Origin of the sequence: Gordonia malaquae, from assembly GCF_037148075.1 — a bacterium.
GTDB classification, from domain to species: domain Bacteria; phylum Actinomycetota; class Actinomycetes; order Mycobacteriales; family Mycobacteriaceae; genus Gordonia; species Gordonia malaquae.
The window spans coordinates 230,687-458,198 of the sequence record NZ_JBBCUB010000003.1; the positions used below are offsets into that span (position 1 = coordinate 230,687).

218 protein-coding genes, 2 tRNA genes, 1 pseudogene and 1 other annotated feature (2 of these 222 cut by a window edge) are annotated in these 227,512 nt (G+C 66.3%); of the genes and pseudogenes, 121 read left to right on the plus strand and 100 right to left on the minus strand.

Features of this window, described 5'->3' with window-relative positions:
• A protein-coding gene (locus WFK36_RS13090) for a thrombospondin type 3 repeat-containing protein (protein WP_336792188.1) crosses the window boundary here: on the minus strand, window positions 1-476 show its beginning. The gene continues 964 nt to the left of window position 1, outside the view; the window shows 476 of its 1,440 coding nt (coding positions 1-476); the start codon lies at window positions 474-476; its stop codon lies beyond the left edge, outside the window.
• Window positions 477-615: 139 nt separating this feature from the next.
• Here WFK36_RS13090 and WFK36_RS22770 point away from each other — a divergent pair.
• Together WFK36_RS22770 and WFK36_RS13095 are read left to right on the plus strand one after the other, a co-directional pair.
• Window positions 616-834: pseudogene (locus WFK36_RS22770) on the plus strand (helix-turn-helix domain-containing protein); the annotation flags it as partial.
• A 42-nt stretch (window positions 835-876) separates the two neighbouring features.
• Complete coding sequence (locus tag WFK36_RS13095; protein WP_336792189.1) at window positions 877-1,275, plus strand: hypothetical protein; 399 nt, start codon at window positions 877-879, stop codon at window positions 1,273-1,275.
• A gap of 134 nt (window positions 1,276-1,409) precedes the next feature.
• On the opposite strand, the gene WFK36_RS13100 is transcribed toward WFK36_RS13095, so the two are convergent.
• Window positions 1,410-1,538, minus strand: a complete 129-nt coding sequence (locus WFK36_RS13100; protein WP_336792191.1) for a hypothetical protein — start codon at window positions 1,536-1,538, stop codon at window positions 1,410-1,412.
• A gap of 290 nt (window positions 1,539-1,828) precedes the next feature.
• On the opposite strand from WFK36_RS13100, the gene WFK36_RS13105 reads away from it, so the two are divergent.
• The 3 genes from WFK36_RS13105 to WFK36_RS13110 all read left to right on the plus strand — a co-directional run bounded on the left by WFK36_RS13105 (window position 1,829) and on the right by WFK36_RS13110 (window position 4,046).
• Window positions 1,829-2,512: an MspA family porin gene (locus WFK36_RS13105; RefSeq protein WP_336792192.1), complete on the plus strand. Its 684-nt coding sequence runs from the start codon at window positions 1,829-1,831 to the stop codon at window positions 2,510-2,512.
• 670 nt (window positions 2,513-3,182) lie between these two features.
• The gene (locus tag WFK36_RS22775) at window positions 3,183-3,548 is read left to right on the plus strand and encodes a phospholipase A2 (protein WP_419717489.1); all 366 of its coding nucleotides are present in this window, start codon (window positions 3,183-3,185) and stop codon (window positions 3,546-3,548) included.
• 12 nt (window positions 3,549-3,560) lie between these two features.
• Window positions 3,561-4,046, plus strand: coding sequence for a hypothetical protein (locus WFK36_RS13110; RefSeq protein WP_336792194.1), 486 nt, complete (start codon window positions 3,561-3,563; stop codon window positions 4,044-4,046).
• Between the two features lie 558 nt (window positions 4,047-4,604).
• Here the strand turns inward: WFK36_RS13110 and WFK36_RS13115 are convergent.
• The gene (locus WFK36_RS13115) at window positions 4,605-4,817 is read right to left on the minus strand and encodes a hypothetical protein (protein WP_336792195.1); all 213 of its coding nucleotides are present in this window, start codon (window positions 4,815-4,817) and stop codon (window positions 4,605-4,607) included.
• A gap of 55 nt (window positions 4,818-4,872) precedes the next feature.
• Window positions 4,873-5,430, minus strand: a complete 558-nt coding sequence (locus WFK36_RS13120) for a TetR/AcrR family transcriptional regulator (protein ID WP_336792196.1) — start codon at window positions 5,428-5,430, stop codon at window positions 4,873-4,875.
• Between the two features lie 102 nt (window positions 5,431-5,532).
• Between WFK36_RS13120 and WFK36_RS13125 the strand changes: the two genes are divergently transcribed.
• The 4 genes from WFK36_RS13125 (at window position 5,533) to WFK36_RS13140 (ending at window position 8,985) form a co-directional block, all read left to right on the plus strand.
• On the plus strand, window positions 5,533-6,309 hold the full coding sequence (locus WFK36_RS13125; RefSeq protein ID WP_336792198.1) for an SDR family oxidoreductase: 777 nt from the start codon (window positions 5,533-5,535) through the stop codon (window positions 6,307-6,309).
• A complete protein-coding gene (locus WFK36_RS13130) occupies window positions 6,302-6,700 on the plus strand; it encodes a GlcG/HbpS family heme-binding protein (RefSeq protein ID WP_336792200.1) in 399 nt (132 codons plus the stop codon). The genes WFK36_RS13125 and WFK36_RS13130 overlap by 8 nt, the downstream gene beginning before the upstream one ends.
• Before the next feature lie 303 nt (window positions 6,701-7,003).
• On the plus strand, window positions 7,004-7,816 hold the full coding sequence (locus tag WFK36_RS13135) for an alpha/beta fold hydrolase (protein WP_336792201.1): 813 nt from the start codon (window positions 7,004-7,006) through the stop codon (window positions 7,814-7,816).
• A 44-nt stretch (window positions 7,817-7,860) separates the two neighbouring features.
• Complete coding sequence (locus tag WFK36_RS13140; RefSeq protein ID WP_336792203.1) at window positions 7,861-8,985, plus strand: lipase family protein; 1,125 nt, start codon at window positions 7,861-7,863, stop codon at window positions 8,983-8,985.
• An 81-nt stretch (window positions 8,986-9,066) separates the two neighbouring features.
• Here WFK36_RS13140 and WFK36_RS13145 read toward each other — a convergent pair whose 3' ends face one another.
• Both WFK36_RS13145 and WFK36_RS13150 read right to left on the minus strand, forming a co-directional pair.
• On the minus strand, window positions 9,067-9,771 hold the full coding sequence (locus tag WFK36_RS13145) for a cutinase family protein (RefSeq protein ID WP_336792205.1): 705 nt from the start codon (window positions 9,769-9,771) through the stop codon (window positions 9,067-9,069).
• Window positions 9,772-9,845: 74 nt separating this feature from the next.
• Window positions 9,846-11,351, minus strand: a complete 1,506-nt coding sequence (locus tag WFK36_RS13150; protein WP_336792207.1) for a PucR family transcriptional regulator — start codon at window positions 11,349-11,351, stop codon at window positions 9,846-9,848.
• 115 nt (window positions 11,352-11,466) lie between these two features.
• Here WFK36_RS13150 and WFK36_RS13155 point away from each other — a divergent pair, with 115 nt between their 5' ends.
• Window positions 11,467-12,717, plus strand: a complete 1,251-nt coding sequence (locus WFK36_RS13155) for an NAD(P)/FAD-dependent oxidoreductase (RefSeq protein WP_336792208.1) — start codon at window positions 11,467-11,469, stop codon at window positions 12,715-12,717.
• Window positions 12,718-12,742: 25 nt separating this feature from the next.
• Here WFK36_RS13155 and WFK36_RS13160 read toward each other — a convergent pair whose 3' ends face one another.
• Window positions 12,743-13,315 (minus strand): DUF4190 domain-containing protein, encoded by a 573-nt coding sequence (locus WFK36_RS13160; protein WP_336792209.1) that lies wholly within the window; start codon window positions 13,313-13,315, stop codon window positions 12,743-12,745.
• Window positions 13,316-13,324: 9 nt separating this feature from the next.
• A complete protein-coding gene (locus WFK36_RS13165) occupies window positions 13,325-13,489 on the minus strand; it encodes a hypothetical protein (RefSeq protein ID WP_169332802.1) in 165 nt (54 codons plus the stop codon).
• Window positions 13,490-13,591: 102 nt separating this feature from the next.
• Here WFK36_RS13165 and WFK36_RS13170 point away from each other — a divergent pair, with 102 nt between their 5' ends.
• Window positions 13,592-14,113 (plus strand): peptidylprolyl isomerase, encoded by a 522-nt coding sequence (locus WFK36_RS13170; RefSeq protein ID WP_008381326.1) that lies wholly within the window; start codon window positions 13,592-13,594, stop codon window positions 14,111-14,113.
• Window positions 14,114-14,188: 75 nt separating this feature from the next.
• Here WFK36_RS13170 and WFK36_RS13175 read toward each other — a convergent pair whose 3' ends face one another.
• The gene (locus WFK36_RS13175) at window positions 14,189-14,329 is read right to left on the minus strand and encodes a hypothetical protein (RefSeq protein WP_336792211.1); all 141 of its coding nucleotides are present in this window, start codon (window positions 14,327-14,329) and stop codon (window positions 14,189-14,191) included.
• 1 nt (window position 14,330) lies between these two features.
• Here WFK36_RS13175 and WFK36_RS13180 point away from each other — a divergent pair, with 1 nt between their 5' ends.
• Window positions 14,331-14,969 (plus strand): rhomboid family intramembrane serine protease, encoded by a 639-nt coding sequence (locus WFK36_RS13180; protein ID WP_336792212.1) that lies wholly within the window; start codon window positions 14,331-14,333, stop codon window positions 14,967-14,969.
• A gap of 8 nt (window positions 14,970-14,977) precedes the next feature.
• On the opposite strand, the gene WFK36_RS13185 is transcribed toward WFK36_RS13180, so the two are convergent.
• The gene (locus WFK36_RS13185) at window positions 14,978-15,418 is read right to left on the minus strand and encodes a PH domain-containing protein (protein ID WP_336792213.1); all 441 of its coding nucleotides are present in this window, start codon (window positions 15,416-15,418) and stop codon (window positions 14,978-14,980) included.
• Between the two features lie 102 nt (window positions 15,419-15,520).
• Window positions 15,521-15,811, minus strand: a complete 291-nt coding sequence (gene crgA / locus WFK36_RS13190; RefSeq protein ID WP_008381323.1) for a cell division protein CrgA — start codon at window positions 15,809-15,811, stop codon at window positions 15,521-15,523.
• Window positions 15,812-15,867: 56 nt separating this feature from the next.
• Between crgA and WFK36_RS13195 the strand changes: the two genes are divergently transcribed.
• Window positions 15,868-16,512: an aminodeoxychorismate/anthranilate synthase component II gene (locus tag WFK36_RS13195; protein ID WP_008381322.1), complete on the plus strand. Its 645-nt coding sequence runs from the start codon at window positions 15,868-15,870 to the stop codon at window positions 16,510-16,512.
• A 44-nt stretch (window positions 16,513-16,556) separates the two neighbouring features.
• Here WFK36_RS13195 and pknB read toward each other — a convergent pair whose 3' ends face one another.
• The 7 genes from pknB to WFK36_RS13230 form a co-directional block, all read right to left on the minus strand.
• On the minus strand, window positions 16,557-18,476 hold the full coding sequence (gene pknB, locus WFK36_RS13200; protein WP_336792216.1) for a Stk1 family PASTA domain-containing Ser/Thr kinase: 1,920 nt from the start codon (window positions 18,474-18,476) through the stop codon (window positions 16,557-16,559).
• A 4-nt stretch (window positions 18,477-18,480) separates the two neighbouring features.
• Window positions 18,481-19,791 carry a serine/threonine-protein kinase gene (locus WFK36_RS13205; protein WP_336792217.1) on the minus strand — a complete coding sequence of 437 codons (1,311 nt, stop codon included), beginning with the start codon at window positions 19,789-19,791 and terminating at the stop codon, window positions 18,481-18,483.
• Window positions 19,788-21,290, minus strand: a complete 1,503-nt coding sequence (locus WFK36_RS13210) for a peptidoglycan D,D-transpeptidase FtsI family protein (RefSeq protein ID WP_008381317.1) — start codon at window positions 21,288-21,290, stop codon at window positions 19,788-19,790. Before WFK36_RS13210 ends, WFK36_RS13205 begins: the two co-directional genes overlap by 4 nt.
• Complete coding sequence (locus WFK36_RS13215; RefSeq protein ID WP_040520655.1) at window positions 21,287-22,711, minus strand: FtsW/RodA/SpoVE family cell cycle protein; 1,425 nt, start codon at window positions 22,709-22,711, stop codon at window positions 21,287-21,289. The genes WFK36_RS13210 and WFK36_RS13215 overlap by 4 nt, the downstream gene beginning before the upstream one ends.
• Window positions 22,708-24,141 (minus strand): PP2C family protein-serine/threonine phosphatase, encoded by a 1,434-nt coding sequence (locus WFK36_RS13220; RefSeq protein WP_336792218.1) that lies wholly within the window; start codon window positions 24,139-24,141, stop codon window positions 22,708-22,710. The genes WFK36_RS13215 and WFK36_RS13220 overlap by 4 nt, the downstream gene beginning before the upstream one ends.
• Window positions 24,138-24,602 (minus strand): FHA domain-containing protein FhaB/FipA, encoded by a 465-nt coding sequence (locus WFK36_RS13225; protein ID WP_008381314.1) that lies wholly within the window; start codon window positions 24,600-24,602, stop codon window positions 24,138-24,140. The genes WFK36_RS13220 and WFK36_RS13225 overlap by 4 nt, the downstream gene beginning before the upstream one ends.
• Before the next feature lie 112 nt (window positions 24,603-24,714).
• Complete coding sequence (locus WFK36_RS13230) at window positions 24,715-26,073, minus strand: FhaA domain-containing protein (protein WP_336792219.1); 1,359 nt, start codon at window positions 26,071-26,073, stop codon at window positions 24,715-24,717.
• A 260-nt stretch (window positions 26,074-26,333) separates the two neighbouring features.
• Here WFK36_RS13230 and WFK36_RS13235 point away from each other — a divergent pair.
• Together WFK36_RS13235 and WFK36_RS13240 are read left to right on the plus strand one after the other, a co-directional pair.
• A tRNA-Leu gene (locus tag WFK36_RS13235) sits at window positions 26,334-26,416 on the plus strand.
• 176 nt (window positions 26,417-26,592) lie between these two features.
• Window positions 26,593-27,051 (plus strand): nitroreductase family deazaflavin-dependent oxidoreductase, encoded by a 459-nt coding sequence (locus WFK36_RS13240; RefSeq protein WP_336792220.1) that lies wholly within the window; start codon window positions 26,593-26,595, stop codon window positions 27,049-27,051.
• A 54-nt stretch (window positions 27,052-27,105) separates the two neighbouring features.
• On the opposite strand, the gene WFK36_RS13245 is transcribed toward WFK36_RS13240, so the two are convergent.
• Window positions 27,106-28,485 (minus strand): NAD(P)/FAD-dependent oxidoreductase, encoded by a 1,380-nt coding sequence (locus tag WFK36_RS13245; protein WP_336792222.1) that lies wholly within the window; start codon window positions 28,483-28,485, stop codon window positions 27,106-27,108.
• A 248-nt stretch (window positions 28,486-28,733) separates the two neighbouring features.
• Between WFK36_RS13245 and WFK36_RS13250 the strand changes: the two genes are divergently transcribed.
• The 3 genes from WFK36_RS13250 to WFK36_RS13260 all read left to right on the plus strand — a co-directional run bounded on the left by WFK36_RS13250 (window position 28,734) and on the right by WFK36_RS13260 (window position 30,692).
• Window positions 28,734-28,997 (plus strand): hypothetical protein, encoded by a 264-nt coding sequence (locus tag WFK36_RS13250; protein ID WP_008381936.1) that lies wholly within the window; start codon window positions 28,734-28,736, stop codon window positions 28,995-28,997.
• Window positions 28,998-29,288: 291 nt separating this feature from the next.
• A complete protein-coding gene (locus WFK36_RS13255) occupies window positions 29,289-30,029 on the plus strand; it encodes a hypothetical protein (protein WP_336792223.1) in 741 nt (246 codons plus the stop codon).
• Window positions 30,030-30,074: 45 nt separating this feature from the next.
• The gene (locus tag WFK36_RS13260; RefSeq protein WP_008381932.1) at window positions 30,075-30,692 is read left to right on the plus strand and encodes a TetR/AcrR family transcriptional regulator; all 618 of its coding nucleotides are present in this window, start codon (window positions 30,075-30,077) and stop codon (window positions 30,690-30,692) included.
• Here WFK36_RS13260 and WFK36_RS13265 read toward each other — a convergent pair.
• Genes WFK36_RS13265 through WFK36_RS13280 form a run of 4 tightly spaced genes read right to left on the minus strand, consistent with a single transcriptional unit; the run spans window position 30,686 to window position 33,955 of the window.
• The gene (locus WFK36_RS13265) at window positions 30,686-31,468 is read right to left on the minus strand and encodes an AAA family ATPase (protein WP_336792224.1); all 783 of its coding nucleotides are present in this window, start codon (window positions 31,466-31,468) and stop codon (window positions 30,686-30,688) included. The two genes, WFK36_RS13260 and WFK36_RS13265, sit on opposite strands and share 7 nt — an antisense overlap.
• The gene (locus WFK36_RS13270) at window positions 31,465-31,956 is read right to left on the minus strand and encodes a hypothetical protein (RefSeq protein ID WP_336792225.1); all 492 of its coding nucleotides are present in this window, start codon (window positions 31,954-31,956) and stop codon (window positions 31,465-31,467) included. Before WFK36_RS13270 ends, WFK36_RS13265 begins: the two co-directional genes overlap by 4 nt.
• Window positions 31,953-32,870, minus strand: coding sequence for an AvrD family protein (locus WFK36_RS13275; protein WP_336792226.1), 918 nt, complete (start codon window positions 32,868-32,870; stop codon window positions 31,953-31,955). Before WFK36_RS13275 ends, WFK36_RS13270 begins: the two co-directional genes overlap by 4 nt.
• Window positions 32,867-33,955, minus strand: coding sequence for a beta-ketoacyl-ACP synthase 3 (locus WFK36_RS13280; protein ID WP_396248919.1), 1,089 nt, complete (start codon window positions 33,953-33,955; stop codon window positions 32,867-32,869). The genes WFK36_RS13275 and WFK36_RS13280 overlap by 4 nt, the downstream gene beginning before the upstream one ends.
• A gap of 91 nt (window positions 33,956-34,046) precedes the next feature.
• On the opposite strand from WFK36_RS13280, the gene WFK36_RS13285 reads away from it, so the two are divergent.
• From WFK36_RS13285 to WFK36_RS13295, 3 genes are all read left to right on the plus strand, one after another.
• On the plus strand, window positions 34,047-34,598 hold the full coding sequence (locus WFK36_RS13285) for a TetR/AcrR family transcriptional regulator (protein WP_336792227.1): 552 nt from the start codon (window positions 34,047-34,049) through the stop codon (window positions 34,596-34,598).
• A 73-nt stretch (window positions 34,599-34,671) separates the two neighbouring features.
• On the plus strand, window positions 34,672-35,592 hold the full coding sequence (locus tag WFK36_RS13290) for an SDR family NAD(P)-dependent oxidoreductase (protein ID WP_336792229.1): 921 nt from the start codon (window positions 34,672-34,674) through the stop codon (window positions 35,590-35,592).
• A 284-nt stretch (window positions 35,593-35,876) separates the two neighbouring features.
• The gene (locus WFK36_RS13295) at window positions 35,877-37,220 is read left to right on the plus strand and encodes an MFS transporter (RefSeq protein WP_336792231.1); all 1,344 of its coding nucleotides are present in this window, start codon (window positions 35,877-35,879) and stop codon (window positions 37,218-37,220) included.
• Window position 37,221: 1 nt separating this feature from the next.
• Here WFK36_RS13295 and WFK36_RS13300 read toward each other — a convergent pair whose 3' ends face one another.
• Genes WFK36_RS13300 through WFK36_RS13315 form a run of 4 tightly spaced genes read right to left on the minus strand, consistent with a single transcriptional unit; the run spans window position 37,222 to window position 41,686 of the window.
• Complete coding sequence (locus tag WFK36_RS13300) at window positions 37,222-38,079, minus strand: LLM class flavin-dependent oxidoreductase (protein ID WP_336792233.1); 858 nt, start codon at window positions 38,077-38,079, stop codon at window positions 37,222-37,224.
• 39 nt (window positions 38,080-38,118) lie between these two features.
• A complete protein-coding gene (locus WFK36_RS13305) occupies window positions 38,119-38,754 on the minus strand; it encodes a TetR/AcrR family transcriptional regulator (protein WP_336792235.1) in 636 nt (211 codons plus the stop codon).
• A 48-nt stretch (window positions 38,755-38,802) separates the two neighbouring features.
• Window positions 38,803-39,780 carry an oxygenase MpaB family protein gene (locus WFK36_RS13310; RefSeq protein ID WP_336792237.1) on the minus strand — a complete coding sequence of 326 codons (978 nt, stop codon included), beginning with the start codon at window positions 39,778-39,780 and terminating at the stop codon, window positions 38,803-38,805.
• Window positions 39,781-39,796: 16 nt separating this feature from the next.
• The gene (locus tag WFK36_RS13315; RefSeq protein ID WP_336792238.1) at window positions 39,797-41,686 is read right to left on the minus strand and encodes an acyl-CoA dehydrogenase family protein; all 1,890 of its coding nucleotides are present in this window, start codon (window positions 41,684-41,686) and stop codon (window positions 39,797-39,799) included.
• 146 nt (window positions 41,687-41,832) lie between these two features.
• Between WFK36_RS13315 and WFK36_RS13320 the strand changes: the two genes are divergently transcribed.
• Window positions 41,833-42,384, plus strand: a complete 552-nt coding sequence (locus WFK36_RS13320; protein WP_336792240.1) for a TetR/AcrR family transcriptional regulator — start codon at window positions 41,833-41,835, stop codon at window positions 42,382-42,384.
• Window positions 42,384-43,934 carry an MFS transporter gene (locus WFK36_RS13325; RefSeq protein ID WP_336792242.1) on the plus strand — a complete coding sequence of 517 codons (1,551 nt, stop codon included), beginning with the start codon at window positions 42,384-42,386 and terminating at the stop codon, window positions 43,932-43,934. The genes WFK36_RS13320 and WFK36_RS13325 overlap by 1 nt, the downstream gene beginning before the upstream one ends.
• On the opposite strand, the gene WFK36_RS13330 is transcribed toward WFK36_RS13325, so the two are convergent.
• A complete protein-coding gene (locus WFK36_RS13330; RefSeq protein ID WP_336792244.1) occupies window positions 43,931-44,500 on the minus strand; it encodes a TetR/AcrR family transcriptional regulator in 570 nt (189 codons plus the stop codon). The two genes, WFK36_RS13325 and WFK36_RS13330, sit on opposite strands and share 4 nt — an antisense overlap.
• Before the next feature lie 47 nt (window positions 44,501-44,547).
• Between WFK36_RS13330 and WFK36_RS13335 the strand changes: the two genes are divergently transcribed.
• The 3 genes from WFK36_RS13335 (at window position 44,548) to WFK36_RS13345 (ending at window position 46,917) form a co-directional block, all read left to right on the plus strand.
• Complete coding sequence (locus WFK36_RS13335; protein ID WP_336792245.1) at window positions 44,548-45,357, plus strand: thioesterase family protein; 810 nt, start codon at window positions 44,548-44,550, stop codon at window positions 45,355-45,357.
• Between the two features lie 28 nt (window positions 45,358-45,385).
• Window positions 45,386-46,054, plus strand: a complete 669-nt coding sequence (locus WFK36_RS13340) for a hypothetical protein (RefSeq protein ID WP_336792247.1) — start codon at window positions 45,386-45,388, stop codon at window positions 46,052-46,054.
• A gap of 98 nt (window positions 46,055-46,152) precedes the next feature.
• Window positions 46,153-46,917, plus strand: a complete 765-nt coding sequence (locus WFK36_RS13345) for a hypothetical protein (protein ID WP_336792249.1) — start codon at window positions 46,153-46,155, stop codon at window positions 46,915-46,917.
• 76 nt (window positions 46,918-46,993) lie between these two features.
• Here the strand turns inward: WFK36_RS13345 and gdhA are convergent, their stop codons facing one another.
• Window positions 46,994-48,337, minus strand: coding sequence for an NADP-specific glutamate dehydrogenase (gdhA, locus tag WFK36_RS13350; protein WP_008381905.1), 1,344 nt, complete (start codon window positions 48,335-48,337; stop codon window positions 46,994-46,996).
• A gap of 317 nt (window positions 48,338-48,654) precedes the next feature.
• On the opposite strand from gdhA, the gene WFK36_RS13355 reads away from it, so the two are divergent.
• Window positions 48,655-49,107: a TY-Chap domain-containing protein gene (locus WFK36_RS13355; RefSeq protein WP_336792251.1), complete on the plus strand. Its 453-nt coding sequence runs from the start codon at window positions 48,655-48,657 to the stop codon at window positions 49,105-49,107.
• A 119-nt stretch (window positions 49,108-49,226) separates the two neighbouring features.
• Here the strand turns inward: WFK36_RS13355 and WFK36_RS13360 are convergent, their stop codons facing one another.
• The gene (locus WFK36_RS13360) at window positions 49,227-50,807 is read right to left on the minus strand and encodes a DUF6777 domain-containing protein (protein ID WP_157436227.1); all 1,581 of its coding nucleotides are present in this window, start codon (window positions 50,805-50,807) and stop codon (window positions 49,227-49,229) included.
• A gap of 235 nt (window positions 50,808-51,042) precedes the next feature.
• Here WFK36_RS13360 and WFK36_RS13365 point away from each other — a divergent pair, with 235 nt between their 5' ends.
• The 5 genes from WFK36_RS13365 (at window position 51,043) to WFK36_RS13385 (ending at window position 56,490) form a co-directional block, all read left to right on the plus strand.
• Window positions 51,043-52,194, plus strand: coding sequence for an N-acetylglucosamine-6-phosphate deacetylase (locus WFK36_RS13365; protein WP_336792252.1), 1,152 nt, complete (start codon window positions 51,043-51,045; stop codon window positions 52,192-52,194).
• 112 nt (window positions 52,195-52,306) lie between these two features.
• Window positions 52,307-52,975 carry a hypothetical protein gene (locus WFK36_RS13370; protein ID WP_336792253.1) on the plus strand — a complete coding sequence of 223 codons (669 nt, stop codon included), beginning with the start codon at window positions 52,307-52,309 and terminating at the stop codon, window positions 52,973-52,975.
• A 56-nt stretch (window positions 52,976-53,031) separates the two neighbouring features.
• Window positions 53,032-54,120, plus strand: a complete 1,089-nt coding sequence (locus tag WFK36_RS13375) for an S-(hydroxymethyl)mycothiol dehydrogenase (RefSeq protein ID WP_008380466.1) — start codon at window positions 53,032-53,034, stop codon at window positions 54,118-54,120.
• Window positions 54,117-54,737: an MBL fold metallo-hydrolase gene (locus tag WFK36_RS13380; protein WP_336792255.1), complete on the plus strand. Its 621-nt coding sequence runs from the start codon at window positions 54,117-54,119 to the stop codon at window positions 54,735-54,737. Before WFK36_RS13375 ends, WFK36_RS13380 begins: the two co-directional genes overlap by 4 nt.
• Window positions 54,738-54,810: 73 nt before the next feature.
• Window positions 54,811-56,490: a SulP family inorganic anion transporter gene (locus WFK36_RS13385; RefSeq protein WP_336792536.1), complete on the plus strand. Its 1,680-nt coding sequence runs from the start codon at window positions 54,811-54,813 to the stop codon at window positions 56,488-56,490.
• Window positions 56,491-56,633: 143 nt separating this feature from the next.
• Here WFK36_RS13385 and WFK36_RS13390 read toward each other — a convergent pair whose 3' ends face one another.
• A complete protein-coding gene (locus WFK36_RS13390; protein WP_336792256.1) occupies window positions 56,634-58,091 on the minus strand; it encodes an APC family permease in 1,458 nt (485 codons plus the stop codon).
• Window positions 58,092-58,235: 144 nt separating this feature from the next.
• Entirely contained in the window at window positions 58,236-58,736 is a 501-nt protein-coding gene (gene grpE, locus WFK36_RS13395; RefSeq protein ID WP_008380457.1) for a nucleotide exchange factor GrpE, read from the minus strand.
• A gap of 90 nt (window positions 58,737-58,826) precedes the next feature.
• Between grpE and WFK36_RS13400 the strand changes: the two genes are divergently transcribed.
• From WFK36_RS13400 to WFK36_RS13410, 3 genes are all read left to right on the plus strand, one after another.
• Window positions 58,827-60,503: an Hsp70 family protein gene (locus tag WFK36_RS13400; protein ID WP_336792258.1), complete on the plus strand. Its 1,677-nt coding sequence runs from the start codon at window positions 58,827-58,829 to the stop codon at window positions 60,501-60,503.
• Between the two features lie 9 nt (window positions 60,504-60,512).
• Window positions 60,513-62,528, plus strand: a complete 2,016-nt coding sequence (locus WFK36_RS13405) for a hypothetical protein (RefSeq protein ID WP_336792260.1) — start codon at window positions 60,513-60,515, stop codon at window positions 62,526-62,528.
• Window positions 62,529-62,636: 108 nt separating this feature from the next.
• A complete protein-coding gene (locus WFK36_RS13410) occupies window positions 62,637-63,329 on the plus strand; it encodes a TerD family protein (protein ID WP_336792262.1) in 693 nt (230 codons plus the stop codon).
• Window position 63,330: 1 nt separating this feature from the next.
• On the opposite strand, the gene WFK36_RS13415 is transcribed toward WFK36_RS13410, so the two are convergent.
• On the minus strand, window positions 63,331-63,729 hold the full coding sequence (locus tag WFK36_RS13415; RefSeq protein WP_336792263.1) for a YccF domain-containing protein: 399 nt from the start codon (window positions 63,727-63,729) through the stop codon (window positions 63,331-63,333).
• Between the two features lie 34 nt (window positions 63,730-63,763).
• On the opposite strand from WFK36_RS13415, the gene WFK36_RS13420 reads away from it, so the two are divergent.
• Window positions 63,764-64,027: a hypothetical protein gene (locus tag WFK36_RS13420; RefSeq protein ID WP_336792265.1), complete on the plus strand. Its 264-nt coding sequence runs from the start codon at window positions 63,764-63,766 to the stop codon at window positions 64,025-64,027.
• Here the strand turns inward: WFK36_RS13420 and WFK36_RS13425 are convergent, their stop codons facing one another.
• The 6 genes from WFK36_RS13425 to WFK36_RS13450 form a co-directional block, all read right to left on the minus strand.
• On the minus strand, window positions 64,028-64,411 hold the full coding sequence (locus WFK36_RS13425; protein WP_336792266.1) for a DoxX family membrane protein: 384 nt from the start codon (window positions 64,409-64,411) through the stop codon (window positions 64,028-64,030). It lies immediately after the preceding gene.
• A gap of 58 nt (window positions 64,412-64,469) precedes the next feature.
• Window positions 64,470-65,918, minus strand: a complete 1,449-nt coding sequence (locus tag WFK36_RS13430) for a catalase (RefSeq protein ID WP_336792268.1) — start codon at window positions 65,916-65,918, stop codon at window positions 64,470-64,472.
• Between the two features lie 108 nt (window positions 65,919-66,026).
• Window positions 66,027-66,614: a DUF937 domain-containing protein gene (locus WFK36_RS13435; protein ID WP_336792269.1), complete on the minus strand. Its 588-nt coding sequence runs from the start codon at window positions 66,612-66,614 to the stop codon at window positions 66,027-66,029.
• 40 nt (window positions 66,615-66,654) lie between these two features.
• Window positions 66,655-67,443: a DMP19 family protein gene (locus WFK36_RS13440; RefSeq protein WP_336792270.1), complete on the minus strand. Its 789-nt coding sequence runs from the start codon at window positions 67,441-67,443 to the stop codon at window positions 66,655-66,657.
• 60 nt (window positions 67,444-67,503) lie between these two features.
• Window positions 67,504-69,018, minus strand: coding sequence for an acyl-CoA synthetase (locus tag WFK36_RS13445; protein WP_336792272.1), 1,515 nt, complete (start codon window positions 69,016-69,018; stop codon window positions 67,504-67,506).
• Between the two features lie 77 nt (window positions 69,019-69,095).
• Window positions 69,096-70,088 carry an alpha/beta hydrolase gene (locus WFK36_RS13450; RefSeq protein WP_336792274.1) on the minus strand — a complete coding sequence of 331 codons (993 nt, stop codon included), beginning with the start codon at window positions 70,086-70,088 and terminating at the stop codon, window positions 69,096-69,098.
• 210 nt (window positions 70,089-70,298) lie between these two features.
• Between WFK36_RS13450 and gltB the strand changes: the two genes are divergently transcribed.
• Both gltB and WFK36_RS13460 read left to right on the plus strand, forming a co-directional pair.
• Window positions 70,299-74,903 (plus strand): glutamate synthase large subunit, encoded by a 4,605-nt coding sequence (gene gltB, locus WFK36_RS13455; protein ID WP_336792276.1) that lies wholly within the window; start codon window positions 70,299-70,301, stop codon window positions 74,901-74,903.
• Window positions 74,896-76,350, plus strand: a complete 1,455-nt coding sequence (locus WFK36_RS13460; RefSeq protein ID WP_336792277.1) for a glutamate synthase subunit beta — start codon at window positions 74,896-74,898, stop codon at window positions 76,348-76,350. The genes gltB and WFK36_RS13460 overlap by 8 nt, the downstream gene beginning before the upstream one ends.
• A gap of 81 nt (window positions 76,351-76,431) precedes the next feature.
• Here the strand turns inward: WFK36_RS13460 and WFK36_RS13465 are convergent, their stop codons facing one another.
• Window positions 76,432-76,998, minus strand: coding sequence for an RBBP9/YdeN family alpha/beta hydrolase (locus WFK36_RS13465; RefSeq protein WP_336792278.1), 567 nt, complete (start codon window positions 76,996-76,998; stop codon window positions 76,432-76,434).
• A gap of 68 nt (window positions 76,999-77,066) precedes the next feature.
• Here WFK36_RS13465 and WFK36_RS13470 point away from each other — a divergent pair, with 68 nt between their 5' ends.
• The gene (locus WFK36_RS13470) at window positions 77,067-77,477 is read left to right on the plus strand and encodes a MerR family transcriptional regulator (protein ID WP_336792279.1); all 411 of its coding nucleotides are present in this window, start codon (window positions 77,067-77,069) and stop codon (window positions 77,475-77,477) included.
• On the opposite strand, the gene WFK36_RS13475 is transcribed toward WFK36_RS13470, so the two are convergent.
• The 4 genes from WFK36_RS13475 to WFK36_RS13490 are packed head-to-tail and all read right to left on the minus strand — an operon-like array spanning window position 77,431 to window position 80,361.
• Complete coding sequence (locus WFK36_RS13475; protein ID WP_336792280.1) at window positions 77,431-78,618, minus strand: ABC transporter permease; 1,188 nt, start codon at window positions 78,616-78,618, stop codon at window positions 77,431-77,433. The two genes, WFK36_RS13470 and WFK36_RS13475, sit on opposite strands and share 47 nt — an antisense overlap.
• Window positions 78,615-79,523 carry an ABC transporter ATP-binding protein gene (locus WFK36_RS13480; RefSeq protein ID WP_336792281.1) on the minus strand — a complete coding sequence of 303 codons (909 nt, stop codon included), beginning with the start codon at window positions 79,521-79,523 and terminating at the stop codon, window positions 78,615-78,617. The genes WFK36_RS13475 and WFK36_RS13480 overlap by 4 nt, the downstream gene beginning before the upstream one ends.
• Window positions 79,520-80,113 carry a hypothetical protein gene (locus WFK36_RS13485; protein ID WP_336792282.1) on the minus strand — a complete coding sequence of 198 codons (594 nt, stop codon included), beginning with the start codon at window positions 80,111-80,113 and terminating at the stop codon, window positions 79,520-79,522. The genes WFK36_RS13480 and WFK36_RS13485 overlap by 4 nt, the downstream gene beginning before the upstream one ends.
• Complete coding sequence (locus tag WFK36_RS13490; protein WP_008380420.1) at window positions 80,110-80,361, minus strand: helix-turn-helix transcriptional regulator; 252 nt, start codon at window positions 80,359-80,361, stop codon at window positions 80,110-80,112. Before WFK36_RS13490 ends, WFK36_RS13485 begins: the two co-directional genes overlap by 4 nt.
• Before the next feature lie 471 nt (window positions 80,362-80,832).
• Here WFK36_RS13490 and WFK36_RS13495 point away from each other — a divergent pair, with 471 nt between their 5' ends.
• The 10 genes from WFK36_RS13495 to WFK36_RS13540 all read left to right on the plus strand — a co-directional run bounded on the left by WFK36_RS13495 (window position 80,833) and on the right by WFK36_RS13540 (window position 89,025).
• Entirely contained in the window at window positions 80,833-80,991 is a 159-nt protein-coding gene (locus tag WFK36_RS13495) for an LxmA leader domain family RiPP (RefSeq protein ID WP_008380418.1), read from the plus strand.
• Window positions 80,964-81,167 carry an LxmA leader domain family RiPP gene (locus WFK36_RS13500; protein WP_169332792.1) on the plus strand — a complete coding sequence of 68 codons (204 nt, stop codon included), beginning with the start codon at window positions 80,964-80,966 and terminating at the stop codon, window positions 81,165-81,167. The genes WFK36_RS13495 and WFK36_RS13500 overlap by 28 nt, the downstream gene beginning before the upstream one ends.
• 2 nt (window positions 81,168-81,169) lie before the next feature.
• Window positions 81,170-81,340 carry an LxmA leader domain family RiPP gene (locus WFK36_RS13505; protein WP_223291420.1) on the plus strand — a complete coding sequence of 57 codons (171 nt, stop codon included), beginning with the start codon at window positions 81,170-81,172 and terminating at the stop codon, window positions 81,338-81,340.
• Window positions 81,341-81,436: 96 nt separating this feature from the next.
• On the plus strand, window positions 81,437-82,432 hold the full coding sequence (locus WFK36_RS13510; protein WP_336792284.1) for a methyltransferase: 996 nt from the start codon (window positions 81,437-81,439) through the stop codon (window positions 82,430-82,432).
• Window positions 82,429-83,823, plus strand: a complete 1,395-nt coding sequence (locus WFK36_RS13515; RefSeq protein WP_336792285.1) for a flavoprotein — start codon at window positions 82,429-82,431, stop codon at window positions 83,821-83,823. The genes WFK36_RS13510 and WFK36_RS13515 overlap by 4 nt, the downstream gene beginning before the upstream one ends.
• Window positions 83,820-84,869: a class V lanthionine synthetase subunit LxmK gene (gene lxmK / locus WFK36_RS13520; protein ID WP_336792286.1), complete on the plus strand. Its 1,050-nt coding sequence runs from the start codon at window positions 83,820-83,822 to the stop codon at window positions 84,867-84,869. The genes WFK36_RS13515 and lxmK overlap by 4 nt, the downstream gene beginning before the upstream one ends.
• Window positions 84,859-85,821, plus strand: coding sequence for a T3SS effector HopA1 family protein (locus WFK36_RS13525; RefSeq protein WP_336792287.1), 963 nt, complete (start codon window positions 84,859-84,861; stop codon window positions 85,819-85,821). Before lxmK ends, WFK36_RS13525 begins: the two co-directional genes overlap by 11 nt.
• Window positions 85,818-86,972, plus strand: coding sequence for a M16 family metallopeptidase (locus WFK36_RS13530; protein WP_336792288.1), 1,155 nt, complete (start codon window positions 85,818-85,820; stop codon window positions 86,970-86,972). Before WFK36_RS13525 ends, WFK36_RS13530 begins: the two co-directional genes overlap by 4 nt.
• Window positions 86,969-88,087: a peptidase M16 family protein gene (locus WFK36_RS13535; RefSeq protein WP_336792290.1), complete on the plus strand. Its 1,119-nt coding sequence runs from the start codon at window positions 86,969-86,971 to the stop codon at window positions 88,085-88,087. The genes WFK36_RS13530 and WFK36_RS13535 overlap by 4 nt, the downstream gene beginning before the upstream one ends.
• Entirely contained in the window at window positions 88,084-89,025 is a 942-nt protein-coding gene (locus WFK36_RS13540) for an LLM class flavin-dependent oxidoreductase (RefSeq protein ID WP_336792291.1), read from the plus strand. Before WFK36_RS13535 ends, WFK36_RS13540 begins: the two co-directional genes overlap by 4 nt.
• 22 nt (window positions 89,026-89,047) lie before the next feature.
• On the opposite strand, the gene WFK36_RS13545 is transcribed toward WFK36_RS13540, so the two are convergent.
• Window positions 89,048-89,212 carry a hypothetical protein gene (locus WFK36_RS13545; RefSeq protein ID WP_157436089.1) on the minus strand — a complete coding sequence of 55 codons (165 nt, stop codon included), beginning with the start codon at window positions 89,210-89,212 and terminating at the stop codon, window positions 89,048-89,050.
• A gap of 246 nt (window positions 89,213-89,458) precedes the next feature.
• On the opposite strand from WFK36_RS13545, the gene WFK36_RS13550 reads away from it, so the two are divergent.
• Window positions 89,459-89,608: a hypothetical protein gene (locus WFK36_RS13550; protein WP_157436087.1), complete on the plus strand. Its 150-nt coding sequence runs from the start codon at window positions 89,459-89,461 to the stop codon at window positions 89,606-89,608.
• Here WFK36_RS13550 and WFK36_RS13555 read toward each other — a convergent pair.
• Window positions 89,583-89,795 (minus strand): RNA-binding S4 domain-containing protein, encoded by a 213-nt coding sequence (locus WFK36_RS13555; protein ID WP_008380395.1) that lies wholly within the window; start codon window positions 89,793-89,795, stop codon window positions 89,583-89,585. The genes WFK36_RS13550 and WFK36_RS13555 overlap by 26 nt on opposite strands.
• A gap of 59 nt (window positions 89,796-89,854) precedes the next feature.
• Between WFK36_RS13555 and lysX the strand changes: the two genes are divergently transcribed.
• Window positions 89,855-93,235, plus strand: coding sequence for a bifunctional lysylphosphatidylglycerol synthetase/lysine--tRNA ligase LysX (lysX, locus tag WFK36_RS13560; RefSeq protein ID WP_336792292.1), 3,381 nt, complete (start codon window positions 89,855-89,857; stop codon window positions 93,233-93,235).
• Window positions 93,236-93,347: 112 nt separating this feature from the next.
• Here lysX and WFK36_RS13565 read toward each other — a convergent pair whose 3' ends face one another.
• The 3 genes from WFK36_RS13565 to WFK36_RS13575 are packed head-to-tail and all read right to left on the minus strand — an operon-like array spanning window position 93,348 to window position 96,685.
• Window positions 93,348-94,457: a DNA alkylation repair protein gene (locus WFK36_RS13565; RefSeq protein ID WP_336792293.1), complete on the minus strand. Its 1,110-nt coding sequence runs from the start codon at window positions 94,455-94,457 to the stop codon at window positions 93,348-93,350.
• Between the two features lie 27 nt (window positions 94,458-94,484).
• Window positions 94,485-95,846 carry an MFS transporter gene (locus WFK36_RS13570; RefSeq protein ID WP_336792294.1) on the minus strand — a complete coding sequence of 454 codons (1,362 nt, stop codon included), beginning with the start codon at window positions 95,844-95,846 and terminating at the stop codon, window positions 94,485-94,487.
• On the minus strand, window positions 95,843-96,685 hold the full coding sequence (locus WFK36_RS13575) for an acyl-CoA thioesterase domain-containing protein (RefSeq protein WP_336792295.1): 843 nt from the start codon (window positions 96,683-96,685) through the stop codon (window positions 95,843-95,845). The genes WFK36_RS13570 and WFK36_RS13575 overlap by 4 nt, the downstream gene beginning before the upstream one ends.
• Window positions 96,686-96,800: 115 nt before the next feature.
• On the opposite strand from WFK36_RS13575, the gene WFK36_RS13580 reads away from it, so the two are divergent.
• The 3 genes from WFK36_RS13580 to WFK36_RS13590 are packed head-to-tail and all read left to right on the plus strand — an operon-like array spanning window position 96,801 to window position 99,912.
• Complete coding sequence (locus tag WFK36_RS13580) at window positions 96,801-97,949, plus strand: acyl-CoA dehydrogenase family protein (protein WP_336792296.1); 1,149 nt, start codon at window positions 96,801-96,803, stop codon at window positions 97,947-97,949.
• Between the two features lie 11 nt (window positions 97,950-97,960).
• Entirely contained in the window at window positions 97,961-99,178 is a 1,218-nt protein-coding gene (locus WFK36_RS13585) for an acetyl-CoA C-acetyltransferase (RefSeq protein ID WP_336792297.1), read from the plus strand.
• 47 nt (window positions 99,179-99,225) lie between these two features.
• On the plus strand, window positions 99,226-99,912 hold the full coding sequence (locus WFK36_RS13590; RefSeq protein WP_336792298.1) for a GntR family transcriptional regulator: 687 nt from the start codon (window positions 99,226-99,228) through the stop codon (window positions 99,910-99,912).
• Between the two features lie 130 nt (window positions 99,913-100,042).
• Here the strand turns inward: WFK36_RS13590 and WFK36_RS13595 are convergent, their stop codons facing one another.
• From WFK36_RS13595 to WFK36_RS13615, 5 genes are all read right to left on the minus strand, one after another.
• Window positions 100,043-100,498 carry a MaoC family dehydratase gene (locus tag WFK36_RS13595; protein ID WP_336792299.1) on the minus strand — a complete coding sequence of 152 codons (456 nt, stop codon included), beginning with the start codon at window positions 100,496-100,498 and terminating at the stop codon, window positions 100,043-100,045.
• Window positions 100,499-100,542: 44 nt separating this feature from the next.
• Window positions 100,543-101,400: an HTD2 family dehydratase gene (locus WFK36_RS13600; protein WP_336792300.1), complete on the minus strand. Its 858-nt coding sequence runs from the start codon at window positions 101,398-101,400 to the stop codon at window positions 100,543-100,545.
• The gene (gene fabG / locus WFK36_RS13605) at window positions 101,400-102,143 is read right to left on the minus strand and encodes a 3-oxoacyl-ACP reductase FabG (RefSeq protein ID WP_008380377.1); all 744 of its coding nucleotides are present in this window, start codon (window positions 102,141-102,143) and stop codon (window positions 101,400-101,402) included. Before fabG ends, WFK36_RS13600 begins: the two co-directional genes overlap by 1 nt.
• A gap of 112 nt (window positions 102,144-102,255) precedes the next feature.
• Complete coding sequence (locus WFK36_RS13610) at window positions 102,256-103,029, minus strand: HpcH/HpaI aldolase/citrate lyase family protein (RefSeq protein ID WP_336792301.1); 774 nt, start codon at window positions 103,027-103,029, stop codon at window positions 102,256-102,258.
• The gene (locus WFK36_RS13615) at window positions 103,026-104,198 is read right to left on the minus strand and encodes an acyl-CoA dehydrogenase family protein (protein ID WP_336792302.1); all 1,173 of its coding nucleotides are present in this window, start codon (window positions 104,196-104,198) and stop codon (window positions 103,026-103,028) included. The genes WFK36_RS13610 and WFK36_RS13615 overlap by 4 nt, the downstream gene beginning before the upstream one ends.
• Window positions 104,199-104,299: 101 nt before the next feature.
• Here WFK36_RS13615 and WFK36_RS13620 point away from each other — a divergent pair, with 101 nt between their 5' ends.
• From WFK36_RS13620 to WFK36_RS13635, 4 genes are all read left to right on the plus strand, one after another.
• Window positions 104,300-105,517, plus strand: coding sequence for a CoA transferase (locus tag WFK36_RS13620; RefSeq protein ID WP_336792303.1), 1,218 nt, complete (start codon window positions 104,300-104,302; stop codon window positions 105,515-105,517).
• Window positions 105,518-105,623: 106 nt separating this feature from the next.
• Window positions 105,624-105,881: a helix-turn-helix domain-containing protein gene (locus WFK36_RS13625; protein ID WP_008380371.1), complete on the plus strand. Its 258-nt coding sequence runs from the start codon at window positions 105,624-105,626 to the stop codon at window positions 105,879-105,881.
• Complete coding sequence (locus WFK36_RS13630) at window positions 105,878-107,092, plus strand: type II toxin-antitoxin system HipA family toxin (protein WP_336792305.1); 1,215 nt, start codon at window positions 105,878-105,880, stop codon at window positions 107,090-107,092. Before WFK36_RS13625 ends, WFK36_RS13630 begins: the two co-directional genes overlap by 4 nt.
• A gap of 135 nt (window positions 107,093-107,227) precedes the next feature.
• Window positions 107,228-107,638, plus strand: coding sequence for a hypothetical protein (locus WFK36_RS13635; RefSeq protein ID WP_336792307.1), 411 nt, complete (start codon window positions 107,228-107,230; stop codon window positions 107,636-107,638).
• A 56-nt stretch (window positions 107,639-107,694) separates the two neighbouring features.
• On the opposite strand, the gene WFK36_RS13640 is transcribed toward WFK36_RS13635, so the two are convergent.
• Entirely contained in the window at window positions 107,695-107,871 is a 177-nt protein-coding gene (locus tag WFK36_RS13640) for a hypothetical protein (RefSeq protein WP_336792309.1), read from the minus strand.
• 272 nt (window positions 107,872-108,143) lie between these two features.
• Here WFK36_RS13640 and rraA point away from each other — a divergent pair, with 272 nt between their 5' ends.
• Together rraA and WFK36_RS13650 are read left to right on the plus strand one after the other, a co-directional pair.
• Entirely contained in the window at window positions 108,144-108,632 is a 489-nt protein-coding gene (gene rraA / locus WFK36_RS13645; RefSeq protein WP_008380364.1) for a ribonuclease E activity regulator RraA, read from the plus strand.
• 51 nt (window positions 108,633-108,683) lie between these two features.
• Entirely contained in the window at window positions 108,684-110,231 is a 1,548-nt protein-coding gene (locus tag WFK36_RS13650) for a succinic semialdehyde dehydrogenase (protein WP_336792311.1), read from the plus strand.
• Here WFK36_RS13650 and WFK36_RS13655 read toward each other — a convergent pair whose 3' ends face one another.
• The 3 genes from WFK36_RS13655 to WFK36_RS13665 all read right to left on the minus strand — a co-directional run bounded on the left by WFK36_RS13655 (window position 110,232) and on the right by WFK36_RS13665 (window position 112,454).
• Window positions 110,232-110,768 carry a hypothetical protein gene (locus tag WFK36_RS13655; protein WP_336792312.1) on the minus strand — a complete coding sequence of 179 codons (537 nt, stop codon included), beginning with the start codon at window positions 110,766-110,768 and terminating at the stop codon, window positions 110,232-110,234.
• 113 nt (window positions 110,769-110,881) lie between these two features.
• Window positions 110,882-111,595: a cutinase family protein gene (locus tag WFK36_RS13660; RefSeq protein ID WP_336792313.1), complete on the minus strand. Its 714-nt coding sequence runs from the start codon at window positions 111,593-111,595 to the stop codon at window positions 110,882-110,884.
• Between the two features lie 142 nt (window positions 111,596-111,737).
• Window positions 111,738-112,454, minus strand: a complete 717-nt coding sequence (locus WFK36_RS13665; RefSeq protein WP_008380357.1) for a DUF6474 family protein — start codon at window positions 112,452-112,454, stop codon at window positions 111,738-111,740.
• 127 nt (window positions 112,455-112,581) lie between these two features.
• On the opposite strand from WFK36_RS13665, the gene WFK36_RS13670 reads away from it, so the two are divergent.
• Window positions 112,582-114,261, plus strand: coding sequence for a TM0106 family RecB-like putative nuclease (locus WFK36_RS13670; RefSeq protein ID WP_336792314.1), 1,680 nt, complete (start codon window positions 112,582-112,584; stop codon window positions 114,259-114,261).
• On the opposite strand, the gene WFK36_RS13675 is transcribed toward WFK36_RS13670, so the two are convergent.
• Window positions 114,242-114,973, minus strand: coding sequence for a TMEM165/GDT1 family protein (locus WFK36_RS13675; protein ID WP_336792316.1), 732 nt, complete (start codon window positions 114,971-114,973; stop codon window positions 114,242-114,244). The two genes, WFK36_RS13670 and WFK36_RS13675, sit on opposite strands and share 20 nt — an antisense overlap.
• Before the next feature lie 146 nt (window positions 114,974-115,119).
• On the opposite strand from WFK36_RS13675, the gene WFK36_RS13680 reads away from it, so the two are divergent.
• From WFK36_RS13680 to WFK36_RS13705, 6 genes are all read left to right on the plus strand, one after another.
• Complete coding sequence (locus WFK36_RS13680; protein ID WP_336792317.1) at window positions 115,120-117,141, plus strand: ABC transporter ATP-binding protein; 2,022 nt, start codon at window positions 115,120-115,122, stop codon at window positions 117,139-117,141.
• A gap of 1 nt (window position 117,142) precedes the next feature.
• On the plus strand, window positions 117,143-117,892 hold the full coding sequence (locus WFK36_RS13685) for an energy-coupling factor transporter transmembrane component T family protein (RefSeq protein ID WP_336792537.1): 750 nt from the start codon (window positions 117,143-117,145) through the stop codon (window positions 117,890-117,892).
• A gap of 109 nt (window positions 117,893-118,001) precedes the next feature.
• Window positions 118,002-118,442, plus strand: a complete 441-nt coding sequence (locus tag WFK36_RS13690; RefSeq protein WP_336792319.1) for an ABZJ_00895 family protein — start codon at window positions 118,002-118,004, stop codon at window positions 118,440-118,442.
• A gap of 1 nt (window position 118,443) precedes the next feature.
• Entirely contained in the window at window positions 118,444-118,851 is a 408-nt protein-coding gene (locus tag WFK36_RS13695) for a hypothetical protein (protein ID WP_336792320.1), read from the plus strand.
• 63 nt (window positions 118,852-118,914) lie between these two features.
• Window positions 118,915-119,856 carry a helix-turn-helix domain-containing protein gene (locus WFK36_RS13700; protein WP_336792321.1) on the plus strand — a complete coding sequence of 314 codons (942 nt, stop codon included), beginning with the start codon at window positions 118,915-118,917 and terminating at the stop codon, window positions 119,854-119,856.
• Window positions 119,853-120,419, plus strand: coding sequence for a dihydrofolate reductase family protein (locus tag WFK36_RS13705; RefSeq protein ID WP_336792323.1), 567 nt, complete (start codon window positions 119,853-119,855; stop codon window positions 120,417-120,419). The genes WFK36_RS13700 and WFK36_RS13705 overlap by 4 nt, the downstream gene beginning before the upstream one ends.
• Window positions 120,420-120,470: 51 nt before the next feature.
• On the opposite strand, the gene WFK36_RS13710 is transcribed toward WFK36_RS13705, so the two are convergent.
• Window positions 120,471-121,100 carry a superoxide dismutase gene (locus tag WFK36_RS13710; protein ID WP_008377564.1) on the minus strand — a complete coding sequence of 210 codons (630 nt, stop codon included), beginning with the start codon at window positions 121,098-121,100 and terminating at the stop codon, window positions 120,471-120,473.
• Window positions 121,101-121,242: 142 nt separating this feature from the next.
• Here WFK36_RS13710 and msrA point away from each other — a divergent pair, with 142 nt between their 5' ends.
• Together msrA and WFK36_RS13720 are read left to right on the plus strand one after the other, a co-directional pair.
• The gene (msrA, locus tag WFK36_RS13715; RefSeq protein WP_336792325.1) at window positions 121,243-121,956 is read left to right on the plus strand and encodes a peptide-methionine (S)-S-oxide reductase MsrA; all 714 of its coding nucleotides are present in this window, start codon (window positions 121,243-121,245) and stop codon (window positions 121,954-121,956) included.
• Window positions 121,956-123,023 carry a winged helix DNA-binding domain-containing protein gene (locus tag WFK36_RS13720; protein WP_336792326.1) on the plus strand — a complete coding sequence of 356 codons (1,068 nt, stop codon included), beginning with the start codon at window positions 121,956-121,958 and terminating at the stop codon, window positions 123,021-123,023. The genes msrA and WFK36_RS13720 overlap by 1 nt, the downstream gene beginning before the upstream one ends.
• A gap of 21 nt (window positions 123,024-123,044) precedes the next feature.
• Here WFK36_RS13720 and WFK36_RS13725 read toward each other — a convergent pair whose 3' ends face one another.
• The gene (locus tag WFK36_RS13725; RefSeq protein ID WP_336792328.1) at window positions 123,045-123,773 is read right to left on the minus strand and encodes a VOC family protein; all 729 of its coding nucleotides are present in this window, start codon (window positions 123,771-123,773) and stop codon (window positions 123,045-123,047) included.
• 443 nt (window positions 123,774-124,216) lie between these two features.
• Between WFK36_RS13725 and WFK36_RS13730 the strand changes: the two genes are divergently transcribed.
• The 4 genes from WFK36_RS13730 to WFK36_RS13745 are packed head-to-tail and all read left to right on the plus strand — an operon-like array spanning window position 124,217 to window position 127,218.
• Window positions 124,217-124,549, plus strand: a complete 333-nt coding sequence (locus WFK36_RS13730; protein WP_008377568.1) for a rhodanese-like domain-containing protein — start codon at window positions 124,217-124,219, stop codon at window positions 124,547-124,549.
• Window positions 124,546-125,487, plus strand: coding sequence for a DUF4328 domain-containing protein (locus WFK36_RS13735; protein ID WP_336792329.1), 942 nt, complete (start codon window positions 124,546-124,548; stop codon window positions 125,485-125,487). The genes WFK36_RS13730 and WFK36_RS13735 overlap by 4 nt, the downstream gene beginning before the upstream one ends.
• Window positions 125,484-126,269 (plus strand): glycerophosphodiester phosphodiesterase family protein, encoded by a 786-nt coding sequence (locus WFK36_RS13740; protein ID WP_008377570.1) that lies wholly within the window; start codon window positions 125,484-125,486, stop codon window positions 126,267-126,269. Before WFK36_RS13735 ends, WFK36_RS13740 begins: the two co-directional genes overlap by 4 nt.
• 31 nt (window positions 126,270-126,300) lie before the next feature.
• Window positions 126,301-127,218: a DUF5926 family protein gene (locus WFK36_RS13745; RefSeq protein WP_336792330.1), complete on the plus strand. Its 918-nt coding sequence runs from the start codon at window positions 126,301-126,303 to the stop codon at window positions 127,216-127,218.
• 232 nt (window positions 127,219-127,450) lie between these two features.
• On the opposite strand, the gene WFK36_RS13750 is transcribed toward WFK36_RS13745, so the two are convergent.
• Genes WFK36_RS13750 through serS form a run of 4 tightly spaced genes read right to left on the minus strand, consistent with a single transcriptional unit; the run spans window position 127,451 to window position 131,432 of the window.
• Entirely contained in the window at window positions 127,451-127,999 is a 549-nt protein-coding gene (locus WFK36_RS13750) for a ferritin (RefSeq protein WP_040519657.1), read from the minus strand.
• A 10-nt stretch (window positions 128,000-128,009) separates the two neighbouring features.
• Window positions 128,010-129,290, minus strand: a complete 1,281-nt coding sequence (locus WFK36_RS13755) for an LCP family protein (RefSeq protein WP_336792331.1) — start codon at window positions 129,288-129,290, stop codon at window positions 128,010-128,012.
• A 47-nt stretch (window positions 129,291-129,337) separates the two neighbouring features.
• On the minus strand, window positions 129,338-130,162 hold the full coding sequence (locus WFK36_RS13760) for a hypothetical protein (RefSeq protein WP_336792333.1): 825 nt from the start codon (window positions 130,160-130,162) through the stop codon (window positions 129,338-129,340).
• A 13-nt stretch (window positions 130,163-130,175) separates the two neighbouring features.
• The gene (gene serS, locus WFK36_RS13765; RefSeq protein ID WP_336792335.1) at window positions 130,176-131,432 is read right to left on the minus strand and encodes a serine--tRNA ligase; all 1,257 of its coding nucleotides are present in this window, start codon (window positions 131,430-131,432) and stop codon (window positions 130,176-130,178) included.
• 54 nt (window positions 131,433-131,486) lie between these two features.
• Here serS and WFK36_RS13770 point away from each other — a divergent pair, with 54 nt between their 5' ends.
• Window positions 131,487-132,686: a septum formation family protein gene (locus WFK36_RS13770; protein ID WP_336792337.1), complete on the plus strand. Its 1,200-nt coding sequence runs from the start codon at window positions 131,487-131,489 to the stop codon at window positions 132,684-132,686.
• Between the two features lie 3 nt (window positions 132,687-132,689).
• Window positions 132,690-133,040 carry a metallopeptidase family protein gene (locus WFK36_RS13775; RefSeq protein ID WP_336792339.1) on the plus strand — a complete coding sequence of 117 codons (351 nt, stop codon included), beginning with the start codon at window positions 132,690-132,692 and terminating at the stop codon, window positions 133,038-133,040.
• A gap of 387 nt (window positions 133,041-133,427) precedes the next feature.
• Here the strand turns inward: WFK36_RS13775 and WFK36_RS13780 are convergent, their stop codons facing one another.
• Window positions 133,428-134,072 carry a histidine phosphatase family protein gene (locus tag WFK36_RS13780; protein WP_008377578.1) on the minus strand — a complete coding sequence of 215 codons (645 nt, stop codon included), beginning with the start codon at window positions 134,070-134,072 and terminating at the stop codon, window positions 133,428-133,430.
• A gap of 1 nt (window position 134,073) precedes the next feature.
• Window positions 134,074-134,997: a prephenate dehydratase gene (gene pheA / locus WFK36_RS13785; RefSeq protein WP_040519679.1), complete on the minus strand. Its 924-nt coding sequence runs from the start codon at window positions 134,995-134,997 to the stop codon at window positions 134,074-134,076.
• 129 nt (window positions 134,998-135,126) lie between these two features.
• On the opposite strand from pheA, the gene WFK36_RS13790 reads away from it, so the two are divergent.
• Window positions 135,127-135,891, plus strand: coding sequence for a DUF2470 domain-containing protein (locus tag WFK36_RS13790; RefSeq protein ID WP_336792340.1), 765 nt, complete (start codon window positions 135,127-135,129; stop codon window positions 135,889-135,891).
• A gap of 66 nt (window positions 135,892-135,957) precedes the next feature.
• Window positions 135,958-136,716, plus strand: a complete 759-nt coding sequence (locus WFK36_RS13795; protein ID WP_336792341.1) for a CPBP family intramembrane glutamic endopeptidase — start codon at window positions 135,958-135,960, stop codon at window positions 136,714-136,716.
• Between the two features lie 282 nt (window positions 136,717-136,998).
• Here the strand turns inward: WFK36_RS13795 and WFK36_RS13800 are convergent, their stop codons facing one another.
• The 3 genes from WFK36_RS13800 to WFK36_RS13810 form a co-directional block, all read right to left on the minus strand.
• Window positions 136,999-137,637 (minus strand): TetR/AcrR family transcriptional regulator, encoded by a 639-nt coding sequence (locus WFK36_RS13800; protein WP_336792342.1) that lies wholly within the window; start codon window positions 137,635-137,637, stop codon window positions 136,999-137,001.
• Between the two features lie 14 nt (window positions 137,638-137,651).
• Window positions 137,652-139,229, minus strand: coding sequence for a Rieske 2Fe-2S domain-containing protein (locus WFK36_RS13805; protein WP_336792344.1), 1,578 nt, complete (start codon window positions 139,227-139,229; stop codon window positions 137,652-137,654).
• A 148-nt stretch (window positions 139,230-139,377) separates the two neighbouring features.
• Complete coding sequence (locus WFK36_RS13810; RefSeq protein WP_336792345.1) at window positions 139,378-139,953, minus strand: TetR/AcrR family transcriptional regulator; 576 nt, start codon at window positions 139,951-139,953, stop codon at window positions 139,378-139,380.
• Window positions 139,954-140,052: 99 nt separating this feature from the next.
• Between WFK36_RS13810 and WFK36_RS13815 the strand changes: the two genes are divergently transcribed.
• The 11 genes from WFK36_RS13815 to WFK36_RS13865 all read left to right on the plus strand — a co-directional run bounded on the left by WFK36_RS13815 (window position 140,053) and on the right by WFK36_RS13865 (window position 153,748).
• Window positions 140,053-141,189, plus strand: coding sequence for an acyl-CoA dehydrogenase family protein (locus tag WFK36_RS13815; protein WP_336792347.1), 1,137 nt, complete (start codon window positions 140,053-140,055; stop codon window positions 141,187-141,189).
• Between the two features lie 47 nt (window positions 141,190-141,236).
• Window positions 141,237-141,983 carry a lysophospholipid acyltransferase family protein gene (locus WFK36_RS13820; RefSeq protein ID WP_008377586.1) on the plus strand — a complete coding sequence of 249 codons (747 nt, stop codon included), beginning with the start codon at window positions 141,237-141,239 and terminating at the stop codon, window positions 141,981-141,983.
• A 1-nt stretch (window position 141,984) separates the two neighbouring features.
• Complete coding sequence (locus WFK36_RS13825) at window positions 141,985-142,773, plus strand: lysophospholipid acyltransferase family protein (protein ID WP_336792350.1); 789 nt, start codon at window positions 141,985-141,987, stop codon at window positions 142,771-142,773.
• A complete protein-coding gene (locus tag WFK36_RS13830) occupies window positions 142,770-143,600 on the plus strand; it encodes an HAD family hydrolase (RefSeq protein ID WP_336792352.1) in 831 nt (276 codons plus the stop codon). Before WFK36_RS13825 ends, WFK36_RS13830 begins: the two co-directional genes overlap by 4 nt.
• Window positions 143,601-143,893: 293 nt before the next feature.
• Window positions 143,894-145,516, plus strand: a complete 1,623-nt coding sequence (locus WFK36_RS13835; RefSeq protein WP_336792354.1) for a SpoIID/LytB domain-containing protein — start codon at window positions 143,894-143,896, stop codon at window positions 145,514-145,516.
• A 290-nt stretch (window positions 145,517-145,806) separates the two neighbouring features.
• The gene (gene glf / locus WFK36_RS13840; protein WP_336792356.1) at window positions 145,807-147,003 is read left to right on the plus strand and encodes a UDP-galactopyranose mutase; all 1,197 of its coding nucleotides are present in this window, start codon (window positions 145,807-145,809) and stop codon (window positions 147,001-147,003) included.
• Window positions 147,004-148,938, plus strand: coding sequence for a glycosyltransferase (locus WFK36_RS13845; RefSeq protein ID WP_336792357.1), 1,935 nt, complete (start codon window positions 147,004-147,006; stop codon window positions 148,936-148,938).
• Window positions 148,919-149,485, plus strand: coding sequence for a phosphatase PAP2 family protein (locus WFK36_RS13850; protein WP_008377592.1), 567 nt, complete (start codon window positions 148,919-148,921; stop codon window positions 149,483-149,485). Before WFK36_RS13845 ends, WFK36_RS13850 begins: the two co-directional genes overlap by 20 nt.
• Window positions 149,486-150,403: a decaprenyl-phosphate phosphoribosyltransferase gene (locus WFK36_RS13855; RefSeq protein ID WP_008377593.1), complete on the plus strand. Its 918-nt coding sequence runs from the start codon at window positions 149,486-149,488 to the stop codon at window positions 150,401-150,403.
• Entirely contained in the window at window positions 150,390-152,420 is a 2,031-nt protein-coding gene (locus WFK36_RS13860) for an arabinofuranosyltransferase AftB family protein (RefSeq protein ID WP_336792358.1), read from the plus strand. Before WFK36_RS13855 ends, WFK36_RS13860 begins: the two co-directional genes overlap by 14 nt.
• Window positions 152,421-152,749: 329 nt before the next feature.
• Window positions 152,750-153,748: an alpha/beta hydrolase gene (locus tag WFK36_RS13865; RefSeq protein ID WP_008377595.1), complete on the plus strand. Its 999-nt coding sequence runs from the start codon at window positions 152,750-152,752 to the stop codon at window positions 153,746-153,748.
• Window positions 153,749-153,894: 146 nt separating this feature from the next.
• Here the strand turns inward: WFK36_RS13865 and WFK36_RS13870 are convergent, their stop codons facing one another.
• Complete coding sequence (locus tag WFK36_RS13870) at window positions 153,895-154,818, minus strand: type IV toxin-antitoxin system AbiEi family antitoxin domain-containing protein (RefSeq protein WP_008377596.1); 924 nt, start codon at window positions 154,816-154,818, stop codon at window positions 153,895-153,897.
• Between the two features lie 315 nt (window positions 154,819-155,133).
• Here WFK36_RS13870 and WFK36_RS13875 point away from each other — a divergent pair, with 315 nt between their 5' ends.
• From WFK36_RS13875 to WFK36_RS13910, 8 genes are all read left to right on the plus strand, one after another.
• Window positions 155,134-156,549 carry an alpha/beta hydrolase-fold protein gene (locus WFK36_RS13875; protein ID WP_336792360.1) on the plus strand — a complete coding sequence of 472 codons (1,416 nt, stop codon included), beginning with the start codon at window positions 155,134-155,136 and terminating at the stop codon, window positions 156,547-156,549.
• Between the two features lie 117 nt (window positions 156,550-156,666).
• Window positions 156,667-157,209, plus strand: a complete 543-nt coding sequence (locus WFK36_RS13880; RefSeq protein WP_336792362.1) for a hypothetical protein — start codon at window positions 156,667-156,669, stop codon at window positions 157,207-157,209.
• A gap of 4 nt (window positions 157,210-157,213) precedes the next feature.
• Entirely contained in the window at window positions 157,214-158,185 is a 972-nt protein-coding gene (locus tag WFK36_RS13885) for a cutinase family protein (protein ID WP_336792363.1), read from the plus strand.
• A gap of 125 nt (window positions 158,186-158,310) precedes the next feature.
• Window positions 158,311-159,318 (plus strand): LLM class F420-dependent oxidoreductase, encoded by a 1,008-nt coding sequence (locus WFK36_RS13890; RefSeq protein WP_008377600.1) that lies wholly within the window; start codon window positions 158,311-158,313, stop codon window positions 159,316-159,318.
• 114 nt (window positions 159,319-159,432) lie between these two features.
• Window positions 159,433-161,337 (plus strand): long-chain-fatty-acid--AMP ligase FadD32, encoded by a 1,905-nt coding sequence (fadD32, locus tag WFK36_RS13895; RefSeq protein WP_336792364.1) that lies wholly within the window; start codon window positions 159,433-159,435, stop codon window positions 161,335-161,337.
• Window positions 161,338-161,436: 99 nt separating this feature from the next.
• Window positions 161,437-166,743: a polyketide synthase Pks13 gene (gene pks13 / locus WFK36_RS13900; protein ID WP_336792366.1), complete on the plus strand. Its 5,307-nt coding sequence runs from the start codon at window positions 161,437-161,439 to the stop codon at window positions 166,741-166,743.
• A 13-nt stretch (window positions 166,744-166,756) separates the two neighbouring features.
• The gene (locus WFK36_RS13905) at window positions 166,757-168,307 is read left to right on the plus strand and encodes an acyl-CoA carboxylase subunit beta (protein ID WP_205330266.1); all 1,551 of its coding nucleotides are present in this window, start codon (window positions 166,757-166,759) and stop codon (window positions 168,305-168,307) included.
• Window positions 168,308-168,314: 7 nt separating this feature from the next.
• Complete coding sequence (locus tag WFK36_RS13910; protein ID WP_336792367.1) at window positions 168,315-168,632, plus strand: putative quinol monooxygenase; 318 nt, start codon at window positions 168,315-168,317, stop codon at window positions 168,630-168,632.
• Window positions 168,633-168,639: 7 nt separating this feature from the next.
• Here WFK36_RS13910 and WFK36_RS13915 read toward each other — a convergent pair whose 3' ends face one another.
• Complete coding sequence (locus WFK36_RS13915; protein WP_336792368.1) at window positions 168,640-169,356, minus strand: VIT1/CCC1 transporter family protein; 717 nt, start codon at window positions 169,354-169,356, stop codon at window positions 168,640-168,642.
• Between the two features lie 47 nt (window positions 169,357-169,403).
• Window positions 169,404-170,180, minus strand: a complete 777-nt coding sequence (locus WFK36_RS13920; protein ID WP_336792370.1) for a TSUP family transporter — start codon at window positions 170,178-170,180, stop codon at window positions 169,404-169,406.
• Between the two features lie 82 nt (window positions 170,181-170,262).
• Here WFK36_RS13920 and WFK36_RS13925 point away from each other — a divergent pair, with 82 nt between their 5' ends.
• Together WFK36_RS13925 and WFK36_RS13930 are read left to right on the plus strand one after the other, a co-directional pair.
• Entirely contained in the window at window positions 170,263-170,739 is a 477-nt protein-coding gene (locus tag WFK36_RS13925; protein WP_336792371.1) for a DUF2231 domain-containing protein, read from the plus strand.
• A 103-nt stretch (window positions 170,740-170,842) separates the two neighbouring features.
• The gene (locus WFK36_RS13930; protein WP_336792372.1) at window positions 170,843-171,811 is read left to right on the plus strand and encodes a type IV toxin-antitoxin system AbiEi family antitoxin domain-containing protein; all 969 of its coding nucleotides are present in this window, start codon (window positions 170,843-170,845) and stop codon (window positions 171,809-171,811) included.
• A gap of 40 nt (window positions 171,812-171,851) precedes the next feature.
• Here WFK36_RS13930 and WFK36_RS13935 read toward each other — a convergent pair whose 3' ends face one another.
• Window positions 171,852-175,148 (minus strand): arabinosyltransferase domain-containing protein, encoded by a 3,297-nt coding sequence (locus tag WFK36_RS13935; RefSeq protein WP_336792373.1) that lies wholly within the window; start codon window positions 175,146-175,148, stop codon window positions 171,852-171,854.
• Complete coding sequence (locus WFK36_RS13940; protein WP_336792539.1) at window positions 175,145-178,492, minus strand: arabinosyltransferase domain-containing protein; 3,348 nt, start codon at window positions 178,490-178,492, stop codon at window positions 175,145-175,147. Before WFK36_RS13940 ends, WFK36_RS13935 begins: the two co-directional genes overlap by 4 nt.
• Window positions 178,493-178,588: 96 nt before the next feature.
• Between WFK36_RS13940 and WFK36_RS13945 the strand changes: the two genes are divergently transcribed.
• Window positions 178,589-179,410: a hypothetical protein gene (locus WFK36_RS13945; protein WP_336792374.1), complete on the plus strand. Its 822-nt coding sequence runs from the start codon at window positions 178,589-178,591 to the stop codon at window positions 179,408-179,410.
• 42 nt (window positions 179,411-179,452) lie between these two features.
• Here the strand turns inward: WFK36_RS13945 and WFK36_RS13950 are convergent, their stop codons facing one another.
• Window positions 179,453-180,478: an NAD-dependent epimerase/dehydratase family protein gene (locus WFK36_RS13950; RefSeq protein WP_336792375.1), complete on the minus strand. Its 1,026-nt coding sequence runs from the start codon at window positions 180,476-180,478 to the stop codon at window positions 179,453-179,455.
• A gap of 166 nt (window positions 180,479-180,644) precedes the next feature.
• Between WFK36_RS13950 and WFK36_RS13955 the strand changes: the two genes are divergently transcribed.
• Window positions 180,645-181,151: a VOC family protein gene (locus WFK36_RS13955; protein WP_336792377.1), complete on the plus strand. Its 507-nt coding sequence runs from the start codon at window positions 180,645-180,647 to the stop codon at window positions 181,149-181,151.
• A 16-nt stretch (window positions 181,152-181,167) separates the two neighbouring features.
• Here WFK36_RS13955 and WFK36_RS13960 read toward each other — a convergent pair whose 3' ends face one another.
• Together WFK36_RS13960 and thpD are read right to left on the minus strand one after the other, a co-directional pair.
• Window positions 181,168-184,485, minus strand: a complete 3,318-nt coding sequence (locus WFK36_RS13960; RefSeq protein WP_336792378.1) for an arabinosyltransferase domain-containing protein — start codon at window positions 184,483-184,485, stop codon at window positions 181,168-181,170.
• Between the two features lie 76 nt (window positions 184,486-184,561).
• A complete protein-coding gene (gene thpD / locus WFK36_RS13965; RefSeq protein WP_336792380.1) occupies window positions 184,562-185,419 on the minus strand; it encodes an ectoine hydroxylase in 858 nt (285 codons plus the stop codon).
• Between the two features lie 207 nt (window positions 185,420-185,626).
• Between thpD and WFK36_RS13970 the strand changes: the two genes are divergently transcribed.
• From WFK36_RS13970 to WFK36_RS13980, 3 genes are all read left to right on the plus strand, one after another.
• Window positions 185,627-186,031 carry an acyl-CoA thioesterase gene (locus WFK36_RS13970; protein WP_008377618.1) on the plus strand — a complete coding sequence of 135 codons (405 nt, stop codon included), beginning with the start codon at window positions 185,627-185,629 and terminating at the stop codon, window positions 186,029-186,031.
• Window positions 186,032-186,126: 95 nt separating this feature from the next.
• Window positions 186,127-186,567, plus strand: coding sequence for a type II 3-dehydroquinate dehydratase (aroQ, locus tag WFK36_RS13975; RefSeq protein WP_336792381.1), 441 nt, complete (start codon window positions 186,127-186,129; stop codon window positions 186,565-186,567).
• Between the two features lie 355 nt (window positions 186,568-186,922).
• On the plus strand, window positions 186,923-188,359 hold the full coding sequence (locus tag WFK36_RS13980; RefSeq protein ID WP_336792383.1) for a DEAD/DEAH box helicase: 1,437 nt from the start codon (window positions 186,923-186,925) through the stop codon (window positions 188,357-188,359).
• A 118-nt stretch (window positions 188,360-188,477) separates the two neighbouring features.
• On the opposite strand, the gene WFK36_RS13985 is transcribed toward WFK36_RS13980, so the two are convergent.
• Genes WFK36_RS13985 through WFK36_RS14000 form a run of 4 tightly spaced genes read right to left on the minus strand, consistent with a single transcriptional unit; the run spans window position 188,478 to window position 193,389 of the window.
• Window positions 188,478-189,221, minus strand: a complete 744-nt coding sequence (locus WFK36_RS13985) for an MBL fold metallo-hydrolase (protein WP_336792384.1) — start codon at window positions 189,219-189,221, stop codon at window positions 188,478-188,480.
• Between the two features lie 4 nt (window positions 189,222-189,225).
• Window positions 189,226-191,172, minus strand: a complete 1,947-nt coding sequence (locus WFK36_RS13990; RefSeq protein WP_336792385.1) for a galactan 5-O-arabinofuranosyltransferase — start codon at window positions 191,170-191,172, stop codon at window positions 189,226-189,228.
• Between the two features lie 6 nt (window positions 191,173-191,178).
• Window positions 191,179-191,940: a decaprenylphospho-beta-D-erythro-pentofuranosid-2-ulose 2-reductase gene (locus WFK36_RS13995; protein WP_008377629.1), complete on the minus strand. Its 762-nt coding sequence runs from the start codon at window positions 191,938-191,940 to the stop codon at window positions 191,179-191,181.
• A 30-nt stretch (window positions 191,941-191,970) separates the two neighbouring features.
• Entirely contained in the window at window positions 191,971-193,389 is a 1,419-nt protein-coding gene (locus WFK36_RS14000; RefSeq protein ID WP_008377631.1) for a decaprenylphosphoryl-beta-D-ribose oxidase, read from the minus strand.
• A gap of 91 nt (window positions 193,390-193,480) precedes the next feature.
• Here WFK36_RS14000 and WFK36_RS14005 point away from each other — a divergent pair, with 91 nt between their 5' ends.
• Complete coding sequence (locus tag WFK36_RS14005; protein ID WP_336792387.1) at window positions 193,481-193,912, plus strand: universal stress protein; 432 nt, start codon at window positions 193,481-193,483, stop codon at window positions 193,910-193,912.
• A 159-nt stretch (window positions 193,913-194,071) separates the two neighbouring features.
• On the opposite strand, the gene WFK36_RS14010 is transcribed toward WFK36_RS14005, so the two are convergent.
• Complete coding sequence (locus WFK36_RS14010) at window positions 194,072-195,292, minus strand: alpha/beta hydrolase family protein (RefSeq protein WP_336792389.1); 1,221 nt, start codon at window positions 195,290-195,292, stop codon at window positions 194,072-194,074.
• Window positions 195,293-195,429: 137 nt separating this feature from the next.
• Between WFK36_RS14010 and WFK36_RS14015 the strand changes: the two genes are divergently transcribed.
• Window positions 195,430-195,861: a GtrA family protein gene (locus WFK36_RS14015; protein WP_336792540.1), complete on the plus strand. Its 432-nt coding sequence runs from the start codon at window positions 195,430-195,432 to the stop codon at window positions 195,859-195,861.
• Between the two features lie 95 nt (window positions 195,862-195,956).
• Here the strand turns inward: WFK36_RS14015 and WFK36_RS14020 are convergent, their stop codons facing one another.
• The 7 genes from WFK36_RS14020 to WFK36_RS14050 all read right to left on the minus strand — a co-directional run bounded on the left by WFK36_RS14020 (window position 195,957) and on the right by WFK36_RS14050 (window position 202,447).
• Window positions 195,957-197,075 (minus strand): DUF5685 family protein, encoded by a 1,119-nt coding sequence (locus WFK36_RS14020; protein WP_336792391.1) that lies wholly within the window; start codon window positions 197,073-197,075, stop codon window positions 195,957-195,959.
• A gap of 70 nt (window positions 197,076-197,145) precedes the next feature.
• A complete protein-coding gene (locus WFK36_RS14025) occupies window positions 197,146-198,174 on the minus strand; it encodes a fused (3R)-hydroxyacyl-ACP dehydratase subunits HadA/HadB (RefSeq protein ID WP_008377646.1) in 1,029 nt (342 codons plus the stop codon).
• A gap of 39 nt (window positions 198,175-198,213) precedes the next feature.
• Window positions 198,214-199,092, minus strand: a complete 879-nt coding sequence (locus WFK36_RS14030; protein ID WP_040519685.1) for a TIGR03619 family F420-dependent LLM class oxidoreductase — start codon at window positions 199,090-199,092, stop codon at window positions 198,214-198,216.
• A gap of 188 nt (window positions 199,093-199,280) precedes the next feature.
• The gene (glfT1, locus tag WFK36_RS14035; protein ID WP_336792395.1) at window positions 199,281-200,186 is read right to left on the minus strand and encodes a galactofuranosyltransferase GlfT1; all 906 of its coding nucleotides are present in this window, start codon (window positions 200,184-200,186) and stop codon (window positions 199,281-199,283) included.
• Window positions 200,183-200,995, minus strand: coding sequence for a galactan export ABC transporter ATP-binding subunit Wzt/RfbE (wzt, locus tag WFK36_RS14040; protein WP_008377650.1), 813 nt, complete (start codon window positions 200,993-200,995; stop codon window positions 200,183-200,185). The genes glfT1 and wzt overlap by 4 nt, the downstream gene beginning before the upstream one ends.
• A gap of 8 nt (window positions 200,996-201,003) precedes the next feature.
• Window positions 201,004-201,882 carry a galactan export ABC transporter permease subunit Wzm/RfbD gene (wzm, locus tag WFK36_RS14045; RefSeq protein ID WP_419717490.1) on the minus strand — a complete coding sequence of 293 codons (879 nt, stop codon included), beginning with the start codon at window positions 201,880-201,882 and terminating at the stop codon, window positions 201,004-201,006.
• A 22-nt stretch (window positions 201,883-201,904) separates the two neighbouring features.
• The gene (locus tag WFK36_RS14050) at window positions 201,905-202,447 is read right to left on the minus strand and encodes a bacterial proteasome activator family protein (protein WP_008377654.1); all 543 of its coding nucleotides are present in this window, start codon (window positions 202,445-202,447) and stop codon (window positions 201,905-201,907) included.
• 72 nt (window positions 202,448-202,519) lie between these two features.
• Between WFK36_RS14050 and WFK36_RS14055 the strand changes: the two genes are divergently transcribed.
• Both WFK36_RS14055 and WFK36_RS14060 read left to right on the plus strand, forming a co-directional pair.
• Window positions 202,520-203,716 (plus strand): aminotransferase class V-fold PLP-dependent enzyme, encoded by a 1,197-nt coding sequence (locus WFK36_RS14055; RefSeq protein ID WP_336792399.1) that lies wholly within the window; start codon window positions 202,520-202,522, stop codon window positions 203,714-203,716.
• An 82-nt stretch (window positions 203,717-203,798) separates the two neighbouring features.
• The gene (locus WFK36_RS14060; RefSeq protein ID WP_373278336.1) at window positions 203,799-204,281 is read left to right on the plus strand and encodes a MarR family winged helix-turn-helix transcriptional regulator; all 483 of its coding nucleotides are present in this window, start codon (window positions 203,799-203,801) and stop codon (window positions 204,279-204,281) included.
• Between the two features lie 32 nt (window positions 204,282-204,313).
• Here WFK36_RS14060 and WFK36_RS14065 read toward each other — a convergent pair whose 3' ends face one another.
• Window positions 204,314-205,276 (minus strand): NAD(P)H-quinone oxidoreductase, encoded by a 963-nt coding sequence (locus tag WFK36_RS14065; protein WP_336792403.1) that lies wholly within the window; start codon window positions 205,274-205,276, stop codon window positions 204,314-204,316.
• Window positions 205,277-205,353: 77 nt separating this feature from the next.
• On the opposite strand from WFK36_RS14065, the gene WFK36_RS14070 reads away from it, so the two are divergent.
• From WFK36_RS14070 to WFK36_RS14090, 5 genes are all read left to right on the plus strand, one after another.
• Window positions 205,354-205,438, plus strand: a tRNA-Ser gene (locus WFK36_RS14070).
• Between the two features lie 87 nt (window positions 205,439-205,525).
• Window positions 205,526-205,897: a helix-turn-helix domain-containing protein gene (locus WFK36_RS14075; RefSeq protein ID WP_336792405.1), complete on the plus strand. Its 372-nt coding sequence runs from the start codon at window positions 205,526-205,528 to the stop codon at window positions 205,895-205,897.
• Between the two features lie 438 nt (window positions 205,898-206,335).
• Window positions 206,336-207,019, plus strand: a complete 684-nt coding sequence (locus WFK36_RS14080) for an MspA family porin (protein WP_336792407.1) — start codon at window positions 206,336-206,338, stop codon at window positions 207,017-207,019.
• Between the two features lie 467 nt (window positions 207,020-207,486).
• On the plus strand, window positions 207,487-208,182 hold the full coding sequence (locus WFK36_RS14085; protein ID WP_336792409.1) for a hypothetical protein: 696 nt from the start codon (window positions 207,487-207,489) through the stop codon (window positions 208,180-208,182).
• A gap of 233 nt (window positions 208,183-208,415) precedes the next feature.
• Window positions 208,416-209,465: a hypothetical protein gene (locus tag WFK36_RS14090; RefSeq protein WP_336792411.1), complete on the plus strand. Its 1,050-nt coding sequence runs from the start codon at window positions 208,416-208,418 to the stop codon at window positions 209,463-209,465.
• A gap of 1,120 nt (window positions 209,466-210,585) precedes the next feature.
• On the opposite strand, the gene WFK36_RS14095 is transcribed toward WFK36_RS14090, so the two are convergent.
• From WFK36_RS14095 to WFK36_RS14125, 7 genes are all read right to left on the minus strand, one after another.
• On the minus strand, window positions 210,586-211,017 hold the full coding sequence (locus tag WFK36_RS14095) for a hypothetical protein (protein WP_336792413.1): 432 nt from the start codon (window positions 211,015-211,017) through the stop codon (window positions 210,586-210,588).
• 52 nt (window positions 211,018-211,069) lie between these two features.
• A protein-coding gene (locus tag WFK36_RS14100; RefSeq protein WP_419717491.1) for an IS3 family transposase occupies window positions 211,070-212,280 on the minus strand; the annotation gives its coding sequence in 2 pieces (ribosomal slippage) (window positions 211,070-211,869 and window positions 211,869-212,280; 1,212 coding nt in all).
• Window positions 211,900-212,031, minus strand: a sequence feature (AL1L pseudoknot). Its footprint overlaps the gene before it by 132 nt.
• 46 nt (window positions 212,281-212,326) lie before the next feature.
• Window positions 212,327-213,682: an MFS transporter gene (locus WFK36_RS14105; protein ID WP_336792414.1), complete on the minus strand. Its 1,356-nt coding sequence runs from the start codon at window positions 213,680-213,682 to the stop codon at window positions 212,327-212,329.
• A complete protein-coding gene (locus WFK36_RS14110; RefSeq protein ID WP_336792415.1) occupies window positions 213,679-214,494 on the minus strand; it encodes an ABC transporter ATP-binding protein in 816 nt (271 codons plus the stop codon). The genes WFK36_RS14105 and WFK36_RS14110 overlap by 4 nt, the downstream gene beginning before the upstream one ends.
• Entirely contained in the window at window positions 214,487-215,476 is a 990-nt protein-coding gene (locus WFK36_RS14115) for a FecCD family ABC transporter permease (RefSeq protein WP_336792544.1), read from the minus strand. Before WFK36_RS14115 ends, WFK36_RS14110 begins: the two co-directional genes overlap by 8 nt.
• Before the next feature lie 116 nt (window positions 215,477-215,592).
• Window positions 215,593-216,465 carry an ABC transporter substrate-binding protein gene (locus WFK36_RS14120; RefSeq protein WP_336792417.1) on the minus strand — a complete coding sequence of 291 codons (873 nt, stop codon included), beginning with the start codon at window positions 216,463-216,465 and terminating at the stop codon, window positions 215,593-215,595.
• Between the two features lie 298 nt (window positions 216,466-216,763).
• Window positions 216,764-217,786: a helix-turn-helix domain-containing protein gene (locus WFK36_RS14125; RefSeq protein ID WP_336792419.1), complete on the minus strand. Its 1,023-nt coding sequence runs from the start codon at window positions 217,784-217,786 to the stop codon at window positions 216,764-216,766.
• Window positions 217,787-217,983: 197 nt separating this feature from the next.
• Between WFK36_RS14125 and WFK36_RS14130 the strand changes: the two genes are divergently transcribed.
• Genes WFK36_RS14130 through WFK36_RS14145 form a run of 4 tightly spaced genes read left to right on the plus strand, consistent with a single transcriptional unit; the run spans window position 217,984 to window position 221,727 of the window.
• Window positions 217,984-218,865 (plus strand): metal ABC transporter substrate-binding protein, encoded by an 882-nt coding sequence (locus WFK36_RS14130; RefSeq protein ID WP_419717496.1) that lies wholly within the window; start codon window positions 217,984-217,986, stop codon window positions 218,863-218,865.
• Window positions 218,862-219,635, plus strand: coding sequence for a metal ABC transporter ATP-binding protein (locus WFK36_RS14135; protein WP_336792423.1), 774 nt, complete (start codon window positions 218,862-218,864; stop codon window positions 219,633-219,635). The genes WFK36_RS14130 and WFK36_RS14135 overlap by 4 nt, the downstream gene beginning before the upstream one ends.
• Window positions 219,632-220,513, plus strand: coding sequence for a metal ABC transporter permease (locus WFK36_RS14140; RefSeq protein ID WP_336792425.1), 882 nt, complete (start codon window positions 219,632-219,634; stop codon window positions 220,511-220,513). The genes WFK36_RS14135 and WFK36_RS14140 overlap by 4 nt, the downstream gene beginning before the upstream one ends.
• Window positions 220,514-220,539: 26 nt before the next feature.
• The gene (locus tag WFK36_RS14145) at window positions 220,540-221,727 is read left to right on the plus strand and encodes a lipase family protein (RefSeq protein WP_336792427.1); all 1,188 of its coding nucleotides are present in this window, start codon (window positions 220,540-220,542) and stop codon (window positions 221,725-221,727) included.
• 67 nt (window positions 221,728-221,794) lie between these two features.
• Here WFK36_RS14145 and WFK36_RS14150 read toward each other — a convergent pair whose 3' ends face one another.
• Entirely contained in the window at window positions 221,795-222,646 is an 852-nt protein-coding gene (locus WFK36_RS14150; protein ID WP_336792429.1) for a siderophore-interacting protein, read from the minus strand.
• 109 nt (window positions 222,647-222,755) lie between these two features.
• Between WFK36_RS14150 and WFK36_RS14155 the strand changes: the two genes are divergently transcribed.
• The 4 genes from WFK36_RS14155 to WFK36_RS14170 are packed head-to-tail and all read left to right on the plus strand — an operon-like array spanning window position 222,756 to window position 225,762.
• Window positions 222,756-224,297, plus strand: coding sequence for a helix-turn-helix domain-containing protein (locus tag WFK36_RS14155; protein WP_336792431.1), 1,542 nt, complete (start codon window positions 222,756-222,758; stop codon window positions 224,295-224,297).
• Between the two features lie 42 nt (window positions 224,298-224,339).
• Entirely contained in the window at window positions 224,340-224,477 is a 138-nt protein-coding gene (locus WFK36_RS14160) for a hypothetical protein (protein WP_336792433.1), read from the plus strand.
• Window positions 224,477-225,106, plus strand: coding sequence for a hypothetical protein (locus WFK36_RS14165; RefSeq protein WP_336792435.1), 630 nt, complete (start codon window positions 224,477-224,479; stop codon window positions 225,104-225,106). The genes WFK36_RS14160 and WFK36_RS14165 overlap by 1 nt, the downstream gene beginning before the upstream one ends.
• Window positions 225,088-225,762, plus strand: coding sequence for a hypothetical protein (locus WFK36_RS14170; protein WP_336792436.1), 675 nt, complete (start codon window positions 225,088-225,090; stop codon window positions 225,760-225,762). The genes WFK36_RS14165 and WFK36_RS14170 overlap by 19 nt, the downstream gene beginning before the upstream one ends.
• On the opposite strand, the gene WFK36_RS14175 is transcribed toward WFK36_RS14170, so the two are convergent.
• Window positions 225,719-226,393 carry a M23 family metallopeptidase gene (locus WFK36_RS14175; protein WP_336792438.1) on the minus strand — a complete coding sequence of 225 codons (675 nt, stop codon included), beginning with the start codon at window positions 226,391-226,393 and terminating at the stop codon, window positions 225,719-225,721. The two genes, WFK36_RS14170 and WFK36_RS14175, sit on opposite strands and share 44 nt — an antisense overlap.
• A gap of 234 nt (window positions 226,394-226,627) precedes the next feature.
• Between WFK36_RS14175 and WFK36_RS14180 the strand changes: the two genes are divergently transcribed.
• Window positions 226,628-227,512 carry the 5' portion of an alanine/glycine:cation symporter family protein gene (locus WFK36_RS14180; RefSeq protein ID WP_336792440.1) on the plus strand. The gene runs 585 nt beyond the window's last position, so the window shows 885 of its 1,470 coding nt (coding positions 1-885); it begins with the start codon at window positions 226,628-226,630; its stop codon lies beyond the right edge, outside the window.

Here is a 227,512-nt window from a genome sequence, read left to right on the forward strand (position 1 = left end):
CCAACCTCGGCAGCAGTCCGATACATCGCGCTGGGATTGTCAGACTTCCACTCTTCCGCCTGTAGATGCGCACTGCGGTTAACCGGAACCTTCCCGTTTCCCGGCTTGACCGCCGGCTTCTGGTCCCGGTTCGGAACAACCGGACAGTTGTCGTTCCAGTTCGGCACCCCGTCCGAATCAAAATCGGACCAAGCGAGACGCTCGCCCCGCGGAGGAGGGTTGTCCTTACTCCAGCCCCCCGGGCGAGTGGGATACGGCTTCGCCTTCGGGATCGGCACACCGAGATCAGGAGCCTCGCTCGTACATCCCCAGATCCCGCAGATCGGCCGCGGAGGCTTCGGTGGAGCAGTCACCACCTCGGCCTGCACAACAGCAACGCTCGAAGCAATGACACCTAGCACTGCCAAGAGCGAAACGATGGCCATCCTTGCGGATTTTCGGACCTGCCTTGCTCGTTGGTCCACCAGCTTTCTCATACCCCACCTCTCAGATGCCATCCGGCACTCCATCGGGAAACCCTCCGGTTTCCCTGTCTTTGAGGTACCGTAGCGTTTCTAGATAGCCGGAGCAAGGGAATCTTGAAATCCGGACGGCGCGACAGACTGGAGACCCGCAGTGGGCCTGCTCGACAACGCACTCGACAGCGACAGCCTGCCTCGAGGTCGCCACGGACTAAGCCGAGCCGACGTCGCCCGATCACAACGCGGCCGACTATGCCTCGCTCTAATCGACATCACCGCCGAAGTCGGCTTCCACAGCCTTAGCATCAACAGCATTGCGCGTCGGGCAAACGTCTCGAAGAAGGCATTCTACGAGCAGTTCCAGAGCTTGGACGATTGCTTCGCAGACGCCCTACGCGCGTGCGTCGGAGTCGCCGTGACCGAAATCGACAAAGCCGTGGCAGCGGAAGGCCCCGGTCTCCCGCCGTGGCAACGCCTGCTCGATATCTCGATCTCGGCGTACCTCGACACGCTCGCGTCCGAACCTGGTGCGGCCCGCGTCATGCACACTGAAGCCGCCTCCGTCGGGCCAATCTCCGCCGACGCTCGGCTGCAGATGGTAGCGATCTTCGCCGATCGAATGAGAGTCCTGTCGGAAATAGCAGAGACGCAGGACCCGACTGGAATCCGCCCACGCGAACGGAGCTATGAGTACTTCGTCTACGGACTCGACGGGACCGTCTGGGCACACTTGGCAACCCGCACGCCGGAATCACTGCCCGAACTAGCGGCGCCGATCGTCAGCGCTGCGCGCGCACTATTCCTTCGGCCGTAGCTGACATCCGCGCCCGCGGAGCCGAAGGATCGACGTTCAGGCACCGCGCGGCTCCTGCTTCGCTCTCAGAACGAACAGGCATGCTCAAGGAGCAGCCTGCCGCCTGCCTCTCGTCCGAGCCCTCGGTAGACGTCTTAGGTGATGTCGGGCATCGTCTCGTCGGCGTGGTGGTTGACTGTCGGGATACGGAGGACGGCGTAACAGGTGTGTGCAGTTTGGTGGCGCCCGTCGTGTGGTCCGCCGTGGAGTTCGACGTCGATCATGTTCCGAGCCTATGGCGGCTCAGTAGCGGGTGTCCAAATGTCGGAAATCAACCGTGATGACCAAAAGCGGACCACAGTCCGTGTCCGGACCGGACAAATCGAAAACATAGCCTGAACTGGTCGTTCGCCAGGCATTCTCGTCTCAGGTTTGCCGTGGTGTTGCCGGCTGGGTGGAATCAGCGGCGGGAGCACACCGCTTCCACTGCACACCGGATCTGTAGTGAGTATCGCCGGTTCGGAAGCGGTTGTTACACAGGCCGATTGGACTGTTCTGACTTTGGGGGTCACCTATGTTGCGTCGTATCGCGACACCACTCGTCCTTGCCGTCATCGCCGCGTTCGCGTTGGCCTCAAGTTTGCTCGCCGGACCTGCCGATGCCCGGACCCATCACACACGTGAAGGTGTCGACATCACCCTCACCGCATCCAAGCTCCGAGCGAAGAAGATCCCCGCGCTGGACTCCTCACCGTTCTCCGGTGAAGCCCTGCTGTCCTCGGATGTGCACGCGGCGGTTCGCAACATCGACGGCAAGACCGTTCGGGCGACAGTGGAGGTCGGCTACCAGATCGGCTACCCCGTCTCCGTCGCGCCCAACGGCGTGAAGGTCACCGCCCACACCCCCGAGCTGAAACTGTCCGGTGGTCTGAACGCCAAGCTCGCCCCCAACGTCACCATCTCCGGCAGCGGCGGCGGAGGCTCCATCGGTGAGATCGGCGCCGAGCTGGGTGCTGAGGCGACCGTCATCCCGTCTGCAGATCTCGAGTTCGAAGTGGGCGCGGGCAAGATCACCACCGTCACCCTCGCCGAGATCGCCCTGACACAGCCGGTCGCCGACATCGTCCTGTCCGGCATCGAACTCAACATCACCAACGCTCTCGGACCCATCAGCGTCCGCCCCTACGCCAAAATCAGCGTCACCACCGACACCGGCGTCTACGTCTACTACGACCACGGCCCCACCAGCCGCATCTGACCCGGCACGACACCATGACAACGAACCATTCCCGCGGCCGCGAGCGGCACGACTGGGGAACGCTCCCTGCGGGCCTGATCGCGCTCACTGCACTCGCAGCAGCAGTCCTGCTCGCGATCTCACTCGCACCGGCCTCCGCCGAAACTCCGGCCGAACGCTGCAAACGTGAGACCACCGCCTACAACAATGCGTGGAAGAACTCCTGGGCAGCATCACACCCAGGAAAGAAACCCAGCGACGCACCTAAGCCGCCGGTGCCCTACAAGTGCGGAAGCAACAACGACGGACCACCGCCGACGTTGTCTCCTTCGACCCCAGAGAACAAGTCCCCCGAGGACGACAGTGCGTCGACACAGACCCCCGAGGTGCCAAGCACTGATGGAGGAGGGCCCAACATGAACGCGCCGACTGAGCGGCGGGAACTTGAACACCCACAAAGGGGCCAAGCACCGATCGGGAAGCCATACAGTTCTTCGACGCCGGACCCTCGGCGGCCAGTCGGAGCGCGCCAATCGGGACCAACCAAGGACGCGTCCAAGCCATCGATCGAGCGTCCTCAGTCGCGTCCGCGTAGCCTCCTACCAGGAGTTAAGCCCCGTCTAGTTGAGGGAGGAACCCCAACGTCGTACCAGTTCCTAACGACTATGTCCTAGATCCCGAAGGGAAATTCATGCAGCCGCATGACGACAAGGAACTGTATGCTGGACGCCACGACTATTGCTCGACCCCCGGACTGAACATGAACCAGTACCGCAAGGCGGATTGGCGCGGGCCGTGCGCAAGACATGATATGTGCTATGACCGCAATCCAAACAACCCGCCAAATGTAAAGAGCGAGGGGAAGAAGGAGTGTGACGAGCAGTTTAAGCGAGACCTCTACTTTACCTGTGACGGATACTCCGGATTCTGGTGGTCTGCAGATGGAGTTGCGTGCCGTCGACAAGCCGATATCTACTACCAGTCAGTAAAGAGTCAAGGCGGAAGTTCGGGAGACCCGATGCCACCTTACCGAGGCGCCGATACAACCCGGAGATAGGCAGACCAAACCATGAAGTCGAAGTTTGTAACTCTAGCACTTCTTCCAATTTCCCTCGTCTCGATTGCATCATGCAGCAACGGCGATAGCAAGTCTGCGCCGCCCCTCACCGAGGACGTCGTCCGCAGTATCGGGATGAAGAACTTCGAAGGTTCATCCAAGCCCGACGCGTCGGTGCTGAAGGACGCTTGGTGTGAGCGTAAATACACACAGTTCATGTCAGATAACGGAGCTTCTTCCGAATCGGAACTCGATTCTCTGCTCGCGGTCGACAAGGGCAGTCGGCCCAGGAACGGTAAGGTAACGAAGGTGACGGACGTACGCTCGATCGACGACCAGGGCGTCGCCCTGGTGGACTCGACGATAGAGATCCCGCAAGCCGACGGAAAGTATAAGACGGTTGCCCGCCAGAAAGATGCAATCAGGTTCAAGAGGGAAGCTGGACAGTGGAGACTTTGCGACTTCACTGAAGATCAGGTAGACCCCTCGCTTAGGTAGTTCAAGTTCAGGCATCGACTACCGGATCACAAATGGATGACCAATCATGCCAAGAATAGGCCGCAGCGACAACCGGCGCTTATGCGCCGCCCGAGTAGTTATTGCCACTGGCGTGATCATTCTCGCGTGGGCAGGATTTGAGTTTAATCACGATACTCCCTGGGCGTACCTCAATGTGATTTTCGGAGCCCTATTGGCCGGCTATTCCTGGCACACCGGGTTGAAGGCTTGGCTGATAGTGCTTGCTCTTCCTTTGTGGAATGCGATCGAGGTGTCCATCTATTACCCGTGGGCGGACCCAGGGATTCCTATCAGCATGTTCATCAACCCCTTACTTGGCATGGCAGTTCTGATCACAGTCCTGATATCTCCTGTTGAAGGTCGTCAACCACGAAACGAGAGATTGATGTCGCACACGCCTGATGCTCCGCCCCGATAGATTAGGACAGTGGACAGAAACGGCGTAGCCCCCGACCTCCACGTAATGAGGAAGCCGGGGCGTGCCATGCCGGGATTAGGCGGGGACGACGTCGATGTATCCAGCGGGAGCGTTCCTGACTAGCCCGCGTTGATCCGCAGGGACAGCAGATCGCCGTCCGCGAGCGTCGCGGTTCCCGTCACGCCGGATGGACGAGTGATGTTTCCGACGATCGTCTCGCCACGGAACAATGTCCGCGAGTTCAGTCCGTCCACACTCGATGACGTCGTGAACGAGACCTCGACGTTTGCGGGTCCGGCACCGACGACCTGCAACTTGTCTGCATTGATCACCACAGGGAAACTCGGGTCCGAGGCCCAGCCCTTCGCGAGCTGATACCAGCCCGCCTTACGCGCGGGCCTCGAACTTTCGCTCCAATGCCGCCACTCCGGAAGACAACATGTCTCGCCGCTCATCGGTCCATACGCCTCCGGGCCCGGCGGTTGCGATCAAAGCCGGTGACGAAGAGGCCCACGAGGTGACGAGCCCAAGTGTCATCGCGAGAACGTCGGTGGCGTGCCGTTCGAACCGGGATGCAAGCGCAGCGACCTTGGTTTGGTACGTCAGATGCTCGCTGGGCGTGGTGGTGGGACGCTCAAGGTTCGCCCACGTGGTCAGACGTAGAGTGCTTGGCTCAGCGCGGAGGTAGTCGAAGAGCCGGACGGCGTACCCCGCCAGGTCGTCCTCGGTGAACTGCACTGCATCTGCCATCGTCGCCAGTGATGTGCTCACAACAAGGTCGAAAAGCTCCTCCTTCGGGCCGAAGTGGGCATAGATCGAGCGTTTGTTGACCTCGGCCTTCTCCGCGATTCTGTCGATACGTGCGCCCGCCAAGCCATACGCGGCGAACTCTGTTCGCGCGCCCTCGAGGATTCTCTGCTTGGTCAGGGTCGCGTCTGGTGGCACCGCGCAAGAGTACCCCGGAGCGTATGTAACTAACTAGTTATTGACATTCGTCCGGACGGACGGCACTGTTGGCAGAGCAAGCCCATCCTCGAAAGGAAGCTCATGTCGAAGAAGATCCTGATCACCGGCGCCAGCTCGGGTTTCGGTCGCGGAACCGCGATCGAACTCGCCCGCGCCGGGCACGAAGTAGTAGCGGCAGCCGAGACCTGGCCTCAGGTGCGCAGCCTGCGCGCTGATGCAGAAGCTGCAGGTGTAGAGCTTGAGGTGATCAAGCTCAACCTGCTCGACGAGATCGACATCGCCCACGCCGGCACGTACACCCCTGACATCCTCGTGCTCAACGCCGGCGTCATGGAGGGTGGGTCGATCGTCGACATCCCCCTCAAGCGGGCGCGCGAGTCGTTCGAGATCAACGTGTTCGGGCATATGGCCCTCGTCCAAGCGATCGTGCCCAAGATGGTGGCTCGCAAGTCCGGCAAGGTCGTCTGGACCTCGTCGATGGGCGGCATCCTGGTAGTCCCGTTCCTGGGTGTCTATTGCGCCACCAAACACGCAATCGAAGCGATCGCGGGATCAATGAAGGCCGAACTCGCACCCCACGGCGTCCAAGTCGCGACAGTGAACCCCGGAGTCTTCGGAACTGGGTTCAACGACACCGGAGCCGAGAGTTACGTTCAGTGGTACGACGCGGACACAGCAGTGGTGCCAATGCCCGATTTCGGCGACAGTCTTGCCGGCCAGGCCGACCCACAAGAGATGATTGATGCAATGGTCGAGATCATTCCGGCTGAGGACCACCTGTATCGCACCATGCGTCCCGTAGCCACCATCGACGCCGCGAAGCAGTGGCAAGAGACGGAGTGGACCCAGAATGTCTGAGATCACCCTCACCCAGGCAAACCGGCTGATCGCAGCCGGAACTGCAGCGGCCGAAGCTGAAGGGATGAAGGCAGTCTTCGCGGTGCTGGATAAGGGAGCAAACCTAGTAGCGTTCGCCCGGATGGACGGCGCGTGGCTGGCATCAAACGAACTTGCGATTGCGAAAGCACGGACGTCGGTCATGTTTCAGGCTCCGACAGCCGCACTCGCAGCACCCCTGGAGATCGGCAAGCCGGCCCTTCATTTCGACCACATTCACTCGCCGGGTCTGCTGCTCGTCGGCGGCGGCGTACCACTGTATGACAGTGACGGTGTGCTCATCGGCGGCCTTGGAGCCTCCGGTGGATCACCGGACCAAGACGATGCACTTGCGCGGGCCGCAACTGCATGAATGCGGCACCGCGAGATAGACCTGAGTCCCGACTGGACCCTTCTTGGTCAGGTTGCCTCAGGCAGTTCACGGTGGCTTCTATCTCCACCCGCCGTATCTAGTCCTAGAGTTCAGCTGCTGGGATGTGCCACGACGGAACATGCAGCGTGCCAGCTTTGGTTCAGACGACAATGAACCCGGTGGTCAGGTACTTTTCCAAACATGCCCAAATAGAGGATCAGGACCGATGAGCACATGCTCATCGGTCCTGATTCGTTAGAAGGTCCTCGTGTGGTGTGGACTCGTTGAAGGGATCATGGACCGATGAGTTTCACGTCAGGCAGTCTGCCCGTTGTCCTTCTGCACGGCTGGCCGGTCACGCAGGACCACTGGCGGCACCTGTCGCCCTGCCTTGCCGACGCCGGCTTCGCGCCGACGGCGATCTCGTTGCCGGGTCTGGGCGTTCCCGCGACAGGTGTGAGCAGCTTCCGGAAGGCCCATCTCGCTGCGCGACTGCGGGAGGAACTGACAAGGCGAGGGATGACTCGATTCGCCCTCGTGGGGCATGACTGGGGAGCCACGGTTGCGCTCCTGCTGGCGGCGGCCGCGCCGGACTCGGTGGTCTGCCTCGTCGTCGAAGAGGAGATCGCGCCCGGCGTCGACGTGGAGATCCCCGAACCGGGCGCCGCCCACTACCCGTCCTGGCACGGCCCGTTCAATCGAGTTCCCGGTCTCGCCGACACGCTGGTCCCGGGACGGGAGGACGCCTACTACGGAACATTCCTGAGCGAGAGCGCCGGCCCGGAAGGGCTCGACGAGCTCGTCCTGCGGTCGTACATCGACGCGTATCGGACGGAGGGTGTGCTCGAGGCCGGTCTCGGCTACTACCGCACACGCGACGACGACGTGGCGGACATCAACGCGCTTCGATCCGACCCGGTTGCGGTTCCGGTCCTCGCCGTGGGCGGCCGCCACGCGATGGGTTCGGCCGTTGCGCAGGGCCTTCGGCCGCTGGCGACGGATGTCGGCAGCATCGTCCTGGATCGCTCGGGACACTATCCCGTCGAGCAGGAGCCTGACGCAGCTGGTCCCACGATTGTCGAGTTCCTACGGCTTCAGTGGTTGAGGCGTGAGTAATCTCTCTAGAAGTCCCACCAGTCACACGGGTAACGTGGATGTACATGGCATACCGATTCCGAATTCCCGTCGCAATTGCGCTTGTTGCGCTCGTGACGCTCGGATTCGTCACCACACCCGTCGCGTCCGCTGCTCCACGCATTCCGGGCGCGGTGGCGGCTGTCACGGAACGACCCGCTGGATGGCGTGACCTGCCGAACGGGCGTGCGGTGAACTATTGGACCGAGGGTGTGCAGGGCAAGCCGGTGAAGGCGAGCGGTGCGCTGTTCGTGCCGTCCGGCAAGGCGCCCGAAGGCGGATGGCCGGTGGTCGCCTACACCCACGGGACGACGGGCTACGGCCCGGGCTGCGGCGGGCAGAGTTTCGCCGACGCCGAACCGAACAGGTTCGTGTCGCGATTGGTGAAGGACGGCTACGCCGTCGTCGCACCCGACTACATCGGTCTCGGACCGATGAAGGTCGGTGTTCACCCGTATCTCAACATCCGCACCGAGGCGACGGCGACGATCGACTTGTTCACCGCGGCCCGGAGCATCGAGCCGACTCTGTCCAAGACCTGGGCGGTGATGGGGGAGTCACAGGGCGGCCACGCAGCCCTGGCCACCGCGCACACGCAGAGTTCGTACGGGCCGCGCACCGACTTCCGAGGCGCCGTCGCACTCGACCCGGTGTCCAACTGGGAACGGTTCATTCCGCTGCTCGGTCCGGACACTCCCGTCCTGCCGTCCCCGATGACGATTCTCTACGGTTTCGTGTTCGGGTCACTGGCCGGACTGCGGCAGGCCGATCCGGCCTTGGACGTCGATTCCTATCTGACGCCGTACGGGAAGTCGTTGATCGACCAGGTCGGCACCACGTGTCGTGCGCCCGTGCTCACGGAGAACATCCGTCTCGGCAAGATGTTCTCGAAGTCGTTGAACAATCCCACGATGATCCGTGCGATGGCCCGCTACATGGAAGTTCCGGTGAACGGCTACGACCGCCCGATCCTGCTTCTGATGAACCGGTTCGACACCATCGTCGCGACACCTTTCCACGGTCTGCTCGTGAGCAATTTCTCTGCGAACAAGGTGGACTTCAAGACGGTCGTCGCAGAAGGCACGCACACGGACATGAGTCCAACGCAGTGGGCGGCGTTCGACACCTTCTTCAATCGCCTGAAGCACTGACGGGCGACACCGACGAGACAGGAATGCCGCCGATCATGACCGGCAATCGGTCGCGATCGGCGGCACTCGTGTGAGGAAGAGTCAGTGCACCCGACGGGCTACGAAGTTCGCGGCGTTGTCGGTCATGCCGTTGACGGCGTACTGTCCGTGCACGGTGTTGGGTCGGCTGATGGGTCCGCCGTCGCAGATGTTGTCGCCGGGGATGCAGTACTCGCGAGTCATCGCGCGGTAGCGAGCACCGACGCGCATCGGAGGCACGCGGGCGTCGCGGAACCAGCGATCCGCCGGGCCGCCGAAGATCAAGACGCCCGCGACATGCCGCGCGACGGATCCGGACAGCGGCGAGGGCACCTCGGTGAGCAGCAGTGCGACGGCACTCAGCTGATCGCTCACCGCGTACGTGATGACCGCGGCGCCCTGCGAGTAGCCGCCGACGACGATGCGGGTCGATGGGCATCGCGAGGCGATCGCCCGCATCTGGCCCTGGGTGTCGCGGACGCCTTCGGCGACGGTCTTGAGGAAGTCGACGCCTTCTGCGAACGAATCGCTCGCCTGGTAGCGGACCGGGGAGACCCGAACCGTCTTGCCCGGGAAGCGATTCTGAAGCGACCGGTACATCGCCTGGCCAGTGGTGCCGACCGGCGCGCCCGCCTCCTGCGTTCCACGAGCGAACACGAGGTGAATATCGGCGCAGTCAGCCGCCGACGCGGTTCCGGTTCCGGATGGAACTGTGACCCCGATGATCGACAGCAGTCCGACGAGGACGACGAGTAGGCGTTTTGTCATGATCTGCATAGTAGAGGGTCCTGCCGACAATCGCCCGTCATCGGTCAACCCGTCGATCGATCGCGGGCGGGCGATCAGCGGTCCACCAGCAAACTCAAGGCAAGTAGGATCCGGGGATCGTCGAGGTCGACGCCGATGAGCTCGACGATCGTGCTCCGGCGATTCCGCAAGGTATTCGGATGGATGCCGAGCCGAGCCGCCGCGCGGGTGGGTTCGGCCGGGGATGCAAGGATCTCGCGGAGCGTCGCCACATAGTCGCTCGAGTGGTCGGCGTCGTGGCGTGCCAGCACGTCGACCGGGCCCGGTGCGCCCCCGGCGAGCGAAGCGACGGCGCGGGCGATGACGACTTCGTGCCACACGTCGTCGGACGTGGTCGGAGTGGACGCCGATCCCGCACGTTGCAGCCCGAGCACATCGATCGCATCCGCACGAGAGCGCGGCAGGTCTGCCGCGGTGTCGGCCACCCGACCGGCGGCCAGGTGCGTGTCCTTCCTGGTGAGGGAGTCGGCTGCGGCGCTCAGCCACGCCCAGCTCCCCGGTCGGCGACCTGTCGCCGCCACCAGAGCCATGGGGATTCCGTCCACTTCGGTCAGCAACGGCTGGGACCATCCCGCGCGACGTAACGCGATCTCCCACAGTTCCAGGCCGAACTCCTCGTCCGCCGAGGCGTCGCCCAGTGCGACCACACGCCACGGCCCGTCCGGGAGTCGGTCGGACGACTCATCTCCGGTGATCAACACCGACCGCAAGCGTTCGATGGTGACGCGCCGCGCGGCGCCGAACACGGCGCGCAGTCGGAGGAGATGCAGTGCCACCACCGACGTGGTGCGGACGAGTTCCGCGAGCTGCTCATCCGACAGGGGGCCCGGGTCGACCACCCAGATCGACCCCAACAGTTCACGCCCCGCGCGCACCGGCACGACCAGACGCTCGAGCACGCCGTCCGAGCCGGCCGCGACCCGGAACGGCTCCGTCGCGGCGTGCAGGGTCCGGAACACTCCACGGGAGCGGAAGTGCTTGACCACGTGCTCGGGGACCCGCCGCCCGACAATCGTCGAGATGCGCACCGGATCGGCGGTGTCCTGCAGGGCCGAATAGGCCAACACGCGGGAGAAGGCGTCCTCGATCGTCACCGGCGCCGACACGATGGCCGCGGCCGCGTCAGCGAACTCGAACAATTCGCTGTAGTCCACCGGGTGCGCAACGAGCGCGCCCGCGGAGCTCGTCGACTGGTCGAGCACACTGCGTACCAGCCACACGAAATACGTCCACGACACGATGGGCCGCAGTTCGAGCACACTGAGCCCGAGATCGTTCGCGGCATCGGTCACCTCAGGCAGTTCGGCGTACGGCGCCCGCAGCACCACCGCTGCGGCCCCGGCGGCGTCTGCCGCCCGCAGTACGTCCATCGCGGAGTCGACACGGTGGGCGCCGTTCCCGAGAAGAAGTGTCCCCGCGTCGTGAGACGGTGGATCGCCGTCCGCGAGCAGCACGTCGGTCACCGTCCGCCGGACACCCTTCGCTGTCCGCCGGACGATTCCCTCGCCGAGTGACTCCGCCAGTGTGTCGATGTCGATCACTGTGTTCTCACCACAGTCACGACGGTACCCGGATGTGCTGAACGAACAGTGACTTCGATCACTTGCCCGATCACACTGGGGTGGCAGACATCAGGCGAAGAAGGGTAAGGACACGATGAGCACCACAGGTCACCAGCGGCGGATCGCCGTCGTCGGAGCAGGCATGGTCGGACTTTCCACCGCATGGTTCCTGCAGGAGCGCGGCGTGGACGTGACCGTTCTCGACCGCAAGGACGTGGCCGCCGGATCGTCATGGGGCAACGCCGGATGGCTCACCCCGGGGATCAGCACCCCGCTTCCCGAACCGGCGGTCCTGAAGTATGGAATCCGTGCGGTGCTGAGCCCGTCGTCGCCCGTCTACGTTCCGCCGACAGCCAATCCGCGTCTCATCCGATTTCTCACGTCCTTCGCGCGGCACAGCACCGCATCGAGGTGGAAGACGGCGATGGACGCCCTCGTCCCCATCAACCGGACCGCACTTCCGGCGTTCGACGCCCTGGCCGACGGCGGAGTGGAAGTCGGGACCCGCACAGCGAACGACTTCATCGCCGCATACCGCACCGAATCGGACCGCGAGGTCCTCCTGGACGAGCTCGAGCACATCAAGGCCGCCGGGCAGGACATCGGATTCGAGCTGATCAGCGGTTCACGGGCCCGTGAGATCACACCCGCGCTGTCTGATGAGGTGAACTACGCGATTCGTCTCGAAGGTCAGCGTTTCATCGACCCCGGCGCATTCGTCGATTCGCTCGCGACGTCTTTCCGTGCTCGCGGCGGTGTTGTCCGGGAGGGAGTTCGTGTCGACGACGTCGATTCACGCGGGACCGGCGTCGTCCTCACGACGTCCGAGGGTGTCGAACGATACGACGACGTGGTGCTGGCGACCGGCGCCTGGATCAGCAGGCAGGCGCGCGACTTCGGCGTGCGCGTGCCCGTCCAGGCCGGACGCGGCTACAGCTTCAGCGTTCCGGTGGACACCGTCCCGACGAGCCCGATCTACTTCCCGGCTCAGCGGGTGGCCTGCACACCGCTCGGCGACCGACTGCGGGTGGCCGGAATGATGGAGTTCCGCGACCCCGACGCCGATCTCGACAGTCGCCGGATCAAGGCGATCGTCGACGCCGCGCGCCCGCTGTTGAGGGGTGTCGACCTGGACGACCGCAAGGACGAATGGGTCGGTTCGCGCCCCTGCACGCCGGACGGCCTTCCCGTGATCGGCTCGACGTTCGCACCCAACGTGCACGTCGCCGGCGGCCACGGAATGTGGGGAATCACCCTTGGACCCGCGACGGGCCGTCTTCTCGCGGAGTCGATCGTCACCGGCACGACGCCACGGGAGCTGGTGCCGTTCAACCCGCTCCGCTGAGGATCATGCGTCGCCCGGCTGAGCGTCAGATGAGGATCCAGAGGTAGGCGATCACACCGAGGACGAGTGCGAGCAGCCAGAGGTAGGCGACGATGATCGCGGCGACGGCGAACTGCCGGCCGATAGTGCCGTCACGATCGATCTGGCTCCTCGACCGGTATCCCAGCCACAGACCGAACGGGAACGTGATGCCCAGGCCGGACAGGACGAGGGCGACGATCGACAGGTAGTTGATGTCCGACTGGCCCGCCGAAGCCGTCGTCGATGATGTCGGGGTGGCCGTCACCGGACTCTCCTTCGCAGGTGCGGGTGGTGAGACGGGGGCTGCAGGCGCCGGAGACGACAGGGGTCGCTTGGGTTCGGGCACGGCCGAATACGCGAGCGAACCCGCCTGCTCATGCCGCCCGGCGGGCGGCTGTGGCTGGCGCGGCGGAGGCTGCTTGCCGAGGGACGGCCGGGCCTGCGGCGGCGGACCCTGCGGCGGCGGACCCTGCGGTGGGCGACCCTGCTGGGCCTGGCGCGGAGGCACCTGTTGTGCGGGGCGCGGGGCGTTCGGGCCCGAAGGCATCGGGCCGCGGCGCGGATCGTCGGTGGTCACGACTACAAATTACCTTCCATCCTGGTCGGACGGACCGTCGGACAGATCCTCGATGCGTGGAACAGTCGGCGAGACCGGCGGATGCTCCGTACGCGAACGACGCGCGACGACGACGATGCCCGTCACCACCAGGACGAGCGCAGAGCCGACCACGACGAGGAGTTTGTTGCCCATCACTCCAGGTTGCCAGGTGATTCGGGTCCGCGCCAACCGCGTTGCCGCAGATAGGGGACCGATCACATCGAATTGTCAGATGGACATGGTTTGATTGAAGTCGTGAGTGAGCAGAACAAGACCGCGACCCTGCACACCAATCGCGGCGACATCGTCATCGAACTCTTCCCGAACCACGCACCGGTCACCGTTGCGAACTTCGTCGGCCTGGCCGACGGCTCCAAGGAGTACACGACCACCAACGCCAAGGGCGAGGCCAGCGGCCCGTTCTACGACGGCGCCGTGTTCCACCGCGTCATCGAGGGCTTCATGCTCCAGGGTGGCGACCCGACCGGCAGCGGTCGTGGCGGCCCGGGCTACCAGTTCAAGGACGAGTTCCACCCCGAGCTCCAGTTCGATCGCCCGTACCTCCTCGCGATGGCCAACGCCGGACCGGGCACCAACGGCTCGCAGTTCTTCATCACCGTCGGTGCAACCCCCCACCTGAACCGCCGCCACACGATTTTCGGCGAGGTCAAGGACGCGGCGTCGCAGGCGGTTGTCGACGCCATCGCGACCACCCCGACCGATCGCGCCGACCGGCCGCTCGACGACGTGGTGATCGAGAGCGTTGAGCTCTCCTGACTTGAATCAGGTCTGTTATCGACACACCGACCGCCCCACCGCGCTTTCGTGCACGCGGTGCGGGCGGTCGGCCTGTCATGAATGCCTCCGCCCGGCTTCTGTCGGCCAGCACTGCCTCGACTGCATCGCCCAGGACGCCGTGTCGGCTCGAGTGACCTCGCCGACGCCCGCGGTCTCGTCAGCGAACGCGAAGCCGATCGTCACGTACACACTCATCGTGATCAACGTGGTTGTGTTCGCCGCCGTGCTCCTGCAGGCAGGCGGGACCACTCTGTTCTACTCCTCGATCTATCGAGAAGGCGTCCTCATCAGCGGGGCCGGATTTGACGATCAGTACTGGCGACTGCTGACCTCAGGCTTCTTGCACCAGAGCGTGCCGCACCTCGCGATCAACATGTTCTCGCTGTACATCATCGGCGCCGATCTGGAGAGGGCACTCGGCCGCGGCCGCTACCTGGCGATCTACCTGGTGAGTCTGCTCGGCGGAAGTGCCGCCGTGATGGCGTTCCAGTCGGGCGTCACCGCCACCGCGGGTGCGTCCGGCGCCATCTACGGGCTGATGGGCGCGCTGCTGATCCTTCTCCTCCGCGTCAAGGCTCCGGTGCAGACGGTGCTCGGCGTGATCGCGATCAACATCGTCATCTCGGTGACCATCCCCGGGATCTCGCTCTTCGGGCACCTCGGAGGTCTGGTGTTCGGAGCAGCGGCCGCCGGCGTGGTCGTGTGGCTGCCGGCCCGACTCCTGCCGCCGGAACGCCGGACACAGGCCGCGGTCTCCCGCATCGGCTGGTACGGACTGGCGGCGCTGGCCGTCATCGCCGTCGTCATCGGCACCAGCCTCGGCGCCGTCGCGTAGAAGCGGCGTCAGTCGCCCGGAAAACCCGCGTCTGTCAAAGCCTCGACCACGACGGACGGTTCCACGCCGAGGTCCCATCGACCGAATACGAGAAGACGGTCGTCTGGCAGGTCGATCACGAGTTGCCGACTGCGCCCGGCGAGGCGGCGGGTCTCGAGGGTGCCGATGCGAACCACGTCGCCGGTGGTCAACGTCACGCGGCCGGTGAGCGTGCGGACCACTATCCGCGGTCCCGGAAAGAGGGACAGCCGCGGGCGACGGACCAGCGCGATCGCGCCGGTCACGATGAGCCCGACTGCCGCCACCCCGATGAAAACCATGGCGGGCGGTTCTGTGTACGACGCTGCGGCTGCCACCGCCAGCGCGATCCCGGCACCGATCAAGGCGATGCCGGCCGCGAGCGGCGTCGACCAGGAGGCCGACGGCGTTGATTCATCCACAGGATTCATTAGTTATCCACAGGAGTTGTTCACAGGTGGGGATGAGTTACACACATGTAATTTCCACACTGGGGACAACTGCGTGAGGTGTTCGCCCTCAGCGCCGACCCCTCAGCGCCAACCCATGGTCATCAACAGGCCGACGACCATGAAGCCGAATCCGATGAGCATGTTCCAGGGTCCGAGCTCGGCCATCCAGTTGAGGAACTTGCCTTCCGCACCCCAGGCCTCCTGCGTGGCGCCCAAGTAGTAGACGAGCAGCCACAGCAGGCCGATGAGCATGAGCCCGAACATGACGGACTGGTACACGACACCCGACGGACCCGCCTTCACCTTCACCGGAGTACGGCTGGCGCTGTTGACGGTGTAGTCGGTCTTCTTCCGGACCTTTGACTTAGGCATACCCTCTACGGTATCCCAGCTGCACCGCCAGCAGCGAAAACGATAACCTTGCAGACGTGCGCATCCTCGTCATCGACAACTACGACAGCTTCGTCTACAACCTGGTCCAGTATTTGGGCCAGCTCGGTGTCGAGGCCGTCGTCTGGCGCAACGACGACGAGCAACTCTCAGATCTCGAGGCCGTGGTCGCCGACTTCGACGGAATCCTCCTGAGCCCCGGACCCGGCACTCCGTCGCGTGCCGGCGCCACAGTCCCGATCGTCGCAGTCGCGGCCGCAGCCGGAACTCCGCTTCTCGGGGTCTGCCTCGGACACCAGGCGATCGGCGAGGCGTTCGGCGCCACCGTCGACCGTGCTCCCGAACTGCTGCACGGAAAGACGTCACTCGTGAACCACGATGGTCGCGGTGTTCTCGCCGGACTGCCCGATCCGTTCACCGCGACTCGCTACCATTCGCTCACCGTGCTGCCCGAGACGATCCCGGACGTCCTCGAGGTGACCGGAACCACCGACTCCGGCATCGTCATGGCGATGAAGCACCGTGACCTTCCGATTCACGGAGTCCAGTTCCATCCGGAGAGCGTCCTGACGCAGGGTGGGCACAGAATGCTCGCCAACTGGCTCGCCGTGTGCGGTTTCGACGTTCCCGCCGGCCGCGTCGACCTCCTCGAAGAGCAGATGGCCAAAGCTCTCGCCAACTGACTCCTGCCGAGTCCACGCTCAACAAGCAGTGGTGCCGAAATGCTCTAGAACAGACTGCCCTTGCCGACGACGACGGACACCGAGTCGGACTTCTTGAGGGTGTCGTTCGCGGCCGGTCGCTGGGACATCACCTTGCCGTCGTTCGGGCTGGCGAGCGGCACCTTTCGTTCGGTGATGGTCAAGGTGGTGTCGTCCCAACCCGCCTGAGTCAGGGCAGCCTGAGCCTCTTCGGGGGTCTTGCCCCGCAGGTCGGGCACGACGAACATGTTGCCGCGCGAGATCATCACCTGGACGGTGCTGCCGACGCGGACCGAGGTGCCCTCGCCGGGTGAAGTGTTGACGACCTGACCTGCGGGCAACTCGGAGTCGGCGGGGACGAAGACCGGTTCCAGCTTCATCTGCGTGAGAGCCGTCCGGGCCTGCCTCTCGGTCTGTCCGCGGAGGTCGGGGATCGTGACCTCCTGCGGTCCGGTTCCGACGTATACGACAACGCGGCTGGTGACCGCGACGGTGGCCCCGGTCTGCGGATTCGTTCGGACGACCTTGTCCTTCAGCGCTGTCGTCGAGTCGATCTTCTCGACCTTCACATCGGTGAAGCCCTGCACACGCAGGGTGTTCCGCGCGTCGTCCAGCGTCTTTCCGCGCAGATCCGGGACGGGACTCCGCTGAGGGCCGGACGACACGTACAGCGTGACCTCCGAGCCCTTGGGCGTCGGAACGTCGTTGCCGGGAACAGTGCGGGTGGCGAGACCTTCGGCGATGTCCGAACTCGCCTCCTTCTGCTCCCTGACATCGAAGCCTGCTTGTTCGAGGTTGGCTTTCGCGGCGTCGGCCGACAGGCCTGCGACCTTCGGGACTGCGATCGACGGCTGCTCAGGGCTCCACGGCGCCCAGGCGATCAGGCCGCCGACAAGGGCGAGGATGGCGATGAGAGCCACTGCCACCTGGAGCCGTCTGCGCCGATAGATCGGTGTCGGCTCGTCCTCGATCACCTCGGAGAGGCGGTGACCGCTGCGGCGCGGTGTCGGCTCGTCGTCGGTGGACGCGAGACGCGGCGCGTTGATGAAGTCGGTCTGCTCCTGGTCGGTCAGGAGCATCGGCGCGGACGGCTTGCCGCCTGCGAGCACCTTGATGAGGTCGGATCGGAAGTCGGCCGCCGTCTGGTACCGGTTCGCCGGGTTCTTGCTCATCGCCTGCATGACGATCGAGTCGAGTTCTGGCGACAGGCCCGGTCGCACGGCGGATGGCCTGCGTGGATCCTCGTGGACGTGTTGATGTGCGACGGCGATCGGTGAGTCGCCGGTGAACGGCGGCTCACCGGTGGTGAGTTCGAAGAGGACGCAGCCCATCGAGTAGATGTCGCTGCGTGGATCGACCTTGATGCCGCGCGCCTGCTCCGGCGACAGGTACTGGGCGGTGCCCATCACTGCGGACGTCTGCGTCATGGTCGCGGACGTGTCGTCCATCGCTCGAGCGATACCGAAGTCCATGACCTTCACGGCGCCTGCCCTGTCGATCATCACGTTGGCGGGCTTCATGTCGCGGTGGACGATCGCCATGCGGTGCGAGAAGTCCATGGCGGCCGCGACGTCGGCCATCCAAGTCATCGCCTGTTTGGGTGCGATGACGCCGTCGTCGGACGCACGGAGGATGTCGCGGAGCGTGTCGCCGTCGACGTATTCCATGACGATGAACGGAATCGGCCCCTCGGGCGTCTCCGCTTCACCGGTGTCGAAGACCTGCACGATCGACGGGTGCGTCAGCTTGGCGGCGTTCTGCGCTTCACGACGGAACCGCAGGTAGAACGATGGATCACGCGCCAGGTCGGCACGCAGCACCTTGATCGCGACGTCGCGGTGCAGCAACAGGTCGCGAGCGTACTGGACTTCGGACATACCGCCGAAGCCCAGCGTCTCGCCGAGCTCGTATCGCTCGGAGAGGTAGTGCGGATCCAGGTCGCTCACAGCATCACGGCCTTATCGTAACGCCGGGGAGGATGGTGATCTCACCATTGTTCGACGAGGTCCTCGGGCTGGTCGACTCGTCGGTCGTGGTCTCGTCCGTAGTGGAGGAAGGCGTCTCCTCCTCACTCGAGGACTCCTCGGTGCTCGACGACGTGGTCTCCTCAGGCGTCGTCTCCTCGGGGGCTTGCGTCTCTGTTTCAGTGATGGTCGGCGTCGTCGTCGGCGCCGACGGCTCCGTCGGACTGTTGGTGATCCAGAATGCGATCAAAGCGATCGCCGCCAAGAGCAGCAGTGCGGCGACTGCGGTGAGCACTTTGTGGGTGGTGCTCCACCCGTCGTCGACGGCGGGTGAGGCGGCTGTGGAGGGACCGGTGGCGGGACGCGGCGCCGGTGCGGGCGAGGTCATCGCGCGCGTCGACGATGGAACCGGTGCGGGGACCGGCGCCACCCCGCCCGCGGTGCGCGGACGGGGTGGACGATGACCGGCGCGGACGGCGGCGACGGCGTCGGCGAACTCGCCGCCGGTGGCGTAACGCTGCTGAGCGTCCTTCGACAGGGCGATGTCGATGAGTTCGCGGATCGGTGCCGGGACAGTCGACGGCAACGGCGGCGGCGGATCCTGGATGTGCTTCATCGCGACGGTGATGGCGCCGTCGCCGAGGAACGGGCGACGTCCGGTGAGCGCTTCGTAGCCGACCACGCCGAGGGAGTAGACGTCCGACGCCGCGGTGGCCTCGCCGCCCATCGCCTGCTCGGGTGAGATGTATTGGGCGGTGCCCATGACCATGCCGGTCTGGGTGACGGGGGCGGCGTCGACGGCCTTGGCGATGCCGAAGTCGGTGATCTTGACCTGCCCGGTGGGTGTGATCAGGATGTTGCCGGGCTTCACGTCGCGGTGAACGAGACCCGCGGTGTGCGCCGCCTGGAGCGCACGGCCGGTCTGCTCGAGCATGTCGAGGGTGTGCGTCAGGGCCAGCTGACCCATCCGGCTGATCACCGAGTTCAGGGGCTCACCGTCGACGAGTTCCATCACCAGGTAGGCGAGCGGGTCGCCGCCGTTGCGGTCGGGAGTCTCGCCGTAGTCGAAGACGTTCGCGATGCCGGGGTCGTTGAGCCGTGCGGTCGTCTGAGCCTCGGTGCGGAAACGTCCGAGGAACTCGGAGTCGTTCGAGTACTCGGCCTTGAGGACCTTCACAGCGACGCGACGTCCCAGCCGGGTGTCGAGAGCTTCCCACACCTGGCCCATGCCGCCCGTGGCGATCAGTCGGACCAGCCGATAGCGTTCGGCGATGATGGTGCCGTTCTGCAGGCTCATCGAGCACCTCCGGTGTATGCGTTCATCACTGCGCGTCCAATCGGGGCGGCAACGACGCCGCCGTATGCGTTCTGACCCTGGGCGCCGTTCTCGACCATCACTGCGACGGCGATCCGACTGTTGGAGCTGGGCGAGAACGCGATGTACCAGGCGTACGGAGTCTCACCGCCCTGCGCGACGTCGGAGTGCTCGGCTGTTCCGGTCTTCGAAGCGATGCCCGACTGGGCGCCGCGGGTGTTCTGTTCGGACTTGATCATCATGTCCGTGATCGTGGTGGCCTCCGCAGCGCTGAGCGGGCGGTTGACGGTGGTCGGCGACGTGGTCGCGATCGTCCGGAGGTCGGCGGTCTGCAGCTTGTCGACCATGTACGGCTGCATGCGGACACCGCCGTTGGCGATCGTCGCGGCGATCATCGCGTTCTGCAGCACGGTGAGTCGGACGTCGCGCTGACCGATCGCGGACTGGCCGAGAGCGGCGAGGTCGGAGCCGATGTCGCCGACTGACGACTTCACGACGGACAGCGGAATGCTCGCCGGGTCGTCACCCACGCCGAAGTCCTTCGCGGTGGACGTGAACTCGTCGACCTTGTCTCCGGGCATCTTCTCGGACAGGAGCTGTGCGAACGCGGTGTTGCAGGAGTATTCGAACGCCTGCGTCAGGGTGACCGTTCCGTTCGATGAGCCGGGGCACGTGGAACCGCTGTCGTTCGAGAGGGTCGCGTCGCTGTCCGGCAGCTTCCAGCGGGCGTCGGCCGTGAGGCGGGTGCCGGGACCGAGACCGTTGGTCAGCGCGGTCGCAGTGGAGACCACCTTGAACGTCGAGCCGGGCGGGTAGAGCGAGCCGATCGCGCGGTTGACCAGCGGAGAGTGCGACTCGTCCGCGGTCAGTTCCTTCCACGCGGCCTCTGCCTTCTCGAAGTCCTGCGTGGCGATCGTGTTCGGGTCGTAGCTCGGCGTCGACGCCATCGCGAGGATCTTGCCGCTGCTCGGTTCCATCGCCACGACGGCGCCGCGGCACGGGCCGTCGCAGTCGGCGTTCGCGAGTTCGCGGTACGCCACCCGCTGCAGCTTCGGGTCGATCGTGGTGACGACATTGCCGCCGCGCGGGTCGCGTCCGGAGAACATGTCCATGAAGCGCTGTGTGAACAGGCGGTCGTCGTTGCCGTTGAGCACGGCGTCTTCGGCTGCCTCGATGCCGCGGTCGGCACGGTAGACGAACGAGAAGTAGCCGGTGACCGGTGCGAACGCACTCGGGTTGGTCGGGTACTTCCGCAGATACTTGAACCGACTGTCGGTCGGAATGCTCTCGGCGATGACGGTGCCGTCGGCGGCCACGATCAGACCGCGCTGCCGCGAGTACTCGTCGAGCAGCACGCGTGAGTTGCGGGTGTCGTTGCGGAGTTCGTCGGCGCGGAACACCTGAATCCAGGTGGCGTTGGCGAGGAGCGCGATCACCATGACGATGGCGGCGATGGCGACGTTCCGGATGGGGCGGTTCATGCGCGCTTCACCACCTGGGTGGCCATTGCTCCGACGGGTGCGGGTTTCGCCTTCGGAGCGTCGGGTTCGCGTGCCGCGTTCGAGATGCGGATCAACAGCGCGAGCAGCAGGTAGTTGGCGAGCAACGACGATCCGCCGTACGCGAGGAACGGTGTTGTCAGACCGGTCAGCGGGATCAGTTTGGACACGCCGCCGAACACGACGAACACCTGGAAGATGATCGTGAACGCCAGCCCGGCGGCGAGGAGTTTGCCGAAGCTGTCGCGGACGGCGATCGCGGATCGGAATCCGCGAATCGTCAGGATCATGTAGAGCATCATCAGTCCGGCGAGGCCGACGAGGCCGAGCTCTTCACCGAACGAGGTGAGGATGAAGTCGGTGTTCGCGAACGGCACGATATTGGGGCGACCTGACCCGAGACCGGTGCCGAAGAGGCCGCCGGTGGCGAAGCCGAAGAGACTCTGGGCGATCTGGTAGCCGAAGGTGTCGTACTGCGCGAACGGGTCCTGCCAGATCGAGACGCGCACCCGAAGATGCTCGAACAGTTGGTAGGCGACGGTCGCGCCGAGCGCGAACAGGGTGACGCCGAGCATCAGCCAACTGATCCGCGACGTCGCGACGTACAGCAGCACGAGGACGGTCGCGAAGATCAGCAACGGAGTACCGAGGTCGTTCTCGACGGCGAGGACGCCGATCGCGATGAGCCAGGCTGCCAGCAGGGGACCGAGGTCGCGCAGGCGGGGGAAGTCGATGCCCGCGAACTGCTTGCCCGCCGTGGTGAACAGGTCGCGACGAGACACGAGGAATGCCGCGCTGAAGATGATGATCAGGATCTTCGAGAACTCGCCGGGCTGGATGCTGAATCCGGGCAGGATGATCCAGTTCCGCGAACCGTTGACCTCGGCCATCGAGGCGGGCAGGATCGCCGGGATCGCGAGGAAGACGATGCCGCCGAGACCGAGGGTGTACGCGTAGCGCGACAGCGTCCGGTGATCGCGGATCACGATCAGTGTCAGAGCGAAGACGACGACGCCGATGAACGCCCACAGCAACTGCTGGTCGGCGTTGTGCGTCCGTTCCGTCTCTTTGAGGAGTTCGTCCGCTCGGGCCGAACCGAGGTCGAGACGGTGGATCATCACCAGACCGAGCCCGTTGAGGGCGGCGACAGTCGGCAGCAGGATGGGGTCGGCGTACGGCGCGAACCGTCGGACCACCAGGTGCAGGATCCCGCACAAGGCCATGAACGCGGCAAGGAACTTGGCGACCTCCATGGTCAACGGCATGCCTTGGGCGAGCTCGACGATCACCAACGCCGCACCGATGATCACGACGACGAAGCCCAGGAGCACCAGTTCGGTGTTGCGTCCTGCGCTTGACGGCGGTGACGTCGGGGGCGCGTGTCCGGTGGGAGCTGCTGTCATTCGCGCGCTCGACAGTTCTGGGTGTCGTCGGGCGTGGTGGAGGGAGCCGGAGTCGCTGTGGTCGGCTTCGGGCTCTCCGACTTCGTCGGCTCGCCCGGTCGAGTGGTCTCGCCGGGTTTGGGGGTCTCCTCGGGCTTCGGCGTGACCGGCTCGGGGCAGAGCTCGGTGAACGTCAGCTCGTTGCGGACGCGGTCCTGAGCGGCATCGAGCGACAGGTTCTTGATGCTGTTCGACTCGACGGCCGAGCGACTGGCCTGATTGAGGTCGGAGACGCGCATCGGTGTGCACGCGGTGCCCTCTGGAAGGAAGGTGATCGACGGCTGGTCGACGGTCGGGCTGTCGATGCACACGACTTGGTTGGGCTTCTCGACGCTGAAGAACAGCAGGTTGTCGGGTGTGCCGCTGTGGATCTCGACATTGCCGTCGGCGGAGGCGGTGACGAACGTGCTGTTCAGCGCCTGCGAACGGACCACGAAGAACGCGGTCACCAGCAGTCCGACGAGGACGAGCGCACCGGCGATGACAAGAGGCCAGCCCCACCGGCGCTTGTGGACGGGCTCGGGCGTGGCGGTGATCGTGGGACGCTGCGTCGCCGGGGCCGGCGGACGCAGGGCTGCGGCACGTCCGGCGGCGGTCTTCGGGTCCGGGACGTAGCCCGCTTGGTCGTCGTCGCCCGCTGCACCGCCGAGAATCGGACGTGATTCGCCGTACTCGTCGTCGACGACGTCGGCGACCACCACGGTCACGTTGTCGGGGCCGCCGCTGCGGAGGGCGAGTTCGATCAGGCGGTCTGCGCACGCTTTGTGATCGGTGATGCCGCCGAGGGTGTCGGCGAGGGTCTCTTCGGAGACGACGTCGGAGAGACCGTCGCTGCACAGAAGGTATCGGTCGCCTGCGCGGGCTTCGCGCATGATGAGGGTCGGTTCCACCTCTTGTCCGGTCAGGGCGCGCATGATCAACGACCGCTGCGGGTGTGAGTGCGCCTGTTCCGGGGTGATGCGTCCCTCGTCGACGAGGGACTGGACGAATGTGTCGTCGCGGGTGATCTGGGTGAGGACACCGTCGCGGTAGAGGTATCCGCGCGAGTCGCCGACGTGACAGAGACCGATGCGGCTTCCTGCGAACAGGATCGCGGTCAGCGTGGTGCCCATGCCGTCGAGTTCGGGGGACTGCTCCACCTGATGTGCGATCGCGGCGTTGCCCGCATGAGTGGCGCGGTCGAGTGCCGACAGCAGGTCGCCGCCGGGCTCGTCGTCGTCCAGTGTGCGGAGCGCCTGGATGACGAGCTGGCTGGCGACTTCGCCCGCGGCGTGGCCGCCCATGCCGTCGGCGAGCGCGAGGAGGCGCGCGCCTGCGTACACGGAGTCTTCGTTGTTCGACCGGACGAGGCCGCGGTCACTTCGCGCGATGTAGCGCAGGACGAGGGTCACGGGCGTAGCTCAATCACGGTCTTGCCGACCCGGATCGGGGTGTTGATCGGGGCTCGGACGGCGGTCGTCACTTTGGAACGGTCGAGATAGGTGCCGTTGGTGGACCCGAGGTCTTCGACGTACCAATCGTCGCCGCGAGGGGAGATGCGGGCGTGACGTTCGGATGCGTAGTCGTCGGTGAGGACGAGAGTGGAGTCGTCGGCGCGGCCGATCAGGACGGGCTGCGCGCCGAGGGTGATGCGGGTGTTCGCGAGGGCGCCGGCTGTGACGACGAGATATTTGGCCGTGCCACGAGAACGACTGGTGCGCGACTTGCGGTCGGCACGTCCTCCGCCGAGCGGCAGACGACCGCTGGACGCCGCTGAGAGGTCGTTCCGCATCGCGCGAATGATCGCGTACACGAACAGCCACAGCAGGACGAGAAACCCGAACCGGGTCACCTGCAACAGAATGCCCTGCACCTGCGCGTCACCTCCCTCACGAAGTACAACTCTCCCCATCCGGCGGACGCCGGGATGCAAACAACTGTCGGGGGACGCGAAGTTCCCCCGACAGCATCCTATGCGGTCTCGGCTACTGGAAGCGGACCGTGATGTCGGAGTGGCCGAGTCGGATCCGGTCGCCGTTGGCGAGTTCCCAGCTGCTGACCTGCAGGTCGTTGACTGTGGTGCCGTTGGTCGAATTGAGATCGGTCAGCATGGCGACCTGTCCGTCCCAGCGGATCTCGGCGTGGCGACGAGAGACGCCGGTGTCGGGGAGACGGAACTGCGCGTCCTGTCCGCGGCCGAGGACGTTGGAGCCCTGACGCAGCGAGAAGGTGCGGTTGCTGCCGTCTTCGAGGACAAGGGTGATCCCGGCCGGGGCGTAGCCGCCGCCCTGCGGTGCGGCGTATCCCTGATCGGCGTATCCCTGCTGCTCGTAACCCTGGGGGGCGGCGTACTGCTGGTCGTAGCCACCCTGGGCAGGTGCCGCGTAGCCCTGCTGGTCGTAACCGCCGGCTGCGGGAGCGGCGTAACCCTGGTCGTAGCCGCCCTGGTCGGCGTAGGCCTGGGGCTGTGCGTAGCCCTGGTCGGCCGGTGCGCCGTACTGCTGCTGGTCGTAGCCCTGCGGCTGTGCGTAGCCCTGATCTGCCGGAGCCGCGTACTGCTGCTGGTCGTAACCCTGGGGCTGTCCGTAACCCTGGTCGGCGGGAGCGGCGTAACCCTGGTCGGCGGGAGCGGCGTAACCCTGCTGGTCGTAGCCGCCCTGCTGCTGCCCGTAGTCGTAGGCCTGCGGCTGCTGCTGTCCGTAGCCCTGGTCGGCGGGGGCCGCGTACTGCTGCTGGTCGTAGCCGCCGTACTGCTGTTGGTCGTAACCCTGCTGCGGAGCGTCGTACTGCGGCTGCTGGCCGTAGCCCTGCTGCTGGTCGTAGTCGTACTGCGGGTACTGTCCGCCCTGCTGCGGGTAGCCGGGGTACTGGCCGCCCTGATCGTTTCCGGGGGGATTGGTCATGGCTTGGGCTCCTCGGTGACTTTCTGGTCCCGGGGCCGCGGCGGACGCGGGAACCGGGCGTGGTGTGGCGTCGGGGTTGACGACGCCGTTGGTATGGAACTGTCCGGTGTGCAGTGACGGTATCTGATCGAACTCTACGACTACAGGACCATAAGTCTGCCACCCATTGTCACGGATGAAGTCCTCCAAATGGCGGGAGAAGATCTTCCGGTTCAATTCGTACTCCGTGGAGACGTGCTCCAGGTCGGACGAACTGAGCGAGACGATGTAACTGTTCGCCACCAGGGAGGCGCCGTCTCCCAGGTGCTCGAGGGTGCCTTCGGCTTCCCGTTGAAGGCGCTGCTCGATCTCCTGGGGTGCCACCGATCCACCGAAGACGCGGGCGAATCCACCGTCTACGGCGGACTCGAGCTTGCGCTCGAATCGGTCGAGAAACTTCACTCGTCCTGACTCCCTTCGGTGCTCTGTGGCGTGTCGGCGTGCATACCGTGCGTTTCGATGTTACCGGCAGGGCAAGCTCGACGCTGCCCGCGTGCACCACCCGTATCTGGTGTCACACCTGTGAGTCCACGTTCCCTCGCTCGGTTCGCCGTTGTCTGCGCAGGTCAATCGTGGTCCCGTTGGGCGATTTTCGTCGTCCTGCCGCTGCGTGCTATCGTTTTTTACGTCCGAAAGGACATACGTCGAATGATCGACGCCGCGCGCGAGTGGCGGAATGGCAGACGCGCTGGCTTCAGGTGCCAGTGTCCTTCGGGACGTGGGGGTTCAAGTCCCCCTTCGCGCACAACCAAGAGACCGGATGCTTCCGAAGCATCCGGTCTTTTGCGTTCTCCTGGTTCTGCGTTAACGCCCTGGGCGTCCCTTCCTGCCAATGAATTGTTCGTGAGCGGGAACGGACGCCCAGGGCGTGGACGCCACCGGTAGGTTGGTTGGCGCAGATCAGTCGCCGACGAGAGTGAGATGACCGTGGCAACGACGCCGAACCCGACACCTCCGTGGTGGCTCAAGCCGATCAACAAGGTGATGATCCTGCTCGGTCGTCTCGGGGTGGGCGGCGACAAGGGCCCGTTGATCTTGACGACAGTCGGACGGAAGTCGGGCAAAGAACGTCGGACCCCGGTGACGCCGATGATCGTCGACGGTCACCGGTACATCGTCGGCGGTTTTCCCGGCGCGGACTGGGTGCGAAACGCTCAGGCACGGCCCGATGCGACCGTGGGCCTCGGGAAGCGATCGACGCCCGTCCGATTGGTCGAGATGTCCGTGGAGGAATCTCGTCCTCTTCTGCGACAGTTCCCGACGCTGGTCCCCACCGGAGTCGAGTTCATGCGGAGTTCCGGCCTGGTCACGGAAGGACGCCCCGACGAGTTCGAAGCGCTCGCCGGCCGATGCTCGGTGTTCCGCGTCGATCCTCGGTAGGGCTGCGACGCTGCACGCTCGACCCCGCCGGTGCGCGGGGCCGAGCGCAAACGGTCAGGACACCGGTTCCGACGCCTCGTCCGCGTCGAGCTGAGTCGAGAGGTACCGCTCTCGGGAGTCGTCGAGCTCGTCCATCCATGCGGTGTGGTGGACGGTTGCCATGGTTCCGGTCATCACCGAGGGATACGCCTTGTCCCGGTAGGTGAGGATGTCTACCTTCTTGTCGGCCTTCCACGCGAGGAAGGTGGCGACCACTTCGTCGAGGTCGAACATCGGGTAGTCCGTCTGCTCGATGAGGTCGCGGATGTAGTCGGCCTGGAAGCGCACGGCGGCTTCGTCGGTCGCGACCTCCGCGTACGCGCTCTTCCACTCGTCGATGTGCGCTTGACGCTCGTCGGCGTCGGGAAGCGCGAAGCGTCCGAGGATCAGGTCGCGGACGAACCATGCCTGTGCGTCGAACATGTTGAACGTGAACCACTGATCCTGGGCGCCGAGATAGTGCAGGCGGGGATTCTTCTGCCACGTGACGCCGCGGTACAGGCCGTCAGGATACAAGTTGTTCGGGGAGTCGATGCGCGACTCGTGCGGCAGGAACGGGTAATGGTGCAGGTACCCCGTGCACAACACCACGGCGTCGAACTCGCGTGACGTTCCGTCGACGAAGTGGGCCACCGGCCCGTCGAACCGCGCGACCTCGGGGACCTCGTCGACTCCGTCGGGCCAGGCGAAGCCCTGCGGCTGCGTCCGGTAGCTCATCGTGACCTGGCGGGCGCCCATCTTGTGCGACTGGATGCCGATGTCCTCGGCCGAGTAGGAGCCGCCGATGAGGAGCAGCCGCTGTCCGGCGAAGCGTTCCGCGCCGCGGAACTCGTGCGCGTGGATAACCTCACCGGGAAACGTGCCGATGCCCTCGAAGTCGGGGACGTTCGGAAAGGAGAAATGCCCGGTCGCGACGATGACCTCGTCGAACACCTCGGTGATCGTGGCCTTGTGGCGCAAGTCGTCGACGGTGACGGTGAAACGCTCGGACTCGGAGTCGAACTCCACACGACGTACGGCGTGTGCGAACAACACAGCATCTTTGACGTCCGACTCCGCGGCGCGACCGTTGATGTAGTCCCACAGGACCTCACGCGGCGGGTACGACGAGATGGGGCGGCCGAAATGCTGGTCGAAGGTGTATTCGGCGAACTCGAGCGCCTCCTTCGGGCCGTTCGACCAGAGGTTGCGATACATGCTGGAGTGGACGGGCTCACCGTAGCGGTCGGTTCCGGTGCGCCAGGAGAAGTTCCACTGTCCTCCCCAGTCGTCCTGCTTCTCGTAACAGACGACGTCGGGCACGTCGGTGCCGCCTCGTTCTGCCGACTTGAACGCTCGCAGGGCTGCCATTCCGCTCGGCCCCGCGCCGATGATCGCGATCCTCTTTCGCTGCACGATTACCTTTCCAACCGAGAGAATCTCCCTCGGATCACCGGCCCGTCACCGGGCCGGAACCTGGTTCTCAGGCACTCCTACTGTCTGTACCTGCACTCGTCGAAGTCAAACTCACGCTGTTCAGTAGAATTAGGAGATTTGCGGAGCGGCGGGCGAGTTCACCGAGGACGTCCACGTACGGAACATGTTCGGGTAGACAGGTCTACGAGCCGCCGTCGTCGACGGCGCCGCGAACGAGAGCGAGACGGATGATGTCGGAGCAACTGGTGACAATCGGCGGGATCGGACTGGCGGCGACAGGTGTCGCCCATTTCGTGGCGCCGGGCCTGTTTCACGGCATCACCGCGGCGGCGTTCCCCGACGACACTGCCAAGGCGATCCAGGTGAACGGCGCCGCGGAGACGCTGATCGGGACGGCGATCGCCATCCCGAAGACCCGGAAGGCGGGCTTCGTCGCTCTCGGCCTGTACGGCGCGTACCTCGCCGCCAACGCTGTGAAAGCACGCGGCTGACCCGACTCCCCGGTTCTGGCACAAAGAGCGTGCCGTCCCGGGCTCATGCCGCAATAGATACGTCAGACCTGTGACATACTTTCGTATGTGAACAGTGCTGGTGGGGGTCCACGTGTCTTGATCATCGGGAGTGGCCCGATAGCGCGCCTACTCGCGACGTCGATCACTTCGGATGCCCGCGTCGCACTCGGGGTGCGCGAGTCCACGGGAATGTTCGACGTCAGAACGGCTCAAGCATCGCGATTGCGGGGCCGTCGGTCTCCGCGTGTGCGTCGCGTTGAACTGTGGCCGGTGAGCGACGTCGACGCCGACAACTGGGACATCGTGATCAGCACTGCGCCGGTGATCGAATCGGATGTCTCCGAACTGTTCCGCGCAGCGGGGCCGGACGTCGTCCTCGCCTCGGTGTCGCAGGTCCCGTCCGAGATCGAAGCACTGCGAGACATCGCCGGCGAACACCGGTGGGCTGTGCTCACCCCGAATGTCCTGGCCTGGCCTTCCGGAATGATGACCCACTGGTGGCAGCCGGGAGCGGCGCGCTTCACCATCGCCGAACCGGTCGGCGGTGAGATCGCACAGACGCTTTTCGGCGGTGAGCGGTGGGCGGCGAGCGGGTCGGTGTCATCGGGTCTTCTCGCAGCCGCGGCAGTGATGCCGATGGTGGCGGCGTTACAGGTGTCCGAGTTCGAGCAGCGGATCTGCAAGTCGACGTTGCGGTCGGGTGCCGCGGCTGCTGACGAGGCCGGCCGAGCGGTCGCCGCGGCGTACGGCGTCCACGAGCCGAGGTCGGTGAATCCGGTGATCGTCGGAATCGGTCTGCGCGCCATGCGGGCTTGTGCGCCCTTCGACGTCGACGACTACTTCCGCGCCCATTTCGGCTCACGTACGCATCAGACGAAGACCATGCTCGACGACTGGATCGTCCTCGGAAACACGTATGGTCTTCGGACCGAAGCGCTGGTCACGCTGCGCGACGCCCTGTCGGACGCCGCCGGGGCACCGGCGCGGAGAGCAAACCCGACGAAACCATGAGGCGGCGGGCGTTCATCGACTGCCCACTTCGGTACGCTTCCACACATGGTTGATGGAACTCGTTCGCGTCGAGCTGAGTATGCGGAACTCACAAAGCAGGCGATCCTGGATGCCGCGGCCGACTCCTTCATCAACAACGGCTACGCCGACACCGGGCTGGACGAGATCGGCCGAGTCGCACGCGTGAGCAAAGGCGCGGTGTACCACCACTTCGCCGATAAGCCGGGCCTGTTCGCAGCGGTCTTCGAAGCTCGATGCAGTGCAGCGCTCGAGTCGATCGTCGAGGTGATGCCGGAGGAGATCACCCCTCGGCAGGCAATTCATGGAGCGATTGCGGCAGTGCTCAATGCCTACTCAGAGGGCCCCGAGCTGCGCGAACTCTCTCGCCAGGCCGGACAAGCACTAGGGGAGGGCCGGCGTCGCGAGATCCAACAGCGGAAGTCGGTTCCCTTCGTTCAATCGATTTTCGAGAACGCGGCGGCGGACGGATCACTGCGAGAAGGAATCGACATCACTGTCGCGGCCAGGATGGTCCTCGAGCTGGTTTTCGACGGCGCGGTGACCTACGCCGAGGATCCAGAACGTCCGGGCTACCGAGACCAGATGGAGCAAGTGCTCGTCGCAATGGTCACGGGGTTGCTGTCGGACGCAGATTCTCAGTAGCGCGCGGCGTACTTGAGCGTTCGGACAACTGATCGTCCGCGCTCGTCGGCACGGCGGCGCGCATCCTCGTCGAGACGCCGGTGTGCCATCCGGACGCGTTCGTCTGCGATGGCCACGGCCTCCTGAGTCTCGGTGATCTGAGGAAGCCCGAAGTGTTCGATGACGGTGGAGAGTCGTTGCTCCACCGAACCGCGGACCACCAGAACCGGCAGCCCGGTGGTGCTGACAGCATCCCGGAGCAACGTGTCGGAGAGCGCCCGAAACGGTTCAGACACTGGACGGTGACCGTCTGCGATCAGCGAAAACTCGACGGGCAGATGCACATAGGCGTCATACATCGAGGAGGCCCGCTCGCAGACCAGTTCGCCGAACAGATCGAGGTATTTCGTGTACGCGCCGCCGTTGCGGAGACCGACTGCCCGTGTCAGCATCTGGAGGACCCGAGGCGCTCCGGGGTTGATCCCGGTCTGAGCACGCGCCGCACCGTACACCCATTCGTGGATGACGGATCCGTCGGAGACGAACCGGGTCATGCCGTTCTCGTTCGTCAGGCGCTCCGAGTATCGACGGATTCCGAGCTCGATCAATTCGAGCGAGTCGAGCTCCCTGACAGTCTTCCGCGGATTGATCTCGGCAAGGATCTCCCTCGACGTGAGTGCATGAGTTCTTGGAATCCCCGTCGCGATCGACAGGGCCTCGGTGAGGCTCGACTTTCCCGTCGAGTAAGTGCCGGAGACGGCGATCCGGGCAGGCGCCCATGTGCGGGTAGATGTCACAGGGTCTTCTCCAGGTGGCGGATGAACTCAGTTATGGGAGCAGTCGTCGCGGGTGTCGCGACCGCCAGGCCGCTCGCGTCGATGAGCTTTGCGAGTTCGGGATCTGTCACGTCTCCGATGATGATCACCAGGTCGTACGAGGCACGCGCATGTCGAATCGACGTGTCCCTGTGCATTCGCAGATACCGCCGAGAGAAGCGTGCGTCATCGCGTTGACTTCCGGTGGCCGACGTGACGTGTCGGTTCAGTGCCGCCCAGTCGTCCAGGACCGAGCCTGCCGACAGGAGACTGGAGTGCCGGGCCTCTCCAGCGATTCGCCGATCGAAACGGCGCAGCGACTCACCGATCGCCGCCCACAGATCGCCTGGCGCAAAGTCGCTCGGACTCGCTGGGACGACAGCACCGAATGCAGGCGAGAGCTGACGGACGGCACTCTCGATGTCTGAGGGGTCGCCGGTGACCACCACGCGGAGCGGAATGACAGTCATACCGTCGCCCCCGGCAGACGATGGGCTACGCGGCATGTCGCAGTGAGACCGCCGAATCCGGTGAGCTCGAGGTCGGCTGACCTCCAGAGTGAACCGCCCATCGTGACCACGGAGGTGCGGCGCGCTGTGACGACGGGTGTGAACTCCGTTCCGACAGAGACGCTGCGAGCCGTCTCGGATGCAAGCGTCAGTCGCCGCATCCACAGGGTGTCCGAATGCGATCGGTCGATCCCGTCGAGCCTGTACAGAAGGACCTGCGCAAGCTGCGCCGAGCAGACGAGAGCGTCGACCATGGTCAGCTCGCCTGTCGACGTCGCGATGACCGTCGCCTTGCCGGTCACCGTTCCGACGTCTGACGCATCGATGTCGTTGATGCCCACATGATTGTCCAGGGGCCCGGCCCCGTCAGGCTGGAGATGCGCGGAGGTGTGAGCGTCGGCCCGAACCGTGGACGAGACGACGTGCGGGTGCGTCACGACGACGGAACCACGCATCGACGCGATCGTGAAGTGAACCGTGGAGTGGACTTCATCGGTGGCGGCCGGCTCCAGGCGCAGAGTGAACGGGACCATGTCGAGGTTCTCGACAGGTGAACCTCCCGCCGAGATCGTCACCGACGTCACGTGTTGAGCCGCGGCGGGGACGCCGAGGGCGGACTCGACCACGGTCTGAGCTGCAGATGTGGCGATGATGAGTGTGTCGACGCTGCTCAGGTGGGGTACCAGAGTGGACGAGTGTGACTTCACCGACCAGGTGTCCGGGTACGAGAACCGTGCATGCGCGTGGTACACGAGCGGGTCGTCGCTCTGGCGGAGCGGCTCTAGTGAGCGTCCGACGGTTCGGAATCCGTCGCCGAAGTATCGGTAGGCGGCGTCGCCGAGCAACTGGTCGATGGAGTCGGTTGTGAGAGTCATGCGGTTGCCCTCGAGTCGGTTGCAATGGATTGTTCGTGCGCCGATCGGAAGGCGGGGAGCTCGATCAGTTGTCCTGCCCAGCAGAGTCCCGCGCCGAAACCTACGACGAGGGCGATGTCGCCCGGCGCGGCCGCACGCGACTCGAGGAGGGTCTGCATCGCAAGGGGGATCGACGCCGCTGAGGTGTTTCCTGAGGCGGTGACGTCGTCGGCGACGGCCACCGACGGCGGAAGCGACGTCGATCGGGCGACGGCGTCGGTGATCCGCTTGTTCGCCTGGTGTGGAATGAAGGCTTTGATCTCGACGTCGACCTGGGACTGGATGTCCTTCACCACCTTCGGGACCAGCTCGACCGCCCAGCGGAACACGGACGGCCCGTCCATGGCGAGGACCGGCGGCCTCGCGTGGCGATCGCGGAGGAAGTCGTCCCACGTGACGGTCTGGGTGATGGAGTCACGCCGTCCGCCGTCCGATCCCCACACCACTCGCCCGATCCCGTCCCTGTCGGATGGTCCGATGAGCACGGCTCCGGCGCCGTCGCCGAACAGAGGCGCGGTGTAGATGTCATCGAGGTCGAGGCGGGTGGTGAGCTTCTCACTGCCGATCACCAGTACGTTCTCACTGCTTCCACAGGACACGAGGTCGGCTGCGACCGCGAGGGCGTGGGTGAATCCTGAGCACCCGGCGGCCAGATCGAACGCTGCGGCATTGGCGGTGCCGATCTCGTGGGCCACCTGGGCGGCGGCGGGCGGCGTGCACAGCATGTGTGTCGACGTCGCGACGATGACGGTGTCGACATGCTCTGCGCCGACGCCTGCCACCTCGAGCGCTCGTCGCGCGGCCGCGGCAGCCATCGATGCGACGGTGTCGTTTTCACGTGCGTAGTGCCGCTTCCTGATGCCGGTCCGTCGTCGGAGCCAGACGTCGGGGTCGCTTGCAGTGGGCGTTCTGAAGTTCTCGTTCGTCACGGTGTCAGGCGGTCGATAGGTACCCACGGACAGCAGGGACGCCCCGCGGAATCCGGTACGCGACGGCCGTAGGCCCGAGGTGATGGGAGGGTCTGAATGAATCATGGTCGGTAACATACTCACGTACAGTGATAGCGTGCAAGCAAATTGAAAGTCTTTGGTCTGTTCAGCTGTTTGGGCGACACCGGCTGTCTGGAGGGATATGCGCATGACGGTCAACCGAGGTGCGACGCGCCCTGCGGCCCCGGTCCGCGAAAGACTTGTGCTGGAGGCCACGCGCTTGTTCTCGACCGACGGGTTCGCTCGTACGTCGTTGTCGCGAACCGCCGGAGCCGCGGAGTGCAGCGTCGGGGCCGTCCACTTTCATTTCGGAGACAAGCGTGGCCTGTTTCGCGAGTGCTACCGCGCCGCGTGGCGCGCTCTGCCGGTGTCGATCGATGAAGGCGGAGGAACGGTTGCCGATCGGGTGGTTCGGATCGTCGACGCGTCGTCTGCCGACCCCTATCTGCCACGCCTTGCGACCCAGGCAGTGGAGGCGCTGGGAACATCCGGGGCGCTCGGCGTCGAACGTGAGTTGTGGGGCCCAGCGCTCGGGGCGAACGATTCTGTTGCGGAAAGACTGGTGGCGACTCTCATCCGAGACCTCACGACATCGCGCGAGACACAGAGCCGGGATCAAGTCGTTCGCGCGCTCATCGACGGCCTGTTCAGTTCCGATTGCCAGAGCTCCCGGAGGATGGGATCAGTCGGTAGTAGTTGACGGCCGGACGGCCCACCCCCAGGTGTACGACGAGTCGGGCAGTCCGATCTCGTCGTGAGATGACAGGAGCGCAATGGGATCCGCATTGGCCGGAAAGACCGCGTTGGTCACCGGCAGTAGTAGGGGAATCGGCCGGGGGATCGCGCAACGCTTGGCGGCAGAGGGTGCGACGGTGGTGGTCAGCGCCCGATCCAGGGGAGTGTCACCGTCGGTTCGTGCCGACACCGCGACGTCGTTGGCCGGCACTGTGGACGAGACATCGGCGCTGATCGAGGCGGCAGGAGGCCGGGCGGTTGTGATCACCGCGGACATCAGCGATCCCGCCGACCGAGAGCGGCTCGTCCGTGAGACCGTCGAGCAGACGGGCCGCCTGGACATACTGGTCAACAACGCGGGGTACGCCGACTACTCAGTGGTGTCGGACATGTCGATGGCGACGTTCGACCGCACTGTGGAGCACTACCTCCGGGCGCCGTTCGCGCTGTCGCAGGCCGCGATTCCGCATATGCGCTCGGCCGGGGCAGGCTGGATCGTCAACATCGGATCGTCGACCGGACTCGATCCGATCCGCCCGTTCCGGGAGTACAACAAGGATGCGGGCGACGTGATCTACGCGTCGATGAAGGCGGCGCTGCATCGATTCTCACAGGGGCTCGCCGCGGAGCTGGTCGACGACAACATCGCGGTCAACGTCGTGGGACCGTCCACGGCGATCATGACTCCCGGTGCCGCCGCGCTGATCCCGGAGGGCTTCGAGACCGAGCCGGTCGAGTACTTGGCGGAGACGGTGCTCGCCATGTGTGTGCAGCCTGCGTCCGAGCGGACGGGACTGGTCACGTTCAGCCTCCATTACCCATGGGACACCGAGTTGGACGTGCACAGTCTCGACGGCTCGAGCGTGCTGCCGCGGCTGGAGCCGCCGTCGTGGTCGAATCCGAACATCCGTCCCGACGGCATCGGTGAGACAGTGGGTGCCCGGGTGTCGGTGGGCTGACCTTCCGTTGGTCGCCGAACAGGCCGATGACAACTCGCGTTGTGCCCCGATCGTCGGCAAGTTCTCGAAGCCAGCTTCAACGGTTTCGAACCCGAGGGAGTCGCTTGAAGCCGCACGCGCTGCAGACACCAAAACGGTGTCCGAGGAAGTCGATCATCTGGCCGCCGGCCTCCATGCCTTCGCCGCGTCTCGGGTTCGGACCCGTCTCTGCCCAGGCGGCCATCGAAGCCTTCGCTGTCGCATCTGCCGATCCAGACGTTTCCCATCCATTGAAGAGGAATCCCATGAGCGACCTTCAATCATCGGCGTCAACCGACGAGACAGTGCACGACCAGCGTGGACAGGTGAGGCGCGTCGTCATGTCGAGCCTTCTCGGCACCGTCATCGAGTATTACGACTTCTTGCTGTACAGCACGATGGCGGCCCTCGTCTTCGGGCGGCTGTACTTCCCGTCGTCGAACGGGGCGGTGTCGACCATCGCCGCGTTCGGCACTCTTGCGGCGGGTTACGTGGCACGGCCCCTCGGCGGAGTCCTGTTCGGGCACTTCGGGGACCGGCTCGGCCGCAAGTCAATGCTGATCCTGTCGATGTCGCTGATGGGTGGGGCGAGCTTCCTCATCGGCGTGCTCCCGACCTTTCACACGATCGGAATCGCGGCGCCGATCCTGCTCGTCGTTCTTCGACTTGTGCAAGGCATTGCGGTGGGCGGCGAATGGGGCGGCGCGGCGCTCATGGTGATCGAGCACGCCGAGAGAGACAAGCGCGGCACGCTTGCCGGTGTGATGCAGATGGGCTCGCCGCTCGGTTCCCTCGCGTCGACGGTCGCCGTCCTGGCGGTGACGGCGCTGCCGGATGAGAGCTTCATGCTCTGGGGATGGCGAATCCCGTTCCTGATCAGCGCGATCCTTCTTGCGATCGGTCTCTACGTGCGGCTGAGTGTGGTGGAGAGTCCGGTGTTCGCCCAGGCTGTCGAGGAGGCGTCGGCGGTCAAGAGCCAGAGGATTCCGGCACTGCAGGTTCTCCGGCAGCCCCGAGCGTTGATTCTGGCGACCGCCGTCGGCATCGGGCCGTTCGTGATGACCGCGTTGATCAGTTCACACATCCTCGCGTACGGGCCCGCTGTCGGATACGACAAGTCTGATGTGGTCCGTACGCTGCTGTTCACCTCGTTCACGGCGTTGGTCTGTATTCCGCTCTTCTCTGCGCTGTCGGATCGCTTCGGCAGGCGCACGGTCAGTCTCGCCGGAGCCGTCGGCGCGATCGTCTTCGCTTTCCCGCTCTATGCGATGGTCGGCAGCGGCTCAGTGTTCGTCCTGACCGTCGGCCTGATGATCGCGATGGTCATGCAGAACGCGCTGTACGCGCCGCTCGCCCCGATGCTGTCCGAGATGTTCGGCACCGGGGTCCGGTACACGGGCGTGTCGATGGGGTACCAGATGGCCAGTCTCCTCGGCGCAGGCTTCACTCCGATGATCGCCGCCTGGTTGGTGGATCTGAACGACGACTCCAGCGTTCCGCTGAGCCTGCTGATGGTCGCGGGCGCCGCGATCACCATCGCCGGCATCTCGCAACTGCGGGAATCACGCGGTCGCGACCTCACTTCCGACATCTCGTCGACGTCGGTGTGACCTACGGACTGTCGAAACCGCGTTCGGCGAGAGCGTCCAGAACAGCGATGTCGCCGCGGTACGGCTCGTCGTCGCGCGGCCAGTGGACGATGACGTCGGTGAAGCCGATGTCGGCCGCACGGCCGACGAGATCGTCGAATCGGCTGACCGACTCCAGCGCCGACGCAGGCGCGCTCGCCAGATTCAGGTAGGTGTCGATCGTTCGCCCGGCGGCGGCCGCAGTGTCGGAGGCCAGTGCGTGGTTGGAAGCGACCGCCGCGAACCAGTCGTCGAGCGCGTCGGTCGACGGTCCGGTCGTCAACCAGGCGTCGCCTGTCCTGGCCGCGAATCGAACGGACCGCGGCCCGTTGCCCGCCAGGATCAGGGGCACGCGGGCGCGGACGTCGCCTCCCACCAGTCGCATGTCGCGCGCGGAGTAGTAGTCGCCGTCGGCGTCGACGTGGTCGTCCCGAAGCGTGCGGTCGAGCAGGAGTGTGAACTCCTGAAACCGGTCGACCTTCTGTTTCGGCGCCAGGGGTGGTTGGCCGAGCAGACCGTCGTCCGGAGTTCCGCCGGCGCCGAGGCCGAGCAGCAGTCGTCCGTCGGAGATGTCGACCAGCGTCTGCACCTCGCGTGACGTGCTCACCGGGTGACGGAAGTTCGGAGAGATCACGTACGTCCCGAGCTTGATCCGCTCGGTGACGCTCGCCGCCGCGGCGAGCGTCGGCGTGCAGGAGAACCACTGCGCGTCGGGCAGCCCGCCCCACACGAGATGGTCGTACGTCCAGGCGTGGTGGAAGCCCATCTCCTCGGCTCGCTGCCACAGCGGGCGCGCGTCGCGCCACGGCATGTCGGGGAGGATGCAGATCCCGTATCGCATGGTGTCGACCCTAGCGCGGTCCGTGGGACGGGCACGAGGTCATGCGCTACGCATCCCCCGATAGACGGCTGCTCCGATGAACGCGCCGAGATCCTCGGGCGTCATCGAACGGTCGGAGTCGGCACCGAGAAGTGTTCGGACTGCGCCTTCACCGGACGAGACCCAGAACTCGACGAGCGCGGCGAGCTTCAGCTCTGCATCGGCGGTTCCCCACGCGTCGAGGGTCGGGGCGAGCAACTCTCGGCATCGCTCGACCACGATCGCCCGGCCTCGGCCGAACAACTCGGTGACCTCGGCATCAGGGTTGCCGTAGAGGAGTCTCCACGCTTGCGGTCGCGCGGCGACAGCGGCCAGTAGGGCTTGGAAACCCTCGATGAACACAGCTTCGGTGGCGTCGACCGTTCGAGCGCGCAGGATCCCCGGAAGTGCTTCGCCGAGATACCGCTCCTCTCGATCGATCAGAGCCGCGAGGATCTCTGATCGACCGGAGAAACACGCATAGACGACCGGACGAGTGACATCGAGTGACGATGCGATGGACGCGATCGTCACGGAGGAGATCCCGTCCTCGTTCGCTATCTGCAAAGCCGCGTCGAGAATCTGGGGCCGGCGTCGATCAGGTCCGAGATGCTCGGCCCGGTTGCGCGAGCCGCCGCTGGTTCGACTCGACGTCACGCTCACCTCCGGTGCGACCTGACTCCTGCAATGATCTGCGGTCGAACACTACGCGACAGGCACACCGTTCTCAGGTGCGGGTCCGCGCGAGGGTCGGTACGTCTCTCGGGCATGCGCAACGGTCGGAGTTGTTGCGCTGTCGGGCGATGGACTCGACAGATGCTGCGCATACAGCGCGCCGGTCATCGGGCCGATCGCACGCCGGACCAGACGACTCGTCAGTCGGGGCTCGCGGCGGAGCAGACGTACAGCAGCGCGGACGGCCGGCGGATAGGCGGCGTCGACGATTGCGGGATGGTCGAAACCGCCGACTGTGCGCATCCATTTGGGGAGGGTGGCGATGGCCGCCGGCGCGACGATCCGACTGCTCGCCCACACTCGAGGCCCACGATCGATAGGTGTGTGGAGGAGGTAGTGCATGCCGCGGTGCGCACGTTCGGACACGCAGAGCCCAGACCGGACCGTCTCGAAATAGTCACGCACCTCGTCGCGGTTGGTGGGGACGTCGGACGGGCGGCAGGTCTGCAGCTCGGCGGCGACCACGCAATCGGCCCAGTACCGCTTCTCTTCTTCTGCGGTGAGCTTGCCCGGGCCGTACATCTCGTAGCACTTGAGAACGGAGTGCCACCCGGTCACGTGGATCCAGAGCTGCGAGTCCGGGTTGTTCGCGCTGTACCGTCGCCCGGTGATCGGATCGACTCCGGTCGACTGAGCATGGACCTTGAGAAGATGATCAGACGCGGTCACCGCCATGCGGCTGTCGCCGACGGCGACCACCAGAAAGTAGGCGAACGTGTGGTCCAGACGCCCGTACGGGTCCGTGTAGATCCCGCCCACATCTGCGACGGATGCGGTCAGCGCCGGGTCGAAGTGTTCCAACGTCACCGCTCGCTGGAATCCGATGAGCGCGGTGGGGGACGTCCACACCTTCCAGGTGGGAGAGTCGGGACCGAAGAAGCCGTTGTCGACTTTTCTGAGGGGCATGGTCGGTGTGTCGAAGGCCGGCCGGTCGATGTGTGTGGTCATGTCTGCTCCAGTCGATTCAGGGGTTCATCGTGTAGGCGCCGGCGAGTTCCCTGGCCCGTTCCAGAACCCGTTCGGTCCGGTCGTCGTCTGCGATCGGGCGGCGGATGAGTTCGAGTGCCCTGCGCTGCTGTGCAGGAGTGGAGGTCGGCTTGCCGCTCAAGGTCACCGCATGGCGGGAGAAGTCGCGCACCAGCAGATCAAAGAGGTGATCGAGCACATCACGATCCGTTCCCACGAGGCGAGCCTGCTCAAGGATCAACTGCGCATACGGGATCAGCGTGAACAGTTCGCCGAGTGCGAAGAGGAAGTCGACATCGCCGCGTTGATCGGATGTCGGCGCGGCGGCGGCGAGCAGCGATTGGAAGGTCAGCGCCTGGTCGAGGAAGACGGCGACGTTCGGGACCTCCGAGAACTGCTCGAAGATCGGCCGCCAGTCGGGGAACACGATCTTGCCGAGACCTGCGCTCGGTCCCTGGTTGAACAGGAAGGTGTCGTCGGCGGTGTCCCGGCGCACGGGCACGTCGGCGGTCGGGACGCGTGCGGCCTCTTTTCGAAGGCGCGGGACGGCGGTTGCGGCGTGCCGACCGGCCCAGCGAAGTGCGCCGGCGATAGAGGAAGTCGGTATCGCTGACGGTAGGCGCCCTAGCGCCGCGAGCCCGACGTCGGACGGATCGAACATGTAACCGGGCATGAACTTGAGCGCCAACGCCATGTTCACGTGAACCGTCCCCTCCAGGCGTGGCAACCCGAACATGGCGGTCAGCCCTACAGGGAAGTACATGTCGTTCTCGAATCCGCGCGCCGCGATGACATCTGCGACGTCCTCGTAGAGTCGCTGCCCGCTTCGAGTCACCGACATCTTCTCGATGGCGCTCACCAGCAGGTACCGACGATCGTCTCGATGGGCGGAGCGCATGTAGTCGATGGCGCGTTCGCTGTACAGCTTCATGCCGACGAGACGAGCGTAACTGTCCGTGATCAGACCTCGGACCTGAGGAAACTCCGTGACTCGATGGCCGAACAGGACTCGTGAATCGGCGTGGGTGAGTGCCTCGTACATCGCGTGTTCGCAAGCGCCGATTGCGCCGAATCCGAGATTGAACTTGCCGACGTTGACTGTGTTCATCGCTGCGTCGAAGGCCGCCCGACCGGTGTGGAGGACGTCGGCGTCCTCCACGGGGTAGTCCTCGAGGTCGAACGCCGCCACATACATCTGCGAGTCCACGACGTTCTTGCGCAACTTGTACTCGTCAGCACGAGAGTCTGCGGCGAAGAACATGTAGCCGGAGTATTCGGCGTCCGACAGTCGTCTGTCGGTGCTGGACGAGTCGATGACCGATGCATCGGAGCGGCGGCCGAAAACCGACACCATGGCCGCGCGGTTGCCGTTGCCGATGTAGTACTTGCCGCCTGTCGCGGTGAATCCGGCTCCGTTCGGTCGCGGGTCGAGGAGCATGTCTGTGGAGTACACGTCCGCCCCGTGCGCCTGCTCCGACAATCCGAAAGCGAAGATCTCGCCCTGCTCGAGAAGGGTGGCAGCCCGTCGGCGTGCCTCCGTGTTCGTGCTCTGCCAGATCGGCATGAGTCCTAGGACCGTGACTTGCCAGACGTACCAGTACTGCATGCCGTAGAAGCCGAGGACCTGACTCAGACGTGCGTTGCGCGCCGTGTCCCAGCGCTTGTCCGGGTCGCCGTCCGCGAACTCGGCAGGTGTGAGGAACGTGGCGAACAGACGCTCTCTCTTCACGAAGTCGAGGAAGTCCTGGTACCAGATTCGATCCCTGTTCTCGGCGAGCAGGCGCTGCTTTCCCAGAGTTTCGAAGTAGTCGACGGTCGCGCCGAGCAGGTGGCGGGTTGCGTCGTCGAACTCACTGAATTCGCAGGTACGGGGGTTGAAGATGTCCACGGTGCCCAATCTCGTTCAGTTCCTACAACTATGTAGGAATCATTTCCTACGCCAATGTAGCATTGGCTTGCGAAAAATGCAGTTGCCGTCGACTCGGAAGTTCTGTACACATGTACATGTACAAACGTACAGAATTGGAGGCTCTGATGGCGAAGCACGACCCGCAGGCGCGGCGTCAATCGATCATCGAGGCTGCAGCCGACCTGATCGCCGAAGTGGGACCGGGCAAACTGACGCATCGACTGGTCGCCGCCCGCGCCGACGTTCCGTTGGGGTCGACGACGGCGTACTTCACGTCCATCGACGACCTCCGCCAGGCGGCCCTGGCCTTCCACGTCGAAGACATCGATCGCACGTTGAAACAGATCGGCGACGAGTTCGTCGCCGACCCGGCCGGCGCTCCGGATCGGCTTGTCGACTACCTCTTCGAGTACCTCTCAGATCAGCGGAGCGTCGCGTCTGCCGCCGCCCTCAACTCGACGGCCACGTTCGACCCGCAGGTGCGTGAACTGGCCCGACGGTGGACTGACGGCATGATCGAAGCGCTCGCCGAACACATCGGCCACGACAACGCGCTCGCCGTCGCGATCATCTCCGACGGCGCGTGCGTGCACGCCGCCATTCGCGGTGCCCCCGTCTCCAAAGCCGACCTGCAACGAGCCTTCGCGCCCTTCCTGAATCACCCAGAGGACAGCTGATGACCGACATCACGACACCGCCGGCCCGACCGCCGATCTCGACTCGCCGCGCATGGGCGGCGACGATCACGCTCTCGATGAGCCTGCTCGTCATCACCATGGACATGACGATCCTCAACATCGCGCTGCCGACCATGTCGCGCGAGCTTCAACCGTCCGGGGAGCAGCTCCTCTGGATCGTGGACGTGTATTCGCTCGTCCTCGCCGGCCTGCTCGTCGCGTCGAGCGCCGTCGCCGACCGCTGGGGCCGCAAACGTCTGCTGCTGACCGGTTACACGATCTTCGCACTGGCCTCACTGCTGGTGCTGTTCGCAGACTCGCCCGGTGCCGTCATCGCGATCCGCGCCATGCTGGGCATCGGTGGCGCCATGATCATGCCGACCACCTTGTCGCTGATCAGAACCATCTTCACCGACACCAAACAGCGCGCGATGGCGCTCGCGCTGTGGTCGGCGATCGCCGGTCTCGGTGCTGCCATCGGTCCCCTCGTCGGCGGTGTTCTGCTCGAGAACCTCTCGTGGCATTCGGCGTTCCTCGTCAACGTTCCGCTGATGGTGTTGGCCATCATCGCCGGCGTGCTCCTGCTCCCGGAGTCGGTGTCCGACAAGCCGGGCGCCTGGGACTGGCCGACCATCGGGCTGTCGTTCAGCGGCATGATCGCGCTGATGTGGTCGATCAAGAAGTTCGGCAAGGAATCGAGTCTCGCCGTTCCGTCCGCATGGGTCGTCTTCGCCTTCGCGGTGATCGCGTTGACGGTCTTCGTCCGACGCAGTCTGCGGCAGGACGATCCGATGCTCGACGTCGGACTGTTCCGCAGCCGTCCGTTCACCGGTGGCATCGCTGGTGCGCTCGGATCGATGTTCGCGATGGCCGCGGCTCTGCTTCTGCTCGCTCAGTGGCTGCAGAGCGTGGAGGGCAGCTCGCCCATCTCCACCGGCGTCAAGCTGATCCCGCTCGCGCTCGCAGCGGCAGGCGCGTCTCTCGTCGCCCCGAAGTTGGCGAGCATGATCGGTCCGCGAGCGGTCCTGGCGGGAGCGATCGGTCTGTCCGGGCTTGGCATGGTCGTGATTTATCTGATCCCGGGTGAATTGACATATGCGTCGATCGTCATCGCGTTGTGCCTGGTGGGAGCGGGTATCGGCTCATTGGCTGTCGGTTCGGTCCTCATCATGTCGGGTAGTCCCGAGCATCGAGCGGGTAACGCTGCGGCGATGGAGGAGACCTCGTACGAGGTCGGAAGCGTCCTCGGCGTCGCGATCCTCGGCAGCGTCGCGTCGGTCATGTACCGCGCCGACCTCGACTCGTCAGGCGAGCTCGCCAAACTGCCCGGCGAGCTTGCGGGCCCGGCACGGGAATCGATCGGCGCGGCTGTCGACATCGCGAATGTAGCCGGACTGCCCGATGTCGCGGAGGCGGCGGGGGAGGCGTTCACCGGATCGATGCAGGTCACCAGCCTGATAGGCGGCCTGATCATGCTCGGCGTGGCGCTGACGGTCTGGTTCGTCGTCCCGCGCGGAACCACGCTGGACCCCGACGCCGGTCACGGTTAACCGAGCTTCGGGCCCCAGACCGCGCGGGCGTGAGCCGCGAGCGTGTGGAAGACGGATGCGTCGCGGGTGGCGCGTGCGGTGAGGATCGCGCCCTCCAGTCCGGACACCAGGACAGAGCCTGCGGCGGCCGCCTCGTCCGCGTCGAGGCCGTCCCGGACGAAGGCGTCGGCGATCAGTCCCTCGAAGCGACGGAATGCGGTCGCCGCCTCCGCGGCGGCGGCCGGGTACTCCTGGGCGCTCAGCGAGGCGGCGGCCAGCGGGCAACCGAGCCGGTAGTCGCTCTCGATCAGCAGATCGGCCCACTGCTGGGCCCAGAAGTCGACCGCGTCGAGCGTGGACATCTCGCCGAGGACGGCTTTCAGCATGTTTCCGACTGCCTTGCCGGACTCGGCCGTGGCGACGCGAAGCAGGTCGGCTTTGCCGTCGGGAAAGTACTGGTACATCGACCTGCGGGCGACCTTGCTGTGCTCGAGGAGTTCGGACATCCCGAATCCGTCGGCGCCGCGACTGCGCAAGAGTAGCGTCGCCGACGTCAGCAGGCGTTCGCGTACGGGCGTCGTGGTCATGACCACAGCATAGCGATGTAGAACGATCATTCTGTTAGATTCGAGACATGACCCACGTCTTCGATGAAGCGACAGCCGTCACCGCCCTCGACACGGACGCTCACACTGTCCGAGCTACCACGCACCCGGCGTACAACAACATGGTCGGGCCGTTCGGCGGCATCACCGCGGCGACGATCGTCAGCGCACTGCAGAAGCACCCCGACGCGCTCGGCGACCCCCTCGCACTGACCGTCAACTACGTGGCACCCATCGCCGAGGGCCACTGGGACCTCACACTCGTTCCGGTGCGCACCAACCGCACCAACCAGCACTGGACGTTCACCATCGACCAGCAGGACCACACCGTCGCCACCGGCACCGCGGTGCTCGGCATCCGACGAGACACCTGGACCGACACCGAGCCGACGGCCCCGCAGGCACCCGATTCCGACTCCGTCGAGGCCGTCGACTTCCCCGACTTCATCGCATGGGCGCGGAACTATGAGAAGCGCTTCATCGTCGGCGGGATGAACGACGGTGCCCTGGACGATTCGACGACGACCATGTGGATCCGCGACCTGCCCGAGCGGCCGCTCGACTTCGCGTCGCTGACGAGCATCACCGACACCTTCTTCCCCCGCGTGTTCCTGCGCAAGGGCGCATACGCGCCTGCGGGCACGATCTCGCTGACCACGTACTTCCACGCCAGCGCGGACGAACTGGCCGCGCAGGGATCACGACCGGTCCTCGCCACCGCGAAGGCCGCGCGCTTCGCCGGCGGCCACTTCGACCAGTACGGCCAGATCTGGGGCGACGACGACGTGCTGCTCGCGACCACCCACCAGCTCGTCTACTTCAAGGACGCTCCGGCCTGAGCGAGGCTCGCCCAGTAGATTGAAACGCATGTCGCAGAAGTCGTTCAGGGCCGTCGGCTCACTCCTGGCCGGTGTCGCAGTCGTCGCGGTCGTGTCAGCGTGCAGCGAATCGGAGACGGTGGATCCCGCCGTCCAGCGGGCCCTCGACTCCGTCCTCACGGCCGACGACTTCCCTGCCGGGTACAGCGTCGTCACCCTCGGCAAGGACGAGAAGAAGACGATCGTCGACCAGTTCGACGACAGTCGCCGCGACGCCGAGGTGACCCCCGCGTCGTGCAAATCGAGTCACGAAGCGCCATCCGATTCGGAGACGGGCAGTGTGGTCGCGGTCAACGGCCAGTCCACGCTCAGCCAGTCGGTGTCGCAGTCGACCGAATCGGCGACCGGCCTGATCGCCGCCGTGTCGGGCGAGTGCTCGAAGGTCACCGTGAAGCTCACTGCAGGTCCGGCCAAGGGCACAACCGCGGTCATCACCAGCGCCGACGTGCAGCCCGCGACGATCGAAGGATTCGACGGCGTCACGTTCCGCCAGGTGTCGACTGTCGACGACGAGGAACGACAGGGACTCATCGGGCGATTCCAGGTGGACGGTTACCTCGTGACAGTCCAGTCGGTGAAGGCCGACGGATCGATGCCCGATCGAGCAGGTTTCGACGCGACGGTGGCCGCTGCGGTCAGAAAAGCTGCCCGCGCCTGACCAGCGCCGCGCCTCGCGGTCGCCCGCGTGAGCGGACCGCGTGCGAAGTATGCTGCATAACGGCCATTCGGCCCATGTGAGCAAGGGGAATGCACGTCATGCGAAACACAGTGAAGAAGTCTGTCGGCAGCGTCATCGTGGGCATCGGGGTCATCGGCCTCGTCGGAGCCTGCTCCGACAGCGGCTCCGCGGTCAAAGCGGACGGCGCCGCGGCAGTCTCCGACAGCTCCGACACGCCGGAGGGACCCAGCAGCACCGCGCCGGCCGACGCCTCCAAGGTGCATAGTCTGGTGCTCGACGCGTCGGAGTTCCCGACCGGCTACACCGCGCAGGAGATCCCCCGCGGTCAGACCCAACAGATGGTCGACAGAATTCTCGAGACGACGAAGAATGCGAAGATTAAACCCGCGGGCTGTGTTCAGCTCAGCGCGGTGCCCGACAGCGTCGACATCAACAAGATCGGCCTCGTGGTCGCAACCAAGGGGACGACCACCACTTTGACGGAATCTCTCGCCGTCGTGCCGACGACGATCGCCGAGTACCGGCGGCAGGCGACTGGCAAATGTGCCGACATGACGATGACGATGACGATGAACGGTCAGAAGATCACATCGCGAGTGAAGCAGAAGGTCGTCGACGGTCCGAACACAGCAGCCGCCGATTCGCTGGTGCTGGAGATGGAGACCGAGGCGACCGTCGACTCGACAACGGTGACCACGCGCGGCCTCTTCGGATACGCCTCGGTCGAGGGATACCTCGTCAGCGTGCAGGCGATGAACCTGACTCCGTCCGCCAAGCCTGATCGTTCCGGCTTCGACACCGTCTTCACCAAAGCCGTCGCCAAAGTCGCGGACGAGGCCTGACAGGCCCGGACACAGATCGACCGCACGGCGTACGACGAATCGTGCGCGCGTGCGGTCGGTCGCGTCGGTCTGACGGTCAGATGACGCCGAGCGAGTTCATCGCGTCGGCGACCTTCACGAAGCCGGCGATGTTGGCGCCGGTGACGTAGTTGCCGGGGTCGCCGTACTCGTCGGCGGTCTCCAGGCAGTTGCGGTGGATGTCGCGCATGATCGCGTTGAGGCGACCCTCGGCGTACTCGAAGCTCCACGAGTCGCGTGACGCGTTCTGCTGCATCTCCAGCGCGGAGGTGGCGACACCGCCTGCGTTGGCGGCCTTGCCGGGCGCGTAGCCGACGCCGGCGGCCTGGAGGACCTTGATGGCTTCCGGCGTGGTGGGCATGTTGGCACCTTCACCGACGATGATGCAGCCGTTGGCGACGAGCGCCTTGGCATCGTTCTCGTCGAGCTCGTTCTGCGTGGCGCAGGGGAGAGCGATGTCGGCGGGGACCTGCCACAGCGAGCCCTCGGTGCCGACCTTGGTTCCGTTGCCGCGCAGAGCCACGTACTCGCTCAGGCGTGCACGACGGACCTCCTTGACCTCCTTGAGGATCTCGAGGTCGATGCCCTTGTCGTCGATGACGTAACCCGACGAGTCGGAGCAGCCGATCACGGTGCCGCCGAGCTGGTGGATCTTCTCGATGGCGTAGGTCGCGACGTTGCCCGAACCCGACACGAGGACCTTCTTGCCCTCGAACGTGTCGCCCTTCGACTTCAGCATCTCGTCGACGAAGAACACCGCGCCGTAGCCGGTGGCCTCCGGGCGGACCAGCGAGCCGCCCCACGAGACGCCCTTGCCGGTGAGGACACCGGACTCGTAGCGGTTGGTGATGCGCTTGTACTGGCCGAACAGGTAACCGATCTCACGGCCGCCGACACCGATGTCGCCTGCCGGAACGTCGGTGTACTCGCCGATGTGGCGGTACAGCTCAGTCATGAACGACTGGCAGAAGCGCATGATCTCCAGGTCGGACAGGCCCTTGGGATCGAAGTCCGAACCGCCCTTGCCGCCGCCGATGGGCAGGCCGGTCAGGGAGTTCTTGAAGATCTGCTCGAAGCCGAGGAACTTGACGATCGACAGGTTCACCGACGGGTGGAAACGCAGGCCACCCTTGTACGGGCCGAGGGCCGAGTTGAACTCGACACGGAAACCGCGGTTGATCTGGACGTCGCCGTTGGCGTCGGTCCACGGGACGCGGAAGATGATCTGACGCTCCGGCTCGCACATGCGAGTCAGGACGTCGACGTATTCGGGGTGCTTGGCGACAACGGGGCTCAGCGAGTCGAAGACTTCGCGAACGGCCTGCTGGAACTCGGGTTCACCGGGGTTACGGCGGTTGACGACGTCGTAGATGTCGTGGAGCTGGGGGGCCCAGTCACTCATTGGGTGGTATCACTCTCTACTCGAATGAGAGCGACCCGCGGCATGCTCGAAGGTCGCTCGGCCACGGCGATCCTTTTCGTACGTGTGCGCCGTTGAACACGTACTCGACCTACCGGACTATTCCGGGCGTCACTGTATCCGTGTGTAACGATCTCGTGAAACCTTGGGCCTGTTTTTGTGCGATGTGACACGTCGGCGACACGGCGACGTCATACGACAGAAATGTGATGTGTGGTGCGAGGTAATCCACCGCCAGTCGCCGTGATCGCGTTACCGTGGGACACGAGCCAGCTCCCCGCCTGCTTCGGAGGTGTGTTGTGACCGACCCGATCACCGAGAACATCAGCGGATTCGACGAGTCCGCGTTCGACGCCGAGCTCGACGGGCGGTGGCGCGACTTCCGCATCCGACTGGCCGACTACCTCTCCGACCTCACCCGCGGGTACCCGTTCAGCGTGTACGACGCCGTCGCCAACTGGAGCGGGATGACGGCACAACTCGAAGCCGCCTATATCGGCGACGACGGGCTGGCGTTGATGATCGAGGTCGACCAGCTCTCCGCCGACGAACGCGAGCAGGCTGGTCGGGTCCGGATGCTCCGGGACCGCGGCTGGCGCCGAGCCGACGACACACTGATCCTCGAATTCGAGCGCAGGCATGTCGACGAGGCCGCGATCGCCGTCGAATACGCACTCCGCGAAGTGTGGGGCGTCCCCGATCCCGCCTATCTTCTCGCCGACGAGAACGACATGTGGCGCGAGTTCACCTGACCGCTCGTCGGGCGAGCCTTTCCGCTCGCTGAGCAATCCTTCCCGACCGCCGAGCGCTCCTTTCCCGCTCGCCGAGCGCAGTCGAGGTGTATCGACTCCGCCCGACGACCAGGTCAGGACTACTCGGTGGGCTCCACCGAGGTCTCGGTCTCTGTGCTCTCTGACGTGGTCGTCGTGAGTGTCTGCCACGAAGCAGTGGTCACCGCGAGGCTTTCAGTGGAACCGACAGGCGTGACCCGCCAGATCTGATCGCTCGACGACGAGACCGCCGAACTCACCGTCGACTGCGACAGGTCGGACGCGTTGAACTCACGGCTGACCGAGTCACTGCACGTGGCGGTGACAGTCGAAGAGTCGAAACTCGACGGCAGGGTGCACGTGACGCTGGTGCCGCCGGAGGTGAACGTCAGTGATCCGATCGTGTCACCGGTGGACGAACCAAAGTCGGTCGGCGTCGTGGCGACCGTGGTCTCCGTGGTGGGGACGGAGGCGTCCGATGGCGTGATGCCCCGTGTCTCGACTCCCGGGGTGGTGCCGGGAGTCTCGACACCCGGAGTCGTGCCGGGTGTTTCGACACCGGGGGTCTCGGCACCTGGAGTCTCGACAGTCGTGGTCGCGCCGTCCGACGGGATCACAGTGGTGCTCGACGACGCTTCGATGACGGGCGCGTCGTTGTTCTCCTGCGCTCGTTCGACAACGGCCTCGGCCGGTGCGTCACTGCCGTCGACGGTGCCGTTCTGATCGGCGTCGCCTGCGGTGAACGTCGGTGCCGTGTTGAGCGCTGCCGGGTCCGGGAGTTTGACGTCGGCCGGAGGCGCGGGCAGGTCGAGGGTGCCGCCGATGTTCAGGATCTCGGTGAGTCCGGTGACGAGGTTCTGAATCGTCAACGGCGCCAGCGGCGCCGGGGCGGCGGGTTGGTTCACAACCGTGGTCGTGTTGTTGACGATCGTGACGTGCTGCGTGTTGTACACGACGCGTTCGACGTCGCGGGTGTGGAAGTCGTGCCACGGGTCGCCGATCACGCGGTAGCCGCCGACGGGAGCTGAGGCAGGAGGGCGGAGCGGGTTGCCGCATGAGCAGACCGCTCGCGGCACGCCGATGGAGTCGACGTACACCGGAGTGCCCGCCTGCAGGACCGACTGGAACGGACTGGCGACGCCACCGCGGAAGGCGTGGTTGGTCACCCAGGTGTCGGCGGTCAGCACCACCGGCGACAGTGTGTTCAGGTACCACGAGATGTCGGACGTGCGGATGCCGAAGACACTCGCCCAGGCCGACGCGGCCGCGGGGTTGGAGTTGAGGTAGTTGCCGAGGGCGGCGGTGTCGCACGACGAGGTTCCGGTGGTGGCGTACAAGCCGGGATCTGTGCCGCTGACCACGCGGACGCCCTGGTGGCCGGTGCCGCGGGTGCGGTTCTTGAGAGGAGTCGTGTTGTGGGCGAGCGCGACAGACGGGGTGAACGGATCCGGTCCCGCGTCGTCGGCCGCACGCAGGCTCAACGCGGGGATGATGATGTTCCCGGTCTTGTCCTGGTAGACCTTGATCGCGCCGAGCGCGAGCACGACCGACAGGATCGCCACGATGGCAGACAGGATGATCGTCGTCCGCCGTCGGCTGCGCCGTTGCGCGTCGTACGCTGCCGCCGCAGCCCCGCCGAAGCCGGGTTGCGGCTGATGCGGATATCCCGGTGGGTACGTCATGGGTGCTCCCTGGTCGGTCTGGTCGGCCGGGCACTCCACACCAGAGACCCGACCGTCTCGTCCAGTCCATCGCGTATCGGCTGGGAACCGTCACCCCGCGGGCTGGAATTGAACCGAATGGATGACCGGGTCGTCCTTTGGGCGGCCCGTATTGTGATGCGCCGACCTGACCTCAGGGAAGACCGTCCGCTTGGAGTCCGCGTGGTGTGTGCGGATCGTCGATAGGCTGCAAGACGTGTCTTCTCAGTCCCGCATTGTGGCCGCTTCTGCGGTGGTCGCCGACGGCGTAGTCCACCGCCCAGGTTGGTTCGAAGTACGGGCCGGCGTGGTCGAAGCCATCGGGGAGGGACGTCCTCAGGGCGAGCCGGATCTCGAGTTCGCTTCAGGGACAATTGTTCCGGGGTTCGTCGACATGCATGTGCACGGTGGCGGGGGAGCGTCGTACACCGACGGTGACGCCGACCAGGTGCGAGCGGCCTCGGAGTTTCACCGATCGCATGGAACGACGACGACTGTCGCCAGCACGGTCAGCGCGAGCCCCGACGAACTCGCCGAGATCGTCGGGCGCCTCGCTCCGCTCGTCCGTTCGGGAGCGATCGCAGGCATTCATCTCGAAGGACCGTGGATCGCGCATTCGCGGTGCGGCGCCCACGCCCCAGACCGGCTGCGCAGTCCCGACCTCGCCGAGATCGACAACCTGCTCGACATCGCCGACGGCACGATCGCCATGGTCACGATGGCGCCGGAGCTCCCCGGAGCGCTGGACGCGATCACCCGATTCGTCACGGCAGGCGTGCGGGTCGCCGTTGGGCACACGGACGCGACTTTCGCCCAGACGCAGGCGGCGCTCGACGCAGGCGCCAGCGTCGCGACCCACCTGTTCAACGCGATGGCGCCGCTCGGGCACCGAGAGCCGGGACCGATCCTCGCGTTGCTCTCGGACCCGCGTGCGGTGGTGGAGTTGATCGGTGACGGCGTCCACCTGCATCCGTCGCTCGTCGCGCAGGTGCAGCAGAGCGTGGGAGCCGATCGGGTGGCGCTGGTGACCGACGCGATGGTCGCCGCGGGCATGTCGGACGGAGACTACGTTCTCGGCTCCCTCGAGGTGTACGTCCGCGACGGCGTCGCCCGGCTGCGCAGCACGGATGCGATCGCCGGGAGCACCGCAACGATGGACGGACTGTTCGCCCGGACGGTGCGCGGACTGCGCGCGGCTCCCGTCCCGATGACCGACGACGACGCGCTCATCGCCGCGTCCACGATGTGCTCGAGGACGCCTGCGCGGGTCCTCGGCCGAGACGACATCGGAGTCCTCGCCGTGGGTAGGCGCGCCGACTTCGTGGTCCTCGACGCCGACCTGCGCGTGATCGGAGTTGAGAAGAGTTGACCCGAACCCCGCGTCACACCTCCCACCAGGGGCGTGTGCGCCGTAGGGTGTGAAAGCAAGCCTGTTCGGAACGGCCGGCGGGCTCGACAACGTCTCCTCGGAGGGAACCCCGATGACTGGCAAGAAGACTCTGCTCGCCCGCCTGGAGGAAGAGGTCAAGCGCCTCTCCAATGAAGTCGTCGCCCTGCGCGACACCGTTCTGGCGTACTCGCCGCTGAACAAGAAGGACGCGGCTCCTGAGCCCGCGAAGCCAGCACCTGCCAAGCCGGACAAGAAGGCCGAGCCCGCCGCTGCGGCGAAGCCGGCCGCAGCCCCGGCCAAGAAGGCAGAACCGGCGAAGTCGGCCGCGAAGCCCGCAGCGACGAAGGCTGCTCCGGCGAAGAAGTCGACTCCTGCGAAGAAGACCGCGGCCAAGTCCGCGGCGCCGAAGAAGGACGCCCCCGCCAAGAAGGCGACCCCGGCCAAGAAGGCTGCTCCTGCCAAGCCCGCTGCCGCCACGAAGCCCGCCGCTGCCGCGAAGCCCTCAGCCGCTGCGAAGCCCGCTGCTGCTGCGAAGCCTGCCGAAACGAAGCCTGCGCCCGCGAAGCCGGCCGCCGCGGCCGCCGACAAGCCCGTTGCCGCAGCGAAGCCCGCAGCGTCGGCGAAGCCCGCTGCGGCCAAGGCCGCGCCCGCGAAGTCGGGTGCGAAGACCGTCGCCGATCTGAAGGCCGAAGCCAAGGCCAAGGGCGTGAAGGGCTACTCGACGATGACCAAGGCTCAGCTCACCGAAGCCCTCAAGTAACACCCGCACGACTGCTCGAAACCACCGTATTCGCCAGAGAACAAGGAGGACCGGGGTTGTCCCAGGTCGTCAAGGGAGTCATCTCCCGAACAAAGAACGCACCGACCGAACTCGTGGACATCGTGATCCCGGACCCGGGCGCAAACGACGTCGTCGTGAAGATCCAGACGTGCGGCGTCTGCCACACCGACCTCGCGTACGCCACCGGCGGCATCAACGACGAGTACCCGTTCCTTCTCGGTCATGAGGCCGCCGGTGTGGTCGAGTCGGTCGGCTCGGGCGTCACTCACGTCGAGGTCGGCGACTTCGTGGTCCTCAACTGGCGTGCGGTCTGCGGCGAGTGCCGTGCCTGCAAGCGGGGCCGTCCGTGGTACTGCTTCGACACGCACAATGCGAGCGTCCCGATGACACTCACCGACGGCACCGAACTGTCGCCCGCCCTCGGCATCGGCGCGTTCGCGGAGAAGACCCTGGTGCACGAAGGTCAGTGCACGAAGGTCGATCCGGACGTCGACCCGGCTGTCGCCTGTCTCCTGGGCTGCGGCGTGATGGCCGGTCTCGGTGCGGCGATGAACACCGGCGGCGTGTCGCGCGGCGATTCGGTCGCCGTGATCGGCTGCGGCGGTGTCGGCGACGCAGCGATCGCGGGTGCTCGTCTGGCCGGCGCGACGACGATCATCGCCGTCGACCGCGACCCCGGCAAGTTCGCATGGGCAACCGAACTCGGCGCGACGCACACCGTCGACGCGTCGTCGGTGGACGACGTGGCCGAGGCGATCCGGGAACTCACCGACGGCAACGGCGCCGACGTGGTGATCGACGCCGTCGGACGTCCCGAGACGTACGAGACCGCCTTCTACGCTCGCGACCTCGCGGGCACCGTGGTGCTCGTCGGGGTTCCGACACCCGAGATGCGCCTGGAGATGCCGCTCGTCGACTTCTTCAGCCGCGGTGGTGCGCTCAAGTCGTCGTGGTACGGCGACTGCCTGCCCGAACGGGACTTCCCGATGCTCGTCGATCTGCACCTGCAGGGGCGTCTCCCGCTGGACAAGTTCGTCACCGAGCGGATCGCGATCGACGGCGTGGACGAGGCGTTCAAGTCGATGGAGGCGGGCAAGGTGCTGCGCTCGGTGGTTCAGCTGTGAGGATCGACCGGGTCGTCACTTCCGGCACGTTCTCGCTCGACGGCGGGACGTGGGACGTCGACAACAACGTGTGGGTGGTCGGCGACGACACCGAAGTTGTGATCATCGACGCCGCCCACGATGCCGCGCCGATTCTGGCGGCAGTGGGGGAGCGTCGGGTGGTGGCGATCGTGCTGACACACGCGCACAACGACCACATCGGCGTCGCGCCCGAACTGGCCGAGGCCACCGGTGCGCCGATCCTGCTGCACTCGGCCGACGAGATGCTCTGGGAGCAGACACATCCGGGCGTCGGGCACGGTGAGCTCGCCGACGGCCAGGTGATCGAGGTGGGCGGCGAGCGGCTGGAGGTGATCAACACTCCCGGGCACTCTCCGGGTTCGTGCGTGATCTGGTCGCCGTCGTCGAAGGTCCTGTTCAGCGGCGACACCCTGTTCCAGGGCGGACCGGGCGCCACGGGCCGCTCGTTCTCGAACTTCGACGACATCATCGCGTCGATCCGCGATCGGATCCTGGTCCTCGACGACGACACCCGCGTGTGCACCGGTCACGGCGACGACACGACCGTCGGTGCAGAGGCCGGCGATCTCGCCGAGTGGATTAGGCGTGGTCACTGACGGTTCGGGCGATACGTCTCCTCGACTGCGCTCGGAGAGCCGCCGGGTCGTCTCGCGGCTGACGCCGTTGTCCATGCGTGGCTACCAGCGACGGTGGCTGCGCGCCGACGTGATCGCGGGTGTGTCGCTCGCGGCCGTCGCGATTCCGGAGGCGATGGGCTACAGCTCCATCGCGCAGGTCCCGCTCGGAGCGGGTCTCTACTCGCTCATCGTCCCGGCCATCGTGTTCGCGCTCGTCGGAGCGTCTCGGCTGATGGTCGTCGGTGCGGATTCGGCGACGGCAGCGCTCCTCGCCTCGGGGATCGCCGGTCTCGGGGTCGCTGGGTTGAACCCGTCGACTCCGGAGTGGCTCGCGTGGGCGGGTCTGATCGCGCTGGTCACCGGTGTGATGTTGCTGCTCGCGTGGGTCTTGCGTCTCGGTTTCCTCGGCGACTTCCTGTCGACAGCGGTCCTCGCCGGCTTCCTCGCCGGAGTCGGCGTCCTGGTGGTCACCGAGCAGGTTCCGGGACTGCTCGGGATCGAGCGCGCTCACGGCAGTCACGTGTGGGGCAAGTGGGCGTTTGTGGCGACGCATCTGGGTGACGTGCGGTGGCAGGCCGTCGTCTTCGGCGCCGTCACCGTTGTCGCGTTGTTTCTCGTGAAACGTTTCCGTCCGCAGCTTCCGATGCCGATACTCGTTGTCGTCGGCGCGATCGCGCTGGTGATGCTTTTCGATCTGACCGCCGTCCCCACCATCGGCGACGTTCACGCGGGCCTGCCGACCATCAGTTTCCCGGCGTGGACTGCGATATGGGCGAAGGCGCCCGAGCTCCTGACCGTCTCCTTCGGCTGCGTGTTGGTGATCCTCGCGCAGAGCGCTGCGACCGCTCGCAGTTTCGCGCAGAGCCACGGCGACCACGTCGACGTGAACCGCGACATCCTGGGCCTGTCCGCGGCGAACGTCTCCGCGGCTTTCACCGGGTCTTTTGTGGTCAACGGCAGTCCCACCAAGACAGCGGTCCTCGATCAGCAGAAGGGGCGGACACAGCTCGCCAATGTGACGATGGCGCTGACAACACTCGCGGTGGTCGCGTTCGCGTCGCCGCTGCTCGCCCATCTGCCGGAGGCGGTACTCGCCGCCGTGGTGTTCGTCGTGGGTGTCGAGTTGATCCACCTCAAATCTTTCCGCAGCATCTGGCGGATCCGGCGGATAGAGTTCGGCGTCGCGGTGGTGACGACGGCGATGGTCGTCGGATTCGGAGTGCTCACCGGCATCGTCACCGCGATGGTTCTGTCCCTATTGCAGATGATTCATCGCCAGTACCGCCCGGATCGGTTTGTGATCGGGGTGGGCGACGACGGTCGGCGACAGTACGAGCCGGCGAAGCCCGGCCACCAGAGCCTGCCGGGGCTCATCGTCTTCCGGTACGACGCCGATCTCTTCTATGCCAATGTCGGGCGCTTCTCCGATGACGTCACGGCGCTCGTGAAAGGCGCGCCCGACCCGGTCAAGTGGCTGGTCCTGGACTGTTCCGCAGTCTCCGACGTCGACTACTCTGCAGCCAAGGCGATCAGCAGTCTCATCGGGTTCGTGCACTCGGTCGGTGCGCGCTTTGTCCTCGCCGGTGTGACGCCTGAGCTGCGCGAGTCGCTCGACTCCGCTCGGATCATGAGCGAGATCTCCGCCGACCTGGTGTTTCCCGGTGTCGGTTCTGCTGTACGGGCCTTTCGCGCTGACCACGGTCACCCCGCGTCGACGCCCGACGCACGTTAGCCAGGCATTTCGAGGTTCCGCGCATGTCTTTCAGTGGACCTCGCGGCATTCCGACTCGCGCCTACGCTAGCGCTCCGGCACGGCTCAATGAGCAAAAGAGGTCCTCCACCGCGGTGCGGTGGAGGACCTCCGGAAGATGTGGATCAGGCTGAAGTCTCGACTCCTTCGGCCTCGTCGACGTCCGCGTCGGTGCGACGGTCCGATTCGCCGACCTGGGCGGCGACGGTCGGGCGGTTTCGCTTGAGCCACGCCCAGCTGCCGACGATGCCGACGACCGCGACGAAGAAGATGATCGCGACCCAGAAGCGGTTGCCCTCGGGGAACGGGTTGAAGCTCTTCCAATAGATGAGCCCGGATCCGAACGCTGCGAGCAGCACCGAGATTCCGATCCCGAAGCCGACCGACCTCGTGCGCATCGCGTACCAGCCTGCCGCCAAGACCGTCGCGCCGTACGACGCCACGAGCATGTAACCGGCGAAGGTGCCGAGCAGCGAGTAGGTGGTCGTCGCCCGTGCCAGCAGCGCGCCGAGCACACTCACGATCAGATAGATCGCACCGAGAGTGAGGACGGCGGTTCGCGGAGTGCGGTGCACCGGGTCGACACCGGACAGCGCCTTCGGCAGCATTCCGTCGCGAGCCATGGTGTACACGGTGCGGCTGGTGCCAGCCATGATGCCGAGGGTGGATCCGAAGAAGCTGATCGCGACGCCCGGGTTGATGAGGTGAGCGAGCCAGCCGACGTCGTAGTGCGTGGCGAGGACGTCGAGCGGCGCGTCGATGCCGTCCATCGGGACGTCGCGGAAGCCGAGGACGATCACGTAGGTGCCCGCGAGGTAGAGCAAGCCGCACGCGGAGACCGATCCGACCACGGCGAGGCTGATGGCGCGCTTCGGATTACGGGCTTCACGGCCGAGAGTGACGGCGTGATCGAACCCGGCCATCGAGAACACCGAGAAGCCTGCCGTGGCGAGGATCGCAGCCATGGAGAATCCGCTGAAGTCGAACTGGCGGCCGTCGACAGGACCACCGGGGACGCGGACCAGGATGACGACGAACAGGATGACGATCACGATTATCGTCAAGAACTCGATCAGGAGCAGGAGCTTCGCGGACAGCTTCACTTCGCGCAGCGAGAGTGCGGTCACGGCGATGGCGACGACGGCTGAGCAGCCGGCGAGGATCCACGGGTTGTACGGCACGCCGAGCTTGCGGAGCCACGCATCGAGGTAGATCGCCGCACCCAGCACGCAGGCGGGGCCGGAGACGAGCGACGACGCGAGGTGCGCGAACATCACGAAGTAGCCGGGACCGCGTCCGGCGGCGCGGGTGGTGAGGCCGTAGATGCCGCCGGTGGTGGTGAACCTGCGAGCAAGCCAGGCGATGCCGCCGGCGAAACCGAGGACCAGGAGCGAGGTCACCGCCCAGGTGACCCAGCTGAGCGCTCCGACTTGCTGCATGATGACGCCGATGGCGAGGGCGAGTGTCGACGCGGGAGCCAGAATGCCGAGTGAGACACCGAAGACCGCCCATAGGGGCAGCACGCCCTGGGGCAGATCCTCGGACGTCGACGTGTCGGTCGTCGTGGGTGGGCTGGTGGTCACTGATCCTCCATTAACTGAGCCGTCAGTCAGATACCTAGAGAATGGTGATCCCGCTCACCGGGAATGTCAAGCGATGACGTGGAACACGCCACGCAGTCCCAGGTCAGTAAGGTGAACGCGCCCGAGCGTCGTCGATCGGACGGGTCAGGTCAGGTGTTGATGCCGCCGGACGATCACCGCCGCTGCGCGGATCGACCTGTCGCCCACCTGCAGTCCAGGCCGAAGCAACCGAGCAACCGTGCGATCCTCGGCGACGTCGCCGGTGTCGACGACGTCGACGGCCTCCATGGTGCGAGCGTCGAATGTCGCGCCGGGCGAGGGGACCACAAGCACGCCGTTCCGCCCGCTGATCACCCGATCGAGCCCGGCGGCGATCGCTGCGAACGCGGCACTATCGGCGTCGTCGGCGCTCTCCGCACAGAGGGTTGCGTCGGTGTAGAGGGCGAACAGGTCGACCAGCAGGGGCAGGTCGGCGCCCGCCGCGGCCTGCTTGGCACGACTGCGGTCCGACTCGACGAGTCGATCGAGAGTCTGCGCCTGCCGGGCGATCACCCGAGCCAGGTCTTCGACAGTCTCCGCGACCTGTGCGATGGTCGCGGACTCGGGGCCTGCATCGGATTCGGCATCGGGGCTCACGCGATCCATGGTCGCACTTGTGTCGGCGGTGGGGATTGTTTGAGGTGGATCATTTCCAGTGGCGGCACGGCATCGTCGCCGCTGTTACGATCCCCGATCGTGGGTGTATACGGAATCGACCTGGGAACCACCAACTCCGCGATTGCGACGATCGATGCCGATGGACGCCCCGAAGTGGTGATCGGACTGGGCGGCGTCCCGACCACGCCGTCGGTGGTCCTCCTCCCGAGCGCGAACGATCACATGGTCGGTGAAGGCGCCCGGCGTCAGGCGCGCCTGGACCCCGACAATGTCTGCGCGCTCGTCAAACGGCGGATGGGCGACGCCGACTGGAGGTTCGTCGCGCACGGGCAGTCGTGGTCGGCGCCGGCGATCTCCGCACTGATCCTCAAGTCGTTGGCCTCCGACGCCGCTTTCGCCGGAGAGAAGGTGGAGCGCGCGGTTATCACGGTCCCCGCCTACTTCGGAGACGAGGAACGACGGGCAACCGTGCAGGCGGGCACGTACGCGGGCCTCGACGTGGTCGGTGTGCTGTCCGAGCCGATCGCGGCAGCGCTGTCGTACGGCTTTCGGCGCCTCACCGACACGAGCGCCGCGTCGGGAAGCACCGATGAAACCGTCCTCGTCTACGACCTCGGCGGCGGAACGTTCGATGCGACGGTGATCGAACTGGCCGACCGCCGGATCTCGGTGCTCGCGGTGGAGGGAGATCATCAGCTCGGCGGCACCGACTGGGATGAACGCCTCGCACTCCACCTGTCCCGTCGGTTCTGCGAGGAGCATCCCGACGCCGAGGACCCGCTCGACGACTCGGCTGGTTCACAGGCGCTGATTCTCGCCGCCGAGCGTGCAAAGCACGAGCTGACCGATGCCGAGTCGACGACAGTCATCATCGCGCACGACGGGGCGCGGTCGGTGATCGCCGTGTCCCGAGCCGATCTCGAAGAACTCACCGCCGGACTGCTGAACCGGACGCTCGACCTCACGCGGGCATGCGTCGCGGCCGCCCGCGACCGCGGCGTCACCAGGCTGAGCCGGATACTGCTCGTGGGTGGGTCGTCCCGGATGCCCGCGGTCGCCCGCGAGGTCGGTGCCGCGCTCGGCATCACGCCGGAGCTCACCGACCCCGATCTCGCAGTGGCTCGCGGTGCTGCCGTGTACGGCGAGAAACTCGAGATCGAACGTCTCGTCGCCGCCGATCTGCGTACACGTGGCCGTCTGTCGGACGGTGCACCGCTGTTCACCGCCGACCCGGGCGACGTCGACGGCGCGTGCGCGCGAGTGGCGGCCGCGTTCGGGCTGCCGGTTTCCGGTGTTCGGCGGATGCTGGAGATCACCGTCGACACCGTCGTCTCCCGCGGTTTCGGGGTGCTCGCGGTGGGACGCAGCGGTGAAACGGAGGCGACCTGGCTGGTGCATCGCAATCAGACGCTGCCGATCCGGGTCCGTCGATCGTTCGGCACCATGCGAATGAACCAGGATCGAATCGAGCTGGTCGTCGTCGAACAACAGGGGCAAGCCCTATCACCGCATCCGGAGGATGCGAAGGTGCTCATCGAGGGCAGCATCACCGACATTCCGTTCGGCTACGACGAGGGCAGCGAAGTCCAGGTGACATTCGAGATGGGCTTCGACGGCGTGCTGCACGTGACGGCGTTCCACGTCGAAGCGCAGATCCCGCTGACCATGTCGGCCCGGACGGGTGCGACGCTGTCGCAGGCCGAGGTGGCCCGCGAACTCGACCAGGTTCACCGCACTCGTCGACGCGATGTCTGAGTGCCGGCGATGAGCAGTCCTGCGTTGCACCCCTTCGTCCCCAACGACTACCGCAAGCGAGTGCTGGCGGCGGTCGAACGTCGCGGCGGCCCCGACGCGTCCGACGTGTTCGAGCTGTACGACATCCCCGTCGAATCTGCCGGCGCACTGCCGGACGACGTGGTCGCGGTCCGCATCGACGAGGTGTGGGCGTTCTGGCAGAAGCATCGCGACCACCCCAAGTATCGGGTGCTCGTCGGTCGGCTCGTCGCCGAACACGAGACCCGGTCGGCGGCGCTGCGGTTCGCGGCGGCCCGAGCGGCTCAGGCGGGTGTGGTGGCCGCGCGCCGGGAGGTTCGCGATGCCGAACGGTATCGCCTGCTCGACAGCGCGATCGAACGCCTGCAGGACCGATACGGCGGAATCCCGACGTCCAAGCGGGCCGGTCTCGACGACGTGGGGGCGATGGGGGGACTCACCCCTGACGAAGTCGCGACGAGACTGCGCCGATACCGAACAGTCGACGACGGCGCGTCGACCCCACAGCCGTCGTCGACGGATTCGTCGAACCTGACCGACCGTCGACTCGAACAGATCGACGAACTCCTCGGCGAGTTCAACCGCCTGCGCGACGAGGCGCCGACGCCGACACTGTTCGGTCTGCTGTTGCTGACGCTGGACGACGCCGACAACCGCGCCGAGGTGCAGGCGCGGACGGAATCGTTGTCGCAACGCGCTCGGGAACTCGGCGCCGGACGGATGCGCGCCGTGATCGACGAACTGCTCCTGCATGTGCGAGACGTGCTTCTCGGCGACCCGGCGACCGCGGCCGCCTACGCCGACGCCATGACCGGCCGGATCGCGGAGTATCTGCGTCCTCGGATCCGGGCGGCCGTCCTGATCGAGGACGAACTCCTCGCCGAGGATCGAGACTTCCTGCGCCAGGAGGCGATCGACCGCGGCGCGGGCCCGGTAGGGGCGGAAAGGCTGATCGGTTCGATAGCAGCCGAGTTCGGCGCGACGGTGACATCCGGCGTCGCCGCAGGCCAGACGGCCGCCGCGCCGCGTCGAGACTGGGCCGAGCCGTTGCGTGAGGCGCGCGGCATGCTGCGCGAGGGCCGGCCGGTCCAGGCGCGTTCAGTGCTCAAGCGAGCCCGTCGCCTGGCGGGCGACGACGTCGACGCCGGTCGGCAGATCGAGGCGGTCGCGGACGAAGTCGGCCGGGCCATCCGCGACGCGCAGCAGCGGTGGCGGCAGGCGGAGGCGGACGTGGCGGCCGGTCACCACGCCTCCGCGCTGGAGACGTTGGAATGGCTGGCGCGACATGCCTCTGACATCGACATCCTCCGTACGTCCGGACCGGGACTCGCCGAGGCCCTCGCGAACTCCCGACGGTTGCTCGACGCCGCCCCGTCGGATGTGGGCGCGGTGAGTCCCGCGGGTCCGGTGTCTGCCGAGAGGACTGCCGACGGCTCGATCCGGGTGAGTTGGCTGCCCTCACCCGATTCCGGCGCGAGTTACCGGGTCGTCCGGCACACGCCGGACGGTCGACAGCAGACGGTCGGACGCACCGCCGCAACCGAACTGGAGGACGGCGGCTCGCTCGGCGTCGACGTCCCGGTGTACGAGGTCACGACTATCGTCGACGGTCGACACTCGGCGCCGGTCCGCTCCGGGGAGACTCTCGAACAGGCCGCTCAGGTCCCGGGCCGGTCGCGAGTGCCCGACCCGGATCTGCCGCCTGTGGGTGGAGTGGCGGCGACCGCAGATCGGGTGATGTTCGTCTGGCCGCCCGGCGTCACCGAGGCCATGGTCGTCCTTCGCGGAGACGAACCCCCGAACGCTCCCGACGACCCGCGCTCGACTCCGCGCAAAGTGACGATCACGCGCTACGAGCTCGACGGCGGATTCGTCATACCGGCAGAACTGACGCGGCCATGCCACGTGGCGGTGGCGAGTTGTCGACGTGACCCCGCCGGAGGTCTTGTCATCGCGTCGTCGTTCGGTGCGGACGCTCGTGCCGTGGCGGCTGATGACCGGCGATGATCATCGGTGCAACGTAGTCTGGGGGCGTTCCTCGACACGGGTGGCCTCTGTCACAAGTAGGTCAGCACCACCAGGTCGGTCATGCCGAGCGGAAGGAGCCGTCTGAAGATGGCCATCGACTACACCAAGCGTCCCAATCCCCAGCCCGCCGCACCTGCCCAGCAGCCGCCTCCCCCGCAACCGTCTCCCCAGCCGCCGGTGTCTCTGCAGAAGCTGACGCTGACCAAGTCGGCGCCGAGTGTGTCGCTGACCAAACAGGGCTCGACCACCGGGCAGCTCCGGGTGAACCTGAACTGGACGCAGGGCAGAGGCGGCGGCCTTTTCCGCAGGTCCAGCGGGGTCGATCTGGACCTGGCCTGCCTGTGGGAGTTCACCGACGGGACCAAGGGCATCGTTCAGGCACTCGGCAATTCTTTCCAGGCGCCCCGGACGGGGAATCCGGTCATCTATCTCGACGGTGACGATCGTTCCGGTTCTGTCGCCGGCGGCGAGAACATGTACATCGACCTCTCGCAGTCGCAGCGGATCCGCCGGATCCTGATCTTCGCGTACATCTACGAGGGCACGCCCAACTGGGCGAGCGCGAACGGTGTCGTCACCGTGTTCCCGCAGAGTGGGCCCCAGATCGAGGTCCTCCTCGACGACGCGACCAACGGCGCCGTCTCGTGCGCCATCGCGCTCCTGGAGAACCGCAACGGTGAGCTCGTGATCAACCGCGAGGTGCGCTACATCCGCGGCGCTCAGGACGCCGTCGACCACGCCTACGGCTGGGGAATGAATTGGAAGGGCGGCCGTAAGTAGCTCAGTACGGCGCGCCTGACCGCACGGCGTCGACGGGCACGATGTCGACGCCGAGCGGCATGAGCGAGATCGGAATCATCTTGAAGCTGGCGATCCCGAGAGGGATGCCGATGATGGTGATGCACAGGGCGATGCCCGTGGTGATGTGTCCGATCGCCAGCCAGATGCCCGCGACGATCATCCAGATCACATTGCCGATCAACGACGCGGTGCCCGCCTCCGGCTTGGGCACGGTGGTGCGCCCGAACGGCCACAGCGCGTATCCGGCGATGCGGAACGAGGCGATCCCGAAAGGAATCGTGATGATCAGGATGCAGCAGATGACACCGGCGACGGCGTAGCCGACGGCCATCCAGAATCCGCACAGGACCAGCCAGATGATGTTCAGCAGTGTTCGCATGCATCCATCATCCACTGCCGCATAAGGTTGCGACATGGGAAATCGCCCTGATGGGAATCTGGGTCGTCGCGCCGTGTGGTCGGTTGTCACGACAGTGGTGCTCGTGGTCAGGGTGGTGGCGACGATCGTCGCGACGTTCTGCGTGTTCGCGTGGATCGTCGCCGCGTTCCGAGACAGCTTGATGAACCCCTGGCTGTGGTGGGCCGTCGGCTCGGTGATCGCGATCGTCGTGAGCACCTACCTGTACAGCTACCTGCGAGTCAGGTATCCGAGCGCGTCGGAGCGCTGGGAGGAGTGACTACCTCCGGCCCGCCGCGATGATCGTGACCAGTCCGCCCGCCATGGCGACGTTCTTGAGGAACTGAACCTTCTGCTGGGCACGTGCGGCCGGGTCGTCGTACGTCCAGAACCCGTGGCCCGCGACTGTGGTCGGGATCAGGGACGCGAGAACCACGCCCGCGGCGGCGCGCGGAGCGATCCCCGCGGAGATCAACGCACCTCCGATCGCCTGCGCGGCGCCGTTCGCGCGGACGACGGTCTCGTTGTCGACCGGGAGAGGCAGCTTGTCGAGCAGCGGTGCAGCGGCGTCCACCCGCATGCCAGGTGCTGTCGCCGCGTCGTAGCCGAGCTTGATGTACGGGACTCCGGTCAAGACACGGCCGACCGCGGGGAGCAGATTCATCTGTGGATTCCTCTCGTTGATGTCTCCGCGCCTCGCGGACCGACCGGTCCAGTCTGCCTCAGCCCGCGCGCACCCGTTCTTCGATCGTCGCGCCGAGATCGGCGTCGATGGTGCGCCAGTATTCGAACGCCCGCAGCAGGACGGGTTCGCTCACTCCGTCGAGGAGATGTCCGGCGACGTTGTCGGCGAGTCGGTCGCGCGCGGCGTCGTCGAGCACGTCGCGGACAAGGGTGCCGGGTTGGCCGAAGTCGTCGTCCTCGGCGTGATCGACGTATGCCGACCGCACGATGTCGCCGTCCGCGGCCCACTGCGGTTCCACCTGGCCGGGATAGGTCGCGGCGGGTCCACCCTTGGAATTCGGGGCGTACACCGGGTCGCTCACCGGATCGATCCGCATCGCGCCGTCCTTGGAGTAGCTGCGGACCTCGTTGTGCGGACGATTCACCGGGATCTGCTTGTAGTTCGCGCCGAGCCGAGCGCGGTGGGCGTCCGCGTACGCGAACACCCGGCCGAGCAGCATGCGATCCGGGCTGAATCCGATGCCCGGGACGGTGTTGCTCGGTTCGAAGGCGGCCTGCTCGATCTGGGCGTGATTGTCGGTCGGATTGGTGTGCAGCGTCGTCTTCCCGACCTCGTGCAGCGGGTAGTCGCCGTGCGGCCACACCTTGGTGAGATCGAACGGATTGAACCGGTAGTTCGCCGCGTCGTCGAACGGCATCAGCTGGACCTTCAACGTCCAGCTCGGGTGATCACCCGCCGCGATCGAGTCGAACAGATCTCGCACGTGGTGATCGCCGTCCGCGCCGGCGAGGCGATCGGCTTCGTCCTGCGTCAGGAACTCGACGCCCTGGTCGGAGATGAAGTGGTACTTGACCCAGTGCTTGACGCCCGCGGCGTTCACCCAGAGATAGGTGTGCGAGCTGTAGCCGTTCATGTGGCGCCACGTCTTCGGAATGCCCCGATCGCCCATCAGCCAGGTGACCTGGTGTGCCGATTCGGGTGAGAGCGTCCAGAAGTCCCACTGCATGTCGTGATCGCGGAGGTTGTTGTCGGCGCGACGCTTCTGCGACCGGATGAAGTGCTGGAACTTCAAAGGGTCTTTGATGAAGAAGACCGGCGTGTTGTTCCCGACCATGTCGTACACGCCTTCGTCGGTGTAGAACTTCAACGCGAATCCACGCGGGTCACGCCACGTGTCAGGGCTTCCTCGTTCACCCGCGACGGTGGAGAAGCGTGCGACCATCTCGGTCGTCGCACCGGGCTGGAACAGCGACGCGCAGGTGTACTGCGACACGTCGGACGTGGTCTCGAACGTGCCGAACGCCCCGCTGCCCTTCGCGTGCGGTTGGCGTTCCGGGATCCGCTCCCGGTTGAACTGGGCCATCTGTTCGATCAGATAGTGGTCGTGCAGGACTATCGGTCCCGCCGGGCCGACGGTCAGCGAATGCTCGTCGCTGCCGGCCGGAGCACCGGAGTCGGTCGTCGTGTAGGTGGTCTCCTCAGACATGTCACCCTCCCGATCGGTTGAGTGTGGGCTGTGGGGTCGAGTCATCCCGACCCCACATCCGACACTATCGATCGTTCGGACTACGTGCAGCAGTCTGTGGAGCGGACGCTACTTCCCGCCGAGGATGCTGCCGAGGATTCCGCCGAGCGGGTTGTCCCCTCCGCCCTTGTTCCCGCCGCCGAGCACACTGCCCAGGACGCTGCCGAGGTCGATCCCGCCGCCCTTGTTCCCTCCGCTGGCGTTGCCGCCGCCGAGGATGCTGCCGAGGACATCGCCGAGGCCGCCGCCGGAGGCTTTGCCGCCGCCCATCTTGCCGAGCACGTAGCTCAGGACGATCGGTGCGAGAAGCGGCAGGAGCTTCTTGACCAGCGACTGATCGACGCCCGCCACGGGAACGGCTCCGCTCACGGCCTGCGCGACGTCGCCGCCGTCGTTCCCGAACAGCGACTGCACGAGCTGCTCACCCTGCGCGACGTCGACGTCACCGGCGTCGATCGTGCCGTCCGCCAGCGTCGAGTCCTGAGCCGCGAGCGCGGTGTCGACGTCCTCGCCGCGGTCGCTCTTTGCGGCCACCCCGGCGACGAGAGTCGGCACCACCTGCTCCGCGGCGGCTCGGACATCGGCCGGGTCGGCGCCGAGCTGTGCAGCGAGGTCGTCGATCGGGAGGCGGCTGATGAGATCGTTCAAGTCGGACATGATCCTGCTTTCGTGCTGGCGGGCGGCCCGCTCGGCCACCCTACGAGTCGATGTTCGCACGGTGTTCCACCGTGCCGTCGTCGAACATGACGACCACGCGGCGCTCGTGATCCGCAAGTCGATACATCCATGCGGTGCCGGTGCGACCGTCGTCGTTGACGGATGTCGGTCCGAGAATCGCCCGGTAGGTGAGTCCGTTGGTCTCGCAGAATGCCATCGCAGCCTGTTCGTGCCGAGGAGCGGCTTCGAAACGCAGTCGGCGGCGTTCGTCATACGTCGGGGAGAGGCGGTCTCGGTGGTAGTCGACGTACTGTGCGATCTCCGTGTCGTCGAGCACCACGAGGCCGGGATGGCTGAGCAGGGAGTCGGCGTTCGCCTGCTCGAGCTCTCCGTAGTACGAGAAGAACAACGTGTCGAGGGCGCGGAGTTCGTCGTCCGGGTGAGGGGCGGATTGGCCCGATGCGAAGTACGCGGTCATGCGGCTCGATCTGGTCCGGTGCAGTTCCATGAAGCGCTCCCATGTGTGAAGCGACTCGGGGTGACCGATCTTGGCCAGACCGGCGCCCACGCGCCCGAAGATCGCGAGGTCGACTTCGCCCGCATTGCCCTCGAACTGCGCGTGCCCTCCGTTGGCGACATTCGCGATGTAGAAGTCGACCGCGTTGTACTCCAGGGCTGCGGTGCTGATCTCGTTGTCCCGCACGAGGGCGGCCCGCAGGTGCTCGAGGTAGTCGATGAGCGAGCACATGATCGCCAACGGTTCGCCACTGTTGAATGCCTTCTCGGAGATGACAACAGCGTCGCCGATCCCTGGGAGCCCCGAGTCCATGTGCTGAACGATAGCTGAAAGTCGACTTATCTGGTTGTTCGGCCTGAACTATCTAGCTTGTCAGGCGTTCGCCCGAAGTTCTCGCTTCAGCAGTTTTCCGCTCTGATTGCGCGGAAGCTCGTCAACGAAGGCCACCGACTTCGGGACCTTGAAGGGCGCGATCCGCTCTTTCACGAACGCGATGAGGTCGGCGTCTGACACGGACTCACCGTCCTTGAGCACGACGACTGCGGTGACCGCTTCAATCCACTTCTCGTCGGGTGTGCCGATCACCGCCACTTCGGCGACCGCCGGATGCAGGTAGACGGCGTCCTCCACTTCGCGGGACGCCACGAGCACGCCGCCGGTGTTGATCACGTCCTTGATCCGGTCGACGACGGTGATGTAGCCCTGATCGTCGCTGGTCACGAGGTCGCCGGAGTGGAACCAGCCGTCGACGAACGCCTCCGCTGTAGCCTCGGGCTTGTTCCAGTAGCCGCTGCACAACTGCGGTGAGCGGTAGCAGATCTCGCCCGACTCGCCGATCGGAACGTCGTCGCCGTTGCCGTCGACGATGCGGGTCTCGACGAAGAACGCCGGTCGGCCGCACGACGCGGGCCGTTCCGCGTGCTCCTCCGGCCGCAGGATCGTGGCGAGCGGGCCGATCTCGGATTGTCCGAAGCAGTTGTAGAACCCGATGTCCGGGTACCGCTCGCGGAGTCGGTTCAAGACCGTGACGGGCATGATCGACGCGCCGTACTGTGCCTTCTTCAACGAGCTGAGGTCCCGTGTGTCGAGGTCGGGGTGATTCGCGAGCGGCACCCAGACCGTCGGTGCGAGAAACAGGGAGCCGATTCGTCGTTCCTCGATGAGCCGGAGGGCTTCGGCGACGTCGGGCTTCTCGATCAGGGAGACGGTCGCGCCGATCGACAGGTACGGGAGCATGAACACGTGCATGCCTGCCGAGTGGTACAGCGGCATCGCGATGAGCGGGGCGTCGTCGGAGGTGAAGTCGAGGCCGATCACCGACGACACGTACTCGTGGACGAGTGCCTGATGAGTCATCATCGCGCCCTTGGGGGCCGACGTGGTGCCCGACGTGTAGAGGAGCTGCGCCAAGTCCGTCGGCGCGACGGCCACGTCCAGGGTGGGGACCGCGCCGCTGGACGCCGACGTGAGCAGGCTGTCGTCGGCGTCGCGCAGCGGAATCACCGGCACGTCGCCCACCACCTCGTCGAGGGTCGGGCGCAGAGCGGGGTCGACCAGCACCAGGGACGCACCGGAGTCGTCGAGGAGGTATGTCAGCTCACCCGCTTTGAGTGCGAAGTTGATCGGCACGTGCACCAGGCCGGCGCGGACGGTGCCGAGGAAGCCGATCAAGTACGCGTCGGAGTTGACGCCGAACGCGGCCACGCGCGCCCCGGGTTCGAGGTCGAGGGCCGCCAGCCGGGCCGCGGTGCGCGTGACCGCGGCGTCGAGCTGCGCGTATGTCCAGTCGCGGTCGGCGAAGCGCACCGCAACGGTGTTCGGTGTGCGCGCGGCGGACCGGCGCAGAAGGGAATCGATCGTATTTACTCGGACGTCCACGTAATTCATGAAACCAGCGAGCACGAGTGGCGCGAGGCGGTTTGGCGCGATCTGTGTGATGCAGCAGAGATCGAACGCTCGAGGGGTCAGGCGTCGGCGACGAAAGACGCGGCTTCGTGGACGGCCTCGCGAGACTCCGGGGTGAAGTACGGGAACATCTGGAACACGTGGCCTTGACCGGGCCATTCCTGCAGGGTCGACGTCCCGCCGGCCTCGGTGATGACGCGGTGGATGGCACGGGCGTCGTCGGCCATCACTTCGCGGGCTCCGACTTGGATGAGGGTGCGCGGCAGGTCCATGTCGGGGGAGAGCTGCACACGCATGCGCGGGTCGTCGGGATCGGCGTCGCCGGTGTACATCCGCAGGAAGTACTGTGCGGCGTGCGCATTGATGATGGGGTCTTTGACGCCGGAGTCCTCCAGCGCGCACGCCATCTGGAACGACGGATCGTAGAGCGGGGAGAACAGCACCATCGCCGACGGTTGGGGGAGGCCGTCGCGGTGGTTGGCTGCGAGGAGATCGAGGGCGAGGTGGCCGCCTGCCGAGTCGCCCGCGACGACGATCTGTGAGCCTTCGAACCCCTGGTCCAGCAGCCAGCGGTACCCGCGTATCGCGTCGTCGCCGCCGAGTGGCCACTGATATTCGGGTCCGAGCCGATAGTCGACGGAGAAGGCGCCGACGCCTGCTCGGCGTCCGAGTCGTGCGACGAGGCCACGGTGCGTCCGCGAGGAGCAGATCACGTACCCGCTGCCGTGGAGGTAGTAGATCACCTTGCGGCCGGTCGAGGGATCGGGGATCCGGCTGCCGAAGGCGGGATGCTCGTGGACCCATTCGCCGTACACACGCCCGGTGCCCGACCATTCGCGAACTGGGGTGATCCGTGTTCCACGTGGAACAGGGGACACCGCGGACAGCCCGCGGTTCACGCCGGGCCGCGCGGCGGTCAGCAACGACGGCGCAGCAACAGCTCCGCGACCGAGGACGGCCATCATCGGCCGCGACGCCAACGTGATGTAGTCGTTGAACGCGCGGGCGCGGAGCGAACCCCGCGCCGTCGGGGGATTCTCGAGCAGGCTCACAGATCGGACAGTAACCGGGTTTTGCGCTGTCCGACGCCGACGTGCAACAATTGGTCTACTTAACTTGCTCGAAACATGGCTGCGGCCTGTTCGGCAAGGGTCCAGCAACGACGCTGAATCCCCGTCAGACGTGCACATATCGCGTCGATCACCGGGTTTCTCACGAAGTACGAACCGTACGCAGCGTCGCGTGCAGGAATGGCAGTTCCCATGATGCACTTGCCGGGGCCCACTGGCCTCTACGACCCGATCAACGAACACGACGCCTGTGGTGTCGCGTTTGTCGTCGACATGCACGGCCGCCGCAGCCGCGACATCGTCGAGAAGGCCATCACCGCACTGGTGAACCTCGAACACCGCGGTGCCGCAGGCGCCGAGCCCAACACCGGTGACGGTGCGGGCATCATGATTCAGGTCCCGGACCGCTTCCTGCGCGAGGTCACCGACTTCGAGCTTCCCTCTGAAGGTGCGTACGCCACCGGCATCGCCTTCCTTCCGCAGGCCGCGTCCGACGTGGCAGAGGCGGTTGCGGGTGTAGAAGCGATCGTCCGTGAAGAGGGCCTGAACCTCCTCGGATGGCGCGAGGTCCCCGTCGACGAGAGTTCGCTCGGCGCCCTCGCTCGCGACGCGATGCCGACGTTCCGCCAGATCTTCTTGAGCGGTGCCGAGGGGATGGAACTGGAGCGTCGTGCGTACGTCGTGCGCAAGCGTGTCCAGTACGAGCTCGGCGAGAAGGGTGCAGGTCAGGACGGCCCCGGCCGTGACACCGTCTACTTCCCGAGCCTGTCCGGTCAGACGTTCGTCTACAAGGGCATGCTGACCACCCCGCAGCTGCGCGACTTCTACCTCGATCTGCAGGACGACCGTGTCGAGAGCGCGTTGGGCATGGTCCACTCGCGTTTCTCCACCAACACGTTCCCGTCGTGGCCGCTCGCGCACCCGTTCCGCCGCGTCGCGCACAACGGCGAGATCAACACCGTCACCGGCAACGAGAACTGGATGCGCGCTCGCGAAGCGCTCATCAAGAGTGATGCCTTCGGTGAGGGTTCGCTGGAGAAGATCTTCCCGGTGTGCACGCCGGGTGCGTCGGACACCGCGCGCTTCGACGAGGTCCTCGAACTGCTGCACCTCGGCGGCCGGAGCCTGCCGCACTCGGTCCTGATGATGGTCCCCGAGGCGTGGGAGCGCAGCGAGACCATGAAGCCCGAGCACCGCGCGTTCTACGAGTACCACTCGGCTCTCACCGAGGCGTGGGACGGACCGGCGTCCGTGTGCTTCACCGACGGCACCGTGATCGGCGCCGTCCTCGACCGCAACGGCCTGCGTCCGTCGCGCATCTGGGTCACCAAGGACGGCCTGGTGGTGCTCGGATCCGAGGTCGGCGTCCTCGACATCGATCCCGCCGACATCGTCACCCGCACGCGTCTGCGTCCGGGCAAGATGTTCCTGGTCGACACCGCGCAGGGCCGCATCGTCGCCGATGAGGAGGTCAAGGACTCTCTCGCCGCCGAGCACCCCTACCAGCAGTGGCTCGACGAGAACCAGGTCCGCCTCGAGGATCTGCCGGCACCGCCGCACAAGCACATGGCGCACGACCGCGTCGCACTGCGGCAGCAGGTGTTCGGCTATTCGAACGAAGACCTGAATCTGCTCGTCGCGCCGATGGCGTCGACGGGTGCCGAGGGCATGGGTTCGATGGGAACCGACACCCCGATCGCCGTGCTGTCGGCTCGCCCGCGGATGCTGTTCGACTACTTCCAGCAGCTGTTCGCGCAGGTCACCAACCCGCCGCTGGACGCGATCCGCGAAGAGGTCGTCACCAGCATCGGTCACCGCATCGGCGGTGAGCGCGACCTGCTCAACCCGACTGCCGATTCCGCGAAGCAGATCGTGCTGAGTCAGCCGATCCTCGACAACGACGATCTCGCTCGCCTCGTCGACATCGACGGTGAGAAGACGGGATTCCCGTCGGTCCACATCCACGGCCTGTACCCGGTCGCGGAGGGCGGCGCCGGTCTGCGCCGGGCACTCGACGACGTCCGGAGCAAGGTGTCGGCTGCGATCGCCGACGGCGCGCGCGTCATCGTGCTGTCCGACCGGGAGAGCGATGAGACCCTCGCGCCGATCCCGTCGCTGCTGCTGACTTCCGCTGTGCACCACCACCTGGTGCGCGAGCGCACCCGTACGCGTGCCAGCCTCGTCATCGAGTCCGGCGACGCACGCGAGGTGCACCACATGGCGCTCCTCATCGGCTTCGGCGCCGCGGGCATCAACCCGTACATGGCGTTCGAATCGATCGAGGACATGCTGGAGTCGGGCGCACTCGTGCTGCCCGGCACCGAGGATCTCGATCACGCGGCTCGGTTCGCCAAGGCTCGTGCGAACTACATCAAGGCCGCGGGCAAGGGCGTCCTGAAGGTGATGAGCAAGATGGGCATCTCGACGGTCCCGTCGTACAACGGCGCCCAGCTGTTCCAGGTCATCGGCATCGCGCAGGACGTGGTCGACGAATTCTTCACCGGCCTGAACAGCCAGCTTGACGGCGTCGGCCTCGACGAGATCGCCGACGACGTCGCGCGTCGTCACGCCGTCGCGTTCACCGATCGTCCCACCGAGCGTGCGTACCGTGAGCTCGAAGTCGGCGGCGAATACCAGTGGCGCCGCGAAGGCGAGTACCACCTGTTCAACCCGGACACCGTGTTCAAGCTGCAGCACGCGACCCGCACCGGGCAGTACAGCGTGTTCAAGGAGTACACGAAGCTCGTCGACGATCAGGCGACCAAGCTCGGCACTCTCCGCGGCTTGTTCGACTTCAACTTCGGCGACCGGGACCCGATTCCGCTCGACAAGGTGGAGCCCGCCAGCGAGATCGTCAAGCGTTTCTCGACCGGCGCGATGAGCTACGGCTCCATCTCGGCGGAGGCTCACGAGACCCTCGCCATCGCGATGAACCGTCTCGGCGGTCGCTCCAACTCCGGTGAGGGCGGCGAGGATCCGCGTCGTTTCAGCCACGACGAGAACGGCGACTGGCGTCGCAGTGCGATCAAGCAGGTCGCCTCGGGACGCTTCGGTGTCACCAGCCATTACCTGAGCAACTGCACCGACATCCAGATCAAGATGGCGCAGGGCGCAAAGCCGGGCGAGGGCGGTCAGCTGCCTCCGCACAAGGTGTACCCGTGGGTCGCCGAGGTCCGCGGCTCCACGCCGGGCGTCGGTCTGATCTCGCCTCCGCCGCACCACGACATCTACTCGATCGAGGATCTCGCACAGCTGATCCACGACCTGAAGAACGCCAACCCGTCGGCTCGCATCCACGTCAAGCTCGTCTCCGAGCTCGGTGTGGGAACGGTCGCCGCCGGTGTGTCGAAGGCCCACGCCGACGTCGTCCTGATCTCCGGTCATGACGGCGGCACCGGCGCGAGCCCGCTGACCTCCCTCAAGCACGCCGGCGCGCCGTGGGAGATCGGTCTCGCCGAGACCCAGCAGACGCTGCTTCTCAACGGCCTGCGCGACCGCATCGTCGTGCAGGTGGACGGCCAGCTGAAGACGGGTCGCGACGTGATGATCGCCGCCCTGCTCGGTGGCGAGGAGTTCGGTTTCGCGACGGCGCCGCTGGTCGTGTCCGGTTGCGTGATGATGCGGGTCTGCCACCTGGACACGTGCCCGGTGGGTGTCGCGACGCAGAACCCGCTGCTCCGTGAGCGTTTCAACGGCAAGCCGGAGTTCGTCGAGAACTTCATGCTGTACATCGCCGAAGAGGTTCGGGAACTGCTCGCGCGCCTCGGGTTCCGCACGCTGCAGGAGGCGATCGGCCGGTTCGAGGCCCTCGACACCCGCAAGGCGCTGGCGCGGTGGAACGGCGACAAGGCGGGCAAGCTCGACCTGACGCCGATCCTGACCATGCCGGAGTCTCCGTTCATGAACCAGGACCTGTACTGCACCGGCACGCAGGACCACGGTCTGGACAAGGCGCTGGACAACCAGCTGATCGAGTCGGCTCGCGCCGCGATCGACTCGGGCACCCGTGTGCACATCACCTCGCCCATCACCAACGTGAACCGCACGGTCGGCACCATGCTCGGCCACGAGGTCACCAAGGCGTACGGCGCGCAGGGACTGCCCGAGGGCACGGTGTCCATCGACCTGACCGGGTCGGCGGGCAACAGCTTCGGCGCGTTCGTGCCGCGTGGCATCACGATGCGACTCGAAGGCGACGCCAACGACTTCGTCGGCAAGGGCCTGTCCGGCGGCAAGCTGGTGGTCCGGCCGCCGCGCAACGCGCCGTCCGAGTTCGTCGCGGAAGAGAACATCATCGCGGGCAACGTCATCGGCTTCGGTGGCACCGCGGGCAAGATCTTCCTCCGCGGTGTCGCAGGTGAACGTTTCTGTGTCCGCAACTCCGGCATTCAGGCTGTCGTCGAAGGCGTGGGCGACCACGGCTGCGAGTACATGACCGGTGGAACCGTTGTCGTGCTCGGTGAGACGGGCCGGAACTTCGCCGCAGGCATGTCGGGCGGCGTCGCGTACGTCTACAACCCGAACGGCACCTTCGAGGCGAACCTCAATGCCGAGCTCGTCGACCTCGAGTCCCTCGACGACGACGACCTCAAGGTGTTGAAGGACGCGTTGACCGAACACCGGGACGAGACGGGCTCGACGGTCGCGTCGAGGATCGTCGCCGACTGGTCGACCCAGCAGGGCCACTTCGTGAAGGTGATGCCCCGCGATTACAAGAGAGTGCTCATCGCCATCGATGTCGCTGAGCGCACCGGACGAGATGTGAACGACGCGATCATGGAGGCGGCTCGTGGCTGACACCCGAGGTTTTCTGAAGCACACCGAGCGCGAGACGCCGACCCGTCGGCCCGTCGACCTGCGCCTGATGGACTGGAAAGAGGTCTACAACGACTTCGACAAGTCCACCCTCAAGACGCAGGCCAGCCGCTGCATGGACTGCGGTGTCCCGTTCTGCCACAACGGCTGCCCGCTGGGCAACCTGATCCCCGAGTGGAACGACCTGGTCTACAAGGACCGCTGGGACGCCGGCATCGATCGTCTCCACGCCACGAACAACTTCCCGGAGTTCACCGGCCGACTGTGCCCGGCACCGTGCGAGGCGTCGTGTGTTCTCGGCATCAACCAGCCCGCGGTCACGATCAAGCAGGTCGAGGTCGAGCTGGTCGAGAAGGCGTTCGACGAGGGAACGGTCACGCCGATCCTGCCGTCGGAGAAGACCGGCAAGAAGGTGGCCGTCGTCGGTTCGGGGCCTGCGGGCCTCGCTGCGGCGCAGCAGCTGACTCGCGCAGGCCACGATGTCACGGTGTTCGAGCGGGCCGACCGCATCGGTGGTCTGATGCGGTACGGCATCCCCGAGTTCAAGATGGAGAAGCGGTTCATCGACCGCCGTCTTGAGCAGATGGAGGCGGAGGGCACCGTCTTCCGCGCCGGTGTGAACGTGGGCGTCGATGTGACCGTCGATGAGCTCCGCTCCGATTTCGACGCGGTGATCCTCGCGAACGGTTCGACGATCGGCCGTGACCTGCCGATTCCCGGCCGCGAGCTCGACGGCATCCATCAGGCGATGGAGTTCCTGCCGCAGGCCAACAAGATCCAGCACGGCGACACGCTCGACGATCAGATCACGGCCACCGGCAAGAACGTCGTCATCATCGGTGGCGGTGACACCGGAGCCGACTGCCTCGGCACGTCGCTCCGTCAGGGCGCCAAGCAGGTCCATCAGTTCGAGATCATGCCGAAGCCGCCCGTTGCGCGTGCGGAGTCGACCCCGTGGCCGACGTACCCGCTGATGTACCGCGTGTCGTCTGCCCACGAAGAGGGCGGCGACCGCGTGTACAGCGTGAACACCGAGGAGTTCACCGGTGAGAACGGCAAGGTCACGAGCCTGAAGGCCCACGAGGTCACGATGGTGAACGGTCGTTTCCAGAAGGTGGAGGGTAGCGACTTCGAGCTCGAAGCGGACCTCGTCCTCTTGGCGATGGGCTTCGTCGGACCCGAGCGGAACGATCTGCTCGACAAGATGGGCGCAACGTACGACGCTCGCGGCAACGTCGCTCGCGGTGACGACTTCGGCGCCGTCGGCCTGCCCGGTGTGTTCGTCGCAGGCGACGCAGGTCGCGGACAGTCGCTGATCGTGTGGGCGATCGCGGAGGGCCGCTCGGCCGCTTCTGCCGCCGACCGCTACCTCACCGGTTCGACGCTCCTTCCCGCTCCGATCGTCCCGACCCTCGTCGCTCAGCGGTAAGGCTCGAGCGCAGTCGAGAGGTTCGCGTGTAGATCGTGACCCGTATGTGGTCACGATCTACACGCGAACCTCGTTTCGGGGTCAGCGAAGGAGTCGGACGACCTCGTCGAGGCGGGTCACTCCGTCGTCGGCGAGGAAGTGACCTGCGCCGGGAACGACGAGTGAGGTCGTCGCGAGGAGATCGGCGAACTCGTCTGATGCTGCCGCGTCGACCACAGGGTCGTCGTCTGATCGGAGAACGTGTCGGTCGATGATCTGGCGACCGACCGACGCGACGTCGATTCCCGAGAGGAATGCGGGCAGGCCGGACTCGATGAACGCGTCGAGGTCGGGCTCGCCCACCGGCTGCAGCGTGCGCGCGAACGGGGCCACCGCCACGAACCGTCCGAGTCGACCATCCGGGGACAGCGTCGCGCTCAGCGCGCGTATCGACGCGACGCAGCCGAGGCTGTGCGCGACGATCGTCGTATTCTCGTCGACGTCTCCGAACGCGCTGACCAGGGTGGAGGTCCATTGGTCTTCTCGGGGGTCTCGGGATTCGGGGAGTGCGATCCTCTCGGCGTCGACCGCATCGGCGAGCCAGGGGAACCAATGGTCGTCGACTCCCGCTCCGAAGCCGTGGACGATGATCACGCGGTTGATGGACATACCCTGACGGTACAGATTGACGTCGGCGTGAAGGTCAAGCCGACAGCGGCGCGAGCACGGGGGAGTCGATGAGAATAGGTGAGTTCGCGGCGCATGCCGGAGTCACAGCGCGGGTGCTTCGGCACTACGAGGACGCGGGCCTGCTCGAACCGTCGCGGACGTCGAGCGGGTACCGGGACTACGGCCCGGAGGACGTCGGCACCGTGGCCCGGATCCGTCTGATGATCGAAGCCGGCCTCAACACCGCGACGATCAGGCAATATCTCGACTGCGTCGAGGCGGGGAGCGACGGGACGTCCATCGAGATGTGCCCATCACTGCGCGGTCGGCTGGACGCCGTGGCGGCGCGTCTCGACGACGACGCCGCGCGCATCGCCCGGACACGCGCAGGCATCGACCGCCTGACCGGGACTGACAGCGATAGGGCGAGTTCTACCTCCCCAGCGCCTTCTTCCAGGAGACTCGGGAGCCGGTCATGAGAACGGAGCGGCGGTAGATCTGCCCGGAGATCCAGACCGCGAACGCGGTGACCAGCGCCATCAGAAGGGCTGATCCGGCAACTTCGGTCCAGTCGCTGTAGCCGGTCGCCACGCGCATCGGGACGACCGTCGACGAGAACGGCGGAATCCAGGCGAGCACCCGCATCACCCCGGAGTCGGGTGCGCTGATGCCGAAGATTCCCGCATACATGGCGCCCATGGCGACGATCATCAGCGGCCACGCCGCGCTGTTGATCTCCTCCTGCCTCGACACCATCGCGCCGGTCGCGGCGTACAGGGCTGCGAAGAACAGGAAGCCGAGGAGCAGCCAGATGATCGACACGCCGACCATCGAATACGCGACGTCGGGGATCGTGAGGAGTCCGGTGGCCCGGGCGGTCACGAGTCCGACCGCCGCGAGGACCAGGGTCGACACGATCTGGACGATCCCGATTCCGAGGATCTTGCCCCACAGGAGTTGGGCGGGCTTCACCGTCGCGAGGAGGATCTCGACGATGCGCGACACCTTCTCCTCGACTACGCCGACGGCGACGGCCATGCCACCGCCGAAGATCACCAGGAACATCAGGAGCGTTCCGACGTACGAGAGGGCGACGCGTTCACCCTGAGCCGGCGGCACGTCCTTCGTCCGTTCCACCGACACGGTGGTCTGCTTCTGGACATCCGCGGGGTCGACTCCGGCTTTCGCCAGGGCCGATGCGACGGCCGACGACGAGACACCGCTCTTGATCGCGGCTTCGACCGTCGTGTCGAGTGTGTCCTCGGAGAACACGCGCAGCGTGCCGTCGGGCTGGGCGACGATCGCCGCCGTCACGTCACCGTCGGCCGCCTCGGTACGGGCATCGGCCGCGTCGACGATCCGGATGGTGATGCCGAGTTGCTCGCCCGTCGCGGTGATCGCGGCCTTCGCCTCAGGGCTCACTCCCTGTGTGGCGACGGTCTCGACCTTTCCGTCGTCGTCGCCGACGAACTGCGATGCCACCAGACAGCCGACAACAGCCACCACCAGCATGATCACGTTGGTGATGAGGAACGAACGAGTCTTGACTCGCGTGGTGATCTCGCGTGCCGCGATCAGGCGGATCGTCGTCCAGGACGATGCGGGTTCTGGAGCGCTCATACTGCGGTGACCACCTCTCGGAACAGTTCGGTCAGGTCGGGTGTCTCGGAGACGAAGCCGTGGACGGGGCCGGTGGCCAATGCCGCGGACAGGATGGCCTGGTCGTCGTGGGCGCCGTCCACTCGGAGGACGGTGGCGTCTGCATAGTCGGCGCTGAGCACCCCGGCGATGCCGTCGGCCCAACCTGCGGGCGCACGCGGAGCGTCGATGCGGAGTCGCAGGCCGCCCGCCGAGCGCAGTTCGTCGACGGCGCCGAGCGCACGCATCCGACCCTTGGCGATGATGCCGACACGGTCGCACAGCCGCTGGACCAGCTCGAGCTGGTGGCTGGAGAACAGGACGGGCACACCGTCGGCCGCCTTCTCGACGATCACCTCACTCATCACGTCGACGGCCACCGGGTCGAGACCGGAGAACGGTTCGTCGAGGACGAGGAGGTCGGGGTCGAAGACGAGGGCGGCGGCGAGCTGCACGCGTTGCTGGTTTCCCAGAGAGAGGGCGGCGACATCATCGTCGACTCGGCTCGCGATGCCCAACCGGTCGGTCCAGTAGGCGGTCCGCTCGGCGGCTTCCGACGCCGACAGGCCGTGCAGGCGAGCGAGGTAGACGAGTTGGGGGCCGACCTTCATCTTCGGGTAGAGCCCACGTTCCTCCGGCATGTACCCGATGCGGCGACGCGTGTCGGAGTTGATCAACGAGCCGCCGAAGCGCACTTCGCCGCGGTCGGCGGCGAGCACACCCAGGATGATCCGCATGGTGGTCGACTTGCCCGCGCCGTTCGAGCCGACGAAGCCGAACACTTCGCCGGGTGCGACGTCGAACGTCATGTCGGTGAGTGCGGTCAGGTCGCCGAACGTCTTGTCGAGGCCGGCCACCTCCAGGCCGGCAGAAGCAGTGGACGTCATGAGTTCCCTTCGTTGAGGTCGGGCACGTGAGTGTCGTCGAACAGAGCGTCGACGGAGTCTTCGAGATCGGGATCCTCTTGCCACCAGGCGTACAGGACCGACGGCGCCGCGCGAGCGACGCACAGCACCCACCAGACGAGGATGGCCGCCGAGTACACGATCTGGTACGGGACCAGGCCGTCTTGCGCGTTGATGACCGACCCGATGAGGATCCCGTAGGGGAGGACGAGCAGGGGGATGCTGACGGTGAGGCCGAGGGACCGGGCGGCATTGCGCCGGGCCAGCTGCCGTTCGTCGAGGACCAGCTGCGGGCCGTCGGCGCCGCCGCCGGTCATGTAGCGCAGGCAGACTGTTCCGGCGATCGCCGCGAACACGAGCACGAGCCAGAGGACGAGGAAGCCGAACCACCACATGACGCCGAGGGAGGCGGCCCCGGCGGCGGCGATGAGCACCGTCACGACCGCTGCGACCAGACGACACCGGCGTCTGGTCCGCCAGTTGTCGAAGCGGTGGCCGTGCCGAGCGAGGTCGGCGGTGTAGTAATCCGCCCGCCACTGCTCCCAACGCCGCCAGAACGGCTCGCGAGTCACCCCCGGTACACCTGTGCCGACAGCGGAGCGAACTCTGTCCGGGAGAAGACCGCTTCGACGGGGAGGTCGAACACCTCGCAGATCCGCATGGCCAAGTCGAGGCTGGGGTAGTAGTCGCCGCGCTCGATGGAGCCGACCGATTGGACGTTCACGTCGATCCGCCGGGCGAGCTCGGCTCGCGACATTCTCCGCTCGGTGCGCAGGACGGCGATTCGGTTGTGAATCGCTCTGCGTTGGCGGGCTGACATGACCCGATCATTGTGAATTCACAACAGCATGTCAAGGATTGGACCGTGTCGCGAGGATCGTCGTCGGCGCGGGGTCGGTGATGCTCCCACCTGCAACCATCGTCCTGACCTCTACTGTTTCGACAAGCGGAGGATCTGTTCCGAAGTGTGGAATCCATGCGGAATGTCGGTTGCACGAAATACGAATGAATTGTTGGCGGTCCAGGTCTGTACGGAAGGTCGACTCGCTGTGAGCGGAAGTCGTCCGCAAGCGCAAGAATGTGCCAGCAAAAGCGATCTGGCCTGGCACTTCTTTGTCGTCGGGAGGGTGGGGCGTAACCCTCTGAGCCCGCCTCCGCGAGCGCCGACAGGGCATTCTGCAAGCCATGGCCAGTCGTTTGTTCGGTGGATAGGCTCACGCCCTGGATCGGACGGATCCCCGCGACATTCGCATCACCGGTCGTGGAAATCGCACACCAGGAAAGGCATTTCGTGAACGAGAAGCTCATCGCCGGCTACCGGCAATTCGCCTCTGCCGACGAGTTCGGCGCGGCCTCGGCCGCAACCCCGGCCATCACGCCGACCATCACCATCACCGTCTCCGTCGCGTCCGCAGTGTCGGGATGGCAGACCAACGAGCACGGGTGCTGATCATGAACGAGAAGCTCATCGCCGGCTACCAGACCTTCGTCTCGACCGACGAGTTCGCCGGTGCAGCCGCATCGGTCGACACTCCCGCCATCTCGCCGACCCCGGCGACCCCCATCTCGACGCTGTCGGTCGCATCCTTCACCAGCGGCGCCACCACCTACACGATCGGTTGCTGATCGTGAACGAGAAGCTCATCGCCGGTTATCAGACCTTCGTCTCGGCAGACGAGTTCGCGGGCGCGGCAGCAGCGGTGCCTGCCATCACCCCGACGATCACCGTCAGCCTGCTCTCGGTGGGTTCGGCATCGGCGGGAGTCTCCGTCGCGGCCACCATCGACCACGGTTGCTGACCTGATCGACACCTGATCGGAGTGTGCGGGGGCGGAGCCACGCCGCCCCCGCACACGACCGTGATCGTACTCAACCATCGAAAGGACGAGATCGACATGACGACAGAGACGGCCGTTCGGCCCGACGCAGTGAGCAAGCTGCTCGCGATGTCGGACATCATCACGCCCATCGCCATCCGGGCCGCGGCCACCCATCGTGTCGTCAGCGGTCTCGCCGCAGGCCAGACGGTCGCCGAGATCGCCGCCGACCGTGGACTCGACGTCGACGTCCTCGACACCCTCATCCGGTTCCTCGGGGAGATCGGCATCCTCGACGGCGACCCCACAACGCCCACACCCACCGAGATCGGCACGATCCTCGCCACCGCGGAGGACGGACTGTCGCTGACCGGCATGCTCGGATTCGCCACCAAGTCTCTCGTCGCCCTCGACCACACACTCGAGACCGGGCGGGTGTCCGCCCTCGGCCTGTTCGGCGAGGACTTCTGGACCGCGCTCAGCCGGGACCGCGCGAATCTGCCGACAATCGAAGCGGAACTCGCCCGCGGCACCGCCGAGTACGACGAAGACGTCCTCATCAACGCCGTCGACTGGTCCGGCGCCGCGGTTGTCGTCGAGATCGGTGGCGGTGGAGGGCAACTGCTGAACCGGATACTCGACGCGGCGCCCGAGGCCGTCGGTGTCCTCCTCGACCGGGGACTCGTCGCCGAGGCCAGCGCCCGGCTCAACTCGCGCGGACACAACGCCGACCGTGTCAGCGTCGTCGATCAGTCGTACTTCGACGAGATCGTGCCACGAGGCGACGTGTTCGTCATGTCCGCGGTGCTCGCCGATTGGGCCGACGAGCAGGCGATTGCACTGCTGCGGCGCTGCCGGGAAGCGGCGCAACGCGACGGAGCTCGATTCATCCTCAGCGAGGTCACACTGCGTGCCGGGTCGGCCCGCGAAGAGCTGTACTACCGCGCGATGGTCACCGTGCCCGTCCGCGAGACGGCAGAGCTCCTCGACCTCGGCCGGCGAGCAGGATTCGTCGACGGCACCATCCTCGCCGAGACTCCCGCCAGGTCGGTCATCGAGTTCGTCGCGCCGTGAGGCTGCTGCTGGTCGTGACCGGTTCGGCGACCGCCGCCCACGTGCCGTACTGGATCAACTGGATCGCGATGCACCGCCCCGATTGTCGGGTGAGAGTGCTGGTCACCGTGGGGGCACGGCGTTTTGTCACCCCGGCGAGTCTCACGTCGACAGTCGTCGACGAGGTGCTCGTCGACGCGTGGGACGCGGTCGACGACAGGCCGGTGCATGTGGAGTACGCCGGCTGGGCGGACGGTGTGATCGTGTACCCGGCGTCTCAGAACTACCTCGCCGACCTGGCGTCCGACCGTGCCGACCGACCGTCACTGCTGACGATCGCTCTCACCACCGCGCCGGTCGTCGTCGCACCGGGCCTGCCGCCGGGCGGACTGGCCTCGCCGAGCCTGGTCCGGTCATGGACGACGATCGAGCAGCGTGGCACCGCGACCGTCCTGTCGCCGGTGCCCGGCGTGAGCAAACACGATCCAGCACTCACCGCGTGGGCACCGGGCGACTTCACTGCAGCCGTCGCGCTGGTCGAACCAGCCCCGGAGCGGGTAGGGTGGACCGTGCTGCAGACAGGCCTGTTGCGCACGGAGATCGAGGCCGCCGACAGCGGCTGGACGTGGACGCGGACTCCCGGCGTCGCGGCGCCCGCGCCGTTCACCGCCCACTCGTCGCCGGAACTCGTGGCGGTGAGTCGGTTCATGCGTGACGGTCTGCTCCTCGGGTCGCCCGTCGGGGACGGCCGCGTCTACGCGGCTCCCGCGCCCCGAAGCGTGGCGGGCGCGCTGACCGACGATGGTCCGAGCGCCGTCGACCCCTCCGTCCTCGAAGCGGTCGGCGCCTCGCTGCGCGAGCTGCACAGCGTCTCGATCCCCGACAACATCACCCGCGGATGCACGAGAGGCATCGACCGCCTCGTCACCTGGCTCGACGGGCGGGAACTCGCGCCGACCGCCAGGGTGGCGCGCGAACGACTGGACGTGCTGCCCGGAGAGGTTGCGGCGAGGCTGCGGACCGTCGTCGAGGCCCTGCTCGACGCCCCACCCGTGCTCTGCCACGGTGCTCCGACACTCGGCTCGGTTGTGCTCTCCGGCGAACGCCCGTTGCTGCTGACCGGCGAAGATGTCGCCGTGGCGCCGGCCGACACCGATCTGCTGTGGGTGATTGGGGAGCTCGTCGAATACGGACTCACCTTCGACGGCGCGGACGCCGGATGGACCGCTCACGTCGATGCGTTCCTGGCCGGCTACGGCGGGTCCTCACGAACGTCGGTGGCCGAGCTCGCCGCAGTCCGCATCGCCCTGCACCTGCACGACTACATCGTGTATGTCGGCTGGTCGACGACGGAGTTCGACCGCTACCAGCGGATGATCCGCTACCTACTGGAGAACGGAGACGCCCGATGAGGGACCTCGCCGCCGTCGACGAACGACTGTCCGCGCTGGGGCTCGGCGCCTTCGACGGCGCCGTCGAGACCAGCCTCGGACGCAACAAGAACTTTCACGGGCTCGCCACCACCGGGCAGCGATTGTTCGTGAAGTGGTTCCAACGTGACCCCGGCGGTGAACGCTTCAACCGCAACCACGCGTTCGAGGCGACCGGGAGCGCAGCGCCGAAGCGCCCTACCCTGATTCTCGACGACGCCGAACTAGGCATCGCGGTGTACGAGTACATCGACGGTGTGGAGACGGCCACTCTGGCGGCGCGCGAGAATCGACTCACGCCGGGACACACGGCGACGATGGGTGCGCTGGTGGCGCAACTGCACGCCGTAGAACCGGTCGGCATCGGCCGCCACCGTTGCGCGATGCCGCCGGACCTGCTCTTCGACGCGATGCCACTGGAGATGTTCCTCGGAGCGACCGGAGCCGAACTCGAGATGTGGCGGCTGATGCAAGGCGATCCGGAGATCGTCGAGGCGATCGCGACTCTGCGTCGCGTGGAGCACCGGGAGGACTACCGCACCGTCGTCGTGCACGGGGACCTGCGCCTCGACCAGTTCTTGATCAACGACGACGATGTGCTTCTCACCGACTTCGAGGACGTCCGCATCGGCGATCCTGCCCGCGACCTCGGTGCGGTCGTCGGTGAACTGCTGTACACGGCGGTGATCGGGATCCCCGGTCGTCTCGCGGAGCACCTGCCGTACGGCGCGGTGGTCGGACACGCAGACATCCTCGCCGAGGGGTCGGCGGCAGTGGAGGAACAGCGGCCGCTGATCGCCGGGTTCATGGCGGCGTACCGAGAGCACGGCGGCGAGGTGGATGTGCAGACCGGCGAACGGATCATGCGGTTCGCAGGCTGGCACATGCTCGACCGCATGCTGGTGATGTCCGAACGCGCCAATCTGATCGATGCGGTGACCCGTGGCGCCGCAGGCATCGGCCGCACGATCCTCGTCCAACCGTCGGAGTTCCTCGACCTGCTGTCGGAGTCGGCGCATGCACATTGATCCCGGATGCGAAGCAGTGCTCGACGCCGTGACCGTCGACGCGGACGGGTGTCGGGCCGACGTCGGCGGAACTGTGCTCGAAGCCGCAAGCGCACGCGAGTTGGAGGGCCGGATGGCAGGGGCTCTCTATGAGCGCTTCCACGCCCGGAAGATCACCGACGACGTGGACGACGACTTCTCCCATCTCCGAGACTTCGGCTTCGAGCGGCGTCTCGCGGAGCCGGCGGCCGACGTCACGACAAGCCATCGCGTCGACGTCGTCGAACGGACGGACACCGGGGGAGTCGCCCTCATCGCGGGCGTGCGGGTAGCGCTGAGCGTCGATCAACTGGCGTCGATCGTCACCGACCGCGGTGTCGAGACGTTGCGGACCTCCGCGTCTCGACCAGCGTTGTCCCCAGGGTTCTTCCTGGTCAGAGTGACGCCGGGTGCGCGGCCGCTGTCTGGTCCGTTGCTCCGGCTGTACATCGGGCTGGCCGATGAGGAGGCGGGAGTCCGCGCGTGGTCACTGCTGCTCGATCACCTCGGTCCGGCGTCGTGCGGTTGGCAGGCGAAGGTGCTGTCGAACCCGGCGCATTACCCGCGCACCGACGGACTCGTCGTGTACCTCGACTCCACCGGGTGGGGCGGCCTTCCCCTCCTGATCCGCGAGCTCGACGCATCGGGCGTGGCGTCCGGCGAGACGTCGCACTACGTGCATCGAGCGGCACCGGGGATCGGCGTGGCGTTCGAACCGCGCGACCCGAGGCCAGACCGCGCGGGACTCAGTTTCGGGCAGCACCGGAGCCGCGTGATCGGTCATGCCCTGGTGTCGGCGGCGCTCGCGGGCGATTCCCACGACGACCGCCGGGCGCGGGTTGTCGGAGATCTGCTCGGCGCAGGCATCGACCCGTCGTCCCTGGCGCGGAATCTTGGTTCACCCGCGGTCGCGGGCGTCGGGATACCGGTGTGACACGCGATCTGGTGGTCCGATCCGGACACGGCGGGCTGCGGGTGGTCGCCGAATCGAGAGACGTCGGCTCCGTCGCGATCTCGGTGTGTGTCGGCGTCGGGTACCGATCCGATCCCGTCGGTGCAGACGGGCTCGCACATCTGACCGAGCACACGATGTATCACGGCGGACTGGGGAAAACGGAGCACGCACGGGCCCTCGCTGCTGTCGGCGGGATGTACGGCGCCAACACGCTTCCCGACACCACCGAGTTCTTCTGCGCCGCACCCGCATCGTCGATCGACGACGTCCTGCGGTTGGAAGCCGAACGGGTGGCGCGTCCACGATTCGACGACGCGGACCTGGCCCGTGAAAGAGGCGTCGTCCGCCATGAGATCGACACCGTCGCCGCTGGTCACAGTTCTCCCGACCCCGCGTGGACCGATCAACTCCAGGCCCACGGACTTTCCCCGGAACTCACCCGCGACGGCTTCGGCAGCGGCGATGGGTTCGACTCCCTCGATGCGGCGTCCGTCGGGGCGTTCCATGCGCGGAACTACGGCGCGGGCGGGACCGTGATCGGGGTGGTGGGCCCGGGACCCGCCGACATCCTCGCCGCCCGAGTGCTCACGGCATTCGCCGATCTCCCCGATGGTGGGGCGGATAGGCAGACGGTGGCCGAGACGCCGCGGCGAGCGGCGCTGACCTCACGCAGAATCACCGGTGGTGAGGTCGTGGCCGCATCCGTCCTGGCTCCGGAAGGCGTGACGGAGACCGCGGCGCACATGGTTCTCGGCCTCATGCTCGCCGAGCATCGGCTGGCGACCACGGTCGGCCGGCACGGTCCGTTCACCGCAGACGCACCCGACATCGTCGCCGTCCGTTCCGCCGCGGCCGACTGCGCCGGGGCTCGCGACGGGTTGGTCTCCGCGTTGACCGCGGTCGTGGATGGAGTCGGCGGGGCGTCGACGCTCGACCGTGCGCGTATGCGCGCCAGACTCCTGCACGGCGGAGCGCACCAGGTGCCTGTTGCTCGGGCCCGTTCGTCCGCCCGAGGTCTGCTTCTGGCGGGCAGCCCGGAACGGGAAGACCAGTTGTCGAGTGCGCTCGCCCGGGTGGACGAGAACGCCGTCGCCGCAGCCGCGAGTGACTTGCTGGGGGCGTTCCGATGACCCGACACGTCGACGTCGATCGACATGTCATCGCCGCGATCGGGCCGGGAGACGATCTCGGTGTGGTGCACATCGTGGTCCATCTGCCGGAGGGCGTGAACGTCGACGCCGCGCTGACCGCCGTCGCATCCGGTTCCCGGTTCACAGAGCTGTCGACGCGCGGGTTTCTGGTCGGTCTCGCTCGGCGCGACGGCTCGGTCATCGCGACCTGCACCGCGCCCGCCGCCGACATCGTCTGCGCGGCCGAACAACTCGACGCCGGCCTCGCAGACCTCGAAGCAGCCGATGCGCCGGACGGCGGAGAGCCGGTCTCAGCCGGCACGTCCGTCGCGGATCTGGCCCACGGGCGACTCGTCTTCTCCTCGGCGCCGACGTGTGGCGATCGCCCCGCTCGGCGGGTCGTCGTGGAGTCGAGACGCGAGGTGATCGTGGTCGCGCCCCGACTCTCGGGTTCGGACAGGGCCCGGATCGCAGCTCTGGGGCGCGACGTCCCCGCCCCCGAACGTCGATCTGTCGTCGGGCTGACGCCCACGCCGACACCGCTGACGTGCGCCGCCGAGAGCGCGCAGGCACTCACCGTCACGCACCTGCTGCCGCCTGCGCCGACCACTTCGATGACGAACTCGGTGCTGGTCGCGGCGGTCGCCGGATTCGCCGGTGCTGCACTCGCCGACCGACTCGGGCGGCAGCTCGGCGCCAGTTACAGCGTTGACGCCGCGCTGCGCTTCCACGGAGGCCGCCAGCTCATTCAAGTCAGCGTCGGGATGCGCGAGGGCGGGGCTGAGCTGATCCTCGACGAGGTCGCGGCGTTCTTCGACGACGCACCTCGCCGTCTCAGCGCTCCAGGTCTGATGGACGCCGCGCGAGGGCACGTCTCTGGGGCGTTCGCTGTCGCGGCGTCGACCACACCCGGCCTCGCGGACGCCCTGCTGTCGTTCGTGGTGAACGGGCTCCCGGCAGACCTGGCCGTCGGCGCACCGGCCGCGGCGTCCCGGGTGGACGCGGACGACGTCCGCCGACACGCACATTCACTCTCGTCACGCACCTGGGCGGCTGTGTTGTCCGGACGAGGCGTGGCGTCCCCTTCCACGTTCGACGATTCGAGGACTCGATGACCGCACACTCCGTGTTCCTTCCCCTCCAGCCCGCCGACACCGGGTCGGCGATCCTGTTCGCGCGGGTGGCGCGTGAGCATTCCGCGGCGCGTCTCTGGTGCGGCCAGTCCCTTGCGATCGAGACCCAGGACGTCTTCGCGTACCTGTCCGGACTCGGATACGGACTGCCGTTCGGGTCGGGCGTCGAGTTGATGCCACTCCGGCATCCCTACCTGGCGGCGGCCGCCGCTCGATCGACCGCGCTGGTCTCCGGACACGACTTCATTGCCGGGGTCGGACCTGCGGCGACGATGTTCCGTGACAGCATCGGCGTGGACTACCGGTCGCCGTTGCAGGCCACCCGCGACTATCTCGCCGCGATGCGGGGACTGCTGGACGGCGGGGGTTACGACTTCGGCGGCCCCGGTGGACCGGCCGTGCTCGCACCCGTGGATGCACCCCCGGTGCGCATCGGGGTCGGGGTTCTGGGGAGTCGAATGGCGGCGGTCGCAGGGGAGTTCGCGGATGTCGCGGTCACGTGGCTCACGCCGCTGGACTATCTGAAGGACACGATCATGCCGATCATGGCGGAGAACGCACCCGCCGAGCGCAGGCCGTCGGTCTCGGCGGTTGTGCACTGTGCGGTGGCACGGCCGGGTCGCGACCTGGCGCAGACCGTCCAAGCCGTGGTCGGGGCGCATCTGTCGCTTCCGCACTATGTGGGGATGCTCAACGCCGCGGGCGTTCCCGTCGACGCGAGTGACCCGGCGGCCGGCTCGCAGGCGCTGCTCGACCACAACGTCGTTCTCACGGGGACGGCGTCGGAGATCGCCGCGGGTCTGCGGGCCTACCGTGACGCCGGGATCGACGAGGTGGCGGTGAACGTCGGCGGGGTCTACCTCACCGAGGGGCCTGCCGCCGCCCTCACCGACCTCGAGGCGATCCTCGACGAGGGCTAGGTGTGATGTCCAGGCGGAGGCCCTACTTCTGCTCGGAGCGGGTGGCGACCGGGATCGTGCCGAGGGCGGCGAGCACCAGGACGCCGAACACCGCGGCGAGAGCGAGCTGCGACTGCACGGCCAGGATGATCGCGACGATCGCGAAGATTACGGCTGCGAGCAGTCCAGCGACGACGGGAACCTTCATGGGTGCCTCCAAGAGGAATCGATCGGTCATTACCTACTCAATTGTTGTGTTTTCCCAACATTGAGCGCAACCGTGCATTCCGGTTCAGACGGTGAACATTCGGTGACGATCCGGGGACGACTACTCGCCGCGGCCGTCGCAAACTGTGAAATCGACCTCTTTCAGGGGCCGCTCGCTAACAGAAGTGCGGCCCCGCGACGATGATCGAGACGTAGGTAAGTTCCATGTCTCGGGGAGGAGACACCAATGCAGTCGAGCCGTCAGCGACGTCGCCCGTCCTTCATCGACTTCGTTCGCAACCTGTCCGGACGTCGCCGCAACGCGAGCGCACTCACCGAGGGCAGCGAACGTCTCGCTACCACGGCGGAGCTCATGGCGTTGCGAGTCGGACGCTGATCCCGCCGATCTCGACGACGTCGCCCGCCGTCAACTGACGGCCGCGGCGAGTCTCCACCTCGCCGTTCACCGACACGAGACCGTCGCCGATCACGATCTTCGCGTCCGCGCCCGTCTCGATGAGGCTGGCAAGTTTGAGGAACTGACCCAATCGGATCGAGTCGTCCCGGATCTCGATTTCATCCACGGGACCATTGTGCCCCGCGCCGTGAGCGGCGGCTCGTCGGCAGGACTACCGTCAGCGCTATGACCGACAGCCGCACCGCCAGAAACCCGGCCGACCTGTCCTCCCGAGAGGCGGCGCGCCAAGCGTCCGCTGCACGGCGAGCGGTCGCCTCTGTCGGTCGCATCTCGCATCCAAGCGGTTTCGGGCACACCGTCCCACAACGTGCAGGCGCGGTCCTCGGCTTCTTCGCGATCGTGTCCCTGCTGTCGGCGGTGATTCCCCCGCTGCACCATGTGCTGCAGGTTCCGCGGACATTCCTCGACGGATACGTCTTTCCGATGCCAGGCGCCAGCCTGGCCTGGACCGTCGCGCTCGGTCTGATGGCGGTGTCGCTCGGGCAGCGCAAGCGGATCGCGTGGTGGATCACCGTCGCGTTTCTCACGCTGTACGCGACGGCCAACTTCCTGGTGGTGCTGATCGGCCGCTCCGACCGTCGCTGGCATGACGAATGGGTGCCGTCGCTGATCGGGATGTGCATCGATCTGCTCGCGCTGGGCGTCTTGATCGCGGCGTACCGTCAGTTCACGACGCGGGTTCGACGCGGCGCGATCCTGGCCTCGTTGGGGGTGCTCGTGACGGGCCTGGCGGTCGGCACGGTCGCCGGATGGGGACTGGTCTCGATCGCGCCAGGGACGCTGCAGAGCCACGAGCGGCTGCCGTATGCGTTCAACCACGTCGTCGCGTTCTCGACGCTGGAGATGCGCCGCCTCGGTGATCACCACAGCAACTGGACAGTCAACTGGCTGCTCGGTCTGTTCGGTGCGCTCGCGTTGATCGCAGCCGCCGTTGTGCTGTTCCGCTCGCAACGCCTCGCATCACTGATGACGGCCACCGACGAACGTGTCATCCGGGCACTGCTGGAGACGTACGGCGAGGACGATTCACTCGGCTACTTCTCCACACGTCGCGACAAGGCCGTCGTCTTCTCGGCGGACGGCCGAGCGGCCATCACCTACCGCGTCGAGCTGTCGACGGCGGTCGCAGGCGGCGATCCCATCGGTGATCCCGACTCGTGGCCGGAAGCGATCGCCGAGTACATGGCTCTCGCCGAGAAGTACGGCTGGCATCCCGCAGTTCTCGGCGCGAGCACCGTCGGAGCCAGGGCGTACGAGGAAGCCGGCCTGACCGCCCTCAACATCGGCGACGAGGCCATCCTGTACGTCGCCGACTACTCGCTGTCCGGTCCCGACATGAAGAATGTGCGGAACGCCGTGTCGCGGGCCAAGCGCGCCGGTGTGACCGTCCGAATGCGCCGTATGAAGGATCTCGACTGGCCGGAGATCGGTGAGGTGGTGCGGCGCGCCGACGAGTGGCGCGACACCGAGTCCGAACGCGGCTTCGCCATGGCGTTGAGCCGTGTCGGCGACCCCGACGACGGTGAGTGCCTGCTCGTCGAGGCCGTCGAGAGGGAGGGGACGCCGGACGAGCGGGTGATCGGCATGCTGTCGTTCGTCCCGTGGGGCCGCACAGGTGTGTCATTGGACCTGATGCGACGCGACCGGAACGGTCCGAACGGCGTCGTCGAGACGATGGTGTCGGAGTTGGCGCGCAACGCCGAGAGCGTCGGCGTCACGCGGATCTCGTTGAACTTCGCCGCGTTCCGCGACTTCTTCGAGAAAGGCGACCAGATCGGCGCCGGACCGGTGATGAAGGCGTCGCACGGCGTTCTCACGTTCTTCTCGAGGTTCTTCCAGATGGAGTCCCTGTACAAGTCGAATGCGAAGTATCGTCCGACGTGGGTTCCGCGGTACCTCTGTTACGAGGACGGCCTGTCGATTCCCCGGGCCGGACTCGCCGCCGTCACGGCGGAGGGCTTCGTCCAACTGCCCGGCCGGAAATGGCGCGATCGTCAATACACGATGGGCGAGCCGTCGGTGCCCGCAGGCGTCGAGGTCGACGAGCTCATCGCGGATCTGCGGCGCTGCGCCGCGGCTGCTGCGACGCCGGTGGTCGTGCGGCCCGAACAGGTCCGGGTGCGCCTGGCGAAACTCGATCAACTCGCCGACCAGGGAGTGGACCCGTATCCGGTGGCGCAGCCGCCGTCGCACACCGTCGCCGCCGCGGTGGCCGAGACGACCGGAACTCGGGTGTCGGTCGCAGGACGAGTCACCCGGCTGAGGGACTTCGGCAGCGTGGTGTTCGCTCGCGTGCACGATTCGTCCGGGGAGATCCAACTCCTCGTCGAACCGGCGAACGTCGACGGCCCCGACTTCGCGTCCACCCTGGACCTCGGGGACCTGATCGGCGCATCCGGTGTCATCGGAACCAGCCGCAAGGGCGAGCTGTCGTTGATCGTCGACTCGTGGCGTCTCAACGGCAAGTGCCTGCACCCGTTGCCGGACAAATGGAGCGGCCTCACCGATCCCGAGGCGAAGGTGCGTCAGCGGTACCTCGATCTCGCCGTCGATCCCCATGCCCGGAGCCTGCTCGTCACCCGGTCCGTGGTGGTGAAGGCGCTGCGTGATCATCTGTCCGGCGCGGGGTTCCTCGAAGTGGAGACGCCTATTCTTCAACGGGTGCACGGCGGCGCCAACGCCACTCCGTTCCGCACCCACATCAACGCCTACGATCTGGATCTCTACCTGCGGATCGCCCCCGAGCTCTACCTCAAACGATTGTGCGTCGGGGGTATCGAGAAGGTCTTCGAACTGGGACGCAACTTCCGCAACGAGGGCGTCGACTTCTCGCACAACCCGGAGTTCACCAGCCTCGAAGCGTACGCCGCCCATCACGACTACCTGTCGATGATGACGTTGACCCGGGACATGATCGTCGCCGCCGCGACGGCCGCGCACGGCAGCCCGGTGATCTACCGGACCGGCGAGGACGGCGTCGTCGACGCGGTCGACGTCTCGGTGCAGTGGCCGGTGAAAACGGTTCACGGTGCGGTGTCGGAGGCGGTCGGTGTCGAGATCACCGCGCAGACCGACATCGCGGAACTCGCCGAACTATGCCGCGGTCTCGACATCCCGTTGCGTCCGGACTGGGACGCGGGGCACATCGTCTTGGAGATGTACGAGCATCTGGTTGAGGAACGGACCGAGTTCCCGACGTTCTACATCGACTTCCCGACGTCCACATCGCCGCTCACCAGGGCTCATCGCAGTGTCGACGGCGTCGCGGAGCGATGGGATCTCGTCGCGTGGGGCGTTGAACTCGGCACCGCGTACACCGAGCTCACCGATCCTGTGGAACAGCGCAGGCGCCTCACCGAGCAGTCGGTGAAGGCGGCGCGCGGCGACGCCGAGGCGATGGAGATCGACGACGACTTCCTCACCGCGCTCGAATACGCCATGCCGCCGACCGGCGGCCTCGGTGTGGGCGTCGACCGCGTCGTCATGATGATCACGGGCACGTCGATCCGCGAATCCCTCGCCTTCCCCCTCGCCAAACCGCAATAAGAGCGATTCACCCCTCCTCCTCGAGCGGCCTCAACGTCCGTGCTCCTTGAGTGGGCTCGACCTTCTGCTCGCTGCACGGGTCGCGAGCGAGCGAAGCGAGACGAATGGGTGCTCAAGGAGCAGGGGCGTCGGCGACGAGGTCGAAGTCGGCGCGGCCGAAACGTTGCCCGTTGATCTGAAGTTCGATGGCGTGCGGTCCGGGGTGGTAGCGGCGGGTGGTGATCACCTTGAACGAGTGGCGGCGGTCGACGGTCAGGCTCTCGCCCGCCGCGAGGGACGCGGCGTTCAGCTTGAACACCTTCTCGGTCTGGGTTCCGTTGGCCTTGCGGTGGTGCACCACGTAATCGATCGCGAGTCGAGCGTCGTCGCCGGTGTTGGTGACGGTGGCGGTGAAGCCGATGCTCTCGCCGATTGCGACCGTCTCGTGGGAGAGGTGGACGCCGCCGACGTCTACGCTGACCGCTCCGTAGCCGAGAAGCGCGAGGGCCGCGGGATCTCCGCGCTTCACCAGGGTGCGCAGCGCGTGGCGGACGGTGGCCGGGGTGGTGTCGTCGGGGTCGCCCAGCCATCGCTGCGCAGTCTCGACGACCAACTCCGGCGCGTGGCGACTGATGTCGTTGAGATGGTTGGCGACCGAGCGTCGGACATAGTCGCTCGGATCTCGGTAGAGGGCGTCGAGGATCGGAACGGCCGATGCGGGGTCGGTGATCACGCCGGGTATCCGCGTTCCCCACGGCAGATACGGGCGAGTGCCCTCCGATGCGAGACGTCGGATGTGTTCGTCGGTCGACGACGTCCATTCCTGCGCGATCGCCAAGCCACGCGCCAGGTCGTGTCGGAGTAGAGCTCGGATCGCGAACTCCGAGGTCAGGCGGCTGGTGAGCGTGGCGAGCATTGCCATCGCCTCGTCGAACGACGCAGTGCGGCCGTCGGCCACGGCACGATCGGCGACGGCGCTGGTCACCGGCCACACCATCCAGCCGGTCAAGCGCGGGTCGCGGATCGCGTCGGAGACGACCGATGCCAGCGCCGGGTAGTCGCCGCCGACGGAGTTCAACAGGGCGTCGCGCAGCAGTCCGGACCGCGCTCCTAGAGCGAGGCCGTCGAACTGCTCGGCAGCGGCCGACACGGTGGAGAAGTCGACACCGGGCGCCGCCGTGCGGAACACGTCGTGCAGTTCGTGAGCGACGGATGGTCCGAGGAGTTCGTCAGCGGTGGGCATGGTGTCGAGTGTGCCGGTCGAGCGCGGTCACCGAGTCCGTCGGGTCCGAATCTGATTGGCGAGGAGGGCGACGAACACGACGGTCCCGCCGACTGCCGCCACCCCGAGTGCGACGTCGATTCCTTCGGGGCCGGGATGCGCGACGAGGACTGCGCCGGCGACGGCGCTGCCGATGGCGCCGCCGACGGTGCGGAGCACCTGGTTGAAACTGACCGCGCTTCCGACCTGGGTTGTTGCGACATTGCGTGCGACCAGGGCAGGCATGGCGGCGTACGCGGCACCCATGCCGATGCCGAACAACGCCATTCCGAGGAGTACCTGCCAGAGCAGGTCGCTGGTGAGCCACAACATCACTGCCGCGGCGGCCATCAGGGACGCGCCTGACGGCAGCATCGCGGTCATCCGCGCCGCTCCGAGCCGCCGCACCAGGCGATTGCCGATCAGACTGCCCGCCGACAGCGGCAGCATCACGAATCCCGCCCAGAAGAGAGCCAGTCCGATTCCGTAGCCCGTGGCGGCAGGCGCTTGAGCGATGATGCTGGCGATCGACAGGCTCATGTACAGGGTGGCGCCGAGGCCGATGGCCGTCGCGTTCGCCAGCAGCACCTCGGGTGTGCGGATGACGCGCAGGTCGATCAGCGGGTCGGGACTGCGCACTTCGACGGTGGCCCAGCCGGTGAGGGAGGCCGCGGACGCGACGAACATCCCGATGGTTCCCTCAGCGGTCCAGCCCCATGAGGAGCCCTGACTGACACCGGTGAGGAGAGTCGCCAGCCCGACGCCGAGAAGGGCGGCGCCGATGAAGTCGAACTGTCTCCGAGGGCCCTCGTTCGTCGTCGAGGGAACCGATCGCCAGACGATGAGCAGAGCGCTGGCGACGAACACCGCCGCGAACCAGAACGCCGCGCGGTAATCAAGGAGGCTGGCGAGCACTCCGGTCAGCGGGTACCCGACACCGAGTCCCGTGGCGACGGTGACCGACAGAGTGGAGATCGCTGCGTCCACCTGCTCCGGGCGTAGGTGCCGTCGGGCCAGCACGATGGTCACCGGGACCGTCGCGTACGACAGGCCCTGCAGTGCTCGGCCGACGAGGAAGAGGTTGAACGTCGGGGCGAGTGCACAGACGATCGATCCGAGCAGGATGAGGCCGAGTGCGATCAACAGGATGCGTCGGGTGTGGTGACCGTCGCTGAGACGGCCGACGATGGGAGTCGACACTGCCCCGACCAGAAGGTTCACCGTGAGCATCCACTGCGCGGAGCCCACGGTAACGCCCATGTCGTCGGCGATCGAAGGGACGAGGAGCATGCCGAGCGAACTGACGATGGAGGTCGTCATGGCCGCGTAGATCAGCGTCGGAAGCAGCCGGGGAGATGTCGGCGCGATCATCGGACGTCGCCTTCGGCGTGGAACGGGTGGTGCAGCAGAGCGATGGGCGGGTTGGCCAAGCCGCTCGCGGCGACCTGTCCGAACGCGCCGTGGCGATCGAACACGACCGCTGCCGCGGCGGACAGACCGGCGTGCTCCGTGCGGGTGGTCATCGCGAGGCCGACCGAGCCTGCCGACGGTCTTCGTGACAGATGGACGGTCGCGTCCGTGTTGATGAATGCGAGTCCGTCGGGACCGACCGAGGCGATCGCGTTGACGACGTCGGCGACTGCCGCCGTGACGCTGAACGGGCTCGGCGGTTCGCCGTCGACGATCGGGATTGGGAAGTGCCACACGGCTTTGCGCGCGGATGTGTACGGGGACGTTCCCGGTGTCAGCCACCCCCGGCCTTCGTCCCAGTAGAACCGTTCGACGTCGCCGGGTTGGTCGTCGCCGTCGGAGTCGGGCGGTGCGACCGCGTCGTCGGCCGTCCAGACTCGGCTGGTCGACTCGCTAGGAGCGGCGAACGCCGCGGTGCCGCGTGCGGTGGCGGATCCGTTCTGTTCGGCGACGACGTCGACGAGGCAGAATCTACGTCCTTCGCGGACGATCGTCGCTGTCACGTCGACGTCCTGCATGCGAGTCGGCCGGAAGAGATCGATCGACCATCGGACCGGAATGAGGTCGGTCCGTCCACGGTGTTCGACGACACGCTCAGCTGTACGGGCGAGCGCTCCGCTGACGGCCATCCCGCGCATGTGGTCAGCTCCCCAGCCGCTCGCCGCTCGTGCGCCCGGGGTGAATCGGGTGTGTGAGCTCGTGTCATCGGCAGAGGTGAAGAACGCAGAGCGAGCGGCCATGGTGGAGCCTCCTCGGGATCGGGTCGAGATCGGGTCTGGTGGACTGAGTCGCGCCGTGCTAATAATTGTATATTATGCGTAACAATGACGCTCCCCTGATGGAAGGACACGCGTGATGGCACTGACCGCAGACGAACAGGACATGGTGGACCTGGTCGCCGACTTCATCGACCAGCGCGTGCGCGGTCGGGTCCGCGAGTTCGACGAACCCGACGTATACCCGGAGGAGTTCATCGAGGAGATGAAGAAGCTCGGCTTCTTCGGCCTCCTCGTCCCCGCCGAGTACGGGGGAGTGGACGTCAGCACCGCGTGCTTCGCCCGCGTCACCGAAGAGCTGGCCCGCGGCTGGATGAGCCTCGCGGGCGCCGTCGGCGGTCACTCGGTGATCAGCTACCTGATCCGCACGTTCGGGACCGACGAGCAGAAGTCGAAGTACCTGCCGAAGATGGCCGACGGAACGATCCGCGCGACGATGGCGCTCACCGAGCCGGGCGGCGGTTCCGATCTGCAGGGCATGCGCACCTACGCGGCGCCCGGCGAGGACGGCTTCACGATCAACGGCTCGAAGACGTGGATCTCGAACGCGGCGCACTCGGGCCTGTTCGGGCTGCTGTGCATCACCGACCGCGACGCGTCGCCCGCCCACAAGGGCATGAGTGTGATCTTGGTGGAGCCGGGCGACGGGTTCCTCGTGTCCAAGAAGCTCCCCAAGCTCGGCTACCGCGGCGTCGAAGCCTGTGAGCTCGTGTTCGACAACTTCAAGGTCCCGGCCGAGGCAGTCCTCGGCGGCGAGCCCAACCAGGGCTGGGGCCACATGATGCGCGGCCTCGAAGTGGGCCGCATCCAGGTGGCCTCGCGCGCGCTCGGCGTCGGCCAGGCCGCTCTCGACGCCGCCGTGAAGTACTCGCAGGAACGCGAATCGTTCGGCAAGCCGATCTGGAAGCACCAGAGCGTCGGCAATCTCATCGCCGACATGGCGACCAAGCAGGCCGCCGCCCGGCTGCTGACCGTCGACGCCGCCGAGAAGCTCGACCGCGGCGAGCGCGCCGACATGGAGGCCGGCATGGCGAAGCTGTTCGCGTCGGAGACCGCGATGCAGATCGCACTCGACTCGATCCGCGTCCACGGCGGCTACGGCTACTCCAAGGAGTACGACGTGGAGCGATACTTCCGCGACGCTCCGCTGATGATCGTCGGCGAAGGCACCAACGAGATCCAGCGCAATGTGATCGCCGCGCAGATGATCGCCCGCAACAAGATCTGAGGACAACGGACATGACCTCTCTCAAGCGCGCGGCCATCGTCGCGCCTCTCCGCACCCCGGTCGGAACATTCGGCGGATCGCTCCGCGACGTGGCAGTCGAAGACCTTGGCGCCGGCGTCGTCAACGCCGTCGTCGACCGGTCGGACGTCGACCCGGAGCGCATCGACGACGTGGTGTTCGCGCAGTCGTACGCCAGCTCGGAGGTCCCGTGTGTCGGCCGGTGGCTGGCACTGAACGCCGGCCTCCCGGTGAGCGTCCCCGGCATGCAGCTCGACCGTCGCTGCGGCGGCGGACTCCAGGCTCTGATCACCTCGGCCATGATGGTCCAGACCGGCGGAGCAGACGTCGTCCTCGCGGGCGGCATCGAGTCGATGAGCCGGATCGAGTACTACACGACCACCAACCGGTGGGGTAAGCGTGCCGGCAACAGCGTCCTCTACGACCGCCTCGACCGCGGGCGCGAACGGTCGCAGCCCGAGAGCCGATTCGGCAAGATCTCAGGCATGATCGAGACCGCCGAGAACCTGGCGAAGGACTTCGGTCTGACCCGTGAGGCCGCCGATGAGTTCGCCGTCCGCAGTCACCAGCGGGCCGCTGCGGCATGGGACGCGGGCAAGTTCGACGACGAGGTGGTCCCGGTGTCGGTGCCGCAGCGAAAAGGCGACCCGGTCGTGTTCGCCAAGGACGAGGGCATCCGTGCGTCGTCGACCGTCGAATCGCTCGGCAAACTGCGCACCGTGATGCCCGGCGGCACGGTGACCGCGGGCAACGCCAGCCAGCAGAACGACGCCGCGGCCGCCTGCCTGATCGTCGCCGAGGACAAGCTCGACGAACTCGGTCTGGAGCCGATCGGGTTCATCACCGGCTGGGCGGCGGCGGGCTGCGAACCCGACCGCATGGGCTTCGGTCCGGTGCCCGCCGTGCAGAAGTTGGCCGCTCGCTCCGGCAAGACGCCCGTCGAACTGCTCGACTCGCTCGACCTCGTCGAGGTCAACGAGGCGTTCGCGGTGCAGGTCCTCGCAGTCCTCGAGGGCTGGGGCTGGCGCGACCACGACAAACTCAACGTCAACGGCTCGGGCATCTCTCTCGGCCACCCGATCGGCGCCACCGGCGTACGGATGACCACGACGCTCCTGCACGAGTTGAAGCGCCGCGGTGGCGGCTCGGGCCTGGTGACGATGTGCATCGGCGGCGGGCAGGGACTGGCCGCGACAGTCGAATCCGCGTAGCCCGTGCATAGACTCTCGTATCAGACACGAGGAGAAGGGTGCGGGCGATGACGGCATCGGTGCGGGGAGCCGCGGGCGTCCGGAAGCAGCAGCTTTCGGAGGACGTCGCCGTTTACGTGCGCGAGCTGATCCTGTCGGGCCAGGTGAAGCCGGGCACGTTCCTGCGGACCGAGCATCTCGCCGAGGCCATCGGCGTCAGCAACACCCCGGTCCGCGAAGGGCTGCACATGGTGGCGGGCGACGGGTTCGTGAAGCTTGTTCCCCGTCGCGGATTCGTGGTGGCCGAGGTGACTCGCCGTGACGTGCGCGACATGTTCTGGATCCAAGCGTCGCTCGCCGGTGAACTGGCTCGCCGTGCCGCGCAGGAGATCTCGGAGAAGAAGCTCGCCGAACTCGATGAGTTGCTCGCTGAGTACATGCGAGCAGCCGAACGCGACGACAGCGACACTGTCGTCGAACTCGGCCATCAATTCCATCGTTTGGTGAACCTGTCGGCCGACTCGCCGCGCATGACGTTGATGCTCGGAAGCCTCGTGAAGCAACTCCCGAACCGCTTTTATCACGACATCGAGGGGCATGACGAGGACTCTTTGGAGGCGCACCCGAAGATCCTCGCGGCCCTCCATGCCCGCGACGGCGACACCGCCGCTGCGGTCATGCAGGACCACATCATGTCCGGCGCGGACGAACTCGTAGCCTTCCTTGAACAACAAGGCATGTGGGACGAGGCCTGACGCCGTCAGCCCCTCGTGCTTCCCTCGGTTCGTCGAGACCTCCCCAGTTCGTCGAGTGCAGTCGAGACGCCCCCGTTCTGATACCCGGGGGTCCGGCGATCTCGGCCCAGCGGCGTCCTGAACGGGAGGCTCAGTCGACGATCGTCACCAGGGTCTCGGCGATGCACGACGGCTTCGCGGCGCCGTCGACGGTGACCGTGTATCGGGCGGTGACCGTCGACGAACCCGGTTTGGATGCCACGTCGACGAGCTCAACGGTCGCGGTCAGCGCGGAGCCGGACGGGACGGGCGCGGGGAAGCGGACCTTGTTGGCGCCGTAGTTGATTCGCGCCGAACCGAAGTCGAACGCGATGAGGTCGGCCCCGAACAGCGGCAGCAGCGAGAGGGTCAGGTAACCGTGCGCGATGGTGGTCCCGTACGGGCCGTCCTTCGCTCGCTGCGGGTCGACGTGGATCCACTGGTGATCGCCGGTCGCTTCGGCGAACAGATCGATTCGCTTCTGATCGACGATGATCGGGGCACTCGGCCCGATGGGCTCGCCGATCGCCGCGCGGACCTCGTCGAGGCTTGTGAAAGTACGTGTCATAGTCATCTCGATTCACGGTTACGTGGTTCTTGGGCGTCGAGGGGTCAGAAGGTCAGGTCGATGCTGGTGTGGGGGCCGGAGTCGAGGCCACGGGGGCCGATGAGCGCGATCGAGGCGCCGTCGTCGGAGGGTCTCAACCAGGCCTCCTGTCCGCAGAAGAGCGGGGCCGAGTTGCGGTGATCGATCGCGGCGACCGGACGTCCACCGGACAGACGATGGGTCTCGGCGAGCGCGAGGGACATCAACGGACCGTGGACGACCAGGCCAGGGTAGCCCTCGACGCCGGTCGCGTACGGCCAGTCGTAATGGATGCGGTGCGCGTTCGCGGTGGCCGCAGAGAATCGCATGAGCAGCGTCGGGTCGGTCCGGAAGTCGAACCCGGCGTCGTCGCGGGCGACGAACGGAGCCCCGGCGGGAACCAATGCCGCTGCGGGCGCCGGTGACGGGACGTCGCCCGAGACGGCGGCGCCTTCGCGGTAGATGAGGTTCTGCGTCTCGACCACGGCGGGCTCGCCCGCCGGCGTGTGGAGCGTGGTCACCACTGTCACGACAACCAGCTTTCCGCTGCGTCCGTTCTTCTCGACGACGGAGTCGACTCGCGACTCGCGCCGTGTCAGATCGCCGACGCGAAGGGGTGCGAGGAACTCGACACGTCCGCCTGCGAACATGCGTCGCGGCAGGTCGATGGGCGGGAGGAACGACCCGCGGAACGGGTGTCCGTCCACACTGATCTGTGACGACGCCGCCCACCGGGGGAGTGCGACCCAATGCCACAGAGGCGGGAGGTCGTCACCGACCGCCGGTCCCGGAAGGCCGTCGTCGAACAGGGTCGCCAGCGCGGTGACCGCCGCCGGGTCGATGTATTCGTCGGTGACGACCGTGTGCGGTGCCCAGTCGGTCATCACATGTACCGTCCGCCGGTCACTTCCAGAACGGTGCCCGTCATGTACGACGACAGGTCCGATGCGAGGAAGACCGCGACGCCGGCGATCTCGCTCGGCTCGCCCGCGCGGTCCATCGGGATCTCAGCCATCTTGGCGTCCCAGATCTTCTGCGGCATCGCTTCGGTCATCGCGGTGCGGATCAGTCCCGGCTGGATGCAGTTCACGCGCACACCGAGGTAGCCCACCTCTTTGGCCGCAGCCTTCGAGAGTCCGACGATGCCTGCCTTGGCGGCGGAGTAGTTGGTCTGGCCTGCCAGGCCGACCTTGCCGGAGATGGACGAGAGGTTGATGATCGAGCCGGTCTTGCGCTCGCGCATGTGGGCCGCAGCCAGACGCGTGCCGTGCCACACTCCCTTGAGGTGCACGTCGATGACCTGGTCGAACTGGTCTTCGGTCATCTTCCGCATGGTCGCGTCGCGAGTGATGCCCGCGTTGTTGATCATCACGTCGACGGCGCCGAACGCCTCGATCGCGGCGTCGAGCAGTGCTTGCACGTCGTCGCCGGAGGTCACGTTGCAGGCGACGCCGCGGGCGACGGACTCGTCTCCGAGAGTGGCGGCAGCGGCGGCGACCTGCTCGCCGTTCAGGTCACCCAGCACCACGCGGGCGCCTTCGGCGACGAACTTCTCGGCGATCGCGAGTCCGATGCCCTGTGCGGCACCGGTGATGACGGCGGTCTTTCCTTGGAGCAGTGCAGACATTGTGTGGATCCTTCGTGTCAGGGTGTTGGTTTCGACTCGACGCCTCGCCTAGCGGCTCGGGGTCGGTGGTTCGTGAGCTCGTCGAAGGGCTCAACCATCAGGGATGAGAGGGTCAGATTCGGGCGAGGATGGCGTGCGCGCGATCGACGACGGGTTTGTCGACCATCTCGCCGTCGACCTGGGCGACAGCGCCGCTCGAGGCCTCGACGATGCGACGTGCCCAACCGATCTGAGCCTCAGTCGGGCGCAGCGCCGCTGCGGCAGGCCGCAGTTGACGCGGATGAATGCACAGCTTTCCGGCGAAACCGAGACGCCGTGCGTACGCGGTGTCGGCAATGATCCGATCAGGCTCGTCGATCGCCGCAGTGACCCCGTCGATCGGTCCGGGCAGACCCGCCGCGGCGGAGGCGAGGACCAGAGCGCCGCGCGTGGTGAGCAGCGCCTCGGTGTCCGTGGGGTCGACGCCCAGTTCGGCGGCCAGGTCGAACGTGCCCACTGCAAGCCGAACCACGCCGGGCACGGAGGCGATGGCGGGGGCGTTGAGAACGCCGCGCGCGGTCTCGATCAAGGCGATCACGTTGCCGCCGATACCCGCCAGCACCGCGGGGTCCTCGGCCTTGGGGAGCATGATTGTGACGTCTTTCGCGGAGAGGGCGTCGAGGTCGGCACGGAACCATCGAGTGTCGGCGGAGTTGGTGCGCACCGCACACGGGCGATGGGCGGCCCAAGCGGCCACGTTCGCCCTGGCGGCGTCCTTGGCGTCCGCGGACACCGCGTCCTCCAAGTCGAGGACCACCAGGTCCGCGCCTGCCGCGGCGGCCTTGTCGAACCGGTCGGGGCGGTCGCCGGGGACGAACAGCAGTGTCGAGGCGGTGGCGGCGCTCATCCCTTGGCCGCCTTCTTGGCCTGGCGCACGAGGCCGCCTCCGATGATGAGCCGCTGGATCTCGCTGGTGCCCTCGTACAGCCGCAGGAGGCGGACGTCCCGGTAGATGCGCTCGACCGTCATTTCGCGCATGTAGCCGCTGCCGCCGTGGATCTGGACGGCCTTGTCGGCCACCTGACCGACCATCTCGGTGCAGAACACCTTCGCGACCGACGGCGAGATGCGCCGGTCCTCACCCGACACGTACTTCGCGGCGGCGTCGCGGACCAGTGCGCGTCCGGCCATGATCCCAGTCTGCATGTCGGCCAGGTGGGCTTGGACCAGCTGGAAGTCGCCGATGGGAGTGCCCCCCTGGGTGGTGACGGCGGCGTGCCGGAGAGACTCGTCGAGTGCACGCTGCGCGGACCCGACGGACAGCGCGGCGATGTGCACGCGACCGCGGGCGAGTGAGGTCATGGCTGCTTTGTATCCGCTGTCGACGTCGCCGCCGAGGAGCGCCGAGGCGGGGACACGGACGCCGTCGTAGTGGACGTCCGATGTCCACGCGCCCTGCTGGCCCATCTTCTCGTCATGCTCGGCGACGGTGACGCCGGGTGTGTCGGTGGGGATGAGGAAGGCGCCGATGCCGGGGCCGTTCTCGTCGGCCGGACGGACTCGCGCGAACGTGACCAAGAGGTTCGACAGTGCGGCGTTGGTGATGAAGCACTTGGCTCCGTCGATCACCCAGTCCCCGTCGTCCTGCTGCACTGCCTTGGTTCGCAGGCCCGCCGGGTTGGAGCCCGCGCCCGGCTCGGTGAGTGCGAACGATGCGACGACGTCGCCCGACGCGATGCCTTCGAGCCACTGGCCCTTCTGCTCGTCGGTGCCGAAGTTCACCAGTACCTGGCCTGCGATGCCGTTGTTGGTGCCGAACATCGACCGCAGCGCAAGCGCCGTATAGCCGAACTCCATCGCGAGTTCGACGTCCTGCGTGAGGTCGAGCCCGAGGCCGCCCCACTCCTGCGGGATCGCGTAGCCGAAGAGGCCGATGTCCTTCGCGGCCTGCCGGATGTCGTCGGGGATGGCGTCGGTGTCGGCGATCTCGCGCTCACGCGGCACCACGCGGGTACGAATGAACTCGTGGACGGCGTCCTTGATCTGCGCGAAGTCCTCAGGACTGACTTGTGACATGAATGCCTCCCTTGGCATCGGCGTGATGAACAACTCGAGATGCTACGCATAATATACAATTCAAGGAACGAACGCTATAGTCCGACCGAGGAGACGTACACATGCCCACACCGACCACACTCTCTCTCAGCGGCGTGCGCATCATCGAATTCGCGTCGTTCGTCGCAGGGCCGAGTGCAGGCAAGGCCCTCGCCCAGATGGGCGCAGAGGTGATTCGAGTCGACCCGATGGGCGGCAACGCCGACGTCAAACGGTGGCCGTTGTCCGATAGGACCGGTGAGAGCCTCTACTGGAACTCCCTCAATCGTGGGAAACGATCAGTGATGCTCGACGTCCGCAGCGACGAGGGGCGCGACCTGCTGCTCGGCCTCGCGACCGCTCCCGGCGCCGACGCGGGCATCGTCATCGACAACGCTGTCGGCCGCCCGTGGTTCTCCTACGACGCGCTCGCAGCCCGCCGGGAGGACGTGATCGCCGTCCGCGTGCAGGGGCGTGCCGACGGCGGACCGGCCGTCGACTACACGGTGAACGGCGCCGCAGGCGTCGCCGACATGACCGGCCCCGCGTACACGGACGCGCCGACGAACCACGTGCTGCCCGGTTGGGACTTCCTGTGCGGTCAGCAGGTGGTGACGGCGGTGCTCGCCGCGCTGCGTCGCCGGGACAAGACCGGGCAGGGCGCCAACGTGGAGATCGCGCTCGCCGACACGGCGACCGCCGCCGTGGCCGACCTCGGCTGGTTCACCGAAGCTGCCGAACGCGGGAACCGTGCCCGCCACGGAAATCACCTCTACGGCAGCTTCGGTGTCGACTTCGCCACCGCCGACGGCGACCGCGTGATGATCGTCGCGCTCACCCCGAGGCAGTGGGCGTCGATCGGGATCGCGACCGGCACCACCGAGGTGTTCGCCGCCTTGGCGGCCTCGCTCGGAGCCGACTTCACGACCGATGAGGGCCGGTACGCGCATCGTGACGTCATCGAGGCGGTCCTGACCCCGTGGTTCGCGCAGCATTCGACGGTTGACGTGCACACTGCGCTCTCGGATGCGGGCGTTCTGTGGGGACCGTACCGCTCCGCGTCGGTCGTCGCGGCCGACTTCGAAGCCGGCGCCGGGATCGACCCGGTTCTCGTCGGAGTCGACCAGCCGGGCATCGGCGACGTCATCTCCTCGAGTTCGCCCATGCGGTTCGACGGCGAGTACTCCGGCAGCGTCCCCGCCGTCGCTCTCGGCTCGGACACGGCAGTGGTGCTCGGTGACGTCCTCGGTCTCGACACCGCCGAACTCGACCGCCTCCGCGCTGCGGGTGTCATCGTCTGAGTACTGGGCACCACTATGCCTTGAATCGCATGCATTGATAGGGGTGAAGCGCTCGGGCGGAGGGTGAAGACAAGCTATGCTTGTGAATCAAGGCATAGGAGGTCGTATGGCACGTCCGCGGAACACCAACCCGGCATCGCGGCTCGCTATGCATGAAAATGCAGGCATAGCGATGGTTGTCGCCGAACGTCGACGTGCACTCGGGTTGACGCAGGAGATGCTCGCCGACCTCGCCGATGTCTCACGCTCGACCGTCCAAGCGCTGGAATACGGCAGCCCGTCGGTCCGCCTGGGTGCACTGACCGCTGTGGCGGACGTCCTGGGGCTCGCGGTCGATGTCAGGCCCAAAGGCGACGGTCGATGACCGCCGCAGCGGATCTTCGCGCGGTCGACCGCGCCGATGTGTACGTAGGCGACCGCCTCACCGCGGCCCTGACTCGGGACGGAAAAGGGGTGACGACCCTCGACTATCGCGATCCGATTCCAACGGGTCGTACGGGAGGGATCGCATGGTCGCTCCCCGGTCCGGACTCGCCGTTCGAGGTCGGAGGAGACGCCCTGCCTGCATTCTTCGCGGGTCTGCTCCCCGAGGGCGTCCGCCTGGGCGTCGCACTGACTGCGACGAAGACGTCGGCAGACGACCACTTCACGCTTCTGCTCTCTGTGGGGAGTGACACTGTCGGAGACGTACGAGTGGTCCCCGAGGGGTCCGAGCCCCGTATTCGCCCACCGATGGTCACGGACACGGTGACGGACTTGCGCGAGGTGTTCCGGGAGTTCACCTCGTCGTTCGAATCCGACGCCGTCGCGTTGGCCGGCGTGCAGCCGAAGGTGAGTGCGTCGATGTGGAGCACGCCGACGGTCACCGATCGAGGGCCCGCGATCCTCAAACTCACCCCTCCATCCGGCTTTCCGAAGCTTGTCGAGAACGAGCACTTCTTCATGCGGATGGCCGCGGCCTGCGGAATCACCGCTGCTTCGACGACGATCGTCGAGGACGAGTCGGGAGTGACGGGTCTCCTGGTGGAACGGTTCGACCGCAGAGACGGTGTGAGGATTCCGCAGGAGGACGCCTGTCAGGTCCTCGACGTTTACCCGGGCGCGAAGTATCGAATGAAGACCGAGGAGGTGATCTCGGGACTGGCACGGACGTGTGAGCGGGGGGGAGGCTCGGCGCGCGCCGCGACCGTCGAACTGCTCAGGATCGTGGTCTTCTCGTGGCTGATCGGGAACGGTGACTTGCACGGGAAGAACCTGTCCATCCACGCTCCCGAGGGATGGTGGCGGCCGACGCCCGCATACGACCTCCTCACCACCCAGCCGTACTTGAAGTGGCGCGATCCGATGGCGATGAATCTCTACGGTCGCGCGAACCGGCTGAAGCGTTCGGACTTCATCGACGCCGGAGAGCGGCTCGGTGTCGGTGCGCGCCCGATGCGGCGGATGATCGACGAGTTGTGTGACGTGAGCACGACATGGATTCCGCGCTGCGCCGAGATCGGGTTCGCGGACCGTGACACCGAGCGACTCATTGCGTTGCTCACTGCGCGGGCCGAATCGTTGACGGGCAGTTGAAAGGTCCGTCAGATCGCGACCATCCTCGTGGCGGCCGACTTCTCGCGGCCGGTAGCGTCGTCGGGTCGAAGGCTCGTCCTCGTTGTCGAGAGCCCGGCTATCCTCATTCCAAGACACGACACGAGGGAGCCGCCGGTGGGGCAGTCACGGAGAGCGATCGCGACGGCGGGACTGTTCCTCGCGCTCTCGTTGGCGACCGCGTGCACGCAGGCCGGTCACCCGGTGCCCGGATCACCGACCGATCTGAACGAGCTGCTGCTGAGCACGCGGTGGCACAGCGTCGAGACGTTCGGCGGGAATCTGGACATCACGTTCGTGGCAGGTGGGGACTTCCACTACGTCAATTCGCCGAGCGGGGTCAACCCAGACAGCACGCCGGGCAACGAGTCGTGGGCGCTCTCGAACGGGCGCCTCACGGTGTGCTTCAACGACTGCTACGCGAAGTTCGACGGCCAGTGGAACGGAATCGCGTTCGTCGGACGCAAGTCCAACCTCACTCGCCGCACCTGGGACGTCACGCTGAGTCCGGTGGACGCGGCGAGTTGATCATTTCGCTGTCGTGACGTGCGTCTGATGACGAAGCGGTTGCCGGAGCGAGGGTCTCACGTCACTGGGTGCAGAATCCCGGGCCGCGTGGCCCTCGCTTCGTCGGTGAATCGGTGGCCCCAGAAGCTGGGCCTGGCGTAGGTCCGGGCCGTCCAGCTGAGGTCGTCGACGACGAGGCCGCCGTACCCGAGTTCGATCTCGGAGTGGCGGTGCGCCGCTGGACGACGTGGCAACCCCGAGTCGGGAACGGATATCTCGATGCGCCGAGATCGGGTTCTCGGACGAGAACACCGGCCGACTAGCCGTGATGCTGTCCTATCGTGCCGAGACGCTGGTGTCCGATTGAACTGTCCCGCATGTGCTTCGCGAAATGTGCACCACAGAAGAGGCGCGAGAGCCTATAGGGCGTCGTAGGCCCGCTCAGGTGCACATTTCACGGTGATCGGCCGATGAGCGGCGAGACGTCACATATGACTCGCCGGTAACAACGCCTAGACTCGAGGCCATGACCTCGCTGAACTTCACCCCGACCGCAGACCTCGTCGACGAGATCGGCGCCGATGTGCGCAGTTGTGACACGCAGTTCACCCAGTACGGCGGCAACCGCGAGTTCGTCGGCACCGTGACGACTGTGCGCTGCTTCCAGGACAACGCACTGCTCAAGTCGATCCTGTCGGAGCCCAACGAGGGCGGCGTGCTCGTCATCGACGGCGACGCATCGGTGCACACCGCTCTGGTGGGCGACATCATCGCCGAGCTCGGCCGGTCGAACGGCTGGGTCGGCATCATCGCGAACGGCGCGATCCGCGACGCCAAGACCATCGGCGGCATGGCGATCGGCGTCAAGGCGCTCGGCACCAACCCTCGCAAGTCGACCAAGACGGGCGCGGGCGAACGGGACGTGCCCGTGGAACTGGGCGGCGTCACCTTCACGCCCGGCGACATCGCCTACTCCGACGACGACGGCATCGTCCTCGTCGCGCAGGGCCTCTGAGCGGTCACCCGAACCTCATCGAACACTGACACCCTCGAACAAGGAGCAGTAATGCCGAAGCCGTCACCCGACTACTTCGCTCGCCTCGCCGCGTTGATCGCGATCGACGGGGAGCGCCCCACCAAGCCGGTCCTCGAAGCGTTCAGCGGCGCCGAGATGGCGACCATCCCCGTCGGCACCGCCGACGACATCGAACTGGCGGTCGCCCGTGCACGCGCCGCTCAGGTCCAATGGGGTGCGCAGTCGCCGCAGAGCCGCGCGAAGGTCCTCAACCGTTTCTCCGAGCTGGTGCACGACGCCGCGCAGGAGCTGATGGACATCGCGCAGGCCGAGACCGGCAAGGCTCGTGTCTACGCGCAGGAAGAGGTCATCGACGTCGCGCTGACCGCCCGCTACTACGCCCAGCAGGGCCCGTCTATGCTCGCCGACCAGCATGTTCAGGGCATGCTGCCGGGGGCCACCGACGTCCGCGTCCGCTACCAGCCGAAGGGCGTCGTCGGCGTCATCAGCCCGTGGAACTACCCGCTGACCCTCGCAGTGTCGGACGCCGTGGCCGCGCTGATCGCTGGCAACGCCGTTGTCATCAAGCCCGACAGCAACACACCGTACTGTGCTCTCGCTCTGGCCGAGCTTCTGTACAAGGCGGGGCTGCCGCGTGAGCTGTTCGCCGTCGTCCCCGGACCCGGTTCGGTCGTCGGTCAGGCCATCGTCGCCACCACCGACTACCTCATGTTCACGGGCTCGTCGGCCACCGGCGCGACCCTCGCGGCGCAGGCGGGCAAGCGGCTCATCGGCTTCTCGGCCGAACTCGGCGGCAAGAACCCGATGATCATCACCGACGGCGTGAACATCGACGACACCGTCGCAGGCGCAGCACGGGCGTGCTACTCGAACTCCGGCCAGCTCTGCATCTCGATCGAGCGCATCTACGTCGAGCGGTCGATCGCCGACGAGTTCACCACGAAGTTCGCCGCGCACGTCAAGAACATGACCCTCGCGGGCACATACGACTTCAACGCCGACATGGGCTCGCTCGCGTCCGCGCAGCAGATCGAGACCGTGCAGGCGCACGTCGACGACGCCGTCGCGAAGGGCGCCAAGGTGCTGGCGGGCGGGCGTAAGCGCGCCGACCTCGGTCCGTTCTTCTACGAGCCGACGGTCCTGGAGAACGTGTCCGACGAGATGACGTGCTTCGCCGACGAGACGTTCGGCCCGCTCGTGTCGATCTACCCCGTCGACTCGGTCGACGAGGCGATCAAACGTGCCAACGACACCGAGTACGGCCTCAACGCCAGCGTCTTCGCGGGCAGCACGGCACAGGCGCAGAAGATCGCCGAGCAGCTGCGTGCGGGAACGGTGAACATCAACGAGGGCTATGCCGCAGCGTGGGGGTCCACCGCCGCACCGATGGGCGGCATGGGCGTGTCGGGCGTCGGACGCCGCCACGGCCAGGAGGGGCTGCTCAAGTACACCGAGCCGCAGACCATCGCGACCCAGCGGGTCATCGGACTGGACGGCATCAAGGGCATCCCGCAGGGTCTGTTCTTGAAGTCGACGCCGACGCTGCTCCGCTCGTTGAAGTACCTGCCCGGCAGGTAGTCAGCGCGGCACGTCGATGGCGCTGACACCGGGGATCACACTGATCACGGTGGGCGGCGCCTGGTACTGCTCACGAAGCACAGACACGGTCGCGACGACCGGCCCCGAGCCGGTGGTCGCGACCGCAGTCGTCGGGAGGGTCGACGGGTAGCCGGTGCTCCCTGCGATCGTCTTCCAGTGGCGCAGGTCCACGTGGCCCCTGGCCCCGGTCCGGAGGTTGTGCCACTGCACCCGCAGGTACCGGTAGCTGTATTGATAGTGGTACGGCGCGAGATGGCTGACGCTGAACTGGACGCCTGCCGGTGGCGGTGGGAAGATCATCGTCCGCACTGCGGGCCGGGCCACGACGGTCGTCGGCTGGAACGATCCGCCCGGCACGCCGCCCGGCCCGATCTCCAACCCGCCGATCGCCGGGATCTGGAACGTCAACGGAGGCGCGGCAGGAGCGGCGTCGGCCGTCGGCACCGCCGTGGCGGTGACGGCTGCGGCCGCGAGGACGCCCGCCAAGACTTTTCGGGTACGCGTGAAAGGTGTCATCTGCTGTGTTCGGGAGCGGTCTCCCGCGCCGGGGTCGACGAATGCATGACTACTGTGCCTATCGCCACCGTAGCGCCTTTCGTTAGTCCGTTTGGACTACACGCTGAACTCGATCAGACGCGGCGCGCGACGAACCGGGCGCCGGCGTCGGTCATCCCGTTCACCGGATACAGCAGATGCATGGCGTTCGGTCCGCCCAGACGCGCGCCGTTGCAGATGGTGTCGCCGGCAGCGCAGTAGCGCGCCGTCTTGCCGCGGTACGCCCGACCGACGTGCATGGTGGGGGCCTTGGCGTCGCGCAGAAAACGGTCCGACGGCGGGCCGAACAGGACGACCGCCTTCACATGCGGTGCGATGGAGGCCGGAAGGGGTTTCGGCGTGTATCGCTGGTAGGCGGCGTAACTCGGCGGCATCCGCACGTCGTCGGCGACCGCGTACGCGGCAAGGGCCGCGCCCTGCGAGTATCCGCCGACCACGATGTCGGTCGACGGGCATGCCGCGGCGATCTGCTTGATCCGAGTCTGCGCCGACTTCACACCGTCGATGAAAGTGTGCGCAAACGCCAGCTTGTCGCGGAAGTCGCTGCTCGCCCGGTAGGAGACGGCCTCGACGCGGACGCGCTTTCCCGGCAGTGCCGCGCGCACCGAGCGTTCGAACGCGATTCCGGTGACACCGAGGGGCGGCGCCGTCTCGGCAGTTCCGCGCGCGAACAAGACGTGGACGTCGGCGCACCGTCGTGCCGCGTCGGCGGTGCCCGCCTGTGGAACTGTGACGCCGACAAGCGCCAATACCATCAGAACACTGCCGACGAACATTCGAGTACGCACCCGGCCATGGTAACCATGCGATCGCTGCCGCGACAGGGCGCGGCCGCTTCCCGCATGATGCGAAGATTCCCGCTAATTGTCCGACAATACGCGGGAAACGACGCGGCACGCGTGAACAGCGTGATGCCTACCGCGGCAGGGGTTACGCCGGGTGGACGTTGAGGCGTGCCAGCAAGTCGTTGTCGATGGCTGTGAGCTCGTTGTCGATGGCGCGCTGAGCCGACTTCCGCTGCGCAGGAGGCATCGTGTCGGCGGCATCCGCAGCCACGAGAAGATTGTCGAGCCTGCCCGTCATCGCGTCGACGAATGCACGTCCTTCAGCAGTCGACTCGGTCGCGGCGACCTTCTGCGCGGAGTCGCGGGAGGTGGCGATACGAGCGCGGAGTGCGGCGCTCGGACCGCCGAACTGGGTCAACACCGACGCGGGGACACCCGCGCGCTGCGCCTGGAACTCGGTGAGCTGAGCGCGTGCCGCGACCGCGGCGCGGTAGGCGATCGGGACCACGATCGGTGCTGCGAGACGCCCGACGGCGAGGTACCGCTTCATCTTCGTGGTGGTGAAGAACGCGGCCTCAGCTGCGGCCTTGCTCTGCTCGGCGACGGTCTTCGCCTCCGCGGCGGCGACCTTCTGCTGCGCCTTCGCGTCGGCCTTGATCGTCTTGCGCTCCTGCTTCTGGGCACGCTTGTGGAACTTCTGCTCCGTGCGGAGGTCCTTCTTGCGCAGTTTCCGTTCGGCCGCGGTCGACGCTTTCGCCTGAGCCTTGGCGCGGTACTTGATCGCCTTCTCTTCGCCCTTGCGGATCTTCTTCTCCGCCTTGCGTTCCGTGCGCTCTTCGCGCACCGATGAGAGCAGTCCCATGCCCGGCCTTCCGTGACGAAACTCGACACCTGCAAATGATTGTCTCCAGCTTTGCATAGTCTCGTGGGGTAGTGAATCACTCGGTCCACCGTGGACCGCGGTGTCGAAGTGATGTGGGGGTGCAGTCGTGAGTTCTGCCGTTCTGGGGGCGCGGAACCTCACTGGCTGCGAGCACCGCCTGGCACTGGACTTCACCGAGCACGGCGACGCCGCCGCCTCGGACGCCTCGCCGGAAGCTCGGCGGCGAATCGAAGCGGCGCAGGGCCACCGCGATCACGTGATCACGACCCTGCACGGTTTTCAGAGCGACCGAACGCCGTCCGACGTCGTGACTGTCGAAGCGGGCACGCATCGCGAGCGAGTGGAGCAGACGCGCCGGGCGGTAGCGGCCGGAGCCACGTGGATCTTCCGTGCCGCGCTGCCCACCGACGTCGAACGCGGGCGACGCGGGCATGCCGAAGCACTGTTCCGGCTCGGCGACGGCTATCTGCCGATCATCGTGGTCAATCACCGGGTGACGACGCTGGTCAACGGGGAACGGCCTGCGGACGCGCCGCCTCCGACCTTGCGCACCTCCCCGTTGTGGGGCTGGCGCCCGGCTGTCGACGCCACGAGGTCGGCCCGTTCGCAGCGACGCGACGTGATGCGGCTGGCGCACTTGACGGCCATGCTCGACGATCTCGGGTGGGGGACGGCCGATGCCGGAGCCCGCGTCGGGGGTCTCATCGGGCTCGATGCGGACTGCATGGTCGCGGTTTCGTTGGACGCAGCTCTCACCGAGTACGCCGAGGAGTTCGAGCACCGCCACGCCATCGCCGAGGGCAGCGTGCCGACCGTCGCGCGACGGGTCGGAGAGTGTCGCAGCTGTCACTGGTGGTCGCGGTGCGAGAGCGAACTGGCCGATCGTCACGACGTGAGTCTGGTGGTCGGCGGAAGTCAGGCCACTGTTCTGCAGGAAGCCGGCATCACGACATTCGACGCATTGGCCGACTACCGCGGAGATCCACCCGAAGACTGGCCGGCCGCAGTCCCGTTCGCCGACGCCATCGTCTCCGCCGCCAGCTGGGTGGCCGACATCCCACTGGTCCGGCGACTCGACAGGCCGCGCCTACGACGTGCCGACATCGAGGTGGACGTCGACATGGAGAGCTACTCCGAACGCGGCGCCTACATGTGGGGAACACTGCTCACCGACAACACCGATCCCTCACGCGAGGTGCGCTACCTGCCCTTCGTCACCTGGGACCCGCTGCCGACTCTCGACGAGGGACGCTCGTTCGCCGAGTTCTGGAATTGGATGGCCGCGGAACGACGCGCCGCGCGCGAGGCCGGAAAGACGTTCGCCGCATACTGCTACTCGCAGCAGGCGGAGAACCGATGGCTGCGCGGCAGCGCCGACCGGTTCCACGGCGTGGTCCCGGGAGTGCCGTCGCGAGCCGAGGTGGACGCGTTCATCGGATCCAAGGAGTGGGTCGACGTCTTCGAGGCGGTCGGCAAGAATTTCGTGTGCCCGCGTGGCAAGGGACTCAAGCGGATCGCACCTGTCGCCGGGTTCAACTGGCGAGACGCCGAGGCGAGCGGAGAGGCGTCGATGGAGTGGTACGCGGCGGCCGTCGCGTTGGACGGCGCGGCGTTCGACGAGTCGCAGCGTGCCCGACTGCTCACGTACAACGAAGACGACGTGCAGGCGACGAAGGTGCTGCGCGAGTGGATCTCGTCGCAGGATGTCCTCGAACTCCCCACGGTGCGGGAGATCCTGACGCGCCGCGCGGCAGAGGGAGGGGTCCCTACTTCGCGATCTGTGTGACGTCGTCGGAGGCCGTGTCGGTCTCGGCGCGTGCGGCGGCCTCCGCGGCACGACGGCGGTTGGTCGCGATGATCCAGAAGACGCCGACGGCGGTGATGACCAGAGCACCGACGATCGTGACGGCGGCGACCGGTGCAGACGCTCCGGCAAGGCCTTCGGCGATCAACCAGACCGCAAAACCGAAGAAGAGCACCGCGGCGCCGAGGGCGATCGTGCGCTCGGGCAGGTGTCTGCCGAGTGTGCGTCCCACGATGATGGCCAGGGCGTCGGCGGCCACCATGCCGATGGTGGAACCGATCCACACCCCGAGCCAGTCGTGGTCGGCGGCGAGCGCGATCGTCGCGAGCATCGTCTTGTCGCCGAGTTCGGCGAGCAGGAACGCTGACATCACGGCGAAGAACACCGACCGTCCGACACGTCCGGCGCGGGACGCCTCGTCGTCGTCCAGCTCGTCCCCGCGCACCGTCCACAGTCCGAACACCAGCATCGACAGGCCGCCGACGATCGACATCAACTCGGTCGGGATCGACAGACCGAGGAAGTGGCCGAGGAACACGGACGCGGCGTGGACCAGCGTGGTCGCCGTCAGAATCGCGGTCAGAACCACCCACCAGCGGTAACGGAGTGCAAAGGTCATCGCCATCAACTGAGACTTGTCGCCGAGCTCGGCGACGAAGATGACGGCGAAACTCAGCGCCAGGGCAGTGACCATGCCGCCACGTTAGGGTGACCTGCGTCCCACAATCAACTCACCTGCGGACCCGCATAACCGCAGGTGGGGAGGCCTGATTAGGCTGTTCGGGCGGCCGAAACCTCCTGTGCGGATCGGGCGGATCGCCCACCAGGCACAATGGTGCGGTGACCTTCCCTGCAGTCGACGACCGTCGCGTCGTCACCGGGCCCCTACGACCGATCGAGATCGCGTCCATCGCGATCTTCAGCGGTCTCACCGTGGTGCCGGCCGTGATCGTCGCGGTCGTGCCGATGGCCGCTGCCCTCGGATTCCTTACTCCCGTCCCGATCGCGCTGCTGGCCGCGCGGACCCGCCTGCGCGCCGTGATCGCCGCCGTCGTCACGACGGTCGCCGTCACTTTCGCTGTCGCCGGGCTCGGCACCGCGTTCGGAGTGGCCGTGACGGCGGTGATCGGTGGAATCGTCGGTGAGGTCCGCCGCCGAGGTGGCGGCCTGATCGTTCTCAGCGCACTGTCGGTGATCATCGCCCCGGCCATCGCGGGTATCACGGTCCTGCTGATGTGGGTTCTCAAACCGTTGCGGACGCTGGGTCTCGAAGTGTTCGACAACGTGCTCACCGGCATCGCGAAAACACTTCGGGCGGTCAAGCTGACGGGTGCGGGAGACGCCGTCGAGAACTTCTCCGGCAATGTCGTCGACAACTGGTGGCTGTGGCTGTGGATCCCCGGCACCATCGGCACGTTCCTCACCTTGATCCTGGCCGGATGGTGCCTCGGAAAGGTGCTCGATCGCCTCGCCGACGTGAAACTCGACGACACGCTCGAGGCCGCGCACGTCTTCGACGACAGCGAGCCCGACCCGTTGCCGCTGCGGGCGGTCGGGGTCGGCTATCGCTATCCGGGGACGTCGCGCGACGTGCTGACCGGCATCGACCTGGAACTGCATCCGGGTGAGTTCGTGGCGATCGTCGGAGCGAACGGGTCGGGCAAGTCGACACTCGCGAAGGTCCTCGCCGGAGTCGATCCGACGTCGGGTGCAGTCGACCGGCCGGGTGCGCCGGGTCTCGGTCGTCGCGGTGGCACCGCGCTTGTCCTGCAGCGGCCCGAAGCTCAGATGCTCGGCTCCCGAGTCGCCGACGACCTCGTGTGGGGACTCCCGGAAGGCGCCGTCGTCGACGTCGAGGGCCTTCTCGCCGAGGTGGGACTGGCCGGGCTCGGCGACCGGGACACGTCCGACCTGTCGGGCGGTCAACAGCAGCGTCTCGCCGTGGCTGCGGCACTGGCCCGCGGGCCGCGACTGGTGATCGCCGACGAGGTGACGTCGATGGTCGATCCGCGGGGGCGCGACGAACTGATCGGCATCCTCGCCGAACTCCCGCGCCGCCACGGCATCACGGTCGTGCTGATCACCCACCGGGATTCGGAGGCCAGGGCCGCCGACCGCATCGTGCATCTCGCCGATGGTCGAGTGGTCGCTCACCATCCCGAGTGGATGCGACCGGAACAGAGCGCGCCCGCGCTCGCGTCGTCGCACGTCGGTGGGGAACCGCTGCTCGTCGTCTCCGATGTCGCGCACACATACCTCCAGGGTTCCCCGTGGGAGGTGACGGCCCTGCACGACGTGAACCTCCGTGTGGACCGCGGCGACGGAGTGCTGATCGTCGGCGGAAACGGGTCGGGCAAGTCGACCCTCGCCTGGATTCTCGCCGGACTCACCAAGCCGACGTCCGGCGCCGTTCTGATCGACGGTGAACCGATCGCGGAGAACGTCGGCAGTGTTGGACTCGGCTTCCAGCATGCGCGGCTGCAACTGCAGAAGGTGACCGTCGGCGACGAGATCATGGCGGTCGGCGGAGAGAGCGTCGGGACCAGCGAAGTGGGACGGGTCCTCGACCTCGTCGCTCTTCCGCGCGAGTTCGCGGCGAAGCGCGTCGACTCCCTTTCCGGCGGTCAGATGCGCCGCGTGGTGCTGGCTTCATTGATCGCGTCCGATCCCGATGTCCTGGTGCTCGACGAGCCCCTCGCCGGCCTCGATCCCCAGGCCCGCGAAGAGGTGCTCGGCGTCCTCGCGCGACTACGGGACGACGGTGCGACCATCGTGATCATCTCCCACGACCTCGAATCTCTCGATCGGGTGTGCAACCGTCGCGTCGAACTCGCCGCGGGCGTCCTGGAAGGCGGTGCGTGACATGCAGATCCCGATGCTGCGTCAGATCCCCGGCGACTCCGTCGTCCACCGCCTCTGGGCGGGAACCAAACTGCTCATCGTCCTCACCCTCGGCCTGATGACATGGATCCTGCCGTCGTGGCCCGCCCTCGGCTATGTCGCCGCCTGCATGATCGTGTTCGCGCTGCTCGCGGGCATACCTGTCGGCGCGTTGCCTCGACCTCCGTGGTGGTTCTGGACGGTGATGGCTGTCGGAGTCGCGTGGTCGTGGATTGCGCGGGGCAACGAGGGCGGGCTCACTGCGTTGCGCGCGGTGCTCCTCGGTCTGGTGGTTCTGGCGATGTCGGTGCTGGTCGTGTGGACCACGCCCGTCGCCGAGCTGGCGCCGGCGATCGCCGTCCTCATGCGTCCGCTGAAGCTCCTGCGACTGCCGGTCGACGAGTGGGCGGTGACCATTGCACTGTCGTTGCGGGGACTGCCGCTGCTCATCGACGAGATGCGGCTGCTCTGGGCTGCTCACCGGCTCCGCCCGAAGTCGAGCGCGTCGTCGGGGCATCCGTCGGCCGAACCCTCGATCCTGGACATGATCGTCGCCGCCATGTCGTCTGCCATGCGTCGAAGCGCCGAGATGTCGGAGGCGATCACCGCGCGCGGCGGCACCGGGCGCCTCACCGCGTATCCGTCGCGGCCCGGAAAGCTCGACGCGGTCGTTCTCACCGTGTTCGTGCTGTTGTCCGCGGGAGCGGCGACTGCGGCGATCATCCTGCTCTGACAGCCGGATGGTTAGCCGGGTGTGTGCTGAACCTGATCGAGCGTTCAGATAGTGTCCCATTTGAACCGACTTCGCAGGGTTGCGACGTCAATGAGCTTTGGGGGACAGAATGAACGTGTGGAAATACCTGGGTCGATACGCACTCGCCTACGTCGGCATGATCGTCGTACTCGGGGTGATCAGCGCCTTCATGGAACTTCCCCCGTCGATGGGCGCGGTGGCGCCGATCGTCGCGCTGAATTACCCGGTGAACAAATTCGTGGTCGAGTTCCGGCGCGTCCCCGACTCGGCGGAGAGACTCAGCTTGGCCGTCGCGTGCATCGGATTCTTCGTCCTTCTGCAGATCGCCATCCTGATCGGCGCCGCGCTGGCGTACCCCGACGCGGCGTCGGAGGTTCTCGACCGACCCGGCATCGCGGTTCTGGTGGTGGGCTTCGGAGTGCTGCTGCCTGCCGTCGTGATGTGGCTGATCATCCGATTCATGCCATCGCGTTTCCTGCGGAGCCTCGAGAAGGCAGAGGCGAAGAAGGCCGCTCGCCGCGCGAGGTGACATGAGTCTGGGACCGTACGTGCTGAGGTTCACGCTGGCGGCGACACTGCTGTTCGGCGTGTTCCTCCTCGTGAGTTGGGCTGTGCTGTGGCCGTTGGCGGGCTTCGGCGGTCTCCTGGCCGCGGCGTTGGCCGCCGGGTACACGATCAACACGTTCATGACCACGGTGGGCAGAGCGCCGACGGGCTGCGAGCGCCGCAGCCTGATCGCCGCGTTCATCGTGGTGTCGGCGTTGCTCGACGTCGTCCCGCTGATCGTCTACGCCACCGCGGTGGCGGGAGGCGCCGACGACCTCGTGCACCGCCCGGCGATCTCCCTGGGCGTCGGCGGCTCGTTCCTGTGCCAGATGGTGTGGATCTGGCTCGTGGTGCGCTTCTACCCCGACCTCCGCCGTCAGCCGAACCCGTAGTCGGCGCGTAGGCGAGCAAGAACGGTCAAGCGCAGGACTGGCGTTCGCGTCGATACTGATCTCATGACCGACCACCTGCGGACACTCCTCGACGCCGTGCTCGACGAGAGCAACGACGGCCTCGACGACATGGCTGCGGACGTGTACTCCTCGCCGTTCCACTTCGCGCGGTCGGTTCGGGCGGGTGCGGGCGAGTCGCCAGTCGCGCTGCGTCGACGCGTGATCCTGGAACGATCGGCGTGGGAACTGCAACGTGGCGCCACCGTCACCGACACCGCGTTCGCGGCCGGGTACGAGAGCGTCGAAGGCTTCAGTCGTGCGTTCTCTCGCGCCTACGGGCATCCGCCGACGTCGATGCCGCCTGCGGGCCAGTCCGGGCACTGGCTGCCCGCGCCGAACGGCATCCATTTCCATTCGCCGACGGTCCTGTACGTCGACTCGAACGAGAGCGGTCTGGCCGAGGAGTCGGCCGGCGACATCGTCTCCCTTCAGTGCAGACACGACGCCGCCGACATCGATGCGCTGCTGGACGCCGCGGGCGCCGTGTCGGCAGCCGAGCGAGGTCGTCGCCGCCTTGTCGGAAGCACGTCGCGGGCGTGGGACGGACCCGACGAGACGATCGACCAGGTGCTGTGGCACCTCGTGATCAGCAAGGAGCCGTGGCTCGCCACCATCGAGGGCGGGCCGATGCCCGACCTGACGCCCGCTTCCGACCTCGACGCACTCCGGGCTCGACATGCCGCGAGCTCGGTCCGCTGGCTGGCGATGGTGCGGGACGTCACCCGGCGCGGAGCGTGGGCCGATTGGATCGTCGACGCCCTGTGCAGCCCACCGGAGTCGTTCCGGCTGTCGCAGATCGTCGCACACGAGCTCACGTTCTCGGCGCACCGCAGGCTTCTCGCACGCTGGATGCTGCACGACGCCGGAGTCGACACCGGCGCACCCGAACTGGACCCCGACCCCATCATGTGGCAACGACGACTCACCGGAGGAACACCACGATGACCGACTACGTCTTCTACACCGCGTCCACCCTCGACGGCTTCCTCGCCGACGAGAACGACTCCCTCGACTGGCTGCTCACTCAGCCGATCGACGAGGACGGCCCGCACAACATCGCCGATCTGATGGCGGCGACCGGGGCCATCGTCATGGGATCCACGACCTATCGCTGGGTGGTCGACCACATCACGGCCAGCGGTGAGGAATGGATGTACAAGGATCATCCGACGTTCGTGTTCACCCACCGCGACCTGGAGCCCGTCCATCCGTCGATCACCGTAGTGGCCGGTTCGCCCGCCGAGCACCGCGCAGCCCTTGAGAAGGCGGCAGGCGACCGGGCGGTATGGGTGGTCGGCGGCGGCGACCTCGCGGCCCAGTTCGCTGAGGACGGAATGCTCGACGAGCTGCTCGTCTCGTTCGCGCCCGCCACCGTCGGTTCTGGCCGCCCCCTGTTTCCGCGCGCGTGGGACTTCGAACTGCTCGAGACCGTGCAGAACAAGGCGTTTGTCATCGCCCGTTACCGGGTCGTCGGCCCGCGAGGGCAAGCCGCTTCACCGGTCGGATGACAGAACAACGGCGGCCGCCCCGATGGGGCGGCCGCCGTTGTGTCAGACAGATCAGGCGGGGACGATGAGTCCCGAGCCCTGGGTCTTCGCGCGAGCGAGGCGCTCGGAGGCGTCGTCCCAGTTCACGACGTTCCACCAGGCCTTGACGTAGTCGGGTTTCACGTTCTGGTAGTCGAGGTAGAAGGCGTGCTCCCACATGTCGAGCATGACGACCGGGATCAGGGCGGCAGAGGTGTTGCCGCTCTGGTCGGTCAGCTGCTCGATGACGAGGCGCTGGCCGATGGTGTCGAAGCCGAGGATGGCCCAACCCGAGCCCTGCAGGGTGGTGGCCGCAGCGGTGAAGTGAGCCTTGAACTGCTCGAAGCCGCCGAAGTCGACGCCGATCTGCTCGGCGAGGTCGCCGGTGGGCTCGCCGCCGCCGTTGGGCGAGAGGTTCTTCCAGAAGATCGAGTGGTTGGTGTGACCACCGAGGTGGAAGCCCAGGTTGGCCGACAGGCCGTAGACCTTGCCTGCGATGGTGCCGTCTTCGCGGGCCTCTGCCAGCTTGGCGAGCGCGGTGTTGGCGCCTGCGACGTAGGTGGCGTGGTGCTTGCTGTGGTGCAGCTCCATGATCTTGCCGGAGATGTGGGGCTCGAGGGCGCCGTAGTCGTAATCGAGTTCGGGCAGGGTGTAGTCAGCCACGATGTTCCTCTCAAAGATTCGCGAAAGATCCGTACTGGGTCCAGTCAACAACATTTCCGCAGACCGGTGGTTATTGCAACAGATCAGGTCACCGTGGGATTCCTGCCACCGCCTGTGCCGCCGATAGCCGTAGCCTGGTCGCATGAGCCTGTTCGATCGCCTGATGGCGGCCTCCAACGTCAAGACCGCGATGGTTCCCCGCGACCGTGCACTGCCCGGCCGCTCCACGCCGTTGCCGCTTCGAGACGAGAACATCGTCCTGCATCGGCCGATGCGGGGAGCGGCGTCGTCCGACGGCGGATACGGCCCGGCCGGAATCGGTGATTGGGGACCGGATCTGCGAGCGATCGTGCTCGCGGGCGGGTGCTTCTGGGGAGTCGAGGAGATCTTCTGGCAGCAACCAGGCGTCCACAGCACGGCGGTCGGCTACGCGGGCGGCTACACCCCGAACCCGACGTACGAGGAGGTGTGCACCGCGCAGACCGGGCACGCGGAAGCTGTTCTTGTCGTCTTCGATCCGGCCCAGACCAGTGCGAAGGCTCTCATCGAGCTGTTCTTCACCTCGCACGACCCGACGCAGGAGATGCGTCAGGGCAACGACATCGGCACCCAGTACCGGTCGGCGGTCTTCACGTTCGACGACGCCGATCTCGACCTGGCGGTCGGCGCCGTGGATAAGTTCGGCCCCACCCTCACCGATGCGGGGTACGGCCCGATCACAACGGAGATCTCCGCCATGGCGGATGCGGGCGACGGCGTCTTCTACTACGCGGAAGACGTTCACCAGCAATACCTGCACAAGAACCCGAACGGGTACCGCTGCCACGTCTCGACCGGGCTGACGTTCCCCGCCTGATGCCACAGGCGATCACCCTCGAGCAGTGGAACCGCACCCTGCTCGAGCGTCAACATCTGCTCGAACGAGTCGACGAGGACGTCGTCGAAGTGGTCGACCGGATCGTCGGCCTGCAGTCGCAGGATCCGCAGGCCGCGTTCTACGGTCTCGCGTGCCGCGTCGAAGGATTCGACCCCGCCGACGTCGACGAGCTTCTCACCGAGCGTGAACTCGTCCGCATCACCCTGCAACGCGGCACGGTGTTCCTCGCCGACGGACTCGACGCGCGGTGGATTCGTGAACTGATGCAGCCGATGCTGTCGTCGGCAGTCGAGACGAACCACGGCCGCAGACTGGTCGACGTGACCTCGGACGAGGTGACCGATCACGCTCGTGACCGGCTCGCCGACGGTCCGCTCGGTGCCGCTGCGCTTCGAGCCTCGCTTGCCGAGCGATGGCCGGACGAACCCGCGTCCGACATGGCGGCCGTTGCGCGACTGCGGCTGCCGGTGGTGCAGACGCCGCCTCGCGGTCTGTGGAAGCGGTCAGGCGCTCCGACGTACGCGCTGCTCGACGACTGGATCGGAGAAGGCGAGCCCGCGGTCACCGGAGACGAGGCGCGCCGTGACCTGATCCGTCTCTATCTGCGAGGGTTCGGGCCGGCGTCCGTCGCGGCCGTGCAGACGTGGTCGGGCCTCACCGGGCTCGGACCGATCATGGCGGCGATGGAGGCGGACTGGGAACTCGTGATCTACACCGGGCCGGGAGGTGAGACGCTGTACGACCTCGACGGTCTGCCGATCATCGAGGGAGACGTCCCCGCGCCCATTCGGTGCGTCGCCCCCTATGACAACTTGATCGTCGCCAACGCCGACCGGATCCGGGTGGCCGATCCCGACCTCTATCAGGCGCTGTGGACGCCGAACGGACAGTTCCCGGGGTTCGTGCTCGTCGACGGGCGGCTCGCCGCCACGTGGAAGCCGACCAAGGACGGTGTCGCCCTGACGGAGCTTCGTGACCTCACCAGTGACGAGCGGGCGGGCGTCGAACGCGAAGTCGATGTGGTCCGGGCGATGATCGAGTCCTGACCGGTTCCCGCATCGCAGTCGCTACGCTCCGGTCCTCGGATTCCGCGCGGAGATGAAGTACCGGCGGCCCGTGGGGTCGGCCATGACCACCTGGTCGTGACGACGTTCCACGACCGTCGCTCCCCAGTCCTCGTGCCGCTCCACTTCGACCGGGAGGTTGCTCGCGGCGACGTCCAGGTAGGTGGCCCCGGACGCGTTGTCCGATCGGACGAGCAGGACCTGCAACGACAGATCCGGATCGCGGGTCAAGGTGTGGCGGTCGACGTCGCCCGGAGCGTCCTGGCCTGTCAGTGCGGTCCAGAAGGCGAGCTCCGCGTCGAACTTGGCAGCCGGGACGTCGTAGCAGATCTGATCGATGATGCTGATGGTCCCGCCGGGCCACCGGATCGGGCGGGACCGTCGATTCTCGCCTGCCCATTCGACGAGGCAGAACCGTCCGCCTGCGGGGGACGCCATCACTCGGTGAGTTCCGTAGTCGGCGATCTCCCTGGCGCCAAGTGCGACGGCCTCCAGGGCGGCCGACGCAGGATCGTCGACGTGCATGTCGAGGTGCGTCCCGCCGGGACCTGCGGCGATCCGCTGGACCCGGAGGTGAGCGTCGCCGTTGAACGGGTCGAGGGAGGCGAACTCCTTCGACGGTCCGCGGGGCGGCGAGACCGTGCTTCCCGAGATCGCGCGCCAGAAGGTGACTTCCGATCCGAACTCGGCGGCGGGGAAGTCGAGGAACGCGGTCAGCCAGCGAACATGCACGCCACGATTCTAGTGCGACATCAGTGTGCGACACCGCGTACGAGTGCGTGCCGGATCAGCAGGTGTCAAGTCTTCCTGGAGAGTTTCGATCGGCGTGTTGTCCCCAGGTTGTCCCCAACTGTGGATGTGGACAAGTGGATGAAATCTACTTGGCGGTAATGCGTCGGAGGGATGCCGTGGGCCCGAATCTGTCGTTAATTCGAGACGGCCGTCACAGAATCAGCCCCGTTTTCCTAGGTCTATCCACAATTCCACAGGGTTGTCCACAGGGTCGCCGTGCCTGTTGGTGAATCCCGAACACCCTGTGAACGAAGCTTTCCACGGCACCTGTGGAAATCTCTATGCAGGTATGCATAGTTGCGTCTGCTTGCTCGGAGTGTTGTTGCGGATGTGTAGCTGGCGCACCCGCGATCGACAGGTGTGGAAAACTGGGGAACGTGAGCATGGGCGACATCGAGTCGGTGGGCGTCACCGAACTTCCGGACGACTTCACCGACGACCCGGAACGGATCCTGCTCGATGTCCGCGAGGACTACGAGTGGGATGAGGCGCACGTCCGCGGCGCACTCCACATTCCGCTCGGCGAGGTCCCCGGTCGCATCGACGAGATCGATCTCGACCGTGAACTGTTCGTCGTGTGCCGGACCAGCGGGCGGTCGTATCGGATCATGGAGTATCTCCTCAACCGCGGCATCGACGGCACGGTCGTGACCGGCGGCATGGTCGCCTGGATCGCCGCCGACAAGCCTGTCGACGGTGGACCGGACGCTCCGTGACCGCGCCGGTGAACCTCGACATCTGCCCGTCCTGCCGCATCCAGGCCCCGCACCGGGAGGGTAGGACGGTCTGCCCCCGCTGCGGAGGACCGCTCACGCAGTCCGCGCCTGCCCGCCAGTCGCCGCAGCCGCCTCGTCGGCCCGCGCTGCGGTGGACAGCGCATCGTCCGCGCGAAGCGATGCCGTCGCCGCGTGGCCCGAAGCGTCCGGACAAGGGGCCGACGCCGTCGTATGCGTACAACCCCGGCTGGGGTCTCGTCGATGTCCCGGACAAGGCGGCCGAAGCCGATGACCGGGTGCCCGTCGCGACTGCTGCCCTCACTCGCGCCATGGAGCTGACGTGTCTGATTCTCGGAGCCTCCGCCGTCGTCCACGGCGCGCGCTACGTGATCGCCGTGGTGAACCGGACGCGCCCGATCTCGGCGTGGATCGACTGGCTCAGCAGCATCGCGGTCCTCGTCTTCGGGGTGATGTCACTGATCGCCGTCGTCGTCGCCATCGTGACCTTCGGCCGATGGGTTCGTGAGATCCGCATCCGCAGTTTTGCGAGTGCAGGCTTCCTCGACCCTCGACCTGCGTGGGCGGTGTTCGCCTTGACGGTGACTCCGTTCGTCAACGTCGTCGGAGCGCCGTGGATGCTGCACGAGGCCGCCCGAGTGAGCGACCTCGACGACGGTGGACGGCTCGCGCGGATCCGCCTGAGGCTGGCCGTGGCTTGGGCGATCGTCAATGGCGTCGCGGTGCTTGCGGTCATTTACCGCCTTGGCGCGTGGAGCACGGAATCCCTGCAGGTGGACGCCGACGCTCTCGCCTTGGTGACGGCGTCGTTCGCTGTCTCGGCGGTCTTCGCGCGGTGGGCGGTCACTCGCGTCGAACGACTGGCGGGGACACACTCCGACGTCGACGAGCGTCCGCTCCGGCGGCTGGTGGCGGCATGAGCGCGCGCGACGTCTCCCGCTCAGGCAAGCCCGCCGTCGTCGCGCACCGCGGGGCGTCGGGCGAAATGGCCGAACACACCCTCGCCGCATACGAACTCGCCCTGCAGCAGGGGTCGGACGGTCTCGAGTGCGATGTGCGGCTCACCGCCGACCACGAACTCGTATGCATTCACGACCGCACGATCGAACGGACGTCGGACGGCACGGGCGTCGTCAGCGAGATGACCCTCGCGCAGCTCCGTGAACACGACTTCGGGTCGTGGCACAGCGGCACGGCAGCCGAGGTCTTGACGCTGCGCGAACTGTTGACCCTCACGCTCGATTGGCATCGACCCGTCCGTCTCTTCATCGAGACCAAGCATCCGGTCCGCTACGGCAGCCTCGTCGAGACAGCACTGCTGGAGATGCTCCACGAGTTCGGCGTGGCGTCCCCGCCTTCGGCCGATCACAGCCGAGCCGTTGTCATCTCGTTCTCGTCGGCAGGCGTCTGGCGGATCCGCCGCAGCGCGCCGATCCTCCCGACCATCCTGCTCGGAGACACCGCCCGCATCATCGGCGGCACCGCGGCGACTGCCGTCGGAGCGACCGGCGTGGGCCCCTCGATCGAGACGCTGCGACTGCACCCCGAGCTCGTCGACCGTGCCGCCGCATCCGGCCGCGTCACCTACTGCTGGACGGTGGACGAGAAACCCGACGTCCAACTCTGCGCCGACCTCGGTGTCCGCTGGGTCGCGACGAATCATCCGGCACGAGTCAGGGACTGGCTCGTCACCGTCGACTGACACGTCCTTGGACTCTGCGACACTGGTACCCATGGCAAAGAAGAGCAAGCGCGGCAGTGGTCCGCGCCCGGGTAGCAATCGCGCGGAGCGGGTGGCCGCACGCAAGGCCAGGCAGGCTGCGTCCTTGGAGGCCCCCGCCCGCCCGTTCGACGGACTCGCCGCCGAGTGCGACCTGGTCGCGATGCGGTCGTTCATCGCGTCGGCCACCGCACAGGTGACGTTCACCGACGGCTTCGGCGCCGCCCACGAGGCGGACTTCGCCACCGTGCTGCCCGGCGCGGTGTTCGCCGATGTGCGCGAACGGCCGACGGGCGCGCAGGGCCTGGTCGCTCTGCAGACCGACCCGGAGCCCGCCGATCTGCGTGCGTCGCTGTCGGCGGCGCTCGCGTGGGCCGGCAATGCCGAGCCCGGCGCCGAGTACACCGGGGACGCGGTCGAGGCCGCGCTCACCGACATCGTCGACCCGACGGCGTCGCTCGAAGTGATCGTCTACGAGAACTTCGACTGGTGGTTCGCCGAGGGGGCCGAGCTGGAGTCGCACGTCAAGGCGATGCTGCAGCGCGCCAACGACACGATCCTCCCGACCGCGCGGCTGCACCCTGCGAGCGGCGTCGGAGCTCCGTGGTGGGTCGATGCGGGCGAGCGCGCCCATCTGCGGTGGGTGCGCCCCGAAGACGAGGAGTCGTTGATGAACGCGCTCGCTCGTGTTCACGCCGCCGGAGCGTTGACGATGGGTGAGAACTCTCGTTTCGCCGGGTCGTTCCGTACCCACGGCCTGGTGGTCCCGGTGTTCGACCTCGACGTCGAAGCGCACCATGAGGAGTGGCACGACGGGCTCGAGGCCCTGGACGCGGCTCTGACCGAGGCGCTCGCCGACACGTCGGATCTCACTGCGGCCCAGCGTTCCTCTCGCGCAGGCATCATCGGGCGCCAGGTGACCCTGCGCTGACCCCCGCTCCTTGAGGAGCCGCGAATCCCCTTGCTCCTTGTGGTGCCGCGAGTCCCCTGCTCCTTGTGGAGCCGCGAGTCCCCCTGCTCCTTGAGCGAGCGAAGCGAGTCGAAAGGCTTTTGCGGCAACACCTTTCGACTCGCAAGCTCGCTCAAGGAGCAGGGGAAGTCTCGCAAAGTCGCGCAAGGAGCAGGGGGAGTCTCGCAAGCTCACTCGAGGAGCAGTGGGAGAGTCAGAGGTTGCCGCCTGCGGCGATGGGGGCCGACACGTCGTTCTGGCCGGTCTTGCTGTTGAGCTCACGCTCGACGAAGTTCTCCAGATCGAACAGGTTGCCGTTGGCCCGCTCGGCGATGGTCTGCAGGGTGGTCATCGAGGCGACTTCCTCGACCTGCTCCTTGAGGAACCACTGCATGAACTGTTCGCCCAGGTAGTCGCCGCTCTCGCGGGCCGAGCTCGCGAGATCGACGATCTGCTGGGTCACCTGCTTCTCCTGGGCGAGCGCCAGTGCGATCGGCTCACGGTACTCGCTGAACTCGGTGGCCGGAGCCGAGGCGGCGGGCACCTTGACGTCGATGTCACGATCGAGGAAGTACTGCACGATCATCATCGCGTGATTGCGCTCTTCCACCGACTGCTCGTAGAAGTGCTGCGCCATCTGCGGCATGTCGTGCGCGGCGTACCAGACGGCGAGCGCGATGTACTGCTGTGAAGCGGAGAACTCGTTGCTGATCTGTTCGTGGAGCAGCTCTTGGAACGGGGTACGCGCAGCGGTGTCGGTCATGCGCACCAGATTAGCGGAGTGGCGACCCGTCTGAACTGCTCAGGAGATCCTTCGGGACCTCCACGCCCTTGCTGACGTATTCGAAGAACGACGTCGTGGTCGATCCGGGGATGAGCGAGTCGCCGTCGTCGGTCACCTGGTCCCCGTCGGTGGGGACGGTGGTGGTGAGCGGGTCTCGCAGTTTGTAGGCGAGCCACGCGAGATCCCACAGATGGTCGCCGTCGGCGACGGTCACCGCGGCGACGGCGCCGTTCGCGAACGGGATCAGCCGGAACGGATTGAGCAGCACACCCGGGCTGGTCGCCTTCGACATCAATGCGGCGAAGAACTTCCGCTGATTGACCACGCGCTCCAAGTCGGCGTTGGGGAACGCCCGAGTGCGAACCAGGCCGAGCGCCTGCGCACCGTTCAACTCCTGGCAACCCGCCTTGAGCCGCAGTCCGGCCTTCGGGTCGCGGAGCGGTTTGGTCAAGCACATCTCGACACCTCCGACGGCGTCGACCAGGCTGTCGAACCCGCCGAAACCGATCTCGATGTAGTGGTCGATGTGGACTTTGCTGAACTCCTCGATGGTCTGGACCAGCAGTTTCGGGCCACCGGTGTTGAAGGCCGAGTTGATCTTGTGGCTGCCCTGCCCGGGGATCGGCACGTACAGGTCGCGTGGGACGCTGACGAGCATCGGGCGGCCCGACGTCGGGAAATGCGCGAGCATGATCGTGTCCGTGCGCGCGCCGTCACTGTCGCCGGTGGCGAGTTTGTCCTTGTCGGCCTGGCTGAGGCCGGACCTGGAGTCGGTGCCGACGATGAGCCAGTTGGTGCCCGGCGTGTCGCCGATGCGGCCGGGGTAGTCGGCGAGCGCGTCCACCCGATTCAACTTGGTGTCGTAGTAGAAGAGCAACGCGATCGGCGTGATCAGCAGGACGAGCAGCACGACCAGGGCGATGCGCAGCCACCGGCGAGGCTTTCGGCTCCGTCGGGGCTTGCTCGGCGGGGCGGCGGATGCGGCCCGTCGCGGGGGTTGCGCAGGCGGACGAGATGCGGGGCGGCGAGGAGGAGGCCCCGGCGGGCGTCGTCGATCGTCACGGGGGATCGGCTCGGGCTCCTGGCGCGGTGCGTACCCGGGGCGACCCTGCAGTCGGTCGTCACCCTGTGCCGGTGCGTGCCTGCGGGGCTGGGACGGCTCTTGCGACCAGGCGAGCGGCGGTCGATACGGCTCCTGGCGAGGCGGACCCGGCCGCTCGCCTCGAGGCGGCGGCCTGCGCATCATCGGCGGCTCAGGCTGGTCGTTCATCCTGGCAACCGTACCGGTGGCACCTGGCCGAAACCTGAGTCCGTCGGCTATTCGACTGCCGCCACCCCGTCGGACAGCGCCACGACGACGGCGCCGCCGATCGCGGCGACGAAGGCGATCACCATGACCGGGCCCCACCCTGCGCGGGCGGAATCGCCCAGCAGAACCGCGCCGACGACGCCCGGGATCACGGTCTCGCCGACGGCGACGGCTGCTGCGGCACCCGCGACGGCTCCGGTCTGCAATGCGGCGGTGAACAGATAGAAGCCGCCTGCCCCGCACAGGACCACCGCGTACGCGGCCGGGTCGGTCAGGATCTCGCCGAGCCGGAACGGATCGACCCCGTCGACCACGCGGACGGCGACGGTCATCAAGCCGAACAACACCCCCGAGACCATCGCTGCAGGCAGCGCGGTGCGTCGACCTCCCGCGGCCACCGCGACCAACCCGCCGGAGAGCAAGACGACGCCGGCGACCAGCAGACCCCAGTGCAGTGCGAGTCCGGGATCGTCACGTCCCTCGGCGCCCGCGGTGAGCCCGAGGATCACCAGGGCCACGACGGCGACGGCGATCCCGAACCGGTCTCGCCGCGACAGGGTCACGCCGAGCACCACGGCAGCGAGAACCGCGGTGACCAGCAGGTTCGAGCTGATGATCGGCTGCGACAGGAACAGTGGAAGCGTCCGAGACGCGACCGCCGTGCACACGAAGCCGACGGCGTCCAGAGCCATGCCTGCCAGGAAGACGGGATGGATCATCGCGGCCAGGGGTGATGCGTCGATGCTCGCCCTGGTGGCCGCGTGGGCCTGCATCACCGATGCCGTTCCGAACGCGAGAGCGGCGACGACCGCGGCGATCACGCCGACAGTCATCGCGGCTTCTGCGCTACTTGGGTGCGATGACGTCGACGCCGACGAAGCGTGCGAGCTCCTCCGGCAGTTTCACCGAGCCGTCGGCCTGCTGATGGTTCTCGAGGATCGCGACGAGCCAACGGGTGGTGGCGAGCGTTCCGTTGAGCGTGGCGGCGGTCTGCGCCTTGCCGTTCTCGTCGCGGTAGCGGACCTGCAGGCGGCGAGCCTGGAAGGTGGTGCAGTTCGACGTCGACGTCAGCTCGCGGTAGGTGTTCTGCGTCGGGACCCACGCCTCGCAGTCGAACTTGCGGGCCGCAGAACTGCCGAGGTCGCCGCCTGCGACGTCGATGACGCGGTAGGGGACGTCGATCGCGGCGAGCATGTCCTTCTCCCACGCGAGAAGCCGCTGGTGCTCGGCTTCGGCGTCCTCCGGCCTGCAGTAGACGAAGCCTTCCACCTTGTCGAACTGGTGGACGCGGATGATGCCGCGGGTGTCCTTGCCGTACGAACCGGCTTCGCGCCGGAAACACGTCGACCAGCCGGCATAGCGCTTCGGGCCGTCGGAGAGGTCGAGGATCTCGTCGGAGTGGTAACCGGCGAGCGGCACCTCCGACGTGCCGACGAGATACATGTCGTCCGCTTCGAGGCGGTACACCTCGTCGGCGTGCGAGCCCAGGAACCCGGTTCCCTGCATCACCTCGGGCCGCACGAGCACCGGCGGGATCATCAGGGTGAATCCGTTGGCGGTGGCCTTGGCGGCCGCCATGTTGAGCAGGCCGAGCTGCAGCTGCGCGCCGAGGCCGGTGAGGAAGTAGAAACGTGACCCCGACACCTTCGCACCGCGCGCCATGTCGATGAGGCCGAGGCGTTCGCCGATCTCCAGGTGATCCTTCGGATTGACGATCTCGCGGGGCTCACCCACGTGCTCGATGACGACGTAGTCGTCCTCGCCGCCGGGCGGGGTGGCCTCGGAGACGATGTTCGAGATGGCCCGCTGGCACCGAGTCGCGGTTTCGTCGGCCTCGGTCTGACGGGCCACGGCGGCCTTGACCTGCTCGGCGAGTTCCTTGCCGCGCGCCAAGAGTGCTGTCTTCTCGTCGCCGGACGCCTTGCCCACCTGTTTGCCGAGCGACTTCTGCTCCGAGCGCAGGGCGTCGGCCTCAGCGATGGCGGCACGACGGTCCACGTCGGCCTGCAACAGCTGGTCGACGAGCGCCGGGTCTTCGCCGCGAGTGCGCTGTGACGCGCGGACGAGGTCGGGATTATCACGCAGGATCTTCAGATCGATCACACCTCGACCCTACTAGGAAGACACAGGCTCAACCGACCAGGCATGATGGTTGTGATGACTTCCGACAGCGACACCGGCGGGGACGGCAGCGAACGGCTGCCGTCGTTGGACGACGCCGACGAGTTCACGACACTTCCAGCGGAAGGCGACGCCTCCGATCTGCCGAACGATGCCGCGTCCGGCACGGACGCGGAGACGTCACGCGGTCCACAGCATCGCCTGCGGTTTGTGCTCGGTGCAGTTCTGGTCGGCGCCGTTGTCGCGGGAGGTGTGCTGTTCGCGACGGACGCGTTCGCTGAAGGCGGTGGGGTCGGGTCGACCGAGATCGGTGAGAGCAGCACGATCGACGACGACTTGAGCCGTTCGGAGCCCGGCGACTGCCTGCAGTGGACGGTCAATCCGCCGAGTCAGGCGAGCATCGTCGATTGTGCCGACCCGCATCGTTTCGAAGTCGCCGGGACACTCGACACGTCCGCGTTTCCCTCATCGGAGTTCGCCGCTGACGCACCGTGGCCGGGGGAGGAGCGTTTCGCGTCGATACGTGACGAGAACTGCCCCGCCGTCGTCGACCGCTACCTCGGTGGCGGTCTCGACCCCGCAGGCCGATTCTCCGTCGGACTGATGCGTCCGGGCCGCGCGCAGTGGGAGCGCGGAGCTCGGGTGTTGCGCTGCGGGATCGAGCAGGCGGGCGCCAAGGGTGTGCAGGAAGAGTTCACCGGGCGCGTCGCCGACGTGGACCAGTCGTTCGCGTGGCCGGTCGGCACGTGCATCGGCATCAACAAGGAGACGCGGGAACCGACCGGCAAGGTGGTGAACTGTGCGGAGCCGCACGCCTTCCAGACGACAGGCGTCATCGACCTGTCCCAGCGATTCGGCGGCCGGAATTCAGGTAAGCCGTGGCCGAACACGGAGACGCAGAACGACTATCTGAAGCGGATCTGCCCGTCCCAGACGAACAAGTTCTTCGGCGGAGCCGACAAGTTCGCCGACACGACGTTGAACGTCCAATGGTCGGTCACCGCGGAAGTCGGCTGGCTGACGGGAAGTCGACGCGTGGCCTGCTACGTCGCTCTGCCCGACCGCGGTGGATTCGCGACGCTCGTCGGCGACGCACGTCAGGGCGAACTCCTGATCAACGGCCGTGTTCCGGTGCCGCCGAAGAAGGGGCCGCCCGGCCGCTCACTCGGAACTCCGGTGCCGCTTCCGCCCGGCTACAACGTCGACGACCGGGAGATCCCGGCTCCCGGGGGCTGAGCAGTGCCGGTGGTGATGTCGAACCGCGAGTTCGAGAACCTCGTCGGGGACGCCCTCGACCTATTGCCGACCGAGTTCACCGACGCGATGTCGAACATCGCGATCCTGGTGCGGCCGCACAATCCGGAGGAGCCGACGCTCCTCGGGCTGTATCACGGTGTCGCCCTCACCGAGCGAACCTTCGACTACCAGGGCTTTCTTCCAGACACCATCGAGATATACCGCGATCCGATCCTGGCGATGTGCCATTCGGCGGATGAGGTTCGGCACGAAGTGGCGGTGACCGTGCTCCACGAAGTCGGTCATCATTTCGGCATCGACGACGAATGGCTTCACGCCAACGGGTGGGGATAGGCCTGAGATCCGTCGTTTCATCGAGCTCGGGCGTCACTATGCCGTCGGAGACTGATGATCAGACCGATGTCAGGAGCATGCGGAGGTGGCACCGTTGCCTGATGACGCCGTCGAACTCCCCAACCATCGCTTCGATTTCGAGTTGGCCAAACGCGACAACGTTCGGCGGGTCGAATCTTCCCGGGACCTTGCCGCGGCGAGGGGCTTCACCCGATAGGGGAAGCGCCGGGCTGCATCGAGGTCGAATGGGGCTGGTGCTCGATCACCTACCGCCACCCGGGAGTTCCGGATTCGTACTCGTTGGCGCAGACAGGGAGTCTCAGCTGTCGCAGCGCGTGGCACCTGAGTCGAGCCATAGACCGTGGGTCCCCGGTCCGGATTGACCAGTCAGCCCATCGGATCGACGACGGCGCCCGGAGTGGGGAGGTCGGCGGAGCCCCACCGCTGGACGACCCACAGGCCGTCCCGGTATTCGAGATCGACCGACCCGGTGTTGGGCAGGTAGTTCTCCATCGCGAACTGTGGATCGATCTGGGAGAGGTGCGCGGCGATCAGGCGAATCGCCGCGCCATGCGACACCAGGTAGACGTCGCGGTCCTCTCCGACGATGAATCGTTCGGTCAGGTCGTCGACGGTCGGAAGGTAGCGGTCGCGGAGCATCTCCAGCGACTCGCCTCCGGGCAGACGTGCGTCGATGTCGCCGTTGTGCCACCGGGTGACGACATCGTGGAACACCTCGTGCGCCTCACGGTCCGAGCGGCCTTCGAAGTCGCCGACTTGGATCTCGTGGACGCCGTCGACTGCGACGGTGTCGCCGTCCCACGCCGACGCGATCATGTCGGCCGTCTGCCGCGCACGGTTCGCCACGGAGTGGGCGAGCACTGCTCCTCTGCCGTCCGGGTTGTCGAGCCCGAAGCGGACACCCTGGCGGGCGCCGAAATCGGTGAGGGACGCGCCGGGGAGAGCCGTGTCGAGGATCTTCATCACGTTCGACGTGGTCTCGCCGTGCCGGACGAGGTGTAGTCGCGCCATGTCAGTCGGTCCCTTCCAGCAGTCGTGCGAACCAGTCGTGTGATTCGCTGTGGTCCGGCGGCACGTCGGGGATGCCCCGGTCGATGGGCCACGAACCGAGATAGACCACCCGCTCGGATCCGCGGTGCAGTGCCCTCAGAGCCTCTCCGACGGCGGCGTCGTCGATGTGACCGCAGGCGTCGAGGTAGAAGCGGTACTGGCCGGGAGCGCCGGCGCCCCGCGGGCGGGATTCGATGCGGGTCAGGTCGACGCCGCGTGTGGCGAACTCGTTCATCGCGGTCACCAGGGAGCCCGGAACGTTCGGCAGATCGAGGATCACGCTGGTGCGGTCGGTGCCCGTCGCCGGTGTCGGTCGCCCGGGCGGCCCGATCAGCAGGAATCGGGTGACGGCGTCGTCGGAGTCGGCCACGTGTTCGGCGATGGGCGTCAGATCGTGCAGTCTCGCGGCGGCGGCCGTGGTGACGGCGGCGTCGGCTCGACCGGCTGCGACGTCTGCGGCGGCGCCTGCGTTCGACGTTGCGATGACGAACTCGGCGTTGCCGAATCGTTCGCCGACACTGCGTCTCACCTGCGCGGACGCCACCGGGTAGGCGGCGATGGTGCGAACGGCGTCGTCGGAGATCGGTGTGCGTGCGGCGATGGTGAACGCGATGTCGAGTGACACTTCGGCATACGCCTGGACACGGCGCTGACCGTCGTGGGGGACGAGGGCGTCCATCGTGGCGGGGACGGCGCCTTCAAGCGAGCTCTCGATCGGCACGCAGCCGAAGTCTGCTGTGCCCGAGCGCACCGCGGCGATCACAGCGAGCGGACTGGCCAGCGGTGATTTCTCGACGGTCTCGTCGTGCGGCGCCCTGGCGAGAATCTCGTCGAGGGCCATCTCGGTGAAGGTGCCTGCGGGACCGAAGTAAGCGAAGACTGGCACGTGGTCCACAGTAACCGAGCATCACAGAGTTCGGCTCGGCCTGATCGCCACCGTTGACGGACGCCGCACGGCGCACTAAGTTAGGGTCACATTACTTAGGGTTGCCTATCAACGATTCGAGGAGTGCAGATGCCGAACGGTTCCACGCAGACCATCGCCGCGCCGTGCGACGCCGAGCAGATCCAGACGGCGTGCCGGCGTGCCACCGGAGGCACCCTCTCGGTCGACGGCTCCGACGCCGCCTGCGACTCCGTCACCATGATTCACCTGTTCGAGGGTGATGCGTTCCTCCTGCTGTCCGACGACGCGCCCGCGATCGGCGTGGCACACGGCGACGGCGAGACGTCGGCCGTGTTGGAGGTGATCGACACGGCGCCGCTACAGCTCCGCGAACGGGTCCGGTCGCTGATCTGGCTCACCGGAAAGCTCTTCGAGGTGCCCGCCGACATGCAGCGCGAACTCGCTGTCGAGATCGCCGGAGATCATCCGGACGAACGACTCCTCGACATCGGGCACGGCTACACGATGATTCGCATGGCGATCGAATCGGCCGTCATCGCCTCCACCTCGGGTGCGGGCGCGGTGCCCGCGGAGACTCTCGCCTGCGCCGAGCCGGACGTCTTCTGGGCCTTCGAGGGCGATTGGCTGGCACACCTGGAGTCCGACCACGCTGATCTCGTCCACCAGCTCGCGCGGCGCTTTCCGCCTGCGCTCCGCACCGGTCGTGTGCGGCCCCTGCGGTTGGATCGTTTCGGCATCACCTTCCGTATCGAGACCGCCGACTCCGACGACGACGTCCGCCTGCCGTTCAGTCGACCCGTCGCGCGCGTCGCCGACCTGTCGGCGGCCCTTCACGCGCTGGCCATGCACCCTTCTCTCGATCATCTGATGTGACGCGGGAACTGTGGCGACTCTTCTCGGTCTGAGAGCGGGAGAAGTCGCCGACGTTAGAGTCGTGCTGTGCGAGTGGAGGATCCGAGGCGGCGGCGGGCGATCATCGTCGAACTTGTCATCGTCGGAATCCTGACTTTCGGCTTCTCTGCTCTTTCGGCGATCCTGTCGCTGATCGAGGCCCGACTCGGCGCGGGCATCTCGGAGACGACAGTCGCGCTGAATCCTGCCGAGTCGTCGTCGGTGGTCATCGATGTGATTCGGCAGTCGATGCGCGCGGTCCGCCTGTTCGCGATCGGGGCCCTCGGCGCATATCTGCTGTGGCGGACGGGAATCCGACTCAAAGACGTCGGGCTGGGACGGCCGGCGAAGCGCGATCTGGTGCCGGGCGTCGGGCTGGCCGCTGTCATCGGAATCCCGGGGCTCGCCCTTGTCGCCGCGTCAACGGCCGTCGGCTGGAATGCGCACCTGATCCCCGCTCCGGAGGGGAGTCCGTGGTGGCGGATTCTGCTGCTCTGCGTCATCGCGGCGGGCAATGCTGTGGCCGAAGAGGTGATCGTCGTCGCCTACTTCATGACAAGGCTGCGCCAGTTGGGGGTCGGCGAGGGGGCGACACTCGTGTCGTCGGCCGTGCTGCGTGGCGGCTACCACCTCTATCAGGGCATCGGCGGCGGCGTCGGCAACGTCGTGATGGGCCTGGTGTTCGGACGCTGGTATCAGAAGACGAATCGTCTGTGGCCGCTGATCATTGCGCACACGCTCATCGATGTGCTCGCGTTCGTCGGGTACGCGCTGCTCGCCGACCACCTCGGCTGGCTCGGATTGTGACGGGAGCGAAGACGGGGGGAGCGCGGCGTGGATCAAGCTGGGGACAGGCCCCGCGATCCTCGCCGCGCTCCAACGATCCGAGCAGCTCCCTCCCAAGAGCCCCGATTCCACCCGGATCGAGCTTTGTCTGCCGCTGCTCCTCTCGGAACCAGGCGGCTTGTTGTGAGACTTCGCAGTCTCACAACCGACTGAACGAACCTATCACGCGATTATCGGTCCCGCATAGAGCTGGTGTGACATTGGGCGTTGTAAACGTGCCTACCGGGCACACATACCGCTGAATCAGTCAGGATCGACCGCAATGCGAATTAGGAGATCGGCCAGCAAATCGACGACCATCTCGCGATCTGGCTGCGGATCGGCCGTCGCCCAACGGTGGACCACCGCCGTCATCGACCCGATGAACGCCGTGGCGCTGTAGTCGATCGGCTTCGACGTCGTGCCCGGCAGCGACGCGATCATCGTGCCCATGTACCGCGCCCACTGGTCGCGACTGAGGATGCGATGCGATTCCATGGCCTCGGAGATGCCGCCGATCTCGATGAACGCGCACCGCACGATCCGCGAATCTCCGGCAACCGCGTCGAGATAGGCTCGCATCGCATTCTGGGCGACCCCGTACACGTCCGTGTGATCGCTGTCGGCGATCGCATTGGACACCCGCTCCAATGCGGTCGTCTGAATGCCCTGATAGATCTCGGTGAGCAATTCCTCGCTGCCGGAGTACTCCTCATAGAACTGGCGGCGCGACAGGCCGGCCTCGGCGCACAGCGCGGAGATCGTCACCCTCGCGAAGCCGAGCGTTCCGAAAAGTTCCAGACCTGCCGCCTTGAACCGCGCCTGCCGATCGGCACGACGATCCGCCAACGACTGCCCGCGATACGAGCGGGCAGTCGGTTGGGTCGGGTCGTCGGACGTCACGGGAGTAGTTCCTATCAGGCCTGGGCGCGCTCGGACCGCAATTCGTGGCCTTTTGACGTGAGGCAGCGCCCACTGGAGAGGTCCCACTGCCATCCGTGCAGGTTGCAGGTCAGCTTCTCTCCTTCGACGACGCCGAACTTGCTCAGATCCGCCTTCAGATGCGGGCACCGGCGTTGGATGTTCCAGCCGTCGAGCTCGATGGACGCGGAATCGTCGTGAGCCTCGTTGAACCACCCGTCGGCGTACGCGATCCGCTCGTCGGTGAGGCACTTGAAGAACGTGTACAGGTACTCGTTGTAGCCGCCGATGCGCCACGTGGTGAAGCGGGTCGACAGGAAGATCGTGTTGACCCAGTCCGGTTCGTTGTCACGCAACACGGTGCGGACCAACTCGGGAGCGATGCGGAAGCCGTACCGGTACTTGCCGTCGCCGTCCTCCTTCATGCGCACGATGCGCTTCGGGAAGTCGAGGACAAACGTCTCGTCGCCCACCACCAGGCCGACCGGGTAGCCGATGCCGTCCGAGATCAGGTCGGACGCCGCCATGATCGGCTCGAACAGCGTCTTGAGCTGTGGCAGGAGCGGCTCACCGTCGGCGTCGGCCCACGTCGCCTTCTCCGCGGCGATGATCGGCGCGAACTTGGCCTTCATGGAGTCGAGATACGCCTTCTTGCCCTCGCCGAACACCTGTTCCGGCGGGTAGGGATGCGAGATCTCGAGCAGCTCGTCGGCGCGGAAGTCGGCCTTCGAGCCCGACACCATCATCAAGCCGCGGTGCTTGACGCCGTCGTCGGTCCCGTGGACCCGCATCTGCTCCAGGAAGTCGGCCTGGTCGGGGAAGATGCTGGCCTTGTCGGCGTCGCTGCCGGTGTTGAAGTCGTTGAGGACGTACAGGTCGTCGTCCAGGAACATCGGCGGACCAGCCGACGGAACCACCCAGGTCGCTCCCACCTGCTCGATGTACGACCGGGCACGATCCATGCCGCGCTGACGCTTCTGCATCGCGAAGTTCGCCTTCGACTTCCGCGGAATGTCGTAGACCATCGGGTACCAGATGGCGCCCGAGTACTGCAGCAGGTGGACGTCCACCCGCCCGAACTCCTCGCGGATCACGTCGAGATCGATCGGCCGAGCATCGTTCATGTTGAAGCAGACGGTCTCGCCGTCGTCGACGATGAGCCCGGAGTCGCCGATCGGGCCGTCGGCCGGTGCGCGCAGGGCGATGATCATCACATCGAGATCGCCCTTGGGGCCGGAGACTCGATGCTTCTTCGAATCGTCGGTCTCGACGAACTTGGTGAATCCGAGGCGTTCGAGCTCGCGCTTGAGATCCGGCACGGGATAGTCGGGGAGGAGGACGGTCGCGTCCTTGTTGACGTTCTCGAGCAGGTTCTTCTCGTCGAAGTGATCACGGTGAAGATGCGAGACGTACAGGTAGTCGCAGTCCCCGATGTCTTTCCAGTCGAGTTCGGTGTTGTCCGGGAACGGGATCCACGACGCGAAGTAGGCCGGGTTCACCCAGGGATCGCACACGATGGAGCCGGCCGCGGTCTGGATGTGGAATCCGGCGTGGCCGATGCTGGTGATCTGCACGGAGCTGGTGCCTTTCGGTCGAGACTGTCACCTGCCGGGTTGGGCGGTGATGAGCGCTGCGAGGAGTACGACGTCGGCGACTCCTCCTACGTTGAGGATATCGCCGAGTGGGCTGGTTCTGTGCGTCGCCGGTATGACCTAAGTCCCGTCAGGCGCTGATCCCGGCGGTCAGGATGGCGGCCAGCTCGCGGTATGCGTCCGCGTCGGCGAGGCCGGTCGCGTCGCGCACGGCGCCCTGCTGGATGCGGACCATCGTCGTCGCGGCCAGATCGGCGGCGAACGCCGCGTGCACATCACGGAAGCATCCCGCGGCGACGCCTGCGTCGATCAACTCCTTGACGCGGTCCGCGGCGATGCGGGTGTTCTGCTCGTACGCCTCGCGCGCGGGCGGGAACGCCGCCACATCGGCGAGCCACTGCGGAGAGGCACCCAACAGTGCGCGCCCGACTGCGGCGAGGTACACGGTGATCTGCTCGCGCGGGCCGTCGGAGGCTTCGACGGCGGCTTCCACATCGCGCGTGGCGCGGCGGAAGAAGCCGATCGTCGTCGCCCGGACCAGCTCGTCTTTGCTGGGTGCGAGGTTGTAGAGCGTGGATTTGGAGCATTTGAGGCGAGCGGCGATCGTGTCGAGGGTGAGGTGCGTGAAGCCCTCGGTGAGAAACAGGGAGAGCAGGTCGTCGAACAGCTGAGCGTGGCGCGCGGTGGCGAACGTCGACGAGGTCATAGCACCACAGTAGTACTGGTGAAGCTCTTGTAGTACTGCCACGACGGCAGTACTCTGATCGCATCTTCAGTACTGTCCGAACTCGCGAGGAGCCCCGCCGTGCCTGCTGACCGCCTGCTGCCGACCGAAGAGGCGCGTGACCTCATCGACTTGACTCGTGACATCGCCGACAAGGTCCTGGCGCCGATCGTCGACGAGCACGAAAAAGCCGAGAAGTACCCCGACGGAGTATTCGAGACCCTGGGCGAGGCCGGGCTGCTGAGCCTGCCGTACCCAGAGGAGTGGGGCGGCGGAGGTCAGCCGTACGAGGTGTACCTGCAGGTTCTTGAGGAGATCGCGTCCCGCTGGGCGGCCGTCGGCGTCGCGGTGAGTGTGCACAGTCTCGCGTGCCATCCGCTGTTCGCCTTCGGAACTCGGGAGCAGAAGGAGCAGTGGCTGCCAGACATGCTCGGCGGCTCGACCATCGGCGCGTACAGCCTGTCGGAGCCGCAAGCCGGATCCGATGCGGCGGCTTTGGCGTGCAAGGCGTCCAAGGTCGACGGCGGGTACTCGGTCACCGGCGAGAAGGCGTGGATCACCCACGGCGGCGTCGCAGACTTCTACAACCTCTTCGCGCGAACCGGTGAGGGATCGAAGGGCATCTCCTGCTTCCTCGTCCCCGACGGCGTGGACGGCCTCACCTTCGGTCGACCCGAGGAGAAGATGGGACTCACCGCGGTGCCCACCACCTCCGCCCGCTACGACGGCGTCCACCTGCCGGACGAGCGGCGCATCGGCACCGAGGGGCAGGGCCTGCAGATCGCGTTCAGTGCACTGGACTCCGGGCGTCTGGGCATCGCCGCGGTCGCGACCGGCATCGCACAGGCCGCGCTCGACGAGGCCGTCGCCTACGCCAAAGAACGGGAGACGTTCGGCCGCAAGATCATCGATCACCAGGGCCTGGGCTTCCTGCTCGCCGACATGGCGGCTGCCGTCGACTCGGCACGCGCCACCTACCTCGACGCCGCGCGACGCCGCGACGCCGGCGTCCCGTACTCACGGAACGCGTCGGTCGCCAAGCTCATCGCCACCGACGCCGCGATGAAGGTCACCACCGACGCCGTCCAGGTGCTCGGCGGCAACGGGTACACCCGCGACTTCCGGCCCGAGCGGCTCATGCGCGAGGCCAAGATCACCCAGATCTTCGAGGGGACCAACCAGATCCAGCGACTCGTCATCAGCCGTTCGCTGGCGTGACCCGTTCGTCCGCGGGCAGAGCCTGGCTCACCGACTAGGCTTGTCGCATGGAACCCGTGTACGCGTCTGTGATCTCCACCGCCCGCATGTTGTGGCTCGCGCAGGGCCTCAAGTTCGACATCTCGGGTGTCGAGAACGTCCCCGCCGACGGACCCGGTGTGGTGGCCTTCAACCACACCGGATACCTCGACTTCACCTTCGCGGGCATTCCCGCGTTCCTGCAGGGCCGCCGGTACGTGCGGTTCATGGCGAAGAAGGAAGTGTTCGACAACTCGGTCGGCGGCCCGATCATGCGGTCGCTCAAGCACATCCCGGTCGACCGGGCCAACGGTGCGCAGAGCTATCAGGACGCGGTCGACTACCTCAAGCGGGGTGAACTCGTCGGCGTCTACCCGGAGGCCACGATCAGCCGCAGCTTCGAGTTGAAGTCGTTCAAGAGCGGCGCCGCCCGAATGGCCCTCGAATCCGGTGCTCCGCTGGTGCCGACCATCGTGTGGGGCGCGCAGCGCATCTGGACCAAGGGCCACCCGCGGAGCATGGGCCGCAACGGTTACAAGATCATGGTCGGCGTCGCCGAGCCGATCGCGCCGGAAGGCACCCCGGAGCAGCTCACTGCACAACTGCACGAGTCGATGCGCGCCAAGCTGACCGAACTGCAGGACAACTACGGCCCGTACCCGCCCGGCGAGTTCTGGGTGCCCGCTGCTCGTGGCGGCGGTGCTCCGACGCTCGAGGAGGCGAACGCGATGGACGCCGCGGACGCGCAGGAGAAGGCCCGCAAGCGCGGGGAGTGAGATGGAGCCCGTCTACCGCACGCTCGAGCTGATCGCCGCGTCGATTCACGGCGTGCAGGGCACGCGGCGCACGTACACCGGACTGGAGAACGTTCCCACCGAGGGTGGGGCGGTGATCGCCGTCAACCACACGGGCTTCACCGATTTCATGCCGCTCGGCCTGGCACTGCGGCAGTGCCGGCGGCGGGCGCGGTTCATGGTGAAGTCCGAGCTCATGGACATCGGCATCATGCGGTTCCTGGTCAAACACTGCCGGGCGGTCCCGGTCGACCGGTCGGCCGGCGCAGACGCCTACCGGGTCGCCGTCGACGACCTGCGGTCGGGCGAGCTCGTCGGTGTGTACCCGGAGGCCACGATCAGCCGCAGTTTTGAACTCAAAGAGTTCAAGACCGGTGCGGCCCGGATGGCGCTGGAGGCAGGCGTTCCGGTGATCCCGGTGATCGTGTGGGGCGCCCACCGACAATGGACCAAGGGCGCCACTCGCCGTATGGGACGTCACCGCATTCCGATCCGCGTCGACGTGGGCGAGCCGATCCGTTTCGACGCCGACAGCGATGTGCACGACGCGACCGCCGCGATGCACGAGGTGATGGCCGAGCAACTGCACCGCGTGCAGGACGACTACCAGGACGCTCCCGCGGGCGCGGACTGGGTGCCCGCCCGTCTCGGCGGGTCGGCCCCGACTCCGGAGCAGGCGCTCGGGTTGGAAGACGCCGAGGCCGCCGAGAAGGCGGCTCGCCGTGCCGCGAAGCGTGCGAAGAACCTCGAGAAGAAGCAGGGGAAGAAGTGACCTTCGGTCCACCGACCATGATCGCGTCCGATGTCGACGGGACCCTCATCGTCGGAGACGACGCGATCTCGCCGCGCACCGTCGACTCCCTGGTGCGGGCACGCGCCGCAGGTGTCGAGCTGATCCCGTCGACGGGCAGGCCGCCACGGTGGGTGCCGCCGATCACCGAGCAGCTCGCGGACACTCCCGCCGCCGTGAGGTTCGCAGTGTGCGCCAACGGCGCCATCGTCTACGACGTGCTCGCCGACCGTATCCTGCACGCGGCCGAGCTGGACACCGACGTGCTCGAGACTCTCCGCGACATCTGCATGCAGGCCGTCCCCGGGGCGGGTCTGGCCGCCGAGCGGGCCGGGACGTCGGCGCACGACGCCGCCACGTCGTCGTTCGTCGCGACCGCAGGCTACCAACATGCGTGGCTCAATCCGGATCACGTCGAGGTCAGTGACTCCAGACTCGTCGAGGCGCCTGCGGTGAAGCTTCTGGCTCGCAAGCCCGGCATGTCGTCGCGTGAGATGGCCGCGGCCGTCACACCGCTGGTCGGGGATCTCGCCGAGGTGACCTTCTCCATCGACACCGGACTGATCGAGCTGTCGGTGCCCGGCGTCCACAAGGCGGCCGGTCTGACCTGGCTCCTCGCCAACACCGACGTCGACGGTGGGGCGTCGATCGCGTTCGGCGACATGGCCAACGACGTCGAGATGCTTCGCTGGGCGTCGCACGGCGTCGCGATGGGCAACGGCGATCCGCTCGCTCTGGCCGCCGCCGACGAAGTGACCGGTTCGGCTGCCGACGACGGGATCGCGCACGTTCTCGACCGCTGGTTCTGACGCAGCGTCCCTTTCCGTTCGTGGCCTCCCTTTCCGTTCGTCGAGCGCAGTCGAGACGTGCCGGCCCGGTTCCCTCGACTGCGCTCGGGAAGCGTGTGGTCACGTTGGGCGGTGATGGGTGGGTGCCGCAGCAATCGCCAAGCAACATTCGAACACTCGTCCGACAACCGTGACGCGCTTGTGACCGCGTGAGGTTGTCGTCCGGCACGGATCTTCACTACTGTCACAGGAGTCCCACTAGTCACACGGGCCCCAGGAGCGCTCCCGGGGTTCCCGCCCGAAGGGGTTCTGCAGTGCCCAACGTCCGTCCCAGTCGTACCAAGAAGCGAACGCTCACTTTTGCAGCGCTGGGGTTGGCGCCTGCGCTCCTCGCCGGCGGTCTTGTCGTCGGCGGATCCGACATCCTCAACAGCGATGTCGGCCTGGCCGCAGACAGCAGCTATGTGCTCGACGGCCACGGTCACGGGCACGGACGCGGACTGGGTCAGTGGGGTGCGTACGGCTATGCCAAACAAGGCTGGTCGGCGGATCGAATCCTGCGCCACTACTACAGCAACACCACCGCGGGGAAGGTGGGCACTGCCAGTGAGGTGACGGTCTCGCTCAGCGAGAAGTCGTCTGTCAGTGTCCATGCGGCAGCGGGATCGCGAGTAGGCGGCCAGACGGTGGCTCCCGGGCAGGCTGTAAGCCTGTCCGGGGGCAACGCCACCATCACCCAGGGGTGCGGAGGCGCCGTCGTGAAGACGGTCCCCGCCACACAGGTCGACCCGATCAACACCGCGCCGAACCGGCCGGCAAACGAATTCCTCACCTTCTGCTCGAGCGGTGACAAGTACCGCGGGTCCATCGGCACCGCGGGCGGCAAGGTGATCAACAAACTCCACGTCGACGACTACGTGAAGGGTGTGATCCCGAAGGAGTCGGTCCCGTCGTGGGCCGACACAGGCGGTTTCGAAGCACTCAAGGCGCAGGCCGTAGCGGCTCGTTCCTACGTCCTGTCCGGTCTGCAGTCGGGCCGAGCCATGGACAACACGCAGTCGTCGCAGATGTACCACGGTGCATCCGGCGAGGATCCGCGCACCTCGCGCGCCGCCGATGCGACTGCGGGTCAGATCCGGCTCCTCGCAGGCAAGCCCGCACTCACCGAGTTCTCCGCGTCCACCGGCGGCTACACCGCGGGAGGACTGTTCCCCGCAGTCGAAGACAAGGGTGACGCCCTTTCGCCGACCCACAACTGGAAGGCCGAGGTCAGCGCTGGCAGCATCGCGTCGGCGTTCGGCGTCGGCTCGCTCAAGAGCTTCGAAGTGATCGAGGCCAACGGTCTCGGCGCGGGAAGCGGTCGAGTGGTCAAGGTGCGTGTGGTCGGCACCGCCCGCACCGTCGAAGCCAGCGGCAACGACGCTCGCGTGAAGCTGCAGCTCAAGTCCGACTGGTTCTCGATCCAAGGGCAGAAGTCGATGCCCAAGATCGTGAAGCCGTTGGTGGCTCCGCCTGCCGCGGGCGGCGGCCTCCTCGACCTCGGGCCGATCGGTGACGTCCTCAATCAGGTGATCCCCGGTCTGTCGGCGCTCGGCTCACCCGACCTGGAGTCGATTACCGCGCAGTTGCGGCCGATCATCGAGCAGATCATCGCTCAGGGCACGGCTGCGCTCGGCCTCAAGGCGGACTCGCTCAAGGGCCTTGTCAGTGAGCAGCAGAGTGACAACTCGCAGGGTTCCACCGGCACGGTCAGCGCACCGCAGCTCATCACGGACGGCCGCGGCATGCACGGCCTGGTGCAGGTGCTGCAGAACGGTGTCCTGTACTTCAGTCCGCTGACCGGTGCGCATGCTCTGTTCGGCGACGCTCTCACCGAGTTCCTCAACGGGGGCGGCCTGGCGAAGCTGGGCTTCCCGACCGTCGACGGCCTGCGCTAGCCCTCCAGTCCCGTCGTGCGCCCCTCGACTGCGCTCGGGAACCCGGGTGGGTGCGTCGCGTCGGAACTTCGACGCCGGTTCGCCTGGCGTCGGGACCTTTCCCGGTTCGTCGAGCGCAGTCGAGACGCGCTGTGTGGTGACGGTCGAGCGGCGGGTGGCGCTCGGGGGAGCCGGTCGTTGGGCGGGTGGTCGCGTTGCGCTGGTCGCAGACCAAGCTCACAGCGTGACATGCGCTATCGTGTGCCGACGCTGGGCGAATACTCAGCTTCTGTCGGATAGGCTGAACAGCCGTGACGGACAACAATTACGATCTGATCGTCGTCGGCTCCGGGTTCTACGGCCTGACCGTGGCAGAGCGAGCAGCGACCCAGCTCGGCAAGCGGGTGCTCGTCCTCGACCGACGTGACCACATCGGCGGCAACGCGTACTCCGAGGCCGAGCCCGAGACCGGCATCGAGATCCACAAGTACGGGGCGCACCTCTTCCACACCTCCAATCAGAAGGTGTGGGACTACGTCACGCAGTTCACCGAGTTCACCGGCTACCAGCACCGTGTGTTCGGCCTGTTCCAGGGCCAGGCGTACCCGCTGCCGATGGGCCTCGGGCTGGTCAACCAGTTCTTCGGGAAGTCGCACACACCCGACGAGGCGCGTGCGCTCATCGCAGAGCAGTCCGCCGAATTCGACTCGAAGGACGCCGCGAACTTCGAGGAGAAGGCGATCAGCCTGATCGGACGCCCGCTCTACGAGGCGTTCATCAAGGCGTACACCGCCAAGCAGTGGCAGACCGACCCGAAGAACCTCCCCGCGAGCAACATCACTCGCCTCCCGGTTCGCTACAACTTCGACAACCGGTACTTCAGCGACACCTACGAGGGACTGCCCGTCGAGGGTTACACCGCGTGGCTGGAGAACATGGCGGCCGACGAGCGGATCGAGGTCCGGCTCTCCACCGACTGGTTCGACGTCCGCGACGAACTCCGCGCGGCCAATCCGGACGCTCCCGTCGTCTACACCGGTCCGCTGGACCGCTACTTCGACTACCAGGCGGGCGAACTCGGCTGGCGCACCCTCGACTTCGAGACCGAAGTGCTGCCGACGGGCGACTTCCAGGGCACGCCGGTGATGAACTACAACGACGCCGACGTCCCGTTCACGCGCATCCACGAGTTCCGCCACTTCCATCCCGAGCGCACGAACTATCCGACCGACAAGACGGTCATCATGCGCGAGTTCAGCCGTTTCGCCGACCAGGGCGACGAGCCGTACTACCCGATCAACACCCCGGACGATCGCGAGCGTCTCGCGGCCTACCGCGACCTCGCGAAGGCCGAGACCGCGAGCGCGAAGGTGCTCTTCGGCGGACGGCTGGGCACCTACCAGTACCTCGACATGCACATGGCGATCGCCAGTGCCCTGACCATGTTCGACAACACGCTGGCACCGCATCTGCGCGACGGTGCGCCGCTGGCGTCGGAAGCGGAGTAAATGAGCACCACCACAGCCGTCAGCCTCCTGCAGCGCGTCATCTTCCCGCGCCAGGGAGAGCCCCTGGACGTGCGGTCCCTCTATCTTGAGGAGGCGTCCACCAACAGCGGACGCGCCCACGCGTCGAGCCGTACGAGCGTCAGTCTCGGGTCCGACTCGGAAGCCAGCTTCGCGACGTACTTCAACGCGTTCCCGGCGTCGTACTGGCGACGCTGGAGCACGCTGACGTCCGTGGTCCTGCGTGTCGAAATTCGAGGCGACGCCCGCGTCGATCTCTACCGTTCCAAGATCGACGGTTCGCGCATCGGCATCGGCGGCGACCTCGTCGAGATCGACCCGGAGACCGGTACCGGCGTCATCGAGCTGGAGACCGATCTCGGTCCGTTCGAGGACGGCGGGTGGATCTGGTTCGACGTCACCACCGACTCGGCCACCGAGATCCTGTCCGCGGGCTGGTACGCGACCGTGGAACCCGCAGGCGCCGGGAGCGAAGCGAGCGGGCCGAATAAGGACAGCGGCAGGGTTCATAACGGCGTGACAGTCGGCATCCCGACGTTCAACCGGCCGACCGACGCCGTCGCGGCGTTGGCCGCGCTGACGTCCGATCCGCTGGTCAACGAGGTGATCGACGCAGTCCTGATGCCCGACCAGGGCACCCGCAAGGTGAAGGACGAACCCGGCTACACCGAGGCCGCTGCCGCGCTCGGCGATCGTCTGCACATCTTCGACCAGGGCAATCTCGGTGGATCCGGCGGCTACTCGCGCATCCTGTACGAGGCGCTTCGTCTCACCGACAGCCCGTACATCCTGTACATGGACGACGACATCATGATCGAGCCGGACTCGATCCTGCGTGCGCTCGCGCTGTCGCGTTTCGCCAAAGCGCCGATGCTCGTCGGCGGTCAGATGCTCAACCTCCAGGAACGCAGTCATCTGCACTGCATGGGCGAAGTGATCGACCACCACAAATTCATGTGGACGGCCGCACCGTTCGTGGAGTACGACCACGACTTCTCGAAGTACCCGCTCACCGACCGGGACAACTCGAAGAACCTGCACCGGCGCATCGACGTCGAAGGCAACGGCTGGTGGATGTGCATGTATCCCCGCGAGGTCGCCGAGACCATCGGACTGCCCCTGCCGCTGTTCATCAAGTGGGACGACTGGGAGTTCGCGCTTCGTGCCGCTCGCGCCGGCTACCCGACCGCGACGGTCCCCGGCATCGCGATCTGGCACATGGCGTGGAGCGACAAGGACGACGCCATCGACTGGCAGGCGTACTTCCATCTCCGCAACCGGCTCGTGGTCGCCTCGATGTACAAGGACGGTTCGATCGACGGCATCCTGACGTCGATGGCCAAGGCCACCGCCAAGCATCTGATGTGCCTGGAGTACTCGACGGTCGCGATCCAGAACGAGGCGATCCGCGACTTCCTCGCAGGTCCCGATCATATTCGCTCCATCCTGCCGACGGCGCTCGGCAAGGTGGCGGGGATCCGCAAGCAGTACCCGGACGCCGTCGTCTTGCCGTCCGCGCAGGATCTGCCGCGCACCAGCGGTGAAGCCACCGCACTCGGTGTCAACGGTCCCCAGGGCGCGGTCGCCAAGGTGCGGACCCTCGCCAAGGTGCTGCTGAACAACGCCCGGCCTGCCGATCCGCGTCATCACGAGACTCCGCAGGCCAACTACCCGCCGATCGAGGCGCGCTGGTTCTCCCTCGGCCGGGTGGACGGTGTCACCGTGACCACCGCCGACGGCCGCGGCGTGGTCTACCGGAAGCGTGATCGCGACACGATGGTCGAGCTCGGTCGCGAATCGGCCGCGCTGGTCCGTGAACTGCGGGAACGCTTCGATGAGATGCGCGTGGAGTACCGCGCCGCACACGACGACCTGGTGAGCAAGGAGAGTTGGGCACGTGTCTTCGGAATCGACTGATGTGATCGGCCCGGCGTCGGGCGAGGCCGCGGCGCTCGTCGCGATCCAGGGCGCCATCGGCGGTCGGCCGGGTGTCCTGCCCGCCGCTCGTGGACTCTCCCACTTCGGCGAGCACTCCCTCGGCTGGTTCGCACTCGCCGGTGCGGGTGCGCTCGCTGCACACCGCCGCGGTGATCTGGTGGCGCGTCGCCGCTACATCGAGGCCGGAGTCGGGGCGTTCACCGCGCACGCCGCGTCGGTCGTCATCAAGCGTGTGGTCCGCCGCAAGCGTCCGAATCACCCCGACATCAACGTCGGAGTCGGCACGCCGAGCAAGCTGAGCTTCCCGTCCAGCCATGCGACGTCCACCACCGCTGCGGCCATCCTGCTCGGACGAGCCGCAGGCCTGCCGCCCGCGGTACTGCCGGCACTCGTGGTCCCGCCGATGCTCGTTTCACGTTTGGTGCTCGGCGTCCACTACCCTTCCGATGTGACTGCCGGAGCACTCGTCGGAGCGCTGACCGCAGGCGCGGTCATTGCCGCAGACACGAGAATCGAGGAGCAGTAGATGAGCGAGGAGCCGATCGAGACCGGTGTGGCCGGTCCGCCGAAGAACCTGGCCTCCGGGCTGATCAAGGCGTTGCGTCCCCGCCAGTGGGTCAAGAACGTCCTGGTGTTGGCCGCGCCGATGGCAGCGGGCACCGACACTCTCACCGACGGTGGCCGCATGGCGTCCGTCGGCATCGCCTTCATCGCGTTCTGCATGGTCGCGTCGTCGATCTACCTGATCAACGACGCACTGGACGTCGAAGCCGACCGCCAGCACCCGACCAAGCGTTTCCGTCCGATCGCCGCGGGTGTGGTCCCGCGCAACCTGGCGTTCGTGCTGGCGGCGGTCCTCGCGGCCGGGTCGATCGGCATCTCGTTCGTCGCCAACTGGCAGACGGCCGTCACCATCGCCGTCTACCTGGTGATCCAGCTCGGGTACTGCTTCGGACTCAAGCACCAGGCCGTCATCGACATATGCATCGTGTCGTCCGGCTTCCTGCTGCGCGCGATCGCCGGCGGCGTCGCCGCTGAGATCGCCCTGTCCAAGTGGTTCCTGCTGGTCATGGCCTTCGGCTCGCTGTTCATGGCGGCAGGCAAGCGGTACGCCGAACTGCAGCTCGCTGAGCGCACGGGCGCCAAGATCCGCAAGTCGCTCGAGTACTACACCACGACGTACCTGCGTTTCGTCTGGACGCTGTCGGCCACCGCCGTCGTCCTCTGCTACGGACTGTGGGCGTTCGACGGCACGCAGGGCGACAACGTCTTCTACGCGATCTCGATGGTGCCGTTCACCATCGCGATCCTTCGATACGCCGTCGACGTCGACGGCGGCCAGGCGGGCGAGCCGGAGGAGGTCGCTCTCGGCGACCGCGTGTTGCAGGCGCTGGCCGTCGCGTGGGTCGTGCTCGTAGGTGTGGCCGTTTATGCCCCGTTCTGACACGGCCTCCGAGCAGGCCGCACCTTCTTCACGCGCACGTCTGATCGCGCCGATCGCGAGTTTCTCGATCGGCGCGATCGTCGTGACCACACTCTTCGCGATCGGAGCCTGGCAGCGTCGGTGGATCGCCGATGACGGTCTGATCGTTCTGCGGACCATCCGAAACCTGCTGGCGGGCAACGGTCCCGTGTTCAACGCGGGGGAGCGGGTGGAGGCCAACACGTCCACCTTGTGGACGTACGTCATGTGGTTCTTCTCCTGGATCACCGGCGCAGAGCACACCGAATACGTCGCCCTGTGGGTGGCGCTGATCCTGTCGGTCACGGCGATTCCGCTGGCGATGTACGGAACTGCGCGACTGTACGGGCGTCGAGTGACCGGACCGGGCGTCGGACTCCTCCTCCCGCTCGGCGCCGTCGTGTACATCACGATCCCGCCTGCGCGTGACTTCGCGACCTCGGGCCTGGAGAACGGTCTGACGATCTTCTGGGTCGCCGCTCTGTGGTGCCAGTTCCTCGCCTGGGCTCGTCGACGGGATGCCGAACCGACGCGCCGCACCCGCGCTGCGTTCCTGGCGCTCGCGTTCACCGCAGGCCTTGCGCCGCTGGTCCGCCCGGAAGGCGCCGTCGTCGGCGTGCTCGTCCTGCTCGTGCTGTTCTGTTCTCCGATCGGCTGGAAGATGCGCGTGGCGATGACGGCTGTCGCGGGCGCTCTGCCCGTCGGCTATCAGATCTTCCGGATGGGCTACTACGCCGTCCTCGTGCCGAACCCGGCGATCGCGAAGGACGCCAGTGGCGCCAAGTGGTCGCAGGGCTTCACCTACCTCGGCAATCTCTTCTCGCCGTACACGCTGATCCTCCCGGTGATTCTCGCCGTGGTCGTCGGCATCCTGCTGGCCGTTCTGGCTCGCGCCGACCGCGAGTCCATCAGCTCGCCGGGCGGAGCCGAGGCCCCGTCATCTCTCGACACCGAGTCATCTCTCGACACCGAGACGCCGGACATCCTGGACGCCCACGAGCCCGCCACCGCGCGGGAGCGGGTCGCTTCGTTCTGGGCCTCGTTCTCGGCAGGTATGCAGTCGCAGCGAACGGTGGTCATCACGATGCTGCTCGCCGGTGCGATTCTCGGCGTGTACTGGCTGCGCCAGGGCGGCGACTTCATGCACGGCCGCGTCCTGCTGACGCCGATGTTCATCCTGCTGCTCCCGGTGATGGTGGTGCCTGCGGTGCTGCCGGCCACAGTCCGGACTCGCAGTGGACAACTGCGTCTCGCCGCGGCGATCGGCATCGTCGTGTCGTGGGGCGTCACCGTGTGGTGGGGTGTCTCGGCCCATGAGAAGGTCCTGTCGAATGCTCCGATGGACATCGGGCGCGACGGCATCGTCGACGAACGTCGCTTTTACGTCACCAACATGGGGAATGAGAACCCGGTGACGGCGGAGGACTACCTCGACTACCCGCGCATGCGGGCGATGGTCGACCGGATCAACGAACTGCACGCCACCGGCGGCATCATCCTGCCCTCGGCCAACTACGACCAGTGGTACGTCGCAAAACTTCCGGAGAAGATGCCCGAGGGCAAACCGCGTGAGGTGACGGTGTACTTCCTGAACCTGGGCATGACGAGCATGAACGCGCCGCTCGACGTCCGGGTGATCGACCAGATGGGGTTGGCTTACCCATTGGCCGCGCACACTGCTCGCCTGCCGGACGGCCGAATCGGGCACGACAAGAACTTGCCGAGTTCGTGGGTCGTCGCGGAGAGCGGCGGAGTGAGTTCGGGGACGGGTCTGCCCGCGTTCATCCCGAAGCGGGAAGTGATGCTGGCGAAGCTGGCGCTCACCTGTCCGGACACCGTCGACAGGTTCGCGTCGTACAAGGACACCTGGAGTTTTGCACGTTTCCGGCACAATCTGCGGCAGGCGGCGAGCTTCAACAGCTATCGGATCTCCCGTGTGCCGGAGTATGAGATCGCTCGATGCGGTCTCACGCTGCCCGACGCCGGGAATGAGAAGTAGCAAAGTGTTACATGAGCGCCAGATAAGTGACACATGAAACAGCGGCTTGCTGACTCTGATCTCGGAACGGTAACGTCAGCTCTCGATCAGTCGATAGAACTCAGTAGGGACCACCGCTTCGGTGAGGGTTACGAACGAGTAGGCCCGCCTGACCTGCGCATGTGAGACAGCTCACATGATGTGTGGGGAGGTGTGTCGCTCTCGATAGACTCCCGTCTATCCGATGCGGATGTGGCGTGTGTGAATCGTGAGTCGACACGGGTCGACAGCGGCGCGCAGATGGAGATTCCATCGAAGCGCCGGAACAACGTTAGGGAGATTTCAAGTCAATGCGTGAAGCGAAGAGCACGCGGCGCTACGGTCGCAAGGTGACCGCAGTCGTCCTCGCGGTCGTCACCGCAATGGGCCTGATGGGTACCTCGATCGGCTCGGGTAAGGCCGACGCGGCCCCGGGCTTCCAGGAGTTCTGGATCGACGCCTGCGGCATGCCCACCAACGGCGCCTTCGGCAACAAGTCGATGGCTCCCGGCAAGGTGAAGGTCCGCGCCTGGAAGAAGGCCGGCAATCAGCGCACTGTGATCCTGCTGGACGGCATGCGTGCGCAGTACGACCGCAGCGGCTGGGAGATCAACACCAACGTTCAGAACTTCGTGAACCGCGGCGTCAACGTCGTTGAGCCGGTCGGCGGTGCGAACAGCTTCTACACGAACTGGGACGCTCCCTCGAACTTCAACGGTCAGAAGAAGCGCTACATGTGGGGCTGTGTCATCGACAACCGCCTCGTCCCGGCACTGCGTTCGCGCGGCTTCAAGGGCAAGGGCGGCAAGTACGCCATCATGGGCCTGTCGATGGGTGGCGGCGCCGCTCTGACGCACGCCGCGCAGCGTCGTGACCTCTACTACGCAGCCGCATCGCTCTCGGGCTACAACTGGCTGACCGCGCCCGGTATGCGCACCGCACTCCGTATGGCGATGCTCGACGTCGCACCGGCGCCGTGGAACGTCGACGCCATGTGGGGCCCGCCGTGGAGCCCGCGTTGGGCCCAGAACGACCCGACCATGCTCATCAACCGCATGCGTGGCCTGAAGGTCTTCGTCGGCTCGGGCAACGGCCTCTTCGGTCGCTACAACTACCCGCAGAACGTCATCGACGACTTCATCAAGGGCACCCCGCTGGAGCTCCTCGCGTTCACCCAGGCCAAGGCCTTCGAGGTCAGCGCGCTGGTCCAGGGCGTCCCGACCATGACCTACTACGCCAACGGCACCCACGCGTGGGGCTACTGGAAGGACATGGCGTGGAACGCGCTGAACCGCGGATTCTTCCGCTAGTCGCCTAGACACGCTCGTCGAGAATGCCCCCGCACATCAAGTGCGGGGGCATTCTTGTATCCGCTCCCTCCGGCCGCATCCGCTCCCTCTGGCCGCGTCCGCTCCCTCCGCGGAGGGAGCGGATGTCGTGGGAGGGAGCGAATGTGTCAGTACCGGATACCGAGCCGGTCGTAGCGGCGCTTCAACTTGGCGACCATCGTCGCCTCGCGGAGGTCTCGCCACACCCAGCGCCCCACGTCCAGGCCGAGGTCTCGAAGTTCGTCCTCGCGGATCTTCTCGCGGATGACGACGTCCTCCGGTGATTCGCCTGCGCGCATCGATCGGCGGTACTTGACGAGGCCGTCGAACTCTCCGACGAAGACGTCGTCGACGCCGAAGTCGCATCGCGCTGTCCGGCCGGACGCGAGGATGTACTCCACCTGAAGATCGGGGACGGGGAGCTCGGCTTCGATCATCTGCGCACGACTCCAGGACTCTCCGGGCGACTCGGCCCGGCCATCGGCGAACAAGAGCGCCCGGCGGGCGAGGCCGACGCCTCGACGTGAGGTTGCCAGCCTCCGCCGGAGATCCTCGCGATCGACTCCGACCGCGAGCGCTGCGTCGAAGGCGGTCAGCGCTTGCGGGAATGTGGCGGTCGCGAGGGCGACGTCGACGGCGGTCCGGGCCGGCCCAGTCACGAGTACCCCGTCGACGTCGACGAGGTCGTCGTCCGGGAGCAGCCCGGCGTGGACCATCCGTTGCGGGCGTCGCGAGCCTCCGCTCCCCCTGCCGTTCGTCACGTGAACGTTCTTCTGATCGGGGTAGAGGAGCTTGAGTCCGAGGACCGCGGCGGCGGAGTCGTGGCTGAGAACGGGTCGCCCGGACCCGAGGGCCGACGCGATGCTCCGGTATCGGTACAGCTCGTCGCGCGGCGCGTCGACGTCGGCGATCGCTTCACGCGGGAGGTAGCGCCCGCGAGCCAAGAGAATCAACGCACCCGATCGCACTGCATCGTCGACGCGTCGCGGCGAGATTCCTCGCGCCAGTGCGGCGTCTCGTTGAACTATCCCGTGTTGATCCGTCGGCCACATGCGACGAAGTAGACACCGGAGTCGCAGAAAGCGCACCCGCGTTGTCCACAGCCCTGTCATCCGCTCCCTCCCACGACATCCGCTCCCTCCGCGGAGGGAGCGGATGCAGCCGGAGGGAGCGGATGGGCGGTCGACGTCACACACGCGGACGTTCAGCGCCGCCGACCAGCGAAATCGAGACACATTAGTCACACAATTCACACGCGTCACAGCGTGGCGCGCACAAAACCCTCGACCGGACGTGTAGAAATTTCTCAGGAACCCGCGTCATGAGTATTGCGCGGGGAGTAGACCCGGTCCCTCGAGGAGCACGCAGTGAAGATCTGGAAGACGACGACGCCGTGCAAGGCGGTGGCCGCGGTCGCGGTCGCGGCGAGCGCATCGCTCGCGTTGACGGCGGCGCCCGTCCATGCCACGCCGAACCCGGTTCCCACCACGCAGGTGACACCGAAGAAGAAGCAGCCTGCGCCGAAGTCGAGCGCCAAGCCCGCGGAGAAGGCTCCGCCCGCCAAGCCTGCGCCTCCTGCGACGGTCACGAAGGTGGCCTGGTACTCGTCGCACCGCGTGGCAGTGTGGGTGCACTCGCCGGCGATGAACACCGACATCCAGGTGCAGCTGCTCCTGGCCCGCGACTGGTTCGCCAAGCCCGACATGAAGTTCCCGCAGTTGACCATGCTCGACGGTCTGCGCGCGCAGGACGATCAGAACGGCTGGATCATCAACACCAACGTCGAGCAGTTCATGGCCGACAAGAACGTGAACGTTGTCCTCCCTGTTGGCGGCGAGTCGAGCTTCTACACCGACTGGAAAGAACCCGACCGCGGCAAGAACTACAAGTGGGAGACCTTCCTCATCCACGAACTGCCCACGATCCTCGAGAAGGACTGGCGGTCCACGCAGGTCCGCGCGATCCAGGGCCTGTCGATGGGCGGCACCGCCGCGATGATGCTCGCCGCGCGCAACCCGGGCTTCTACAAGTTCGCCGGTTCGTTCTCGGGGATCTTGCAGATGACGTCCTACGGCATGCCCGAAGCGATCCAGTTCGCACTGCGCGACGGCGGAGGCTACGACGCGGCGAAGATGTTCGGCCCGCCGAGCGATCCCGCGTGGAAGGAGCACGACCCGTACCTGCTCGCGGACAAGCTGCGCGGCACAAGCCTGTACATCTCCTCCGGCAACGGCGTCGTCGGCCCGCACGACAAGCCGTCCGACATTCCGCTGCTCGCCACCAACTACTCCGGTGTCGGCTTGGAAGTGCTCTCGCGGATGACGAGCCAGCAGTTCGCGTCGAAGCTCAACAAGCTCGGCATCAACGGTCAGGCGGTCTATCGTCCGTCCGGCACCCACACGTGGCCGTACTGGCAGTTCGAGATGGTTCAGGCCTGGCCGCAGGTCGCGGGCGCCCTCGGACTGTCCGGCGACAAAGTGGCGTGCGTCGTGGGCGACGCCTTCAAGAAGGCCCCTCAGGTCAAGGGCCTCGGCGGATGCCTCACCCCGGAGTACGCGGTTCCCGGCGGGCGCGCACAGGACTTCCGCAACGGCCGCATCTTCACCGGACCGAAGGGTCCGCGTGTGGTCGGCGGGGCGATCGGCGGGGCGTACGTCCCCGCGATGGAGCGGCTCGGACTGCCGACGAGTGACGAGCTGACAGGTCGCGACGGCGTCAAGTTCAACACCTTCGAACGCGGCAAGATCACGTGGACTCCGCAGGCCGGAGCACGCGTCGAGTGACGTCGACCACGCCGTGGGCCGGGTTCTCTGAACAACGCCTGAGAACTCCCCGTGGCTTCGACACGGGAACCCGACGAGAGGCCGGAACAGATGTACTCGGCCGGTAAAGTCTCGAGCATGAGTGTGAAGTTATTACGCGTCCTCGCCACCGTCGGCGTCCTCCTCGTCGGGGCCACCGCGTTGGCGGCGTGTAACGACTCCACGACCGCGAGCGCGCCCATCGGCACGGAGGCCGTCACCACGACGTCGATGGACGCCTCCGACTCGGCGGAGGCGGAATCTGAGGCGTCGAAGGAGGCGGAGTCGGGCGCGTCGAACGCGAGCGTCTCGGTACCTGCGACGAGCCCCGACTCGTCGACCAAGGTGCCGAAGAACTTCCCAGGCGGCGTCCCGACGCCCACCGGCGTGAAGCTCTCCGACAAGGAGAAGGCGTACCTCGCCGAGCTCAAGCGCAAGAACGTCTCGTTCATGGGCGACTCGGACAACAACGTCGCGCTGACGATGGGCGCGTACGTCTGCTCGCAGCGAGCGCAGAAAACCGACCCGACGATGATCAAGGCGTACATGCGCGCCGCGATCGGCCCGATGTCCAAGAGCGAGGCCGACGCCGGTGCCAAGGCCGACAAGGTGATCGCCGCGGCCGACGAACACCTCTGCTGACCGCGTGAGCGCCAACCGCAAACCGCGGCGCAGGATCGGCAAGCTCCTGCTCGTCGTCGCTGCCCTCGGGCTCGTCGCGATCGTCCTGATCGCCGCGCTGGTCTACCTGTGGCTCAAGCCGACGCCTGCACCGCCCGGCGGCCCCACGACGCCGCCGACGAGCACCACGAAGCGACCTACCACACAGCCCGCCGACTGCTCGAAGGTCTTCGCCCTCGTGATTCCCGGAACCTGGGAGTCGAAGTCGGACGATGACCCGTACAACCCGACGGCCAACAAGCGGTCGCTGATGCTCAAGGTCAGCTCCAAACTGCGCGACGAGTTCGGCGAGTCGACCGCAGACGTCTACACGCTGCCCTACAAGGCGAAGTTCCGTAACCCGGCGAACCTCGGCGATCGTCAGGCCACCTACGACGACTCCCGGGCACAGGGCAAGCGTCGGGCAGTCGCCAAGATCAAGGCCGTCAACGAGCACTGCCCGCTGACGAAGTTCGTCCTCATGGGCTTCTCCCAGGGCGCCGTCATCGCAGGCGACGTCGCCTCCGACATCGGCAACGGTCGTGGACCGCTGTCCGCGCAGGACCAGGACCTCGTCCTCGGAGTCGGGCTGATCGCCGACGGTCGACGCCAGTCCGGAGAGCAGAACGACGTCGGGCCGAGCCCGGACGGGGTCGGGGCCGAAGTGTCGATCGGCGGACTCGGCGGACTCGTTCCCGGCACGACGATGACCGGCGCGCGCGCAGGCGGTTTCGGGACGCTCCGCGACCGGACGTATTCGATCTGTGCCAAGGGTGATCTGATCTGTGATGCCCCGACTGTGACCAACCCGGTCAAGGCGATCACGGACTTCGCGAACGCTGTGAACAATCCGGTCCACGCCATGTACGCGACGTCCAAGTACTGGAGTTACCAGGGGCAGACGGCCACCGAGTGGATGCTCGGTTGGTCGGGTGATCTGATCAGAGGAACGCGATAGCGGGCCGATCGCTCGGTGGAACGTGCCCGCAGGTTTGGGAATCGACGGTGTACCTGCGGTAATCTGCTCGGGTTGAGGCCACGGCGTACACGCCGGGGCGAGGACCCGAGCGAGGAGAGGCGTACGTGACCACACCGGACTCGTCTACGCACAACGCCGACGGACTGCGCAAGTTCCGTTTCGGCGCGGGCGGCGAAGGAAACAAAGACGAGGGCGGCGCGCGCAAGTTCGTGAAGCTCGCTCAGACCGCTGAAGAGTACGGGTACGACACGTTCGCCATCCCGGACCACCTGGGAAATCAGGTCGGACCGCTCGCAGCTCTCGGCGCACTGTCGCAGGCGACGGACACGATCCGCCTTGCGACCTCCGTCCTCGCCAACGGATTCCGCCATCCAGCCATCCTCGCCAAAGAGGCGACGACCATCGACGTCCTGTCGAAGGGGCGCCTCGAGCTCGGCATCGGCTCAGGGTGGATGAAAGAGGAGTTCGACAAGGCGGGCCTCGAGTTCGGCACGCCTGCCGAGCGGATCCGCAAGCTCGACGAGTCGCTGACGATCCTCGACCGGCTCATGCGCGGCGAGACCGTCGACTTCGACGGCGAGTTCTACCAGATCAACGGTCTCCAAGGCACGCCGCGTCCCCGTCAAGGTCCACGCCCGCCGATCGCTGTCGGCGGCGGCGGACCGAAGATGCTCGCGCTCGCCGCGAAGCATGCCGACATCATCTCGGTCGCCACCGGATCGACCAAGGACGGCCGCATGCGGCTGTCCGACATGACGATCGAGAAGACTGCTGAGCGCGTCGATCGGATTCGGCAGGCGGCAGGCGACAGATTCGACCAGATCGAGTTGAACTGGACCATCGCGACGATCGTCATCACCGATGATCGTGAGGCGACCGCGGAGATGGCGTTGCAGGCGATTGCGAGCGGCTACCCGCCCAACATCGCTGTCGACGCGGAACTGACCGTCGACGACATTCTGGCGTCCCCGTACCTCGCGTTCGGAACGTTCGAGGAGATCGCGGAACAGATCCGCGAAGTGCGTCGCCGCACGTCAATGAGTTATGTCGGGATCTTTCCGACTCAGATGGATGCTTTTGCACCCGTCATCCCTATTCTCCGAGGAGAGTAGAATCAACAAGGTTTTAGGTGCGCTGGGGGACGGTTCACGCGGTTCGCGCGTGACCGAGCACGGAACGATGGCACACGGACCGCGGTTCGACGCTGCGGACACAGGAGTTATTGGATGCTGAACACGGAACTCGAGGGCTTTTTCGACGAGAACGGCCAGATCCGTTTCCCGGACGATGCGACCCTCGTCGATTACGTCGAGCAGAACGTGCGGATGCACGCTGACACGCTGGCCTACCGCTTCATGGACTACAGCCGTGAACGCGACGGCGAGGCGATCGACCTCACCTGGGCGCAGTTCGGCAAGCGCCTGCGCGCGGTCGCGGCCCGCCTGCAGCAGGTGACGCAACCGGGTGACCGTGTCGCGATTCTGGCACCGCAGTCGCTCGAGTACGTGATCGGCTTCTTCGCCGCGCTGTACGCCAGCAATGTGGCGGTCCCGCTGTTCAGCCCCGACGAGCCGGGGCACACCGACCGCCTGCACGCGGTGCTCGGCGACTGCCGGCCGACGGCGATCCTGACGTCGACCAAGTCGGCCGAAGCGGTCCGCGACTTCTTCTCCGACCGTCCGGCGAAGGACCGTCCTCGCGTCATCGCGGTCGACGCAGTGCCCGACTCGGTCGGCTCCTCCTGGACCGCACCGGTCCTCGGCCTCAACCACGACGTGGATTCGGTCGCCTACCTGCAGTACACCTCGGGTTCCACCCGCGTTCCCGCCGGTGTCGAGATCACCTACCGCGCTGTCGCCGCGAACTGTGTGCAGATCGCGCAGTGCATCAACATCGACCGCAACTCGCGCGGCGTCACCTGGCTGCCGATGTTCCACGACATGGGCCTGGTCACGGTGATCCTGCCTGCGCTCGGCGGCAAGTACGTGACCATCATGAGCCCGCAGGCGTTCGTCCGACGCCCCGGACGGTGGATTCGTGAACTCGCGGCTGTCGACGATCATGCCGCGACGTACGCCGCCGCGCCGAACTTCGCCTACGAGCACGCGGCCGCCCGCGGCCTGCCCGCAGAGGGCGAAGACCTCGACCTGTCGAACGTGATCGGCCTGATCAACGGCTCTGAGCCGGTCACCGTCAGCTCGATGCGCAAGTTCAACGAGGCGTTCGCTCCCTACGGCCTGTCGCCGAAGGCGATCAAGCCCTGCTACGGCATGGCAGAGGCCACCCTGTTCGTGTCGGCCACTCAGCGTGACGACGCGGCGAAGATCAGCTACGTCGACCGGAACGAACTCAACGCCGGACGATTCGTCTCGATCGACCAGAACGACCCCGAGGCAGTCGCCCAGGTGTCGTGCGGTCAGGTCGCGGTGAGCCAATGGGCCGCGATCGTCGACCCGGAGACCGGTACCGAGCAGGCCGACGGTCATGTCGGAGAGATCTGGCTGCACGGCATCAACATCGGCCAGGGCTACTGGAACAAGGCCGACGAGACTGTCGAGACGTTCCACAACAAGGTCGACGTTCCTCTCGCGGAAGGCAGCCACACGGCAGGCGCTCCGGCCGACGCGCAGTGGATGCGCACCGGCGACTACGGCGTCTGGTACGGCGGCGAGCTCTACATCACGGGTCGCGTGAAGGACTTGGTGATCGTCGACGGCCGTAACCACTACCCGCAGGATCTCGAGTTCAGTGCGCAGGAGGCGAGCAACGCACTGCGTCCCGGCTTCGTCGCAGCATTCGCGGTGCCCGCGAACCAGCTGCCCGCCGAGGTGTTCGAGCAGGGCCACAGTGGCCTGACGTACGACGCGGACGATGCCTCGGAGCAGCTCGTCGTGGTCGCAGAGCGCGGCCCGGGCCGTCGCACCGACCCGCAGGAAGTGGCCGACACGGTCCGCGCCGCGATCGCCGGACGGCACGGTGTCATGGTCCGCGACCTGCTGTTGGTTCCCGCAGGATCCATCCCGCGCACGTCGAGCGGAAAGATCGCGCGCCGCGCGACCAAAGCCGCCTACATCGACGGAACGCTGCGCGGCGGATACCAGCAGACCGCGTTCCCGGACGCAGGCGAATAGCGAGAGAACTCCCGAATGCGAGCCCGGTACGACCTCGTTCAGAGGCGTACCGGGCTTGCGTGCTACCAACGATCGAACCGATCAGTAGGCTGGTGAACGATGTCTGACAACACAACACCCGAGTCCCATGGCGACACCTCAGGCGAGACCGCGGGCGACATGACCGTCGAGGAACTGCAGGACTGGCTGCGCGCATGGGTCGCGCAGGCCACCGCGCAGCCCGTCGACAACATCGCCGTGGACCGGCCGATGGAGGAGTTCGGGCTGTCGTCCCGCGACGCAGTGGCGCTGGCCGCCGACGTCGAGGACCGGACGGGTGTCATCCTCACCGCCACCGTCGTCTACACGCACCCGACGATCGCGTCGCTGTCCAAGCGCGTCATCGAAGGTGATCCCGACGAAGGACTCGACGTCGACACCGACCGCTTCTGGGAGCGGGAGCGCGACAGCAACGACGACATCGCGATCGTCGGTCTCTCGACCCGGTACCCGGGTGCAGGCCACACGCCGGAGTCGACGTGGCAGGCGCTGATCGACGGGAACGACGGGATCTCCGACCTCCCCGAGGATCGGTGGACCGAGTTCAAGGCGGAGCCACGTCTCGCCGAGTTGATCGAGAAGGGCAACGTCCAGGGCGGCTACCTCGACGACATCAAGGGCTTCGACGCCGACTTCTTCCAGATGAGCCCGCGCGAGGTCGAGATGGTCGACCCGCAGCAGCGTCTTGCGCTCGAGTTGACGTGGGAGGCCCTCGAGCACGCCCACATCCCGCCGAGCGACCTGCGCGGCGGCCAGGTGGGCGTGTTCATGGGCACGTCGACGAACGACTACCAGCTGCTCGCGACGATGGGACTCGGCGAGGGCGCGAGCGAGACCGCGGCGTACGCGCTGACCGGTACCGCGACGTCGATCATCGCGAACCGCGTGTCCTACTTCTTCGACTTCCACGGCCCGTCGATCGCGCTCGACACGGCGTGTTCGTCGTCGCTGGTCGCAGTGCACGAAGCGGTTCGCAGTCTCCGCAACGGCGACTCGAACGTCGCCATCGCAGGCGGCGTCAACATGCTGATCACGCCTGCCGCGACCCTCGGCTTCGACCAGATCGGCGCGATGGCGCCCAATGGTCGCATCAAGGCCTTCTCGTCCGACGCCGACGGCATGATCCGTTCCGAGGGCGGCGGCGTGTTCGTCCTCAAGCGGATGGCCGACGCCCGTCGCGACGGCGACACGGTGCTCGCCGTCATCGCGGGCAGCGCAGTGAACTCCGACGGCCGGTCGAACGGCATCTTCGCGCCCAACCCGGAAGCCCAGGTGGAGGTGCTGCGCTCGGCGTACGCCGACGCCGCGATCGACCCGCGCACCGTCGACTACGTCGAGGCGCACGGCACCGGAACCGTGCTCGGCGACCCGATCGAAGCCGACGCCCTCGGTCGCGTCGTCGGACGTGGACGTGAGCCGCAGTCGCCGATGCTGCTGGGTTCGGCCAAGACCAACTTCGGCCACATGGAGTCGGCCGCAGGCGCCGGTGCGCTCGCCAAGGTGGTCCTGTCGCTGCAGAACGACGTGCTTCCCGCGTCGAAGAACTATGTCGGCCCGAACCCGTACATCCAGTTCGAGGCCACCAATCTCCGCGTGATCACCGAGTCGACCGCGTGGCCGCGGTACTCGGGGCACGCCGTCTCGGGCGTCTCGGGCTTCGGCTTCGGCGGAACCAATGCGCACGTCGTCGTGCGCGAGGTGCTGCCGTCCGATCTCGTCGAGGTCACTGCCCAGGCGCCCGTCGCGGAGGAGCCTGCGCCCGTCGACGACTACGACGATGACGACGACTTCCTGACCGAGGCCGAGCGCGCCGTGCTCGCCGCACAGGCGCCGAAGAAGGTCGAGACTGCACCGGTCGCCGAGGCGGATCCGGCCGAGGGTTTCGCGCCTGCCGCAGTCCCCGGGGCAGTCGTCCCGCTGGTGATCTCCGGGTTCCTCGCGTCTCGTCGCCGCAAGGCCGCCGCCGACCTCCTCGAATGGCTCGAGGCCGACGCGGGCGCGACGCCGCTCGTCGAGATCGGCCGCGCGCTCGCGCACCGCAATCACGGACGCACCCGGTCGGTCGTCATGGCCCGCACCCATGAGGACGCCGTCAAGGGTGTGCGCGCCGTCGCCGAGGGCAAGGCGCTGCCGTTCGTCTACACCTGCGACGCCCCGGACGCCGCGTCGGCCGTGTGGCTGCTGTCGGGCTTCGGTTCGCAGCATCGCAAGATGGCCAAGCAGCTGTACACCGAGAACCCGGTGTTCGCGAAGTACGCCGACCGCGTGGACGCGATCATCCAGAACGAACTCGGCTACTCGATGGTCGAGATCTTCCTGGACGACGAACAGACCTACGCGATCGAGACCGCGCAGATCGGCATCTACACGATTCAGGTGGCACTCGCCGACACCATGCGTCACTACGGCGCAGAGCCGGGCGTGCTGGTGCCGCACTCGATGGGTGAGGCGTCGGCCGCATACATCAGCGGCGGCCTGACGCTCGAAGACGCGACCCGGGTGATCTGCCAGCGGTCGCGCCTCATGGGCGAGGGCGAGTCGATGCTGACCGGCGACGACGTCCGCTTCATGGCGCTCGTCGAGTACAGCGCCGAGGACATCAACGATGTGCTCGTCGACTTCCCCGATCTGGAGATCTGCGTGTACGCCGCGCCGACGCACACCGTCATCGGCGGCCCCGGGCCGCAGGTGGACGCGATCGTCGCCCGCGCGGAGGCCGAGGGGAAGCTCGGTCGAAAGCTGCAGACCAAGGGCGCGAGCCACACGTCGCAGATGGATCCGATCCTCGGCGAACTGTCGTACGAGCTGACCGGCATCACGCCGGCCCGCCCGACGGTCGGTTTCTACAGCTCGGTGGACCGCGAGGTGTTCTACCGCCCCGGTCACGAGCCGGTGCACACCATCGAGTACTTCCTCAAGGGACTGCGCCACAGCGTGTGGTTTGCGCAGGCGATCGCGAAGTCGGTGGAGAACGGGCATCGCACGTTCATCGAACTGTCGCCGAACCCTGCCGTCCTGATCTCCGTCGCCGCGACGACATTCGGCGCCGGTGTGCTCGACGCCGAGCTCATCGAGACCCTTCGCCGTAAGGAAGACGAAAGCTACGGCCTGGTCAACGCGCTGATGAAGCTGTACGTCCACGGTCATCCCGTCGACGTCGCAGCGCTGTTCGGCAGCGGGCAGGGTGCCAAGTTCGCCGACATCCCGCGGACCCGTTTCGAGCGGAAGCCGTACTGGCTGACCGCAGTCCTCGCGAGTGGCTCCGGTGCTGGCACGATCCCCGGGTCGCACGTCGGCCTGCCCGACGGTCGTCATGCGTGGGAGGTAAACGCGTCCGCGGTCACCGATCCGCGTGAACTCGTCCTCGCTGCCGCGAAGCATGTGCTCGGCTCAGACGCGAGTGTCGCCGCGGCCGAGTCGGTCGGTGTGTTCCCCGCATCGGGGACCGTGACCACGACGTTCACCGCCCATCCGGGCGGCGGTGCGATCACTGTCCACGCCGACGCCGCCGGCGGCCACGCTCTGCTGTTCTCCGCTGCCGTGACGGGGGCTGCTGTCGTGGCGCCGGCTGTCGTGGCCGCAGTTCCCGATGCCGCTGTCGCCTCCGACGACAAGGTTGTCGAGGAGCCGGAGATCGTCGACGACATCGGGGCGGGCGCCAAGTGGAGTCCGGACTCCGGCGAGACCGTCGGGGACCGGCTCGCAGTGATCGTCGGTGAGTCGATGGGCTACGACCCGGAGGATCTGCCGCGCGAGATCCCACTGATCGAGCTGGGACTGGACTCGTTGATGGCGGTCCGCATCAAGAACCGCGTCGAGTATGAGTTCGACATCCCGCAGCTCCAGCTTCAGGCCATGCGCCAGGCGAATCTCGGCGACGTCGAGAAGTTCGTCGCCTTCGCCGTGACGCACCGCGATCAGCTCGACGACCTGTCGTCCCGCACCACCGACGGCGGCGAACTCGACACCGCCGCGCTGAACGCCTACATCGATGCTGCGATGCAGGAGGAGCAGCAAGCTCCGACTCCATCGGAGCAGGTTGAGCCGGGTCCGAGCGCTAGCGAGGAACCGAGCGCCGTCCTGAGCGAGCGCAGCGAGTCGAAGGGTCGAAACCAGGTGACGGACGCGGCCAATGGGACCACGGTGCCGGACGCGACTGAGGTGACGGACGCACCCGAGCCGACTACGGACACCGACACCCCGGCACCCGACCCCGTCGACATCCACAGCCAGTCCGCTGCGGCGGAAGCTGCGGGGACGGACGTTCCGCCGCGCGATGCCGCGGAGCGTCTCACGTTCGGTGCGTATGCGGTGGTGACGGGCAAGTCCGCGGGTGGCATCTTCAACAAGTTGCCGGTCCTCGACGAGGAGACGGCGCAGAAGCTGACCGACCGTCTCAACGAGCGGACGGGCGGAGAGGTCGACATCGAGGACGTCCTCGATTCGGAGACCATCGAGGAGTTGTCCGACTACGTCCGACAGCAGATGGACGATGCGGCCGACATCGACGGATTCGTGCGCTACCTGCAGGTTCCGTCGAAGGACGGGAAGCCGCAGCACACCTTCGACACCTCCGCGGGAGACCCGACTCCGATGTTGGTGTTCCACCCGGCGGGTGGCAACACGTCGGCGTACGAGGCGCTGGTGAAGCGTCTGCCCGACGACATGCCGGTGATCGGTTTCGACCGTGTCGAGGGCACCATCGAGGAGCGAGTGAAGCAGTACCTTCCGAAGCTCCGCGAGATCGCGCCTCACGGTCCCTACGTGCTCGTCGGTTGGTCGTTGGGCGGCGCGCTCGCCTACGGTGCGGCGCAGCTGCTCATCGAGCAGGGTGAGGAGGTGGCGTTCGTCGGTCTCATCGACGTCGTCCGTCCGCGTGAGGACGTCGCCGACACCCCGGAGAACAAGCGAGCTCGCCTGGAGCGGTGGAAGGACTTCGCGGTCCGCACGTACGGCCTGGACGAGAACATCCCGATCCCGATGGATCGCCTGATGGCTGCTGACGACAACGAGCAGTTCGCGATCATCCTCGAGATGATGTCGATGTCCGACCAGAAGATCCCGGGTGGAATCATCGAGCATCAGCGGACGTCGTTCATCGACAACCGCGTGCTCACGAACATCAACCCGTCGCGGTACGACGGCAAGGTGGTCCTGTACCGCGCCGACAAGATGCACGACGGTGCGATCGAACTCGAACCGCAGTGGGCGGTCATCGACGAGGACGGCCGCTGGGGCGAGGTCGTGGACGATCTGGAGATCCTGCACATCGGCGGCGATCATCTCGGCATCGTCGACGAACCGCATGTGGCGAAGGTCGCGGCCGATCTGGCTCGCCGTGTCGCCGACCTGAGCGCTGATAAGTAGAACTGGAGACGCCGTGACCGATACGACTGCCGCAAAGCTCGCCGACCTGCGCGCGAAGCTGGAGCTCGCGAAGGAGCCCGGTGGCGACGCCGCGATCGCCAAGCGGGCCAAGAAGGACATCCTGTCGCCCCGCAAGCGCCTGGAGCTGTTGTTCGACGAAGGAACGTTCGTCGAGGTCGGAGCGCTCGCCAAGACGCCCGGATCGTCTGAGACGGGATACGGCGACGGTGTGGTCACCGGTCACGGCCTGGTGAACGGGCGTCCGGTCGCCGCATTCAGTCACGACCAGACCGTCATGGGCGGCACTGTCGGCGAGATCTTCGGCCGCAAGGTCGCCGGACTCATGGAGTGGGCGGGCAAGCTCGGCTGCCCGATGGTCGGCATCAACGACTCGGCCGGCGCGCGCATCCAGGACGCCGTGACGTCTCTCGCGTGGTACGCGGAGATGGGACGTCGTAACGACCTGCTGTCGGGTCTGTCGCCGCAGATCTCGGTGATCCTCGGCAAGTGCGCCGGCGGTGCGGTGTACACACCGGCGAACACCGACATCCTGGTCGCGGTCGAGGACAAGAGCTACATGTTCGTCACCGGACCCGACGTCATCAAGCAGACGACGGGTGAGGAGATCTCCGCGGAGGACCTCGGCAGCGCCCACAATCAGGCGCGGTGGGGCAACATCCATCATGTCGCCGAGGACGAGAAGGCCGCTTTCGAGTGGGTGCGCGAGTACCTCGAGTACATGCCGTCGAGCACGTTCGAGCAGCCGCCGGTGATCAACCCCGGTCTCGAGCCCGAGGTCACCGAGTCGGACCTGAGCCTCAACGAGTTCATGCCCGACAACGACAACGCGGGCTACGACATGCGGGACATCATCCTGCGGCTGTTCGACGACGGTGCGTTCCACGAGGTCGGTGAACTGTTCGCGCCGAACATTCTGACCGGGTTCGCGCGCGTCGACGGCCACAGCGTCGGCATCGTCGCCAACCAGCCGAGTGTCATGGCAGGCACGATCGACACGGACTCGTCGGAGAAGGCGACCCGCTTCGTCCGCATCTGCAACGCGTACAACATTCCTCTTGTGTTCCTGGTGGACACGCCCGGCATCCTCCCCGGGCTGGCCGAGGAGCAGAAGGGCACGATCCGCAGGTCGGGCAAGTTCCTGTTCGCCTACGTCGAGGCCGACGTTCCGAAGGTGACCGTGGTGCTGCGCAAGGCTTACGGCGGCGCCTACGCGGTGATGGGTTCCAAGCAGCTCGGCGCCGACGTCAACTTCGCGTGGCCGACGGCCAAGATCGCGGTGATGGGCGCGGAGTCTGCGGCGGCGATCCTGACGCGTCGTCAGACCGAGGGATTGAGCGCCCATGACGCCGACAAGGTGCGGCAGGACTTCATCACGTTCTACAACGCGATGATGGCCACGCCGTACCTCGCCGCTGAGCGTGGCTATGTCGACGCCGTCATCGAGCCTGCTCAGACGCGTCTGCAGCTCCGCAAGGCGCTTGCGCAGCTCCGCGACAAGCAGGTCATCCGGAACCCCCGCAAGCACTTCCTGATGCCGATCTGAGGTCACCGTGTATTTCATCGTTGTGAAGTTCAAAGTGAAGCCGGAGAGTGTGGAGGGATTTCCCTCTGCGGTGGCGGAGTTCACCGCCGCCACGCGCGCGGAACCGGGGAACCTGTGGTTCGAGTGGTCGCGCAGTCTGGACGATCCGAACGAGTTCGTCCTCGTCGAGGCGTTCACGAACGACGGCGCGGGTCCGCATGTGACGAGTACTCACTTCGCTGCCGGTCTGGAGGCGATGCGGCCGCATCTCGTCGAGACGCCGCGCATCATCTCTCGCCAGGTCGAGGGTGACGGCTGGGACGCGATGGGCGAGCTGCAGATCTAGGCGTGCCCTAGCCGACGACCTGCCCGAACGCGGCGCCGATGCCGTAGGTGACGCCCATGGCGATGGCGCCGCCGATTACCATCCGGGCTGTCGGGCGGACGGGTGAGCTCTGTCCGAGATAAGCGCCGAGAGCACCGGTAGCCGCAAGCGCGACGAGGACGGCGACGAACGTCACCGGAACTCGCCAGGTCTCAGGCGGCAGCAGGATCGCTATCAGCGGGAGCAGTGCGCCGACTGTGAACGACACGGCGGACGACACCGCCGCCTGCCACGGATTGGTCAGATCGTCGGGGTCGATGCCGAGCTCCACCTGGGCGTGGGCGGCGAACGCATCGTGTTCGGTGAGTTCTTCGGCCGCTTCGCGCGCGGTCGTCTCGGACAGGCCTCGTGCGACGAGCATCTGAGTCAGCTCGTCGAGTTCGTCCTCCGGTTGGTTCGCGAGCTCCCACCTCTCCTTTGCCAGCAACGCGGCCTCGGTGTCCCGTTGCGTGCTGACTGAGACGTACTCGCCGAGCGCCATCGACACGGCGCCCGCCGCCAGACCGGCGATGCCGGCGGTGAAGATCGGGCCTCGTTCGGCAGTCGCCGCGGCCACACCGATGACGATGCCCGCGGTCGACACGATTCCGTCGTTCGCGCCGAGTACTCCCGCGCGCAGCCAGTTGAGCCGGTTCGCCAGGCCGGTGGCGTGCGGTTCGTGCGGGTGCGTGGCTTCGGTCGTCATGCGTTGATCTTGTCCCCCCGCAGAGGGCGGCGACAAGCAATGCGAGGCTATGCGAACTGGTCGACGGAGAGTTTCACGGCCATGACCACGACGACGACTAGAAGTGCGTATCGAACGATCGCGGTTCCGCGTCCGAGGACGAGCCGGGAGCCGAGGACCGATCCCGCGACGTTGGCGAGCGCCAGGATCGCCCCGAGCAGCCACATCACATGGCCTTGGGATGCGAAGACGATGAGCGCGCCCACGTTGGTCGCGGTGTTGGCGACTTTGGCCATGGCTGCGCTCTGCAGGAAGCTCTGATGGAGCAGGGCGGTGAGGGTGATGATCAGGAACATTCCGGTGCCTGGACCGAACACGCCGTCGTAGAAGCCGATCACGCCGAGCATCCCGAGTGCGATCGCGAAGCGGGTGCGAGAGACCGGTTCCGACGATTCGTGTGTCGCGCCGAACTGGGGCCGGAACGCGACGAATGCGCCGACGGTCACCATCAAGACGATGACGAACGGCCGCATCACGTCGGAACTGACGGCGGACGCGGCGAGTGCGCCGATCACCGCGCATCCGCCTGCGATGGGGACGCTGACCGCGACCATCCGGCGGTCGACGTCCACTTTGCGCAGATACATGAACGCGGCGGTGGCCGTTCCCCAGATGGCGGCGAGCTTGTTGGTGCCGAACGCCGTCGCGGGCGCGATGGTCGGGAAGACGATCAGCATCAGTGGGATCAGGACGAGGCCGCCGCCTCCGACGACCGCGTCGATCCAGCCTGCGACGAGGGAACCGCCGATCAGGAGGGCCAGGAGCCCGCCGTCGGGTAGTCCCACTGTGCCCCTCCGGTCAGTTGATGCTGGTGACGTCTCACGTTACCCGGCGAAGTCGGCGTCGTGACCCTACGATTCTGAGGTTATGGACACCTTCAACGGTCTGCCGTTGCATCCGCTCGTCGTGCATTTTGTGGTCGTCACGGTCCCGGTCGCCGCGCTGGTCGCGATCGCGGCTGCGGTCTGGCCTGCCGCCCGCACCAAGATGGGCCCGTTGCCGTCGATCATCGCGTTCCTCGGCCTCATCGCCACGTGGGTCGCGATGTCGGCGGGTGAGGCGCTGGAGGAGCAGCGATACCCCGACGGCGTGTCCGGGCCGGTCGCGACGCACACCGAAGCGGGCGACGTCGTGATCATCGGCGTCGGGTGTCTCTTCGGCGCCGCGCTGCTGATGTACCTCGTGACTCTGCCGCCGGTCGTCGAGCGACTTCCGTTGTCGGAGCCGGTCCTGAAGATCGTCGACGTCGTCGCCCGGGTTCTCTCCGTCGCCGCCGCCGTCGCCGCCCTCTACCTGGTCTACAAAGCCGGCGACTCCGGTGCCCGTTCAGTCTGGGGTGGTTGAGTTGTGCCGTTGATCGTGACCACTATGTGGTCACGATCAACGGCGTAACAGCCTGTGGATACCGCACTGTCGCGTTTGCCGCTTCGGTGGCACCCTGCGACGCATGGGGGAGCCGGAAGCACGTGCGGTCAAACGTCTGATGGCGTTGATCCGCAGACAAGACGGGGTCGTGAGCCGGAAGCAAGCTCTTGAGTGTGGCATCCCGCCCGCATACATCCGGAGCAGGTTGCGTGGGGGTCACTGGGTCGCGGTGTTCCCCGGCACGTATGTGACGCACAACGGCCCGCCGACATGGATTCAGCGGGTGTGGTGCGCAGTGCTTGATGCGGCACCCGCAGCGGTGAGCCACGAGTCGGCGCTGCAAATGCTCGATGGGGCGGGAAGCGGCCCTGTGCACATCAGCGTCGACCGCCGACGCAACGTGCCACGTCGTCCTGGAGTCGTGTTGCACTACCGCACCGGATTGGCTGAGGTGGCGGTGCTCGACGCGCATCCACCCCGGATGCGCACCGACTATGCAGTCCTCGATGTCGCGCAGGATGCGAGGTCCGACACTGCGGCGGTCGCCCGCATGGCAGACGCGGTCCAGAGCGGCCTGACCACGGCAGACCGCCTGCTGCACTTCCTCGGGACCCTTTCGAGGGCGCGGCGCGGCGCGTTCCTGAGGTCCGCCCTCCTCGATATCAGAGACGGCACCTGCTCGGTCCTGGAACATCGATACCTGGTCAGTGTCGAGAGGGCACACGGGCTGCCGGTCGCTCGACGGCAGGCGCCGACTGAGGCCGGTCGTAGGGGATTGCGGGACGCGGTCTATGAGGATTGGGGTCTGATCGTCGAACTCGATGGACGGTTGTTTCACGACACCGCGGACGCGCACGATCGCGACCTTGAACGTGATCTCGATGCGGCCGTGGGCGAGGACCTGCGAACCATCAGAGTCGGATACGGGCAGGTGTTCGATCGTGCTTGTGAGACCGCGGTCAAGATCGCGGCGATATTGCGAAGACTGGGATGGACCGGCGAACTCACGCCCTGTAGAGCAGCAGACTGTCCGATACGACAGTGCCGTTGATCGTGACCACATAGTGGTCACGATCAACGGCATACACGACTCAGTAGCCCTTCGACCGCATGGGAGCGGGGTTGTGCAGGCCGCTCACCTTCTGCGTACCGGTGACGATCTCGGCGGGTTGGGCGTCGACGAGCGGGGTGAAACGCTCGAGGCCGCCCCAGTCGCGGGCCCAATTGTTGCGTTGGTACGTCGGGACCAGGGTGTACGAGAGCAGGCCCTCGGTGATGCCGAGCGGGCCGCCGTTCACGCCGTCCTGCCAGGTCTGCGTGTTCTTCCGTGTCGCCTCCGCGTCAGGCATGATCCGCCACTTGGGAAGCTCGAGGAGCCCGTTGCGGACGGCCATCGGCCGTTGGCACGGGAACACCAGGCCGGGCATCCAGTCGATGAACACCGGATCGGTGCGTCCGACGACGTCGTTCAACGTCTGCAGGGCTGGAACGCGCGGCGGCGTGAGGGCCACCCACTCGTTGACGGCGGCGCCGTCGTCGAGCACGTGGATCCGGACGAGGGACGCGCGCGGCGGCGCGTCTGCCAACGCGAACCGCAGTGTGCGCCAGTTCAACGACTTCGCGAAGGCGTCCACCGGCACCTGCGGTGCACCGACCGGTGTCACCCGGCCGTCGGCTTCGCGGCGGGCGTACTCGGCGACGACGCGTCGCCCCTCAGTGAGGACACCGTGGTCGTCGAACGCGGCGATCGAGCCTGCCGCGGCGACGCTCAGCAGCGGACGGTCGTCCGGAGTCTCGCCCGCAGCGGAACCGATCTCGTACCAACCGGTCGTCAGCTCACTGACCTGCTTGGAACCGTAGCTGCCCAGCATCGGAGTGGTGAGGCCGTACGGGAGCTTCACCTTCGTCGTGGGCTTCTCCGCGACTTCCTCCGGGGCCGTCTCCGACTCATCGGAAGAGGTCTCGGTTTCGTCCACGGAGTCGCCGCCCGCGGTCGGTGGCGCGGTCGCGTCCTCTTCCTCGGTGTCGTCCTTCTTCTGATCGAGGGGATCGATGATCGCAGTCGACGGAACGCCGTCCGCGGTGAACCCGGAGTTCTCTGCGCCGAGAGCGGCCGCGGCAGACGGTGCCGGACGGCCGTTCACGGCGGCAGGCTTCAACACAGCAGAGTTCGGGTCGGACTCCACGAGGATGTCGTTCGCGAGAGCGCACTCGTCGCCGGTCAAGGCGCGAGCATTCGACTTCGCCCACGACCAACTGTCGCGTTGCACCCAGGCTCCCTTCACGAACGAGCCGAGCATGAACACGACGACGAGCGCGGCGATCACCGGAATCGGAGAGAATGTGAACCGCATCAGGCCCGAGCGTTTCGCGCCGGTCCGGACGTCGTCGTCGGCGTAGTCGTCGTGGAAGTGGAACCACAGACCGATGCCCGCGGCGACGAACGTCGCGGCCAGCGCGAGCCAACTCAGTTTCACCCCGGCGATCGCGATCGGCTGATCCCACCACGGGATGCCGTAGGAGCCGACGTACCACCACATGTTGCTGCCCGCGGTGGCGACCGCGGTCACCAGCAGCACCGCGGCGGCGAAGAACGTGCGGTTGCGGCGTGACCGGAGCAGGGCGGGAGCCATCATCGCGGTGGTGCCCGCGACAAGCAGGGCGCCGATCGTCGCGTAGATGCCGAAGTGGTGCGTCCACTTGGTCGGCGTGAACGACATGAAGAACATCGTGCCGATCATGATGCCGATCAGACGCCAGAACGGAGCTCTCGCGACTCCGGCCGGGTGACGGCTGGACACCAGACGGAAGATCGCCACCACCAGCGCAAGGATCATCAGGAGGATGCCGAAGCGGCGGGGGAACGTCCCGTCACCGGTGTTCAACACCAACCAGTAGTAGCGCTGCGGTTCCTGCCACCACTGCTCGGTCGGGCCCACGTCGGTCGCGACCTTGTTGCCCTCCAACAGCGGGCCGAGAGCCTGCGAGTAGAAGATCATGAACAGCACGGCCGAACCGGCAGCGAGGATCGGAGCGATCATCGGCAGCAGGCCGTCGCGCTTGCGGCGCGCCACCACTCCCTTGACGACGGGCCGCAGACCGGCGATCAGTGCGGCGGCGGCCATCAGACCGCCCGGAGCGAGCGCCAGTGTCAGCGCGGCCGCTATCGTCGCGAACGCGTACGGCAGCAGTCTGCGGGTGGCGATCGCCCGTTCGACGCAGGCCCACGTCAGCAGGGCGCCGACGGCTTCGGCAGGCTCCGGGCGGATGCCGTTGTTGTACGGCATCCAGATCGCGAGGAACACCATCGCGCCCGCCCAGACGGCGGCGGAGGAGTTGCGGACCGCGCGGCCCAGACGAGGGATGCCCTCGCGGCTGATGATCCACCAGCCGAGCAGCCCCAAGAGCAGCGACGGCAGACGCAGCCACGGAGTCGCGACGCTCACGTGCGTCATCCAGGACAGCACCTGGAAGTGCCATCCGAACGGGTCCTGTGGGACGCCGAAGTACCGGAAGTAGTTGTCGGCGTATCCGGCTTCGCTGGTGATGCGGGCGACGGTGATGTTGTACCCGTCGTCGGAGGTGTTGGATCCGATCAGCCACCACAGCACCAGCACGGCGAACACGGCGACGTCCGGTCCGCGGATGGTGAACCATCCGGCGGGCAGGAACCGCTTGTGGCCGCGGCCGTCACGCGAATCGAGGACTCCGAGCGCGATCAGCGACAGCAGGGTCATCAGGATGCCGAAGACGATGCATGCGAGCTTCAGCGGTGTCGGCGAGTTGATGAAGCGGGTGTCGACGGTCGCATTCAGGTTCAGCCCGTCGCGCGACGCCGTCGACGGCAGGTCGGAGAAGACGCCGGTGATCTGCGGCCGCATGTCGGGATCGTCGGTGGCGAACGACGTCGTGTCGCCTGCGGGGACACCGGAGATGCCTGCGGTGACGCCGTCTCCGCTGCCGGTGAGGGTGAATGCGCAGTCGGCGCTCGACTCGGCCAGTTTCCGGTCGGCGCTGACCAGGACCACGTCGCGGACCACCATGTCGACTGTGTCTGCGGTGGCGCGCACGAACAGGCCGCGGGCGGTCGCCTTCCGGCCCTTCGTCGGGAGCGTCGACAGCAGGACGCCTCCCTCGCGGGGCAACGACTTCGCGAGCGCGCACGGAACCGTCGCCGTCATGTCGATCGGAACGAACGACACCATCGGCGCCGTCACGTTGGTGATCGCATCGTTCTGCGGCCACTGCAGTTCGGCGGTCTTCTGGTTGATCGGGAGGATCGGCGTCAGAACCGCCATGAGGAAACCGAGAAGGCCGGCGACGACCGCGGTGATCTTCGCCAGGCGGTACCGGGAAGTCTCGGGGCGCGGGGAATCAGAGTCGGTCATTGTTGCGGCTGCTCCAGACGGATGGTTCCAGTGCGGCTCCAGCCCCACGCGGTGGCCGGTGCGGTGTGGACGCGGGCGATCGTGGCGTCAGGGCTGAGCGGGGTGAGCTTCTCGAGCGAACCCCAGTCCTGATGCCAGTCGTCCTTCAGGTAAGTCGGGACGGTCGACTGCTTGGTGGTCGATTCGACGATCGACAGCGGCCCGCCTGCTTTGGCGGTCATCCATGTCCGCGACTGCGAGTTCGCGGTCACGAAGTCGGGCCTGATCCGCCACTGAGGCACCTGGCTGACACCGTGCGTGAACGTCATCGGCTGCTGGCAGGGGAACTGCGCGGCCGCTGAGAAGTCGATCAATGTCGGAGCGTCCGAGCCGACCATCTCCTGCAGCGTCACGAGCTTCGGGGCGCGCGGCGGCGTGATGCCGATGAACTGCCAGACGCCGAGGTTCGTGTCGGCGAGATGAAGGCGCATCACCGTGGCGGCAGGCGGGACGTCTGCCATCGGCACGCGGAGGTTTCGCCACGGCCTGTTCGGCATGACCGGACCCGGATCGATCGGCGTCACGTCGGCTCCGACCTGAACGAACTCGCCACCTGGTCCGGTCTTGCCGAACTGAGCGACCACCATCTGGCCCGGCCCCCGGTTGCCGTCGATGTCGAACGTCGACACCGCGCCCGCCGTCGAGAAGACGATGATCGGCGACGCGTCGCGCCTCGGGAGTTGGTACCAGCCGGTCGTCAGGTACGCGTTCGCCTGATAGCCGAAGCTGCCGAGAACGGGTGTCGACTCCGGTTTGAGGCCGAACGGCAGCGCCGCGTTCGAGCCGTTCACCGTGGTCGGGCCGAGGCCGCCGTCGGAGCCCGCGCCGAGTCCGCCGACGATGGCGAAAGGCTTCGACGTCGAGCCTCCGACGTGCATCTGCCCTGCTCGGGCGCTCGACGGATCGGGTGTCAGGTCACCAGGGATGCCGGTGGGCGTGAATCCGACAGGCTTGTCGCCGGTCAGCGCCTTCGTCGCGGACACACCGCCGACGGGGACGAGCATGCCTGCGTTCGCGTCGGGTTCGGCGAGGACCTTGTCGGCCATCGCGCATGTGCCGCCGGTCAGGGACGAGACGTTGTTGCTGAACACGGTCATCGCGGGGCTGCGGGTCACCACGGCCTTGCCGAACGCCGCGAGCGTCGCGACGACCATCAACGACGCGATCAGGAGCAGTGGAGTCGATGCGAGCGCGAGACGTCGCTTGTCGGCGGGCGAGTCGGGCTCTCCGGCGTCGTGGTGGGCCAGCCCGCGATTGGCGACGTAGTCCGAACGCAGGTGCAGCCACAGGGCGACCGCGACTGCGACGACGGCCAGGAACAGCAGCACCGACGACGCCTGGATGTCACGGAATGCGGGCGGCATGTCGAACCACACGATGCCGTAGCGGTACGCGTACGGCCAGGCGTTCTTGCCTGCCGCGGCGGCGGCCAAGGCGAACAGCAGGCCGACGGTCAGCACCGCGAGGTTGCGAGAGGAACGGGCACCCGCCTGAGCGATCGCCAGGCATGCGATCGCCGACAGCGCCGCGGCGAGTCCCGCGAAGATGCCGAACTGGATCGTCCACTTGACCGGAGTCAGGAACAGCAGCAGGAGAGTGACGCCGAAGGCTCCGACGAGACGCCACGCCGGGCTGTATTTCACACCGTCGATGGTGCGGCGGCGCAGCAGCACGATCGCGGTGATGATCGCCGCGACGAACATCAACAGGACGGCGATGCGGCGGGCGAGAGCGCCGTCCGGTGTGGTGACGGTGAGGAAGAAGTACCGGAGGAACTCCTGGTGCCACGGCACGATCGGCCCGGTCTGGTACTTGACCTTCACCGCTTCGAGAATCGTCATGAGCGTCTGGTCGCGGAACACGACGACGGCCACCACGGTCCCGGCGGCGGCGATCGGCGCGAGCAGTGGCAGGAGCCCCACCTCACGTCGCCGATCGACGAGGATGTGCAGCAGGGGCCGGGCGGCGACCAGCAGGATCGCCACGCCGATCACGCCCTGCGGTGCGAGCGCAAGAGTGAACGCCGCGGTGGTCGCGGCGAGGGCGGCGGGCAGCAGACGACGTCGGGTGATCGCCGCCTCCGTCGCCCACCACGTGAGCAGTGAACCCAGGACGATCACACCTTCGGTGCGCAGCCCGGAGCAGAGCGGCAGCCAGAAGGCGAGGAGGACGGCCGCGGCGGTGCCGGTGGCCCATGGGTTGGACCCTCGGGCGACACCGAGGTGGGGGAGCACAACCCGGGAAAGGACGAACCAGGTCAGCAGGCCCGCGACCAACTGGGGGAGATGCATCCACACGATGCCCGTCGACACCTGCGACCACAGGGACAAGAAGCTGTAGTACCAGTCGAACGGCGCTTCGGCGACACCGTAGAAGCGGTAGTAGTTCGACATGTAACCCGATGCGTCGGCCGCGCGGCCCATCGTCAGGATGTATCCGTCGTCCGGGGCAGCCGCCCCGAGGAACGTCCACAGCACCAGGACGCCGGTCACGACGATATCGGAGACACGAGGGCGGAGCAGGGACAGCCAGGAGCCGGTGCGGCGGACGAGGCCACCGACGTACCCGTGGATCCGGTCCAGGCACCACAGTGCGAACAGGGCGACGACAGTGGCCAGCACGGCGATGACCATCGCGATCACCTTGAGAGCCGACGGGCTGCTCTCATACCGGTTGTCGACGTCGATGCGCGCATGCAGGCCCTTCGCGGCGAGCTGCTCGATCTGCGCGGTGGTCAGTGTCGTGTAGAAGCCCTCGACCTGCGGGCGTTTGCTCGCCTCGAGGATCTTCGCCGGGCCGAGGCCGACGAACTGTGCGCCGGTCTGCTCCGGAGAAGCGAAGATCCGCAAGGCGGTGCACTTGCCTGCCGCGATGTCGGCGCGGGAGGCCGTAGCGGCGATGTTCGCCCGCATGAGCACGGTGATCGCGGTGTCGGACGCGGTGACCGTCAGCATCTTCTGCGATGCGCCAGGCGCTTTGGCCGGCATCGTCGCGAGGACGGTCGACCCGCCCTGCGGGAGTCCGGCGAGCGCGGCGCACGGGATCGTGACGTCGAGCGACTGCGCGGTCTGCGCGATCAGCGGGGCCACCACGGACGGATCGGCGGCGCTCAGCGTCTGGCCCTGCGGCCAGGTCACCGACGCGGTAGTCGTGGACACCGGCAGCAGCGGCGTCAGAACTGCGGCGATGACGGCCACGAGTCCGGCGATGACGGCGACGAGTCTCGCGGTCCCCGCGGAGAGTGGACTCGACGCGGGCTGTTCGGACGGTTCGTCCGGACGTTCGGCTGGGGCGGATGTCGACACTGGCACGCCTGTTGACGTTAGTCGACGGTGCCGTCACCTGCCCAAACGACACTTGCGTTGTTCGGGCAGAATGCGAGGAGGCGGGACGGAGGAACGATGGCGGACGACGAGTGGTACTGGTTGGGCGACCGGATCGAATTCAGTTCTCCGGGGGTCAGCAACAGCCGGTTGGTGCGAGTTCCGCCGGAGACGTCCGAGATTCCACCACTGACTGCCGGATATGCAGCGATCGCCGGAGGCTCGACGGTCGGCATCGGATTGGCGGTGTTCGGGGGAATCACGCTCGCCGCTCGGGTCCAGGATGTCGACGGCGTCTCGGCGTGGTGGTGGCTCCTCCTCATCGTCCCGGCCGGGGCGGCCGGGCTGTTCCTGCTCGTCGGGACATGGGTGGACGGCACGGAACGACTCATGCAGGGGCGTGCCGTGGGGCGAATACTGATCAGCGTCGTATGCGGAGGCGCCCTGGTCGGCCTGGTGGGCGCATGGCTTCTGCCTGCCGTGTCGCACGCTGGTGCGGGTTGCCTTTGGGCCCCGGCGGCCGTGTCGGCGGCGGTGTTGACCTGGTCGGCTCTGACGGCGCCGCGGTCGGTGCGCGACGCGCGCGTCGAGATGGGCCGCATCATCGATGGTCGGCGGACAGGCCGCAAATGCGCGGGCGTCATCGCGGCACTGCCGGACCCCGGCGAATGGAACTTCGGGGGCGACGTGCCGATCCGCTACGACGACGGCGGACGGACCCGGTCGGTACGCGTGCGGCTGCACGCCACGGCGTCGACCATTCCGATTCCGGGCACCCCCGTCACCGTGTACGTCATGACCGACGGTGAACCGCTGGTCGAGTTGGACTCGTCGACGCCGATCGAGTTCTATCCGCATTCGTCACGCTACGAGTCGGACGCCTCGGGTGGCGGAAGCTGAGGCGTGTCGAACCGTGCCGGGGCGGCTTGAGGGCTGGACCCGTCAGGCAGGCACCACGGATGTGAAGCGGCGGCCCGACTTCGGGCGAGCCGAGCCCATCTGACGGGAATCTGCGAGGAAGGCGTCGAGGTCGGAGAGGGTGTCGGCGGAGGAACGCGGCTGGTAGCCGAGCACGGTCCGAGCCTTGGTGATGTCGACTGTCGGCTGCGCGACGAGCGCCGCGATCGACGCCTTCGACACGAGATCGGAGCCGAGACGGTGCCCGATCGGTTCGATCAGCGGTACGAACACCTTCAACACGCCGAGCGGGAGAGCCGCGATCGGGCGGGGGCGGCCGCAGTCCTTGGCGACGATGCGCATCGCGTCGAACAGCCGGACCTGCTCGCCGCCGAGGAGGTAGTTCTCGCCGGTCACGCCGTGCTCGGCCGCCAATGTGAGACCGATCGCGACGTCGCGGACGTCGACCAGGTCGAAGGTGCCCTCGGGGAACAGTGGGACCTTGCCCTGCGCGGCGTCGCGCAGCATGCCGTTGATACGCGACAGCCCGTGATCGACGGGACCGTACACGCCGGTCGGGTTGCAGATGACGGCGTCGAGGCCGTCGGCGATCACCTTGCGGAGTTCCTGCTCGCCCGCCCACTTCGAGCGGTCGTAGACGGGGAGCTCCGGATCCTCGGAGCGGCGCGACGTCTCGACGACGACCCCGTTGTCGGTGTACTGGTCGAACGAGTGGATCGAGCTGCAGTGGACGAAGCGGCGGACGCCTGCGGCGAGTGCGGCGCGGGCCGTGGACGCGACGCCCTCGGTGTTCACTCGCCAGGCCAGTTCGTCCTTCTGCTTGAGCGTGATCATCGCGACGAGGTGGTATACCGTGTCGACGCCGTCGAACGCCGACTCGAGTGCAGGCTGGTCGAAGATGTCGGCCGAGAGCCAGGTGACCTGCGCGTGATCGATCGCGTGCGCAGGCGACACCCGGTCGATGGCGACGACGTCGTGGCCGTCGGCGACGAGCTGGTTGACCAGGTTGGTTCCGACAAAACCTGCGGCTCCGGTGACGGCGACCTTCATGTGAATCCTCTATGTGTCCGACGTGGCGCGACCCGTCTCGGGAGTCGCAGTAACTAGAACATGTTCTAATTCATGGGCTCGGGTCAGCATAGGTCACAGTGGAGGCGGTGCCAACCCCGTCCGCGCGGTCGGCATGGATTCGGCGACAGGGCAGAAAGGCTCAACGATGTCGGTACGACGTCTCAATCACGCGGTGTTGTTCGTGAGTGACGTGCAGCGAAGTGTTGATTTCTACACCTCGGTGCTCGGGTTCACCAAGCTCCCGGTCGACTTCCCCGGAGGTGCTTTCCTCCGCTGCGGCGACTCGGCGAACGACCACGACCTCGGTCTGTTCCAGGCTCGAGCCGATCGGAGACCGACCGGCGCAGTCGGTCTGTATCACCTGGCGTGGGAAGTCGAGACCCTCGCCGATCTCGCCGCCGTCCGCGACAAGATGATCGCCGCCGACGCGATGACCGGCGCGTCGAACCATGCGGCGACGAAGGCGGTCTACGGTGTCGACCCCGACGGGATCGACTTCGAAGTCACCTGGTTGGTGCCCGACGCGCACGTCCGAGAGGAGTTGTACCCCGGCGTCCCGCCGACTCGGCCTCTGGACCTCGACGCGGAGATCAAGCGTTACGGAGCTGACACTCCGGGTGGCCCCCGAACAGATCTGTCGATCTACGGCTGACGTTCGGTCGGGAAAGTCAGTGGCGGATGGGGGCGGGGCTCCATAGTCCGCTGCGGGTGGCGGTGGAGTAGTCGATCTCCGCGGGGACGGCGCCGTCGAACGGTGTGTACTTCTCCAATGCGCCCCAGTCGCGGCCGATGTCGCCTCGGAGGTAGGTCGCGACGGTGTCGGCCTGCTGGGACACTTCGATCCAGCCGAGGGGGCCGCCGCCGAGTGCGCCCTGCCACGTGCTGACCGCCGCCGACAGGTCGGCCCCCGGCTTCACACGCCACTTGGGGATCTCGACCACGCCTGCGTGGAAGTTGTACGGCCGCTGGCAGGGGAACACCAGTCCGGACGTCCAGTCGACGTGGACCGGATCGGTGTCGCCGACAGTCTCCTGGAGGGTCGTCATCTCGGGCAGACGCGGCGGAGTCACTATCACGAACCGGTCATCGGTCAGATTGGAGTCGTTGGCGACGATCCGCACCGCGGTCACGTCCGACGGCAAGGACGGGGTGTCGATGCGCACGTTGCGCCATGACGGGCGCGGACCGGGATCGATCATCGTCATGTCGCTCGACGGTGTCAGATCGGCGTCGCGCGTGGACGCGGTGATCGGATCCGTTGTGAACTCGATGCGCAGATCATCGGAACCGAACAGGCCCGCGACGGAGAACGTCAGCAGCGGACGGTCCTTGTAGTCGGCGGGCATCCGGTACCAGCCGGACGTCAGGTTGGCCGGAGTCTGCTCGTCCTTCATGTAACTGCCCGCCACCGGGGTCCTGGAGGGATCGAGTTGGAACGGCAGCTTGGCGAACGAGCCGTTCGCGCCGGGCGTCGTGGTGGTGCCGCCGCCGGTGCCGCCGCTGTTCGAGATCAGCACGTCCGGATCGGCGCCTGCATTCCAGGCGAGAACACCGAGGGTGCCCGCGGGCGCCTTCGTCGTCAGATCATCCGGGACACCCGCGGGGGAGAATCCGGATGTCGCGCCGTGCTCTGAGGCCGCAGGCTGTGATGTCGGACCGAGGAGCGGGTCGCGCAGGGTGGCGTCGACCGGACTCAGCTGGAACCGGCTCGGATCGGCCTCGACCCAGATCTTGTCGGCCATGCCGCACGGTTGTCCGGCGAGCGCTTCGAGGTTCGATCGCGGGACAGAGAACGACTGACTCTGCTTGACGCCCGTCATCGCGGCGGTGGCCAGCAGGAACGCGGCTACAGCTGCGGCCGCGATCCCCAATGGCGAAGAGGCGAGGAAGCCGCCGACACGGTGTCGGATGGTTCGCGGGTGCTTGACGACGGGGTCGATTCCCGTGAACGGCTCCCGGAAGTGGAACCACAGCGCGAGCAGCAGCAGGGCGAGCGAGGCGTACAGCAGCACCTGCGGAAGCAGGATTCCGCCGATCGAGACCTGTGAGGTCGACCAGGGCATCCCCCACGCGGACGCGTAGTAGAAGGAGTTCGGGGCGGTGAACGCCAGGCCGGTCACGAACACCACGAGTGCCGCGAACACCGTCCGGTTCCGCCGCGAATGGGTGGCCGATGAGCTCATCGCGATCGCCGCGAGGCCGGCGAGGGCCGCAGCCAATCCGGCGAAGACGCCGAAGTGGTGGGTCCACTTGGTCGGCGTGAACATGAGGAACAGCAGCGACCCGAATGTGATGCCGACGATGCGGCGCGACGGGCCGATCGCCGTTCCGGGGATGCGCGACTTGCGGATCAGGACTGCGCCCGCGACAGCCATCGCCAAGAACATGGCGACCACCGCGAATCGGCGCGCCACCGAGCCGTCGGCGGAGAATGCGAACAACGACGAGTAGCGGTCGATCTCGTTGTACCAGTGCGCTGACGGGCCGAGCTCCGTCTTCATCGTCGAGCCCTCGGTGAACGCGGTCAGCGTGAGACCGGAGAACACCACGAAGATCACGAACGTGCCCGCGGCGACGATGGGCGCGAGGAGGCTGACGTACGCCAGTGCCAGGCTCCGGCCGGCCTGGCGCTGGACTTCGCGCGCACGCTTGACCAGTGCGAGGAACATCGGGCGGGCGCCTGCAACGAGGGCCGCGACCGCGAGGACGCCCGTCGGACCCGCGGCGATGCTGAACGCGCCCGCGGCGCAGGCGACGGCGGCGGGGAGCAGTCGTCCGGTGGCGATCGCGCGTTCCACCGAGCACCAGGTGAGCAGTGCGCCGAGGCAGATGATGGGTTCGGGACGAAGGCCGTTGTTGAACGGAAACCACGCGACGAGGAACACTGCGGCCGCGGTCCATCCCACGGCGGGACGGGTGATCGCCGCTCGACCGAGCCTGGGCAGAATCTCGTGCGAGATGATCAGCCATGAGATGACGCCGCACGCCAAGGCGGGCAGACGCACCCACGGACTGGCCACGCTCACGTGACTGAGCAGGCCGAACACTTGGTAGTACCAGCCGAACGGCGCCTCAGGTGCGCCGAACCAGCGGAAGTAGTTCGCGGTGTAGTCGCTCTCCTGCGCCACCCGCGACATCGTCATCAGGTAGCCGTCGTCCGAGGTGTTGGGACCGATGAAATGCCATACCAGCAGCAGTCCGACCACCACGTAGTCGCGTAGGTTCAGTCGCCACCAGCGGGCCGGGAAGAACCGGCGGTGCCGACGGCCGTCGGTGGCGTCCAGGCGCGCGAGTGCGGCCAGGGAGATCAGCATCGCGAGGACGCCGACGATGATCGCCGCCCACTTCAGCAAGGTCGGTGTGGTCGTGTAGCGGGAGTCGATGACGACATGAGCGGACAGCCCCGGCAGTGCGGAGGCTGGGCCGGCGAGCTGGGTGTACAGGCCGGTCAGCTGCGGACGCTGATCGCCGCCCGGAGTCTCGACCGTGCTGCCTTCCCGTGGATCGCCCGACCCGGTCGTCAGCCCGACGAACTCTGCGGTCACCGCGTCCGACGTCGCGTGGACGTCGATGCTGGTGCACGACGACGATAGGACGTCGTTCAGCGGAGCCGACACCAACGGGATGTTGCGGTTGATCACTTCGACGCTGCGTTTGGCGGCCGGGGTCGCCTGCTCGCCGGTCACCCGAATCACCAGGCCGCGTTGCGTGGACTTCGCCGCAGACGGAGCTGTGGTCTCCAACAGCACCGATTTGTCCGCGGGCAGAGCCTTCGCGGCCGAACAGGGGACGCTCACGGTCAGGTCGATCGGCGTGTACGACATGAGCGGCGCGGACACGGAGTTCACCGTGCCGTTCTGCGGCCAACTGATCTCCGACACAGTCTGCTTCACCGGCAGCAGGGGAGTCGCCAGGGCCAACACCAGACCCAGCAGGCCGGTGACGACGGCGACTATCTGGGCTTTACGGACGGTGAAGGCTGGCACAGCACGTCATCCTATCTGCCCCGATGTCCGGGTCCGGTCGTCCCCGCAGACCGGACCCGGAACTCTAGGGCGAACCTCAGGAGAACACTGTGTGCGGCAACGGCGTCAGCGGTGTCGTGTTGAGGTCCGCGATGTAGGTCGGCCGGTGACGTGTCGCTGCGAACGGCGCGGTGGGAGCGTTGTGCACGCTGTTGAACACCAGGAACACGTTCGCCCGCGAGTACGGGGTGATGTTGTTGCTCGACCCGTGCATGGAATTCGAGTCGAAGAACAGGGCCGAGCCGGCGGCGCCGGTGAACTGCTCGATTCCGTGTTCGTAGCCGAGCTCGAACACCGTGTCGTCGTCGGGGACCCCGACCCGCTGCCGCTGCAGGGACTCGCGGAAGTTGTCATCGGGCGTCCGTCCGACACACGGCACAAACGTGCGGTGCGCGCCGGGCATCAACATGAGTCCGCCGTTGAACGCGAAGTTGTCGGTGAGTGCGATCGAGACGCTCAGTGCCCGCGGCGTCGGCAGCCCGTCCTCCGCGTGCCACGTCTCGAAGTCGGAGTGCCAGCCGAATCCGGTTCCGACCATGCCGGGCATCGCGTTGATGCGGGACTGGTGGATGTACACCTCCGACCCGAGGATCTGTCTCGCTCGGTCGAGGATCCGCGGGGTGCGGGCCAAGGCGTCGATCACCGGACTGTGTCGGTGGACGGCGAAGATCGAGCGGACCGCGTCGCCGTTCGACTCGCGGACGACGGCGCCCGACGCCTCGACATCGGGGTCGCCGGTGAGCCTGTCGAACTCGGTCCAACACTCCTGGACCTGCGCGGGCGTCAAGAGCCCGTCCTCGATGTGGAAGCCTTTGGCGCTGTAGTCGTGCACCTCGTCGGCGGTGAACGGGCCGTCGCCCGCGTCCCAGACGACGGGGTCGGGTCGTCGCATCATGGGGGCGGCTTCGTGAAGCCGCGTCGGATAGCGATCGTGCACGTTCGTCGAACGCGTGGCGCGCGTCGATGGGTCCGTGGTTGTGTCATTCGCAGTGGTCAAGGAATCCTCCCTTCCAGAGGCGTTCGGATCTCGACGGTTGTCGAGCCCACCCTCCACCGCTACCAGAGCCCGCCGATCGGGGCATCCCGCCGACGAAAGGACGTCATGCACGTCTACCGCCATCAGATCCGCTATCACGAGACCGATGCGCAGGGATTCCTGTTCAACGCCCGCTATCTCGAGATCGCCGATGTCGCCATGACGGAGTTCCTGCGTGCACTCGGCCACCGCTTTCAAGACCTCGGCGCCATCGGGTTCGATCCGTCGCTGGTCAAGGCGGAGATAGCCTTCCGCAAGCCGACTCACTTCGACGACGTCGTGGACGTCGACGTGACCTGCCGCCATGTCGGACGGTCGAGCTTCGCCCTTCGGTATGCGATGTCGTGTTCGGCGACGCCCGTCTGCGACGTCGACATCACGTACGTGAACATCGCCCGCGACACGGAGACCTCCGCGCCGCTTCCCGACCCGATCGCGGACGCGTTGCGCGCTCACGCCGACGAGGTGTGACGCACTGGTGTCGCGTGCTGAAAGTTCCTTAATGGTTGGCGGCAGCACCACCAACCGTCTAGGAATTCTCAGCACGCGACACTAGGGTTGGCGGCATGACCGATCTGCCGATCCTGCTGCTCAACGGGCCGAACCTGAACACGCTCGGAACGCGTCAGCCGGACGTCTACGGGTCGGACACCTTGGCCGACGTCGTCGCCCTCGCCGAGCGGGCGGCGTCCGACGAGGGGTTCGGTCTCCGCGCTTTTCAGACGAACCACGAAGGCGAGATGATCGACGCGATCCACGCCGCCCGCGGTGAGGTGTCGGCGATCGTGATCAACCCCGGCGGGTGGACACACACCTCGGTGGCGCTGGCTGACGCCCTGGTGATCCCGGAGGTGCCGATCATCGAGGTGCACATCAGCAACGTGCACGCCCGCGAGGCGTTCCGACACCATTCGTACATCTCGCCGATCGCGTCCGGGGTGATCGCCGGGTTCGGTGTCGACGGCTACGAATTCGCCGTCCGCCGTGCCGCCGCCCTCGCACGCTGACCCCCGCTCTTCGCTCATCTAGCGCTGTCGATTTCGTTCATCCGAGCGCTGTCACGTTCGTTCATCCGGGCACTGTCAGGCTCGTTCATCGAGCGCAGTCGAGATGTGTCCCGCGTCGCATTCATCCCATGAATGACGGTCCCCGTCGGGTTGTGGCGTAGACTGACCTCATTCGGCGCGCCGCGCCGTGCGTCGTAGAACGCTTCCACGCAGACCCCGATCATCTCGATGAGCTTGATCGCTGGGTGCGTGAAAATTCATACGGCGAACCGACACGCCACCTAGCGCGTTTCGCCAACCGATCACATCGGCAGGGCTCTGCTGTGCTGTGATCCTTGCCCGTAAAGGCTGTTTCATGACTTCATTCGCTGATCTCGGCGTGCCCGCACCCATCGTCGACGCGCTCGCCGCCGACGGCAAGGCCTCGGCGTTCCCCATCCAGGAGCACACGCTCCCCGACACCCTCGCGGGCCGCGACGTGCTCGGTCGAGGCAAGACGGGCTCCGGTAAGACCGTCGCGTTCTCGGTGCCGCTCGTCGTCCGTCTCGCCGAAGCGGGCGTGAAGCGTCGTCCCGGCCGCCCGACCGGACTGGTCCTGGCGCCCACCCGTGAACTCGCGACGCAGATCGCCACTCAGATCGAACCGCTCGCCGACGTCGTCGGACTCCGCGTGACCACAGTGTTCGGCGGCGTCAAGCAGGCTCGTCAGGAGCGTGCTCTCGGCGCAGGCGCCGACATCGTCGTGGCCTGCCCCGGCCGCCTCGAAGACCTGATGAAGCAGCGCATCGTCTCCCTCGACGACGTGAAGATCACGGTGCTCGACGAGGCCGATCACATGGCCGACCTCGGCTTCCTCCCCGTCGTCACCCGCATCCTCGCGGCGACCCCGGCCGGCGGCATGCGCATGCTGTTCTCGGCGACGCTAGACAACGGCGTGGACAAGCTCGTGAAGCGCTTCCTCAACAACCCCGTCACGCACTCGTTGGAGGACGCGACCTCGCCCGTCGCGCAGATGACGCACCACGTGTTCCGCGTCGGGACCACCGCCGAGAAGACCGAGCTGGTCCGTGTCCTCGCGTCCGGCACCGGCCGTCGCATCCTCTTCACCCGCACCAAGCACCAGGCCAAGAAGCTCGCCAAGAAGCTGACCGCCGACGGCATCCCGGCCGTCGACCTGCACGGCAACCTCTCGCAGGCGCAGCGCGACCGGAACCTCGCGTCGTTCGCGGCCCCGGACGGCGCCAAGGTCCTCGTCGCCACCGACGTCGCGGCCCGCGGTGTGCACGTCGACGGTGTCGAACTCGTCGTTCACGTGGACCCGCCCGCCGAGCACAAGGCGTACCTGCATCGTTCGGGTCGTACCGCTCGCGCCGGTTCGTCGGGTGACGTCGTCACGATCTGCCTGCCGGAGCAGTGGGGCGATCTCCGCAAGCTGCTGCAGAAGGCCGCCATCAAGGTGCCGGGCCAGCAGGTGACCGCGACGTCGGACGTCGTCGCCGACCTCGTGGGCGAGCATGCTCCCCTCCGCCATCTCCCCGTGCAGGCTCCGGCCCAGCAGCAGCGTTCGGGCCAGAACCAGTCGCGGTCCGGTCAGGGTCGTGGCTCGCGTGGCACCGGTCGTGGTCGTCGTGGTGGTTCGGGGCAGTCGCAGGGCTCGGGTCAGAGCCAGGGGCAGCGTCAGGGAAGTGGGCGCGGTGAGCAGTCGTCGACCCGCGAGCACGGCGCCGCAGCCGGCAACCCGCGCCGTCGGCGCAGCGCGCGTCGCCCCGCAGGCGCTCCCGCCGCCCGCTGAGAACGTCGCTCGTGGACCCAGCACTGATCGAGGGGTGTGGTGCTGGGTTCACGAGCGTTCTCCCCCGCGGACTTCCGCGTGCGTCGTCGAAGGCCGCGCGAAGCGAGTCAAGCGACGACTAGGTGAGCGCCTGCTCGACGAAGACTGCGATGTCGCCGCGGAGCAGTGGGCCGTGGCCCGGCATCACAACCGTCGCGTCGAGGGCGGCCAGGGACGCCACCGCGTCCTCATTCGCAGGGACGTCGTGAGTGAACACGTGACCTAGGCACTGAGGTCCAGCCACGGTCGAGATCATATGGCCGCTGACCAGGGCGTCTCCGGTGACCGCGACCTCGCCGCCGCCGACGACGAACGCGCTGTGGCCGCGTGTGTGGCCATGGGTCGGCACCGCCACCGGTGCGCCGGGAAGTGCTGACAGATCAGTGAAAGGCAGCGCATCCGCGATGCCCGACTTGTCGAGCGCGCCGAGCGGAACGATCTCACTCAACCACCGCAGAACGCTCGGTCGGTACGCGATTCTGGCGATGTCCGCAGGTGAGGCCTGCTCGAGGAAGTCCCGGCGTGCGTGGCCGACCTCCTCGGGGTCGGCGAACACGTCGAACGAATGACCGCGCCGAAGAGCGGCGATGCCGCCGAGATGGTCCACGTGCGCGTGGGTCAGCAGCGCACCCCGAATCTCCTCCGGAGCGCTCCCGATCCGTGTCAGCGACTCGACGACGGCAGACGCGTGTCCCGGGTAGCCTCCGTCGATCAGAGTGACGCCCGAATCGTCCTGCAGGATCACCCAGTTGACCGCCGCCGTCGAGACGAAGTGGGTCCGGACGTCGCCGTTGGTGATCGACGAGACGGTCAACGAGGCCACGGTGTCAGCCCTTTCTCACGACGAGCACAAACGGCCCGACCTCGGTGACGGTGAAGGCCGGATCGTCGAACACGACAGGCGAGAACGTGACGTTGTAACGACTGACGTTCGGATCGTTCGGGAACACGTCTTTCGCGAGGCGCAGCGTGTAGCCGTCGGCGCTGTAGCGGAACAGGAACACGTCGGGCTTGCGCCACGGCGTGGCCGACATCTTGGTCATCAGTTCGGCGGTCGACGTGGCCTTGGACCATCCCTCGATCGCTGCGGCGCGCTTGTCGAACTCGGCGAGAGGATTCGCATAATGCGAGGTCAGGCCCTGGAAACCCCAGTACGGGTAGATCGAGAGGAAACCGAAGTCGGCGGTCAGGACCACGTTCTGATTCGCCGGACGGCCGGTCTGCTCGCGGATCAGCCGGTGAATCTCGGGGTAATAGGACTCGGCGCCTGCCGGGTGCTGGTCGGCGCGTTGTCCCGACCCGTCGGTGTCGGTGTAGGCGGTGGTGATCTCCGACGAGAGGTGCGCGGGAATCGCCTGAGTGAGGGCGATCGCGAACACCGCCGCGAGCACACCGATCACCGTGCGGACATCACCGAAACGACGGACGGCGAGCCGCGACAGTTCGACGATCCCGAACGTGCCGCCCGCGGCCAGCACAACAGCGGTGATCGGCTCGAGACGGAATGACAGCAGAGTGGTGCCGATCGCCGTCAACGCCAGTGACATCGCGGTCAGGCCGACAACGCCCAACAGGGTCCAACCGAGCGAGGCGGCGACGGTCCGCTGCCGCGCACGCAGCAGCACCCAGACGAGACCGACGAGGGTGAGCAGGCCGATCAGGTTGGTCTGGAACATCGGCAGACCGAGGATCGCGCCGTTCTCCGGCAGGTAGTGCTCGGCGCTCCCCGACACCGGGACGGTGGTCGAGATGCGATCCAGCAGGTACGGACCCCACACGATGAGTGCGATCAGCCCGGAGAGGACGCCGACGGCGGCGAGACGCACGATCACCGCAAGGTAGCGCGGGCGGGCGTCCGCGGAGGAGTCGACGGCGGAGTTCCGGGTCGACAGGAAGATCTGACCGAGGCCGCCGAGCGCCATGAGCACGACGGTTCCGGCGAACAACGCCGTGTACAGCGTGTACACGGTGGCGGACACACCGAGGAACACCCCGACGGCAGCCACCGCCAGCCAATTCGTCTCACCGATCGTCGACGGGCCGTCGGCGAGACGCCCGCGACCCCGGATCGCCGACGCGGCGACGACCATCATCGGCACGCCGACGAGGATCAGCGTCGCCGAATACGGCTCGGGGGAGGCGTAGGCGATGGCGACAGCAGTCGACGCGAGGCCGACTGCGGTGCCGACGCCGACGCCGACCATCCGGTTCCACAACGCGGTGCCCAGGGCCGCCGCGACCGCGATCGACAGGATCGCCCACGGCTTGTACGCCTCCCACCCTGGCAGCCCGACGAGATTCGCGAACCGTCCGCCGAACCAGAACCACGACGCCGGGTAGTACGGCGACAGACCGTCGTACGTCATGTCTGCGAGATGCGGGCTGTCGGTGAGACGGGTCAGGTACTCGGTCCGGAACTGTTGATCGACCGACAGACCGAACAGATACAGCTTCGTGGCGCCGAGCGGCATGCCGAGGGTGACGACCACCAGCAATGCCGACGCCAAGGACGACACCAGCGACGTGACCAGCGGAGACCGGCCGTACCGGTACGCGATCACGGCTACTGCTGCCAGGACGATCGTGACACCCTGGCCGAGGGTGGTGAGGGCCCGCGTCACATTCGACGTGTTGAACGCGGGCCATCCGACCGCCCCGATCACCTTGAGGCCGACGTAGGCGGCGATCGCGGCCAGTACAACTGCGCCGCCGAGTTCAACGACGTCGCGCAGGCGGCGGTTCTTCAGGATCTGTGTCGGGGCGGTGGACTGCACGGGAGATCAGATGGGCAGCTTGCGGAACACCGGGCGCGGGATGTGGCGCAGCGCCATCATGATGAACCGGAACGGGCCCGGCACCCAGACGATCTCCTTGCCCTTGTCGACGGCGGCGACCGCGAGACGTCCCACGTCCTCCTTGTTGACTGTCAACGGTGCTTCGGCGACGTGCGCCGACAGTCGGGTGCGGACCTGACCGGGGCGGATCACCAGGACGCGGACACCCTCCGGGCGCAGTGCGTCGCCGAGACCGAGGTAGAAGCCGTCGAGTCCGGCCTTGGTGGAGCCGTACACGAAGTTGGAGCGGCGGACGCGCTCACCGGCGACCGAGCTCATCGCGATGATCTGGCCGTGGCCCTGCTCGCGCATCTTCTCGCCGAGGAGCACACCGACCGACACGGCCGCGGTGTAGTTGATGTTCGCCTCGAGGACGGCCAGCTTCTGGTCCTGCCAGGCCTGCTCGTCGTCACCCTGAATGCCGAACGCGACGATCGCGACGTCGATGTCGCCGTTCGCCCACGCCTTCTCGATGACGTCGCGGTGCGAGTCGGTGGCGAGGGCGTCGAAGTCGATCTGCTCGACGGACGACGCGCCGGCATCGGTCATCTGCGCGACAGCGGCCTGCGCCGCGGGATCGTTGGGGACCGTCGCCAGGACCACCCGCATCGGTCCCTTGGTGAGGAACTCCGATGCGATGGCCAGGCCGATCTCAGACGACCCGCCGAGGATCAGGATGGACTGCGGAACGCCGACGGCGTTGAACATGTGGATCTGCTTTCTTGTGTTGTGCAGCGGTCAGACGAGTTCGAGACGACGGCCCATGTCGGACATGAACACCTGATTCGGGTCCACTCGACGACGGGTCGCGATCCACTCGTCCACCTGCGGGTACATGGCGTGGAAGGTCTCCGCGGTGGTCCGCGAGTCCTTCGCGGTGTAGAGCCGACCGCCGATCTCCATGACGCGGCGATCGAGCTCGGAGACGAACTCGTGCAGGCCGCGCTTGATCGGGAAGTCGACGCAGATGTTCCAACCGGGCATCGGGAAGCTCAGCGGAGCCTGATTGCCCTCGCCGAACAGCTTGAACACGTTGAGGAAGCTGACGTGTCCGGATGCCTGGATGTCGTAGATGATGCCCTTGAACTCTTCGACGGCCTCCGGCGGGACGATGAACTGGTACTGCAGGAAGCCCTTCGAACCGTAGGCGCGGTTCCAGTTACCGAACAGGTCGAGCGGGTGATAGAACTGCGTCAGATTCTGGATCTTGCCCTGGTAGTTGCCGCCCATGCGGTAGTACGCCTCGCCGACCATCGAGAAGTTCATCTTGTTGGCCAGGCCGTTGGGGAAGATGTCGGGAAAGTTGACGAGGGTGGGCGCGTCGAACTTCAGTGGATCCTTCGCGAGCTTGTCCGGCAGCTGGTCGAGGCGGGCGAGGCTGCCACGCGAGAACGTTCCACGACCCAGGCGCGGGGGCTTGCTGATCGCGTCGAACCAACCGGAGCTGTACGTGTAGTTCTCCTCGGAGCCGTCCATGTGCAGCGCGATGGTCTCGTCGAGGCTCTTGGTGACGGTGCCGTCGGCGATGAAGTAGGCGGTCTCGGTGCGCGTCATCTTGATCTTGGCGCGCAGGATGATGCCGGTGAGGCCGATGCCGCCGACCGTCGCCCAGAAGATCGACGCGTCGGGGTCGTCGCTGCTTCCCTCGGGTGTGAGGGTGAGGATCTCGCCGGACGCGACGAGCAGGGTGATCTCGACGACGTGATTGCCGAAGGAACCCGAGCTGTGGTGATTCTTGCCGTGGATGTCGCAGCCGATGGCGCCGCCGATCGTCACCTGGCGGGTGCCGGGCAGAACGGGAACCCACAGGCCGTGCGGCAGCGCGACGCGCATCAGCGTGTCGAGGTCGACGCCCGCGTCGAGGTCGACGATGGCGGTCTCGTCATCGATGCTGTAGATCCGCGTCAGCTGGGTCATGTCGATGGTGAGGCCGCCCGAGTTCTGAGCGTTCTCGCCGTACGAGCGACCGAGACCACGCGCGATGACTCCGCGCTTGAGGTACGACGGCTTGTCGGCGTTGTGGTCCGCGACGCGTGCGACGGCGTCGGCGATGACCTCGGGGTACGGCGTCGACAGCACGTGCGCCTGCGTCGGCATGGTCCGCCCCCAGCCCATCAGCGTGCGGGTCTGGATCGGGAGAAGGTCTGTGTTCGTCATCGAAGTAGAGGTTACCCGCCCGTCACGTCAGAAGGTCCCTGTCGTGACGGTCGTCTACATTCTTTGATCAGAGGGGTTCGAAAGGAAACGCATGATCGTCGTCGGATATGCAGGCGGTTCAGCGGGCCGAGCCTGCCTGGAACAGGGCATCGTCGAAGCGACCGTCCGGGACACGTCGATGCTGCTGATCAACGCGGTGTCGACCGGACGCGGGCAGCGGATGGTCGACGCCGATGAGATCGCCGAGGTGCAGGCGCGCCTGACCCGGTCTGGGATCAAGTTCGAGATCAGGCAGCCGATCGGGGCAGACCCGTCCGAGGAACTGCTGCGTGCGATGGACGCCGACGACGCCGACGTCCTGGTGATCGGAATGCGCCGCCGCACTCAGGTCGGGAAGCTGTTCATGGGTTCGACGTCGCAGTACCTGCTCATCGAGTGCAGCAAACCGATCCTGGTCGTGAAGCCGAACAGAGCGACTGTGACGCCGGTGGACCCCGCGCCCGAGGACCCCACTGCTCCCTGACCCAGGCCTGAGCGCTTGTGCCTCCCTGCTCCTTGAGCGAGCTTGCGAGTCGAAAGGTCGTGACGAAGGACCCTTCGACTCACTTCGTTCGCTCAAGGAGCAGGGAGGACGTCTTTCGCAGCAAGGAGCAGGGAGGACGGCGTCGCTTGAGGAGCAGGCTCAGCGCATGATGCGAGCGAGGAACGGTGTGGAGTCCTTCATCGACGCGAGGACCGTTCCGGAGTGGTCCTGTGTCGGGTAGACGTGCAGGTCGACGGGCTGTCCGGCGGCCCGCATCTGGGCGTACAGCGACAGTGCAGACGGTGCGGGGACGTCCATGTCCTTGAGCCCCTGACCGAGGAAGATCGGGCGGTCGTAGCCCGAGTACGGCGTGCTCATGTACTTGACGAGGGCGGCCTGGACGCCCGGGATCGAGGAGATCGGGCGGGTGAACCAGGTGTTGACCTTCGCGCCGGCCATCGTGGCGTGCAGTTCCGGGTAGCAGAGGGTCTTCGCCTGGGCGACGACGCTGCGTCCCTTGGCACTCAAGATGCGGTCGAGGTGCAGGTCGGGGCGCGCGTCGCCGAATCCGGCGAGGATGTACGCCGAGTACGTCGACAGTCCGGCAGGCATGCCGATTGGCGGGAACGACGGACCGGCCTGCCACACGATGTGCTCGATGTTGGCGGGGGTGCCGGTCGCGACCACTCCGCGGTAGTCGAGGCCGGAGCCTCGCGAGATCGACGTCGCGCGTCGAGCCGCGTTGAGGGCGGCGCTGGCACCCTGCGACTGTCCGACGATCGCCCAGGTCCGGCTGAGCGGCAGGCCCGCCTTCTGTGCGGCGATGACGGAGTCGACGGTCGACGACGCCTGCACTGCGCCGCTCAGGTAGCTCATCAGTCCGGGAGTGCCGAGGCCGACGTAGTCGGTGGCGACGACCGCGTATCCCTGATTCAGCCAGTGTCCGAGGTACGCCACGTCGCGCTCGCTTCGGGGCTGTGCCGACGGAGCACAGTTGTCGCCCAGGCCGACGGTGCCGTGCGCCCAGGCGAGCACCTTGTATCCGCCCTTCGGTGCGGGACGCTTCGGCAGGAAGATCGCGCCCGTGCTCACCGCGGGCTTCCCGTGGACGTCGGTCGACGCGTACAGGACACGGTAGGCCTGGCCTGCGGCAGGCAGTGTCACCGAGTGCTCGAGCGGGGTCTTCGAGATCAGGGTGCCGTGCGCGCCGATCGGACCGTTGTAGGCCCTCGCGTCCAGACCGGACCACACCGGCGCACCGGTCGCAGCGTCCTCCGCATGCGCCTGCGGAGCGACAAGGGCGGTGCTCGCCGCCGCGACGACCGCGAGAGCAGCGGCGACAAGCGCACGCGAGAACCGAGAACGAGTGGAGAAGCTCATAGCGATTGACATTAGACCTGCGTCACAACGCATTCATAACGGATCCGCTCAGTTTGGGCGGCTACCCTGAATCGGTGCCCGACTCAACACCTGGTGAACACCTGTCGCACGACGACTTCGCGACTCGCCATGCCCCGATGCCGATCGAGTTGCCGTTCGACGACGAGGAGGCGTCGACAAGCGTCGACCTCAAGACGCAGTTGATCCGCTTCGTCGCGACCGGCGCACTGTCTGCGGTGTTCGACTTCGGTCTCACTCTGCTGCTCCAGGAAGCCTTCGGCGCCCCGTTCTGGCTGGCGAAAGCCGCGGGCTTCATCCTCGGCACGACGATCGCCTACCTCATCAACCGTCGGTGGACGTTCCGTGCGGAACCGAGCAAGGCCCGATTCGTCGCCGTCGTCCTGCTGTACGTCGTGACGTTCTTCGTCAACGTCGGTCTCTACAACTGGCTGATGCACGAGTGGGGGACCGCGTTCCTCATGGTCGCGCTCGCTTTCTGCATCGCGCAGGGCGTCGCGACCGCCATCAACTTCATCGTCCAGCGGGCAGTGATCTTCAAGATCAAGTGACGTCGGGCGGTCCTAAGATCGGTCGTCTCACGGGTTCTCGAGGTCACTATGCCGCTCGAGGGCGATGAGAGGACCGATCTTCGGAGTAGTCGTCCTCAGCTGCAATCACAGCAGTCGCAACAATCACAGCAGTCGTCGCAGTCGTTGCATGACGGATCGACCCACTTGTCGCTGCAGTGATTCCAGTGGTCGCGGAACCAGCCCGCACCGCAGAACGAGTTGCCGACGAACGGCAGGATCCGCTGGTGGAACCTCCGGTTCGGCGGGAACGGAGGCGGATACGGCCAGCCTTCCGGCCACGTCGGAGGCCGGAACGGCGGCCATGTCGTCTGGCCGGCACCGAGGATCTCGATGTGGCGATGAGCCCGGAGATGACCTCTGCGCCGGACCGCCTGGGCGACGCCCTTCACCAGGAGGATTCGGAGCAGCCGGTCGTCGTGCAGTGCGAGCTGCTCATAGCGCTCGGCGATTCGGTCGGCCAGCATCCCGGCGTGCTGCAGGGCCTGCTCGTCGGACGTCCCGGTTGAGATCAGCGGGTTGAACGCTCCGGCCCGCGCATCATCGTCGCGGTCGTCGACGGCGTCGAGCAGGTGTGCGAGCCGCCCGTAGTCGGCGCCGATCGCGGACAACACGTCCCGATTCTCGGGAGCACCGGCCTGGTCTGCACTCGCCGCGAAGACCTCGGCGCACGCCGTGGCCGTCGGTTCGGTGAGGGCGTTGAGGTCCGCGTGTGATGCTTCGAGACCGGCCTGCCGATCGAGGGCAGTCAACACGGAGTCGACGTCGAGGGCGGTTTCCGCACGGTCCGCGCGCGCCCGCAGCGCCTTCGACGCCACCCGTGCAGCTCGGGACCTGATCGGCGACCGAGTCGCCAAGCCCAACTGCTGTTCGGCGACAACGTCGCGTGCCTTGGCCGCAGCCAAGGTCAACGATGCTGTGGTAGCGAGCCTGACGCCGGGATCGGCGGCCACCACGACATCGGCCCGACGCATGCCGCGCAGAGCACAGCGCCCCGCCGTCCGGGTATCGGCCACCGGTACCCGCTGCGCGGCGGCGAGCACCGAGAGCATCACCGTGTCGGTGTTGGTGGTCAGTCTCGCCGACTGCCCGTGCCCGTCGCGCAGCGACAGACACAGCCCACATAGATGGGCGCGCCATTCGTCGCGCAACTCGTCGTCCAGAAGATGCCCGCAGGGCGTGAGGAGACCGAACATGGAACGAACTTAGTGCAGGTCGGCCGCTCGCGCGCGGAGGCTCATCCGATCGATCGACGAGTGGTGCAGGTCAGGAGAACTGGACCAGCGCCGTGCACTTGCCGAACACGCGCTTGCCGTTGACCGAAGCGCCGAACGTGATCAGGCCGCGCTTGGTCTCCGGGTACAGCGTCTTGATCTTCGCGGTGTACTCGACAACCGCGGCCTCGGTCGGCGGCACGTACACGGCGCTCGAGAAACGTGCACTGAGCTCGATGAACGCCGCCGGATCGCCGACGAACGCCGACAGGTAACCCGCGGCGGTGCCGAGAGTCAGCATTCCCTGGGCGACGACGGAGTCGAGCTTGGCCGCCGCGGCGAGCTCGTCGCTGTGGTGAATCGGGTTCGGATCGCCCGCCACACCGACGTAGTTGACAAGATCGCCGCGCGTGAAGCGCTGGGTGCGCGGCGGGATCTCCTGACCCTCGCTGACCGAATCGAACGGGATCGCGCCGTAGGCGAAGGCATGCGAGCCGGGCTCGGGGATCTCGGCGGCCTCGGCAGGCACGAGCGGCAGCTCATGCGACGCGGTCGGCGAGAACATCACGTCGTCGACCATCGAGATGAACTCGGCGGTGAGGCCGTCTCCGGTCTCACCGGGACCTGCGAGCGTGGTCCACGACTCCTGCATGACGCCCTTGTCGAGGTCGCGGATCACGGTCTTGCCGGTGAACAGCTCCGCACCAGCGACCGACTTGTAGGAGTCCATCGACACGTCCGACTTCAAGCGGTCGCCCGCCGTGATCGGCTTGTGGAAGATGAACCTCTGCTCCACCTGGAGGACACCGGATTTGAGCAGGTCGCCGGGCACCACCGTGTCGAACAGTTGAGCCTGCGCCTTGGTGCCGTCGAGGACGACGATCGTCAACGGCGCCAGCAGCTTGTCGTGCCCGGCGTCGGCAGACTTGGCCTCGTCCCAGTGGACCGGGTTGTCGTCGTGCAACGCCCGTGCGAACTCGCGGATCTTCTCGCGGCCCACCTCGTAATAGTCCTGGGTGGTGTACGTCTGGCCGATCGCTGCCTCGATGGCCTGGACGCGCTCAGATCCGGTGATTGTCATGAGGAACCATTCTACCGAAGGGTAACGAGCGAGTCGGTGTCAGCCGTTGACCTTCGCGATCACATTCTCCGCGTACCACGTCATATTCTGAATCTTCGCCTCGAGCGGCTCGGTGTCGTTGCCGCGGATGTAGGGCACTCGGAATCCGACGATGACATCGGTGATGCCCTTGTCCTCTAGGCGCTTGCAGCCGTCGACGGTGTAGGCGTCCATCGAGATCACGTGGATCTCGAACGGGTCGTTCTCCTTGCCCTCGGCCTTGCGGATCTTGTTGATCTTGTCGAGCAGGGCGTCGAGTTCCTCGCCCGGACCGCCACCGTGCATCCAGCCGTCTCCGCGGATCACGGCGCGCTTGAGCGCGAGGTCGGCGTGGCCTCCGACGAGCAGCGGGATCGGCTCGGTCGGGGTGGGCGACATCTTGATCTTCGGGATGTCGTAGAACTCGCCGTGGAACTCGAAGTATCCGGGAGAGGTGAGTCCGCGGATGATGTCCATGCACTCGTCCATGCGCTTGCCGCGGCGCTTGAAGTCGACGCCCATGATGTCGTAGTCCTCGGGCCACGGGCTGGTGCCGACACCGAGGGACAGGCGGTTGTTCGTCAGCGCGGCGATGGAGCTCGCCTGCTTCGCGACCAGGGCCGGAGGGCGGATCGGAAGCTTCAGCACAAAGGGAAGGAAGCGCAGCGTCGTCGTCACCGCACCGAGAGCAGCGCATTGGATGAACGTCTCGACGAAGTCCTTGTCCTCGAGGAATCCACGGTCGCCGTCGGGTGTGTACGGATACGTCGCGTCGGACTCCTCGGGATAGGCGACGGAGTCGGGCACCGTGATGCCGTTGAAGCCGACGGACTCGGCCGCCTGCGCGAGCGGCGCGTAGTAACTGATGTCGGTCATCGCCTCGGCGTACGTGAATCGCATGACTGCCACACTAGAACATGTTCTAGATTTCTGGGGAGGGGATCGGGCGCTTCGGTTCGTTTCGCTCGCTCACCGAGCGGACGAAGGCCTGCGGGTGCGGGCGTTCAAGGTTCCCCGATTCCGGCTGAAACCGTGCTGTCCGGCCAGAATCGGGTCGGATCGGGGAACCTTAGACGTCGACGTGCTGGTCAGGGGCGCTCGAAGCGTTCGGAACGGCCCAGTCGCCGTAACCGCATCCACTCGCGGAACCCCGCGACGTCGCGCTGCTGGACGAGGAAGAACCATGCGAAGCGCGCGTACTCCTGGGGGAGGAGCTTGCGCATGCCCGGTTGACTCATCAGGTAACCGCGGTTCCGGTACGTGAAGTAGCGCTTCACCTCGTTGTCCGGGTATTGGGTGTGCATGCGTCCGCCGAGGATGGGACGGAACTCATCACTGCCGTCCGGGTGGAGGTACGCGGTGGTCAGACAGGTGCCGAAAGCGATTCCGGACCGGGCGAGACGACGATGCATCTCGACCTCGTCGCCCCGGAAGAACAGGCGGAGATCGGGGACGCCGATCTTCTCGAGCGTGTCGACCGAGAACAGGGCGCCGTTCATCAGCGATGCGATGCCGGGCAGCAGATCGTCCGATGCCGACTCGCCGTCGCCCGAGAACAGCTCCGACCTCTTCCGCCGCCACACCAGGCCGCGTCGCAGGGGGAACGCGAGATCGTCGGGCGAGTCGATGTTCACCACCACCGGCGACACCTGACCCAGCCGGTGGCGGTCGGCGCAGGCCAGCAGCGTCGACAAGACGGCCGGGCCTTCCGGACGGCCGTCGTCGTCGGCACACCACACCCAGTCGGCGCCCAGCGCCAACGCATGCAGCATGCCGAGCGCGAAGCCGCCCGCACCGCCGAGGTTGTGCTGTGAAGGAATGTACGTCGTGGGGATCGGTTGGCTCGTGACGAGTTCCCCGACCTCGGGTTCCGCGGCGTTGTCCACCACGATCAGATGATCGAGCGGCCGGTCCTGGCTGGAGAGGACGGCGAGGGACTCGGCGAGCAGTTCGCGTCGTTTATGGGTGACGACGACGCCGACGATCGTGGTCACTTCGCGACGTCCTTGCCGATCTCGGCGAGGACCTTGCGGACCTGCGCGGCGGAGTCCGGACCCTGGTAGGCGCCCACGACCTCCTCGATTCCACCGTCCATCCGGATCTGGCCGTGATCGATCCAGAGGGCGCGGTCGCACAGCTGGGCGAGGAACTCGTTCGAGTGGCTCGCGAACACGAGGATGCCGGACCGTTCCACGAGGGCCTGCAGGCGGACGCGGGCCTTCTTCATGAACTCGGCGTCCACTGCGCCGATGCCTTCGTCGAGGATGAGGATCTCGGGGTCGATGCTGGTCACGACTCCCAGCGCGAGGCGGACGCGCATGCCTGTCGAGTAGGTGCGCAGCGGCATCTCGAGGTAGTCGCCGAGTTCGGAGAACTCCGCGATCTCATCGGTCTTCTTGAGCATCTCCCGACGGCTCATGCCGAGGAACATGCCGCGGATCAGGATGTTCTCATACCCGGAGATCTCCGGGTCCATGCCGACGCCGAGGTCGAAGACGGGGGCTACGCGACCGGTAACCTTCGTCGCGCCACGAGTCGGCTCGTAGATGCCCGACAGCAGTCGCAGCAACGTCGACTTGCCTGCGCCGTTGTGACCGACGAGCCCGACGCGGTCGCCGTGCTCCAGGTGCAGGTTGATGTCGCGGAGTGCTTCGACGACGACGGTCTTCGAGCCGTTCGATCCGATGATGCCGCCTGCGGCGCCGACGACGGCCTTCTTGAGCGAGCGGGTCTTGGCGTCGAAGATCGGGAAGTCCACGCACGCGTCCCACGTGTCGACGCGAATATCGGTGTTGTCTGCCACGGCTGCTCCTAAACCCAGTACGCCACGCGGGCACGGAAATTGCGCATCACCAGCAGCGCCGCGATCCAGCCGACCGCCGTGCAGCCGAGGACGATTCCCCAGTGATAGAACTCGACGTGATCGCCGAGCAGAGGACCGCGTGCGATCTCCAAGTAGTGGAACATCGGATTGAGCTCGACGTACTTCAGCTTGCTCGAACCGGAGTCGCCGACGTCGCTCAACGTCTTGGCCGACCAGATGATCGGCGTCATGAAGAACACGAGGCGGACGGCAGTGGTCAACAACTGGCCGATGTCACGGAATCGGGTCGACAGGATGCCGAACACCACGGTCACCCAGATAGCGTTCAGCACGAACAGGCCGACGGCCGGGATCACCAGGAGCGCCGACCAGTCGATCGGCGGCCGGAAGATCGCGAACACGATCGCGTAGATGACGATGTTGTGCGCGAAGATGATGAGGCTGCGCCACACCACCCGGTACACGTGAACGCTGATCGGTGCGGGCAACTGTTTGATCAGGCCTTCATTGGTGGAGAACACCACAGAACCGTCGAGAACGGTGGTCTCGATGAATCCCCAGAAGATGAAGCCGAGCAGCACATACGGCAGGAACGTCTTGATGTCCTGGTGGAACAGTTCGCCGTACAGGATGCCCATCGCGACAGCCGTGACACCGGTGGCGATGGTGATCCACAGCGGCCCGAGCACTGAGCGCTTGTAACGCTGCTTGATGTCGGTCCAGCCGAGATGCAGCCAGAGTTCGGAGGTGCGGAAGCCCTCGATGAGGTCTTGGACGCCTCGTGCGAAGGTTCGCGAATCCGAGGTGGGCGGAGCCGGCGGAATGGTCCGGCCGGGTGCTCCGCCGTCATTGGCTACGGCTGACACAACGTCACAGCATACCGGCGGGTCACAAGTACTGGCCGGTGCTGTGGTTGTCGGACATGTCACCCACGCCCGGCGGCAGTACGCCCTGCCTCATCTGTTCGAGTTGCCCGCGGGCGGCCATCTGCTGCGCGAAGAGCGCGGTCTGGATGCCGTGGAAGACGCCCTCGAGCCACCCGACGAGCTGAGCCTGAGCGATGCGGAGTTCGGCGTCCGACGGTGTCGCGTCGTCGGAGAACGGGAGTGCCAGACGGTCGAGCTCTTCCCTCAGCTCCGGGGCGAGACCGTCCTGCAACTCGCCGATCGACGTGCGGTGGATGTCCGCGAGCCGCTGTCGGCTCGCATCGTCGAGCGGAGCGGCGCGAACTTCTTCGAGGAGTTGCTTGATCATGGTCCCGATCCGCATCACCTTCGCGGGTTGCTCGACCATCGCCGTGACCGGGTCGCCGCCGGTCTCCGATGAGGCTGCAGGCGTTCCGAACTCGACGATGGGCTCGTCGTCGGGGTTCGACGGTCCAGGTGCCATCGGATTGCCGGGGAATGAGGTGCCGAACATCTCGGGAAGCATGCCTCCATTGTGCCTGTGCCGGGCGGACGTCCTGCGACGTTCGGCGTCGTCCGCATTGACTATCGTGGTGCCATGCCGTTCGACGTCGCCTCCGTTCGGGGACTGTTCCCCTCACTGGGCGACGGGTGGATTCACCTCGATTCGCAGAACGGGACGCAGATCCCGGATGCCGTCGGATCGGCCGTGGCGAGGGGAATACGTTCGTTCCCCGTTCCCGGTGGAGGACTCTCGCGCCAGTCGGTCGAAGCCGCTGCGATGACTGCTCGGGCGCGTTCCGCGATCGCCGACCTCCTCGACGCTGATCCGGACTGCGTCGTCTTCGGTCCGTCGCGCGCCGCTGTGGTGTGTGCCCTCGTCGACGCGCTGCCGGTCACCCGGTGGATCGGCGACGGCATCGTCCTGTCGCGGCTGGACGACGAGGAGAACATCGTGCCCTGGCTGCGCGGTGCCGCACGTCATGGATCAGTCGTGCGGTGGGCCGAAGTGGACGTAGAGCAGGGCACACTCCCACCGTGGCAGTACTCGAATCTGGTGACCGATCGGACGACCGTCGTCGCAGTGACGCTGGCGTCGTCGACGACCGGCGCAATCACCGACATCGGCCAGATCGCCGGCCACGCGCATGCGGCGGGCGCGCTGCTGGTGGTCGACGCGACCAATGCGGCGCCGTTCGTGCCGTTGACCATGAGTGAACTCGGCGCCGACGTCGTGATCGTCAGCGCCGAACGGTGGGGCGGACCGAGGATGGCCGCGATGGTCTTCTCGAGCCGTGCCGTGATGGACTCACTGACGAACGTGTCCTTGAATCCGCACGCTGTCGGCCCGGCCCGGCTCGAAGTCGCCGCAGCCCCGGCGGCACTGTTGAGCGGTGTCGTCGCCTCGGTCGACCTGCTGGCGGGTCTGGAGACGAACGCGGCGGGGACCAGGCGTCGTCGTCTGACGATGTCGATGGACGCCACGTACGAGTACTTGCAGCGTTTGACCTTCTATCTGGTGTCCTCGCTGGACAGCCTGGGGCATGTGCACGTGATCGGCGTCGACACCCACCGTGTTCCGCTCGTCAGCTTCGTGGTGCGGGGAGTCGCAGCCTCGAAGGTGTGCGGCAGGCTGAACGACAACGGGATCAGCGCGGCGTTCGACGTGCCGAGCCGCGCGCTCGACGCGATCGGCGTCAGCGATGCTGGTGGCGCGGTGTCCGTCGGTCTGGGGATGTACTCGACGCCCTACGAAGTGGACCAACTCGTCCGAGTGCTCGGGTCGTTCGGCTGACCGATCGACGGTGATTGCCGTGCCGCCCGCCTCCGACCGTATGGTGAGCGTAGAAAGTTGGCAGTGCAACATTCCCGAGGAGGTGCGAGGGTTGTCCCATGCCGAAGAGGTCGAGACGATTCTCGACAGCCGCGAGCGCGAACTGTGGCAGCAGTTCGTGACCGGAGGCTGGGTTCTGTACCGGTCGCTGTTTCGGCAGATCGACTCGTCCTCCGCATTGCCCAGTGCCGACTGGCGCGTGCTTGAGGTTCTCGGCAGCTACGGCAAGATGCGCATCAGTGATCTTGCTGAAGCCACCCAGATCCCGGTGAGCACCGTGTCGCGCCAGGTGGGGCGCTTCATCGACAAGGGCTACGTCGACCGCGTCGACACCGGTGATGTCGATGGGCGACAGAAGTGGGTCCGCATCACCGACGAGGGTCGGGCCATCGTCCAGCCCATCCTCGACGAGCGTGACCGAGCCGTCCGCCGGCTTGTCATCGAATCGCTCACCGCTGACGAATTCGAGGCCTTCTGCCGAACTTTCGGCAAGATCGGCGAACGCATCGTCGCCGAAGACCTCTGACCGGAGCGGGACAAGGTCCCGGCCGACACGTCTCAGATGGTGAGCAGCACCTTTCCGACGGCCTCGCCGGAATTGAGCCGATCGTGCGCGGCGCCTGCGTCGGCGAGGTCGAAGACGGAGTCGATGATCGGCCGGACGTCCCCGCTGGCCACGAGCGGCCACGTCCGGGCGATCGTCTCGGCGACGATCATCGCCTTGGAACCCGGACCGACGACGGGGCGGGCACGCAGAGTCGTCCCGACGATCGCGGCGCGCTTGGACATCAGTGCCGCGATGTTCAGCTCGGCCTTCACCCCGCCCTGCATGCCGATGATGACGAGTCGTCCGCCCGTCGTGAGTGCTTTCACATTTCGCGCAAGGTACTTGGCGCCGATGATGTCCAGGATGACGTCTGCCCCGCCCTCTGCGGCGATGATCTGTTCGAACTCCTGCGTCGAGTAGTTGATGAGGATGTCGGCACCGAGGTCTCGACAGCTGTCGAGCTTGTCCTGATTGCGCGCCGTGACGGCGACCCTCGCGCCGAGGGCGTGCGCCAACTGGATTGCATGGGTGCCGATTCCACTGCTCCCGCCGTGCACGAGAAACAGTTCGCCCGGACTGAGGTGGGCGGTCAGCACGACGTTCGACATCACCGTGCAGGCGACTTCCGGCAGGGCGGCGGCCGACACGAGGTCGATGCCTCTGGGTACCGGCATCAACTGGGGTGCCGGAACGGCCACCTTCTCCGCGTAGCCGCCGCCGGCCAGGAGCGCGCACACTTCGTCGCCGATCGACCAGCCGGACACGTCGTCTCCGATCGCGGAGATCGTCCCAGACACTTCCAGTCCCAGGACGTCCGAGGCCCCGGGCGGTGGAGGGTAATTGCCTGCGGCTTGAAGGATGTCGGCCCGATTTACCCCCGCGGCCGCGACGTCGACGATCACCTCGCCCGGGGCCGGTTCCGGCTCGGGCAGGTCGGTGACGTCGAGGGGCTCGGATCCTGCAATCGCGCGCATGAACCCAGTGTTCCACCGATCGACAGCCCGGGCACATGGACCGACGTCAGACGACGTGCGCTAACGTGGTCCGCTAGGGAAGCGTGGCAGAGCGGCCGAATGCACTCGCCTTGAAAGCGAGCGTGGGTAAAACCACCGGGGGTTCAAATCCCTCCGCTTCCGCTGCAGGTCAGAGGTAGTTTCTGATCAACTGCCCCTGGCAAGACAGGGGAGGGCGAATGATGCTGCATCGCGTGGGAGACTGGGCCTGTGTCCATCGGACCGGACCGCTTCACGCCTGCGCAGTTGGAGCTGCGTGACGTGCGCCGTCGTGCGCTCGGGTCCGCCATCGCCGACGCTCGGAAGGCTGCCGGTCTGACGCAGGACCAGCTGGCCGCGGCGAGTGGCGTCAGTCGCCCGACGATCAGCCGCTTGGAGCAGGGGACAAGTTCGCTGGGCTCGGACCGGATCTGGGGTCTCGCCCAGGCGTGCGGCGTCACTCCGGCCGACCTCTTCGCTGCCGCGCAGGAAGGCGTGCGCGGCAGCGAGGGGGACGGCCGAGCAGGCGCAGTAGACCTCGCCGTGGTGCAGTTCCCTCGGCAGGTGCGGCTTGCTTGCCTATCTGAAACTGGCGTGGCGTAACTGCGCTGACCCCTCGAGGCTCTGATCACATTGTCGGCCATGATTCCCGGACGTGTGGCTGTCTACGGCTAGCTCCCGATGGCCGCGACCGCAGCGGTCAGACCGTCACCTGCGGCGAGCTGCGTTGTTCGATCAGTTACCTGATTCCGTTTCCCACCCTGCTCAGACGTGCGCAAGGGGTCCCCTGCAGCGTGTTAGGAGTACGGAAGCACTATACGGACTGCGGTCCGTGTCCGGACCGGACAAATGGAAACATAAGCTGAACTGGGCATTTGCCAAACGTTTCGGAAGAATGTTTGCTTTTAGATTGCCCGAAGGATGGGATCGCAGGTGGGAGCACAGCGCTTCCGCCGCACACCGGATCTGCAATGAGTATCGCTGGTTCGGGAGCGGTTGTTACACAGGCTGATTGGCCTGTTCTGACTTTGGGGGTCACCTATGTTGCGTCGTATCGCGACACCACTCGTCCTAGCCGTCATCGCCGCGTTCGCGTTGGCCTCAAGTTTGCTCGCCGGACCGGCCGACGCCCGGACGCATCACACGCGCGAAGGTGTCGACATCACCCTCACCGCATCGAAGCTCCGGGCGAAGAAGATTCCGGCGTTGGACTCCTCACCGTTCTCCGGTGAGGCCCTGCTGTCTTCTGATGTGCACGCGGCGGTTCGCAACATCGACGGCAAGACTGTTCGGGCCAGTGTGGAGGTCGGCTACCAGATCGGGTACCCCGTCTCGGTGGCACCGAACGGTGTGAAGGTGACCGCCCACACTCCCGAGCTGAAACTGTCCGGTGGTCTGAACGCCAAACTCGCGCCCAACGTCACCATCTCCGGCAGCGGCGGCGGAGGCTCGATCGGTGAGATCGGTGCCGAACTCGGCGCTGAAGCGACCGTGATCCCGGCTGCCGACCTCGAATTCGAAGTCGGCGCAGGCAAGATCACCACAGTCACCCTCGCCGAGATCGCCCTGACACAGCCGGTCGCCGACATCGTCCTGTCCGGCATCGAGCTGAACGTCACCAACGCCCTCGGACCCATCAGCGTCCGCCCCTACGCCAAGATCAGCGTCACCACCGACACCGGCGTCTACGTCTACTACGACCACGGTCCGGCAACCCGGCTGTAAACGAGGAGTCGGAAATGAACGTAACGAAGACTAGCGAAGGTCGACGGCCACTGCGAGGGGCCGCACGCTGGGCGCTTACAGTTGTAGCCATTGCCATATCAATGCTGACGGCATTCGCGCTGCTTCCTTCAGAAGCAACCGCCGAAACGCCGGCAGAGCGCTGCAAGAGAGAGACCGCAGCGTACAACACCGCGTGGTCTACCGCGTGGATGAGAACCCATCCTGGAGCGCGGCCGTCTGACGCGCCTCCGCCACCGGTGCCTTACAGGTGCGGCCAGAACGGCGAGCCTCCGACGCTCAGCCCAGGCACTTCGACGCCCCCGAGTTCGACGGCACCGCCATCCACTTCCGAAACTGCCAAGCCGAACGGCGACCGAACTGGTCCTTCGGCCCAGCCGTCGACCGAGCGAGACGAGCCCGCTAGTGGCGTTGACCGAGATCAACCCTCTATCGGCACCAAGGGGCGGATGCTGTATCCAGACATACCGAAGGACGAACTCCGGAAACTGATCAATATCTCGGTCAGAAACTTCGATACCGAGATAAGAAAATTGCGAAGCGGGCTGCAGGATTTTGCCCGTCAGATGTCACTTCCGTACTCGAAGGTCCTCGCCAGCTCTGAGCGGAATGCCCTGGAGGCTGTCCAGGTTAACAGTAGCGCGGATGATGCATGTGGTAAGCCTGCAAATAGGGAGGTGGGAGTGGCGCTGCGGCGAGGCGATTTCTTCTACTCTGATTCGTGCACAAAAGGAATTAATCACGGACACAATGGAATATTCGTAACCGCGAAGGATACCATGGAGGCGAGTGACGAAAAAGGGGTTCACTACGTGACGGATGCCGCTTCGACGCGACGCCTGAATCCGCAGAAATATTACGTCAACGCTGACCAGGCAACTAGTCAGCAGAAGGATGCGGCCGCGGACTATGCCCTTTCTAAGAAGGGTAAGGGATATAATTCCGCTGGGTTTGCAAACAACAGGCAGGGAGGCCCGGACGTGGGTCATTTCAATTGCTCCCAACTGGTGTGGGCTGCCTATTATGAACCGTCGCGAATCGACCTGGATAAAGATTCATACGGATCATTTATCGGCCGAATGGCTCCAAACCCCGGTGTCTATCCGACTGACCTTACCGGTTCGCCACTGGTTACGCCGTACTGATGTGGTTCAGCCGAAGCAGGGGTAAGGTTCCGCGATGGTCCGGCCGTTCAGTTGTGTGTGCCACAGTGGCATTGGTAATCGCCGCGACGACGTCATGCTCATCTGATTCTGCGCCGGAGACATCTGCTCTGGGGCCTGAGGTGGATCGAATCCCTGGACGGGCGTATGCCGCCGTCATGATCGCTCCTCCAGCGTTTGAGTTTGCGCACGACACAGTGCAGGACAATTCATGGGTGGTCTTCGTGGATCAAGATATGGTGCCACTCGGGTATATGCATCAGAAGGGGATGTTTCGAAGTCAGATCGCACGGTATCGCGATGGGATAGTCTTCGCGGATCGTGAGAGCTACTTTGTGACCTCTAGGGAGGGCACGCGAATCGAACCTCATGATGCGGGTGGAATTTCCCTACAGGCATCTACGCCCTATTCCCTCGAGTCAAGCGATTCTTTGTTGTGGCTTGACGATGGAATGGTTAACGGAAAGTATCGGAGTACTGTGATTGGAGTTTCACCTACCGGTTCGCCTTCGATCCGCAAGATTGACGGTCGAGTCGTATCCTCCGGCAGGTGTCAAGACACCCCTTATGCTGTAGTCTCCCGAGAGTTTGGAAAGATTGGCTCGGAGGAGACCTACGAGCTCGCCGAAATCGACATGGCAAGACGTCAACCCGACCGCAAAAGGGCGGAGTGGAGGTTCGATACGGCAAGCTCAGGCGGGAGGATCCCGTACTCGTGCGACAAGAATGGGCAGGTATCGACCTATATGTCAAATGGGAACCCGGTTTCCGAAGGCGAGTCCGTCAGGTCGGGATTCTGGACAGTGAATGTCCACAAGGGAGATGCTGAGTGGGTGCCGATCCCGCTCGACCTGGCAAGTAGTTCTGCAGAACACGGCGGAGTCGACACTCAGTACACTGCGCCATTCGGCTCGAATACTTCGTGGCAGAACAGAGAAGGCGTGGAGTACGTCGATTCTCGTGGTCAAGTATCGATGATCAAGAATGGCCAGACAGTGGCCAGCTATCTGTTCACTATTGCGCCCGATATTAGGGATCGTGATCTTGATGCTGTGGCGGTCGGGGAAGGTTTGGAAGGGGTGTCCTACCTGACGCGAACCGACTCGAGCGGTTCGCCGGTTTCGGGTACAGGTGATTTTGTTTTCACAAACTTCGCATCAGGAAAGGAGATTCGCCGCATACCTACTCCCGAGTGGCTGTCGGACCTCGTCGCATCTGATCCGTTCGTGATAACCGACATTGCACTGGTGGGCGATGTCGAGTAGTTGGATCTGAGGGGCTCGACGTGGCGCGTGGCGCAACCCTACTGGGGGTTGTGCCACGCGCTGGCGCGACAGGAGCCGTTTCGTTAGAAGTTGACCGAATAGTTCCCCAAACTGGCTTTTCGGATCTGAGGGTGCGTAAAAGAGGTGCGGGTCGAGCGTGGGTGACCACGACATGTAGGCGGGTCCTGAGTGTGAGAATGGGAGTTCTCACACCGCCCGAACTCGCACGACCAGGACCCATGAACGAGCCTATGTGCACAGCTGCTGACACGAACTGCCGAACCGTCGAACTCGGCCTCGACCCACGGACGTGTCGACCGCTCCGCGACGCGGGTTGGACAGTGATCCCGTGAGGCGATCACTGACCGTCGCGAGCACGCGCCCGTGACGCAGGTCGTCGCTTCGCTCGTCCCGCGCGGGCGCCGATTGCTGGATAGCCTTGGCCCTGACGGGCCGGGGAGGGCACTGCGCACTCGCTTCGCTCGAACGCCGCGCCCAAGGACACTCCGACGCACAGGACGTAGGGGTCGGGAACCAGCGAGCGGGAGGGGCCCGGTGCCGAACATCGCGGCCGGCCGATGGCAGGCCGCTCGAACGGGAGGCGTCGACGTGCAGCGTGAAGCACCGCCGGGATGGCCCGGCGACGTAGTCGATAGTGGCGGTGATGGTCCTCCGGAGACGACCGCCCGATAGGTGAGTCGGCACCACGTCGGGGCTGTCGACGGTCGTGGGAGGCCCCGGCGGCACCGGGCGTCTGTCGGCGTCGTCGAGCGCGGTCCCCGCGGGACCGTGGGGGTATCTCGCGGGACAATGCACCGGGGTAGCCGCGACAACGCTCGGGGACTTTGCACGACGGCTGTATTGTCCGACTTCCGGGCGGGCTGGTGCCCCGTCTGGTCGCCGCACGGTACGCCGACTACACCGACCGGAGACCAGCGGTGGCTACCGTTCGGGCTCCACCGGGCCGAGTCGGTACGGCCGCACACCACCGAGCGACCAGCGACGCCGCGTTTCGAGGTGTCGCCGGCTGGTAGTCGGGCTCGTGAAATGACAGAACCCCGACCACATCACCGGTGATCGGGGTTCTGAACGGGGCGAGGGTCCTAGTGGCCGGGGTGCGTCATGCCACCGCCTCCTCGCTCCCCGTGACGGGGCCCGCGGGCTGCGGCAACCGGAACACTCCGGCGAAGCGCGGCTCGGACGCGACAGCCACCTTCGCCCAGCGACGGACCGTCTCCGCGCTGGGCCGCAGGTACCCGTCGACCGCGGCGGCGGACGCCTCCCAAGACGCGCCGCCGAGGCGGGCGCGAAATGTCTTCTCGATGTCCCCACGCGGCCTGTTCGACGAGACGCAGGCGGTCCAGACCAACTGGTCGAACTCCGTGTCCGTAGGCGTTGCCAGGTCGGTGTAGATCGCCCCGGCCGCGTCGATGAACCCCTGCCGGCGCGCGTTGGCACCGGCCACCAGGGCCGCCAGCACGGTCTCCGCGCGGTCCACGCTCGCCGCTCGCAGCGCGGCGGCGCCGGGCGACAGCGTCCTGACTACTCCCATCGTTTCCATCTCCTTCACTCGCTTGTCAAGACCCGGGTTTGATGGAGACCGATCAGTTGTTCTGTAGAGCGGGTTCAGGGGCAGTGTGCTGCGTCCAGTAGTCGGTTTCGACCGCTGCTGGTGTCTGGTAGTCCAGGGCGCTGTGCAGGCGGCTGGTGTTGTACCAGTGGACCCATTCGGCGGTCGCGATCTCGACGGCGTTCGTACTCGTCCACGGTCCCTTCTTGTAGATCAGTTCGTGCTTGTACAACGAGTTCAACGCTTCGGCCATCGCGTTGTCGTAGGAGTCCCCGCGGGATCCGACCGATGCGACGGCCCCGGCCTCGTCGAGGGCCTGGGTGTAGCGGATGGCTCGGTATTGCACGCCGCGATCGTTGTGCGCGATCAGGCCGGCCAGTTCCTGGCCGGCACGCCGGCGTAGCCACAGGCCCATCGCCAACGCATCGATCGCGAGGTCAGCGAACATGCGAGTCGAGGTCTGCCAGCCGACGATCATCCGCGAGAACACGTCCAGGACGAATGCCACGTACACCCAGTCGGCGTCGGTCCGCACGTAGGTGATGTCGGCGACCCACAATCGGTTCGGCGCATCAGCGCAGAACGCTCGATCGACTAGGTCATCGGGTCGGTTAGTCTCGGGCGCAGGCTTGGTGGCCCGCGGGAACTTTCCGCGCACGACACCGCGTATCCCCAGGTCGCCGCACAGTCGTTCGACTGTGGACTTCGCGACGGTGATGTCGTCGAGGCCGAGCGCAGCTCGGATCTTGCGGCGACCGTAGATCCCACCGGAGTCCTGATAGACGCGCATGATCTGTTCTTTGAGGTACTCGTCGCGGACCGCGCGAGCCGATGGTGGGCGGGTTCGGCTGCGTAGTAGGTGCTGGAGGCGATCGGGCAGCCGGCCTCGGTGAGGACGATGCAGATCGGCTCGACACCCCAGCGATCACGGTGATCGTCGATGAACGCGACAATCACCTGCGTGGGCGGTCGAGCTCCGCCGTGAAGAAAGAGGCGGAGTTCGGCGTTCTCCTTCTCCAACTGACGGACGCGCTCGATATCAGAGACCGTCTGCGCACCAGGGGCGGCGACCTGACCGTCCTCTACTCGGCGGACCCAACTCCGCAGTGTTTCGGGATGGATGTCGAGCTGAGCGGCGACACGGGCTATCGCACCAGGAGCGGTCTCGGCGTCCTTCCGGGCGTCGATCGCCATCCGCGTTGCGCGGTCACGCAACTCCGGAGAGTACTTCGATGGGCGAGGCATGGGACACGTCTTCCTTCCGGTCAAACCTGTCTCCATCAAACACGGGTCAATTCAGTCGGAGTCGTGTCCGAGCTGAGGTCGTGAGCGCCGCTGCTACGCAGACACCACCCGTCATGGCACCGATGGTGAGCAGAGTGACTCCCCAGCGGTGCGGGTCCGAGCCGGGTTCGAAAGCTCGTACGGAGATCGCGCATGCGGCGACTCCGAGGCTGATTCCGAACTGGCGCGACGCATTCACGGTGCTTGAGGACACGCCTTGTTGGGTCGGAGCGACATCCTGCATCGCGGCGGCTGGAAGGGCCGGCGAGATGACGCCTGCACCGATTCCGGTCAGTGCCATCGCGGGAAGGATTCCAGCCCATCCGGCGACGGCTGTCGGCAGCGCCAATGCGAGACATCCCGCTGCGCAGAGAAGGAGACCTGCGGCGAACGCGCGGTCCCGTCGCGTCGGACCGATTCGCGGTCCGAGTAGGAGCGATGTGGCGAAGAAGACAAGCGGTTGCACCGAGAGCACCATCGCTATCTGTGCCGGTGAGAGGGCCAGAGCGTCGTGGAGCCATGAAGAGATCGCGGGGAGTATTCCGAACGCGGCGAAGTAGTATGCGGCGGCAATGACCACAGCAGTCCGGAACGTCCGGTTGTGCATGAGCACTCGTGGAATCACCGCGGTTTCGGGATTGCGTCGCTGATAGTGAGCAAACGTGATCAGGGCGGCTGCGCATAGCGTGGCCAGAACGCTCACTGTCCAGGTGAGGCCTCGATCGGAGAACACGAGTGTCGCGATCACGAGAAGGGCGATCGTGGCGCTCAGAGAGACCATGCCTGGGACATCGATTCGGCGTCGTTCCAGCGGTCTGTCGTTCGGCAGATACTTGATGGCCATCCATGTGGCTCCCGCTGCGATCGGAACAGCCAGGGCGAACACCAGGCGCCAGCCGACCGCAGCGAGTAAGCCGCCCGACACATTGCCCACAGCCGCGGCGAGCCCGGACACCGCTCCCCAGATCGCAAAAGCGCGATGTTTGGCAGCACCAGAGTATGAGGCTTCGAGGAGCGGAAGGGTCGTCGCGAACAGCGATGCGGCGGCGACACCCTGGCCGCACCGGCCAATGACGAGCACCGACGATGTCGGGGCAAGCGCGCAGAGCAAGGACGCGCAGCCGAATGCGACGAGACTGCCGACCAACAATGTACGACGACCGAGGCGGTCGCTGACCGCGCCGAGTGGGACGAGCAGCACAGCTAAAGCGATCGTGTACACGTCGATGACCCACTGCAGCGCGCCGAACCCGACCGACAAGTCGGCTGAGATCGACGGCATGGCCACGGTGACAATCGTCGAGTAGGCGAGCAACAGGAACGTGGCGGTACATGAAACCAGCAGTGGAGCCAGATGTTTCATTGTTCCGCGGTGCGTCCGGAGATCGGGTGAGCGCTGGAATAGCTGAACGCGAGCAGTCCGCGCGGATCGCGGAACGGCTCGCACTCCACGCCGTAGACGTCACCGATCAGTTCCCGAGTGAGAACGTCCGCCGGCGGCCCGCTTGCGACGACTCGTCCTGCGTTCACCACGTACACGCGATCGCAGTAGCGTGCCGCCAAATGGAGATCGTGCAGGGCGGCCACCACACCGATTGCCAGCTCCCTGACGATGTCGAGGACGTGCAACTGATGTCGGATGTCGAGGTGGTTGGTCGGCTCGTCCAGGACCAGGAACGCGGGTTCTTGGGCGAGCGCTCGTGCCAGCGCAACCCGCTGGGTCTCTCCGCCCGACAACGTCTGGATGCTCTGATCGGACCGGTCCGCAAGCCCGACGGCTGCGACGGCCTGCGCGACCACGGCCCGATCGTGGGACGAAGTCGGTTGGAGGTGCTTCTGATGGGGACTGCGGCCCAACGCGACCATGTCGCGGACACTGAGGTTGAAACTCAATGTCTGGAACTGCGAGATGACCGCCAACTGTTGCGCGACAACGACGGGGCGGGCCCGGCGTAGGTCCAGATCGTTGAGTGTGATCGTGCCTGACGATGGGGCTAACACTTTGTAGAGAGCCTTGAGCAGCGTGGTCTTACCACTTCCGTTCGGCCCGATGACACCGACGAACTCGCCGTCGTCGGCGGAGATCGATATGTCGCGGACGATGGGTGATCCGCCGATCTCAACGCTCACCCCGCGTGCGACGAGTCCGGATCGGGGGGATGCGACCTCAGCCAAAGCTGTACTCCTTTCGAGTGAGCATGTGGAGGAACACCGGAGCACCGAGGACCGCAGTCACGATTCCGATGGGCAGTTCAGAGTTCGACACCGCGACGCGTGCGATCACATCCGCCCACAACACGAACAGACCCCCGGCGATCGTCGCCACTGGCAGCAGTAGGCGATGGGACGCGCCGACGGCGCCACGGACCACGTGTGGAACGAGCAGGCCGACAAAGCCGATGACGCCCACGTGAGCCACCAGGCAACCGGTGACCAACGCGCACAACACCAGGTACGCCCGGCGACGTCGAGCCGAGTCGACGCCGAGCGTGATCGCGGACTCGTCGCCGGTGAGCATCACGTCCAGGCTGCGGATCTGAGTGGCCATCACCGCCAGTCCGCCCACCACCACGCAGAGGGTCAGCGGCAGGTCGTCCCATGTCGCAGACGCGAGACTGCCGAGCATCCAGAACGTCACCGTGCGAATCCCCTCCGACGACGCCGCGAAGTAGACGAACGAACTCGAGACGGCGGTGCAGAGCGCGTTGACCGCGGCGCCGGCGAGAATGAGTTTCACCGCTGAAGTCCGTGAACCAGTCGATCCGATCATCAACACGATGACCGTCGCGAGCAGGCTTCCCGAGAAAGCCCAGACCGGCACGCTCGCTCCCGCGAGCAGGCCGCTCGCTCCGAATCCGGCGAGGATCGCCACGGTGGCACCGAGCGAGCCGCCCGCTGACACTCCGAGCAGGTACGGATCAGCGAGTGGATTCTGAAGAGAGGCCTGCATGATCACGCCACACAGAGCCAAACCGGCTCCCACCAACACGCTGAGCAGGACCCGGGGGAGCCGGATCTCCCAGATCACGCTGTCGAACTGGTCACCACCGGCATCATTGCGCAGGTGGAGAAGATGTCCGCCCAAGGCTCCGAGTGTGTCGAGAAACGGGATGTTGACCTGGCCGACGGAGACTGCGATGACGATGGAGACGACCATTGCCACTGAGACCGCGATAAGCGCGAGAAGTCCCCGGAACCTGCCGACACCGGTCGTCGCCGTGGATGTGGGGGCCGAGCCTGTGCCCGCGACCCGATGGCGGTCTGCCGCCCGCGTCACGAGAAGACCAGGCCTGCGTGGAGGAACGTGGCGAGCGCGCGAGTCAGCTCGCCGAGGTGCGGTGTGCCACGAATAGACGTCGCGTAGTCGAGCAGGAAGATCTTCCCGGCCGCGATCGCCGGTACGTGCCGGAGTCTGGCGTCGGCCAGCAACGTCGCCTTTTCTGACTCTGAGCCGGCCTTCTGGAACTGGGTCATGACGATCACGTCTGGCGCGGCCTTGATGATGCTCTCGGCTGACATCTCGGCGTAACTGTCGTCGGTGACCTCGATGTACTTTCCGCCGGCGGTCTCAACCATCTCGTCGACGAGGCTCAGCGACGGCGAGTAGTAGTTGTAGGTCAGTTTGTTCGATCCGCCGCTTGCAACCAGCAGAACGCGTGGTTTGTTCTTGGATCGAGCAGCGATCGTTGAAATGTCTGCCAAGGCTAGACGCTCGTTGGCGATGTACTCGTCGGTCTTGCCGCTGATGCCGAAGGCGGTTCCGATGCGTTTGATGTCGTCGAAGTAGCTGGTGAGATCGCGGCCGATCGTGTAGTTGTCGGCCATCAGGACGGGTATGCCGCGGCTATTCCAGATCTCCGCCGTGCCGAGGTTCTCCTCGGTCATCGCGAACGACATCGACAGGATGAGGTCGGGGTTCAGTGCCATCACAGATTCGGCGGAAGGCACCTGCTCGGAGAGCCGAGGCAGTTCGGCCAGCCCGTCTCGGTAGTAGGAGTCGGCGCCGTCGAGGTATCCGACGCCGACGACCTTGTCCTGCAGGCCGAAGGCGATCATCAGCTCGGCAAGATTCTGTCCGATCACCACCACCCGCTTCGGTTCGGCTTCGATGGTCTGTTTGAGATCGTTCCCAGCATTGTCTTGCATCAACACCGTCGTAGGCCATGGGCCGTCGCGTCCTTCGCCAGTGTGGCCCCCTGGCGACTGCGGCGTGGAGCAGCCCGAGACGAAGGCGCCGACAACGATGCTGATCGCGAGGATGCAGATGAACGAAACTGTGGGTCGCGTCGGTATGCGATGCGGAGGATAGGGGGACATCCGGACTTGGTCCTTTCGACGGAACGTCAGGCGTGATCACACTGGTGTGCTCGTCCATATCGTTGCGTCGAATCGTCCAAAGAGGTGTGGAGCGACAGGTGCGGAAATGTGGAGGTACGGACTCCGTTCAGGCTCCACGCTGACGTTCCGCCCGGTAGCTGCGAGGTGTGCAGCCGTGGCGACGGCGGAACGCGTAGATGAAGTTGCTCGCTGAGGCGTACCCGACATCGGCACCTATGCGGTCGACGGTCCAGTCCGTGGTGACCAGCAGTTCGGCTGCGCGTTCGAGGCAACGCTGGCGGTGATAGGCCATCGGTGACTGCCCGTACAGGGTCTTGAACCCGCGAGATAGGCGCTTCGGGCTCATGGACACGGTGGCCGCGACGTCAGCCACGGTCGGGATTTCATGGCGCGTCCGCCACAGAATCGCTGGAATGCGTTCCAACGCGGCAACTTCGTGGGGGTGCAAGTCGTGATCCGTGGCCCGCTCGGTCGCCGCGTGGATGAGGTCGGCGAACGCGGTCATCACTCTCGACTCAATCATGAGTGTGTTGGCCGCGGAGTCGGCACGCATGCCGTACAGGCCGACGAGAGTAGTCGACACCGAGGCGAGCCGACGACCACGGCCCAGATACAAGTCTTCACCGTGAGCGTTCGCAAGTCGGTCCAGCGCATCGTTGAACACCTCAGTGCCGACGCTCCCCAGATACGGCTTGAGGGTGTTCCTGCAGCCGGTGAGGGAAAGGCCGCGGTAGGGCTGCCCAGCGGGGTGAATGAGGCGACCACCGGTTGCCCGCGGCGGTGTCAGCGACACCGAGCCCCGTGACAGATCATCCTGGCCTGCGAAGTCTTCGGATATCCGCAGCGAGCCGTCGATGCAGGCTTCGAGCTCGAACCTGTCGCTGGGGAAGCGGTACTCCACCTGATGATCCTCAGCGAATGTCACGTCGTAGCGCACCAGGCGGAAGCCGCCGCGCAGCGTTGTCACGTCGATGGTCCCGCGCCCCACTGACGGATGCAGGCCGTACGACCTGGTTTGAGGTGAGTTCCGGCCAGGGAGCATCTCCGCAACGGTGGCGAAATATGAGGCGTACTGCCGCTCCTGCTCCGCAGACCCGGATGCCCCCGAGAGCAGATGAACAGTCGACATCAACTTAGCTTACCCTAATTTATCCGGAATCCCACGTGGTTTGTCGACTGTGGAGGCTCTGTGGCAGTGCGTTCGAGGGTGCTCTGACCTGATGGTTCGCCAGATATCGTGCATACGTGTTGAAAAGTTCGGAGAGCCGAATATATAGTCTGAACATGACGAAATATTGGATTCGCCTCATGGGTATCGCGGCGATGATGGGTATCGGGGCGACTGTCGTGGCGTGCACGTCGAACCCGGGCGAGGATTCGGGCCGGCCGGTGGTGCTGACCACGTTCACGGTGTTGGCAGACATCTCGTCCGAAATCGCCGGTGATCGTCTGCGTGTTGAGTCGATCACCAAACCCGGCGCGGAGATCCACGGATATGAGCCGACTCCCTCGGACATTCGGCGCGCTTCGGATGCATCGCTGATCGTCGACAACGGTTTGGGGCTCGAGCGATGGTTCGAGCAGTTTGTCGACGACCTGGACGTGCCGCACGTGGTCGCGAGTTCGGGTGTCGACCCGGTCGACATAACCTCCGACGCGTATGCGGGCAAGCCGAACCCGCATGCATGGATGAGCCCGCTCAACGTGCAGGTCTACGTCGACAATCTGGTGCGGGCGTTCTCGGATCTCGATCCGGACGGTGCAAGCACGTACCGAGCGAATGCCGACAGGTACAAGACCGAACTGCGGGGAGTGCACCACGAACTCGTCTCGGCGTTGCGCGGACTGCCCGCCAACGAGCGAGCACTCGTCACGTGTGAGGGCGCCTTCTCTTACCTTGCTCGCGACGCTGGGCTCACCGAGCGCTACATCTGGGCGGTCAACGCCGAGCAGCAGGCGACTCCACAGCAGGTGTCGTCGACAATCGACTTCGTCCGCACGAACAAAGTTCCCGCGGTGTTCTGCGAGTCCACCGTCTCCGACAAGGCCATGCGTCAAGTGGTCGCAGCCACGGGGGCGACCTACGGTGGCACCCTGTACGTCGATTCGCTGTCGGACGGCGGTGGCCCCGTGCCGACTTATCTCGACCTGATCCGCAACGATGTCCGCACGATTGTCACCGGATTGGCCGGAAGGGCGAAGTCATGAGCGGCCCCGACGATGCCGTGATCGACGTTCGCGCGGTGACTGTGCGCTATGGCGATGTCGTCGCACTCGACGGCGCTTCGCTGCTCTTGAATCGGGGAACCGTCTGTGGACTGATCGGCATGAACGGCTCCGGAAAGTCGACCCTGTTCAAGACGATCATGGGGTTGATCACCCCGAGCAGGGGGAGCGTCCGCATACACGGCCGATCACCGGCGTACGCGCGTCGGACGGGTTCGGTCAGTTACGTACCGCAGTCCGAAGACATCGACTGGTCGTTTCCCCTATCGGTACGCGACGTGGTGATGACCGGGCGGTACGGACATCTCGGCGTCATGCGGACGCCCCGATCCGTTGACCACGCCGCCGTGAGTGACGCTATCGAGCGTGTCGAACTCAGTGGCTACGAGAACCGTCAAATAGGCCAGCTCTCCGGCGGTCAGCGCAAGCGGGCGTTTGTTGCGCGTGGGATCGCCCAGCAGGCCTCGGTCATGCTGCTGGACGAGCCTTTCGCGGGTGTCGACAAGCGCACCGAGGCCACGATCAGCGGGCTGCTGCGCGAACTCGCGGATGACGGTGCGACGCTGCTCGTCTCCACTCACGATCTCCACGCGCTCCCACGTCTCGCGGACCAGGCGGTCCTTCTCATGCGTCGCGTACTCGCGCATGGAACGCCGGAACACGTGATCACGCCGGACAACTTGGTGCGGGCGTTCGGGCTCGATCCACTGAACGTCCCGAACGAGAACGACTCCGGGGGCTCGCCGGAATGACCGCGCTCACGGATGTTCTCCTCGCCCCGTTCGAGTACCAGTTCATGACGCGCGCATTGATCGCGACGCTGGTCTCGTCGACGGTGTGTGCACTCCTGTCCTGTTGGCTCGTGCTCATCGGTTGGTCTCTCATGGGGGATGCCGTTTCACACGCGGTGCTCCCAGGAGTGGTGCTCGCGTACATCTTCGGCGTGCCGTTCGCCGTCGGTGCGGCGGTCTTCGGGTTCATCGCGGTCGGGCTCATCGGCGCTGTGCGTGGAACGGGGCAAGTCAAGGAGGATGCGGCTATCGGCATTGTCTTCACAACACTGTTCGCGCTTGGTCTGGTCCTCATCTCCGTCACACCCAGCAATACCGACCTGAACCACATCATCTTCGGAAATCTCCTTGGTGTCTCGGGCTCCGACCTCGTCCAGATATCGGTCCTGGGGTTCGTGGTCGCGAGTGCGCTCATCGTGAAGCGGCGCGATTTCACGCTGTACGCATTCGACCCGACTCACGCCCATGCGATCGGGCTCAATCCTCGGCGTCTGGGCATGGCGCTCCTCGGACTGCTCGCCCTGACGGCTGTGACGGCGCTGCAGGTGGTGGGAATCGTGCTGGTCGTCGCCATGCTGATCATTCCCGGTGCCACCGCGAGACTGCTGACCGACAAATTCGGCCACATGCTGGTGATCGCCCCGATGCTGGCGGCGAGTGGAGGCGTCGTCGGCCTGTACATCTCCTATTACCAAGACACGTCACCGGGAGGCATGGTCGTCCTCAGCCAGGGCGTTGTCTTCGCGATCGTCTATCTGTTCGGCCCCGCGGGTGGCATCGTGACGACGATTGTCCGGGCGATACGGCGCAGGGATCGATCGCCATCGTCGCAGCCGTAGCGACGCGAGTAAGTTAGGATCCCCTAATGAAGAATGAGTCGAGGGGCGCCTCGGCGGGTGCGCGGGCGAGCATCTGGAGACTGCTGATCGTAGTGGCGGTCGCGTGTGCGGTCACCGCGCTGACACCGTCGGCGCCGGCGTCGGGTGGACCGGCCGACCACACGACCCGTGGGACTGTGATCAGCGTCGAGGCCCTAGAACACGGCCTCGTCCTCACCCGCGCGTCTGGCGGACGGGTATTCGAGTACACGACCACTGGTGCGGATGGCCGGCCGGCGACAAGCCTCGGGTCGCTCTATCTGCCGAAGGGCAAGGCGCCTGCCGGTGGATGGCCGGTTCTCTCGTACGGTCATGGAACCGCCGGCTTGAGCGATGACGTGGTCAGTTACACGGGTTGGGCCGGTGACGGCAACACCGGTGATGCGTACCTGTCGCGCTGGCTCGATGCGGGATTCGCAGTGGCTGCGACGGAGTACGTCGGCATCGGCACACCCGGTGTGCACCCGTACTTGAACACACGCAGCGAGGGTGCGGCGATGATCGATGTGGTGCGAGCCGCTCGATCTCTCGACCACCGTCTGTCCAACGTGTGGGTCGCCAACGGATACTCTCAAGGTGGACATGCCACGCTCGCGGCCGCTGCTCTGGCGACCGAGTACGCTCCTGAACTGGTTCTGGCCGGAGCCTCGGCAGGTGGGGTGCCCGCGGGAGTCGCGGATGAGCTCGCAATGGTCCGACCCGACGTCGCGGTGAATCCCGCACCGGACCTGACCGTGTACACCGCGTACGTGCTGGCGGGCTTCAGAGCAGCACGTCCGGACCACCCGATGGACTCGTATTTGAGCGGTCGCGGCAGGAACCTCCTCGACTCGGCGGAGCGGCTCGGCTACCACGACATGCTCGCGGAAGTAGGACGGACGGCGCCCGCCCAGATGGTCCGGCGGCCATTGGCGGAGGGCACACTACTCGACGCCGTGCGTCGACACCTAGGTGTCCCGACACGCGGATACAGTTCGCCAGTGCAGATCTACCAGCAGTCGCTGGATGTGGTCTCGCCTGCGCCGTTCTCCGCGTTGCTCGCGCAGCAGATGAGGGCCAACGGCGTTCGCGTGACCTACCGGATGTACCACTCACCGCAAGGCCACGCAGGTTGGGACGGTCCGCTCACCGATGTGATCGCCTTCGCCCGCGCTGCCGTCGCTCGCGCTGAATGACGGCCTGCAGTCCGGATTCTCGGGCAGAGGCGGTTGGAAAGTCGGCCGTACGATGCGGCGACTCCGCTCAGATGCCGATCTCGGCATCATCGAGATCGTCGAGGGTGCCGCCCCGGGCGAGAATCGCCTCGTATGCGCGTAGTCGGTGGTCGTCGATATCCGTGGTGCTGACGCCCTTCTTCCAGTACCCGAACACGGCGACGTCCTGTTTGCTGAGAGCGGCCTCGGTCCGGAAGTACGAGCGGATAGCCTTCATCGAGTCGCGTTCGCCTGCGCCCCAGACGACGTAGTCGGTCGGGTCGGGAATCGACCGAGCGCAGGCGAGGAGTCCTTCTGCGTCGGCAGTGGAGATGCGCCGGATCGTGACCTCGGCGGGTGGAGTGAGTTCGTCGACGGCGCCGACGTCGTCCGACTCGATCCAGATCTCGCCTGCGACTCCCTCGGGCCATTTCTGCAACAGTGCGAACAGGGCCGGGATCGCGGTGGAGTCGGCGAAACACGCCACTCGGCGATGACCGGTGGTGGGGATGGTGAAGTGCGCGCGCGGCCCGCGGAACTCGAACACGCTGCCGACCGTGAGGGCCTTCGCCCACTTCATCATCGGACTCGCTTCGCCGTGCAGGACGACGTCGACCACGATTGAGCCGCTCGACGCGTCGAACTCGCGAACGGTGTAGACGCGTGACGCATTGAGGGGAGCCTCGAGCTGGAGTCTGAGCGCGACGTTCGGCTGTCGCCACGCAGGGTCGTCGGAACCGGACGAGAGGGCCGCTGTGAAACGAAGGACGTCGCGCGTCGGGAACTCGATCACCGTCACCGTCGCGGTGGTGTTGTGCATGTCGCGATCGTGATCGGCGGTACGAAGGCTCGTCTCGGCGGGCGAGCTTCCCTGGTTCGTGTCGAGTGGTGCGGACGTCATTGAATCTCCTGTGATCTCGCGTGGGGAACAGAACCAGGTTAGGCTGCCCAAAGTACGGATGTCTGACTGAAAGTGACAGATTGTTAGCCGACTACGAGGCTCGCTCGGCATGACCGATTCAGCCGACGGCGTCGCCGGAGCGAGTATGGACCCGGCGGTCACGCGGAGGGCCCTCCTGCTGTGGGTGCACTCCGGCATCGCGACAGTGGACGTCGACGGCTCTGTGCACGAAGTGACTGAACGCAAGGCACTGGCTGTGCCCGCTGGTCTCACGGTCGGAGTCGGCACGGTGCGCGGAACGGTCGCGGTACCCATCTGGCTTGACGCCGGTGTGCCAACGGTGCGAATGCTGACCGTGGCCGATCATCAGTCGACGTATCTGCTGTACCTGTTCGCGCTGAATCTGGGGTTTCTGCGGTCGGATGATCGCCACCCGAGTGGGCGCCATCGCACTGCGCCGTCTGTCGTCGCGTGGGCCGAGCCTCCGTCGAGTCCGGCCTCGGAGGAACTGACTCGACTGACCCGCGCCGTCGAACAATCCCTCGACCGGCCCGTTCGGCTGGATGAACTCGCAAGAACGCACGGAATGAGTGTGCGTACGATTCAGCGTCGCTTCGTGGCCGAGACCGGGGCCGGGTACTCGCGGTGGCTGCTTCAGGCGCGGCTGCTGGAGTCGGTTCGACTCCTCGACCAGGGGCGTTCGATCGGGTGGATCGCCTCGCGCGTGGGGTTCGCCGACGCAACAGCGTACTCGCGCGCTTTCCGCAGAGTATTTGGGCAGAAACCCAGTGAACTCCGGGCCATGCGTGGGACGGAGCAACTCGACCCGACACCGTCTGAGTCCGAGTCGATGCCGATTCTCGACGATCTGGACTGCATCGCTGTGCCCGGCACAAGGACGTGGTCGCGTGTGAACGGTTCACATGTCGCGATCTGGGTGGTCTCAGGAACTGCCGCAGTGACGATCGGGCATCGGACGTGGAGTTTGAACTGCGGTGATGCGATCGTGCTGCCTGCGGGCACACCGAACCTCGTGTGCGCGGATCCGGAGTCGCTGGTCCTTCCACTCGGCTTCCGGCCGCCCGTCGGTCCGTCGATGACCGTGGACATGATCGCGGCCCACAGGTTCTCCGCCGATGACTTTCCCGTTCTTCTTCACGGAGTGGTGTCGGTCTACACGACGTTGCGTCCTCGAATCGTGCTCGACAGTGCACTGTTCGACCTGGTGGCCAGCAGGACCGTCGAACCGTCGGTTCCGCAGGCGCTGCCAACAGAGACCGGTACCCGACAGAGTGACGTGACGGCGGTTCTCGCCGAACTGGCGCGATCACCTCGGCGGCAGATGAGCACCCAGGAGTTGGGGCGGCGTCTCTCGCTTCCCCCGAAGGATGTGAACGCGACCGTTCGGGCGGCGACCGGGCTCGACTTCGTCGTGTGGCGACGGGAAGCCAGGATGACATACGCCCGAGAGGTGCTGATCCGGGGTGTCCCACCGGCGACGGCGGCGCGTGAGGCGGGGTACGCCCATCTCTCGGCGTTCAGTCGCGCGTTCTCGAAGACGTACGGCATGTCACCGCGACGGTTCATGGCGAGTGCTGAGGTCTCCGAGTCTCGTTCGACGCCCCCGGTGCGACCGCCTCGGCGTCCCTGAATGGGATGTCGCGAACAACTCCGCAGTATCAACATGGCCTGAATGTCAGTCGTGGATCAGTATGGAGCAGAAGACGACCGTTGTATCCGGCTGGTCGGATGTTCGTCGGGCAAGCGTGACGACCCCGAAGCGCTGCCGACCGACGCCCTGTTCGGCCCGGACGCGGTTGGTGGATCGTGATGGAACAGGAGAACGGGCGGTTGGTTGATCGAATCATGCACCGTCTGTTCGTCGGATCGGGACCGGATGCGTCGTTCCTCATCCGGCACGACTGGGCGATTCTCGTCGTCGTACTCAGCGGTTGCGGCGGGTTCGTGGCACTCATCGTGCTCGCGACAATCCAAGGCTGGGCGCCGACCCTGATGTGGATCGTCATCGCAATCGGGCTGGTCAGCGTCCTGCTGACGATCCCCACGTTCGTGTATCTGCACCGTGCGACCCGCGGCCCGCTGCCTGCGCTTGACCGGACTCCGCGCACCGCACGTGTCGTCCTCAACGCCGACGGCGGACAGACGATTCTCGTCGAATACCGCGGCGCTGACGGCGAAATGCACAGCGCGCAGTTGGCGGACATCATCGAAGGGTCGCACCAAGACAGATTCACGCCGAATTCGTGCTGGCAGGTGTACGCATTCCGCGACGTCGCGCACGCCGACACGGTCGTGTTCCTCACCCAGACGCACGACGACGTGTGGCGTGCCGGGTGGAAAATCGACGGCGTCCGCATCGGCGGCGAGAGCGGGCCGATCAAGCCGGGCCCTGGGTCACCGTTCCTTCGTGAGGACTCGACATGGGAGTTCACGTCATGACCGGCGTCGTGCCAGACGGACGAGACGATTTCTCCACCCGATACGGCGACTTGGTGTTGCACGCCGAGAATTCCGTTCACACCGTGCGGAAGCGGACCGTGCGCTGGGCGCTGCTCGTCGTCGCGGCGGTGGTGACCGCTGTGGTCATGACATGGCTTCTTCGCACCATGGCGCCCGGAGGAGTACCGCCGTGGTGGATCTATCCGCCGCTCCTCGCCGCGTGGTTCGTGCTGCTGTGGAGCGTGCCGGAGCTCCTCGGCCTCATCCTGGCGTGGCGGCAGGTGGGCTGGTCAGTCGATGTGTATGAGCAAGGTGTCGTCGAATCGAGGTTCGGCGCCGTCCGGCAGGCGATGCCGTTCGCGGGTGGCGTGCCCAAGGCCCCGACCGGGCCGATGCCGAGCCGCGTCGAGTGTTCGAGCCAGGAGCTACTTGGTCTCGTTCGGATGAGTGGTGTGCACTTGCTGCTACCTACGGCTGCAGGACAGTTGGCAGCCTGTCGGCTGCGTGAGCTCGTGACCGAGTTCGAGGTGCCAGGTCGGGAGCGAGCACTCCCACGGCGGTTCTCGCGTGCGGCGGTGCGAACAAGGTGTCGGGTCGACCGGCACCGTCAGATCAGGGCTGGACGCCGCGCTTCTTCAACCACGTCTGCGGGTTGATCGGGGTTCCTGCGGAGTTGTGGACTTCGTAGTGCAGGTGCGGGCCGGTGGAATTGCCTCGGCTGCCGACGGTGCCGATCTTGTCGCCCGCCTTCACCTTCTCGCCCGCGTGCACGAAGATCTGCTCGACGTGACCGAAGATCGCCGTGGTGCCGTCGTCCTGTCGGACCCGAATCCACTGGCCGTAGCCGGAGGCCGGGCCTGCTTCGAGGACCACCCCGTCGGTCACGGCGTACACCGGGGTGCCGGTCTTGTTGGCGATGTCGACGCCGTTGTGGTGGGTGCCCCAGCGCGAGCCGTAGGTCGATGTGACCGTGCCGCTGACCGGCTTGACGGCACTCCCCTGGCCGGGCGCGGTCGGCAACAAGTTGCGGAGCGCGTTGTCGAGGTCCTTCGGCAGATTCTCGGGCACCTGCAGGTTCTTCGGCAGTTCAACTCCCTTCGGGAGCGTGATCGGCGACGAAGGCTTGGCAGCGGCTTCACTGGCGGTCGCACCGGCCAGGCCGATCGCACCGGCGAAGGCGACGACGGCGCCGATACGTACTGGCACCTTGGTCCGGCTTGACTGGGCCACCCGGTGGCGGCCCGCCTCACGGGTCCGCGAGGTGATGCCGAGGTCGGCGAGGGTCATGGTGTTTTCAGCAGTCGCGCGGTGTCGAGACACAGTCTGTCCATTCAGCGGTAGGTAACGTTTCGGATACGGTAAGGACACGGCGAGGCTACTTGAAGGGCCGCCACCGCGCCAATCGGCGCCACTCGTCCGTCCGGTGGGAGTCGTCGGACGCTGTGGACGCGTAGTCCGCCGACATGCCGCCGAACAGGTGACGCCCGGTGCCCGCGGGCGATCGTGGATAGACTCCCGCCAATGGACTCTCTCGACAATGCCGTTGTGTGGTTCAACGACCACTACGGCTACGTGCTCATTGTTCTCTTGGTCGGAGCGGGTCTCTGGTGGGGGACGCGGACGCTGCTGGTCCAGATCCGGATGGCGCCCGAGATGGCGCGGGCGATCAAGGAGCAGCCGCCCAAAGCGGAGTCGGGGGCGGCTCAGATCTCGGCGTTCCGCGCGTTCTGCATCTCTGCGGCGTCCCGCGTGGGCACCGGCAATGTCGCAGGTGTCGCCGTGGCGCTCACGATCGGTGGACCGGGCGCGGTGTTCTGGATGTGGATGCTCGCGATCATCGGCGGCGCGACCGCCTTCGTCGAATCGACTCTGGGGCAGCTCTACAAGGTCCGCGACGGCGCCGACTATCGCGGCGGTCCCGCCTACTACCTGAGCCGAGGGATCAAGAACCGGAAGGTCGGAATCGCCATGGCGTTCGTGTTCGCCATGGCGATCACGTTCACCTACGGATTCGTGTTCAACGCGGTGCAGTCCAACTCGATCACGTCGGCGGTCGATCTTGCTGTCGACGTCGACGGCGAGTGGCTCCCGTACGTGATCGGAGGCGTACTGGCCGTTCTGACGGCGGCGGTGATCTTCGGCGGAGTCCACCGCATCTCCGGTGTCTCCCAGGTGCTGGTTCCGGCGATGGCGGTGCTGTACGTCGGGCTCGCACTGCTGGTGGTGCTGACCAACCTGACGCAGCTTCCCGGTGTGGTCCGCGACATCGTCGAGTCGGCCTTCGGGTGGCGCGAATTCGTCGGCGGCGGGGTGTGGGCGGCGATCATGCAGGGCATGCGTCGTGGACTGTTCTCCAACGAAGCGGGCATGGGATCGACACCGAACGCCGCCGCGACCGCGGCCGTG

Excerpts from the sequence above, each read along its gene's own strand:
- WFK36_RS14010 (WP_336792389.1), bottom strand. The coding sequence starts at position 195,292 with ATGAGCTTCTCCACTCGTTCTCGGTTCTCGCGTGCGCTTGTCGCCGCT.
- WFK36_RS14000 (WP_008377631.1), bottom strand. The coding sequence starts at position 193,389 with ATGACGAACACAGACCTTCTCCCGATCCAGACCCGCACGCTGATGGGC.
- WFK36_RS13540 (WP_336792291.1), top strand. The coding sequence starts at position 88,084 with ATGACCGCACACTCCGTGTTCCTTCCCCTCCAGCCCGCCGACACCGGG.
- WFK36_RS13600 (WP_336792300.1), bottom strand. The coding sequence starts at position 101,400 with ATGACCGACTGGGCACCGCACACGGTCGTCACCGACGAATACATCGAC.
- WFK36_RS13475 (WP_336792280.1), bottom strand. The coding sequence starts at position 78,618 with ATGAGCGCTCCAGAACCCGCATCGTCCTGGACGACGATCCGCCTGATC.
- WFK36_RS22775 (WP_419717489.1), top strand. The coding sequence starts at position 3,183 with ATGCAGCCGCATGACGACAAGGAACTGTATGCTGGACGCCACGACTAT.
- WFK36_RS13630 (WP_336792305.1), top strand. The coding sequence starts at position 105,878 with ATGACCGCCGCAGCGGATCTTCGCGCGGTCGACCGCGCCGATGTGTAC.
- thpD (WP_336792380.1), bottom strand. The coding sequence starts at position 185,419 with ATGATGCGACGACCCGACCCCGTCGTCTGGGACGCGGGCGACGGCCCG.
- WFK36_RS13565 (WP_336792293.1), bottom strand. The coding sequence starts at position 94,457 with ATGCCCACCGCTGACGAACTCCTCGGACCATCCGTCGCTCACGAACTG.
- WFK36_RS13615 (WP_336792302.1), bottom strand. The coding sequence starts at position 104,198 with ATGTCACAAGTCAGTCCTGAGGACTTCGCGCAGATCAAGGACGCCGTC.
- WFK36_RS14120 (WP_336792417.1), bottom strand. The coding sequence starts at position 216,465 with ATGCAAGACAATGCTGGGAACGATCTCAAACAGACCATCGAAGCCGAA.
- WFK36_RS13135 (WP_336792201.1), top strand. The coding sequence starts at position 7,004 with ATGAGTTTCACGTCAGGCAGTCTGCCCGTTGTCCTTCTGCACGGCTGG.
- WFK36_RS13280 (WP_396248919.1), bottom strand. The coding sequence starts at position 33,955 with ATGTTACCGACCATGATTCATTCAGACCCTCCCATCACCTCGGGCCTA.
- WFK36_RS13165 (WP_169332802.1), bottom strand. The coding sequence starts at position 13,489 with ATGGGCAACAAACTCCTCGTCGTGGTCGGCTCTGCGCTCGTCCTGGTG.
- WFK36_RS13525 (WP_336792287.1), top strand. The coding sequence starts at position 84,859 with ATGCACATTGATCCCGGATGCGAAGCAGTGCTCGACGCCGTGACCGTC.
- WFK36_RS13420 (WP_336792265.1), top strand. The coding sequence starts at position 63,764 with ATGGGAAATCGCCCTGATGGGAATCTGGGTCGTCGCGCCGTGTGGTCG.
- WFK36_RS13855 (WP_008377593.1), top strand. The coding sequence starts at position 149,486 with ATGAGCGAGGAGCCGATCGAGACCGGTGTGGCCGGTCCGCCGAAGAAC.
- WFK36_RS13500 (WP_169332792.1), top strand. The coding sequence starts at position 80,964 with ATGGCAGACCAACGAGCACGGGTGCTGATCATGAACGAGAAGCTCATC.
- WFK36_RS13575 (WP_336792295.1), bottom strand. The coding sequence starts at position 96,685 with ATGGCCGCTCGCTCTGCGTTCTTCACCTCTGCCGATGACACGAGCTCA.
- WFK36_RS13435 (WP_336792269.1), bottom strand. The coding sequence starts at position 66,614 with ATGTCCGACTTGAACGATCTCATCAGCCGCCTCCCGATCGACGACCTC.
- WFK36_RS13430 (WP_336792268.1), bottom strand. The coding sequence starts at position 65,918 with ATGTCTGAGGAGACCACCTACACGACGACCGACTCCGGTGCTCCGGCC.
- WFK36_RS13385 (WP_336792536.1), top strand. The coding sequence starts at position 54,811 with ATGCGTGGCTACCAGCGACGGTGGCTGCGCGCCGACGTGATCGCGGGT.
- WFK36_RS13690 (WP_336792319.1), top strand. The coding sequence starts at position 118,002 with ATGAACGTGTGGAAATACCTGGGTCGATACGCACTCGCCTACGTCGGC.
- WFK36_RS13125 (WP_336792198.1), top strand. The coding sequence starts at position 5,533 with ATGTCGAAGAAGATCCTGATCACCGGCGCCAGCTCGGGTTTCGGTCGC.
- WFK36_RS13320 (WP_336792240.1), top strand. The coding sequence starts at position 41,833 with ATGGCGAAGCACGACCCGCAGGCGCGGCGTCAATCGATCATCGAGGCT.
- WFK36_RS13950 (WP_336792375.1), bottom strand. The coding sequence starts at position 180,478 with ATGAAGGTCGCCGTCACCGGAGCCGCAGGTTTTGTCGGAACCAACCTG.
- WFK36_RS13240 (WP_336792220.1), top strand. The coding sequence starts at position 26,593 with ATGACCGTGGCAACGACGCCGAACCCGACACCTCCGTGGTGGCTCAAG.
- WFK36_RS13410 (WP_336792262.1), top strand. The coding sequence starts at position 62,637 with ATGGCCATCGACTACACCAAGCGTCCCAATCCCCAGCCCGCCGCACCT.
- WFK36_RS14130 (WP_419717496.1), top strand. The coding sequence starts at position 217,984 with ATGGGTATCGGGGCGACTGTCGTGGCGTGCACGTCGAACCCGGGCGAG.
- WFK36_RS13545 (WP_157436089.1), bottom strand. The coding sequence starts at position 89,212 with ATGAAGGTTCCCGTCGTCGCTGGACTGCTCGCAGCCGTAATCTTCGCG.
- WFK36_RS13935 (WP_336792373.1), bottom strand. The coding sequence starts at position 175,148 with ATGACCGACTCTGATTCCCCGCGCCCCGAGACTTCCCGGTACCGCCTG.
- WFK36_RS13290 (WP_336792229.1), top strand. The coding sequence starts at position 34,672 with ATGGGATCCGCATTGGCCGGAAAGACCGCGTTGGTCACCGGCAGTAGT.
- fadD32 (WP_336792364.1), top strand. The coding sequence starts at position 159,433 with ATGCTGAACACGGAACTCGAGGGCTTTTTCGACGAGAACGGCCAGATC.
- WFK36_RS13205 (WP_336792217.1), bottom strand. The coding sequence starts at position 19,791 with ATGAGCCTGCAGAACGGCACCATCATCGCCGAACGCTATCGGCTGGTC.
- WFK36_RS13730 (WP_008377568.1), top strand. The coding sequence starts at position 124,217 with ATGGGCGACATCGAGTCGGTGGGCGTCACCGAACTTCCGGACGACTTC.
- pks13 (WP_336792366.1), top strand. The coding sequence starts at position 161,437 with ATGTCTGACAACACAACACCCGAGTCCCATGGCGACACCTCAGGCGAG.
- lysX (WP_336792292.1), top strand. The coding sequence starts at position 89,855 with ATGACCGACAGCCGCACCGCCAGAAACCCGGCCGACCTGTCCTCCCGA.
- WFK36_RS14025 (WP_008377646.1), bottom strand. The coding sequence starts at position 198,174 with ATGACAATCACCGGATCTGAGCGCGTCCAGGCCATCGAGGCAGCGATC.
- WFK36_RS14175 (WP_336792438.1), bottom strand. The coding sequence starts at position 226,393 with ATGACCCTCGCCGACCTCGGCATCACCTCGCGGACCCGTGAGGCGGGC.
- gltB (WP_336792276.1), top strand. The coding sequence starts at position 70,299 with ATGATGCACTTGCCGGGGCCCACTGGCCTCTACGACCCGATCAACGAA.
- WFK36_RS13810 (WP_336792345.1), bottom strand. The coding sequence starts at position 139,953 with ATGACCTCGTCGACGTTCGCCACCGCGCGCCACGCTCAGCTGTTCGAC.
- WFK36_RS13825 (WP_336792350.1), top strand. The coding sequence starts at position 141,985 with ATGGAGCCCGTCTACCGCACGCTCGAGCTGATCGCCGCGTCGATTCAC.
- msrA (WP_336792325.1), top strand. The coding sequence starts at position 121,243 with ATGAGCCTGTTCGATCGCCTGATGGCGGCCTCCAACGTCAAGACCGCG.
- WFK36_RS13595 (WP_336792299.1), bottom strand. The coding sequence starts at position 100,498 with ATGACACGTACTTTCACAAGCCTCGACGAGGTCCGCGCGGCGATCGGC.
- WFK36_RS13110 (WP_336792194.1), top strand. The coding sequence starts at position 3,561 with ATGAAGTCGAAGTTTGTAACTCTAGCACTTCTTCCAATTTCCCTCGTC.
- WFK36_RS13490 (WP_008380420.1), bottom strand. The coding sequence starts at position 80,361 with ATGTCAGCCCGCCAACGCAGAGCGATTCACAACCGAATCGCCGTCCTG.
- WFK36_RS13665 (WP_008380357.1), bottom strand. The coding sequence starts at position 112,454 with ATGGGACTGCTCTCATCGGTGCGCGAAGAGCGCACGGAACGCAAGGCG.
- WFK36_RS14080 (WP_336792407.1), top strand. The coding sequence starts at position 206,336 with ATGTTGCGTCGTATCGCGACACCACTCGTCCTAGCCGTCATCGCCGCG.
- WFK36_RS13740 (WP_008377570.1), top strand. The coding sequence starts at position 125,484 with ATGAGCGCGCGCGACGTCTCCCGCTCAGGCAAGCCCGCCGTCGTCGCG.
- WFK36_RS14005 (WP_336792387.1), top strand. The coding sequence starts at position 193,481 with ATGATCGTCGTCGGATATGCAGGCGGTTCAGCGGGCCGAGCCTGCCTG.
- WFK36_RS13790 (WP_336792340.1), top strand. The coding sequence starts at position 135,127 with ATGCCGAACGGTTCCACGCAGACCATCGCCGCGCCGTGCGACGCCGAG.
- WFK36_RS13370 (WP_336792253.1), top strand. The coding sequence starts at position 52,307 with ATGACTGGCAAGAAGACTCTGCTCGCCCGCCTGGAGGAAGAGGTCAAG.
- WFK36_RS13295 (WP_336792231.1), top strand. The coding sequence starts at position 35,877 with ATGAGCGACCTTCAATCATCGGCGTCAACCGACGAGACAGTGCACGAC.
- WFK36_RS14160 (WP_336792433.1), top strand. The coding sequence starts at position 224,340 with ATGTCAGTCGTGGATCAGTATGGAGCAGAAGACGACCGTTGTATCCGG.
- WFK36_RS14065 (WP_336792403.1), bottom strand. The coding sequence starts at position 205,276 with ATGCGCGCGATTGCAGGATCCGAGCCCCTCGACGTCACCGACCTGCCC.
- WFK36_RS13945 (WP_336792374.1), top strand. The coding sequence starts at position 178,589 with ATGGCGGACGACGAGTGGTACTGGTTGGGCGACCGGATCGAATTCAGT.
- WFK36_RS13930 (WP_336792372.1), top strand. The coding sequence starts at position 170,843 with ATGGGGGAGCCGGAAGCACGTGCGGTCAAACGTCTGATGGCGTTGATC.
- WFK36_RS13425 (WP_336792266.1), bottom strand. The coding sequence starts at position 64,411 with ATGAATCTGCTCCCCGCGGTCGGCCGTGTCTTGACCGGAGTCCCGTAC.
- WFK36_RS13695 (WP_336792320.1), top strand. The coding sequence starts at position 118,444 with ATGAGTCTGGGACCGTACGTGCTGAGGTTCACGCTGGCGGCGACACTG.
- WFK36_RS13580 (WP_336792296.1), top strand. The coding sequence starts at position 96,801 with ATGGCACTGACCGCAGACGAACAGGACATGGTGGACCTGGTCGCCGAC.
- WFK36_RS13215 (WP_040520655.1), bottom strand. The coding sequence starts at position 22,711 with ATGACAGCAGCTCCCACCGGACACGCGCCCCCGACGTCACCGCCGTCA.
- WFK36_RS13480 (WP_336792281.1), bottom strand. The coding sequence starts at position 79,523 with ATGACGTCCACTGCTTCTGCCGGCCTGGAGGTGGCCGGCCTCGACAAG.
- WFK36_RS13915 (WP_336792368.1), bottom strand. The coding sequence starts at position 169,356 with ATGACGACCGAAGCCACGCACCCGCACGAACCGCACGCCACCGGCCTG.
- WFK36_RS13955 (WP_336792377.1), top strand. The coding sequence starts at position 180,645 with ATGTCGGTACGACGTCTCAATCACGCGGTGTTGTTCGTGAGTGACGTG.
- WFK36_RS13925 (WP_336792371.1), top strand. The coding sequence starts at position 170,263 with ATGGACACCTTCAACGGTCTGCCGTTGCATCCGCTCGTCGTGCATTTT.
- WFK36_RS13440 (WP_336792270.1), bottom strand. The coding sequence starts at position 67,443 with ATGGACTCGGGGCTCCCAGGGATCGGCGACGCTGTTGTCATCTCCGAG.
- WFK36_RS14055 (WP_336792399.1), top strand. The coding sequence starts at position 202,520 with ATGCCGTTCGACGTCGCCTCCGTTCGGGGACTGTTCCCCTCACTGGGC.
- WFK36_RS13570 (WP_336792294.1), bottom strand. The coding sequence starts at position 95,846 with ATGATCGCGCCGACATCTCCCCGGCTGCTTCCGACGCTGATCTACGCG.
- rraA (WP_008380364.1), top strand. The coding sequence starts at position 108,144 with ATGACCTCGCTGAACTTCACCCCGACCGCAGACCTCGTCGACGAGATC.
- WFK36_RS13340 (WP_336792247.1), top strand. The coding sequence starts at position 45,386 with ATGTCGCAGAAGTCGTTCAGGGCCGTCGGCTCACTCCTGGCCGGTGTC.
- WFK36_RS13325 (WP_336792242.1), top strand. The coding sequence starts at position 42,384 with ATGACCGACATCACGACACCGCCGGCCCGACCGCCGATCTCGACTCGC.
- WFK36_RS13510 (WP_336792284.1), top strand. The coding sequence starts at position 81,437 with ATGACGACAGAGACGGCCGTTCGGCCCGACGCAGTGAGCAAGCTGCTC.
- WFK36_RS13625 (WP_008380371.1), top strand. The coding sequence starts at position 105,624 with ATGGCACGTCCGCGGAACACCAACCCGGCATCGCGGCTCGCTATGCAT.
- WFK36_RS13550 (WP_157436087.1), top strand. The coding sequence starts at position 89,459 with ATGCAGTCGAGCCGTCAGCGACGTCGCCCGTCCTTCATCGACTTCGTT.
- WFK36_RS13700 (WP_336792321.1), top strand. The coding sequence starts at position 118,915 with ATGACCGACCACCTGCGGACACTCCTCGACGCCGTGCTCGACGAGAGC.
- WFK36_RS13445 (WP_336792272.1), bottom strand. The coding sequence starts at position 69,018 with ATGAATTACGTGGACGTCCGAGTAAATACGATCGATTCCCTTCTGCGC.
- WFK36_RS13155 (WP_336792208.1), top strand. The coding sequence starts at position 11,467 with ATGAGCACCACAGGTCACCAGCGGCGGATCGCCGTCGTCGGAGCAGGC.
- WFK36_RS13845 (WP_336792357.1), top strand. The coding sequence starts at position 147,004 with ATGAGCACCACCACAGCCGTCAGCCTCCTGCAGCGCGTCATCTTCCCG.
- WFK36_RS13820 (WP_008377586.1), top strand. The coding sequence starts at position 141,237 with ATGGAACCCGTGTACGCGTCTGTGATCTCCACCGCCCGCATGTTGTGG.
- WFK36_RS13470 (WP_336792279.1), top strand. The coding sequence starts at position 77,067 with ATGAGAATAGGTGAGTTCGCGGCGCATGCCGGAGTCACAGCGCGGGTG.
- WFK36_RS13100 (WP_336792191.1), bottom strand. The coding sequence starts at position 1,538 with ATGATCGACGTCGAACTCCACGGCGGACCACACGACGGGCGCCACCAA.
- WFK36_RS13275 (WP_336792226.1), bottom strand. The coding sequence starts at position 32,870 with ATGACTCTCACAACCGACTCCATCGACCAGTTGCTCGGCGACGCCGCC.
- WFK36_RS14140 (WP_336792425.1), top strand. The coding sequence starts at position 219,632 with ATGACCGCGCTCACGGATGTTCTCCTCGCCCCGTTCGAGTACCAGTTC.
- WFK36_RS14085 (WP_336792409.1), top strand. The coding sequence starts at position 207,487 with ATGCTGTATCCAGACATACCGAAGGACGAACTCCGGAAACTGATCAAT.
- WFK36_RS13620 (WP_336792303.1), top strand. The coding sequence starts at position 104,300 with ATGCCCACACCGACCACACTCTCTCTCAGCGGCGTGCGCATCATCGAA.
- WFK36_RS13285 (WP_336792227.1), top strand. The coding sequence starts at position 34,047 with ATGACGGTCAACCGAGGTGCGACGCGCCCTGCGGCCCCGGTCCGCGAA.
- WFK36_RS13210 (WP_008381317.1), bottom strand. The coding sequence starts at position 21,290 with ATGAACCGCCCCATCCGGAACGTCGCCATCGCCGCCATCGTCATGGTG.
- WFK36_RS13870 (WP_008377596.1), bottom strand. The coding sequence starts at position 154,818 with ATGTGGCCGACGGATCAACACGGGATAGTTCAACGAGACGCCGCACTG.
- WFK36_RS13755 (WP_336792331.1), bottom strand. The coding sequence starts at position 129,290 with ATGAACGACCAGCCTGAGCCGCCGATGATGCGCAGGCCGCCGCCTCGA.
- WFK36_RS13650 (WP_336792311.1), top strand. The coding sequence starts at position 108,684 with ATGCCGAAGCCGTCACCCGACTACTTCGCTCGCCTCGCCGCGTTGATC.
- WFK36_RS14030 (WP_040519685.1), bottom strand. The coding sequence starts at position 199,092 with ATGCGATTCACGTACGCCGAGGCGATGACCGACATCAGTTACTACGCG.
- WFK36_RS14165 (WP_336792435.1), top strand. The coding sequence starts at position 224,477 with ATGGAACAGGAGAACGGGCGGTTGGTTGATCGAATCATGCACCGTCTG.
- WFK36_RS13140 (WP_336792203.1), top strand. The coding sequence starts at position 7,861 with ATGGCATACCGATTCCGAATTCCCGTCGCAATTGCGCTTGTTGCGCTC.
- WFK36_RS14015 (WP_336792540.1), top strand. The coding sequence starts at position 195,430 with ATGCCGATCGAGTTGCCGTTCGACGACGAGGAGGCGTCGACAAGCGTC.
- WFK36_RS13655 (WP_336792312.1), bottom strand. The coding sequence starts at position 110,768 with ATGACACCTTTCACGCGTACCCGAAAAGTCTTGGCGGGCGTCCTCGCG.
- WFK36_RS13585 (WP_336792297.1), top strand. The coding sequence starts at position 97,961 with ATGACCTCTCTCAAGCGCGCGGCCATCGTCGCGCCTCTCCGCACCCCG.
- WFK36_RS14145 (WP_336792427.1), top strand. The coding sequence starts at position 220,540 with ATGAAGAATGAGTCGAGGGGCGCCTCGGCGGGTGCGCGGGCGAGCATC.
- WFK36_RS13415 (WP_336792263.1), bottom strand. The coding sequence starts at position 63,729 with ATGCGAACACTGCTGAACATCATCTGGCTGGTCCTGTGCGGATTCTGG.
- WFK36_RS14115 (WP_336792544.1), bottom strand. The coding sequence starts at position 215,476 with ATGGTCGTCTCCATCGTCATCGCAGTCTCCGTCGGCCAGGTCAACATC.
- WFK36_RS13310 (WP_336792237.1), bottom strand. The coding sequence starts at position 39,780 with ATGACCACACACATCGACCGGCCGGCCTTCGACACACCGACCATGCCC.
- WFK36_RS13705 (WP_336792323.1), top strand. The coding sequence starts at position 119,853 with ATGACCGACTACGTCTTCTACACCGCGTCCACCCTCGACGGCTTCCTC.
- grpE (WP_008380457.1), bottom strand. The coding sequence starts at position 58,736 with ATGGATCGCGTGAGCCCCGATGCCGAATCCGATGCAGGCCCCGAGTCC.
- WFK36_RS14105 (WP_336792414.1), bottom strand. The coding sequence starts at position 213,682 with ATGAAACATCTGGCTCCACTGCTGGTTTCATGTACCGCCACGTTCCTG.
- WFK36_RS14020 (WP_336792391.1), bottom strand. The coding sequence starts at position 197,075 with ATGTTCGGTCTCCTCACGCCCTGCGGGCATCTTCTGGACGACGAGTTG.
- WFK36_RS13675 (WP_336792316.1), bottom strand. The coding sequence starts at position 114,973 with ATGGTCACTGCCCTGGCGCTGAGTTTCGCCGTCATCTTCGTCGCCGAG.
- WFK36_RS13745 (WP_336792330.1), top strand. The coding sequence starts at position 126,301 with ATGGCAAAGAAGAGCAAGCGCGGCAGTGGTCCGCGCCCGGGTAGCAAT.
- aroQ (WP_336792381.1), top strand. The coding sequence starts at position 186,127 with ATGACCGATCTGCCGATCCTGCTGCTCAACGGGCCGAACCTGAACACG.
- WFK36_RS13105 (WP_336792192.1), top strand. The coding sequence starts at position 1,829 with ATGTTGCGTCGTATCGCGACACCACTCGTCCTTGCCGTCATCGCCGCG.
- WFK36_RS13860 (WP_336792358.1), top strand. The coding sequence starts at position 150,390 with ATGCCCCGTTCTGACACGGCCTCCGAGCAGGCCGCACCTTCTTCACGC.
- WFK36_RS14170 (WP_336792436.1), top strand. The coding sequence starts at position 225,088 with ATGGGAGTTCACGTCATGACCGGCGTCGTGCCAGACGGACGAGACGAT.
- WFK36_RS13405 (WP_336792260.1), top strand. The coding sequence starts at position 60,513 with ATGAGCAGTCCTGCGTTGCACCCCTTCGTCCCCAACGACTACCGCAAG.
- WFK36_RS14135 (WP_336792423.1), top strand. The coding sequence starts at position 218,862 with ATGAGCGGCCCCGACGATGCCGTGATCGACGTTCGCGCGGTGACTGTG.
- WFK36_RS14155 (WP_336792431.1), top strand. The coding sequence starts at position 222,756 with ATGACCGATTCAGCCGACGGCGTCGCCGGAGCGAGTATGGACCCGGCG.
- WFK36_RS13760 (WP_336792333.1), bottom strand. The coding sequence starts at position 130,162 with ATGACTGTCGGCGTGATCGCCGCGGTCGTCGCCGCTCTCGCGTTCGGA.
- WFK36_RS13130 (WP_336792200.1), top strand. The coding sequence starts at position 6,302 with ATGTCTGAGATCACCCTCACCCAGGCAAACCGGCTGATCGCAGCCGGA.
- WFK36_RS14125 (WP_336792419.1), bottom strand. The coding sequence starts at position 217,786 with ATGTCGACTGTTCATCTGCTCTCGGGGGCATCCGGGTCTGCGGAGCAG.
- WFK36_RS13770 (WP_336792337.1), top strand. The coding sequence starts at position 131,487 with ATGACTTCCGACAGCGACACCGGCGGGGACGGCAGCGAACGGCTGCCG.
- WFK36_RS13465 (WP_336792278.1), bottom strand. The coding sequence starts at position 76,998 with ATGTCCATCAACCGCGTGATCATCGTCCACGGCTTCGGAGCGGGAGTC.
- WFK36_RS13300 (WP_336792233.1), bottom strand. The coding sequence starts at position 38,079 with ATGCGATACGGGATCTGCATCCTCCCCGACATGCCGTGGCGCGACGCG.
- WFK36_RS13535 (WP_336792290.1), top strand. The coding sequence starts at position 86,969 with ATGACCCGACACGTCGACGTCGATCGACATGTCATCGCCGCGATCGGG.
- WFK36_RS13360 (WP_157436227.1), bottom strand. The coding sequence starts at position 50,807 with ATGACGTACCCACCGGGATATCCGCATCAGCCGCAACCCGGCTTCGGC.
- WFK36_RS13270 (WP_336792225.1), bottom strand. The coding sequence starts at position 31,956 with ATGACTGTCATTCCGCTCCGCGTGGTGGTCACCGGCGACCCCTCAGAC.
- WFK36_RS13750 (WP_040519657.1), bottom strand. The coding sequence starts at position 127,999 with ATGACCGACACCGCTGCGCGTACCCCGTTCCAAGAGCTGCTCCACGAA.
- WFK36_RS13880 (WP_336792362.1), top strand. The coding sequence starts at position 156,667 with ATGAGTGTGAAGTTATTACGCGTCCTCGCCACCGTCGGCGTCCTCCTC.
- WFK36_RS13185 (WP_336792213.1), bottom strand. The coding sequence starts at position 15,418 with ATGAATCCTGTGGATGAATCAACGCCGTCGGCCTCCTGGTCGACGCCG.
- WFK36_RS13335 (WP_336792245.1), top strand. The coding sequence starts at position 44,548 with ATGACCCACGTCTTCGATGAAGCGACAGCCGTCACCGCCCTCGACACG.
- WFK36_RS13345 (WP_336792249.1), top strand. The coding sequence starts at position 46,153 with ATGCGAAACACAGTGAAGAAGTCTGTCGGCAGCGTCATCGTGGGCATC.
- WFK36_RS13780 (WP_008377578.1), bottom strand. The coding sequence starts at position 134,072 with ATGGCGCGACTACACCTCGTCCGGCACGGCGAGACCACGTCGAACGTG.
- WFK36_RS13260 (WP_008381932.1), top strand. The coding sequence starts at position 30,075 with ATGGTTGATGGAACTCGTTCGCGTCGAGCTGAGTATGCGGAACTCACA.
- WFK36_RS13995 (WP_008377629.1), bottom strand. The coding sequence starts at position 191,940 with ATGTTCAACGCCGTCGGCGTTCCGCAGTCCATCCTGATCCTCGGCGGG.
- gdhA (WP_008381905.1), bottom strand. The coding sequence starts at position 48,337 with ATGAGTGACTGGGCCCCCCAGCTCCACGACATCTACGACGTCGTCAAC.
- WFK36_RS14150 (WP_336792429.1), bottom strand. The coding sequence starts at position 222,646 with ATGACGTCCGCACCACTCGACACGAACCAGGGAAGCTCGCCCGCCGAG.
- WFK36_RS13145 (WP_336792205.1), bottom strand. The coding sequence starts at position 9,771 with ATGACAAAACGCCTACTCGTCGTCCTCGTCGGACTGCTGTCGATCATC.
- WFK36_RS13970 (WP_008377618.1), top strand. The coding sequence starts at position 185,627 with ATGCACGTCTACCGCCATCAGATCCGCTATCACGAGACCGATGCGCAG.
- WFK36_RS14095 (WP_336792413.1), bottom strand. The coding sequence starts at position 211,017 with ATGGGAGTAGTCAGGACGCTGTCGCCCGGCGCCGCCGCGCTGCGAGCG.
- lxmK (WP_336792286.1), top strand. The coding sequence starts at position 83,820 with ATGAGGGACCTCGCCGCCGTCGACGAACGACTGTCCGCGCTGGGGCTC.
- WFK36_RS13175 (WP_336792211.1), bottom strand. The coding sequence starts at position 14,329 with ATGAGTGTGTACGTGACGATCGGCTTCGCGTTCGCTGACGAGACCGCG.
- crgA (WP_008381323.1), bottom strand. The coding sequence starts at position 15,811 with ATGCCTAAGTCAAAGGTCCGGAAGAAGACCGACTACACCGTCAACAGC.
- fabG (WP_008380377.1), bottom strand. The coding sequence starts at position 102,143 with ATGTCTGCACTGCTCCAAGGAAAGACCGCCGTCATCACCGGTGCCGCA.
- WFK36_RS13720 (WP_336792326.1), top strand. The coding sequence starts at position 121,956 with ATGCCACAGGCGATCACCCTCGAGCAGTGGAACCGCACCCTGCTCGAG.
- WFK36_RS13590 (WP_336792298.1), top strand. The coding sequence starts at position 99,226 with ATGACGGCATCGGTGCGGGGAGCCGCGGGCGTCCGGAAGCAGCAGCTT.
- WFK36_RS13865 (WP_008377595.1), top strand. The coding sequence starts at position 152,750 with ATGCGTGAAGCGAAGAGCACGCGGCGCTACGGTCGCAAGGTGACCGCA.
- WFK36_RS13610 (WP_336792301.1), bottom strand. The coding sequence starts at position 103,029 with ATGAGCGCCGCCACCGCCTCGACACTGCTGTTCGTCCCCGGCGACCGC.
- WFK36_RS13250 (WP_008381936.1), top strand. The coding sequence starts at position 28,734 with ATGATGTCGGAGCAACTGGTGACAATCGGCGGGATCGGACTGGCGGCG.
- WFK36_RS13980 (WP_336792383.1), top strand. The coding sequence starts at position 186,923 with ATGACTTCATTCGCTGATCTCGGCGTGCCCGCACCCATCGTCGACGCG.
- WFK36_RS13330 (WP_336792244.1), bottom strand. The coding sequence starts at position 44,500 with ATGACCACGACGCCCGTACGCGAACGCCTGCTGACGTCGGCGACGCTA.
- WFK36_RS13685 (WP_336792537.1), top strand. The coding sequence starts at position 117,143 with ATGCAGATCCCGATGCTGCGTCAGATCCCCGGCGACTCCGTCGTCCAC.
- WFK36_RS14050 (WP_008377654.1), bottom strand. The coding sequence starts at position 202,447 with ATGCTTCCCGAGATGTTCGGCACCTCATTCCCCGGCAATCCGATGGCA.